At 30.0% G+C, this 230,686-nt stretch carries 227 protein-coding genes, 1 tRNA gene and 12 pseudogenes (1 of these 240 cut by a window edge); 99 read left to right on the forward strand and 141 right to left on the reverse strand.

The features are described 5' to 3' along the window. The first annotated feature begins 965 nt into the window (after positions 1-965). The gene (locus IPK18_00005) at positions 966-2,024 is read left to right on the forward strand and encodes a hypothetical protein (GenBank protein QQR97968.1); all 1,059 of its coding nucleotides are present in this window, start codon (positions 966-968) and stop codon (positions 2,022-2,024) included. Positions 2,025-2,424: 400 nt separating this feature from the next. Beyond that, positions 2,425-2,958, forward strand: a complete 534-nt coding sequence (locus tag IPK18_00010; GenBank protein ID QQR97969.1) for a hypothetical protein — start codon at positions 2,425-2,427, stop codon at positions 2,956-2,958. A 51-nt stretch (positions 2,959-3,009) separates the two neighbouring features. Here IPK18_00010 and IPK18_00015 read toward each other — a convergent pair whose 3' ends face one another. From IPK18_00015 to IPK18_00045, 7 genes and pseudogenes are all read right to left on the reverse strand, one after another. Further along, positions 3,010-4,071 carry a M20/M25/M40 family metallo-hydrolase gene (locus IPK18_00015; GenBank protein QQR97970.1) on the reverse strand — a complete coding sequence of 354 codons (1,062 nt, stop codon included), beginning with the start codon at positions 4,069-4,071 and terminating at the stop codon, positions 3,010-3,012. Beyond that, complete coding sequence (argB, locus tag IPK18_00020; GenBank protein QQR97971.1) at positions 4,071-4,859, reverse strand: acetylglutamate kinase; 789 nt, start codon at positions 4,857-4,859, stop codon at positions 4,071-4,073. The genes IPK18_00015 and argB overlap by 1 nt, the downstream gene beginning before the upstream one ends. A 74-nt stretch (positions 4,860-4,933) precedes the next feature. After that, positions 4,934-5,743, reverse strand: coding sequence for a LysM peptidoglycan-binding domain-containing protein (locus tag IPK18_00025; GenBank protein QQR97972.1), 810 nt, complete (start codon positions 5,741-5,743; stop codon positions 4,934-4,936). A 63-nt stretch (positions 5,744-5,806) separates the two neighbouring features. Then, positions 5,807-7,124: pseudogene (argH, locus tag IPK18_00030) on the reverse strand (argininosuccinate lyase). Positions 7,125-7,244: 120 nt separating this feature from the next. Continuing rightward, positions 7,245-8,003: a hypothetical protein gene (locus tag IPK18_00035; GenBank protein QQR99265.1), complete on the reverse strand. Its 759-nt coding sequence runs from the start codon at positions 8,001-8,003 to the stop codon at positions 7,245-7,247. Further along, a complete protein-coding gene (locus tag IPK18_00040) occupies positions 7,922-9,022 on the reverse strand; it encodes an acyl-CoA dehydrogenase family protein (GenBank protein QQR97973.1) in 1,101 nt (366 codons plus the stop codon). The genes IPK18_00035 and IPK18_00040 overlap by 82 nt, the downstream gene beginning before the upstream one ends. Positions 9,023-9,107: 85 nt before the next feature. Beyond that, on the reverse strand, positions 9,108-9,818 hold the full coding sequence (locus IPK18_00045; GenBank protein QQR97974.1) for a YebC/PmpR family DNA-binding transcriptional regulator: 711 nt from the start codon (positions 9,816-9,818) through the stop codon (positions 9,108-9,110). A gap of 98 nt (positions 9,819-9,916) precedes the next feature. On the opposite strand from IPK18_00045, the gene IPK18_00050 reads away from it, so the two are divergent. The 3 genes and pseudogenes from IPK18_00050 to IPK18_00060 all read left to right on the forward strand — a co-directional run bounded on the left by IPK18_00050 (position 9,917) and on the right by IPK18_00060 (position 12,167). After that, the gene (locus IPK18_00050; GenBank protein ID QQR97975.1) at positions 9,917-10,363 is read left to right on the forward strand and encodes an energy transducer TonB; all 447 of its coding nucleotides are present in this window, start codon (positions 9,917-9,919) and stop codon (positions 10,361-10,363) included. Beyond that, complete coding sequence (gene bshB1 / locus IPK18_00055) at positions 10,360-11,079, forward strand: bacillithiol biosynthesis deacetylase BshB1 (GenBank protein QQR97976.1); 720 nt, start codon at positions 10,360-10,362, stop codon at positions 11,077-11,079. The genes IPK18_00050 and bshB1 overlap by 4 nt, the downstream gene beginning before the upstream one ends. Before the next feature lie 123 nt (positions 11,080-11,202). After that, positions 11,203-12,167, forward strand: a pseudogene (locus IPK18_00060) (transposase). Between the two features lie 250 nt (positions 12,168-12,417). On the opposite strand, the gene IPK18_00065 reads toward IPK18_00060, so the two are convergent. Both IPK18_00065 and IPK18_00070 read right to left on the reverse strand, forming a co-directional pair. After that, positions 12,418-13,425 (reverse strand): DUF288 domain-containing protein, encoded by a 1,008-nt coding sequence (locus IPK18_00065; protein QQR97977.1) that lies wholly within the window; start codon positions 13,423-13,425, stop codon positions 12,418-12,420. A 34-nt stretch (positions 13,426-13,459) separates the two neighbouring features. After that, on the reverse strand, positions 13,460-14,158 hold the full coding sequence (locus IPK18_00070; protein ID QQR99266.1) for a glycosyltransferase: 699 nt from the start codon (positions 14,156-14,158) through the stop codon (positions 13,460-13,462). 126 nt (positions 14,159-14,284) lie between these two features. Between IPK18_00070 and IPK18_00075 the strand changes: the two genes are divergently transcribed. After that, positions 14,285-14,665, forward strand: a complete 381-nt coding sequence (locus IPK18_00075) for a diacylglycerol kinase family protein (protein ID QQR99267.1) — start codon at positions 14,285-14,287, stop codon at positions 14,663-14,665. Between the two features lie 137 nt (positions 14,666-14,802). Here IPK18_00075 and IPK18_00080 read toward each other — a convergent pair whose 3' ends face one another. The 37 genes and pseudogenes from IPK18_00080 to IPK18_00260 form a co-directional block, all read right to left on the reverse strand. Further along, positions 14,803-15,432 (reverse strand): 4Fe-4S cluster-binding domain-containing protein, encoded by a 630-nt coding sequence (locus IPK18_00080; GenBank protein QQR97978.1) that lies wholly within the window; start codon positions 15,430-15,432, stop codon positions 14,803-14,805. 30 nt (positions 15,433-15,462) lie between these two features. Then, entirely contained in the window at positions 15,463-16,719 is a 1,257-nt protein-coding gene (locus IPK18_00085) for a DUF5103 domain-containing protein (GenBank protein ID QQR97979.1), read from the reverse strand. Positions 16,720-16,785: 66 nt separating this feature from the next. Beyond that, on the reverse strand, positions 16,786-19,005 hold the full coding sequence (locus IPK18_00090; protein QQR97980.1) for a T9SS type A sorting domain-containing protein: 2,220 nt from the start codon (positions 19,003-19,005) through the stop codon (positions 16,786-16,788). A gap of 132 nt (positions 19,006-19,137) precedes the next feature. Next, positions 19,138-20,220, reverse strand: coding sequence for a glutamine-hydrolyzing carbamoyl-phosphate synthase small subunit (carA, locus tag IPK18_00095; GenBank protein ID QQR97981.1), 1,083 nt, complete (start codon positions 20,218-20,220; stop codon positions 19,138-19,140). 85 nt (positions 20,221-20,305) lie between these two features. Next, positions 20,306-20,833 (reverse strand): 50S ribosomal protein L17, encoded by a 528-nt coding sequence (gene rplQ / locus IPK18_00100; protein QQR97982.1) that lies wholly within the window; start codon positions 20,831-20,833, stop codon positions 20,306-20,308. A 45-nt stretch (positions 20,834-20,878) separates the two neighbouring features. Next, the gene (locus IPK18_00105; GenBank protein QQR97983.1) at positions 20,879-21,874 is read right to left on the reverse strand and encodes a DNA-directed RNA polymerase subunit alpha; all 996 of its coding nucleotides are present in this window, start codon (positions 21,872-21,874) and stop codon (positions 20,879-20,881) included. A 50-nt stretch (positions 21,875-21,924) separates the two neighbouring features. Continuing rightward, complete coding sequence (rpsD, locus tag IPK18_00110; protein ID QQR97984.1) at positions 21,925-22,533, reverse strand: 30S ribosomal protein S4; 609 nt, start codon at positions 22,531-22,533, stop codon at positions 21,925-21,927. Between the two features lie 47 nt (positions 22,534-22,580). Next, positions 22,581-22,970 (reverse strand): 30S ribosomal protein S11, encoded by a 390-nt coding sequence (gene rpsK, locus IPK18_00115; protein ID QQR97985.1) that lies wholly within the window; start codon positions 22,968-22,970, stop codon positions 22,581-22,583. 22 nt (positions 22,971-22,992) lie between these two features. Continuing rightward, positions 22,993-23,370 (reverse strand): 30S ribosomal protein S13, encoded by a 378-nt coding sequence (gene rpsM, locus IPK18_00120; GenBank protein QQR97986.1) that lies wholly within the window; start codon positions 23,368-23,370, stop codon positions 22,993-22,995. 4 nt (positions 23,371-23,374) lie between these two features. Further along, the gene (gene rpmJ, locus IPK18_00125; protein ID QQR97987.1) at positions 23,375-23,491 is read right to left on the reverse strand and encodes a 50S ribosomal protein L36; all 117 of its coding nucleotides are present in this window, start codon (positions 23,489-23,491) and stop codon (positions 23,375-23,377) included. Between the two features lie 14 nt (positions 23,492-23,505). Continuing rightward, positions 23,506-23,724, reverse strand: coding sequence for a translation initiation factor IF-1 (gene infA, locus IPK18_00130; protein QQR97988.1), 219 nt, complete (start codon positions 23,722-23,724; stop codon positions 23,506-23,508). 48 nt (positions 23,725-23,772) lie between these two features. Beyond that, the gene (map, locus tag IPK18_00135) at positions 23,773-24,573 is read right to left on the reverse strand and encodes a type I methionyl aminopeptidase (protein ID QQR97989.1); all 801 of its coding nucleotides are present in this window, start codon (positions 24,571-24,573) and stop codon (positions 23,773-23,775) included. Between the two features lie 7 nt (positions 24,574-24,580). Continuing rightward, complete coding sequence (gene secY / locus IPK18_00140; GenBank protein ID QQR97990.1) at positions 24,581-25,924, reverse strand: preprotein translocase subunit SecY; 1,344 nt, start codon at positions 25,922-25,924, stop codon at positions 24,581-24,583. Between the two features lie 8 nt (positions 25,925-25,932). Further along, on the reverse strand, positions 25,933-26,379 hold the full coding sequence (gene rplO / locus IPK18_00145) for a 50S ribosomal protein L15 (GenBank protein QQR99268.1): 447 nt from the start codon (positions 26,377-26,379) through the stop codon (positions 25,933-25,935). A 7-nt stretch (positions 26,380-26,386) separates the two neighbouring features. Next, positions 26,387-26,569, reverse strand: coding sequence for a 50S ribosomal protein L30 (gene rpmD, locus IPK18_00150; GenBank protein ID QQR97991.1), 183 nt, complete (start codon positions 26,567-26,569; stop codon positions 26,387-26,389). A gap of 4 nt (positions 26,570-26,573) precedes the next feature. Next, entirely contained in the window at positions 26,574-27,095 is a 522-nt protein-coding gene (rpsE, locus tag IPK18_00155) for a 30S ribosomal protein S5 (GenBank protein ID QQR97992.1), read from the reverse strand. A gap of 18 nt (positions 27,096-27,113) precedes the next feature. Next, a complete protein-coding gene (locus tag IPK18_00160; GenBank protein ID QQR97993.1) occupies positions 27,114-27,467 on the reverse strand; it encodes a 50S ribosomal protein L18 in 354 nt (117 codons plus the stop codon). Between the two features lie 11 nt (positions 27,468-27,478). Then, positions 27,479-28,037: pseudogene (rplF, locus tag IPK18_00165) on the reverse strand (50S ribosomal protein L6). A gap of 10 nt (positions 28,038-28,047) precedes the next feature. Further along, a complete protein-coding gene (gene rpsH / locus IPK18_00170; protein ID QQR97994.1) occupies positions 28,048-28,446 on the reverse strand; it encodes a 30S ribosomal protein S8 in 399 nt (132 codons plus the stop codon). Between the two features lie 28 nt (positions 28,447-28,474). Next, a pseudogene (gene rpsN, locus IPK18_00175) lies at positions 28,475-28,743 on the reverse strand (30S ribosomal protein S14). 9 nt (positions 28,744-28,752) lie between these two features. Next, the gene (gene rplE, locus IPK18_00180; protein QQR97995.1) at positions 28,753-29,310 is read right to left on the reverse strand and encodes a 50S ribosomal protein L5; all 558 of its coding nucleotides are present in this window, start codon (positions 29,308-29,310) and stop codon (positions 28,753-28,755) included. Between the two features lies 1 nt (position 29,311). After that, a complete protein-coding gene (rplX, locus tag IPK18_00185; protein QQR97996.1) occupies positions 29,312-29,653 on the reverse strand; it encodes a 50S ribosomal protein L24 in 342 nt (113 codons plus the stop codon). Between the two features lies 1 nt (position 29,654). After that, on the reverse strand, positions 29,655-30,023 hold the full coding sequence (rplN, locus tag IPK18_00190; GenBank protein QQR97997.1) for a 50S ribosomal protein L14: 369 nt from the start codon (positions 30,021-30,023) through the stop codon (positions 29,655-29,657). Positions 30,024-30,027: 4 nt separating this feature from the next. Further along, positions 30,028-30,300, reverse strand: coding sequence for a 30S ribosomal protein S17 (rpsQ, locus tag IPK18_00195; GenBank protein QQR97998.1), 273 nt, complete (start codon positions 30,298-30,300; stop codon positions 30,028-30,030). 9 nt (positions 30,301-30,309) lie between these two features. Further along, positions 30,310-30,519: a 50S ribosomal protein L29 gene (rpmC, locus tag IPK18_00200; protein QQR97999.1), complete on the reverse strand. Its 210-nt coding sequence runs from the start codon at positions 30,517-30,519 to the stop codon at positions 30,310-30,312. Between the two features lie 11 nt (positions 30,520-30,530). Beyond that, positions 30,531-30,953: a 50S ribosomal protein L16 gene (rplP, locus tag IPK18_00205; GenBank protein QQR98000.1), complete on the reverse strand. Its 423-nt coding sequence runs from the start codon at positions 30,951-30,953 to the stop codon at positions 30,531-30,533. A 27-nt stretch (positions 30,954-30,980) separates the two neighbouring features. After that, positions 30,981-31,727 carry a 30S ribosomal protein S3 gene (gene rpsC / locus IPK18_00210; protein QQR98001.1) on the reverse strand — a complete coding sequence of 249 codons (747 nt, stop codon included), beginning with the start codon at positions 31,725-31,727 and terminating at the stop codon, positions 30,981-30,983. 12 nt (positions 31,728-31,739) lie between these two features. After that, on the reverse strand, positions 31,740-32,174 hold the full coding sequence (rplV, locus tag IPK18_00215; protein QQR98002.1) for a 50S ribosomal protein L22: 435 nt from the start codon (positions 32,172-32,174) through the stop codon (positions 31,740-31,742). A gap of 10 nt (positions 32,175-32,184) precedes the next feature. Continuing rightward, positions 32,185-32,451, reverse strand: coding sequence for a 30S ribosomal protein S19 (rpsS, locus tag IPK18_00220; GenBank protein ID QQR98003.1), 267 nt, complete (start codon positions 32,449-32,451; stop codon positions 32,185-32,187). A gap of 5 nt (positions 32,452-32,456) precedes the next feature. Then, complete coding sequence (rplB, locus tag IPK18_00225) at positions 32,457-33,290, reverse strand: 50S ribosomal protein L2 (GenBank protein QQR98004.1); 834 nt, start codon at positions 33,288-33,290, stop codon at positions 32,457-32,459. A gap of 25 nt (positions 33,291-33,315) precedes the next feature. Continuing rightward, on the reverse strand, positions 33,316-33,606 hold the full coding sequence (gene rplW / locus IPK18_00230; protein QQR98005.1) for a 50S ribosomal protein L23: 291 nt from the start codon (positions 33,604-33,606) through the stop codon (positions 33,316-33,318). 3 nt (positions 33,607-33,609) lie between these two features. Further along, entirely contained in the window at positions 33,610-34,242 is a 633-nt protein-coding gene (gene rplD / locus IPK18_00235; GenBank protein QQR98006.1) for a 50S ribosomal protein L4, read from the reverse strand. Positions 34,243-34,286: 44 nt separating this feature from the next. Further along, complete coding sequence (gene rplC / locus IPK18_00240) at positions 34,287-34,904, reverse strand: 50S ribosomal protein L3 (protein ID QQR98007.1); 618 nt, start codon at positions 34,902-34,904, stop codon at positions 34,287-34,289. Positions 34,905-34,908: 4 nt separating this feature from the next. Next, a complete protein-coding gene (gene rpsJ / locus IPK18_00245; GenBank protein ID QQR98008.1) occupies positions 34,909-35,214 on the reverse strand; it encodes a 30S ribosomal protein S10 in 306 nt (101 codons plus the stop codon). 4 nt (positions 35,215-35,218) lie between these two features. After that, the gene (fusA, locus tag IPK18_00250) at positions 35,219-37,324 is read right to left on the reverse strand and encodes an elongation factor G (protein QQR98009.1); all 2,106 of its coding nucleotides are present in this window, start codon (positions 37,322-37,324) and stop codon (positions 35,219-35,221) included. Positions 37,325-37,346: 22 nt separating this feature from the next. Further along, positions 37,347-37,814: a 30S ribosomal protein S7 gene (gene rpsG, locus IPK18_00255; protein QQR98010.1), complete on the reverse strand. Its 468-nt coding sequence runs from the start codon at positions 37,812-37,814 to the stop codon at positions 37,347-37,349. A 30-nt stretch (positions 37,815-37,844) separates the two neighbouring features. After that, on the reverse strand, positions 37,845-38,252 hold the full coding sequence (locus IPK18_00260) for a 30S ribosomal protein S12 (GenBank protein ID QQR98011.1): 408 nt from the start codon (positions 38,250-38,252) through the stop codon (positions 37,845-37,847). A 308-nt stretch (positions 38,253-38,560) separates the two neighbouring features. Between IPK18_00260 and der the strand changes: the two genes are divergently transcribed. Next, complete coding sequence (der, locus tag IPK18_00265; protein QQR98012.1) at positions 38,561-39,871, forward strand: ribosome biogenesis GTPase Der; 1,311 nt, start codon at positions 38,561-38,563, stop codon at positions 39,869-39,871. 8 nt (positions 39,872-39,879) lie between these two features. Here der and IPK18_00270 read toward each other — a convergent pair whose 3' ends face one another. From IPK18_00270 to IPK18_00285, 4 genes are all read right to left on the reverse strand, one after another. Then, positions 39,880-40,200, reverse strand: a complete 321-nt coding sequence (locus IPK18_00270) for a barstar family protein (protein QQR98013.1) — start codon at positions 40,198-40,200, stop codon at positions 39,880-39,882. Between the two features lie 6 nt (positions 40,201-40,206). Next, on the reverse strand, positions 40,207-40,716 hold the full coding sequence (locus IPK18_00275; protein QQR98014.1) for a ribonuclease: 510 nt from the start codon (positions 40,714-40,716) through the stop codon (positions 40,207-40,209). 20 nt (positions 40,717-40,736) lie between these two features. After that, positions 40,737-41,393 carry a fructose-6-phosphate aldolase gene (gene fsa / locus IPK18_00280; protein ID QQR98015.1) on the reverse strand — a complete coding sequence of 219 codons (657 nt, stop codon included), beginning with the start codon at positions 41,391-41,393 and terminating at the stop codon, positions 40,737-40,739. Positions 41,394-41,459: 66 nt separating this feature from the next. Beyond that, positions 41,460-42,041: a hypothetical protein gene (locus tag IPK18_00285; GenBank protein ID QQR98016.1), complete on the reverse strand. Its 582-nt coding sequence runs from the start codon at positions 42,039-42,041 to the stop codon at positions 41,460-41,462. A 258-nt stretch (positions 42,042-42,299) separates the two neighbouring features. Here IPK18_00285 and IPK18_00290 point away from each other — a divergent pair, with 258 nt between their 5' ends. Further along, positions 42,300-43,886 carry a S41 family peptidase gene (locus IPK18_00290; GenBank protein QQR98017.1) on the forward strand — a complete coding sequence of 529 codons (1,587 nt, stop codon included), beginning with the start codon at positions 42,300-42,302 and terminating at the stop codon, positions 43,884-43,886. Here the strand turns inward: IPK18_00290 and IPK18_00295 are convergent. The 3 genes from IPK18_00295 to IPK18_00305 form a co-directional block, all read right to left on the reverse strand. Continuing rightward, positions 43,883-44,035 (reverse strand): hypothetical protein, encoded by a 153-nt coding sequence (locus IPK18_00295; GenBank protein ID QQR98018.1) that lies wholly within the window; start codon positions 44,033-44,035, stop codon positions 43,883-43,885. The two genes, IPK18_00290 and IPK18_00295, sit on opposite strands and share 4 nt — an antisense overlap. A gap of 138 nt (positions 44,036-44,173) precedes the next feature. After that, positions 44,174-45,103, reverse strand: coding sequence for a T9SS type A sorting domain-containing protein (locus tag IPK18_00300; protein ID QQR98019.1), 930 nt, complete (start codon positions 45,101-45,103; stop codon positions 44,174-44,176). Positions 45,104-45,203: 100 nt separating this feature from the next. Next, the gene (locus IPK18_00305) at positions 45,204-46,196 is read right to left on the reverse strand and encodes an acyl-CoA reductase (protein ID QQR98020.1); all 993 of its coding nucleotides are present in this window, start codon (positions 46,194-46,196) and stop codon (positions 45,204-45,206) included. Between the two features lie 68 nt (positions 46,197-46,264). On the opposite strand from IPK18_00305, the gene IPK18_00310 reads away from it, so the two are divergent. Then, complete coding sequence (locus IPK18_00310) at positions 46,265-46,615, forward strand: 4Fe-4S binding protein (GenBank protein QQR98021.1); 351 nt, start codon at positions 46,265-46,267, stop codon at positions 46,613-46,615. Here IPK18_00310 and IPK18_00315 read toward each other — a convergent pair whose 3' ends face one another. Next, entirely contained in the window at positions 46,616-47,266 is a 651-nt protein-coding gene (locus IPK18_00315; protein ID QQR98022.1) for an oxidoreductase, read from the reverse strand. It lies immediately after the preceding gene. A gap of 72 nt (positions 47,267-47,338) precedes the next feature. Between IPK18_00315 and IPK18_00320 the strand changes: the two genes are divergently transcribed. Next, positions 47,339-48,193 carry an N-acetylglucosamine kinase gene (locus IPK18_00320; protein QQR98023.1) on the forward strand — a complete coding sequence of 285 codons (855 nt, stop codon included), beginning with the start codon at positions 47,339-47,341 and terminating at the stop codon, positions 48,191-48,193. Between the two features lie 10 nt (positions 48,194-48,203). Here the strand turns inward: IPK18_00320 and IPK18_00325 are convergent, their stop codons facing one another. The 3 genes from IPK18_00325 to IPK18_00335 form a co-directional block, all read right to left on the reverse strand. Continuing rightward, entirely contained in the window at positions 48,204-49,064 is an 861-nt protein-coding gene (locus tag IPK18_00325) for a M23 family metallopeptidase (protein ID QQR98024.1), read from the reverse strand. Positions 49,065-49,480: 416 nt separating this feature from the next. Then, positions 49,481-49,795 carry a septum formation initiator family protein gene (locus tag IPK18_00330; GenBank protein QQR98025.1) on the reverse strand — a complete coding sequence of 105 codons (315 nt, stop codon included), beginning with the start codon at positions 49,793-49,795 and terminating at the stop codon, positions 49,481-49,483. 80 nt (positions 49,796-49,875) lie between these two features. Beyond that, positions 49,876-51,342 carry a DUF2779 domain-containing protein gene (locus tag IPK18_00335; protein ID QQR98026.1) on the reverse strand — a complete coding sequence of 489 codons (1,467 nt, stop codon included), beginning with the start codon at positions 51,340-51,342 and terminating at the stop codon, positions 49,876-49,878. A gap of 48 nt (positions 51,343-51,390) precedes the next feature. Between IPK18_00335 and IPK18_00340 the strand changes: the two genes are divergently transcribed. After that, positions 51,391-52,509, forward strand: coding sequence for a hypothetical protein (locus IPK18_00340; protein QQR98027.1), 1,119 nt, complete (start codon positions 51,391-51,393; stop codon positions 52,507-52,509). Positions 52,510-52,638: 129 nt separating this feature from the next. After that, on the forward strand, positions 52,639-53,562 hold the full coding sequence (locus tag IPK18_00345) for a transglutaminase family protein (protein QQR98028.1): 924 nt from the start codon (positions 52,639-52,641) through the stop codon (positions 53,560-53,562). Here IPK18_00345 and rpiB read toward each other — a convergent pair. Further along, positions 53,559-53,993: a ribose 5-phosphate isomerase B gene (rpiB, locus tag IPK18_00350; GenBank protein QQR98029.1), complete on the reverse strand. Its 435-nt coding sequence runs from the start codon at positions 53,991-53,993 to the stop codon at positions 53,559-53,561. The genes IPK18_00345 and rpiB overlap by 4 nt on opposite strands. A gap of 9 nt (positions 53,994-54,002) precedes the next feature. Further along, entirely contained in the window at positions 54,003-54,884 is an 882-nt protein-coding gene (era, locus tag IPK18_00355; GenBank protein ID QQR98030.1) for a GTPase Era, read from the reverse strand. Between the two features lie 183 nt (positions 54,885-55,067). Here era and IPK18_00360 point away from each other — a divergent pair. The 6 genes and pseudogenes from IPK18_00360 to IPK18_00385 all read left to right on the forward strand — a co-directional run bounded on the left by IPK18_00360 (position 55,068) and on the right by IPK18_00385 (position 59,251). Continuing rightward, positions 55,068-55,140, forward strand: a tRNA-Met gene (locus IPK18_00360). A 47-nt stretch (positions 55,141-55,187) separates the two neighbouring features. Beyond that, positions 55,188-56,084 carry an AEC family transporter gene (locus IPK18_00365; GenBank protein QQR98031.1) on the forward strand — a complete coding sequence of 299 codons (897 nt, stop codon included), beginning with the start codon at positions 55,188-55,190 and terminating at the stop codon, positions 56,082-56,084. 99 nt (positions 56,085-56,183) lie between these two features. Further along, positions 56,184-57,245, forward strand: a complete 1,062-nt coding sequence (locus IPK18_00370) for a class I fructose-bisphosphate aldolase (protein QQR98032.1) — start codon at positions 56,184-56,186, stop codon at positions 57,243-57,245. Continuing rightward, positions 57,238-57,702 (forward strand): hypothetical protein, encoded by a 465-nt coding sequence (locus IPK18_00375; protein QQR98033.1) that lies wholly within the window; start codon positions 57,238-57,240, stop codon positions 57,700-57,702. Before IPK18_00370 ends, IPK18_00375 begins: the two co-directional genes overlap by 8 nt. Further along, a pseudogene (gene queG / locus IPK18_00380) lies at positions 57,699-58,632 on the forward strand (tRNA epoxyqueuosine(34) reductase QueG). The gene IPK18_00375 and the pseudogene queG overlap by 4 nt, the downstream one beginning before the upstream one ends. Further along, entirely contained in the window at positions 58,622-59,251 is a 630-nt protein-coding gene (locus tag IPK18_00385; protein QQR98034.1) for a phosphoribosylanthranilate isomerase, read from the forward strand. Before queG ends, IPK18_00385 begins: the two are co-directional and overlap by 11 nt. A gap of 50 nt (positions 59,252-59,301) precedes the next feature. Here IPK18_00385 and IPK18_00390 read toward each other — a convergent pair whose 3' ends face one another. From IPK18_00390 to IPK18_00420, 7 genes are all read right to left on the reverse strand, one after another. Continuing rightward, positions 59,302-60,039, reverse strand: coding sequence for an FKBP-type peptidyl-prolyl cis-trans isomerase (locus IPK18_00390; GenBank protein ID QQR98035.1), 738 nt, complete (start codon positions 60,037-60,039; stop codon positions 59,302-59,304). Positions 60,040-60,066: 27 nt separating this feature from the next. Further along, positions 60,067-60,870: an FKBP-type peptidyl-prolyl cis-trans isomerase gene (locus IPK18_00395; protein ID QQR98036.1), complete on the reverse strand. Its 804-nt coding sequence runs from the start codon at positions 60,868-60,870 to the stop codon at positions 60,067-60,069. A 74-nt stretch (positions 60,871-60,944) separates the two neighbouring features. Continuing rightward, a complete protein-coding gene (locus IPK18_00400) occupies positions 60,945-62,069 on the reverse strand; it encodes a serine hydrolase (GenBank protein ID QQR98037.1) in 1,125 nt (374 codons plus the stop codon). Then, entirely contained in the window at positions 62,069-62,425 is a 357-nt protein-coding gene (locus IPK18_00405; protein QQR98038.1) for a hypothetical protein, read from the reverse strand. Before IPK18_00405 ends, IPK18_00400 begins: the two co-directional genes overlap by 1 nt. A gap of 29 nt (positions 62,426-62,454) precedes the next feature. After that, positions 62,455-62,826 carry a hypothetical protein gene (locus IPK18_00410; GenBank protein ID QQR98039.1) on the reverse strand — a complete coding sequence of 124 codons (372 nt, stop codon included), beginning with the start codon at positions 62,824-62,826 and terminating at the stop codon, positions 62,455-62,457. Positions 62,827-62,891: 65 nt separating this feature from the next. Next, positions 62,892-68,726: a T9SS type A sorting domain-containing protein gene (locus tag IPK18_00415; protein ID QQR98040.1), complete on the reverse strand. Its 5,835-nt coding sequence runs from the start codon at positions 68,724-68,726 to the stop codon at positions 62,892-62,894. Positions 68,727-68,742: 16 nt separating this feature from the next. Next, the gene (locus IPK18_00420) at positions 68,743-73,545 is read right to left on the reverse strand and encodes a hypothetical protein (protein ID QQR98041.1); all 4,803 of its coding nucleotides are present in this window, start codon (positions 73,543-73,545) and stop codon (positions 68,743-68,745) included. Between the two features lie 680 nt (positions 73,546-74,225). Between IPK18_00420 and IPK18_00425 the strand changes: the two are divergent. Continuing rightward, positions 74,226-75,136: pseudogene (locus IPK18_00425) on the forward strand (transposase). A gap of 412 nt (positions 75,137-75,548) precedes the next feature. On the opposite strand, the gene IPK18_00430 reads toward IPK18_00425, so the two are convergent. The 5 genes from IPK18_00430 to IPK18_00450 all read right to left on the reverse strand — a co-directional run bounded on the left by IPK18_00430 (position 75,549) and on the right by IPK18_00450 (position 79,266). Further along, positions 75,549-76,124, reverse strand: coding sequence for a hypothetical protein (locus tag IPK18_00430; GenBank protein QQR98042.1), 576 nt, complete (start codon positions 76,122-76,124; stop codon positions 75,549-75,551). Between the two features lie 208 nt (positions 76,125-76,332). Continuing rightward, the gene (locus IPK18_00435; protein ID QQR98043.1) at positions 76,333-78,027 is read right to left on the reverse strand and encodes a PspC domain-containing protein; all 1,695 of its coding nucleotides are present in this window, start codon (positions 78,025-78,027) and stop codon (positions 76,333-76,335) included. Positions 78,028-78,038: 11 nt separating this feature from the next. After that, positions 78,039-78,404, reverse strand: a complete 366-nt coding sequence (locus IPK18_00440) for a PadR family transcriptional regulator (protein QQR98044.1) — start codon at positions 78,402-78,404, stop codon at positions 78,039-78,041. 3 nt (positions 78,405-78,407) lie between these two features. Further along, a complete protein-coding gene (locus tag IPK18_00445; GenBank protein QQR98045.1) occupies positions 78,408-78,665 on the reverse strand; it encodes a hypothetical protein in 258 nt (85 codons plus the stop codon). Positions 78,666-78,837: 172 nt separating this feature from the next. Beyond that, a complete protein-coding gene (locus IPK18_00450; GenBank protein ID QQR98046.1) occupies positions 78,838-79,266 on the reverse strand; it encodes a hypothetical protein in 429 nt (142 codons plus the stop codon). A 146-nt stretch (positions 79,267-79,412) separates the two neighbouring features. Here IPK18_00450 and IPK18_00455 point away from each other — a divergent pair, with 146 nt between their 5' ends. The 4 genes from IPK18_00455 (at position 79,413) to IPK18_00470 (ending at position 82,663) form a co-directional block, all read left to right on the forward strand. Then, complete coding sequence (locus tag IPK18_00455) at positions 79,413-79,814, forward strand: hypothetical protein (protein ID QQR98047.1); 402 nt, start codon at positions 79,413-79,415, stop codon at positions 79,812-79,814. After that, a complete protein-coding gene (locus tag IPK18_00460; GenBank protein QQR98048.1) occupies positions 79,811-80,395 on the forward strand; it encodes a hypothetical protein in 585 nt (194 codons plus the stop codon). The genes IPK18_00455 and IPK18_00460 overlap by 4 nt, the downstream gene beginning before the upstream one ends. Positions 80,396-80,477: 82 nt before the next feature. Then, positions 80,478-82,334, forward strand: coding sequence for a molecular chaperone HtpG (gene htpG / locus IPK18_00465; GenBank protein ID QQR98049.1), 1,857 nt, complete (start codon positions 80,478-80,480; stop codon positions 82,332-82,334). A 134-nt stretch (positions 82,335-82,468) separates the two neighbouring features. Next, positions 82,469-82,663, forward strand: a complete 195-nt coding sequence (locus tag IPK18_00470) for a hypothetical protein (protein QQR98050.1) — start codon at positions 82,469-82,471, stop codon at positions 82,661-82,663. A gap of 1 nt (position 82,664) precedes the next feature. On the opposite strand, the gene IPK18_00475 is transcribed toward IPK18_00470, so the two are convergent. From IPK18_00475 to IPK18_00485, 3 genes and pseudogenes are all read right to left on the reverse strand, one after another. After that, the gene (locus IPK18_00475) at positions 82,665-83,786 is read right to left on the reverse strand and encodes a pyridoxal phosphate-dependent aminotransferase family protein (protein QQR98051.1); all 1,122 of its coding nucleotides are present in this window, start codon (positions 83,784-83,786) and stop codon (positions 82,665-82,667) included. Then, positions 83,786-84,744 (reverse strand): annotated as a pseudogene (gene bioB, locus IPK18_00480) (biotin synthase BioB). Before bioB ends, IPK18_00475 begins: the two are co-directional and overlap by 1 nt. A 4-nt stretch (positions 84,745-84,748) precedes the next feature. Next, entirely contained in the window at positions 84,749-85,192 is a 444-nt protein-coding gene (locus tag IPK18_00485; protein QQR98052.1) for a DUF4296 domain-containing protein, read from the reverse strand. Between the two features lie 40 nt (positions 85,193-85,232). On the opposite strand from IPK18_00485, the gene IPK18_00490 reads away from it, so the two are divergent. The 4 genes from IPK18_00490 to IPK18_00505 all read left to right on the forward strand — a co-directional run bounded on the left by IPK18_00490 (position 85,233) and on the right by IPK18_00505 (position 91,509). Continuing rightward, positions 85,233-85,928, forward strand: a complete 696-nt coding sequence (locus IPK18_00490; GenBank protein ID QQR98053.1) for a YggS family pyridoxal phosphate-dependent enzyme — start codon at positions 85,233-85,235, stop codon at positions 85,926-85,928. Positions 85,929-86,075: 147 nt separating this feature from the next. Continuing rightward, positions 86,076-88,676 (forward strand): ATP-dependent chaperone ClpB, encoded by a 2,601-nt coding sequence (clpB, locus tag IPK18_00495; GenBank protein ID QQR98054.1) that lies wholly within the window; start codon positions 86,076-86,078, stop codon positions 88,674-88,676. A gap of 111 nt (positions 88,677-88,787) precedes the next feature. Beyond that, positions 88,788-90,863 (forward strand): hypothetical protein, encoded by a 2,076-nt coding sequence (locus IPK18_00500; protein QQR98055.1) that lies wholly within the window; start codon positions 88,788-88,790, stop codon positions 90,861-90,863. Between the two features lies 1 nt (position 90,864). Beyond that, positions 90,865-91,509 carry a YdeI/OmpD-associated family protein gene (locus tag IPK18_00505; protein QQR98056.1) on the forward strand — a complete coding sequence of 215 codons (645 nt, stop codon included), beginning with the start codon at positions 90,865-90,867 and terminating at the stop codon, positions 91,507-91,509. A gap of 425 nt (positions 91,510-91,934) precedes the next feature. Here the strand turns inward: IPK18_00505 and IPK18_00510 are convergent, their stop codons facing one another. After that, on the reverse strand, positions 91,935-92,357 hold the full coding sequence (locus tag IPK18_00510; GenBank protein QQR98057.1) for an EamA family transporter: 423 nt from the start codon (positions 92,355-92,357) through the stop codon (positions 91,935-91,937). A gap of 461 nt (positions 92,358-92,818) precedes the next feature. On the opposite strand from IPK18_00510, the gene IPK18_00515 reads away from it, so the two are divergent. Genes IPK18_00515 through IPK18_00525 form a run of 3 tightly spaced genes read left to right on the forward strand, consistent with a single transcriptional unit; the run spans position 92,819 to position 94,036 of the window. Beyond that, complete coding sequence (locus IPK18_00515; protein QQR98058.1) at positions 92,819-93,022, forward strand: hypothetical protein; 204 nt, start codon at positions 92,819-92,821, stop codon at positions 93,020-93,022. 1 nt (position 93,023) lies between these two features. Beyond that, the gene (locus tag IPK18_00520; protein ID QQR98059.1) at positions 93,024-93,587 is read left to right on the forward strand and encodes a hypothetical protein; all 564 of its coding nucleotides are present in this window, start codon (positions 93,024-93,026) and stop codon (positions 93,585-93,587) included. Continuing rightward, the gene (locus IPK18_00525; GenBank protein ID QQR98060.1) at positions 93,587-94,036 is read left to right on the forward strand and encodes a GIY-YIG nuclease family protein; all 450 of its coding nucleotides are present in this window, start codon (positions 93,587-93,589) and stop codon (positions 94,034-94,036) included. Before IPK18_00520 ends, IPK18_00525 begins: the two co-directional genes overlap by 1 nt. 200 nt (positions 94,037-94,236) lie before the next feature. On the opposite strand, the pseudogene IPK18_00530 reads toward IPK18_00525, so the two are convergent. Then, positions 94,237-95,708, reverse strand: a pseudogene (locus IPK18_00530) (IS1182 family transposase). A 453-nt stretch (positions 95,709-96,161) separates the two neighbouring features. Here IPK18_00530 and IPK18_00535 point away from each other — a divergent pair. From IPK18_00535 to IPK18_00545, 3 genes are all read left to right on the forward strand, one after another. Next, complete coding sequence (locus IPK18_00535) at positions 96,162-96,611, forward strand: hypothetical protein (GenBank protein QQR98061.1); 450 nt, start codon at positions 96,162-96,164, stop codon at positions 96,609-96,611. Between the two features lie 579 nt (positions 96,612-97,190). Then, on the forward strand, positions 97,191-97,517 hold the full coding sequence (locus IPK18_00540) for a hypothetical protein (protein ID QQR98062.1): 327 nt from the start codon (positions 97,191-97,193) through the stop codon (positions 97,515-97,517). 404 nt (positions 97,518-97,921) lie between these two features. After that, a complete protein-coding gene (locus IPK18_00545; GenBank protein ID QQR98063.1) occupies positions 97,922-98,446 on the forward strand; it encodes a GNAT family N-acetyltransferase in 525 nt (174 codons plus the stop codon). 306 nt (positions 98,447-98,752) lie between these two features. Here the strand turns inward: IPK18_00545 and IPK18_00550 are convergent, their stop codons facing one another. After that, positions 98,753-98,905 (reverse strand): hypothetical protein, encoded by a 153-nt coding sequence (locus IPK18_00550; GenBank protein ID QQR98064.1) that lies wholly within the window; start codon positions 98,903-98,905, stop codon positions 98,753-98,755. Between the two features lie 409 nt (positions 98,906-99,314). Here IPK18_00550 and IPK18_00555 point away from each other — a divergent pair, with 409 nt between their 5' ends. Together IPK18_00555 and IPK18_00560 are read left to right on the forward strand one after the other, a co-directional pair. Beyond that, positions 99,315-99,608 carry a type II toxin-antitoxin system HigB family toxin gene (locus IPK18_00555; GenBank protein QQR98065.1) on the forward strand — a complete coding sequence of 98 codons (294 nt, stop codon included), beginning with the start codon at positions 99,315-99,317 and terminating at the stop codon, positions 99,606-99,608. Between the two features lie 4 nt (positions 99,609-99,612). After that, positions 99,613-99,969: a helix-turn-helix domain-containing protein gene (locus IPK18_00560; GenBank protein QQR98066.1), complete on the forward strand. Its 357-nt coding sequence runs from the start codon at positions 99,613-99,615 to the stop codon at positions 99,967-99,969. Positions 99,970-100,469: 500 nt separating this feature from the next. On the opposite strand, the gene IPK18_00565 is transcribed toward IPK18_00560, so the two are convergent. The 4 genes from IPK18_00565 to IPK18_00580 form a co-directional block, all read right to left on the reverse strand. After that, a complete protein-coding gene (locus tag IPK18_00565) occupies positions 100,470-100,751 on the reverse strand; it encodes a DUF1272 domain-containing protein (GenBank protein QQR98067.1) in 282 nt (93 codons plus the stop codon). Between the two features lie 20 nt (positions 100,752-100,771). Then, a complete protein-coding gene (locus IPK18_00570; protein ID QQR98068.1) occupies positions 100,772-101,176 on the reverse strand; it encodes a DMP19 family protein in 405 nt (134 codons plus the stop codon). A gap of 184 nt (positions 101,177-101,360) precedes the next feature. After that, the gene (locus IPK18_00575) at positions 101,361-101,978 is read right to left on the reverse strand and encodes a hypothetical protein (protein ID QQR98069.1); all 618 of its coding nucleotides are present in this window, start codon (positions 101,976-101,978) and stop codon (positions 101,361-101,363) included. Between the two features lie 62 nt (positions 101,979-102,040). Beyond that, positions 102,041-104,692 (reverse strand): DNA translocase FtsK, encoded by a 2,652-nt coding sequence (locus tag IPK18_00580; protein ID QQR99269.1) that lies wholly within the window; start codon positions 104,690-104,692, stop codon positions 102,041-102,043. A 97-nt stretch (positions 104,693-104,789) separates the two neighbouring features. Here IPK18_00580 and IPK18_00585 point away from each other — a divergent pair, with 97 nt between their 5' ends. Continuing rightward, positions 104,790-105,737: an N-acetylornithine carbamoyltransferase gene (locus tag IPK18_00585; protein ID QQR98070.1), complete on the forward strand. Its 948-nt coding sequence runs from the start codon at positions 104,790-104,792 to the stop codon at positions 105,735-105,737. Here IPK18_00585 and queA read toward each other — a convergent pair. Continuing rightward, positions 105,734-106,783 (reverse strand): tRNA preQ1(34) S-adenosylmethionine ribosyltransferase-isomerase QueA, encoded by a 1,050-nt coding sequence (queA, locus tag IPK18_00590; protein QQR98071.1) that lies wholly within the window; start codon positions 106,781-106,783, stop codon positions 105,734-105,736. The two genes, IPK18_00585 and queA, sit on opposite strands and share 4 nt — an antisense overlap. 100 nt (positions 106,784-106,883) lie before the next feature. On the opposite strand from queA, the gene IPK18_00595 reads away from it, so the two are divergent. Further along, positions 106,884-107,936, forward strand: coding sequence for an ABC transporter permease (locus IPK18_00595; GenBank protein ID QQR98072.1), 1,053 nt, complete (start codon positions 106,884-106,886; stop codon positions 107,934-107,936). Then, complete coding sequence (locus IPK18_00600; protein ID QQR98073.1) at positions 107,909-108,136, forward strand: FtsX-like permease family protein; 228 nt, start codon at positions 107,909-107,911, stop codon at positions 108,134-108,136. Before IPK18_00595 ends, IPK18_00600 begins: the two co-directional genes overlap by 28 nt. On the opposite strand, the gene IPK18_00605 is transcribed toward IPK18_00600, so the two are convergent. Both IPK18_00605 and IPK18_00610 read right to left on the reverse strand, forming a co-directional pair. Further along, the gene (locus IPK18_00605; GenBank protein QQR99270.1) at positions 108,137-109,054 is read right to left on the reverse strand and encodes a ribonuclease Z; all 918 of its coding nucleotides are present in this window, start codon (positions 109,052-109,054) and stop codon (positions 108,137-108,139) included. Next, a complete protein-coding gene (locus IPK18_00610; protein QQR98074.1) occupies positions 109,054-109,413 on the reverse strand; it encodes an STAS domain-containing protein in 360 nt (119 codons plus the stop codon). The genes IPK18_00605 and IPK18_00610 overlap by 1 nt, the downstream gene beginning before the upstream one ends. 86 nt (positions 109,414-109,499) lie before the next feature. Between IPK18_00610 and IPK18_00615 the strand changes: the two genes are divergently transcribed. Beyond that, entirely contained in the window at positions 109,500-110,540 is a 1,041-nt protein-coding gene (locus IPK18_00615; protein QQR98075.1) for an NADP(H)-dependent aldo-keto reductase, read from the forward strand. Positions 110,541-110,546: 6 nt separating this feature from the next. Here IPK18_00615 and hisH read toward each other — a convergent pair whose 3' ends face one another. Beyond that, positions 110,547-111,137, reverse strand: coding sequence for an imidazole glycerol phosphate synthase subunit HisH (gene hisH, locus IPK18_00620; GenBank protein QQR98076.1), 591 nt, complete (start codon positions 111,135-111,137; stop codon positions 110,547-110,549). Between the two features lie 129 nt (positions 111,138-111,266). On the opposite strand from hisH, the gene IPK18_00625 reads away from it, so the two are divergent. From IPK18_00625 to IPK18_00665, 9 genes and pseudogenes are all read left to right on the forward strand, one after another. Beyond that, positions 111,267-112,076 carry a hypothetical protein gene (locus IPK18_00625; protein ID QQR98077.1) on the forward strand — a complete coding sequence of 270 codons (810 nt, stop codon included), beginning with the start codon at positions 111,267-111,269 and terminating at the stop codon, positions 112,074-112,076. A gap of 10 nt (positions 112,077-112,086) precedes the next feature. Further along, complete coding sequence (locus IPK18_00630; GenBank protein QQR98078.1) at positions 112,087-112,932, forward strand: enoyl-CoA hydratase/isomerase family protein; 846 nt, start codon at positions 112,087-112,089, stop codon at positions 112,930-112,932. A gap of 35 nt (positions 112,933-112,967) precedes the next feature. Next, complete coding sequence (locus IPK18_00635; protein QQR98079.1) at positions 112,968-113,360, forward strand: four helix bundle protein; 393 nt, start codon at positions 112,968-112,970, stop codon at positions 113,358-113,360. Between the two features lie 9 nt (positions 113,361-113,369). Continuing rightward, entirely contained in the window at positions 113,370-114,761 is a 1,392-nt protein-coding gene (locus IPK18_00640) for a DUF1446 domain-containing protein (protein ID QQR98080.1), read from the forward strand. 24 nt (positions 114,762-114,785) lie between these two features. Further along, complete coding sequence (locus tag IPK18_00645) at positions 114,786-115,145, forward strand: four helix bundle protein (GenBank protein QQR98081.1); 360 nt, start codon at positions 114,786-114,788, stop codon at positions 115,143-115,145. Positions 115,146-115,181: 36 nt separating this feature from the next. Then, entirely contained in the window at positions 115,182-115,493 is a 312-nt protein-coding gene (locus tag IPK18_00650; protein QQR99271.1) for a hypothetical protein, read from the forward strand. A 40-nt stretch (positions 115,494-115,533) separates the two neighbouring features. Beyond that, positions 115,534-116,678: pseudogene (locus IPK18_00655) on the forward strand (acyl-CoA dehydrogenase family protein). Positions 116,679-117,066: 388 nt separating this feature from the next. Next, positions 117,067-117,426: a four helix bundle protein gene (locus IPK18_00660; protein ID QQR98082.1), complete on the forward strand. Its 360-nt coding sequence runs from the start codon at positions 117,067-117,069 to the stop codon at positions 117,424-117,426. Between the two features lie 37 nt (positions 117,427-117,463). After that, a complete protein-coding gene (locus IPK18_00665) occupies positions 117,464-118,987 on the forward strand; it encodes an acyl-CoA dehydrogenase family protein (protein QQR98083.1) in 1,524 nt (507 codons plus the stop codon). A 202-nt stretch (positions 118,988-119,189) separates the two neighbouring features. On the opposite strand, the gene IPK18_00670 is transcribed toward IPK18_00665, so the two are convergent. The 6 genes from IPK18_00670 to lysS form a co-directional block, all read right to left on the reverse strand. Further along, a complete protein-coding gene (locus IPK18_00670; GenBank protein QQR98084.1) occupies positions 119,190-119,672 on the reverse strand; it encodes a hypothetical protein in 483 nt (160 codons plus the stop codon). Positions 119,673-119,797: 125 nt separating this feature from the next. Next, complete coding sequence (locus IPK18_00675; protein QQR98085.1) at positions 119,798-121,462, reverse strand: hypothetical protein; 1,665 nt, start codon at positions 121,460-121,462, stop codon at positions 119,798-119,800. Positions 121,463-122,128: 666 nt separating this feature from the next. Further along, the gene (locus tag IPK18_00680) at positions 122,129-124,609 is read right to left on the reverse strand and encodes a T9SS type A sorting domain-containing protein (protein QQR98086.1); all 2,481 of its coding nucleotides are present in this window, start codon (positions 124,607-124,609) and stop codon (positions 122,129-122,131) included. A gap of 208 nt (positions 124,610-124,817) precedes the next feature. Then, positions 124,818-125,204, reverse strand: a complete 387-nt coding sequence (locus IPK18_00685) for a hypothetical protein (protein ID QQR98087.1) — start codon at positions 125,202-125,204, stop codon at positions 124,818-124,820. A gap of 85 nt (positions 125,205-125,289) precedes the next feature. After that, entirely contained in the window at positions 125,290-127,185 is a 1,896-nt protein-coding gene (locus IPK18_00690; protein QQR98088.1) for a PD40 domain-containing protein, read from the reverse strand. Positions 127,186-127,294: 109 nt separating this feature from the next. Beyond that, complete coding sequence (gene lysS, locus IPK18_00695) at positions 127,295-128,860, reverse strand: lysine--tRNA ligase (protein QQR98089.1); 1,566 nt, start codon at positions 128,858-128,860, stop codon at positions 127,295-127,297. 167 nt (positions 128,861-129,027) lie between these two features. On the opposite strand from lysS, the gene IPK18_00700 reads away from it, so the two are divergent. The 11 genes and pseudogenes from IPK18_00700 to IPK18_00750 all read left to right on the forward strand — a co-directional run bounded on the left by IPK18_00700 (position 129,028) and on the right by IPK18_00750 (position 139,140). Continuing rightward, positions 129,028-129,837 carry a sulfotransferase gene (locus IPK18_00700; GenBank protein ID QQR98090.1) on the forward strand — a complete coding sequence of 270 codons (810 nt, stop codon included), beginning with the start codon at positions 129,028-129,030 and terminating at the stop codon, positions 129,835-129,837. Between the two features lie 9 nt (positions 129,838-129,846). Further along, the gene (locus IPK18_00705) at positions 129,847-130,143 is read left to right on the forward strand and encodes a hypothetical protein (GenBank protein QQR98091.1); all 297 of its coding nucleotides are present in this window, start codon (positions 129,847-129,849) and stop codon (positions 130,141-130,143) included. Between the two features lie 82 nt (positions 130,144-130,225). Next, positions 130,226-131,166, forward strand: a pseudogene (locus IPK18_00710) (ribose-phosphate pyrophosphokinase). A gap of 6 nt (positions 131,167-131,172) precedes the next feature. After that, positions 131,173-131,766, forward strand: a complete 594-nt coding sequence (locus IPK18_00715; protein QQR98092.1) for a 50S ribosomal protein L25 — start codon at positions 131,173-131,175, stop codon at positions 131,764-131,766. A gap of 114 nt (positions 131,767-131,880) precedes the next feature. Next, positions 131,881-133,398 (forward strand): bifunctional phosphoribosylaminoimidazolecarboxamide formyltransferase/IMP cyclohydrolase, encoded by a 1,518-nt coding sequence (gene purH, locus IPK18_00720; protein QQR98093.1) that lies wholly within the window; start codon positions 131,881-131,883, stop codon positions 133,396-133,398. Between the two features lie 133 nt (positions 133,399-133,531). Further along, positions 133,532-134,554 carry a rod shape-determining protein gene (locus tag IPK18_00725; protein ID QQR98094.1) on the forward strand — a complete coding sequence of 341 codons (1,023 nt, stop codon included), beginning with the start codon at positions 133,532-133,534 and terminating at the stop codon, positions 134,552-134,554. Between the two features lie 6 nt (positions 134,555-134,560). Continuing rightward, a complete protein-coding gene (gene mreC / locus IPK18_00730; GenBank protein ID QQR98095.1) occupies positions 134,561-135,388 on the forward strand; it encodes a rod shape-determining protein MreC in 828 nt (275 codons plus the stop codon). Further along, complete coding sequence (locus tag IPK18_00735) at positions 135,381-135,896, forward strand: hypothetical protein (protein QQR98096.1); 516 nt, start codon at positions 135,381-135,383, stop codon at positions 135,894-135,896. Before mreC ends, IPK18_00735 begins: the two co-directional genes overlap by 8 nt. Positions 135,897-135,898: 2 nt before the next feature. Further along, complete coding sequence (locus IPK18_00740) at positions 135,899-136,522, forward strand: hypothetical protein (protein ID QQR98097.1); 624 nt, start codon at positions 135,899-135,901, stop codon at positions 136,520-136,522. Continuing rightward, positions 136,510-137,862 carry a hypothetical protein gene (locus tag IPK18_00745; GenBank protein ID QQR98098.1) on the forward strand — a complete coding sequence of 451 codons (1,353 nt, stop codon included), beginning with the start codon at positions 136,510-136,512 and terminating at the stop codon, positions 137,860-137,862. The genes IPK18_00740 and IPK18_00745 overlap by 13 nt, the downstream gene beginning before the upstream one ends. Positions 137,863-137,865: 3 nt before the next feature. After that, a complete protein-coding gene (locus IPK18_00750) occupies positions 137,866-139,140 on the forward strand; it encodes a rod shape-determining protein RodA (GenBank protein ID QQR98099.1) in 1,275 nt (424 codons plus the stop codon). Between the two features lie 3 nt (positions 139,141-139,143). On the opposite strand, the gene IPK18_00755 is transcribed toward IPK18_00750, so the two are convergent. The 3 genes from IPK18_00755 to prmC are packed head-to-tail and all read right to left on the reverse strand — an operon-like array spanning position 139,144 to position 140,901. Further along, on the reverse strand, positions 139,144-139,569 hold the full coding sequence (locus IPK18_00755) for a hypothetical protein (protein ID QQR98100.1): 426 nt from the start codon (positions 139,567-139,569) through the stop codon (positions 139,144-139,146). Then, the gene (locus tag IPK18_00760; GenBank protein QQR98101.1) at positions 139,570-140,022 is read right to left on the reverse strand and encodes a hypothetical protein; all 453 of its coding nucleotides are present in this window, start codon (positions 140,020-140,022) and stop codon (positions 139,570-139,572) included. Between the two features lie 45 nt (positions 140,023-140,067). Then, positions 140,068-140,901 (reverse strand): peptide chain release factor N(5)-glutamine methyltransferase, encoded by an 834-nt coding sequence (gene prmC / locus IPK18_00765; GenBank protein ID QQR98102.1) that lies wholly within the window; start codon positions 140,899-140,901, stop codon positions 140,068-140,070. 41 nt (positions 140,902-140,942) lie between these two features. On the opposite strand from prmC, the gene ribD reads away from it, so the two are divergent. Further along, entirely contained in the window at positions 140,943-141,980 is a 1,038-nt protein-coding gene (ribD, locus tag IPK18_00770; protein QQR98103.1) for a bifunctional diaminohydroxyphosphoribosylaminopyrimidine deaminase/5-amino-6-(5-phosphoribosylamino)uracil reductase RibD, read from the forward strand. Between the two features lies 1 nt (position 141,981). After that, positions 141,982-143,274: a glutamate-1-semialdehyde 2,1-aminomutase gene (gene hemL / locus IPK18_00775; protein QQR98104.1), complete on the forward strand. Its 1,293-nt coding sequence runs from the start codon at positions 141,982-141,984 to the stop codon at positions 143,272-143,274. A gap of 4 nt (positions 143,275-143,278) precedes the next feature. Here the strand turns inward: hemL and IPK18_00780 are convergent, their stop codons facing one another. The 4 genes from IPK18_00780 to IPK18_00795 all read right to left on the reverse strand — a co-directional run bounded on the left by IPK18_00780 (position 143,279) and on the right by IPK18_00795 (position 146,528). Beyond that, the gene (locus IPK18_00780) at positions 143,279-144,919 is read right to left on the reverse strand and encodes a T9SS type A sorting domain-containing protein (protein QQR98105.1); all 1,641 of its coding nucleotides are present in this window, start codon (positions 144,917-144,919) and stop codon (positions 143,279-143,281) included. Positions 144,920-145,004: 85 nt separating this feature from the next. Next, the gene (gene aroQ, locus IPK18_00785; GenBank protein ID QQR98106.1) at positions 145,005-145,421 is read right to left on the reverse strand and encodes a type II 3-dehydroquinate dehydratase; all 417 of its coding nucleotides are present in this window, start codon (positions 145,419-145,421) and stop codon (positions 145,005-145,007) included. A gap of 10 nt (positions 145,422-145,431) precedes the next feature. Then, complete coding sequence (locus IPK18_00790; GenBank protein ID QQR98107.1) at positions 145,432-145,953, reverse strand: chalcone isomerase family protein; 522 nt, start codon at positions 145,951-145,953, stop codon at positions 145,432-145,434. A gap of 5 nt (positions 145,954-145,958) precedes the next feature. Continuing rightward, a complete protein-coding gene (locus IPK18_00795) occupies positions 145,959-146,528 on the reverse strand; it encodes a thymidine kinase (GenBank protein QQR98108.1) in 570 nt (189 codons plus the stop codon). Positions 146,529-146,580: 52 nt separating this feature from the next. Between IPK18_00795 and IPK18_00800 the strand changes: the two genes are divergently transcribed. Beyond that, complete coding sequence (locus tag IPK18_00800; protein QQR98109.1) at positions 146,581-147,813, forward strand: hypothetical protein; 1,233 nt, start codon at positions 146,581-146,583, stop codon at positions 147,811-147,813. On the opposite strand, the gene IPK18_00805 is transcribed toward IPK18_00800, so the two are convergent. Further along, positions 147,803-148,996 (reverse strand): hypothetical protein, encoded by a 1,194-nt coding sequence (locus IPK18_00805; protein QQR98110.1) that lies wholly within the window; start codon positions 148,994-148,996, stop codon positions 147,803-147,805. The two genes, IPK18_00800 and IPK18_00805, sit on opposite strands and share 11 nt — an antisense overlap. A 100-nt stretch (positions 148,997-149,096) precedes the next feature. Between IPK18_00805 and IPK18_00810 the strand changes: the two genes are divergently transcribed. From IPK18_00810 to cysQ, 8 genes are all read left to right on the forward strand, one after another. Beyond that, positions 149,097-150,386 carry a nucleotide sugar dehydrogenase gene (locus IPK18_00810; GenBank protein QQR98111.1) on the forward strand — a complete coding sequence of 430 codons (1,290 nt, stop codon included), beginning with the start codon at positions 149,097-149,099 and terminating at the stop codon, positions 150,384-150,386. Between the two features lie 11 nt (positions 150,387-150,397). Further along, positions 150,398-151,453, forward strand: a complete 1,056-nt coding sequence (gene rfbB / locus IPK18_00815; GenBank protein ID QQR98112.1) for a dTDP-glucose 4,6-dehydratase — start codon at positions 150,398-150,400, stop codon at positions 151,451-151,453. Further along, positions 151,440-151,715, forward strand: coding sequence for a hypothetical protein (locus IPK18_00820; GenBank protein QQR98113.1), 276 nt, complete (start codon positions 151,440-151,442; stop codon positions 151,713-151,715). The genes rfbB and IPK18_00820 overlap by 14 nt, the downstream gene beginning before the upstream one ends. Positions 151,716-152,073: 358 nt before the next feature. Then, positions 152,074-153,414, forward strand: a complete 1,341-nt coding sequence (locus IPK18_00825) for an SLBB domain-containing protein (protein QQR98114.1) — start codon at positions 152,074-152,076, stop codon at positions 153,412-153,414. 170 nt (positions 153,415-153,584) lie between these two features. Beyond that, positions 153,585-154,139 carry a hypothetical protein gene (locus IPK18_00830; protein QQR98115.1) on the forward strand — a complete coding sequence of 185 codons (555 nt, stop codon included), beginning with the start codon at positions 153,585-153,587 and terminating at the stop codon, positions 154,137-154,139. Then, on the forward strand, positions 154,140-155,183 hold the full coding sequence (locus tag IPK18_00835) for a hypothetical protein (protein ID QQR98116.1): 1,044 nt from the start codon (positions 154,140-154,142) through the stop codon (positions 155,181-155,183). Positions 155,184-155,188: 5 nt separating this feature from the next. Then, entirely contained in the window at positions 155,189-155,743 is a 555-nt protein-coding gene (gene rfbC, locus IPK18_00840; protein ID QQR98117.1) for a dTDP-4-dehydrorhamnose 3,5-epimerase, read from the forward strand. Positions 155,744-155,751: 8 nt separating this feature from the next. Next, complete coding sequence (cysQ, locus tag IPK18_00845; protein ID QQR98118.1) at positions 155,752-156,504, forward strand: 3'(2'),5'-bisphosphate nucleotidase CysQ; 753 nt, start codon at positions 155,752-155,754, stop codon at positions 156,502-156,504. A gap of 116 nt (positions 156,505-156,620) precedes the next feature. On the opposite strand, the gene IPK18_00850 is transcribed toward cysQ, so the two are convergent. The 8 genes from IPK18_00850 to IPK18_00885 all read right to left on the reverse strand — a co-directional run bounded on the left by IPK18_00850 (position 156,621) and on the right by IPK18_00885 (position 162,426). Beyond that, a complete protein-coding gene (locus tag IPK18_00850; protein ID QQR98119.1) occupies positions 156,621-156,995 on the reverse strand; it encodes a YigZ family protein in 375 nt (124 codons plus the stop codon). Between the two features lie 69 nt (positions 156,996-157,064). Then, positions 157,065-157,562, reverse strand: a complete 498-nt coding sequence (locus tag IPK18_00855; GenBank protein ID QQR98120.1) for a hypothetical protein — start codon at positions 157,560-157,562, stop codon at positions 157,065-157,067. Then, complete coding sequence (locus IPK18_00860) at positions 157,552-157,944, reverse strand: hypothetical protein (GenBank protein ID QQR98121.1); 393 nt, start codon at positions 157,942-157,944, stop codon at positions 157,552-157,554. The genes IPK18_00855 and IPK18_00860 overlap by 11 nt, the downstream gene beginning before the upstream one ends. 52 nt (positions 157,945-157,996) lie before the next feature. After that, positions 157,997-158,866, reverse strand: a complete 870-nt coding sequence (locus IPK18_00865) for an SDR family oxidoreductase (GenBank protein ID QQR98122.1) — start codon at positions 158,864-158,866, stop codon at positions 157,997-157,999. Positions 158,867-158,882: 16 nt separating this feature from the next. Beyond that, a complete protein-coding gene (locus IPK18_00870) occupies positions 158,883-159,305 on the reverse strand; it encodes a hypothetical protein (GenBank protein QQR98123.1) in 423 nt (140 codons plus the stop codon). Continuing rightward, entirely contained in the window at positions 159,292-159,798 is a 507-nt protein-coding gene (locus IPK18_00875) for a glycosyltransferase family 2 protein (protein ID QQR98124.1), read from the reverse strand. Before IPK18_00875 ends, IPK18_00870 begins: the two co-directional genes overlap by 14 nt. Further along, a complete protein-coding gene (locus IPK18_00880; protein ID QQR98125.1) occupies positions 159,791-161,098 on the reverse strand; it encodes a YfhO family protein in 1,308 nt (435 codons plus the stop codon). The genes IPK18_00875 and IPK18_00880 overlap by 8 nt, the downstream gene beginning before the upstream one ends. Continuing rightward, positions 161,095-162,426, reverse strand: a complete 1,332-nt coding sequence (locus tag IPK18_00885) for a hypothetical protein (GenBank protein QQR98126.1) — start codon at positions 162,424-162,426, stop codon at positions 161,095-161,097. Before IPK18_00885 ends, IPK18_00880 begins: the two co-directional genes overlap by 4 nt. Before the next feature lie 79 nt (positions 162,427-162,505). Between IPK18_00885 and IPK18_00890 the strand changes: the two genes are divergently transcribed. After that, positions 162,506-163,438, forward strand: coding sequence for a hypothetical protein (locus IPK18_00890; protein QQR98127.1), 933 nt, complete (start codon positions 162,506-162,508; stop codon positions 163,436-163,438). On the opposite strand, the gene IPK18_00895 is transcribed toward IPK18_00890, so the two are convergent. From IPK18_00895 to IPK18_00935, 9 genes are all read right to left on the reverse strand, one after another. Then, on the reverse strand, positions 163,431-164,321 hold the full coding sequence (locus IPK18_00895; GenBank protein ID QQR98128.1) for an alpha-1,2-fucosyltransferase: 891 nt from the start codon (positions 164,319-164,321) through the stop codon (positions 163,431-163,433). The genes IPK18_00890 and IPK18_00895 overlap by 8 nt on opposite strands. Positions 164,322-164,324: 3 nt before the next feature. Next, positions 164,325-165,341 (reverse strand): glycosyltransferase family 2 protein, encoded by a 1,017-nt coding sequence (locus IPK18_00900; GenBank protein ID QQR98129.1) that lies wholly within the window; start codon positions 165,339-165,341, stop codon positions 164,325-164,327. Positions 165,342-165,351: 10 nt separating this feature from the next. Next, complete coding sequence (locus tag IPK18_00905; GenBank protein ID QQR98130.1) at positions 165,352-166,236, reverse strand: hypothetical protein; 885 nt, start codon at positions 166,234-166,236, stop codon at positions 165,352-165,354. A gap of 215 nt (positions 166,237-166,451) precedes the next feature. Next, positions 166,452-167,324 (reverse strand): GDP-mannose 4,6-dehydratase, encoded by an 873-nt coding sequence (locus IPK18_00910; protein ID QQR98131.1) that lies wholly within the window; start codon positions 167,322-167,324, stop codon positions 166,452-166,454. A 1-nt stretch (position 167,325) separates the two neighbouring features. After that, positions 167,326-167,865 (reverse strand): FkbM family methyltransferase, encoded by a 540-nt coding sequence (locus IPK18_00915; GenBank protein ID QQR99272.1) that lies wholly within the window; start codon positions 167,863-167,865, stop codon positions 167,326-167,328. A 208-nt stretch (positions 167,866-168,073) separates the two neighbouring features. Next, positions 168,074-168,862, reverse strand: coding sequence for an FkbM family methyltransferase (locus IPK18_00920; protein QQR98132.1), 789 nt, complete (start codon positions 168,860-168,862; stop codon positions 168,074-168,076). Between the two features lie 10 nt (positions 168,863-168,872). Beyond that, positions 168,873-170,129 carry a class I SAM-dependent methyltransferase gene (locus IPK18_00925; GenBank protein QQR98133.1) on the reverse strand — a complete coding sequence of 419 codons (1,257 nt, stop codon included), beginning with the start codon at positions 170,127-170,129 and terminating at the stop codon, positions 168,873-168,875. Positions 170,130-170,132: 3 nt separating this feature from the next. After that, a complete protein-coding gene (locus tag IPK18_00930; protein ID QQR98134.1) occupies positions 170,133-170,576 on the reverse strand; it encodes a hypothetical protein in 444 nt (147 codons plus the stop codon). Positions 170,577-170,602: 26 nt separating this feature from the next. After that, the gene (locus IPK18_00935; GenBank protein ID QQR98135.1) at positions 170,603-172,111 is read right to left on the reverse strand and encodes an oligosaccharide flippase family protein; all 1,509 of its coding nucleotides are present in this window, start codon (positions 172,109-172,111) and stop codon (positions 170,603-170,605) included. A gap of 61 nt (positions 172,112-172,172) precedes the next feature. Between IPK18_00935 and IPK18_00940 the strand changes: the two genes are divergently transcribed. From IPK18_00940 to rpmA, 11 genes are all read left to right on the forward strand, one after another. After that, positions 172,173-174,014: a neutral/alkaline non-lysosomal ceramidase N-terminal domain-containing protein gene (locus IPK18_00940; GenBank protein QQR98136.1), complete on the forward strand. Its 1,842-nt coding sequence runs from the start codon at positions 172,173-172,175 to the stop codon at positions 174,012-174,014. A gap of 32 nt (positions 174,015-174,046) precedes the next feature. Beyond that, positions 174,047-175,336, forward strand: coding sequence for a hypothetical protein (locus tag IPK18_00945; GenBank protein QQR98137.1), 1,290 nt, complete (start codon positions 174,047-174,049; stop codon positions 175,334-175,336). Between the two features lie 382 nt (positions 175,337-175,718). Then, positions 175,719-178,934, forward strand: a complete 3,216-nt coding sequence (locus IPK18_00950; protein ID QQR98138.1) for a gliding motility-associated C-terminal domain-containing protein — start codon at positions 175,719-175,721, stop codon at positions 178,932-178,934. A gap of 7 nt (positions 178,935-178,941) precedes the next feature. Continuing rightward, entirely contained in the window at positions 178,942-179,958 is a 1,017-nt protein-coding gene (locus tag IPK18_00955) for a PorP/SprF family type IX secretion system membrane protein (GenBank protein QQR98139.1), read from the forward strand. A 52-nt stretch (positions 179,959-180,010) separates the two neighbouring features. Next, on the forward strand, positions 180,011-180,229 hold the full coding sequence (locus tag IPK18_00960; protein QQR98140.1) for a hypothetical protein: 219 nt from the start codon (positions 180,011-180,013) through the stop codon (positions 180,227-180,229). 33 nt (positions 180,230-180,262) lie between these two features. After that, positions 180,263-181,177: a hypothetical protein gene (locus IPK18_00965; GenBank protein QQR98141.1), complete on the forward strand. Its 915-nt coding sequence runs from the start codon at positions 180,263-180,265 to the stop codon at positions 181,175-181,177. Between the two features lie 11 nt (positions 181,178-181,188). Next, a complete protein-coding gene (locus IPK18_00970) occupies positions 181,189-181,821 on the forward strand; it encodes a hypothetical protein (protein ID QQR98142.1) in 633 nt (210 codons plus the stop codon). A 221-nt stretch (positions 181,822-182,042) separates the two neighbouring features. Further along, a complete protein-coding gene (locus IPK18_00975; protein ID QQR98143.1) occupies positions 182,043-182,264 on the forward strand; it encodes a hypothetical protein in 222 nt (73 codons plus the stop codon). 297 nt (positions 182,265-182,561) lie between these two features. Then, complete coding sequence (gene frr / locus IPK18_00980; protein ID QQR98144.1) at positions 182,562-183,125, forward strand: ribosome recycling factor; 564 nt, start codon at positions 182,562-182,564, stop codon at positions 183,123-183,125. A gap of 94 nt (positions 183,126-183,219) precedes the next feature. Then, entirely contained in the window at positions 183,220-183,528 is a 309-nt protein-coding gene (gene rplU, locus IPK18_00985; protein ID QQR98145.1) for a 50S ribosomal protein L21, read from the forward strand. 13 nt (positions 183,529-183,541) lie between these two features. Next, positions 183,542-183,790, forward strand: a complete 249-nt coding sequence (rpmA, locus tag IPK18_00990) for a 50S ribosomal protein L27 (protein ID QQR98146.1) — start codon at positions 183,542-183,544, stop codon at positions 183,788-183,790. An 81-nt stretch (positions 183,791-183,871) separates the two neighbouring features. Here rpmA and IPK18_00995 read toward each other — a convergent pair whose 3' ends face one another. From IPK18_00995 to IPK18_01035, 9 genes and pseudogenes are all read right to left on the reverse strand, one after another. Further along, positions 183,872-184,834, reverse strand: a complete 963-nt coding sequence (locus tag IPK18_00995; protein QQR98147.1) for a hypothetical protein — start codon at positions 184,832-184,834, stop codon at positions 183,872-183,874. A gap of 144 nt (positions 184,835-184,978) precedes the next feature. Next, positions 184,979-185,134 (reverse strand): hypothetical protein, encoded by a 156-nt coding sequence (locus IPK18_01000; protein ID QQR98148.1) that lies wholly within the window; start codon positions 185,132-185,134, stop codon positions 184,979-184,981. Between the two features lie 81 nt (positions 185,135-185,215). Then, entirely contained in the window at positions 185,216-185,887 is a 672-nt protein-coding gene (locus IPK18_01005) for a hypothetical protein (protein QQR98149.1), read from the reverse strand. 8 nt (positions 185,888-185,895) lie between these two features. Then, the gene (locus IPK18_01010) at positions 185,896-188,364 is read right to left on the reverse strand and encodes a hypothetical protein (protein ID QQR98150.1); all 2,469 of its coding nucleotides are present in this window, start codon (positions 188,362-188,364) and stop codon (positions 185,896-185,898) included. Between the two features lie 44 nt (positions 188,365-188,408). Further along, positions 188,409-191,228 (reverse strand): DNA polymerase I, encoded by a 2,820-nt coding sequence (polA, locus tag IPK18_01015; GenBank protein QQR98151.1) that lies wholly within the window; start codon positions 191,226-191,228, stop codon positions 188,409-188,411. 18 nt (positions 191,229-191,246) lie between these two features. After that, positions 191,247-191,803, reverse strand: a pseudogene (locus IPK18_01020) (cob(I)yrinic acid a,c-diamide adenosyltransferase). Between the two features lie 38 nt (positions 191,804-191,841). Then, positions 191,842-192,522, reverse strand: coding sequence for an ABC transporter ATP-binding protein (locus tag IPK18_01025; GenBank protein QQR99273.1), 681 nt, complete (start codon positions 192,520-192,522; stop codon positions 191,842-191,844). Positions 192,523-192,553: 31 nt separating this feature from the next. Then, complete coding sequence (gene gatC / locus IPK18_01030) at positions 192,554-192,856, reverse strand: Asp-tRNA(Asn)/Glu-tRNA(Gln) amidotransferase subunit GatC (protein ID QQR98152.1); 303 nt, start codon at positions 192,854-192,856, stop codon at positions 192,554-192,556. 25 nt (positions 192,857-192,881) lie between these two features. Then, on the reverse strand, positions 192,882-193,349 hold the full coding sequence (locus tag IPK18_01035) for a MarR family transcriptional regulator (protein ID QQR98153.1): 468 nt from the start codon (positions 193,347-193,349) through the stop codon (positions 192,882-192,884). 185 nt (positions 193,350-193,534) lie between these two features. Between IPK18_01035 and IPK18_01040 the strand changes: the two genes are divergently transcribed. From IPK18_01040 to IPK18_01065, 6 genes are all read left to right on the forward strand, one after another. After that, on the forward strand, positions 193,535-195,817 hold the full coding sequence (locus IPK18_01040; GenBank protein ID QQR98154.1) for a TonB-dependent receptor: 2,283 nt from the start codon (positions 193,535-193,537) through the stop codon (positions 195,815-195,817). 14 nt (positions 195,818-195,831) lie between these two features. Then, on the forward strand, positions 195,832-196,392 hold the full coding sequence (locus IPK18_01045) for a hypothetical protein (protein QQR98155.1): 561 nt from the start codon (positions 195,832-195,834) through the stop codon (positions 196,390-196,392). A gap of 230 nt (positions 196,393-196,622) precedes the next feature. After that, positions 196,623-197,609: a pyridoxal-phosphate dependent enzyme gene (locus IPK18_01050; GenBank protein ID QQR98156.1), complete on the forward strand. Its 987-nt coding sequence runs from the start codon at positions 196,623-196,625 to the stop codon at positions 197,607-197,609. A 44-nt stretch (positions 197,610-197,653) separates the two neighbouring features. Beyond that, positions 197,654-198,547, forward strand: coding sequence for a hypothetical protein (locus IPK18_01055; GenBank protein ID QQR98157.1), 894 nt, complete (start codon positions 197,654-197,656; stop codon positions 198,545-198,547). 135 nt (positions 198,548-198,682) lie between these two features. Further along, positions 198,683-200,284, forward strand: coding sequence for a GMC family oxidoreductase N-terminal domain-containing protein (locus IPK18_01060; GenBank protein ID QQR98158.1), 1,602 nt, complete (start codon positions 198,683-198,685; stop codon positions 200,282-200,284). 21 nt (positions 200,285-200,305) lie between these two features. Continuing rightward, positions 200,306-201,889 carry a GMC family oxidoreductase gene (locus tag IPK18_01065; GenBank protein ID QQR98159.1) on the forward strand — a complete coding sequence of 528 codons (1,584 nt, stop codon included), beginning with the start codon at positions 200,306-200,308 and terminating at the stop codon, positions 201,887-201,889. Between the two features lie 65 nt (positions 201,890-201,954). On the opposite strand, the gene IPK18_01070 is transcribed toward IPK18_01065, so the two are convergent. The 5 genes from IPK18_01070 to IPK18_01090 form a co-directional block, all read right to left on the reverse strand. After that, positions 201,955-202,365, reverse strand: a complete 411-nt coding sequence (locus tag IPK18_01070) for a DUF4332 domain-containing protein (protein QQR98160.1) — start codon at positions 202,363-202,365, stop codon at positions 201,955-201,957. Between the two features lie 57 nt (positions 202,366-202,422). Next, positions 202,423-203,355, reverse strand: a complete 933-nt coding sequence (locus tag IPK18_01075) for a tetratricopeptide repeat protein (protein ID QQR98161.1) — start codon at positions 203,353-203,355, stop codon at positions 202,423-202,425. Positions 203,356-203,388: 33 nt separating this feature from the next. Beyond that, on the reverse strand, positions 203,389-203,721 hold the full coding sequence (locus tag IPK18_01080; protein ID QQR98162.1) for a hypothetical protein: 333 nt from the start codon (positions 203,719-203,721) through the stop codon (positions 203,389-203,391). A 1-nt stretch (position 203,722) separates the two neighbouring features. Then, on the reverse strand, positions 203,723-206,287 hold the full coding sequence (gene gyrA / locus IPK18_01085) for a DNA gyrase subunit A (GenBank protein ID QQR98163.1): 2,565 nt from the start codon (positions 206,285-206,287) through the stop codon (positions 203,723-203,725). Between the two features lie 175 nt (positions 206,288-206,462). Next, entirely contained in the window at positions 206,463-207,494 is a 1,032-nt protein-coding gene (locus IPK18_01090; protein QQR98164.1) for a glycosyltransferase family 2 protein, read from the reverse strand. Positions 207,495-208,161: 667 nt separating this feature from the next. On the opposite strand from IPK18_01090, the gene IPK18_01095 reads away from it, so the two are divergent. From IPK18_01095 to IPK18_01105, 3 genes are read left to right on the forward strand one after another with little or no spacing between them, the layout of a single operon-like run. Next, the gene (locus IPK18_01095; GenBank protein QQR98165.1) at positions 208,162-208,530 is read left to right on the forward strand and encodes a helix-turn-helix transcriptional regulator; all 369 of its coding nucleotides are present in this window, start codon (positions 208,162-208,164) and stop codon (positions 208,528-208,530) included. A gap of 8 nt (positions 208,531-208,538) precedes the next feature. Continuing rightward, on the forward strand, positions 208,539-208,757 hold the full coding sequence (locus tag IPK18_01100) for a hypothetical protein (GenBank protein ID QQR98166.1): 219 nt from the start codon (positions 208,539-208,541) through the stop codon (positions 208,755-208,757). Between the two features lie 36 nt (positions 208,758-208,793). After that, positions 208,794-209,021: a Txe/YoeB family addiction module toxin gene (locus IPK18_01105; GenBank protein QQR99274.1), complete on the forward strand. Its 228-nt coding sequence runs from the start codon at positions 208,794-208,796 to the stop codon at positions 209,019-209,021. An 842-nt stretch (positions 209,022-209,863) separates the two neighbouring features. On the opposite strand, the pseudogene IPK18_01110 reads toward IPK18_01105, so the two are convergent. The 5 genes and pseudogenes from IPK18_01110 to IPK18_01130 all read right to left on the reverse strand — a co-directional run bounded on the left by IPK18_01110 (position 209,864) and on the right by IPK18_01130 (position 214,726). Next, a pseudogene (locus IPK18_01110) lies at positions 209,864-210,366 on the reverse strand (class I SAM-dependent methyltransferase). Between the two features lie 400 nt (positions 210,367-210,766). Beyond that, positions 210,767-211,204 (reverse strand): hypothetical protein, encoded by a 438-nt coding sequence (locus tag IPK18_01115; protein QQR98167.1) that lies wholly within the window; start codon positions 211,202-211,204, stop codon positions 210,767-210,769. Between the two features lie 44 nt (positions 211,205-211,248). After that, entirely contained in the window at positions 211,249-211,416 is a 168-nt protein-coding gene (locus tag IPK18_01120; protein ID QQR98168.1) for a hypothetical protein, read from the reverse strand. 229 nt (positions 211,417-211,645) lie between these two features. Next, positions 211,646-212,704 (reverse strand): DUF1016 family protein, encoded by a 1,059-nt coding sequence (locus IPK18_01125; GenBank protein ID QQR98169.1) that lies wholly within the window; start codon positions 212,702-212,704, stop codon positions 211,646-211,648. A gap of 759 nt (positions 212,705-213,463) precedes the next feature. Beyond that, positions 213,464-214,726 carry a sugar MFS transporter gene (locus IPK18_01130; GenBank protein ID QQR98170.1) on the reverse strand — a complete coding sequence of 421 codons (1,263 nt, stop codon included), beginning with the start codon at positions 214,724-214,726 and terminating at the stop codon, positions 213,464-213,466. Positions 214,727-214,820: 94 nt separating this feature from the next. Here IPK18_01130 and IPK18_01135 point away from each other — a divergent pair, with 94 nt between their 5' ends. From IPK18_01135 to IPK18_01145, 3 genes are read left to right on the forward strand one after another with little or no spacing between them, the layout of a single operon-like run. After that, on the forward strand, positions 214,821-216,515 hold the full coding sequence (locus IPK18_01135) for a hypothetical protein (GenBank protein ID QQR98171.1): 1,695 nt from the start codon (positions 214,821-214,823) through the stop codon (positions 216,513-216,515). A 9-nt stretch (positions 216,516-216,524) separates the two neighbouring features. Next, complete coding sequence (locus IPK18_01140; protein ID QQR98172.1) at positions 216,525-216,692, forward strand: hypothetical protein; 168 nt, start codon at positions 216,525-216,527, stop codon at positions 216,690-216,692. Further along, complete coding sequence (locus tag IPK18_01145; protein QQR98173.1) at positions 216,692-217,171, forward strand: hypothetical protein; 480 nt, start codon at positions 216,692-216,694, stop codon at positions 217,169-217,171. The genes IPK18_01140 and IPK18_01145 overlap by 1 nt, the downstream gene beginning before the upstream one ends. Before the next feature lie 3 nt (positions 217,172-217,174). Here IPK18_01145 and aceK read toward each other — a convergent pair whose 3' ends face one another. Beyond that, positions 217,175-218,923 (reverse strand): bifunctional isocitrate dehydrogenase kinase/phosphatase, encoded by a 1,749-nt coding sequence (gene aceK / locus IPK18_01150; GenBank protein QQR98174.1) that lies wholly within the window; start codon positions 218,921-218,923, stop codon positions 217,175-217,177. A 2-nt stretch (positions 218,924-218,925) separates the two neighbouring features. On the opposite strand from aceK, the gene IPK18_01155 reads away from it, so the two are divergent. Both IPK18_01155 and IPK18_01160 read left to right on the forward strand, forming a co-directional pair. Further along, on the forward strand, positions 218,926-220,743 hold the full coding sequence (locus IPK18_01155) for a hypothetical protein (GenBank protein ID QQR98175.1): 1,818 nt from the start codon (positions 218,926-218,928) through the stop codon (positions 220,741-220,743). A gap of 2 nt (positions 220,744-220,745) precedes the next feature. Continuing rightward, entirely contained in the window at positions 220,746-222,503 is a 1,758-nt protein-coding gene (locus IPK18_01160; protein ID QQR98176.1) for a hypothetical protein, read from the forward strand. Here IPK18_01160 and IPK18_01165 read toward each other — a convergent pair whose 3' ends face one another. The 3 genes from IPK18_01165 to IPK18_01175 are packed head-to-tail and all read right to left on the reverse strand — an operon-like array spanning position 222,504 to position 226,258. Continuing rightward, positions 222,504-223,742: a chloride channel protein gene (locus IPK18_01165; protein ID QQR98177.1), complete on the reverse strand. Its 1,239-nt coding sequence runs from the start codon at positions 223,740-223,742 to the stop codon at positions 222,504-222,506. Between the two features lie 48 nt (positions 223,743-223,790). Beyond that, positions 223,791-225,770: an acetyl-CoA carboxylase biotin carboxylase subunit gene (locus tag IPK18_01170; protein QQR98178.1), complete on the reverse strand. Its 1,980-nt coding sequence runs from the start codon at positions 225,768-225,770 to the stop codon at positions 223,791-223,793. Positions 225,771-225,778: 8 nt separating this feature from the next. Continuing rightward, positions 225,779-226,258, reverse strand: a complete 480-nt coding sequence (locus IPK18_01175; protein QQR98179.1) for a DUF4442 domain-containing protein — start codon at positions 226,256-226,258, stop codon at positions 225,779-225,781. 165 nt (positions 226,259-226,423) lie between these two features. On the opposite strand from IPK18_01175, the gene thyA reads away from it, so the two are divergent. The 3 genes from thyA to IPK18_01190 all read left to right on the forward strand — a co-directional run bounded on the left by thyA (position 226,424) and on the right by IPK18_01190 (position 229,334). Further along, positions 226,424-227,305, forward strand: coding sequence for a thymidylate synthase (thyA, locus tag IPK18_01180; GenBank protein QQR98180.1), 882 nt, complete (start codon positions 226,424-226,426; stop codon positions 227,303-227,305). A gap of 236 nt (positions 227,306-227,541) precedes the next feature. Continuing rightward, positions 227,542-228,030 (forward strand): hypothetical protein, encoded by a 489-nt coding sequence (locus tag IPK18_01185; protein ID QQR98181.1) that lies wholly within the window; start codon positions 227,542-227,544, stop codon positions 228,028-228,030. A gap of 8 nt (positions 228,031-228,038) precedes the next feature. Then, positions 228,039-229,334, forward strand: coding sequence for an aminopeptidase P N-terminal domain-containing protein (locus tag IPK18_01190; GenBank protein QQR98182.1), 1,296 nt, complete (start codon positions 228,039-228,041; stop codon positions 229,332-229,334). Position 229,335: 1 nt separating this feature from the next. Here IPK18_01190 and IPK18_01195 read toward each other — a convergent pair whose 3' ends face one another. Next, positions 229,336-230,649 carry a TolC family protein gene (locus tag IPK18_01195; GenBank protein QQR98183.1) on the reverse strand — a complete coding sequence of 438 codons (1,314 nt, stop codon included), beginning with the start codon at positions 230,647-230,649 and terminating at the stop codon, positions 229,336-229,338. Positions 230,650-230,654: 5 nt separating this feature from the next. Further along, positions 230,655-230,686 carry the end of an efflux RND transporter permease subunit gene (locus tag IPK18_01200; protein ID QQR98184.1) on the reverse strand. The gene runs 3,019 nt beyond the window's last position, so 32 of the gene's 3,051 nt are visible here — the last part of the coding sequence; its start codon lies off the right edge, out of view; the stop codon is at positions 230,655-230,657.

Genomic DNA, 230,686 nt, shown 5'->3' on the forward strand with positions numbered 1-230,686 from the left:
GAACAATATAAAACCTGATTTAATAATAAACAAAGTTTCGCCAACACTTATTGTTTTGACAATTTTAGCAATTATTATTTTTAGATATTTGGTATAGAATAATTCACCCACGTCATTATTGATTTCTCTTTGGCATATTGGTTTTCTAACCAACATGCCAATGTATTTATGTTATAATACAAACACTAAACAAGCACAAGCAAAACAAAACAAGATGATTTAAAGAAGTAAGATTTTTCAAGCTGAAGCCAAGAGCATGGCAAAGTGCCTCAGCTTGAACTTGATTTTTTTGTTACTTTTTTTATCAAGAAAAAAAGTAAGTATTACATTCTTGTATCAAGACAAAGAAAGTAAATAGACACATTTTATCAAGAAATAAGTTTAAAAATATAGAAATGTTATTGTCATTACCACGAAAGTGGTAATCTCCTAAACACTTAGAAACATGAGATTGCCATTTTCAAGGCAATGACATCAAACAATTTTAGGTAGTAAGGAATTTCAATAAACATCATCAAGATAAAGCAGAAAACAAGTTGCGCATTTTGGATATACACAAATGAAATAAGGAAGAAATAATACGACAGGATATTTAAAATACGCAAAAACATATTTAACATAGAATATTGATAATAATAAGCTTATGAAGAAAAAATATTTTTAACGTGCGGCGGATTTGCGAAGTTACGAACTGCAAACGAAGTTTGCAAGTGAAGTAATTTTGCAAATCCGTTGATGTGTTGAAGGTCGAGCGTAGCGAGCCTAAACGCATCAACGGATGTAATCCGCCGCACGATGTGCAAAAGGCGAAGCTATTTTGTGCCACATTTATTTTGCGCCGACGCTTCTATTTTTCCTGCTAACCATCTTATGATGTAAAATTATTTAGCGAATTGTTTTATATCATAATAATTTTATTTATCTTTAAACTAGATAGTTATCAAAAATTAAAAACAAAAAAAATTATGAAAAAAATTAGATTATTTTCCATCGTTTTATTCGCACTTTTAGCATTTTCTTGCAAAAAAGACAACTCAAATAACAATACAATAACTGAAAATCCGTTAGATCCAAATGAAGTTACATCTAACTTCTCAATTTTTGGCGCAGAATTGAAACTAGGAAATCCTTCGCTGCCAAGTTCAAATACAACAGCACCAAAGCTCTTTAATCCTATTGCAACAAATCAAGCAGTTATTGCTAACGTTCAATTTGGATTACCAATTTTAACTACCAATATCGATGATATTGCTGGTGTTTATGTAAAAGTAGATGGTGCAAATAATTATTTTGATGTGCCTGCTTCTTCTATAAATTTAAGGAAAACAAACAATTCAATTGGATTACAGATTTTATCAGATAGTAGTGGATTTCTAAATGTAAATCCAGGAACTATACAACCTGGTACGTTTTGTATAACATATTACATTTATAACGCTCAAAATGAAGTGAGCAATGCCATCAAAATTTGTTATAGAGTTATTGGATTTGGTGGAGCCGATTTTTTAAAAGGGAATTGGCACGTTCAAAGCATTGAAGAAATTGGTTATGGAGCAGATTCATATCCAAAAAACAATTCAATTAATTCAGAATTAGTTGATTGTAACTCTAACACATACGAATTTACGGGACCTTACAACTTCACAGAAGACTTATTTTGGAACTTTTCTACTACCACACAACGCTTATATCAAGATGAAAATGGAACAGGTCAAGATTGGAATTATGTTTGTGCCAATAATGGAAATGGAAGAGTTGTAAATATAAAAAACTATAGTGATGCTTCAGGAAATTGGGCTTATGATGTAATAAACAAAAGAGTAATTGTTTTAACAAGTAAGCAATACTCATATCGTAAAAACACAACAGAAAATGTAATTCTTACACAAGAAACTCTAAATTATGCAGGCAATGATGTTCGTGCAGATATCTATAATGTGGTACAAATTTCTGCAAATCAAATTCGATTAGATGGTATTGACTATGCAGGTAAGGTTGGTATCAGATTTATTTTAAAAAAATAATAGAATTACTACGACTTAATATCACTACTTATCTATATAAAAAATAATAAAAATATTTTTGCCATAAAAAAACCAACAATACATCACAGTTTCTTAATATCGTATTGATAATCATTATGGTATTAAATTAAAATAGAAGCTTATGTTAGAAAAGGGGTAGGAGTTCCTATGGTATTATACAATAGCATTGAAACCATTTAAATACACAAAAACATATTTAATATATAATATGGTAATAAAAAGATTATGAATAGAAAATATTTTTAACAAATAAATATACACAATTATGTATTATGTATATTTATATTAGATTTTAAAAATTGTAAACTTCGTTTGCAGTTCGTAACTTCGAAAATACGCCGCACGTTATAGACAATTTTTATAGAGCATTCTACATAAAATGAAAATAAGTACATTTATAATAATTTATTATCTGATAACATCTTGTCATAATAAACAAGATTTACAAAAAATAAATTTATTAGAAAGTCAAAATATAATATTAAATGATTCTTTAAAAAAGCAAAATCGAATCGTTCAGCTTGTGTACGATTCCTTAGTAGAAGTTCATGCAAATGAATTTACTATTTGTGGCGTCGTTTTTGAAAAGAAAATAATTATAAACAATCCTAATTCTAGAAAAATAAAACACAATGATTTTTATGAAGCAAATGAGTCTTATGTGAAAACTCAAGATGTCCTATCAAATGCTTTTTTATATAATGAACCAACTCCAAATAGAATATTTATAGATTCATTTAAGTTCTCTGTACCCATTTCAAATTCGTTGGGAAATGGTAGTAATGCGTTTTTTAAATTTAAACCCAAAAATTCAGGGTGGTATTATTGGAATGGAATCTGGCAAACTAGAAATGATCGTACAGGAAAGTTAACTTCATTATCTATTGTTGATTCATTTTATGTATATTCCTAAAAACTGCCGTTAACATCATTTGAATTCATACAATGTAATTTTGGTTATATATTAATGTATTATGTTCTCCAATAGTTTGATGTAGGTGCTTAAGCCATTTGTTATTTCTGATACATAGATGTATTCATCTGCAGTGTGCGAACGCTCAGATTTGCCTGGTCCTATTTTTACTGATGGTATTTTGAGCAATGCTTGGTCTGATAGTGTTGCAGAACCAAAAGTGTCTATACCTAGTTTCTCAGCAGATTTTACAATATTATGTTCTTTATCAATACTCGATGGATTTAATCTTGTTGAACGTGGCTTTATCTCAGCCTTTAAGTTGTCTCTAAGAATTTCTAATACTTGCTCGTGTGTGTATTCTGGAATGGTACGCACATCTATGGTATATTTACATACGTCAGGTATTACATTGTGTTGTGTGCCTGCGTTAATGATTGAAACAGTTAATTTTATTGGTCCAAGATGTGAATTGATTTTCTTGAATTGATAGTTCTCTATCCATTGCAAATCTTTAATTGCAAGGTATATTGCATTGATACCTTCGTTGCGTGCTGCATGTCCTGCTTTGCCTTTTATTTCGGCATCTATGACCATTAAGCCTTTTTCTGCAATAGCCATTTTCATTTCTGTTGGTTCGCCAACAATTGCAAACTCGCATGTGCTTGTTATTTCTTCAATAGACGCAATGCCATTTACACCAGAAATTTCTTCTTCGGCTGTGGCAGCAAAAATGATATTATAACTTAAATCTTCGGCTTCGTAATAATGTAAAAATGTACCTAATAAACAAACTAAAGCTGCACCAGCATCATTTACACCTAATCCAATTAATTTGTCTTCTTCAAAAATGGCTTGGTATGGTTCTTTTGTCCAGCCATTCACTGGTTTCACGGTATCAATATGTGAATTGAGTAGGATAGTAGGTTTTAGAAAATTAAAATGCTTGTTCTTCACCCAAATATTATTGAGTTTTGTTTCGTATGGTATTTTTTCTTTTTTAAAGAATTTGACCAATAATTGCTTGGCATCTTGCTCTTCTTTGCTCAGCGATTTTGTTTCGATGAGCTGACAGAGTAATTTTGTGATTTTTTGTTCAATAGTTGTTTTCATTAGTTTTTAAAGGTTGTACCAAATATACTATTTTTATGTACAATATCTAGTAAATCTTGTGCATGGCATAGTGTAACTTCTGAGACACCTTGCAATATTGCTTGCTTAATATTTTGTACTTTTGGAATCATACCAGCAACAATAGATTGATTATCAATCATTATTTGAATATCATTGATATTTATTTCTTTTATGTTTGATGTTTCGTCTTCGATATTTGCCAACAAACCTTTCTTTTCAAAACAATAATATAATTTTATATTAATACGTTCTGCTAGTGCAATGGCAATGCTTGATGCAATAGTATCTGCATTCGTGTTGAGCAATTGCCCTTCAGCATCTGCACAAATTGGCGCAACAATAGGAGCGTAGCCTTTTTCTACTAAATCTATCAGCAATGAAGTATTGATTGTAGTAATGTCTCCAACAAAAACATAATCTATACTTGGATGTTTTCTTTTGTGTGCTTGTATTAATTTGGCATCAGCGCCAGACAAACCAATTGCATTGCAATGATTGGATTGCAATTTGGCTACTATATTTTTATTGATGTAGCCAGCATACACCATAGTTACAATTTTCAGTGTTTCTGCATCTGTAATTCTTCTACCATCAATCATCTTTGTTTCAATGTTCATTTTTGTAGACAATTGAGTTGCCAATTTTCCTCCACCATGAATTAGTATTTTAGGTTGATTTATCTTTGAAAAACTATGTAAGAAATCTGCTAATGCATTTTCATCATCTATAATATTTCCGCCAATTTTTATTACTAATATTTCTTCCATATTGATTGTTGTAAAATTAAAAAACGTCTTTCAAAATTGAAAGACGTTTTAGAAAAATGTTTAGCTAATTTATTTTATAATTTAAAATCTTCGTCTGATAATGGTACATTTATTTTAAGATTTTTCATCTCATAAATTTCGTAAGTACCTTTGTCATCTTCCATTTTTTGATATAATGGTAAGTTTGTAGCTTTATCTAAATAGATAGTTGTTTTTTTAGCATAAGAAGATGGTATTTTAATTACTTGACCAACTTTTAAGTCATCGTCAATATCATTCAACTCTTTAATTCTATATTCAGGTACTGCTAATGCTTCACCAACTTTCCATACTGTAGTTTGTCCAGCTTTTACTGTATAGTTTATAATTTTATATTCAGGATCATTGATTTCTATTTTGTAGCAATCTTTTCCATCATATTGAACAGAACCAACTATTTTTGCGTATTTGTTTAAGTCTTCGCCTTTTCTTGCATTGATGCTAGTCATTAATACTTTTTTGATTCTTCCAAAACCAGCTCTGTCAATTGTTTGATGCTGTTCTTTCATTAACAATCCACTAGTTAATTCTAAGTTTAAGTTTAATCCTTTTTTTACTTTTACTTTAGATTGTACTGATGGAACATATAAAAGTTGTGCTTTTTGTGGCACTAATGAGTTCGCATATACTTTTCTAACTGGTGTTTCTTGGATTTTAAATTGGATGTGTGATGTAATCATCTTTCCACCTTTGAATCTTTCTTGTGAATGGAAATCATAGGTGCAAGTTTTCACATTAGACATTGCAGCACTTGCCTTGTTAATTAAATCTTGGATGTTCTGTGCCATTACACTAGATTGTAGTGCAACTAAGGCTACAATTAAAGTTAAAAATTTACTTTTCATTCTAATTATTATTTTTTGTTTGTGAATTATTTAGAAGTAATATTACAAAAACTTTGCCAAATTTTAAATAATTAATTGATTTTCTTTATTCATCCAATGTTGAAAATTGAATTTCTCAATATTTCTTTTCATTTGTTTATCAATTTCATCTAGACAAAGATTGCCAATACTGCCTTCTAAAGTATGCTTTAGTTCTGCTGGTTTTTGGTATGTACCACTTTCTACTTGCTTACCAACAGCAATATATGCATCTCTAAAAGTCATTCCATTTAAAAAGATATTTGTATTTCTCATCATCTAAGATGCTTTCCTTTATTTCTATGTGCGTTAGCATTAAGTTTGTCATTTTAATACAATCTATTAAAGTATCAAAACTATTTAGATAATCTTCTTTGATGATTTGTAAATCTCTGTGATAACCTGATGGTAAATTATTGGTAATGCTTGATATTTGATTGGGTAAGTTGATTAGCTTATTGCATTTTGCTCTTATTAATTCAAATACATCTGGGTTTTTTTTGTGTGGCATAATGGACGAGCCTGTTGTTAATACATCAGGAAAGGAAATAAAACCAAAATTTTGATTGATGTACAATGTGGCATCCATCGCTAGTTTGGATAGGGTAGATGCTATATTGGCTAATGCATTGCTAACTACTTTTTCCATTTTGCCTCTATTCATTTGTGCATATACTACATTGTAGTTTAAGTCATTAAATCCTAAAAGCTCAGTTGTCATTTTTCTATTTAATGGGAATGAGCTTCCGTAGCCTGCGCCAGAACCTAATGGATTTTTATTGGCTAAATTATATGCTGCAAAAACTGTTTCAATATCATCTGTTAGACTTTCTGCATAGGCTGAAAACCATAATCCAAATGAGCTTGGCATAGCAATTTGCAAATGTGTGTAGCCTGGCAACAAAGTATCTTTGTACTGTTGTGCTAATTTAATTAATGTTTTAAATAGTACATCTGTTTGCTCAACTACTTCTTTTATTTTTGTTCTTGAGTATAATTTAATATCAACTAATACTTGGTCGTTTCTGCTTCTTCCTGCATGGATTTTTTTGCCAATGTCGCCAACTTTTTCAGTTAATCTAAATTCTATTTCAGAATGAATATCTTCACTGTCTTGGTGTAGTTCAAATTTATTATCTATTATTTGTTGATAGATTGCTTTGAGTTCTTGTTGTAAAATTGGCAATTCATTTTTTTCCATTAAGCCAACTTCAGCAAGCATTTGAATATGTGCCAATGAGCCAAGTACATCAAACTTTGCTAGAACAGTGTCTAATTCTCTATCTTTGCCAACAGTAAATTGTTCAACTATCTTTGCAATTTCACTTGCTTCTAAGTTATTTTTTTGCCAGATTTTTGCCATAATTTAATTGTTGTATGTACTCAAAAATACATTTCTTTTATAAATTTTGATTGATTACTTGTATAAAAAAATGTTCTACATTGCTGTAGAACATTCAAATATTTCAGTTTATAGAAAATATTATAAGTTGTACTTTCCAGCTGCTAATACTTTTGCTGCAATTCTTCTGCGTGCTTCTTTTACATTTACTGGCTCGTATTTTGTAAATCTCTTTAAGCCCATCAACATAATTCTTAGTTCATCGCCTTCAGCATAAGATTGTAATGCGTCTTTTCCAGCTACGTTTATTCTATTCATTGCATCGTTAAAGAATACTTTTAAGATGTCTGTATATACTTGGTCAGTTTTTTCGCCTTTTTCGTATATCTTTTTCACACGAAGTAATAATGATTCTGCTGTGTAAATATCTATTAAGATATCTGCTGCATTCATTATTATTTCTTGTTCGTTCTTAAGTTTTGCCATTAATTTTTGCACTGCACCACCAGCTACTAATAAGAATGCTTTCTTTGCATTGGTAAGTGCTTTTTCTTCTGCTGCAAAAGGTGCATCACTTTCATCACCAAATTCTGGAACGCCCATTAATTCTTTTTGAATTGCCATTCCTGGTGTCATCAAATCAATTTTGCCAGACATCGCTTTTTTCAACAACATATCAATAGATAATAATCTGTTGATTTCATTTGTGCCTTCATATATTCTTGCAATTCTAGAATCTCTAAATGCTCTTGGTGCTCCTGTTTCTTCAGAATATCCCATTCCTCCATGTATTTGTACATTTTCATCTACAATATAATCTAATACTTCAGAACCGAGAACTTTAATGATAGAACATTCAATTGAATATTCATCTGCAGACTTAATAATGCTTTTGAAAATTCTGTACCACTAGCTAAAGCTTCGTGTTCCATTTTCCCAATATCATTGGCACATCTATATGTTGATACTTCTAAAGCAAATATTTTAATTGCCATTTCTGCAATTTTATGTTGTATAGCGCCAAAATTTGCAATAGGTTGTCCAAATTGATGTCTTTCATTTGCATAAGTAACAGCCATGTTAAATGCTTGTCTTGCGCCACCTAATGCTGTTGCACCTAATTTGTATCTTCCTATGTTTAATATATTGAATGCAATTAAGTGACCTTTTCCTCTTTCGCCCAACATATTTTCTACTGGAATTTTACAATTCTCGAAAAATACTTGTCTTGTAGATGAACCTTTGATACCTAATTTATCTTCTTCTGCACCTAGACTTAAACCTGGTGTACCTTTTTCTACTAAAAATCCTGTAAATTCTTTGCCATCAATTTTTGCAAAAACTGTGAACAAATCTGCAAAGCCTGCGTTTGTAATCCACATTTTTTGTCCGTTTAAAATCCAAGATTTACCATCTTCTGAAAGTGTAGCTGTTGTTTTTGCACCTAAAGCATCAGAACCTGCGTTTGGCTCAGTTAAGCAATAAGATGCTGCCCATTCGCCTGTAGCTAATTTTGGCAAATATTTTTCTTTTTGTGCATCTGTACCAAAGTATAATGTTGGTAATGTACCAATACCGATGTGTGCTATTGCTGTAGTAGCAAAAGAGCCTGTGCGTCCATATTCTTCAGCAATAATACAACCTGTAATTACATCTTGTTCCATACCATTGTATTGTGCTGGAATAGCTGTTGATAATAAGCCTAATTCTCCTGCTTTTTCTAGTAAAGATTTTGATAAACCTTCTTGTTGTTTTTCAATTTCTTTAGTTTTGGTCATTACTTCTTTTTCTACGAAATCAGAAGCCTTTTGACGAACCATAAGTTGCTCTTCTGTATGATCTTCTGGTGTAAAAACTTGTGCTGGAGTAGAATCTTTTATTACAAATTCTCCACCTTTTAATGATTTAATTTCTTCCATGCTATTATTTCTATTTATTGTTAGCTAAATTATTGTTTATTGTGTAATTTTTGTATTGGTATATTTTAATTTATTGATAAGTAATTTAAGAAAGATTGTGGAATACATGTTGTACATCATCATCTTGCTCTAATTTGTCTATCAATTCTAATACTTCATCAACCTGTTCTTCAGATAGTTCTTTTGTATGATTAGGCAATCTTTGTAATTCTGATTTAATTACTTCAATTTTTCTTGCTTCTAAAGCATTTTGCATAGAACCAAAATCTTGAAATGCTGCATAAATTACAAACTGACCTTCATCGTTTGTTTCTAAATTATCTAAACCAGCATCTATCAATTCTAATTCTAAATCATCTTTATTTAATCCAGTTGAATTAATTGTGAAAACACCTTTTCTATCAAAAATAAAATCATGCATACCAGAAGTACCCATTGAGCCACCATTTTTATTCAATATTGTACGTAGATTGGCAACAGTACGTACTGGATTGTCTGTAGCTGTTTCTATAACAATTGCTACTGCATGTGGTCCCATGCCTTCGTACACTACTTCTTCGTATGCTTTTTCATCTTTAGATGTTGCTCTTTTTATTGCAGCTTCAACTCTGTCTTTTGGCATTTGTACACTTTTGGCATTTTGAATTGCACGACGTAGCATTGGATTGTTTTCTGGAATAGCACCGCCTGCTTTTACAGCAATGGCAATTTCTCTACCTACACGAGTAAAGTTTTTTGCCATTTTATCCCAGCGTGCCATTTTTGATGCTTTTCTATATTCAAACGCTCTTCCCATCTTAAAAATTTTATAATGAATTAAAAAAATAAAAATCTATATATTTATGCAGAAATTTTGGTCGCAAATATACTAACTTAGGCTATTATACAAAAATTATGAACGTAAAAAAGAAACAAAATTTCATAAAAAAACAGGAGTATCCTGGTGGAACTGTTGCGATGAGAAAATATTTTTCTGAAAATTTAAAATATCCAGAAATTGCAATAAAAAATAGGGTAGAAGGTAAAGTTCTTGTTGCCTATACTGTAGATTTTGATGGACATGTAAGTGATGCAAAAATTCTAAAAGGAATTAGTACTGAATGTGATGCAGAAGCAATAAGATTGGTAAAAGGTTTGAAATTTTCAGCGCAAAATAACCATGGAATAAGAATAACATCAAGCCATAAGATAAAAGTTACTTTCAAACTACCAGCAATACAAATACCAAAAACACAAACAACATTGAAATATAATATAGTAAGCAAGAACAACAAAGTTGAAGAAAAAAAAATAACAAAACAAAATAACACCTATAACTACACTATTAAAATTGAAAAATGAAATTAGATATATTAGTATTTGCAGCACATCCTGATGATGCTGAATTGGCATGTGGAGGCACCATCGCAAAATATGTTGCCATGGGCAAGAAAATTGGAATTGTAGATTTAACTCAGGGAGAATTGAGTTCTAGAGGAGATGTGCCTACTCGAAAAAAGGAAACTGAAAATTCTAGTAAAATACTTGGAATTACAATAAGGGAAAATTTATTGTATAGAGATGGCTTTTTTGAGATTGATGAACAACATCTGCTTGGTATCATAAAAAAAATAAGAAAATATCAGCCAGAGTTGATTTTATGTAATGCAATAAAAGATAGGCATCCTGATCATTCTAGAGCTGGTGAACTAGTAGCACGTGCAAATTTCCTGAGTGGCTTGCTAAAAATTGAAAGTCTTGAAGGAATGGAAAAACAAAAATCTTGGCGTGCCAGAAAACTATTTCATTACATTCAAGAACAGTATGTTGAACCTAGTTTTGTTGTTGATATCAGTAATTTTATAGAACAAAAAATTGATTCTATAAGAGCATTTGAATCACAGTTTTATAAAAGTGATGCGACAAATGAACCAAAAACAAAAATATCAAGTGAAGATTATATTGATTTTATTATAGCAAGATCTAAAGAAATGGGTAATCAATGTAATTTTGAATACGCAGAAGGCTTTAGTTGTAATACTATAATTGGCGTTGATAATATATTTGATATCCATTAAGTTATTAATATATGGTATAATAGCAAAAAATAGTTGGTAAAATGGCTTAAAGCGTCAATTTTTATTGGTGTTTAGGGTATGGTTATTGAAAATGATTTCAATTTAATTTCTTTTACTTAAAAAATGGCTAAAAAAAAGTGCTGGTCGTGTGGTTCTAGCAATGTAATAAAATGGGGTTTTCAAAAAGGTAAACAACGTTTTAAATGTAAAGATTGTGGTCTATTATTTATCAGACAAAATAAATCTGTTAGTTTATCTAACAAGTTTATTTGGTTTAAAAATGGATTTTACAAAGACAAACAATTACTGATTTAGCAATAGAAAGTAATTATAGTGTTCGGAGTTTAAAAAGCTTATTTGATACTTATCTGCAAAAAGCACCAACGCATAAATTCTATCCATCTGAACAACTTAATTTGCTTATTGATGGCACTTATTTTTCTAATAATATTTGCTTAATAATTTACCGAGATGATACGATAAAACTCACACAACTGTATAGGATTACTGATGGTGAATATTTTGAAGAAATTAAAGAAGATTTACAAAATATCTTATCGCTTGGTATTCGTATAGATAGTATTACATGTGACGGTCACAAATCGATACTAAAAGCAATCAAGGTAGTTTGTAAGCAGGTTTATTTACAACGCTGTACAGTTCATATACAGAGAGAATGCAGAGCTTGGCTAACTACTCAACCTAAACATATTGCAGGTGTAGAGCTACTAGCTATTGTGCATCAATTACACACCATTATTACACATGAGCAATCTCATGATTGGATAAAACAAGTGCTAGACTGGCATTTAAAATACAGCTCATTTATTAATGAAAAATCATACAGCATTACCACAAATAGATATTGGTATAAACATAAAATGGTTCGTAAAGCATTTGTTCATATTAGAAACGCAATTCCTAACTTATTTACGTATCTATTTAATCCAAGAATACCAAAATCAACTAATGGCTTAGAGGCATTCTTCGGGCATCTCAAAAGTCATGTTTTAATGCATCGTGGATTGACCAAGGAACATAGAACCAATTTCATTAAATGGTATTTATACTTTAAAAATCAGAAATGAGTTTTTTTAGCCATAGAACAATTTGGTAATAAAAAATAAGGCAGTCTTAAAGACTGCCCATTACCATATTTGTATCAACCATATTGCTGGTAGGTTGCTCTCCAGCAGAGCCTACTTCCTCTTTTGGTTGACAGTAGAATATTAAGCATTATTTTTAACAAAATCAACAACTATTTTTTGCACCATTACCTAATATATTAATAAATTACTACATAAAAAATATAACTATAACTTTCTAATAACAAATAAATTATAGAATTTTATTTAAATCATCACTCCAAGCGTGTACTAATTCCATTTCTTCTTTACCAACATATCCATTTTTAGTTAACATATCGTAACATAAAATCAAATCATTCAGTAAGTTATCTTTTCCACCTTTAAGTGATAAATCACTTAAATCATTTGCAATTTTTGCATTATTAAGATATCCAGGAATTTCATCTTCAAAATCTTTCAATAAATTATGTTCATTTCTTTCTTTCCAAACTGTAGCTTTATGATATAAGATACTCCAATCATTTTCCCATGCAATTCTTTGTGCAACGAAACTTCTCCAAATATCTGTCATTCTAAAACTACAATAAGCTGGAAGATATAATAATGGAAATGCATCTTTGTACCATTGCGTATTTTGACTATTGAATGGACTCCATGCATTATTTCCTAAAGCAATATTATGGTCAAAATCAAAATTTAGTGGAAGAGGATAAGTTAATCTATAAACTGCATCAACATCTGGATTTTCGTCAGCCAAACCTTGTTGAATTGGACAATCTATACTTTTTACACTAAAATTCGACAATTCAGGATGTGCTTTCTGTAATTCTTGCAATGGCAAACCTCTTGGCCAAATAAAGTTTTTAGAATAATATTTATAAATATTTACCCAACCAATATCTTTAACATCATATGCAGAAACATGTCTTTCATTTTTAAAGTCCCAAAACTCATCTTTTGGCAAATTATCATCATCTGTTTCTACTAATTCTTCAAAACCTTGTTCTATAGCTATCAAGTAACCTATATTTTTACGTGCATAATGTCTTGTTGGACAAATTTTTGCAAATTTTGAATCAAGTGTTAATTGACGCTCTACACTCCAAAAATCACAACCATCTAATTTAAATTCCGTTGGAGATTTGGTATCGCCAATACAAATAAAAGGCATATTGATTTCTGTACATTTTTTTGCGTACAATTGTAGTACTGGATGTTGGTCGTTTGCTATTGAAGTAATTACTAAAGCTTTCTTCATAATGTATTTATTTTCAAATTTTTATGTTAATCTATTAAATTGATGGTGTATTACCTTTTAGGCGCTGTGTAAAATACCAAAGTAAAGTTTCATTCGCATTTTTTATAGCTTTTGAAGACACACGTGGTGATGGTGCTTGATAGTGAATTGGAATTTCTGCAATTCTGTGCTTTCTCAACAAATATTTTACTTCTGTTTGGTAAAAATGTGCTTTGGATTTTAGTGGATATTTTAACAATTTTCCAATAATTTCTCTATGGAAACCTTGAAATCCTGATGTCATGTCATACAATCTTGTACCTAAAAGCAGATTAGCTAACACAGTTCCAGATTTTGACAATAATCTTCTTCGCCATGGAGAATCGCCCATTGAACCATCTTTGATAAATCTTGAGCCAAAAGCACATTCATTTCCTTCGTTTAATACGCGTAAATACATTGGAATTGCTCTTGGGTCGTGACTAAGACCTGCGTCCATTTCAATAATTATATCATGTCCATTATCATAAGCAACCTGAAATCCTTTTAGATATGCGTCTACAACATTTTTGTTGTCTGGTGCCCAAATAACTTCAAATCGATTATCTTCTTTTTCTAATGCTCTTGCCAACTCTAATGTCTTATCTTTAGATGCGTTATCAATCACAAAATAGATTTTCCCAGTACCAATTACATCCATCACTCTTTTGAGCAAATCTACAAATGGTGCAAAATCTTCTTCTTCATTAGCCATAGGTATGGTGGCTGCCCAATTCGTGTATAAATACATTCTATAATTTTTTTCGCTAAAATACGTATATTTAAAATAATTGTATCTAAAACATTAACTAATTTTGCTAACATTTTATTGATAATTATGATGGAGAAAAAAAGATTTTCGTTGCTTAAACAAATTAAAAGTTTCAAATACGCTATAAATGGCATGAAAATATTGGTTGCTGATGAGCATAATTCCAGAATTCATATATTTTTTATGTTGTTGGCAATTTCATGTGGATTCATTTTTAAAATTTCAATAGGCGAGTGGATTACGCTTTGCGTGCTGTTTGGCATTGTATTTTTGACTGAATTGATAAATTCTGCGATTGAAAATCTGTGTAATTATTTGACTATGGAAAACAATATTACCATAGGCAAAATAAAAGATTTGAGCGCTGCTGCAGTATTGGTAGCTGCAATAACATCATTTGTGGTAGGTTGTATTATTTTTATTCCAAAATTTTTATTGTTATTTAAATAGTAGAAGCTTATTGATAAATAAGTCAATAGAGCATAAGTTTATATAAGTAATTAATAATCAACCATAATTTTGCAAAACTCTATTTAACATAATATAAATTATAAGACAAAAATATGTAGATTAAAATATCTAGTTTATTATGGTATATCTAAGTATTTATGTGTTTGTAACGAAATATTCCATTCTGGATGTAATTTTACAAACACTATAATCTGTGGTAACATTTTTTCTTGAACTGACCATTCAACTTGTAAATATAATTTTATTGCCTTGTCAGTTAGTAATTTATAATTCTCATAATTTTTTAGTGCAAAATCAAAATCTGATGCATTATAAATAATACATTTTAGTTCGTCTGCTTGTGCTAAAACTTCTGGTAAAACATTTTTGAATTTCTTTGGCGAAACGCAAATCCAATCTAATTTTGTATTTAAACTATAACTTCCAGATGTTTCTATATTTATTTGATAATCAAATTTCTTAAGATAACTAACTAAAGTATTTATATCATACATTAATGGTTCGCCACCAGTGATTACAATTAGTTTTGTTGGTGTTTTTTGAATGGCATTTATTAATGCTTCATAGCTCAATAATTGATTTTGTTTTACTGTCCAAGATTCTTTAACATCGCACCAATGGCAACCAACATCACAACCAGCTAGTCTAATAAAATACGCTGCTGTGCCTGTAAAATAACCTTCGCCTTGAATCGTGTAAAAATGTTCCATTACTGGAATTTCTCGTTCAATATCAAAATTTAGCATTGATGCAAAAGTACAAATAATGTGTTATTCTTATCTATCTGTGAGAGAATTTATATTTTTTATGGCAATAATTCTATCATAACGTTCTCCAAATGGTGTATGGTATATTAGAATTGTATAATTATTTTCTGTATCAGCGTAATATCCTTCTGTAATATCATAGTGCTTTTTGCCTTGGTCATCTACAAAAACATATGCATAATTGTATAAACCTTGCTTCATATAAATGTTTGCCACATATGCTTGCTCATCTTCAATATATTCCAATTCAGAATTTTCATCACATTTCCATTGATTAAATGCACCAACAACATATAATTTGCCATTAGGTATTGGTTTTTTATAATCTATATTAAATTGCACCCAAGTATAATCTACCTGAGTCATGTAATTATTCAAATCAAAATTCTCGATATAATAGCCACCATTCATATCTTGAAAGAAATTGTAGCTTTGATTCATTAATGGTAAATCATACAATAGATAAACTTGATTATAGTCTCTATTTACATCTAATACTCTAATATTCTGACCTTTAAATCTTAATGATCGTGTATCAAACTGTCTAAATTCTCTTCCTGAAGGAAAAAGAAAAGTATTCATGTAATCGTAGCTTATGGTATTTAATCCAACTAAATATGGTGGAACATTTTGAACAGCATTGTCCCATCTATTATTTTGTAGTACTGTAGCTCTTATTTCTACTTGTGGATTGAAAATAGTATATCCTTTGTAATTTATTGTGAAAGTAATATCTTGAAATTTATTTCTGTCGTATAAATTTCTTGCATAGGCAACATTTGCATTCACTCCAACCCTATTTTCTGCTACCATAAATCTATGTGTGAACAATGGCTCTTGCATGGAATTTTCATATACTACAAGAACGTAATTACCCGATTTTGTAATTGTCATGTCTTGGTTTGGAATTTCTAAACGATAGTGTGTATATTTTTGCTTTACGCCAGCTGAGAAATCGTAATCATATATTGTTGATTCTATAAAGCCATCAATATATTCCATTTGATTAAGAATTGTTGGTGTCCAATCTGTATGACATTGAATTACTGTATAGTAATAAGTTCTATTAGTTTGCGCCAAATCATCGAAATGCAATTCTAATGTTCCAGAACCATTTAATCCCATGATTGGCAAATCAAGTGGTTTGTTTTTTGGGTATAATTGTACTGTTTTTAGTGTTGGATCATTTGTTTGAGTTTCATACACTTTTCCATATACACAAACAGAAAACAGCAATAAGATATAACTTATAATGAATTTAGACATCTATCCAAAGATAATACAAAATTCGTACCTATTTTTTGTGTAGAATAATATGTTTTGTTGATGGCTTTACTTCACTATCATCAGTTTCTGTTGCCAAATATCTTTGCCTGTTTGTATGCTGATTTGGTACAATCCATTTGATAATTGATTTTCTGATATGTCTAGTGTGCTTCGTTCATCATGTGATTGTTCTATCTGTTTGATGACTCTGCCATTCAAATCTATCAATTTTATTGCTATTGGAAAGTTGCCTTTTGATACAAAATCTATCTTGAAATTGCCATTGCTCGGATTTGGATAGATACTCAGTTTGCCTTCTTTGTTTGTATTGCTTTTGATACTTGTTACGCCACCTGTTCTTGCAAAAGTATCTATTCGTGAGCCAACTGTGTTGGTGGTAATTGGCAAATTGTAATCAAAATAGATGTCTGCAAAATTCTTTAGGCTATCTCCTATCACTAAATTGCTTTTCGTTTTTATTTTGAATGCTACATAGCCATGTTTGTCTGGTTCTGTGTGTGGTAGTTGAATATTATCAAAAATGAATTGTACTTTATTACCTTCTGAAATTAGTGTGCGACTTGAGTGTGATGTTGATGTAATTTCTAAAGTACTGACATCGAATTTTGTGGTGTCTATTCTGTCTGTAACTACAATATTTACGGCACTTGCTGTGCCTTCATTCTCAAATCTTATTAAGTAATTCACAAAATCGCCAACTAAATCTGGTGTTACGATATCGCCTTCCAAACAACGCTTATCATTTGGATCAAAACTATTCACTACTGTTTGTCTAATAATTGATGTATCATCATCAGCATTCTGATTTGGTGTATTAGTCATATTAATAGTTGCTGAAAGTGTTAAAACATCGCCACCATTTACAGCTGGTTCATCTGTTGGTGCATTGGTACGTAGTGTAACAAAAATACTTCTACTTTCAAATGATTTTAGGTTACTATATTCAAATGTAAGTACACCATTGCTGTTGCTTGTTGGCACCTCAGTTGAACTTTGATAATCTTGCAGTGAATCTTGAAAATTGAACTCTATGGTTCCACCAACTGTAGTGCTACCTTTGTTGGTGTACACAATTTCATAAGTGGCATCTGAAAAGCCTGGACGTGCAGCAACTGTAGGAATAATAGTAACTGAAACATCATTAATTGTTGCTATTGGAAAAATACAAAACTGTGTACTTAAGGTATCTTCTGGTAAGCTAACTGTGGCTTGACTTGGAGAAATTGTGTAATATGGATGAGTAAATATTGGTTGTATAGTATATGTACCTGCTTCTAAGTTTATACTCATATTTCCTTTAGCATCTGATATGGCATAGCCTGAATCTGTTGCATTGCTAATTTTATATTTTAAATTTGGAAATAGACTATCTTGTGCTGTGCAACCATTATTGTTGGCATCGTAGCGAGAAACGACATTCAAATTATAGAAACTTCCAGCTGCACTTGATGAACAAAATGAATTTATAATTACATCTGTATATCCAAAAAAATCCATTTTTTGTTTTAAGACACCTATTTCAAATTCATCAGCACAAATATATTTTAAATCTAGGTTTCCACCAAAATCGTAATAAATATTTGAAGTAGTATCATAATTCATTTTGTTATTTTTTAGAAATAAACTAGTTATTTGATTATTAGAACAAAATAAAATATCTAAATTTGGTATCATACTTATGTCTAAACTTGTAAGTTGGTTATTATCGCAAAATAATTCATACAATTTTGTATTAGCTTTTAAATCTAATGTGTTAAGCAAATTATTATCTAAATACAATAGCTCTAAATTTGGATTTGCACTTAAATCTAAATTGGTTAATTGATTATAATCTAAAGATAAATACTCTAATTTTGGCATTCCACTTAAGTCTATGTTTGTAAGATTGCAATAACCACAACTAAAATCCAATAGGTTTGGTAATCTAATATCTAAATGAGCTAATGAAGTGCTAAAAATACCAATTCCTACTAAATTTATAAACGAGTTAATGCCTTCTAATGTAGCAATATTGGAATCAGCAATATTCATTAATATATAAACTCTGTTTGCTTCATTTTGTTGTATTTCTCCATCATTGTTTATGTCAATTCTAATTGGATAAAATAGACTATCAAGTGCAAAAGCGAAATTGATTGTATCTGCCTGCAGCAATTTTGCTTTAAAATTGTCATCTGGTATATAGACAATAGTGTCTTGTGCTTTGGCGTTTTGTAGTATGAATATACTTAATACAAATAATGTTGCTTGTAAAATGTTTCTCATAATATATCTGATTATATATACAAATATACATTCATTTTTTATAAAATTATGCATACTTATGCAATGTAATAAAAAAAATATTATCTAGATTTATATCTAATAAATGAATAATTGAGTATCTATTTTACAATATTATTTAAGTAAATTGATAAAATCATCAAATAGGTATCTGGAATCATGTGGTCCTGGTGCGCCTTCTGGATGATATTGTACAGCAAAAGCTTTTTTGTTTTTTACTGCAAATCCTTCTACTGTATTATCATTCAAATTAATATGTGTAAGTTCTGCCAACTTAGAAGATTTTAGTATTTCTGCATCTACTGCAAAACCATGGTTTTGTGTTGTAATTTCGCACTTTCCTGTTTTTAGGTTTCTTACAGGATGATTGCCACCTCTATGTCCGTGATGCAATTTATATGTTGGAATATCTATAGCTCTGGCTAAAATTTGGTTGCCTAAACAAATACCAAACAACGGTTGGTTGTTTTCCAAAATTGCTTTTACAGTTTGTACTGCATAATCCATTGGTGCTGGGTCGCCTGGTCCGTTTGAAATAAAGAAACCATCTGGATTAAAATCTAATAATTCTGCATAGGATGTTTTGGCTGGAAATACCTTTACTATGCAATCTCTATCTACAAAATTTCTTATTATATTTTTTTTAATACCAAAATCTAAAGCTGCAATTTTATATTTGGCATGCTCCTCACCTACTGTGTAAGTTTCTTTAGTACTAACTTTTGATGCCAATTCTAAACCATCCATAGATGGTACTTTTTTAAGCTCATTTTTCAGTTCGTCTAAAGATAGTATCTCTGAAGAAATAATTGCATTCATGGCGCCTTTTTCACGCACATGTCTTACAATTGCTCTGGTATCTAAATTGGTAATTCCAACTAAATTATTGTCCTCAAAATATTGTTGGATATTGCTATCAGCTTGATGTCTTGAATAATGATTAGTATATTCTCTACATATTAATCCAGCAATTTGTATTTGGTTGGATTCTTCTTCTGTGTGCTTGATTCCGTAATTGCCTACATGTACATTGGTTGATATTAATAATTGTCCAAAATAACTAGGATCTGTGAACAGCTCATGGTAACCTGTCATCGAAGTATTGAAGCAAATTTCGCCTGTTGCTGTACCTGTTTTTCCGCATGCATTGGCTTCGAAATATGTGCCGTCTTCAAGTAGTAGTATTGCTTTTTCCATTATATGATATCCATTTATAATTTAGTTAAAAAAAAAGGTTCGCAATGAATACGAACCTTATATATAAAAACTGAGTTTTCATTTATTATTCTTCAGTTTTAGTTTCTTCAACAGTATCAGTTACTTCTGGTGTTGGATTAGCTTCTGCTTCTACATTTTCATCATCAGCTTTTTTCTTTGCAGTACCGGCTCTACGAGTACGTTTTTTAGGTTCTGCAGTTGCAGTAGCAGCTGTTTTGTTTGCTGTGTAAATTTCGTTGAAATCTACTAACTCAATCATTGCCATTTCAGCATTGTCACCTAATCTTTTTCCTAATTTAATGATTCTAGTGTATCCGCCTGGTCTGTTAGCTACTTTTGGTCCAATTACATCAAACAATTCTTTAGCTGCAAATTTATTTTGTAAATAACTAAAAGCAGTTCTACGAGAATGTGTTGTATTGTCTTTAGCTCTATTGATAATTGGCTCAACATGCATTCTTAACTCTTTGGCTTTAGCTAAAGTTGTTTCGATTCTTTTATGCATAATTAATGCATTAGATAAGTTCTTAAGTAATGCACTTCTGTGACCAAATTTTCTTCCTAAGTGATTTATTTTATTTCCGTGTCTCATTTGATAAAGTATTAAGTTTTAAGTAATATAACTATACTTAAAATATTAGTCGTCTAATTTATATTTTGATAAATCCATTCCAAAGTGCATACCTTTTTCAATAATTAGTTCTTCAATTTCTACTAAAGATTTGCGACCAAAGTTTCTAAATTTCAATAATTCATTCGTATCGTATTGAACTAATTCTGCTAATGAATTGATTTTTGCTGCTTTAAGACAGTTGAATGCTCTTACTGATAAATCCATATCTTCTAATGGAGTTTTAAGGATTTTTCTCATGTGTAAGATATGCTCATCAACTACTTCTTCGTGTTGTTTACTTTCTGTTTCAAATGTAATGTTTTCATCAGATACAAGAATTAAGTGTTGAATTAAAATTTTAGCTGCTTCTTTGATTGCTTCTTCTGGATGAATAGTTCCATCAGTTTTGATATCAATCACTAACTTTTCGTAGTCAGTTCTTTGTTCAACACGAGTATTTTCTATCTTGTATTTTACATTTTTGATAGGTGTATAGATTGAATCGATAGGAATAGTACCTACAACTGATGTGTCTACGAAATGCTCTTCAGCAGGAACATAACCTCTACCTCTACCAATTGTTAATTCAAGTTCTAAATTTACATTTTTGTCCATATTGCAGATTACTAAATCTGGATTTGTAACTGCATATACGTTTGTATGTGCTTCAATATCTCCTGATAAAAATTGCTCTTTACCTTTTAAAGAAATATAAACTTTTTCGTAACCAGCATCTGCTTCAGTTAAAATTCTTTTTAATCTTACTTGTTTAAGATTAAGAATAATTTCAGTAACATCTTCAATAACTCCTTTTATTGTTGAGAATTCGTGTTGAACTCCAGATATTTTTACAGATGTAATGGCATAACCTTCTAAAGAAGATAATAGAACTCTTCTAAGTGCATTTCCGATTGTACTTCCGAATCCTGGTTCTAATGGTGCAAATTCAAATGTACCTTCAAAATCTGTTGCTTTTTGTAACAAAATTTTGTCTGGTTTTTGAAATGATAATATAGCCATAATTTTTAGATATTAATTTTTATATAATTTTTTCTTCATTAATAAGTAGATTATTTAGAATATAACTCTACTATTAATTGTTCTTTGATATTTTCTGGTATTTGATCTCTGTTTGGAAGTTCAACATATTTTCCTTCTAAAGTTTCAGAGTTTAACTCTAACCAAGAATATTTTTTCACTCTACCAGTACTTAATGTTTCTTGTACTAAGTCTAAGTTTTTAGATTTTTCACGTATGCTAATAACATCTCCAACTTTTACTGTATATGATGGAACGTTTAAGATTCTACCATTAACTGTAATATGTTTGTGTGATACTAATTGACGTGCAGCGCTTCTAGTTGGTGCAAAACCTAATCTGTAAATAGTGTTGTCTAATCTTTGTTCTAACAATTTTAATAAGTTATCACCAGTTACACCATGTTTACGAGCAGCTTCAGCAAATGTTTTGTAGAATTGTCTTTCTAAAACACCATAAGTGTATTTTGCTTTTTGCTTTTCTTTAAGTTGTATTGCGTATTCAGATTGAGAACCACGTTTTCTAGAATTACCATGTTGCCCTGGAGCATATTTTCTTTTTTCGTACGACTTATCATAACCATAAATAGCATCCCCAAAGGTTCTTGCTTTTTTAGTTCTAGGTCCAGTATATCTTGCCATTTTCTTGTATTTTTTTTAAATATTCTATCTATTGCACTAATATAATCTTATACTCTACGTTTTTTAGGTGGTCTACAACCATTGTGTGGTAATGGTGTAATATCTCTAATTACAGTAACTTCGATACCAACAACAGACACTGCTCTAATTGCTGATTCACGACCACCACCAGGTCCTTTTACAAAAACTTCTACTTTACGTAAACCTGCATCGTATGCTTTTTGACCTGCATCACTTGCAGCAACTTGCGCAGCATAAGGTGTACTTTTTTTAGAACCTCTGAATCCACCTTTTCCAGCACTACTCCAAGAAATTACTTGTCCTGCTTTGTTTGTGAAAGAAACGATAATATTATTAAAAGTTGCGTTAATATGAACATAACCTTCTGGTTCTACTTTAACTACTCTCTTTTTAACTTGTTTTTTAGCTTGAGCCATTATTTAGTTATTTTATATTTGATTATTTAGTTGCTTTTTTCTTTCCTGCTACAGTTTTACGTTTTCCTTTACGTGTTCTAGCATTACGTTTAGTACTTTGTCCGTTAACAGGTAGTCCTTTTCTATGTCTAATTCCTCTGTAAGAACCGATATCCATTAAACGTTTGATGTTTAATTGCACTTCAGATCTTAAAGCACCTTCTACTTTAAATTCAGCACCAATAACGTTACGAATGGCAGTTTGTTCGTCGTCATTCCATTCGTGAACTTTTTTCATTGGATCAACATTAGCTTGTTCTAAGATATGGTTTGCTCTTGATCTGCCAATACCATATATGTATGTTAATCCGATAAAGCCTCTTTTATTTTTTGGTAAATCTATACCTGCTATCCTTGCCATTATATTAACCTTGTCTTTGTTTAAATTTTGGATTCTTCTTATTAATTACATAAATTTTGCCCTTTCTACGTACAATTACGCAGTCTTCGCTTCTTTTCTTTACTGATGCTCTTACCTTCATGGTGTATCAATTATTTATTTGTATCTAAATGTTATTCTTCCTCTTGTTAAATCGTATGGTGAAATCTCAACTGCTACTCTATCACCTGGTAAGATTCTAATGTAGTGCATTCTCATCTTTCCAGAGATTGTGGCTAAAATTTCATGTCCATTTTCTAACTTTACTTTGAACATAGCGTTAGATAATGCTTCTGAAATTGTCCCGTCTAATTTTAATAAGTCTGATTTAGCCATATCTTTTTTAATGCTATTTTCTCAAATTTTGCGCAAATATCGTAAAAATTATCGAAAATCTTTAATATATTCTGATTTTTTTATCTCCTCAAATATTAAATTATGGTCACTTAATATCTGAGCTTTACCTTTCATCACTGCTATTGTATGTTCAAAATGTGCAGATGGCTTACCATCTTTAGTTACAATTGTCCATTTATCGCCTAATACTTTAACTTGGTCTGTGCCTAAGTTAATCATTGGCTCAATAGCTATAGTCAATCCTTCTTTAAGTACCAATCCTTTTCCTCTTTTGCCATAATTGGGTACATTTGGTTCTTCGTGTAAGTCCTTTCCTACTCCGTGACCAACTAAGTCTTTAACAACTCCAAAATTATGCTGAATTTGTGTGTAATCTTGAATTGCAAATGAAATATCTCCAACTCTGTTACCTGCCACAGCTTTTTCAATTCCTAGAAACAATGAATTGAATGTAACTTGTAGTAGTTTTATTACTTCTGGTTTTACCTCAGCTACTGGAAACGTAAATGCTGAGTCACCAAAAAAGCCATCTTTTTTTACTCCACAATCAACTGAAACTACATCTCCTTCTTTAATTTCTCTATCAGAAGGTATTCCATGAACAACTTCTTCATTAATAGAAATGCATAGTGATGCAGGGAATCCTCTGTAGCCTTTGAAAGCTGGAGTAGCTTTATTATCTTTAATAAAGGTTTCAGCTATTTGGTCTAACTTTTTTGTAGTTACACCTGGTTGTATGAATTTTACTAAAGTTGCTAAAGTATTGCTAACAAGTAAAGAACTCTTTTTTATTAATTCAATTTCTTCTTGACTTTTATAATATACCATTTGTCAATTAGAAATTTGAATCTCCATATATTCTACCTTTTAATTTTTCACCAGATTGAGTTAATCCATCATAGTGTCTATTTAAAAGGAATGTTTCTATTCTGTCCATAGTATCTAAAACTACTGATACTAAGATTAATAATGATGTGCCACCAAAGAAGTAGGCGAACTGTGAATTGACGCCTAATACTGAAGCAAATGCTGGCATTATGGCAACTATTCCTAATCCAATTGCTCCTGGTAATGTAATTCTTGATAATACTGTGTCTATAAATTCTGCTGTGCTTGCACCTGGCTTAACTCCAGGAATATATCCATTACTACGCTTTAATTCATCAGCCATTTGTTGTGGATTCATGATTAATGCTGTATAGAAATATGTAAATATCACAACTAACAAAAATGTAATTACATTGTATGGAATTGATTTAATATCTACCATTTTAGTAAGGAAACCAGACATTGAACTGTTTGGGAAGAATTGTAATATAGTTTGAGGTATAAATAAAAACATTTGAGCAAATATTATTGGCATTACACCAGCTATATTTACACGTAATGGTAAAAATCCTCTGCTTGAAGCTGTTTGTGCACTACCTCCTGCAATTTGTTTTGCATAACTTAGTGGCACTCTTCTTATTGCTTTGATAAGCAGGATTGTAAATAATACAACTCCAAATAATAAGGCAATTTCTAATAATAACATTAATATTCCGCCACCTGTTCCTTTTACTCTACTCTGAACTTCTACCCAAAAAGAACCTGGTAGACGAGAAATGATATTTGCCATAATGATAATAGATGTACCATTACCAATACCTCTTTCTTGAATTTGCTCTCCTAACCACATAACAAAAATAGTACCTGCTGTTAATGAAAACATAGTTGTAGCCCAAAATATTGGCATACTAATTTCTGGATTAATAGGTGTGTTTAATTGTGGTGAAGTTAGATATTTTACATATGCAGTAGCTTGTACAATAGTAACTGCAATAGTACCTAATCTTGTATATTGATTGATTGTTCTTCTACCGCTCTCTCCTTCTTTTTGTAATTTTTGAAAATATGGAATAGCAAGTGTTGCTAATTGCATAACGATAGAAGTAGAAATATATGGCATGATACCTAGTGCAAATACAGAAGATCTAGAAAATGCACCACCTGCAAATAAATCAAAAACGCCCAGAACACCTTCTGTAGACATTTGAGATAATGCATTTGGATCAATACCAGGCAGAACTACATAGCTACCAAATCTATAGATAAATAAAAGACCTAATGTTAAGTAGATTCTTTTTCTTAAATCCTCAATAGCAAATATATTCCTTATTGTATCAATAAATTTGTTCATGATGTAGTTTATATAACAGTAGTTTTACCACCAAGTTTTTCAATAGCTTCTTTTGCTTTATCACTAAATGCGTGTGCTGAAATAGAAATTGTAGATTTTAATTCACCGTTTGCAAGTACTTTCAATTTTTCAGATTTAGAAATGATTCTCAATTTTCTAAGTTGTTCAAAATTAAAATCAACTATATTGTGCTTTTCAGCAAGTTCTTGTAATTTAGATAAATTAATTACTTGATATATCTCTTTGAATGGATTGTTAAAGCCACGTTTAGGTGTACGTCTTTGAAGTGGCATTTGTCCACCTTCAAAACCTCTTTTTGATTTATATCCTGAACGAGATTTAGCTCCTTTGTGTCCTTTTCCAGCTGTGCCACCTGAACCTGATCCTTGACCACGACCAACTCTTTTTCTAGTTTTAGTTGAACCTTCAGCAGGTTTTAAATTATGCAATGAAATACTCATCTTATTGTACGTTTTCGATTTTTAATAAATGTTGAACAGACTTAATCATACCTTCAACCTGTGGTGTTAATTCTTTTTCCACAGAATGATTTAATTTTTTTATACCAAGAGCAATAACAGTATTTTTCTGTTTTTTAGGTCTATCTATGGTACTTTTTACTTGGGTTATTTTAACTTTTGACATAATTTTAACCATTAAATACTTTGCTTAATTTTACTCCTCTATCTTTTGCAATTGTGTAAGGATCTCTTAACTTAGACAATGCTAACACAGTGGCTTTCACTACGTTATGTGGGTTTGATGAACCTAAAGATTTAGCTAATACATTGTGTATTCCAGCACTTTCAAGAACAGCACGCATAGAACCTCCAGCAATAACACCAGTACCATCAGATGCTGGTTTTATTAATACTTTAGCTCCATCAAAAAGTGCTAATTGATCGTGAGGAATTGTTCCTTTTAAGATTGGAATTTTCACTAAGTTCTTTTTAGCATCATCAATTCCTTTAGCTATTGCTTCTTGAACTTCTCTTGCTTTACCTAATCCAAAGCCAACCATACCATTTTCGTTTCCGACAACAACAAGTGCTGAGAAGCTAAATGTACGTCCACCTTTAGTTACTTTAGTAACACGTTGGATATTAACGACTTTTTCTTTTAGTTCGATGTCGTTTGCTTTGAATTTTTCAAATTTTATTTTTGATTGCATTTTCTCTTTTTTAATCTATTAAAATTGAAGTCCATTTTCACGAGCTGCATCTGCTAATGCTTTCACTCTACCATGATATAAAAATCCATTTCTGTCAAAAACAACAGTAGAAATATTGTTTTGCTTAGCTAAATCTGCTATTAACTTGCCCACTTCTTTAGATAACTCAGTTTTTGTTTTACCTTTTTTATCTAATTTAGCAGAAGATGCAGATAACATTGTTATGCCTTTTGTATCATCTACAAGTTGAGCATAAATGTTTGTGTTGCTTTTATATACGCAAAGTCTTGGCTGTTCTGTAGAACCGTTAATTTTCTTTCTAATTCTATATTTTAGTTTCAGTCTTCTTGTAACCTTTGTTTTACTTAACATGACTATTATTTTTATTTTTTACCTGCAGACTTTCCTGCTTTTTTTCTTAATATTTCTCCAGTGTATTTGATACCTTTTCCTTTGTAAGGTTCTGGTTTTCTTATAGATCTGATTTTAGCTGCTACTTGTCCTATTAATTGTCTATCAGTACTTTCTAAGATAATCTTAGGTGCTTGACCTTTTACTGTTTCTGTAGTTAACTTTACTTCATCTGGTAATAATACATATACTGGATGTGAATAACCTACAGATAATTCTAATAATTGACCTGTATTACTTGCTCTAAAACCAACTCCCGACTACATCAAGTTCTCTTTTAAAGCCTTCAGATACACCAACAACCATATTGTTTATTAAAGCTCTATACAATCCGTGTAGTGCTTTATGGCGTTTTTGTTCAGTAGGTCTTGAAATGATTATTTGACCATTTTCATTAGATACTTTAATATCTCTGTCTACTTTTTGAGTAAGTGTTCCTTTCGGACCTTTTACAGTAACTGTATTATTTTCAGATACAGATACTTCTGTTTTTGCTGGAATTGATATTGGTGCTTTGCCTATACGTGACATACTATATTTTTTAAGATACTAAACAAATAATTTCTCCACCTACATTTTGCTGACGTGCTTGCTTATCTGTCAATACGCCTTTTGATGTAGATAAAATTGCAATTCCTAAACCATTTTTTACTCTTGGAATAGAATCTACGTGTGCGTACTTACGCAAACCTGGTTTAGATATTCTCAATAATTCTCTAATTGCTGGTTCTCTAGTAGAAGCATTGTATTTTAATGCTATTCTGATTAATCCTTGAGGACCATCTTCTTCAAATTTATATTTTAGGATATATCCATTTTCGTATAAAAGCTCTGTAATCTTCTTTTTAAGATTAGATGCAGGAATGTCCACGATTTCGTGACCTGCCATTTGAGCATTTCTTATTCTTGTTAGATAATCTGATATTGGATCAGTAACCATTTTATTTAGTTTATTCGTTTATAATTAATTACCAACTTGCTTTTGTAACTCCTGGTATTTTTCCATCGTTTGCTAAATCTCTGAATTTTATTCTTGAAATTCCGAAGAAGCCTACATATCCTCTTGGACGTCCAGTTATTTTGCATCTGTTTCTGTATCTAACTGGAGAAGAGTTTTTGGTAGCTTATCTAGCAAATCCCATTTTCCTTCTTTTTTTAGTTGTTCACGCTTTTCCTTATATTTAGCAATCATTTTTGCTCTTTTGGCATCGCGTGCTTTCATTGATTCTTTTGCCATCTATCTTTCTTATTTATTTTTCTTTACAAATGGAATACCTATTTCTGTTAATAGCGCATGAGCTTCATCATCAGTTTTAGCAGTAGTTACGAATGTGATATCCATACCGCTGATTCTGTTGATTTTATCTATGTCTATCTCAGGGAAAATTATATGTTCTTTGATACCTAAAGTGTAGTTACCTCTACCATCAAAAGCTTTTTCATTTACACCTTTAAAATCTCTAACTTGTGGTAATGCAACTGATATTAATCTATCTAAAAATTCATACATTCTGTCACCTCTTAAAGTTACCATTACACCAATTGGCATATTTTCTCTTAATTTGAAGTTAGATATTGCTTTTTTAGATTTAGTAGACATTGCTTTTTGACCAGTGATTCTTGTAATTTCGTCAACTTGGTTATCAATGATTTTTTTGTCTCCAACAGCGATACCAACACCTTGATTAACAACGATTTTTGTTAATTTTGGCACTTGCATAACAGATTTATACTGATATTTTTCCATTAATTTAGGAATTACTTCTTCAGTATATTTTTTTCTTAATCTAATAACGTAGCTCATATTATATTACCTCCCCTGTTTTTTTTGCGAATCTAACAATTTTTCCGTCTTCTGCAACTTTTCTACCTACGCGTGTTGGTTTTCCAGCTACAAGTAATTTTACATTTGAAATGTGTATAGATGCTTCTTGTTCTACGATTCCACCTTGTTGGTTTTGTGCGTTTGGTTTTGTATGTTTTTTAACCATATTCACACCTTCTACTAATACTCTACTTTCTTTTGGGTAGACCTCTATCACGTTTCCTTCTTTTCCAGAACTTGCTCCTGAGATAACAACTACTTTGTCACCTTTTTTGATTTTTAATTTTGGGGCAAATCTTTTTTGTGTATTTACTTTTTTCATCTTATAAAACTTCTGGTGCTAATGAAATAATTTTCATATAATCTTTGTCTCTTAATTCTCTTGCTACAGGACCAAATATACGACTTGCTCTTGGCTCATCTTGGTTATTTAGAAGAACTACAGCATTGTCATCAAAACGAATATATGAACCATCTTTGCGTTTTACTTCTTTTTTTGTACGTACAATCACTGCTTTAGAAACTTGTTTTTTCTTTACGTTTCCGCCTGGTGCTGCACTTTTTACAGAAACAACAATTTTGTCTCCTATACTTGCGTATCTAGACTTTGAGCCTTTAAGTACTCTGATGCAAAGCACTTCTTTTGCGCCGCTGTTGTCTGCTACTTTTAATCTTGATTCTGACTGTATCATAAAATTATTTTGCTCTTTCTAAAATTTCTACTAATCTCCAACGTTTTGTTTTACTTAATGGTCTAGTTTCCATTATTTTTACTGTATCGCCAGGATTGCATTCGTTATTTTCATCGTGTGCATGGAAACTCTTCGTTTTTTTCAAGAACTTTCCATACTTAGGATGTTTAATTTTTCTTTCTATTTTAACAGTAATAGTTTTGTCCATCTTATTTGATTTCACAACACCAATACGTGTTTTTCTTTCTTTTCTTACTATTGTTTGTTCTGCACTCATGTTGCAATATTATGCTTGGTTAGACAATTTTCTTTTACTAATTTCTGTTTGGATTCTAGCGATTTCTTTTCTTGATGTTTTAAAAATGCTTGTATCTTCCAAAGGACTTACTGCGTGATTAAATTTCAGTTTTTTTAATCTTAACTTAGCCGCTTTCAACTCGTTGTGAAGCTCTTCGGTTGCAGTATTTGCTATTTCTGTATATAATTTATTTGACATATTATTTTAATTTATTGACCGTCATAATCTCTTCTCACAATAAATTTAAGTTTTACTGGCAATTTTTGTGCAGCTAACTCTAAAGATTCTTGTGCTAATTGTTTTGATACACCTTCTATTTCGAATAATATTCTGCCTGGTTGTACTAGAGCTGCCCAATGGTCTAAAGCACCTTTTCCTTTACCCATACGAACTTCAGCTGGTTTTTTAGTAATTGGTTTATCTGGAAATATTTTTATCCAAACTTTACCTTCTCTCTTCATATTACGAGTCAATGCAATACGAGCTGCTTCAATTTGTCTACTGGTAATTCTACCTTCATCTAAACATTTAAGTCCAAATGAACCGAATGCTAAGCTATATCCTCTTCCAGCATTTCCTTCGTTTCTGCCTTTCTGTACTTTTCTAAACTTAACTCTTTTAGGTTGTAACATTTTTTTTAATTATAGTTATTAATTAAATTATTTTCTTCTTTCTCTTCTTTCTGGTCTGTCTCTTTTTTCACCTCTTGGCGCTCTTCTTTCATTGCCTCTTGGTTGTCTTTTTTGCTCTTCAACTCCAACATTTGGTGTTAAGTCTCTTTTTGTAAATACTTCACCTTTACAAATCCAAACTTTAACTCCGATAATACCATATATTGTATTTGCTTCTTTAATTGCATAATCAATATCAGCTCTAAATGTATGTAATGGTGTTCTTCCTTCTTTATATTCTTCACTTCTTGCCATCTCAGCACCACCAAGTCTACCTGAACATTTTACTTTTATTCCTTCTACTCCTAATCTCATTGCAGATGCAATTGCCATTTTCACAGCTCTTCTGAAATTAACACGCGCTTCTAATTGTTTACATATTGTTTCACCAACTATAGCTGCATCAATCTCTGGTCTTCTTATTTCTACAATATTTATTTGTACATCTTTCCCAGTTAATTTTTTGATTTCTTCTTTAATCTTATCTACTTCTCCGCCACCTTTTCCGATAATAATTCCTGGTCTAGATGTATGTATTGATATTGTAATTCTATTTAGTGTTCTTTCTATGATAATTTTTGATACGCCACCTTTTTGAATACGTGCATTAAGGTATTTTCTGATTTTGTGATCTTCTATTAATTTTTCACTAAAATCTTTTCCACCGTACCAGTTTGAATCCCATCCTCTTGTGATGCCTAAACGATTTACTATTGGATTTGCTTTTTGTCCCATTAACCTATTTTATTAATTATTATCAGTATTTTCAGATACTTCAATTGAGTTATTGCTATTTCTGCTTGCTAATTTTAATGTAAGATGATTTGATCGTTTTCTTACTCTATATGCTCTTCCCATTGGTGCTGGTAAAAATCTTTTTAAAACTCTTCCACCATCTACAAAAATTTCTTGAACATATAAATCAGCTTCAGCAGCAGTTGTATTGTTTTTTTGTTCCCAATTTGCAATTGCAGATCTCAACAATTTTTCTACTGTTTGAGATGCATGTTTTGATGAAAACATTAATATATTTAAAGCTTGATCTACATTCTTTCCTCTAACTAAATCTGTTACCAATCTCATTTTTCTTGGAGATGTAGGCACAGCTGTTGCTTTTGCAACACATGTGCTTTTTTTAGCTTCTTTTCTTAATTCAGCTGATATTTTTTTTCTAGCTCCCATTTCTTATAAATTATTTTCTATTTCCTGAATGTCCTTTAAATTGTCTTGTTGGAGAAAATTCACCCAATTTATGACCTACCATGTTTTCAGTTACATATACTGGAATAAATTTATTGCCATTATGTACTGCAAATGTATGTCCTACGAACTCTGGTGTAATCATAGATGCTCTAGACCATGTTTTGATTACATTTTTTTTGTTTGATTCATTCATTGCGTCTACTTTCTTTTGTAAAGTATAAGCTATGTATGGTCCTTTCTTTAAACTTCTAGCCATGTTAATTATTTATTCTTAGATTTTCCCTTAGAAATTATATACTTACTTGATGCTTTTTTCGTATTTCTAGTTTTCTTACCTTTAGCAATTAAACCTTTTCTTGATCTTGGGTGACCACCTGAAGCTCTACCTTCACCACCACCCATTGGATGATCTACTGGGTTCATTGCTACTGGTCGAGTTCTAGGTCTTCTACCTTTCCATCTATTTGCACCTGCTTTACCCATTACTAATAAGCTATGATCTGAATTAGAGACAGTGCCTATTGTAGCCATGCATGTTGCTAAAATCATTCTTGATTCACCTGAAGGTAATTTGATGATTGCATATTTGCCATCTTTACCTGTAAGCTGAGCAAATGTTCCAGCACTTCTACATATTGATGCACCTTTACCTGGTTGTAATTCGATATTGTGAATTACAGAACCTAGTGGCATATTTCCTAATTGTAGTGCATTTCCTACTTCTGGAGCAACTTTAATTCCAGATATAATTTCTTGTCCTACAGCGATGCCTTCTGGAGCAATAATATATCTTTTTTCTCCATCTTTATATGATACTAAAGCAATAAATGCTGATCTGTTTGGGTCATACTCAACAGTTTTTACTGTAGCTGGAATATCATATTTGTTTCTTTTAAAATCAATAATACGATATTGTTTTTTATGACCACCACCAATATATCTCATGGTCATCTCTCCTTTTTGGTTTCTACCACCAGAACGTTTATTAGGAACTAATAATGATTTCTCTGGTTTATTGGTTGTAACTTCGGCATAAGCATTTGCTACTTTGTATCTTAAGCCAGGAGTTATTGGTGTAAATTTCTTTGTTGCCATCTTCTTAAATCTGCTTTACTATATCTTATAAATCTGTATAAAAATCAATTGTTTCGCCGTCAGCTAATTTTATTAAAGCTTTTTTATAGCTACCTCTTCTACCTGAGATGATATTTGTTTTTGTGAATTTAGATTTTGGTTTAGAAGGCATAACTAAAGTATTTACTTCTTCTACATTCACGCCATACATCTCTTCTATTGCTTTTTTAATTTCAATTTTATTCGCTTTTTTATCTACGATAAAAGTATATTTCTCAGCTCTATCTTGTAGTTTTTGAGACTTTTCTGTGATTAAAGGTTTCTTTAAAATTTCCATATATTAGTTATTTACTAATTGGTTAGATAATGCTTCGATAGATTTCTCACTCAATAATATCATACTATTATTCATTATTTCGTAAGTATTTAAGTTGCTTACTTCTGCAAGACCAGCACCTTGAATATTTCTTGAAGATAAATAGATATTATCATTGATTTCTGGTAAGATGAACAATGATTTTTTGTTTTCTAAACCGAAATCTTTTAAGAAATTTACATATTCTTTAGTTCTAGGTGTTTCTAAAGAAAAATCTTCAACAACTTTGATTGCATTTGATGCTATTTTAGCAGAAAGTGCAGATATTTTAGCTAATTCTTTAACTTTTTTATTCAACTTAAAACTATAACTTCTTGGTCTTGGTCCGAAAATTCTAGCACCACCTTTGAATAATGGGTTTTTGATACTACCTTTTCTTGAACCACCTGTACCTTTTTGTTTATGTAGTTTTCTTGTAGAACCAGATAATTCTGATTTCTCAAGTGTTTTATGTGTTCCGCTTCTTCTATTCGCTAAATATTGCTTTACAGCTAGATATATAACATGCTCATTAGGTTCTATTCCAAAAATGTGATCTGGAAGTTCAACCTGACGTCCTGTTGCTTGACCTTGTTTATTATATACTTCTAATTTCATCTTTTCTAACTATGTTTAAAATTTGTTATACGAAACAAATAATTTTATTTTTTCTCTAATATAACTACAGAACCATTGTGTCCTGGAATAGATCCTTTTACAATAATATAATTTTGTTCAGGTACTATTTTTAGAATTTTTGCATTTGGTAATTTTACAGTATCATTACCCATTCTTCCACCCATTCTCATACCTTTGAAAACTCTTGATGGTGTAGAACATGCTCCAATAGAACCTGGTGCTCTAAGTCTGTTATGTTGACCGTGAGTTTGTCCACCAACACCACTAAATCCATGTCTTTTTACAACACCTTGAAAACCTTTTCCTTTAGATATTCCAGATATAGATACTTTTTCACCTTCTTTTAAGATCTCAGTAGTAATAACTGTACCTAATTCTATATTAAATGTACCTCTAAATTCTACTAATTTAGCTTTAGGTGCAGTTTTTGCATTTTCAAAATGACCTTTTAATGCTTTACTAGTATTTTTTTCTTTTTTGTCGCCATATCCTATTTGTACTGCATCATAACCATCTTTGTCTTTAGTTTTGATTTGAGTTACTACACAAGGACCTGCTTCTATTACAGTGCAAGGTACTACATTTCCATCTTCATTAAAGATGCTCGTCATGCCTATTTTTGTTCCTATTAATCCTTTCATTATATTAAGCTTTAATTTCTACATCTACACCACTTGGTAATTCTAACTTCATTAATGCATCAACAGTTTTTGGTGTAGCACTATATATATCTAATAATCTTTTATATGTGCAAAGTTTATACTGTTCTCTAGCTTCTTTATTCACGTGTGGTGAACGAAGAACTGTAAATATCTTTTTATTAGTAGGTAAAGGAATAGGTCCAGTAACTACAGCTCCAGCATTTTTTACTGTTTTTACAATCTTTTCTGCTGATTTATCAATCAGATTATGATCGTAAGATTTCAATTTTATTCTAATTCTTTGTGCCATTTTATTAATCTGCTTTTACTTTACTTTTTGCTTTTGCAATTACTTGTTCTGTAATATTGTTTGGTGCTTGAGCATAGTGCGAAAACTCCATGATTGATGTAGCTCTACCTGATGTAATTGTTCTTAAATCTGTTACATATCCAAACATCTCACTCAAAGGAACTTTTGCTTTAATTACATTTGCATTATTTTTCATTTCCATTCCTTCCATCATACCTCTTCTTCTATTTAAGTCACCTACTACATCTCCAGTGTTTTCTTCTGGTGTAATTACTTCTAATTTCATGATAGGTTCTAATAGAATTGGAGTTGCTTTTTTACATGCTTCTCTGAAAGCAAATTTTGCAACTTGCTCAAAAGAGAAAGAATCTGAATCCACTTGGTGGAAAGAGCCGTCAAATAAACGTACTTTCAAGCTTGGCACTTCATATCCAGCCAACACACCAGTTTTCATTGCTTCTTTAAATCCTTTTTCTACTGATGGAATAAATTCTCTTGGTACTGCGCCACCAAAAATATCATTAATAAATTCTAAACCTTCTTTTCCTTCTTCACCTGGTCCAATTTCAACAGCAATATCAGCAAATTTACCTCTACCACCTGATTGTTTAGCATATTTCTCTCTATGTGTAATAGTTTGAGTTATTGTCTCTTTGTAATTTACTTGAGGTGCTCCTTGATTACATTCTACTTTGAATTCTCTTAATAATCTATCTACGATGATTTCTAAGTGTAACTCTCCCATTCCTGAAATTACAGTTTGTGCTGTATCTTCATCATATCTTACTTTGAATGTTGGATCTTCTTCAGCTAATTTCCCTAATGCCATTCCTAATTTGTCAGCATCTTTTTGAGTTTTAGGCTCAATTGCTAATCCAATTACTGGATCTGGGAATTTCATTGACTCTAATATGATTGGTGCATTTTCTGCACATAAAGTATCTCCTGTTCTAATATCTTTAAATCCTACAACAGCTCCAATATCACCTGCTCCTAATTTTTCAATTGGATTTTGTTTGTTTGCATGCATTTGGAAAATACGAGAAATACGTTCTTTATTCCCACTTCTTGTATTTAATACATAAGAACCTGCATCAAGCACACCTGAGTAAGCTCTTGTAAATGCTAAACGACCTACGTATGGATCTGTTGCAATTTTGAATGCTAATCCAGCAAATGGTTCATCATAAGATGGTTTTCTTACAACTTCTGCATCTGTATTTGGATTTGTTCCTATGATATTTGGTCTATCTAATGGTGATGGCATTAATTCCATCACTAAATCTAACATTGTTTGAACACCTTTGTCTTTGAATGAAGAACCACATAACATTGGAACTATTTTCATATCTAAACATGCTGCTCTTAAAGCATCTAGGATTTCTCTTTCTGTGATAGATGCTGGATCGTCAAAGAATTTCTCCATTAATGTTTCATCATATTCAGAAACTGCTTCTAATAATTTCTCTCTCCACTCAGTTGCTTCATCTAATAAGTCAGCAGGTATTTCTACTTCTTCGTAAGTCATGCCTCTGTCATGTTCATTCCAAACAATTCCTCTAAAGTTTATTAAATCAACAACACCTTTAAATGTATCTTCTGAACCTATTGGTAACTGTAAAGGCACTGCATTAGAACCTAACATCTTTCTAACTTGCTCAACTACATTTAGAAAGTCTGCACCTGAACGATCCATTTTATTTACGAAACCGATTCTTGCTACATTATAATTGTTTGCTAATCTCCAGTTTGTTTCAGATTGTGGTTCTACACCATCAACAGCAGAGAATAAAAATACTAATCCATCTAATACACGTAGAGAACGATTCACTTCAACTGTAAAGTCAACGTGTCCTGGAGTATCAATGATATTTACGTGAAACTCATTACCTCTATATTTCCATTTTACTGTAGTTGCAGCAGATGTAATCGTGATTCCTCTTTCAGCCTCTTGTACCATCCAGTCCATTGTAGATGCACCATCATGTACTTCACCAATTTTATGATTGACACCAGCATAGTACAATATACGCTCTGTAGTTGTAGTTTTACCTGCATCTATATGTGCTGCTATTCCTATGTTTCTTGTATATTTTAGATCGCGTGACATTGCTTATTATTATTTATATATATTATACTTTAAAATGTGAAAATGCTTTATTAGCCTCAGCCATTTTATGCATATCTTCTTTTCTTTTTACTGAAGAACCCTCTCCTTTTGCAGCAGCAATTAACTCTGCAGCTAATTTATCTCCCATAGATTTTCCATTTCTTTTACGAGCGAAAGTTACCAACCAACGCATCATTAAGAATATCTTTCTATCTTCTCTTATTGGTGTTGGAATTTGGAATGTAGCACCACCAATTCTTCTACTTCTAACTTCTACTGCTGGCATTACATTATCCATTGCTTTTTTCCAGATATCATATCCTTCTTCTCCTGTAGATGCTTTTATTTTATCCATTGCATCGTAGAATGATTTATATGCTATTGATTTTTTTCCATCCAACATGATTGTATTCACGAAACGTGTTACTAACGAATCATTATACACTGGATCTGGTGCTAAATATCTTTTTTTTGCTCTCTGCTTTCTCATTTATATTAAAGTAATTAAGCTATTTAATGATTATTTCTTTTTACCTTTTGCTGGTGCAGCTTCTCCTGCTTTTCCTTTTTTAGTTCCGTATTTAGAACGGCTTTTCTTTCTGTTATTAACTCCAGCAGTATCTAAAGCACCTCTAACGATATGATATCTCACACCTGGTAAGTCTTTAACACGACCTCCACGTATTAATACGATAGAGTGCTCTTGCAAGTTATGTCCTTCACCTGGTATATAAGCAATAATCTCATATTTATTGGTTAAACGAACTTTTGCTACTTTTCTAAGTGCTGAATTTGGTTTTTTAGGAGTTGTAGTATACACTCTTGTGCAAACTCCTCTTCTTTGTGGGCATGATGTAAGTGCTTTAGACTTAGATGTCCATGCTAATTGCTCTCTTCCTTTTCTTACTAATTGTTGAATTGTAGGCATTCTTGCTATTTTTTATAATTTGGACTGCAAAGGTAGGAATTATTTGCAAGAATACAAAACGTGTGTACAAAAAATTGTATGTATGTTTTGTAGTCTTATTTCCCGACCGAAAACAGTCACTACTTTTTACTTTAATTCAAGACATTCTTTTCTTAAAGTGACGCAAAGGTAAGCATAAATTTGTATTAAAAAAAAAATGTATGTTAATTTGGAGTTAAGTTTTATTTTTATCATTTAGGTTTAGCTTTCCCTAATAACTATTGCATCTAATACCTATTCATTCTAGTTTTATTTTGTATCTTTGCGCCGTGAGTTATACAGTAGCAATAGTAGGCAGACCAAATGTTGGAAAATCTACTCTATTTAATAGATTAGTTGGTTTTAGAAAAGCAATTACAGATGATGTGAGCGGCGTAACTAGAGATAGACAATATGGCGTTACAGAATGGAATGGAAAAATATTTAATGTGGTAGACACTGGTGGTTTTGTGCCAAAAACTGACGATGTTTTTGAAAAAGCAATTAAACACCAAGTGAGAATAGCAATTGAAGAGGCTGATCTTATCATTTTTATGACTGATGTGACTACAAGCATTACTGATTTGGATGAGTCTTTAACAAAAGAACTTAGAAAATGTAAAAAGAAAGTTCTTGTTTGTGTAAACAAAGTAGATAATAATGAAAGATATTTATTAGCAAATGAATTTTATGCTTTAGGATTTGAAGATTTATTTATGGTTTCATCTATGAGTGGTAGTGGTACTGGCGAATTGCTAGATGCTATAACAGCAGAAATACCTGATGATGACACCTTCGAAGATGAATATGCAGATTTGCCAAAAATTGCAATTGTTGGGCAACCAAATGCTGGAAAATCTACTTTACTGAATTCATTGGTTGGTGATGAGAGAAATATTGTAACTGAAATTGCTGGTACTACGAGAGACAGTATACATACAAGATATAATTTGTTTGGCAATGACTTTTTATTGATAGATACTGCAGGAATTAGGAAAAAGAATAAAGTACATGAAGATTTAGAATTTTATTCTGTGATGCGTGCTATCAAAGCTATTGATGAAGCTGATGTTTGTGTTTTACTTATTGATGCTGAATTTGGTATTGAAGCACAAGACATGAAAATCATTAAACTGATTGAAAACAAAAGAAAAGGTTTGGTGATTGCAGTAAATAAATGGGACAAAATTGTAAAAGACACTCATACACACAAAGATTTTGAAAAGAAAATATTGGATAAAATAGCGCCATTCAGAGATGTGCCTATTATCTTTATTTCTGCTCAAGAAAAGCAAAGAATACATAAATTGATTGAAACTATTTTACAAGTTTATGAGAGTAAACATATTAAAATACCTACTCATCAGCTAAATGAAATTCTTTTACCAGAAATTGAGAAAATTCCGCCACCAGCTTATCGTGGTGAGTATATAAAAATAAAATATATAACACAGTTGCCAACAAAAACTCCAAGTTTTGCGTTCTTCTGCAATCATCCTGATTATGTGAAAGAACCTTATAAAAACTTCTTAGAAAATAAATTAAGAACGCACTTTAATTTAAGTGGTGTGCCAATTAATATATTTATGAGAAAGAAATAGCTTAGTTATTATCTTAGATAAACACTAATTCCTGTTTGATTTTCTTCTGATTGTTGAATTATATCAACTACAATTGGTTTTATTTCCTCATCTTCTTCAGATAGCAATTGAGATGCATTTGCAATGATTAAAATAATGTTTTCAGGTTCTATCCAAGAAAGATCATTCATAATTTCATCGAAACTATCTAAATTTTTTGTAAAGTAACTGGGAAACTGTAATGCAGATGCAATATTTTGATAAAATTGTTGAAGCGTTTTATTTTCATTTCCATCTAAAAATGCAATAAATACATCTTGTTGTTGAATAAAATGATTGAAATTTTGCATGATGGTTTATTTAACTTCAGTGAAAGATTGATAATGATCATTGGTATAGTAGAAAACACCATCATTGCTAGAAACAAGGCGTTCTTTTCCTCTATTTTGTCCTTCAACTTTTGGATTTACATCCCATTCTCTGTATTTTATTTTATTGCCTTTGTTATCTACTTGTGGCAATAATTTTTCATAATTCATAAACTGTCTACCACCAACATAGCCATCTGGTGCTTTATCATATTTCTTAATGTGTTCTATTACCTCAAATACCTTTTTTGGAATATCAGAGTTAGATTCATCTACTGTAACATCATCATTATTATTGTATTGTTGGTACTGAGTATGATTATTCGTTGAATTTTGCGTTGACTGTTGTACTTCTTTTTGATAATTATCATTGCTATTATCTTGTTGCACAACATTCTCTTTGTTTTTTACAATAGAATAGTTTCCTGTAATTTTTGATATGGCAAATCCAATAATGAATGCAATAACTAATAAGAAAATATTTTTAGTAGATTTCATTGTATAGTTAATACTTAGATTTATTTGTTGCCTTTGGCATAGTCTGCTAAAAACTGTTGCAATCCTTTATCTGTTAATGGATGATAGAATAAACTATTAATAGATGAAAGTGGACATGTAACTACATCTGCTCCAGCCTCTGCACACTTTACAATATGCAATGAATTTCTCACTGATGCTGCTAAAATTTCAGTTCTGTATTGATGTACATCATATATATGTCTAATTTGATGTATTAATTCCATTCCATCATAAGAAATATCATCTAATCTGCCAATGAATGGACTTAGATAGGTAGCACCAGCTTTTGCAGCCAAAATTGCTTGTCCTGGCGAAAATACTAGCGTACAGTTTGTTTTAATATTTTTTTCAGAAAAATGTTTTATTGCTTTTATACCATCTTTTATCATGGGCACTTTCACTACAATATTTTTGTGCAAACTAGCCAATCTCATTCCTTCTTCAATTATTCCATCAAAGTTTGTAGATATTACTTCTGCGCTTACATCACCATCTACAATATTACAAATTTGAACATAATGGTCTAAGATATTTTTTTCTCCAGTTATGCCTTCTTTTGCCATCAATGATGGATTTGTTGTTACACCATCTAATATTCCTAAATCATTAGCTTCTCTTATTTGGTCTAAATTTGCAGTATCAATAAAAAATTTCATTTCAAAAATATTTGTTTGAACAAAGATATTGAAATGAAATCAAAAAGTATATAGTTAGTAGTTAGTTTAGTTGAAATAATTTATAGTAACAGCATTTACATTTTCGGCAGGTTTTTTTGAATATTTCTCATTCTCTTCTTTAAATACAGCATTATATTCTAGTTGGTTGTAAAATGCAAAGTTGTAATACTTCATTCCATCATAAAGATATTTGTTTTGTGAAGTAATTACTTCTATTACAACTTCATCATTATTATATACAAAGATAATATGGTTGTCAAATGCTTTCTCTAAATGCAGTTTAAATCCAAGCTCTACCATCTCAGTCATATATTTTTCATACAGTTCTGCGTTTTGTATTTGAAATGAAATTCTGTTTTTATTAACATGTCTTGGTCTGTATACAAAATCTACCCATTGAATACCTACCATAGATTCAACTTCATCATTCAGTTTGAATGTATATACCAAAATATCATTCTTACGCTGTTCGTCTTCATCGTAAAGATGCCATTTTCTTTGGTTCATGTTATCCATCACTTCATCTTGTGCTAACAATCTCAGATGTAGAAAATCTGAGAGGCTTTGTGAATTGCTTGTATATACAAACAATACAAAAGCTACCTTTAGTAATATTAATTTAATCATTTTGGGTTGTTTATGTTACTGTAAAGTTAATAAACATTAACAGATGTGTCAATATTATAATTTATTTTTTTGATTAATATCAATTAAAAATTGCTAAAAATGAAAAAATACCAAGAAATATTGATTTTAGTATAATAAAAAACAATGATTGAGTATGAATCATATAGATTAAGAAAAAACTGAACCTATTTGTTTAAAATGCTATTTATTTAAAATTTAATAAGATTTGATATATTTTTTAATCCTTAAATTTGTTAGATGAACAAGGCATTTTATCCATTATTTTTCGCAATTATATTAGCTAGTGGTGTTTTTTTAGGTTACAAATTACAAGATAGAAACTCTGCAAAGTACAAGCAAATTGGCACAAGTGGCATTAACTCGAAATTAGATTACATACTACAACTTATTGATGCAAAATATGTAGATACTGTAGATGTAAATAAACTGTATGATGAAGCAATAAATGGTATTTTAGAGAAATTAGATCCACATTCTATGTATTTGCCACCAATTGAGAGTCAGCAAGAAGCAGAAATAATGGAAGGTAACTTTGAAGGTATTGGCATTGAATTTTTAATATCAAAAGATACCATTCAGGTTGTAAATACAATATCTGGTGGGCCAGCAGAGCAAGTAGGTATGAGTGCTGGCGATAAGATTATAAAAATAAATGATACATTGGTAGCTGGAAATGGCATTACTAATGAAGTGGTGATGAAAAAACTAAAAGGACCAAAAGGAACTAAAGTTAGTGTAACTGTATTAAAAAGAAATAAAAAAATGGTTACCTATTCCATTACTCGTAATAAAATTCCTATCAATTCAGTTGATGCTGGGTTTATGCTCAATTCAAACACTGGGTATATAAAAATAAATAGATTTAGTAAGAATACCTATTTTGAATTTGCTGAAAAACTGGATATGTTGAGTGCCAAAGGCATGAAAAATTTGATTTTAGACTTAAGAGGAAATGGTGGTGGATTTATGGATCAAGCGATAAAAATTACTGATGAATTTTTAGATGGTAAGAAACTTATTGTTTATACAAAAGGGAAAAATTCTCCTAAAATTGAAGAAAATGCTGGGAAAATTGGAAACTTTGAGCAAGGAAATTTAGCAATATTGATTGATGAAGGCTCAGCATCTGCAAGTGAAATTGTAAGTGGTGCCATTCAAGATTGGGACAGAGGAACAATAATTGGTCGTCGCTCTTTTGGAAAAGGACTAGTACAAGAAGAAATTCCATTTACTGATGGTTCTGCATTAAGACTTACTGTTGCAAGGTATTATACACCAAGCGGAAGAAGTATTCAAAGAGATTATCAGAATGGTTCGCAAGCTTATTACGAAGATGTAAATAATAGATTTAAAAGCAATGGTGAAGCATATGCTTTAGATAGTACTAAGCATTCAGTAGAAAAATATAAAACAAAAGTAAAAGGCAGAACTGTATTTGGTGGTGGTGGTATAGAGCCAGATATTTTTGTACCAATAGATACAAGTATGTACAATCCATTAGTAAATGAAGTGCTTTACAATTCAATATTAAATGAATTTTCATATATATATTATCAAAATATAAAAAACAATTTTAACTATACTACTTTTGAAGACTACAATCAGAAGTTTAATATAAGTGATGATGTGTACAAACAGTTCCTGAATTTTGCTTATCAAAACGGTGTGAACAAAAAATGGAACAATTTTGAAGCTGCGTCCAGACCATACTTATCAAATAGGCTAAAAGCATATATAGCTAAACAAAAATGGCAAATGGAAGGTCTTTTGTATATTCTATCTAAAGATGATAAAATGATAGAAAAAGCATTGAAGACTTTTTAGAGAAAAGCATATCCATACCATACTACATCAGGAAATACGATTAGGAATACAGATGCTTGGTTTATAAATTTTGATTCAACAATTATGACTGGCGTTTGGGTTGGTTGCGACGATCCTATCATACATTTTTTATATACAGGAAATGGCATTGGTACAAAAGCTGCGAAGCCAATTATAAATAATTTTTACAAACTTAATAAGTAATCATACAGACATATTTTCTTCAAAATAAAAAACGCAACTCTATGAGTTGCGTTTAAAAAAGTATAATTTATTTTTTTATAAAACTATTGTAATAATATTTTGCTTGTTGCTAACTTCTCTCCTACTTTTATTTGTACAATATATGTACCACGTGCTTCATTTTTCAAATCAAATTTATTAGAATAAGAACCTTCAAAATTTTGAATTCTATGTGTTTTTATTACTCTTCCAGTTACATCTAAAATAGAAATATATGCTGTGCCTTGTTCTTTTGTTGCAAATTCAACTAAAAACTCACCACTTGTAGGATTTGGGTACACATTGAATTTATCAGTAACTAAATTTATTTTTATATCTTCTTTTGGTGTTTCTACTACACTTTTAGTTTGCTCAGGAAAATTATAATATCTATAAGCATAAAAACTACAATTGCAATTACAACTAGCTTGTCCTTTTTTCAAACTATTAATCACAGAGATTTTTTCATCTATATCGTTAAATGGCGATGAAAGACTATTATCACTGATATTTTTTATTGCAAAAGTATTATTTACACCTTTTCCATCAACATAAGTATAGTCAGCAATTTCATTATTTTTAATTGTTATTGATGAATTATCATTTGTAAAAATCCATTGCTCATCGTTACCAGTTTTTTTAATTTGTACTTTGTAGTCTTTAAAAGTTGGTTTCTCACCTAGTTTAATTTTTTTGCTTTCAGCTTTATTGTTTCTTATATAATCTACTTTTATTACATCACCAACATTGTAAGTTCCAACTGTTGCCACCAAGCTTTCTTTTGTTTCTATTTTCACACCATTTATATGTGTAATAATGTCATTATCCTTAAGCCCTTGTAATTGTGCTGCGCCATTTTTTATGGCTTCAGAAATTTGCACTGCTTTGGTTTCTTTGTCTTGGTAGTTTTTTATGGTAATACCTAAAAAACCAGAATTTGCATTGGCAAGAAAAGTTGAAATTAATAAAAATAGAGAAAGTAATTGTTTATTCATATGATTGCTATTTACCACAAATTTATATAAAAAAATATAAGTCTTCACAATTTTGTGAGTTTTACAAGTTAAAAATTACAAACAAATGTTAAATTATACACTAAAGATTAGTAATAAACTGCATTGTATCAATATTATCAGCATAATCATTTAATGAAGGCATTTGAGTTTGTCCAAAATTTAGATATCCTTTACCAACAATACATTGTAAATTTCCATTTTCTTGATTAATAAAACTATTAATTTCATCATTGTTCTTATAATATTGATAGAACAGACAAGAAATAGGCGAACACAAAGCATTATTCTCAACAATATTTACAAAATTGATATCCAGCATTTTTGTTTGATTCATTAAATAAAGTGTGCGTTGATAGTCCAAATTATTCATGTATGCATTGTGCTGATCTAAAAATGAGAAAGATTGAAATGCAACTAATAGATTAGAAAAATCATAATTTTCTGGCAACAGCAATGCTGATACATTTCTACAACCTAATCCAAAATAGTCAAACACATCATGACCTAATGCAATTAGTTGTTCTATTGACTCAGAGCCATCTAAAATGGCAATAGAATTTCTATTTTTTCTGATAATATGTTTATACTTTCCAAAATAGTATTCAAAATATCTTGCAGAATTATTGCTTCCTGTTGCAATTACGGCATCAAAGTCTTGTAATCTTTCTACAATATTTATTTTATCATGTAATAATGCATCAAATGATTGCCATTTTTTTAAAACAAAAGGCAACAATATTTTATCTTTTTCTGCTAATTTAAGTTGCAGAATATTTCCAGAAATCAATACACACAAAATATCATGAAATGAAACCATAGGCAAATTGCCTGCCGCAACAATTGCAATAGTTTTGGGTTTTTTATCATCGTTTATAGCATATATACTTAGCCATTCTGTTAATTTTTGCTCATTTAGAAATTCTTTTGCAATATTTTGAATAGAATATTTAATATTTTCTGGTGTGAACCAATAATTATGAATATATGTTCTATGAATAATTTCTTCTAGTTCTGCGTCATCAGAAAGTAAAAAATCTGCCAATTGTTGTGCTGCTCGTATTCTATTTTGCATATTCATTAACTATAATTTATTTTTGAAAATTAAATTCAAATTTTATCTTTGTTACAAAAGTAAGAATTATGGCAATCAAAATAACAGAAGAGTGTATAAATTGTGGTGCATGTGAACCAGAATGTCCAAACAATGCTATTTATGAAGGTGGATTAGAGTGGAAAGTAAGTGATGGTACTGCTGTAAAAGGAAGCTACGAACTAATGGACGGAACTATTGTTGATGCAGACGACAAACTTTCGCCAGTTAGCAATGATTTATATTTTATTGTTACAGACAAATGTACAGAATGTAAAGGTTTTCACGAAGAGCCACAATGTGCCGCTGTTTGTCCTGTAGACTGTTGTATTCCAGACGAAAAACACGTAGAGGCAGAAGATATTTTATTAGCTAAAAAAGCAAAATTACACTTAGAGTAACTAAACAAATAATGTTTCGTTACTGTGAATAAAAGTTCCAACAGAATTTTCTTTGCTATAATGCACCATAGCTTTTGCTACTTGCGTACCTTCTATTGCTTTATATTTTTTCAATTTTCCTATTAATAAGCTATTCATTATTGGGCTCAATTTTTGAGCAATACCTTCTCCAATTCTTGTTTCGTTTCTTTCACCAATCAACAAACTTGGTTGTATAATATGCAATGAATTGAAATTTAATTTCATTAACTCATTTTGCAATTCGCCTTTTACTCTATTATAAAATATCGAAGAATGTGCATCAGAACCTAATGCTGTAATTACATTGTAAGAAACTGCACCATTCGCTTTGGCAATTTTTGCAACTTCTAAAGGATATTCAAAATCTACTTTTTTGAAGGCAGCTTGAGAGCCAGCTTTTTTTATAGTTGTACCTAAACAGCAGAAAACAACATCAGCAACAATATCATTTTTATATTTACCTAGATTATCAAAATCTACAATAATTTCTTTCAATTTTTGATATTTTTGTGAAAGTGGTTTTCTACAAAGTACTGTAACATTTGTAAAGCTATTATCATTCAATAATATATTTAAAACTTCGCTACCTACCAAACCAGTAGCACCAACTAATAATGCTGTTTTGCTCATGCTATAAAGATATAAAAAGACAATGAAAAATCAGATTATATTAAATTATAGAAATATGCTTATTTTTATTCCATGATATTATTTGCAGATAGTGGCTCCACAAAAACGAATTGGTTATTATACAATACTAAAACTAAAGAAAAATTACATTTTGATACATTAGGTATTAATCCAATTATTCATCATCATCAAGAAATAATAGATATTATATCTAAAAATGAAGTATTAGTTTCTTTTGGAATGCAAATAAAAACAATACATTTTTTTGGTGCTGGTTGCTCGAGTATAGAGCGAAACTTATTAGCAAAAAATGCAATGCACAATATTTTTCCTAAAGCAGATATATTTATTGATGAAGATATGATTGGTGCAGGAATTTCTATATGTGGCAATCAAAAAGGCATTGCATGTATTTTAGGTACTGGCTCTAATAGCATTTATTTTGATGGTCAAAAATGGCACGAATCTAATGGTGGCATTGGTTTTATACTAGGTGATGAAGGTAGTGGTTCGTATTTTGGAAAATTAATCTTAAGAGATTTCTTATATCAGAAATTGCCACATGAAATTGAGCATGAATTAAAAGAAAAATATCATGCTGAAAAAAATGAAATTTTCCATAAAACATATAAAGCCATTTCGCCAAATAGATATTTGGCTAGCTTCGCTCCTATTTTATCTACTTTTAGAGCAACTGAATATGTACAACTATTATTACAAGAAGGCTTTACATCATTCATAGATTATCATGTATGTTGTTTTCCAAACTACCAAGAAGTGCCTGTTGGTTTTGTTGGTTCTATAGCATCAAATTTTCAGTCAGAACTTGCTCAAGTTGCTTGGAATTTTGATATTCAATTAGGAAAATTTGTATCACAACCTATTGAAGAAGTTGCCAATCATTTTATTTCAATTTTAGAAAAATAATCTAACGAAACTAAAAACCAATACTAATTAGTTTTAATTTTTGTTGTGTTGCTAAGCTATCAAACATTACTTTGTGTGCTTTATCTATTACAGTAGTTGTGCTTAGTTTTTCTTTGAATGGATCTACTTGTGCACCATTTTTCCAAAAACGATAACAAACATGCGATCCTGTAGACAATCCAGTACTACCAACATATCCTATTATTTCGCCTTGTCTTACATGTTGACCAACACGCATATTTTTTGCAAATTTACTCATGTGCAAATATTGTGTCGTATAAGTTTTGTTGTGTTTTATTTTTACATAATTTCCATTATTCTCTGAAAACGTTGCAGCTTCTACGATTCCAGATGCTGTTGCCAAAATTGGCGTTCCGTGTGGTGCAGCAAAATCAGTACCTAAATGTGGTCTTACTTCGAGCAAAATTGGATGAAAGCGTTGTAAATTATATCTAGAAACAATAAATCCTTTTTTTAATGGCGACGATAGAAATGAAATTTTATGGTATTTCCCTTGCTCGTCTGCATAAATTTGTGCACTATCTTCTGGCAAAAAATACTCTGTTATAAAATATGATTTCTTTTTTGTGTGGATACTTGCGCAATGAATATCACCTAATGCATAAAAATTACCATCTATATACAAATCATCATAAATAACACGCAAAGTATCTCCTGTTTTTAGTTGATGTGTTGATATTTTTGGATTAAATACATGATTTATTTTCTCAATTAATTGTTGGTTTATATTTTTATCTTTTAATGAATTTTTTATTTTTGATTGTACAATAAAAGCCAACGCTTGACGAATTGTATCAATCTTTTTTTCATAGAATGAAATTTTAAAAGAATCAGCACAATGGATAATCATATAATCTTTCTGATTCAGCTCAAATGCTAAATATTGGATAACGTAATTCGAATCTATTAATTTAGATAATATATAATATTGTTGTTTTGGTTTTATACCTTGAAACTGTTGTTGTTTGAGTATTTGCTTGTTTAATAATTTATAGTCTTTCTTTGTGAATTGTAGATTCTTAAATATTTTCTCTAAAACATCTTTACGTTGAATGGTTTTACTTTCTATGTAAAAACTATCAACATTAATTCCTAAAAAGAAACTACAAATAGTATCTACACAAACTGTTTGAACAGCTACTGTATCTTTTGGTATATGTTGTTGTGGAGCTTTTTTATGCTTGTTTCCATTGCAAGAAGCTATAAGTACAACTATAAGAAAGGCAACAAAAAACTTTATACATACAAAAGCAAGATGATTTGTGATTAATCTTTCTTTACAAATATGTACACATCTTCGCTATCTCGTTTCATCCAATATTTTTCTCTGGCAAATTGTTCTAGCGTAGATTTATTTTTAAATATTTCTTTTTGTTCCTCTTTTATATCACTTATCATGTCTGTATAAATAACTTCTTCTTTCTTTAATTCTCTCAAGTCTTTAAACAATTTGGATTGTGAAAATAAATTATATTGATTAAAAAATAAAAGATATATAAAATAAATAAATAAAATATAGAAAATCTTATTTTTAAATATGCTTGGTATTTTGTCTAATAATTCTTGGTCAACTATTTTCATGACTATATTTTCAAATTCAAAGGTAACAAAAAAAACGAGTCATTGCAAACTATCAACTATAATTTAAAACTATTTAAGTTTTACAGCTTTTGAAGAAACTGATATATTAAAAACAGTGCTAATGTATCTGTACTGCAATACTCAATCAACTCATTGTAGGTTTGGTTTTTCTCAATTTCAGATTTATAAAATAATTCGTTGTACAATGCCATTGCTTCTACGCCATCTTTTACATTTATATTTTGATATGGATTATTTTTCAATGTAACTCCAGCAATCGTTTTCAATGAATAACTACCTAATTGATTTGGATGATAGTAATACAAATTTTTAAAAACAACTTCTATATCTACAATTTTATTTATTCTTTCAGCAATTTCTGTTCTATATTGTGGAAATAAATTTGCCAAATAATTTAGCATACCTTTTTCCATCAGCTCATTAAACACAAGAATTGAATTGATATTTTTTGTATCATCTAAAAATTTGAGCAAGAAATTTAGTCTATCATCTTTGTCTGTTGTAGATAAAAAATAGGAATGTTTTAATGGTGCATCACTGCTTTCTTGTGTGTGCAAAGAGAATAAAAATGGAATCCTTTCATACGGTTTGGTATGTTTAAAAATTGGAATTGCAGACTGAAATGCTTCTAAATCAAAAACAGCAATTGGATATCCTACTACAGCTAAAATTGTTTTAATTTTTTCAGTATCAACAATTGGCGCTTTAGTTGTATAGGCATTGAGTAAAATATTATTAGGTTGTAATAGTGCATATTCATCTATTGTATTTACATTGTTTTCTATAAGTTCCATTTTTTCAGCTAATGGCATCCCTTGCAAATTCCAAATTGAATTTTCAGGTACATCTTTCCAACAGTATTTTTTAAAATCACAAGGATATGGCTTATTGCATTGTCCACCAATTTTTACATCAGGCATATTAGGCAATTGTATGGTCTCAATAGCTTCATTTATTTTTTGTTCAATAAATTCTTGTTCTGCCAATATTTGTTTTAACACAGACTGTTTTGCAAAAAATTGATGAATATCTAAACTATCTTCCATCACGTATTTCTCATTCACATGTACAATAAAAAAATCTTCAAGCTTAATACCAGATTTTGAGATGATGTAATATTGAATGGCACAATCTAAAATATATGTATTCGAAATACCTAATGAGCTTTTTACTTCATATGCATAAAATTTGCCATCATCTTGTACCAAAATATCCAATGCAATTACAATACCTTGATATTTGAATGCAGCTTCGTAAATTACCTTTTGTCCTTGAGAAATTAATAATGATGTAGCAGAAATACTTTGAGCGTATTGAAATGGCGATGGTGGCGTACAATCTTTTCCATTTGGAAATAATTCTTGTGCTAATTTTCCAATTCTTATTCCTCTATCAAACTTTTGTTGTTGTTTTACATCAGGAATACTTCTTAAATTATAATGATGTTTATATAAATATAAAGACTTTGAACATTGCAAGAAACGAATTAAACTAGATTTACTTAGCTGATTTGATTTTTTTGACATTATGATATTTAAAAGATATTGACTATTTTTGGTAATTCAACAGCAAATATGAAAAAAAATATACTTTTAGTCGTTGTTTTTATTTCAACAACTTTTATTTATGCACAGAAAGGCTTTCAAGTAGGTGCAAATTTCACACCAGGATTGTCTTATATGTTAGCACAGAATAACTATTATTTAGCACCAGGCACTGGTGGTGGCAACTCTAGTAAAGAATTAGATTACAAACCAAAATTTAGTTATAATGCAAATGTCTTTTTTGGATATAATTTTAAAGACAAACATGGCATTAGAGTACATGGTGGATATTGTGTTGAAGGACAAAAATATGAAGACATATTTAAGTGGCCAGCATATGGATTGCAAGGAAGACATACCAAAGAAGTGAACTTCCAATTTGTAAATGCAGCAGTATTTTATCGTTTTTCGCCAATATTAAAAGGACAAAGAGAAAAAAATCCTGATGGTAACTATGGCAATGGAAGATATAAAATAAGAATGAAAATGATGGCTGGTATTGAAACAGACTTTTTAGTAAATGCAAGCATGAAATATAAAATTGAAAGAGTTAGTAAAGATGAATTAACGAATGAAAATTGGAATGGCTATTATGATCCAACAGCTGCACCAGATTTTTCTCAATATCCATTTATAGCACCTGGAAGTCCACTAGGATTGCCAGGCGCATATCCTCCAGTAGAACCTTACGGAAATGGTGGTTATGCACCATACTATGCATTAGGCAAACCAGCAAAACAAAAAGACTATTTTGTGCCATTGCAAGCTACTTTGGCTGTAAATTATGGTTTCGATTACATTCTTAAAAACAATATGTACTTTGGCTTGGGCTTAGATTTCAAAATAGGTTTGAATGATATTAATGCAAAAGCATATAGAACGCATCCTGAATATAAAAAATCTAAAAACTATTTCTTTGGTCTTAAAGCAGAGATTGGATATAACATAATGAAAGATGGTGACAAAAAGAAAACACCATCTACGCCAAAACAAGAAAAAGTAAAAGAAGAGACAAAAAAGAAAGATGATTATAATTATAATTATGACAACAAAACTTATGAAACAAAAACTAAAAACGTATCATCATATAAAAAAGATGGAACACTAAAAAACAAAAGCATTAATAAAGGTAAAAAGAGAAAAAAATAGATTTCACTTTTAATATCAGATTTAAATTTAATATCTACATCTAGGCAAATACTTTGAACAAATGTTTATTACTTTATAGATTAAACATTTGCAATTCTAATCTGTTTTATATAATTTAGAATTTGAATTATGACAGAATTAAGTAAAAATGAGTTTTATGCACTTATTTCATTATTGGATGATGATGACCAAGAAGTATTAGCACATGTCTCAGAAAAACTAACATCATTAGGCATCAATGGAATTCCATTACTCACTAATGCATATCAAAGTATAGATAACACAGTTGTACAATCGAGATTAGAAGAATTGATTAGCTCAATTCAATTTGATAATATTAGTGATAGACTTTCATATTGGCATCAAAGCAAAGAAAAAGATTTGTTAGAAGCGACTTTAATTATTGCACAAATACATTATCCAGAAATTGATGAATTTGCCATTCAACAAAAAATAAATTCATTAGCCAAATCAGTTTGGATTGAACTGAATGCAGCATTATCACCACTAGAAGAATTACAAGTAATCAATCAAGTATTTTTTCAACTACATGGATATCTTGGTGTGCAAACACCAACACCAGATGCAGACTTAGGCTATATCAATAAAGTATTAGACACAAAAAAAGGCAATTCATTATCACTTGGAATTCTTTTTTTAATTGTTGCTCAAAAAAATGATTTACCAATTTATGGCATCAACTTACCTTATCATTTTATAATGGCATATTGCAAAAAACATTTAACTGATGAGCAATTGAATGACAATAGAAATGATAAAGACGTGATGTTTTACATCAATCCATTAAATAAAGGCATAGCATTCTCAAGAGTTGAAATTACAAGTTACTTAGAGCAAATGAAGATTGAACCAAAGCGTCAATACTATTCACCATGCAATCATGTTGAAATCATAAAATCTTTGCTATACAATCAAATGTCTTGTTACGATAAAAACCACGACAATAAAAAGGCACAACAACTTAAGGCATTATTCGACATGCTAAATAATCAAAATGCAGATAACGATATTGAAATGGAAGATGAGGACTAAATTTTGTCAATTCTATTTTGATGTCGACCACCTTCAAACTCAGTACTTAGAAATAACTTGGTCATTTCCATAGCTTCGTTTATCGTTACAAATCTTGCCGGAATGCAAATAATATTGGCATTATTATGTTGTCTTGCAAGCATTGCAGTAGCATTGTTCCAGCATATTGCTGCTCTTACTTTATGATGTTTGTTAGCAACAATAGCTACGCCATTTGCACTACCACAAAGCAAAATTCCGAACGAATATGTACTATCATTTACCTTTTCTGCCAATGCATGTGCAATATCAGGATAATCACATGATGCTTCTGAATGTGTACCTGCATCGAAAAACTCAATATTATTTTCTGTTAGATATTTTTTTAATATTTCTTTATACTCAAAACCTGCGTGGTCACTACCAATGATAACTTTATTTACTAAAAACATATTTATATATTAATAATCTCTATATCCAAATTTTCTAAGCATACTGTCTCTATCACGCCATCCATCAGCAACACGCACATAAGTTTCTAAATATACTTTTTTCTGAAAAAATGCTTCTAAATCTATTCTCGCTTCTATGCCAACTTTTTTTATTTTTTCCCCTTTTTTCCCAATTAATATTGGTTTTTGACTATCACGTTCTACATAGATCTCAACAGCAATTTTTATAATTTCGCCATCTTCCATAAAATAAGTACAAACGACTTCTGTTGAATAAGGAATTTCTTGTTTGTAGTTGGTTAATATTTTTTCTCTTACAATTTCTGATACAAAAAATCTCTCTGGTCTATCTGTAATTGCGTCTTTATCAAAATAAGGTGGAGACTCTGGCATATGCTGCACAATAAAATCCATTAATTTATCTAAGTTCCAATGAAACTTTGCAGACAAAGATAAAACTGTAGCGCTTGGAAAATCATTTTCCCAAATCACACGCTCTTGTTCTACAACATCATGTTCTGCTATATCCAATTTATTGAGTAATAATACAACTGGAATATTAAAATTCTTTATTTTCTGATATTCTTCAGGTTGATTTTCTGGCTTGTCTCCTATTTGTACCATATAAATGAAAACATCTGCATCTTCTAAAGATGTGCGTACAAAGTTCATCATACTTTCCTGCATTTTATATGCAGGTTTTATTATTCCTGGCAAATCAGAAATGACTATTTGAAAATCATCACCATTTACAATACCTAAAATTCTATGTCTAGTAGTTTGAGCTTTTGATGTAATAATTGACAGTCGCTCTCCTACCAAAGCATTCATCAATGTAGATTTTCCTACATTTGGCTTACCTAAAACATTTACATATCCTGCTCTATGCATACAAGAGTAAATATAGCTATTTTTTATAAAAGTGTGCAATAAATATTTAATATATTTTATTAAATATACCAAACACACACATTATATAATTACTAATCTAACTATATAAACATCAGACATAGAATGAAACTTTACTTTAACATAATGTATTAATGCAAAAAAATGACTATCTTTGCACCACATCGCGGGATGGAGCAGTTGGCAGCTCGTCGGGCTCATAACCCGAAGGTCGTTGGTTCGAGTCCAACTCCCGCTACTAGAAAGCCTTGTGATATTACAAGGCTTTTTTTATTATTTTAGATTATGCCTATATATATTCTTATTGCATTATTTATTTTTGGCGTTGCATCTCAACTTATACCACAATTGCCTAATGATTTGTATAAAAAGATAAACAAGTTTATAATATTCATTCCACTTCCTGCAATTACATTATACAATATTCCAAAACTGGATATAAGCAAAGCAGTTTTACTTCCAATATTATCTGCTTGGATAACATTTTTTGGTGCTATATTATTTTTCATGCTTATTGCAAAAAAAGCAAATCTAACAAAAGCAACCATTGCGTGTCTTATATTAAGTTGTGGCTTGGGCAATACATCTTTTGTCGGATTTCCAATACTCACTCAGCTATATGATGCAAGTGCTATACAATATGCCATTTTTGTAGACCAGCCTGGTAGTTTCTTAATTATGTCTACTTTAGGTGTTTTGGTTGCAAATTATGCCAGCACAGGAAATATTAATATCAAAATTATTTTCAAAAAACTATTTTCATTTCCACCATTTATTTGTTTTATAATTGCATTATTCTTATCTAAAAATACAATTCCAAGTAATATTGATGTATACTTGAAAGCAATTGGCAGCTTAATGATTCCTTTGGCTATGCTTTCTTTAGGTATGCAATTCAAGCTAAATTTTAAAACTATCCCATGGAAAAAATTTCTAATTGGAGTTAGTTATAAATTGGTTATTGCACCTTTGGTCATCTATATATTATATATATTTATTTTACAACAAGATACATTTGCCAATAGAATTTCTGTAATAGAATGTGCCATGCCACCAATGATAACATCTTCTATTATTGCATCAGAACATGGATTAGATGAAGATTTAGCAGCAGTACTTCCAACATTAGGTATTTTATGCTCATTGCCTACATTATTAGTTTGGAAATTTATTTTAGGCTAATTATATCAACAGAAAACATCAATTTGTTATTTATTTTCTGAATATTTATTCTCATTTCAAAGACATTATACTTATATTTGGCAAACATTTTTATACACCATGACAGTTCAGCAAATTATTGAATTATTAGGCGAAGAAAGAGCCAAATATTTACTTCAACATCAATCTAATACAATACAAAAAGAGCAATTACATTTACCATCATCAAATTTTGTAGATGATGTGTTTGCACCAAGCAATAGAAATATACAAACTATAAAAAGTTTGCAACAGATCTATAATACTGGACGTTTAGCAGGAACTGGCTATGTATCAATTCTTCCAGTAGATCAAGGAATCGAGCACAGTGCTGGAGCAAGTTTTGCACCAAATCCTATTTATTTTGATCCAGAGAATATTGTAAAATTAGCTATTGAAGGTGGTTGCAATGCTGTAGCTTCTACTTATGGTGTATTGAGTATGGTTGCTAGAAAATATGCTCATAAAATTCCATTTGTAGTAAAAATAAATCACAATGAATTTCTTTCCTATCCAAATACATTTGACCAAATCATGTTTGGTAGTATAAAAGATGCTTGGAATATGGGCGCAACTGCTGTTGGTGCTACTATCTATTTTGGTTCTGAAGAAAGTAGAAGACAAATTATTGAAGTAGCAAAAGCTTTTGAATATGCACATGAATTGGGTATGACCACAATTCTTTGGTGTTATCTTAGAAATAATGCATTTAAAAAAGATGGTGTTGATTATCATACATCTGCTGATTTGTCTGCACAAGCAAATCACCTTGGTGTTACCATTCAAGCTGATATCATTAAACAAAAACTACCTACAAACAATGGTGGGTACAACGCTATAAACTTTGGTAAAACACACAAATCTGTTTACGAAAAATTGACGACAGAACATCCAATTGACTTAACAAGATACCAAGTAGCTAATTGTTATATGGGAAGAGCTGGTTTAATCAACTCAGGTGGCGAAAGTAAAGGACAAACAGATATGGCAGAAGCAGTTGAAACTGCAATCATCAATAAAAGAGCTGGTGGAATGGGATTAATTTCTGGTAGAAAAGCATTCCAAAAAGACATGAAAGTTGGTGTTGAGTTGTTGAATGCCATCCAAGATGTATACTTGAATAAAGATATTGATATTGCCTAAATTTTGCAATAAACGAAGCACATTCATCATTACGCTCGTTTGCGTATTGCTTATTATTTCGTGCAAGTACAATCCAAACAAATCATTTCCTGATATATTTGTTGGCAAGTGGAATTTAGATTATCCAGATGCAAGTGGGTACGATGTTTGGACAAAAATAAATGATACTTTATTGAATGGCAAAGGCTATGCTGATAGTACAACATTGTTTGAAGATATGCTATTGCATAAAAACAATGGACAGTGGAGTATGGTTATAAAAGGTTATACTGAAGGAAATTCTGATATTGTAAAATTTGACTTAGTAGAACAAAGCAAAAATTCTTTTATATTTGAAAACAAGCATCATGATTTTCCTCAACAAATAATATATAAATTTAGAAGTGAAAAAAGTTTAGTTGTCGTATTAAAAAATGAAACTAAATTGCATGAAATATTTTTTGTACTGGACAATTGAATGCAACAAAAAAATATACTGAAATAGTTAAATTAACTGCATCACAATTAGGATTTTCTTTTTGTGGCATTAGTCAATCAACTTATTTAGAAGAAGAAGCGCCAAAATTAGAAAACTGGCTCAACAACAATTACCATGGAAAAATGAAGTACATGGAAAATCATTTTGATGTTAGATTAAATCCAGATTTACTTGTTCCAAATGCAAAATCTGTAATTACACTACTATACAATTACCACACAACACACCCACACATTGACCAAGCCTATAAAATTTCAAAATATGCATATAATGAAGACTACCATGATGTTATTAAAAATAAACTAAAAACATATATTGAAATATTACAACAAAATATTGGCAAAATAAATGCTCGAGGATTTACTGATTCTGCGCCAATTTTAGAAAGAGTATGGGCAAAAAAATCTGGTGTTGGTTGGATTGGAAAAAACACATTATTAATCAACAAACAACAAGGTTCTTTTTTCTTTTTAGCAGAAATTGTTTTAGATGTAGAGTTAGATTACGACACAGAACTCGAAAAAGATTATTGTGGTACTGACAGCGTGTATTGATGCTTGCCCAACTGATGCAATATTAAACAATCAAATTATTGATGGAAGCAAGTGCATTTCATATTTGACAATTGAATTAAAAGATGAAATAATTGATAGTTATTTTAAAGATAAAATTAAAAAATATATTTTTGGCTGTGATATATGTCAAGATGTTTGCCCATGGAATCGATTTTCAATACCACATCAAGAAGAGAAATTTAAAGCTAAGTCAGAACTATTGCAAATGAAAAAAGAAGATTGGGAAGATTTGACTGAAGAAGTATTTAATAGTTTATTCAAACACTCTGCAATAAAAAGAACTAAATTTAAAGGATTAAAACGTAATATCAATTTTATAAAAGATGCAGATTAAAATATGTGGCATGCGTGATGCGCAGAACATCAAAGAATTACTTGCTTTAAACCCAGATTTTATTGGATTTATTTTCTATCCAGCATCAAAGAGATATATTACCATAGATGAATATCTAAGTTTAGATTTAGATACTCGATTTACTAAAAAAGTTGGCGTATTTGTAAACGAAGACATCAAAAAAGTAATAAGTATTGCAACACTAGCTGAAATAAATTATTTACAATTGCATGGAGATGAAAGTGTAGAATATTGTGAGCAACTAAAGTATTTAGATTTTAAAATCATTAAAGCATTTGGCATTGACGAACACTTTGACTTTCAGCAACTAAATGCATATGACGAAGTATGTGATTACTTTCTATTTGATACCAAAACTAAAGATTTTGGCGGAAGCGGCATTACCTTCGATTGGAATATATTAAACAATTACACATTAAATAAAAAAATATTTTTATCAGGTGGCTTAAATATTGAACACATAAAACAAATCAAACAATTAAATTTTGCAGACAAAATATTTGCATTAGATTTCAATAGTCAATTAGAAATTTCTCCTTCAAATAAAGATATAAAAAAGTGCGAAGCATTAATCAATGCTATTCATCAATTACAATAAAAAATGCCATTCAGAAATGAATGGCATTAAACTATAAAACTAAAATGTTATTAGTGCATTTCTTGTTGCATCTCCATTGGATTCATTTGTGGAGCGTCTGGCTCAATAGAAATCAATTCTACTTCAAAAATTAATGGCTCATTTGGACCAATTCCTGCTTGTGGAATTCCTTGCATACCATATGCTAATTTTGATGGTACAAAGAATTTGAATTTAGAACCAACAGGCATTAATAAGATACCTTCTTTCCATCCTTGTATAAGATTTGCTAAAGGAAAAATAGCTGGCTCTTTTCTATCAATAGAACTATCAAAAACAGTACTGTCTAACAACATACCTTTGTAATGTACTTTTACAGTATTACTTTCAGTAGGTTTTTGTCCTGTACCTGTAGAAATTATTTGATATTGTAATCCAGAACTTGTAGTTTTTACATCAGCTGCTGTACCATTTTTTGCAAAGAAATCTTTTTCTTTCTTTTTGTTGAATTCTGCTTGCTGATAAGCTTGTGGATTAAATTGTTTCATTAAGACAGCTGCAATGGTATCGCCTCCGAATAATTGTTTTTTACTATTCATTACATCATAGATTGCACGTGCTAATAATTCTGGGTTGATTGTACTATCTAGACCATTTTGTCTTAATTGTGATGCAATTTGTAGACCAACAGCATACGACACTGAATCCATTGATGTTTTTGGGTTTGCATTTTTATACGAACCACCAGACTTACATGCTGAAACTAATAATACAGCAATGCTTAAAATTAAAATAGAATACTTCTTCATTTTGGTTGATTGATTGATTAATTTATATTAATGTTTATGATTTGGATCTGAGTGGTCATGTTCTTGCTCTGGGTTGAATAATTGTGGTGCAATATTTTCTTTTGGAGCTTCAATACCTAATAGTTCAACTTCAAAAATTAAAGCTTCATTTGGTTCAATTACTGGAGGACTTCCGTTAACACCATAACCTAAACTTGGTGGTAAATAGAATTTGAATTTAGAACCCACTGGCATTAACTGCAAACCTTCTGTCCATCCTAAAATTACTTGATTCAATGGAAATGTAATTGGCTCTTTACCAATATTACCATCAAATTCTTTTCCATCTAAATGCGTACCTTTGTAAAATACTTTTACAACATCAGTTGCTAATGGTTTTGCGCCAGTGCCTAATGAAATCACTTCATATTGTAAGCCACTAGCTGTTTTTTTCACACCTTGTCTTTTACCATTTTCTTCAAAGAATTTGTCATTTACATCAGATTTTGCTTTTGACAATAGTGCTTGTTGATTTTGAAAGAATGTTTGTAAATACTCTTGGAATTTTTCTTCAGGAATCAAATATTTGCTTGAATTGTTGTAAGCATCTTTGAATCCTAAATTTAATCCTGATAAACTTGGATTAGTTACTGTGTTTTTTTGAATATCATTTACAATTTGTACACCAAGTATATAGCCAATTGAATCTGCAAGTGTTTTCAATTTTGGAGCTACTGTTGTCGTTGTTGTTTTTGGTGTTACTTTTGTCGTTGTTTTAGACTTTGTTGTTGAATTTTGTCCAAAGACTAATAAGCATATCGAAAAAGTAACAAATAGTACATTTTTTTGCATGTTAATAATTTTTGACAAAGATAGTTTAAGGAAACTATAAAAGCTAACAATTAACTTTTTTTCATAAATATTTTTTAAACAATTTCTGACAATCTTTTCAAGATTGGATACCAATGTACATTGCCTTTCTCAATGCCTAGACGAATAATGACTACTTTTTTAGATTCATTTATGAGCATCGTTTGTCCGTTAAAACCAGCTGCATAATATACATTGCTCAAACTATCATCTACTGAATAGTACCATGCATTGCAGTATCTTTCTTCTGATTTGCTTCTCATTGCTTCATCATCACATTGATTGAGCCAAGATTTTGGCACTACCTGTTTGCCATTATACATACCATTGTTGGCAATCATTACACCAAATTTTGCCAAATCTCTAGCAGTAGTATTTAATCCACCATAGTATTTGGGTACTCTTGTAAGTCGACTATCGACAGTAAAAAAAGAAGAATCTTGCATACCTAATGGTTCCCATATTTTTTCGTATAAATATGTAGTAAAACTCTTATCTTTTAATGCTTTCGTTATGCAATCTCCTAAAATTTGAGTATCTATAGATTTATACTTAAATACTTTTCCTGGTTTGTATGTAAATTTTGCATTTTCAATGGCAGATTGCAAATCTCTATTGTAATAAAATCTAACTGTTTGTAATAAATTTCCATATTCATCATAGTTTAATCCAGAAGTCATTTGGCAAAGATATTCTAGCTTAAGACTATCATACAATGGATTTTTTAAATTATCATAAAAAAAGGAAACTGGTAATTGGTTGCTTTCTATTATGCCTTCTTTGATTGCTATACCTAACAAAGCTGTAATAAATACTTTTGTAACAGAAAATACTTGGGTAATGTCGCCTTCTTTTACACCATTAAGGTATCTTTCAAAAATGATTTTACCATTTTTTACAATTAGAAATGATGTAGTATTTGTGTTTTTTAAAAATATATCTGTATATAAATTTTCTAAATATGTTGAAGAATCTGCCCAAAGTTGTAATTCTGGAATTTGTCTTAATTCTTTTTTTAATTCTGTTTTTTTTGTTGCTGATGGGATACTTAATGTATTGTAAAACTTACCATCAAATATACTTGGCACACGTAATGAATCATTTAATTTGAATACTAATATACTTAGCACAAATACTATTATAACTGTAAATATTTTTAATGCAGTTATTTTTTTATTCATTATTTATCTAATTTGATATTTATATTATAAGCAAAGCCAAGATTAAAATAGATATTGTTTAATGTAGTCTTTTGGTATGTTTCTCTATTATAGATATTGCTATAACCTTTGTATTTGTATTTATAGAAATCATAATCTACACCAACAGAAAAACCAAACTTATTTTTTATTAAATATCTAAACTTACAATCTAATCCAAGATAGATTTTCTTTCCTTTAGAATCAAAATATTCATCAGCAGTGTATCCACCAATTCTGAATGTTGGCATGATGTGCAAGTTTTTATTTTTAAGAAACTCAAATGAATATCCTATTGATGTTGCAATGACAAAGAAAAAAGAATTTTGCTTTGACAATAAACTTGTACCTTGTCTTTTGTAATTTTTTATAGAAAAAAACTGATAATGGATTCCATTATATAAATTCTTCCAAAAATTGGCTTGTAATGAAATTTGTAAATTTGATGCACTGTAATTTTTCTTAAGTTACGTTTGTCATCATATTCTATAAATTCAGTAAGGTTAATCCCACCAAATGTATCTAATTTGATTTTGTATTCACCGCTGTACAAATCATTCTGTATCATTGTAGGAATGGCATAAGTATAATTCATGCCAAATAAAATTCTAACTTTTTCTGGGTTAAATTTCTTAGTTTTTATTTTTAAATTTTCAGCCAATGATGCACTATCTACATTTTGAGCATAAAAATGAAAAAAAGAGAATAAAAATACTACTGAAATTATACTTCGAAACATTTCGTAAATATAATTAATCCCAATCAATTGATTGGGATTAATTAATTAAATATTCATTGAATTATTTATTCTTTAACGAACTTAGCTTGATGATTTTGTTGTTGTTCTTTATCTAGTAAATTTAAGATATACATACCTTTTGCAAACTGCATAGCATCAATTTGTATGATATTCATACCTCTTTCTACTTTCTTAGCCTCGTTTATCATATTTCTGCCAGTTACATCAAATACATTCAAGTCTAATTCAGTTGCTCTACTTGCTTGGTATTGAATATTCAATAAACCATTAGTTGGATTAGGATATATTTTCACTATACCATCATTAATTGCAGTATTGTTCTCTCCTAATTTGATATTAATAATCTCTGAATATTTGAATGTACCATCTGTATCGTACATTTTCAATCTATAGTAATTATCTCCAACTTGTGGATTTTCATCATTGAATGTATAATCAACTGGAATATTACTATTTCCAGCAGCTAATTTTTCTCCTATATATTCAAAATTGGTAGCATCATAAGATTTTTCAATTTCAAATTTCAAAGAGTTAATTTCAGATGCTGTTGTCCAATTCAATACATTGACTTCACCATCATTATAACCTGTAAATGATAATAATTCAATTGGCAATATAGTTGTTGGCGATGTTCCTTTTACAAACAATATTTGTCCTGCAGATGCACAACTTGCTTCATTTTCATCACTAATGATTTGTACTACATATTTTGTACATCTAGGTAATATATATGTTTGATTAAAGTTAGTTGCCGTAGTACCACCTAATACTTCCTCAAATACTGCACAATTCACAATTACTTCTTGATAATCTGGTGTACATGGTGTATTATCTTGCATCATTGACATTGCTGTTTTTCCGCAACCTAAATTTGTTAATGAGAATATCATTTGAACAGTATCAACTGGTGTACCATCACAATCTGTATTGAATGTAAAATAATTCACAGAGTTATTTGCTTCTGACAAACAATCATAATATATAGGATTATAGTCTGTACCATTGGTATTCATATTCCAACATTGTGGTTGGTCATAACCAATACTTGATGATGTACTACAAGGTAGTTTTGCAGGACAATCTACAGATAAGCAGAAACCAAATGTTACATCATTTGGGTTAGTTGGTGCATCTGCATTAAATACTTGTAAATATAATGTCTCGCCAGGGAAAGCAGCAACTGTCATATCAACATCATTACCAAATCCACCAGAACCACAATTCACTTGTTGTAAGACACCACTGCAACCACTAGGTGCTCTATATATTCCAATATGTTGATCTGAATTATTTATTCCTGCTATAGATGAATATTCATCATTCCCTTGTATTCTAATTCCTGTAGCACTCAATGGAACAGTGAATTTAAACCAATAGTCATTACAGTTACTTTCTCCATTACAACCAATAGCTGTTGCTGTTTTAGTTGCTTGGTCTATATCTGTTGCTGTATCTTTTACAACATATATTTTGGTAAGATATTGTCCATCAGAAGAACATGGTCCAAATGCAGCACTTCTTATATGTTGTGTAACATCTTCTGCTCCACAAGGCTCGTCGTTTGCTGGGGCTACATTTTCAGCATATAAATCATTAATTACAAAATCCCAAGTTCCTCTATCAGTAAAAAGGTCATTACCATCAAATTGGATATAATAAGTTTTACCTGGAGACAAACATCTAAAGTCAGTACTTCCCAATCCACTTGTTAAAAATCCTGATGACTCATTTAACATTAATCCTGTAAATCCATTTGTAGCACAATTATAACCTGTTGGTGCTTCATATAAATTCATATTTACTGACAACAATAAAGGTACGCTGAAGTTTGATAAGGTTAATCTTACTTCTCCAGAAGCAGGTGCAACAAATTGATACCATAATGTTTCGTCATAAGAACTACCATTTGATGGAGTTTGTGGCATTGGCGAAACATTTGGCTCATTTGCTTGTGATGTAGCACATCTGTTATCAGCATTATATGTCGTTCCAATATTCGCTGTTGGCGCAGTACAAATATTATCAGCTGGATTAGTTGTACCTGATGTAAATTGTACAGAAACACTAAAGTTATTTCCTACATCGCCACCTAATACGCCATCAATACCTTGAATTTGCACATAGTATGTTTTACCTTCTTCTATTTCCCAACATGCTAAACCTAGTGTTTCATTATTATTTAAATCTACATTATTAGATTCTTTAATTTGTGTCATATTGTTCCATGTTGTTGATGTACAAACTGGAGCACCTGACGTATTATCCTCTCTCCAAACTCCAATATAAGCATTTATTGCATCTCCTGCACCATTGGTAACATTAATATTGTAAGTACCATCTGTGTTGCTTGCAACAAACTTATACCACAATGTATGGTCATAGCTACCATCAGTAATATCATCTAATGGTCCATCTGTTTCTGGCTCTCCAACCTGTTGTGTTGCACATGTATTATTTTGTGCAGTAAATGCTTTTGTTGTAGAAGTTGTAAATGTACCAAAATTACCAGATGTTGAAGTAGATGGGAATGCACCTGGTGTTGCACCAATACCACAAATATCATCATTTAATGGAGTTGTTTGATTTGAGTTTGTCAACTGAATATTAAAATTACCAACATCAACAGAGCCTACTAAATCATTTCCATCAATTTGTAAATAATATCGTTTTGATGTTTTCAAACATGGCCATGTTTCATCAATTTCATTACCTACTAATAATGTTGAAGAACCACTTGCAATTTCTTTTAATTGACTCCATGTTGGAATATCAGCTGGTGTGCCTGTGCAAGTTATTGTTGTTGTACTTGGCACTTCATACAATACATAATTAATTCCACCTAACATACCTGATGTTACATCTAATTGCATTCTAACACTTTGTTCTGCAGTTGGCACAAATGTGAACCAAACAGTTTCGTCATAATCATTAGAAGTCACATCATCTCCTGTTCCACCCATATTATTACTTGTATTTGGTTCTCCTGTTTCTTCCCATGAGCATTTATTAGTTCTATTTACAGCACTAGCCATACTAGTACTCAATGCTTCTGCACTACATATCAAGTCATTACTTGGTCCAGGATTTCCAGAACCATCATCAGAAACTGTAACGATAAAGTCACCTTGGTCTACAGTAAATGGTACATTATCATTACCATCAATTTGTATTAAATATCTTGTATTAGGTAACAAACAAGTAAATGATTCTGATGTAGAACTTACACCTGTAGAACTTGAACCTTCTTGAATTATTACTCTACTTGGTGCATTTGTTACTCTAAATGCTGGATTACCCATTGTTTGGTTGTAATAATACAATGTAAAGTTTGGTGAGAATGTACCAGAAATACTTGGATTGTCTGCAACAGTTATAGTTGTTACACCTGGATTATCAGATGTTGTAAAATAAAACCATACTGTTTCATCCTCTGCACTAAATATTGCAGTATGACCAGTTTCACTAGTTCCACAATAGTCTCCACTTTCATTATTTTCGCAAGTAGCACATATATTATGTCCATATCTTGATTTTGTACCGCCTGCTGGTAAAACATATAAACCTGGTGCTGTAACAGTACTATCCATTGGAAGTGCATTCACTAAATTATCATTAGAAGCACGTTTAGAATAATTTCCTAAATCTCTAACTTGTAAATTGAATAAAAAGTTATCTGTAGCTCCAGGTAATGTAAATCCTAATAATGACATATCAATACCATCAACTTGTACATAGTACCATGTATTTGGTTTTGCACATGGAATAGATACTTTTGCTGAATCTACTGTAACACCTGCTAATACGACAACGCCTGTATTTTCATCTAGTTTAGCAATTCCATTAAATGGATCTGTGGTACAAGAATTATCTGCGCCTATATATCTATACACTGCAATTTGTGGTGCAGCAATATAACCGTTAGAAAGAACGTCTCTTACTACCACTTCAATATCGCCTGGTGTTGCACTTGTTCTAAATTTAAACCATACTGTTTCGTCAGAACATGGTTCAGATTGCACACAATCTTGGTCTGTATTTGGTTCGCCTTGTTGCTGAGTAGCACAGAAATTATTTTCTAAATTTCTAATTTGACTACCACCAGCAGCTACAGTTCCCATATTTCTTGCATTACAAATATCATCATTTGCAACATCTAATCCTGGTGTAGCTGACATTGATATAGATATATCAAAATCACCCATATTATCACCAAATAATGGACAGGCACTTGAGCCTGCAACTCTTAACAAATATGTAGTCATTGGTTTAGGACAAGTCAAAGTAATTCTTTCATTTCTTGGATTAAGTGGTAAATATGGAATGTTTGTTCCTTCTCCAACTCTGTATAATCTATTAAATTTATTATTGCCTAAGTTTGTACAACCAGCAGCTGTATAATATGAATTTAAGGCTCCTGTATATTCATATAAGTCCATATCTGGATCAAAACAAGTACCACTTGGATTGGTTACATTAATCGTAATTTCTCCAGGTAATAGTGGTGGAAGAATTGGTCCAGTATTGAATGCATACCAAACCGTTGGTGTATTATCTGAATTAAATGGATTCAAATCCCATCCATTCATTTCTGGTTCGTTTACTTCTGTAGTTGCACATCTGTTATTATGTCTAAATGTTATACTTTCTCCATTTTGTAGGTATGTTGCATTATTAAAAATATTTATTGAACCAGATGGATTTTTAACTCTGTGTGCTTCACACATATTGTCATTTCCACCTGGCAAATCTGGATTTACTGTATAATCTACATTACTTGCGTAAGTTGGATCTGCTGGTAAATGTGTAATTTTTACTTTAAACTGTCCTGTCTCACAATCTGTTCCTGTGCCACCTGCAACATCTCTTAATGGATCACCACAAATAGCTGTAAGTAAAGGACCACAAGTTGTATTTCTATCTCCATCTACTTGTACCCAATACCATCTGTTAGGAACTAAACAATGCACCTCCATATCTTCACTTTGTCCTCCAAGTATTGGTGGATCATAATCTTCCATGATTGTAAATCCATTTGTTGCTAAACCATTACATGTTTGGTTTGGTATATCATACACTGCAATTCCAAGATCAATATCATTAACTTCTTGTAATGCTTCAATTCTTACTTTTCCAGATGCTGGAGCTTGGAATTTAAACCATAATGAATGTTCTACATTAAACTCATCTGTAGTTAAATCTGCCAAATTATCTTGATATGTACCTGTGATTTTTTCTGCAATTTTACCTGCACCTTCTATATTTGGTTCTATAGTTGCACAGCTATTGTTGAAAGCTACTGTTGTTACTGAACCATTAACTGCCAATGCATTTACTCCTGCAATTGTTGCAGCATCACAAATATCATCATTTGTAGATGCAGGAATTCCAGATACTTCTTGTACTGATATTCTAAAATCACCTTCTACATCTTCAAAATCTGCTCCTGCAACATAACTTGCATCACCATCAATCATGATATAATATGTTTCACCTGGTTTTAAACAGCTAACAACCATATACTCATCAAAGCCACAGCCTAATACACCTGGTAAACAAACACCTGTATAATCATCAGCATTTGTTGGATCTAATTCTATACAGCCACCATCAAATCCGAAACCACTTCTTAGTTCTGTTAATCTCCATTTATCAAAACAATTTGAAGTTTGGAATACAGCCAACTGTAAGTTTATATCTTGGTGATAGTCATCTTCTCCTCTTATTTGATCGATATTTTCTGCTCTAATTTTTACTTTTCCAGTTGATGGTGCAACGAAAGAAGCCCAAACAGTTTTATCTGTAGAAGAATTTCTTGCGCCCCATTGATATGGTAATGGATCTCCAATTGATGTAGCACATCTATTGGTCATTTTTTCCATGATAATGAACTGTAACCTAAGCTTGCATTTTGAGAGAACCTAAATTGTATGCAAAGCATGGTTCATCATGTATATAATCGAAATTTCTAATTCCTAATCCAGTGTAAGGTGAAATATTTGTAGCAGTATTGTCTGGATTTACTAAACCTAATGCTGCATCTTTTATTTGTAATTTAAAATACCCCATTACACAATCGCCCGCATCTAATAAATCACAAGTTAAATAATCTCCTCCATCAACTTGAAGATAATAATATTTATTTGGATCTAAACAAGTTGCAATAAAGCTATTACCCTCGTTACAAAATGCACCACCAAATGCACTACTTCCACCACATGTATTATATATGTCGTATGCAAAAAGTACATTTGTTGATAGCCCAGAACAAGCACCTATACCTGCCTCTGTTAATTCACAGTCTTTATGGTCTTGTGCTAAAATTGGTGTCCATAAATAACGTGGGTCTGAGCAATGTGTATTTGTTCCATTACCTAAGATAGGTTCCCAAATAGCCATTTGTATATCTAAGTCATCATCAACACCTGGTGAACCTGCTGGTGCTGATTGTGCTGTAATTAATACAGAACCTGACAAAGGTGGTTTAAATCTAAACCATACGTCTGCTTCTAGTTCTTGTGAAAAATCTGCTCGCCATTGTACATCTGGTGTAGCACAGAAATTGTCATATAATGTTGCTGGTGCTAATTGTCCTCCATTTGGTACTGAACCTAAATCAATAGCATTACAAATAGAATCATTTATAGGTGCACCTCCTAAAGTAGGTGCTGTTTTTATGCCATATGTTCCATTGTCAAATGACCATAATCCTTCATAGCATAATGAAATTGCACCTGCATCTTTAATTTGTACATAATAAGTTGTGTTTGGTATTGGACATTTTAATCTAAATAAATCTTTGTAACAAGGTGCTCCAAATCCATATCCAGTAGTTGCTTCACACAAATCTCCTGGTATGTTCATTTCAGGTTGTACTGCCATCTGTGTCTGAATTGGGCACGATGCAGGAGTTTCTGGTAACAAGAAAGTAACTTCAGAATTAAATCCAACTCCACCATTATATGGTAATGGTTCTAAACAAAGTGTACCTCTATTTGCATCAGTAAGAATATTATCATTATTGTACCAATATATCCAATCTGGTACAGTAGTACCTGTTGTAAATTTATACCAAGTTGTTGCTGTATGTGTACCTCCACCTGTAATATTATCTTCTTGTTGGTTATTTGAACCTGGGTTTGATATATCATTTTCTCCACTTTCTGCAGCTGTACACTTATTTGTATGTGGTAATCCAAAGTAAGGAGCAGCTGTAAATTTATTACTAAGTGTCCAATTTACATTAGTTGATGTGCCTGCCGCTGTACCATTTTGTGTAATGATTCCTAAATCAACAGCATCACATAAGTTATCTGCAGCTCTAAATGCAGCTTTTTTAACTCTTAATGAAAAATCTACATAATCGCCACCTAAGCCTGTAACACTTGCATGATCAACTTGTACATAATATGTTGTATTTGCTTTTAAACAAAGATATTCTAGTTTAGCATCGCCAAAATCTAAATTTTGAGTATAATCAACTAAACTTAGATTAGAAAAACTTGCAGCATTTTCGGGTGTACATGTGCGAACAGTTGTTGCTGTTTGTTCATATACTGCAAAAGTTGGCCATGCATCTATTGATCCTCCAAGTCTATCTACCTCAAATGTATATACATGCGGTAATTGTGCCAATGGGTGAGATGTTGGATAATAAGCTGCTGGTGTAGTGAACTTATACCAAACTGTCTTATCAATAGATTGAGCTGGAAATGCATCAGGTTCTCCTGATGCTGCAACTGTTGCACAAATATTAGTTTGTTTATTAATAAATAAGTCTGTGTTTGTTGTGTTTGAGAGTGTTCCTAAATTTGTAGCATCACAGATTTTGTCTGGTCCTGCTGTAAAACCGTTGTCTGTAATTGTCATTGTAAAATCCATCATGTCACATGTAGAATACCAAGCATCGTCTAATTGCACCCAATATGTAGTATTTGGTTTAGGACATTCAATATCATAAACAGACTCATCACCCACATTTCCGATTAGTGGTACATCAATACCATTCGGATAATCACCATTAGCTAAGGTAATACCATTAAACCAATTTGTAGAAGAAGTCCAACCTGTACAATTTGTAGGTAATGCTGGTGTTCCGTCAGCTTCATAAACTTTTAACCAAGCACCTGTCCATGTACATAAAGCTCCACCGGAACCATTTGAACCACTTGCATTTATTCTTATTTTGCTACCTGGTGTACTTGATGTAACGAATTTAATCCAAACTGTTTCATCATCATTATCTACATTTGGCTCATCTAAAGCACATTGTTCTTGAGCTGTTGCAGATTTATTATTAAATGTTGGGATAGAAATTGTCTCGCCTAAATCTAAGGTATCATTATTAGTAATAGACTCTGTATGTGCAGCAGCACCACCATTTGTGGTACCTGCCAACCAAGCATTACAAAAATCATCATTGCTATTGAATGTGCCATTCCAATTTACTGCTAAGCTGAATATTCCTTCAGTTTCTAAAATTCCACCACCTCCGTCACAACGAATAAAGTAGGTTGAGTTTGGATGTAAATATCCAGTTTCATTAATTTCTGCATCTGTATCAAACACATTGGTTGCATCTGCATCCCAGCTATTTTTTTCATTTGTTAAATTAGACCAAGTAGGTCCTCCACAGACATTTCCGCATGCTTCATACAAGTATAAGTCAGGATCTATTCCATCTTGTTCTGCCATTCTAATATTTATATTTCTTGGCACAGTAGCACCAGTAGTAAAATAGTACCATACTGTTTTTTGTCCGCCACTTGGCTCTCCAGCTTCTGTACTTGCACATATATTAGATTGATTATTTAATGTTGCAAAAGAACCAGAAGTTGTATTTATATTACCTAATAATTTTGCATTAATTGAAGTGCCATTACATATATTATCTACACCATTTGTAGCATTATAACTCGAAATATTAACTTTAATTCGTCCAGCACTTCTTCCACCATTTAATATATTTGTACATGCATCAAAATTATACCCTGTACCTACTTGTAAATAATAATCTCTACCACCAAGTAAACATTCTGCACTAAAAGTACCACCGTCTGAAAAACACCATCTATCAAATGCTACTTCTGTAAGTCCAGATGTACCGGAACATGCGGCTGTTGATTTTAAATAAAGTGTTGCTGCAACATAATTAGCGTCTTCACCTGCTTCTTCGATATTAATATTTACTCCAGTAAGTCCATCAGTTGGTGTTGTAAACTTATACCACATAGTATTGGACATATCTCCTAAGCGTTGCTCGCCTGCTTGTGTCCCTAAACATGTATTATTATAATAAACATTACCTGTACTCGAATTCGAATTTAATGTACCAAAATCATGTGCATCACAGACATTGTCTTTACCTTGAGCAGTAGTTGAACCAACAACTGTAATTCTATATGTACCCTCATCCTCATTAGCATTTGGACAAAATACAGCGGTGTTATTTTGCCAGCCTGCTACTTGAACATAATATTTTGAATTTGGGTCTAAGCAAAATCTTCTATAAGAATTTAATGTATTCTCAAATGTACCATCTATTCTACAATTCACATTATCATCTCCATCTCCATCTCCAAGGTTTGTTAATTTGCTCCAATCAACACAAGAACGAGGAAATACATATGCAGTATCGTTTTGTTTCCATAACTTAAAATCTGCATCTAAATCATCTCCACCATAATCTCCATAAACATTTATATCTACATAAGCTGGAACAGTAGCTCCAGTTGTAAAGAAAAACCAATCTGTATGGCTATCTGCTAATCCAGGTTCTCCTGATTCTTGATTTGTTCCATTATTATTATCATTAGCAGCTAAAGTACCTCCTCCTGCTGGCATAGCTCCTAAATTCCCATTATTACCTGCATCATCTGCTGCTGCAATATAATTATTTGTGTTAGCACCAGTTGTTGTAGATCTACTTATGTTTGTTCGTCCACCATTTGCTGAAACTCTTATATAATATCTTCCTACAGAAATTGGACCTCCTATACTAACACTACCATTACCTGAACCTACTTCACATGATGTGTTGCAAGATGAAGATGCATCATAAAACACAGTTACTGTACCATTAGCTCCATTAAAGGTTAAATTACTTAAGTTAGTTGCTGATACATCAAAGTAGTACCAAGCATCTGTACATTGATTAACATCGTCTGTTCTATTACCTGATGTTATGTTTTTTGCTGTTGCACAGGTTTTATTATTTGTATAACCATTTGCATCAAGATTATTGCCGGCATAAGCACCTACAACTTCCCATCTGGATTTATAAGTAAATACTGGTGAGACATTGCCTCCACATGCACAACCAAATGCACCACTTGCTGCCGTAACAGAAACTGGATTTGCCAATGTAATATTTCCTGCACCTGCAGTAGCACTTGGATAAGCATATGAATTTGTTGAAGAAGGTGCACCACTTTCAATATCACAATTAGATACACCATCATCTTCTTGACCATAAAAAGTTACAGAAATATTACCTGTTGGCCAACAATCGGCACTCCAATATGAATTTGTACCCCAAATTGTTTTATCTGGATTCACAGTATTTGCACTGCTATTATCTATTTCGTGGCAAGCATTAGGTACTCCACCTCGCCATAGCCATTCCCATTCACTTCCATTACAAATACCGACTACATCATCACAATCTGTACCTGGAGTATTTGTAACCTCAATTACTTTCATTTTTAGCGTTTTCTGTGCGTAAGATTGTTGTATGCAACAGCATATAATAAGTAAAAATAATATTTTGTAAATGTTTTTCATTAGAATAGATTTATATGTTGAATAATTTATGTTTTGAATTTTTTGCTATAAAAATCATATCGTTTTTATCATTAATTTTGAATTCTGTATCATTTTCAATTAATAATTTTATTGAATTAGTATTTGTACCGAAAATCCTTAAAAGCTTAGCTAAAACAAAGTCTGTGAGCAATATATTCTGGTTTGCAACACTATGCTGTATTATAAAATAAGATAAAAAAGCAATTAGTATGTAGAGTTTATTCATATTCAAATAAAATTTGATGTTAATTCACAATTACTATAAGATAAAGATAAATAAAATTAACATTTAGTTGCTCTATATGCAAAAAATATTTGTTAAATAAGTGTTAATATACAAGTCTTAATGCTATAATTTTATCAAATATTAAAATGCGATAATCTGATTAATTTAATTTACAATTAGCTGAATTTCGACAATGTGGTCAGAAATGGAGCGGAAAATTGTCTTTTAAGTCAATAACCACGGTTGTTATGAGCAATATCATTGAAACTGTTTTCAATGATATTATCTTAGATAATGAAAAATCTAAAAAAAATGCCAAGTTTGTGGCTCTAATCACTTCCATAAAAAGGGAATAAGAAATGGAAAACAGCGCTATCAATGTTCCAATTGTTGTGTCTATTTTACAATTAAAAATAATGGTGTAACACTCAATAATCAGTTTATATGGTTTAAGAAATGGATAATAGAAAGACAGGTTTATAAGTATCTGATTAGAGATAGTGGTATGTCTCAAAGTAGTATTCAGCGACTGTTTAATAAGTATCTAAAATCAGCACCGACAGTAGCTATCCGTAGTAAATCTAAAGTACATTTACTTATAGATGGTAGTTATTTTAGCAATGGGTTATGTTTGATATTGTATTACGATCATGACATGAGATATGTTCAATTATATAGAGAAACCAATCAAGAAAAATATAAAGAAATTAAGGAGGATTTAGAAAATTTGAAGAAGTTAGGTGTCGATGTTTATAGTATTACATGTGATGGTCATAAAGCAATATTAAAAGCAATTAGAAAGGTTTTCCTAATGCTGTTATACAACGTTGCTTAGTACATATAAAACGTCAAACACGTAATTATTTAAGCGCTCAACCCAAAACAATACAAGCACAAGAGTTACTTCAATTATCTAACAAAATCACATCTATTAAATCAATAGAACAGAGTGCTTATTGGTTAGTCGAGTTTAAAATATGGTATGATAAAAACATGCTTTTTATTAACGAACAATCATATAAAGAAGACACAAAAAGATATTGGTATACACATGCAAAGTTACATGCTGCTTGTAGTCTAATTATCAATGCTATACCAGATATGTTCTCTTATTTAGATGATGCAGAAATACCTTATACAACCAATAGATTAGAAAATTATTTTACACATCTAAAAGAAAAACTAACGTTGCACAGAGGTTTAAGATTTGAAGCAAAGAAGAATTTTATAAAATGGTATTTACATCTTAAAAATAATCCGTAATGAGTTTTCTTAGCCATAATGTTTGCCGATATAAGAAAAATGACAGCCATTGCTGACTGTCATCTATCGTATAAACATCTATCTTATTGCTGGTAGGTTGCTCTCCAGCAGAGCCTACTTCCTCTTCAAATAGATATATAAAATTAAAACTAATTTATATCTAAAAAAAGCTCCATTTTTGACCACATTACCTGAATTTCAGTCTAATATAAAAATCTTATCATATACTAATAAATATCTATATGTATATATTAAAAATTAGATTATTAATACAAAGCAATTTGGTGAGAATTTATTTTTTATGTTAAAAAATGAACATATCGTGTCATGTTATTTTGAATGTATAAGTAACTTATTTATCTACAAAGTTTTATTTGCATATTGCGAGCAACCTTAAAATATAATGTATGCTCTACTTAAACAATTTATTATTTGAATTATTGATTAAAAAAAAGAACTCATCAATAAAAGCATCTTTGTTTATTGATTTATTTAAGACATCATTTGTAAAGTATGGTGTAAAGCTTTGAAAATATTTATCATCTGTTAGGAAATGTAATGCATTTTTTGTGTAGAATGCATTAAAAATAATACGTGCTAAATATATTTTATAATTGTATGCAAAACTTCCTCCTTTACTTTTGTATGTGTCTGGAAATTTTGCAAATTCAAACTCTTTGGATAATAAGAAAGAATCTGCTAGTATTATACATTGGTTATATGAACTATCGTTTTTAGAAAAGATTGAGTCTTGTTGTATGTGTAGTAATTTTATAATAGCTTCTCTATCTACTTTTGCTAAACTTTCCCATTCTTTAGCATATATTTTGGATATTTGCTTAGTAATTTCATTTTCATCTGTATTATTACTACTAATTGATACTATTTGATGCATTAATGAATCTGACAATACAATATCTTTCATTGATACATTGGCAAATATATTGTTAGCCAAGAACATTAATATTAATAAATAAAATCTATGCATAATTTGATTTTTTATAAAGATAGTTATGATTCAATATTGGTTGTTGTGTATATTACTAAAATATGTTAATTGTTAGTTAAAATAAATTTATGTACATTCAATACATAGATTAAAAAAAATGGTTTGCACAAGCAAACCAATTCTGTAAGTATTATTCTACTATGTTAAAAAACAAACATTCTTTATAAGAAATATTTGATTGAACATGCTAATCTATTGGCACAAGCTGACCATCTTTCATTATAAATATATAATGTTGCTTGGTGAAGAAATCATCTAATTCGTCTTCTATATCTTCTTCATCTTCTGTGCTGATGTTTGTACCATTGATTTTGATTGAATCTTGTGCTGCATTGACACTGATTGTCTTACCATTGATATTGATGACAACATTTGCTGAATCATTCTTGTTGGTATTAATATTTAAAGATAGATTTTTGATATCTTCTTTGTTCCAATTAATATTTAAATTATCTACATCGATATATTCTTCTGTGTGTTTATTCCATGCAATGATTTTTCCTTCTGGCACAAATACTTTTAGAATTAATCTTTGATTTCTGAATTTAAAGTCTTTTGTATTGTATTTAAAAAATGGATCAATGACTAGTTTGTTGTTTATTTGTGTTGTTTGGTGTTGTATTGATGTTGCATTTTTTAATGCTTCTTGCTCTGTTTTTCCATAGGCAGAAAACTCTTTTATTGTATAAAACTGATTATTGTTGCTTGGTAAAATTCTAATTTCTACATCATTTGTTATGTTATAATCTTTATTTATAAAATCCATTAAATCGCTAAAACTATTGATTTCAATATTTAAGTTTTCTTCTTCTAAATAACTTATATCAATTTTAAATGTATCGCCAATTTGTGCTTCTTGCAGTGGAACTGTTTGTGAAAGTTTTCTATGTTCTGCAAAGTATGTTGATGATTCTTTGGCTGAAATAAATAGAAAAATCATTCCAATAAAAAATAATGCAATTAATGGCAATACTACTTTCTTGGTCAATGGTTTATTGTTTTTAGAAAGCAAATGAATTGATGTGAGAATAATTCCAATTAATGATGAGATACCAACTAAAATACCACCAACTGATAAGAATGTACTGTAAATACTTGAGTCGAAGAAAAACTTATTGGCAATAGGCACACCAGCAAAAAGTGTTACAACAAACGAAACTAACGCAGCAAATATTGCAATAATGATAGATACAAAAATTAAGAATATAATTATCTTAAACAAAAATACAAAGAACCAAATAAATGCGTTTGCGACTTTTCCAAATATTGAAATTAATATGTTCAATGGATTGCTTGAATCAACTAAACCATCACTATTTTTTTTTTCTAAGTTGGAAAGATTGATTGGTTTTCCTTGCATTGCCAATTTCTGTGCCTTTGTTTTTGCTTCAGGCATAATTATCCAAAGAATTATATAAATAATAAGTGCTGTACCAAATGTAATGAATGGAGAAATAATAAATAATATACGTATCCAAATTGGGTCGTTGATACCAAAATATTTACTCAGTCCACTACAAACACCACCAATAATATTATCATCTACATCACGATATAGTTTTTTAGTTTCTGTTGTCTCATTATTGTCTGTTTTAGATTGATGTTGAGTTGTTTTTTGTTCTTCATTTTCTTCAAAATCTTGTGGTCTTCCCATCATGTTTATCACATTATTGGCATCAGCAACAGAAACAATTTTATCTTTTCCATTTTTGTAAAATATTTCTGCAAAACGTGCTTCAATATCTTGAATAATTTCATCTTTACCATCTTCATTTTGATAGTAGTTTCTAATTGAATTAAAATATTCAATTAGCAATTCATAAGCATCATCATTAATCGTAAATGATTGTCCAGCTAAGTTTATATTATAAGTTTTGTTCATGATATTGTTGATTAAAAATTATTATTTATTTTTTTGTCAGCGATAGAACTATCTACAGCATTTGCCAATTCTTGCCATGTTTCTGCTAATTCTTGCAATGCAGCTACACCTTGATCTGTTAGTACAAAATATTTTCTTGGTGGTCCAGATGTACTTTCTTTCCATACATATGATAGTAATCCTAAGTTTTTTAGTCGTGTGAGTAGTGGATAAACAGTACCTTCTACGACCAACAAATTTGCATTTTTTAAATTTTCCAAAATATCAGAAGCATAAACTTCTCCTTTTGATATGATACCTAAAATACAATATTCTAAAATGCCTTTTCGCATTTGAATTTTTGTATTCTCGATACTAAATTGATTATTTGTTGTCATTGATTAGATTTTTACTTTTACAGAAATTACAGTATTAATGAGTTGAGTTGTCATGTATGTTGTTTCCTCAATCTCATTGATTATTTTTTCAAGCTTGCGTGGCGATACACTATTTTCGATGTACAACACATTTGCTTTTCCATTTTCATCTACTAAATAATCTACAACTATTGTTTTATTGTTGTTTAAAACCTCTCCTGCTTTTTTTGCTAATGGCAATAATGCTACTATTACCAATGCTATCAATACTTTCTTTTTCATTTTTAATTTATTTTTATTGTGAATAATATAATATATAGAACTTTACAATGCAAATATAATGCTTTTACATTATACTATGTAATACAAAGTACTATATTGTTTAGTTAATTTTTTGTTAAAAATAACAAAAATATAATTAAATAATTGATTTACAATAAATTAAAAAAGTAAATTACTTTTCAGAATCAAATTTTTCTTGTAGTTTTTTAATGGAATTATCTATCATGCTGTGCTGTATGCTGTCTGTCTCTTTAAATCCTAATTTATTAAAAATTGACTTTAATGATTGAGTATTAAAATTATTAAAAATTAAATCATCAAAAGAAATATAAAAGACAAATGATTTTATATCTAATTGTTCATGTAAAAGATCAAGTATTTCTTTTTCTTTAATATAAGAAAAAGCATGGTCTAAAAAAATAATATTACGTTGTTTTACAATCGTCAAATTTCTTTTTAAATCATTTGCATTAAATAAAATAATAGGTGCATCTGATGTTATTTTTTCTGAAAAACTGAGTTCTTTTGATATAAATAAATCTAAAAATACATTTTTAGTATCATCAGTGAAGTATAAAAATAATAATGAGTCAGAATTCATGATCAATTGTAAAATTGCACTTCTTTAACAATTGTTTTTGTCCAAACTGTATTGTGTATCGTGTACTTAGGTTTTGATGATTTAAACAAATTGCCGAACATAATTTCTATTTTTAATAAAGATAATTCAGTATTTTTGAAATCTTGATGATAGATTCAAAAAATATAGAAAAATTATTTAAAAATAAGCGTGTTTGTATCGTTGGAGATATCATGTTGGATGAATATGTGTACACACATCAACAGAAAAAATCAACAGAATATAAACATGTACATACATCATTGGTGTACGAAAAAAAAACATACTTAGGTGGCGCAGCAAATGTGGCGCACAATATTAGAAAATTAGATAGTACACCATACTTAGTTGGTGTATGTGGCAATGACGAACAAGGAAAAAAACTACAAGATTTATTAGCAAAAAATAAAATAAGCAACGAATATTTAATTCACACAAATATCATTACTACATACAAAAAAAGAATTTTTACAAGCAACAAACCAAGCATAAGAATAGATGAAGAAGAAATCAAAAATATCCAAAATTGATTGAAACATTTATCATTCATCATGTAGAAAAAATTATAACAAAGCAAAAACCAAATGCATTAATATTTCAAGATTACAACAAAGGTGTACTTACATCAAAAACCATAAAAGAAATTATTCAATTGTGTATATGCAACAATATTCCATTTTTTGTAGATCCAAAATTTGAAAGCTGGAGTGCTTATCAGCATTGCACTATTTTCAAACCAAATATGAATGAATTTAATTTTTACTGTAATGAATTAAACATCAAACAAAAAATAAAAGATAGCATAGTAGAAATAAAGAAAAAAGTTGCTGCAAAAAATGTCCTAATTACATTAGGCAAAAAAGGCAACATATATATCAATGAAGAACAAAAAATCATACTCAAAAAAGCTAATAAAATAATACAACATGCTGATGTTTGTGGTGCTGGCGATAGCGTAATTGCAACAATATGTTTGGCATATCTTGCAAAACTAAATATGAATACAATTGCAGAATTGGCAAACATAGCAGGAAGCATCGCATGTATGCATGAAAATATTTATGCAATAAGCATAAATGACATAATTGACAGTTTTGATAAGAAATTATGACATTGAAACACCAAAAATGTCAGAAAAAATACAATGGTACAACATTTGAAAACTATATTAAAAATAAAAATTTAAACACAAAATGGAAACAGGAAAAATAAACGTACAAACCGAAAACATCTTCCCAATAATTAAAAAATTCTTATACTCAGACCACGAAATATTTTTACGAGAATTAGTATCCAACGCAGTTGATGCTACTAAAAAACTAAAAGGCTTGTCGCAATTAGGTGAAGTGAATGGAGAGATTGGAGATACAACAATTGAAATAAGTATAGATAAAGAAAAAAATACACTAACAATTGCTGACAAAGGCATTGGCATGACTGCAGATGAAGTAAAGAAATACATTAATCAAATTGCATTTTCATCAGCAGGCGAGTTTGTAGAAAAACTAAAAAACACAGACTCAAATGCAATTATTGGACATTTTGGTCTTGGATTTTATTCTGCATTTATGGTCGCAGATAAAGTAGAAATACAAACAAAATCATACAAAGATGAAGCAGCAGTAAAGTGGACTTGCGATGGCTCTACAGAATTTACTTTAGAAGAATTTGAAAAAACTGAAAGAGGCACAAAAATTATCTTGTATATAGCTGATGATTCTAAAGAATTTTTGGAAGAGCAAAGAATAAAATCATTACTCAATAAATATTGTAAATTTTTGCCAATTCCAATTCAATTTGGCTACAAATGGCAATCTGAAGAAGATAAAAAAGCAGAAAAACCATTAGAACCAGAAATAATAAACAACACAAATCCTGCGTGGACAAAGGCTCCATCGTCATTAAGCGATGAAGATTATAAAAATTTCTATAGAGAATTGTATCCAATGAATTTTGATGAACCATTATTCTGGATTCATCTAAATGTTGATTATCCATTCAACCTAACAGGAATTTTATATTTTCCAAAATTGAAGAAGAACTTTGAAGTACAAAAAGATAAAATACAATTGTATAGCAACCAAGTATTTGTAACAGACAATGTTGGCGAAATTGTGCCTGAGTATTTAACATTATTACATGGTGTAATTGATTCGCCAGATATTCCATTAAACGTATCGCGTTCGTACTTACAAAGTGATGGCAATGTCAAAAAAATCAACCAACATATTTCAAAAAAAGTATCAGATAAACTACAAGAAATATTCAATCAAGATAGAAAGCAATTTGAAGAAAAATGGAACGACATAGGTTTGTTTGTCAAATATGGAATGATTAGTGATGAGAAATTTTACGAACGCAGTAATAGTTTTGCCTTATTCCAAAATACAGAAAATACTTTCTATACACTAGAAGAATTAAAAAATAAAATCAAAGACAACCAAACTGACAAAGACGGAAACTTAGTAATACTGTACACTTCTGACGAAGAAGAGCAACACAGTTATATCAAACAAGCAAAAGATTACAATTATGAAGTAGTGAAATTAGAAACTATGATTGATAATCATTTTATGCAACAATTAGAAATGAAGAATGAGAAAACTCAGTTTAAACGCGTTGATGCTGATATTATTTCTAACTTAATTTCTAAAGATGAAGAACAAAAATCTATCTTAACAGAAGAACAAGAAAACACATTGAAAGCATTGTATGAAAACACAGTAGAAAAAAATAAAGTAGATATAGAACTAAAAGCATTGTCGCCAAACGATGCACCAATATTGATTACAAGAAATGAATTTATGCGTAGAATGATGGAAATGCAAAAAATGGGTGGTGGTTCACCATTTATGTTTGGTGGCATGGATGAAAAAATAAATTTAGTAATCAATACCAATCATTCATTAAATACAAAGCTATTAGAAATTGATGGTGCAGCACAAGAAAAAAGAGCAAAACAATTGTACGATTTAGCATTATTATCACAAAACATGTTGAAAGGCGAAGCATTAACCAACTTTGTACAACGTAGCTTTGAATTGATATAATTAAAATATTTAGTTGGATACAGAAATCTCAATATAGAATTTATATTGAGATTTTTTTTCAATAAAAACATTTATTAACAAACTTTCTCTAGTCTAATATGTTTTTAATAGACAATAAATAAAATAAAAATACCATGTTACTCACATTAAAATATCTAATCATTTTCATTATTGGATATAAATTAGTTAAGCTGCTTTTGCCACAACCAAAAGTAGCAACTGCACAACAAAACAAGCACGCAACTTACAACGAGCAAAAACAAAACATACCACAAACTGATTCAAAATACAAGGATGCTGAATACATAGATTTTGAAGAAATAAAATAAATTATTTAGCATTTAATATTTTAGCCAATTTCTCAATTTCTGATTTTGAATTATAACTATGCATTATAATTCTAATTCTTTCTTTGCCTTTTGGAACTGTAGGATAAACAATAGCTTTTGCATTTACACCATGTTCACGCAATTTTATTGACAATAACTTACACGCATCAGAACTAGGCACAATGTAAGAAAAAATTGGGCTTTCAGAATACAATGTAGCATCACACATTAAATTATTAAAATATTGAATATTGTCAAACAATTTATTTTTTGGCGCATGAAATTCACTTATATATTCATAAGCATATTGTATGGATAATAAATCGTAAATATTCAATGCTGTTGAATATATAAATGGTTTTGAAAAATTGATTAAATAATTTTTTAAAGTAGATGAACCAAGTATTGCAGCACCATGTGTGCCTAATGCTTTGCCATATGTGTACACACGTGCAAAACAATCTTGTTCTATACCAAAATAATTGCACAAACCACTTCCTTTTTCTCCAAAAATTCCAGTTGCATGCGCTTCATCAACAATTAAATTACAATTATACATTTTACTAATATTTGATATTTTATTCAATTCTGCAATATCGCCATCCATCGAAAATAAAGATTCAGTAATAATAAATTTTATCTTCGTATCATGATGTTCTTGAATTTTATGTTCTAAATCATCTACATCATTATGTTTAAATGCAATCGCATTTGCGCCACTCAATTTAATTCCTTGATGTATTGATGCATGCACATATTCATCATAAAAAATAACATCATTTTTGTTGGCTACTGTACTTACCAAACCAACATTTGCATTATACCCAGAATTAAATATTAATGATGTTTCAGCATGATGATGTTTTGCAATATTTTTTTCCAATTCATCATACAATGTACAATTTCCTTCTAATAATCTTGAGCCAGTTGCACCAATTTTATGAAACTTATAAGTTGAATTAATTGCAAAAGAGATTTGCTGTTTTATCCATGCAGATTTTGCTAATCCTAAATAATCATTAGAAGTAAAATCAATTAAATCATCGTTCTTTTGTAAGCTTCTGAATATATTCTCAGCTACTCTCTTCGATAAAAAATCTTTTAGTCTATCATCTATATTCATCAATTCATTACTGACTTGTTTTCTTTAAATGCTTCGCGTGCTTGCAAACCCAAAATATCAAACATTTCCATATCATTTGCATAAGATGGATTTGGTGTAGTCAATAATTTATCGCCAGCAAAAATAGAATTTGCGCCTGCCATAAAACAAATTGCTTGTTCGCTCATTGGCATATCCATTCTTCCGGCAGAAAGTCTGACCATTGTTGTTGGCATTACAATTCTTATTGTTGCAATCATACGTGCCATTTCCCAGACAGAAACTCTTTTCATATTTTCTAATGGTGTGCCTTCTACTGCAACCAATGCATTTACTGGAACAGATTCTGGATGTTCAGGAAGATTTGCTAAGGTATGTATCATTTCTATTCTTGCACTTTCAGCTTCGCCCATGCCAATAATTCCACCACTACAAACACTAATTCCAGCTTTACGCACATTCCCTATTGTTTTTATTCTATCATCAAATGTTCTTGTAGAAATGATATTATCGTAGTATTCTTCAGATGTATCTATGTTATGATTATATGCATACAAGCCAGCATTTTTTAGTTTCTCAGCTTGTTCTTCGCTTAGCATACCTAGAGTGCAACAAACTTCTAAATCTAATTCATTTACACCTTTTACCATATCCAATACTTTGTCAAAGTCCTTGTTGTCTCTTACTTCACGCCATGCGCGCCCATGCAAAATCTTGTAGAGCCATTTTCTTTTGCTTCTCTTGCTTTTGCTAATACTTCTTCTTTCTCTAATAATTTGTGAACTTCTACTTTTGTTTGGTAGCGAGCAGCTTGCGGACAATATGCACAATCTTCAGGACATCCACCTGTTTTTAAAGACAATAAAGTACATACTTGAACTTCATTTGCATTGTGGTATTGTCTGTGTACTGTTGCTGCTTGATAAATTAACTCAAGCAATGGCAAATTGTAAATCTCTCTAATCTGATCTAATTTCATTATATTATTTTAAATTATTATCTCTTATATTTTTTAGCAATTCTTCTTTTCTTTTCATCCTCATAGAATCTTTAATTGCTTTTTGTATATCCAATGGATTTACTGCAGAAACTGGTTCAATGCCATTTTTTCCATATTTTATGATAGTAAGCGAATCAATTGTATTCAATTTATTCTTTACTTTTTCCATCATTTCTAAATACTTTTCTGGATGGTTGGAATAATAATCAATTGTTTTTCTAAATTGAATGGAGTCTGTTTGATGTTTTTTTAAAATAGATGTGTACAATGAATCCATCATTTTGCTTTCTGTATTGTATGCTTGAACATTAACTAAAGAATAATTTGATTCTAATAATAACAAATCTACCATTAATGGAACAATATTTTTTTCAGAAATAATTTTTTTTGAGTTATTTTTACAAGAAGTAACAGAGACGCAAAACATCAAAACCAAAGCAAGAATAACATTCAAAAAAGATGACCACATGATAAACAAAGACAATTTACAAAACTTAATTCTACTCTCAAAAGATAAAAATATAAAATTAGTTGCAGTTAGCAAAACTAAAACTGTTTCTGATATATTGGAAGCCTACAATTGTGGTCAGAAGATATTTGGAGAAAATAAGGTGCAAGAAATGGTAGACAAATACGAAGAACTACCAAAAGATATTGAATGGCACATGATTGGCAACCTACAAACCAATAAAGTAAAATATATTGCACCATTTGTACAACTTATTCATTCTGTAGATAGTCTAAAATTGGCAATAGAAATTAATAAACAAGCAGAAAAAAACAATAGAGTAATTGATATACTTCTAGAAGTATTTATTGCTGCAGAAACAACAAAACATGGCTTTTCCGAAGAAGAATTAATTGAACATTTAGACATAGACGCATTTAAGCAATTGAAAAATATTAGAATTGTTGGTTTGATGGGCATGGCAACTTATACACAAAACAAAGTATTAATAAAAAATGAGTTTAGTAATTTGAAGCATACATTTGAATTATTAAAATCAAACTATTTTAGCAATGCAGACTATTTCAATACACTATCTATGGGCATGAGTGGCGATTACGAAATTGCAATAGAAAGAGGCTCAAACATGATAAGAATTGGTAGTGCTATTTTTGGAGAAAGAGAAAGAAAAGTTGCCGCAAACGTTCCATTATAAAATAACAAGTAATTCTGTCATACGCCAATTACCTACACGACCAATATTGTCAGAAAACTGTAATAAAATACTGAAAATATTACATATTTTTTAATTATTTTGTATTTGCATATTATTTGCTATACATATATAAAATATTAAATAAATATGAATCCAAATAATTTTACAATAAAAACACAAGAAATTTTAGGCGAAGCGCAACAATTGGCTTTCGACCTAAAGCATGCCTACTTAGATACACATCATTTATTGCAAGCAATTCTTAATAACGATGCAGATATCACACCATTTTTACTCAAAAAATCTGGTGCTGACATCAAAAAAGTAGAGCAAGAAATTAATAATTTATTACAAAAACAAGCAACTATAAGTGGCGATGGCGTAAAATATCCATCACAAAACTTAGGGCAAGTATTATTAAAAGCAAATTCACTTTTAAAAGAATTTAAAGATGAATATGTATCTATAGAACATTTACTATTAGCATTATTGAGTGTTAATGATGAAACATCAAAAATATTGAAACAAAATAATCTTGATGAGGCAAAACTAAAACAAGCAATAGTAGAATTAAGAAAAGGCTCAACTGTAAATAATCCAAGTGCAGATATGACATACAATTCATTAGAAAAATATGCCAAAAACTTAAATCAATTGGCACAAAACAATAAACTCGATCCAGTTATTGGTAGAGACGAAGAAATACGCAGAGTATTGCACATTTTATCAAGAAGAACAAAAAACAATCCAATACTTGTTGGCGAACCTGGCGTAGGAAAAACAGCAATTGTTGAAGGCATTGCGTTCAGAATTATACAAGGTGATGTACCAGAAAATTTAAAATCAAAAATAATTTATTCTTTAGACATGGGTGCATTAATTGCTGGTGCAAAGTATAAAGGCGAATTTGAAGAACGATTAAAAGCAGTTATCAAAGAAGTAATTTCATCTGATGGTCAAATCATATTATTTATTGATGAAATACACACATTAGTTGGTGCTGGTGGTGGTGGCGAAGGCGCTATGGACGCAGCAAATATTCTAAAACCAGCTTTAGCACGTGGTGAATTGCGCGCTGTTGGTGCAACAACATTAAATGAATACCAAAAGTATTTTGAAAAAGACAAAGCTTTAGAACGTAGATTTCAGAAAGTGATGGTACACGAGCCAAGTGTAGAAGATAGCGTTTCCATTTTACGTGGATTGAAAGAACGTTATGAAAACCATCATAAAGTAACTATAAAAGATGACGCCATTATCAGTGCAGTAGAATTATCAAATAGATATATTACAAATAGATTTTTGCCAGACAAAGCTATTGATTTAATTGATGAAGCAGCAGCAAAACTCAGATTAGAGATGGATTCTGTGCCAGAAGAATTAGACGAATTAGAAAGAAAAATACGTCAATTAGAAATAGAAAGAGAAGCTATAAAAAAAGAAGGAGATGATGCAAAAGTTGAAGAGCTATCTAAACAAATTGCAGAAATGAGTGAAAAGAGAAATGAATTTAAAGCAAAATGGGAAAGTGAAAAAACTGTAGTAGATAGAATTCAAAATGAAAAAATAAATATTGAAAATCTAAAACTAGCTGCAGAACAAGCAGAACGAAACGGCGACTATGGCAAAGTAGCAGAAATACGATATGGCAAAATAAAAGACAGCGAAGCAAAACTCAATGAGCTTGAACAAGAACTGCAAAGTAACAAAGACAGCAAACGATTGATGAAAGAAGAAGTAACTGCCGAAGATATTGCAGAAACAATATCAAAATGGACAGGTATTCCTTTGACAAAAATGATGCAGACAGAAAAAGATAAGTTGATAAACTTAGAAGATTATTTGCATGAGCGTGTGGTAGGGCAAGAAGAAGCAATTGTTGCCGTAGCTGATGCTATTCGTAGAAGCAGAGCAGGACTAAATGACCCTAAGAAACCCTTAGGTTCGTTTTTATTCATAGGCACAACTGGTGTAGGAAAAACTGAATTAGCAAAAGCATTAGCCGAACTTTTGTTTGACGATGAAAAAGCAATGGTGCGTATAGATATGAGTGAATACATGGAAAAACACAGCGTATCACGTTTAATTGGTTCGCCTCCAGGATACGTTGGCTACGACGAAGGTGGACAACTAACCGAAGCAGTACGCAATCATCCATATTCTGTTGTATTATTAGATGAAATTGAAAAAGCACACCCAGATGTTTTTAATATCTTATTGCAAGTTTTGGAAGATGGAAGACTAACAGACAACAAAGGGCGCATTGTAGATTTTAAAAATACAATAATCATCATGACATCTAATATTGGTTCGCATTTGATACAACAAAACTTTGAAAATGTAAAAACAGAAAATGATGTATTTACTGCAACAGAAACTTCAAAAGTACAAATACTTGATGCCATCAAACGTGTACTAAAACCAGAGTTTTACAATAGAATTGATGAGGTTATTATGTTTAAACCATTACTTACAAATGACATTAAAGAAATAGTTAAAATTCTATTGAAAAATTTACAAAAACAATTACTTCAAATGGATATTGAACTAAAATATAGTGATGAATTGGTTATGCATTTTGCAGAAGAAGGCTACGATGCACAATATGGTGCAAGACCATTAAAAAGATTAATCAACAAAGAATTAGTCAATAAACTTTCAAAAATGATAATTGCTGATAAAGTAAAAAAAGACCAACCAGTGATTGCTGATGTTTTTGAAGGTGATATAATTTTCAGAAACGAATAATTAGCATATACAAATCTATCATTTTACGGTTCGTAGCAATACGAACCGTTTTTTATTTCTGTGATAGTGTAAAAAAATATATCTTTGGTTATAAACATTTATTGTACACTAATGAATAGATACTTTTTTTTATTGATTGTTTTAATAATCAAGTCACTACAAATTAATGCAAATAGCATTTATATTGAACAAACATTTGAAAAAAACAGTATTGTAGACCATACGATACAAGATGCAAGCAACTTACTACAATCAGCTGGAATCACGGTTTCAAATCAACAAAAAAATGTAGATTTTAAAATAATTCTTCAAAAATTAGACAACAATAAAAGCTATGCAACATTATATGAATCTAATACAAAAGAAACGCAGGCATTTAATATTAAACTAGAAAAAAAAAATAATCAAAATACAATTTACATTCAATCATTATCATACAAAGGCATAGCCAATGGCATTTATTATCTACTTCAAAATAAATTTGGATTTCAGTTTTATCATGCAAAAGAAATAAAAATTCCAAATTTAAAATCATTAGACCTAAATAGTTTTGATGAATATATTACACCAAGATTTGATAAAATTGGTTTTCACATTCATGCCATGCATCCTTTAGAAATTACAGAAGCATTGCTAGATGAAACAACACCAAATGGCAAACAAGAAATAAAAACATACATAGATTGGTTGTGTAGAAACGGACAAAATTATTTTGAATTCAATCTATTGAGTAGTATAAAATTAGAAACATGGGTACCATACATGAAAGATATTGTAGATTACGCACACCAACGTGGTATTATTTGTGGCGCAGATTTATCTTTCCATATGATACAGCAACGAGCATTTCAGTTGTATAAAAAATTTCCAGCATCATTTAGAAAAAGAGAAAAACAGATAAAACAAAATATTGAAACACTCATGCAAATTCCTTGGGATGTTTGGAATGTAGAACTTGCAACTACAGAATTTACACACCAAAACCAAGAAGAACTATATGCACAACAAAAAATGCTGTACGATAATTTATCGAAATACAAAGTAAAACTAACAAGTAGAAAACATGTAGTAAAAGATGAAAACTTAATTTCTAATGCCAAATCAATGAAGACAAAATTTACAGACATGGATAGTGCTTATGCCTTGTTTGTACACACAGTAATGTTTTATGGATTAAATGATAGCGCAACGCCAGTGTATCGAAACAAAGATTTTTCGCATTTAAGAAATTTATTGATAGAAAGCAATCAATACAGAGATACTTGGTATTTCCCAGAATCTGCTTATTGGATTACATTCGACAATTCAGTGCCAATGTTTCTTACTCCATATCTAAGCACAAGATTAGATGATATATTGTATAGTGATTCTTTAAACATCAATGGTCATATTACTTTTACTTCTGGTTGGGAATGGAACTACTGGCTGATTGATTGGAGCATAGCACGTTGGTGTTGGAACGAAGCCAATCAACAACAAAAACCATTTGAATACATAGAACAATTAATTGAAGACAAAAACATCATAAATTTTGTACAAAAGGTAGATAGTTTGCAACAGCTATACATCAAAGATAAACAATTGATAAAAGTACTTACGGCACAAACTATAACAGATGAAATTGGTGGAAAGTTAAATTTAGAATTTCATCCAAGACCAGAATATGCTTATAAATATATATTGAATGATGCGAATAAAACTGAATTACAATTTATAAAAAACAAATACATCAATAATTTAGAAATATTTATTAGTGAATATAATAAGCTAAGAAATACAATTCAAGTAGATGTCAATAACAAATTAATTTCAGAATTAATCAATAGTTTAGATATTACAACATTAAGAGCAGAACACAGAAAAAATACTTTAGCCTATATCATAGAAAAAAGATTAAAAGATATAGACAATATAAAGTACACAGACAAATTGTATTTGAACAAAGCCAATAATATTAGAAAACAAGCTTTATCTATTGTGGCATCTCAGCAAAGAAATTATAGATACGATATTTCAAATGTGGCATCAGAAAAGGAAAGTAAAACAGTGTATAATTTTGGTTACTTGTATCCTGTTTCGAACTTACATTTTTGGGAACGTGAAGAGTGGCAAGCGGAAAACAATAAATGGAAATTCTGGAATAAAAACATTTGGGATGTTTTAAAAATTATTGGAATAAAAAAATAAAATGGAAGCAACGGTAGACAAATATTTAATTGATGGTTGTATGCGTTGCAAATATGGTGCAACACCACAATGCAAAGTCAATAATTGGAAAGCTGAATTAAAATTACTCAGAGCGATTGTATTGCAATCAAACTTGAAAGAAGAAATAAAATGGGGCATTCCTGTGTACACCAAAAATGGAAAAAATATTGTAAGTATAAATGCTTTCAAAGAATCAACAGTAATTAGTTTTTTCAAAGGTGTTTTACTTGCAGACAAACATAAAATACTACAACAACAAGGCAACATACAATCTAGTAGAATCATTAGATACACCAATGTAGATGATATACAAAAAACAGCAGCAATTATATCAGCCTATATTACAGAAGCAATTTCATTAGAAGAAGAAAATAAAAAAGTAAAAATAACAAAAAATCCAGAACCAATTCCGAATGAATTAATACAAGCTTTTGAAGCTGATGAAGCATTTAAAAATGCATTTCATGCACTAACACTTGGGCGACAAAGAGCATATATCATTAATTTCTCACAAGCAAAACAAACAGCAACAAGAATCAGCAGAATAAATAAATACAAAGCGCAAATACTAGCAGGCATTGGACTACACGACGAATACAAAATGAATAACAAAACTAATAAGTAAATAATATGAAAGATATACTAAACGACAAGAGTTTTAGATATTTTCTTTCACAGCAGAGTCTCCTGAAAGAGACACTGCGAATATTTAGTTTCCAACAACATAAAAATGAATCAAGAAATAAAGTTTAGAATTGCATAAAAGAGTAATTGTCATTGCCACGAAAGTGGTAATCTCATAAGTACTTAGAATTATATTGCCTTTTTCAAAGCAATGACTCTAATTAATCTTATTCAGTAAGAAATTTTTACAATAATATTTTTCTTTCTTTCACAGCAGAGTCAATAAGAAAGACTCTACTTGGAATAAAAAACTTTTAGCGATGACATTTATTTTAGCTTAATTTTTCATAAGCCATGATTATTCTTTGTTACTTTCTTTGTATCAAGAAAAAGAAAGTAAATATAAGCAAAGAAAAAAGTACAAATTTATTTCCAAGAGATAACAAATAGTCCGCATAAAATTAAGGTCGCTCCTACTCCGATTTTCCAAGTAAATTGTTCACGCAAAAATACGAACGACAATAAAAGTGTTATCAATATACTAGCTTTGTCAATCAAAGCCACTTCAGATACGTTTCCTATTTTAATTGCTTTATAATAAAATATCCACGATATAGTTGTTGTCAATGCAGAAAAACCTAAAAGCGTAATATCTTTAAAAGTTAAGTTTGAAAAATCTTTTATCTGATTAAATGCAAAAACATTCAGCCAAACAAAGACAAATACAAAACAAGTTCTTACAGCAAGTCCAGTATCAGCAGCAACATTTTTTAATCCAGCTTTCGCAACCACAGCTGTCAATCCAGCAAAGAACATAGATATAAGTGCAAATATTTGATATGTTTTCATACAACAATGTATTTATTTAAAATAGCTAATAATAAACAAAGCTACGAAAGTTTTTCTTTCACAGCAGATTATCTTCAAAGGGACTTTGCGAAGATTTAGTTTTCAACAACATAAAAATAAATCAAGAAATAAAGTATAAAATTGCATAAAAGAGTAATTGTCATTACCACGAAAGTGGTAATCTCCTAAACACTTAGAAATATAAGATTGCCTTTTTCAAGGCAATGACAATAAACAATTTCAAGAAAAAGCAAAAAACAAGTTGCGCATTTTGGGTATATACAAATGAAATATGGATAAAATATTACGACAGGATATTTAAAATACGCAAAAACATATTTAACATACAATATTGATAATAAGAAGATTATAAGGAAAAAATATTTTTAACAAAAAAATATACGCAACTCCATTTATTGCGTATATTTGTGTGTTATGTGGCATTTTAAAACAACACCGCAATGAAAGAAGAACTAACAGACAACGAACATTCTGAAATATTAAAAAATGAAGAAGCCGATTTATTCGGACGAAAAGCAACTTTCAAAGATTATGTGAACATTGGATTCGATATTGAGGAAGCGAAAAATATGGCGGGACTGAAAAACTACGATTTTTCAACGGATGAAGAATTACAGAAATTTATTGACGAAATAATAAAATAATATGTTTTCAACTAACAAAGAAATAAAAGCAATCAACTTATACTTCAAAGAATTTGTTTTACAACATAATGATTATTTTTTTGACAAACATTTAGAAAAGACAATCAAAAAAATTGAAAGCGAAACAGAAACAGATTTTAGCGAAAATTGGGAAAACCTTATTGCTCTAATGCAGATTATTGAACGAACTTACAACTTAAAAGCAATAATCACTGAAAACAATTATTACAGGTTTGAATTTCACAATGCAGAAAATATTCAAGACAAAGGAGCAACAAAGATTGATGCACTTTTTAGTTGTTGTTATCAAACATTGAGAAAGTATTGGAATGAAAATGCACCATATTTCAACAGAGGCGTTGAACCATTTGACATTAGTGATTTTGACGAAACCGAAGAAGAGTTCAATGACGAAGGTTTTAAAGAAATTGGAACAAAAGAATTTTTAAAAACAATTACGACCAACGAATTACTTTCAATGCTTAAAGTAACTAAAAAAGACAATCCGACTAAACTAAAATTTATCAGTTGGTTAGAACAAGAATTAGAAAAAAGAAAATCATAATGAAACAATTTGAGTTTGACCGAAATTTCATTGAAGCCAAGTTTTCAGAAGCAGAAACGTTTCTCTTTGACAAGCAGAACGTTTATCAAATAAAATATGAAAACTTTGACAAAACAACGTTTGACAAGCTCAATTCCGATTTATTACATAATGTTTCAAATAAATTTATAGTTTATTGCTTGTGGTTGGGCGACACTCAAAATGATTTGAAACCAAAATATGTTGGACACGCAAAAAACACAATTTCACGACAACGATTAAGGGCACATTTGACGAAGAAAAACAAAGCAACAGGTGCACAACTTGACAAAATAACAAAGTATTTAGAAGATAAAAAGTATTTTGGCTTGACATATTTAATCATTGAGCCAAGTTATATGAGAACTTCGCTTGAAGAATGGTTAATAAACAAAAATATTGACAAACTTGAATGGAATAAAAACAAATAAAAAAACGCCACATAACAAGGGTGGCAGTTGCACAACGTGGTATTTTTGGTGGCAGTTTTACATAATTTATATATCATATATTATTTGTATTAATATATTGTTGCTTTCTTTACTTTTGTTCTCTGGTATCTGGTGGCGCTTCTTGTAAAAATATAGGCTTCTATTGGTTTTTTTAGCCTGTTTCTTGCCTTTTTATTGCTTTTACTAAGGCTTAATGCTTCTATTTTTCGCTTTGGCTTATTAAAGAACAGGTATTTCTGTAAATTATAACTTATTGCTGCCATCAATACATGTTTGTTTGCTCCTTGTATGCCTCGTGTATTTACTCGCTTCATGTTTCTGTAGTTTATCAGCGTGCCTAATACTGGCTCTACTGTGCTACTCCGTTTCCGTACCATACGCTTTGCATACGCTTCATTACTTGTTAAACGTTCATGCATTCTATCATAATATGGTTTATCTATGCTGTCTTCTATCTTTTTGTATTTGGTTACTTTGCCACAACATTGTGCTCTCAATGCACAGTTTTTGCAATCACTTTCACTACTTCTGTATTGCTTCTTTTCATACCCTTTACTATCTGTCTTTATGCCTTTGTAGCTCAGTACTGCCTTGTTGCCACGCTGGCATTCATACTGATTATCTATTCTATTGAAAACAAAACCTGCTCTTTCACTTTTGTATTGTCCAAAATTAGGAATGTAGGCTGTTATATTTTTCTGCTCTAAATACTTTAGTGCCTTGCCACTACTATAACCAGCATCGGCAATTACTTCTTTTATTTTTATATCATTTTCTAATAAATTAACACTTGTTTGCTCAACAATTAAAGCTAAACTATCACTATCTTTCTTGCTGGCAAAATCTGCCAAAGCACCAGTAATCACATGATATTTATCGTCTACACTTACTTGAGCAGCATAGTTGAGTTGTCTTGCTTTGCCTGGCTTTACTGCTATTCTAGCATCAGGGTCTGTTGTATTGACATGTGTATGGTTGCTGGTAAATTTAGGACGAATGAGATTGCCATGCTCATCTGTCTGTTTAGGATTTACTACATTGCCAGGCATATCTTTGTATGCTTTAGCTTTCCATGCATGGTGTTTGTCTACAGCTTTTTCATAGAAGCTTTTACTTTAAAGTCGCTATGTTCGTTCAGTTCATTAGCATACAATACAGCATCATCAACAACTTGTTTCTCTATCAAAGCATCCATAGAAGCATTGGCTTTTACATAAGCACTATCTACACATTGACGCTTGCCAGCAACCATGCCTTTGTCTACGCATAGCTTTAGTACTTGTTGAAATAGTGTAAGGAATAGTTCTTCGCCATATAATTGTCTAGTTCTAGAAATAGTAGAATGCCAAGGAAGAGGCTCGTCAATATCATAACCAATAAACAAACGAATAGCAAGTGAATCAGCACAGAAAGCGATGAGTCTTCTATCGGAATTTATGTTGTTGAGATAACCAACAAGCAGTATTTTGAAGAATACAACTGGGTCTATACTTTCGTTACCATCAATGCCATAATACACAGCAGTAGCCTTATAAATCCAATGAAGCGAAATGGTATTATTCAGCTTTCTATAGAAATTATCTTGAGGTACGAGCTCAGGCAGAGAAGTAAAGAAAATAGTTTTAGGTTGAAATGATTTGCGTCCTTGCATGTGCGAATATACGAAGAATAAACAAACATATGTTATATAAAAGTATTCTAAGTATATTAATATATAGTTATTTATACAGAAGATATAAAATATCAAAAAAGTCATTATTTTTACGTTGTGCAACAAACACATGGGTTTGGCAAAAGTGGGGCTTTAGTGCTAGGCTGAACATTTGTACTTTCTATTAGCTTTTGTACTAATTTTGAACTTTGGTACTTTCTTTTCCCCACCTTCGCCAAGCCCAAAAACGATGTGCAAAAGTCTTCGCTACGCTTCGCCTTTTGCACATCGTGCGGCGGATTACATCCGATGATGCGTTTAGGCTCGCTACGCTCGACCTTCAACACATCAACGGATTTGCAAAATTACTTCACTTGCAAACTTCGTTTGCAGTTCGTAACTTCGCAAATCCGCCGCACGTTATAGGGCATTTTAAAAGACGACAGCAAACCAATGACAGAACAAAATATTATCGACACAGTAGTTGAGAAACTTAACAAGTATCCTGACATTAAATTCGACAAGAAGAATGACAGTGAACTTGAAATATTTTGCCGTGACGACAACGGATTTGACATTTTATTGCAGACAGACGAACGAGAAAATACACTTCATTTTGGGACTTTTCATTGGCACTTTGACAACACTGAGGACGAAACTAATGAAATGCTAAATCAACTTGTTTTCGGTCTGACAGGAATTGCAAGACTTAAAGAGTTTTCTAAAAATGGTAAAGCGTATAAATGGACATTACAAATTCAAGACAGGGACGGCAATTGGTTTGACAACGGAACTATGGGACTAATGAATATTAACTTTTGGACAAAGGCTGAAATCAAATATTTGCAAAATGAACTATTGCCGAAAGACATTTTATACGCTGATAATGAAAACGAACAATAGGACGAAAAAGAAAAACGCCCTATAACACGGGTTTTGCGTCAGGCGGGCTGACGTGCAAACTTGAAGCTTTGTGCTTCTAATGAACTTTAGTAATAAATTGAAACTTTGTGCTCCGAAACCCGCCCGAACGCAAAGCCCGAAAACGATGTGCAAAAGTCTTCGCTACGCTTCGCCTTTTGCACATCGTGCGGCGGATTACATCCGTTGATGCGTTTAGGCTCGCTACGCTCGACCTTCAACACATCAACGGATTTGCAAAATTACTTCACTTGCAAACTTCGTTTGCAGTTCGTAACTTCGCAAATCCGCCGCACGTTAGGCGCAACTTAAGACCATTCACACATGGACAATAAAGAAAGAGAGAAAACCATTACAGTATGCGACGAATGTAAAAGTGAATACTACACAGAAACTTCTAAAATGTCTTCGTTATGCCCTAATTGCAGTCATCTTTTATACGGTTACATAAATTGTGACCATCAATTTGACAATGGCAGATGTTTGAAATGTTTTTGGGATGGAGCCACTTCAACTTTTTTGACTCCAAATTAAACTTGTGTCTTATCAATGAGACTTTGGATGAATAAGAAAAATAAAGCGAAAGAACTAGAGCAAACAGCTAGTAAAGCAGACGTTTTAACTGGGCTAAATTTGTGCTGCACCTACTTTGAAAGAAACATCCAAAACAATTCCACATTCGAGCCAGAGTTTAAAACTTCAAAAATTATCAACTCAATATTGGAGACAAGACAAATATTGACAGACAGTGATGTTAGCGATATCGTTAAACTAATAAACGACATGAAGAAAGCAGAGCATTACGATGGAAGTGGGTGGTTAGATTATAAAATGAGATTAGGTCATTTTCTTAGACTTAGTGGTTTTGATGTAAATCTGTTCGACTAATGCGCCTAACAAAAGTATTTGCAAAAGCAGGGCTAGACAATGTAACATCAACTATGTGCGGGCATCAGCAGCGCTTCGGGCTCGATATTCAATGTTCAGCTTTAGTACTTAACTTCAACAACATATTTTCAAATGGGCATTTGTACCGGGCTGGACAATCAATGAATCCCCCTGCCTTCGCAAATACTCGCACGATGTGCAAAAGTCTTCGCTACGCTTCGCCTTTTGCACATCGTGCGGCGGATTACATCCGATGATGCGTTTAGGCTCGCTACGCTCGACCTTCAACACATCAACGGATTTGCAAAATTACTTCACTTGCAAACTTCGTTTGCAGTTCGTAACTTCGCAAATCCGCCGCACGTTAGTGGCAACCTTACCGACACTCAACGCTAGACTAAAAAATGACAGAAATAAAAATTAACAAAATAACACTTGAGGACATTGACCAATTACAAAAAATTGGTAGACAAACTTTTTATGAAACTTTCTCGACAGGAAATACCGAAGAAAATATGACAAAATATTTAGACGAAGGTTTTTCAAACGAGAAATTGACAACTGAACTTAACGACAAGAACGCAGAGTTTTATTTTGCGACACTTAACGACAATATAATTGGTTACCTAAAATTAAACATTGGACAATCACAAACTGAACTTCAAGACGATAAAGGACTTGAAATTGAACGAATTTATGTCTTGAAAGACTTCCACGGAAAAAGTGTTGGACAACTTTTATATGACAAAGCAATTGAAGTCGCCAAACAGAAAAATTCTGATTTTGTTTGGTTAGGCGTTTGGGAAGAAAATCCGAGAGCGATAAACTTTTATAAGAAAAACGGGTTTGTAGAATTTGACAAACATATTTTCAAACTTGGGAATGACGAACAGACGGACATAATGATGAAACTAAAATTGAATAACTAAACGAATTACAAAAAAGGCTGCCACTAACATCGGTGGCAGTTGCACAACGTTGTATTTTTGGTGGTCGTTTCACATAATTTATATATCATATATTATTTGTATTAATACATAGCTGTTTTCTTTACTTTTGTTCTCTGGTATCTGGTGGCGCTTCTTGTAAAAATATAGGCTTCTATTTGCTTTTTTTGGCTGTTTCTTGCCTTTTTATTGCTTTTACAAAGGCTTAATGCTTCTATTTTTCGCTTTGGCTTATTAAAGAACAGGTATTTTTGTAAATTATAACTTATAGCTGGATCTATACTTTCGTTACGTCATTGCCAAATATACAGCAGTAGACTTATAAATCCAATGAAGCGAAATGGCATTATTCAGCTTTCTATAGAAATTATCATAAGGTACAAGCTCATTTAGTGAAGTAAAAAAAATAGTTTTAGGTTGAAATGATTTGCGTCCATGCATGTGCGAATATACAAAGAATAAATAAACATATGTTACATAAAAGTATTCTAAGTATATTAATATATAGTTATTTATACAAATTATATAAAAATATCAAAAAAGTCATTATTTTTACGTTGTGCAACAAACACAACGTGTTTGCAAAAGAGCGGGTTAAGTGCGAAACTGAACTTCTGTACTTTCTTGGTCGCAAGAACCATTTTTTATTTGCATAAAAAATGTAAATTAGCAAATAAAAAAATGGTTTTGCTAACGATGGTGCTTAATTGAAACTTAGTACTTTCTACTTCGCTCCTTCGTAAACACGCGAACCGTTAGCAGAAATCCTCCCCGAACAAAATACGTAAGTTTAACATAATAATCTTTCCCAATTTGGGAATTTTTATTTATCTTTGACAAAAGTTAAACGTTGAGAGTTATTGCAAAGAAAATACTACGTGAATTTTGGGAAGTTCATCCTGAGTGTGAACAGCAATTAAAATCGTGGTATAGAGAAGCTGAAAAAGGAACATGGAAAAATTTGAATGAATTGAAAAACGAATATCCAAGTGCAAGTATCTTGGAAGACAATAGAGTTTGTTTTAACATAAAAGGTAATAATTATAGACTGATTGTAAAAATTAATTTCAACTACCAAATGATGTGGATTCGCTTTATCGGAACTCACACTGAATATGACAAAATTGATGCAAATAAAATTTAAGAAAATGAAATTAAAACCAATAAAAAACGAAAACGACTATAACCAAGCTTTAGAAAGACTTGAAATGATTTTCGATGCAAAACCTGGAACAATGGAAGGTGACGAATTGGAAATTTTAGGAATTTTGATTGACAATTATGAAAATGAAAATTTTCCAATTGAACTTCCTGACCCAATTGAAGCAATAAAATTCAGAATGGAGCAACTAAATTATTCTCAGAACGATTTAGCCGAAGTCATTGGTTTAAAAAGTCGAGCAAGTGAAATTCTAAACAAAAAAAGAAAATTATCACTTGAAATGATAAGAAAATTAACGGAAAAAATGCATATTCCAACGGAGGTACTAATTCAAGCATATTAAAATAGGACTTCTGCTAACAGCGATGGCAGTTGCACAACGTGGTTTTTTGGGTGGCAGTTTTACATAATTTATATATCATATATTATTTGTATTAATACATAGCTGTTTTCTTTACTTTTGTTCTCTGGTATCTGGTGGCGCTTCTTGTAAAAATATAGGTTTCTATTTGCTTTTTAGCCTGTTTCTTGCCTTTTTATTGCTTTTACTAAGGCATAATGCTTCTATTTTTCGCTTTGGCTTATTAAAGAATAGGTATTTCTGTAAATTATAACTTATAGTTGCCATCAATACATGTTTGTTTCTCCTTGTATACCTCGTGTATTTACTCGCATCATATTCCTGTAGTTTATCAGCGTACCTAATACTGGCTCTATGCCTTAGTTGGAGTTTAATTTGCGTAGTGATAACGAAGTAAATGTCACCAAACAAAATAACTTCGCCGTTTTTAGTTTTTAAGCAAAAAAGCAGGTTGGTTACAATTTAATATTTTAGTTTGTTGTTTATCGCTTTCTTGGGTCAATGTTTTTGTTTGTTGCTAGGTATTTGTTGTTAGTAACTGGTTTAACTAATCTTTCGTTTTTCATTGGGTATTTTTCTAATCCATTTTTTGGTCTTGTTGGTCTTTTTTCAAAACCGCCACCACAGTTTGGGCAAACATTTTCTAATATATTTTCAACGCATGCGCTACAAAAAGTGCATTCGTAGCTGCAAATCATTGCTTCGTTGCTATCGTTTGGTAATTCTTTAGCACAATTTTCACAACATGGTCTTAGTTCTAACATTGTATTATAAATTATGTCTATTATTTAATATTTGCAAATGAGTTTATGTTTTGCTCAACGTAGGTTTTTATGATTTCTAATTCTGCATCCATTACTTCATAAAATTTATCATCAAGTGGTTCAAATGCTGTGTACTCATCGTACATTGCAGAAAACGCTTCTATACTTGTTTCTTTCTCTAAATCATCTTTATGTTGTTCATAGATTATTTTTGCATCGTCTACAATTTTGGCAATTTCTACTGCGCCCCATTCTTTTATATGTTCCGAAAATGGATTGTCAAAAATATAACTACCATATCCGTTTTGTATTAACTGAAGAAAACCGCCGTTGCTAACTTCTCCGTACAAAGAATTGAAAGCCATAAGTGTATGTTGTGCTGCGCTAAATGCTTGCATGCTTTGCTCACTTGTATCTGATGCCATGGTTTGGTAATAGGCATCTAAAAATAAGAATAGAAAATCTCAAGTATCTGCTTTGGCTTTATTTATTTCGTCTTGTGTAAAGGTTGGTAAAGTATTATTCATCATTATTTATATTTGTTATGCAAAATTATTAGAAAGTAATTTATCTAATTTACAATGTACTGATGATAAAACATAAAATATTTTACAATAAGTTTAGTTCTTGGGTTAAGTTTTGTTTTGCTTGCGTTTCAAACTTATAATAAAAAAAATCTGTTTTAAATATTCGATCCATAGCCAAAAAATGCTTGATTACTTTCTTTCGTCCACGGTTGTACAAAAAATCTGGATAGATGGCATATTCTTTTCTTACGTTTTTGTAATACGTGGCATATGTTTCCCAAGATTTTCCTAGTACTGCAAGGTCTGCATCTGTAAAATAATTTGTATCTGAATTGCTTGATTTTTGATGTGATTTGGTTGCTAAGATTTGATTGTAGCAGAGCTCAATTGTATTTGCAGGAACATTAATTTGTGATAGGCGCATTTTAGCTAGTGCTGCACTTTTTTCTTCATTGTCTGATTTTAATGCATTGTAGACTATGTCGTGATAGTAAAGTGTAAATAAAATTGCGTCCCAGTTTTGGATTTCATTTTTTGCTTCAGTAAGTTGTTCTAACAAACTATCTAAATGTTGCAATGTATGGTAATATCTATTTTTATTGGAATAGTTTAGCTCAATTTCTGTCCATAGTTCGTTTGCAACAATATTGTTTGTTGTGTACTTGCTTACAAGTTGTATAAATGTATCTTTAAGCATCATTGAAAATTTATATCTACTAAATTTAAGATACACTTGTTAATGTAATAAATCAAATATACAAACTAAGCTTGTAACATTCTTTCTAGTTCGTCTTCTGTTTTTATGTACACTTCTCTGGCTTTGCTACCTAAATTTGGTCCAACAATACCAAATGCTTCTAGTTGGTCCATTAGCCTACCTGAACGTGCGTAACCAAGTGCTAATTTGCGTTGTATTAATGATGTTGAGCCAATTTGATTTCGTACAATCAGGCGTGCTGCTTCTTCAAACAAATCATCTTTGTTAGAAAAATCAAATGATTTTTCTGAGCCACCTTCTTTTGGATCTACATATTCTGGCAAATCATAAGCTGTTGAATAGCCCATTTGATCGCCAATAAATTTAGCAATGCGTTCTACTTCTGGTGTATCTACAAATGGACATTGTAATCTTACTATATCGCCACTTTGCGATAAAAGCATATCTCCTCGCCCAATGAGTTGGTCTGCACCACCAGCATCTAATATAGTACGTGAGTCTACTTTTGCTGTAACTTTGAATGCTATTCTTCCTGGGAAGTTTGCTTTTATAGTTCCTGTAATAATATTTACTGATGGACGTTGTGTGGCTACAACTAAATGTATGCCTATTGCTCTTGCTAATTGTGCTAAACGTGCTATTGGAGCTTCTACTTCTTTGCCTGCTGTCATCATTAAATCTGCAAACTCATCTACTACTAATACAATGTATGGCAAATATCTATGTCCTTTGTTTGGATTTAATTTTCTATTGGTAAACTTTTGGTTGTATTCTTTGATATGTCTTACACCAGCAGTTTTTAATAATTCGTAGCGTTCATCCATTTCTATACATAATGCATTTAGTGTATAAATTACTTTTTTAGTATCTGTGATGATTGCTTCTTCTTCATTTGGCAATTTAGCTAAGTAGTGTTTTTCTATCAACTTATATAATGATAGCTCTACTTTTTTAGGATCTACCATTACTAATTTAAGTTCTGCTGGATGTTTTTTGTATAACAATGAAATTAGCAATGCATTTATACCAACTGACTTTCCTTGTCCTGTTGCACCAGCCATTAGTAAGTGTGGCATTTTTGCTAAGTCTACAATAAAGTCTTCATTAGATATTGATTTTCCTAAAGCAATAGGTAAATCCATATCAGCTTTTTTAAACTTCTCTCCTTCTAATAATGATTTCATTGATACAATACTCTTCTTCACATTTGGTACTTCTATACCTATGGTACCTCTTCCTGGTATTGGTGCAATAATTCTAATTCCTAATGCTGATAAGCTTAGTGCAATATCATCTTCTAAGTTTTTAATTTTAGAAATTCTAACGCCTTTCTCTGGCACTATTTCGTATAGTGTAACAGTTGGCCCTATGGTTGCTTTTATCTTATCAATACCTATACTATAATGCGAAAGTGTTTCTACAATTTGGTTTTTGTTTTTTTCTAGTTCTTCTTTATTGATTTCAATTTGCCCACTTCCATGTTCTTCTAATAAATCTGTACTTGGATATTTATATCTAGATAAATCTAATTTTGGATCATAGTTAATGTTCTTGTCAAACTCATCATCTATATTTTCATTATCTACTACTACTTCTTCTAACTCATTTTGAGTTTCTTCAACTTCTTCGATTTCCGCTTCTTCAACAACATGTTCTATAATACCAAAAGGTTGCACTTCATCTATTTCTAAATCAATTGCTTTATCTTTAATTTTCTTCTCTGGTTTAGATATAATTACATCAGGTACATCCAACACAAGTTCTTCATTAGTTTCTTCTTCAATCATCAGATTATTAACATCATCAACAGCTTCTTCTTGTGGAATTTGTTGTGTAATATCTTCTAAAACTTCTTGCGTAATATCTACCTTTAAATCATTTTGTGGTGTTTGTATTATTTCTATCTCAGGATTAAGTATTTCAAATTGGTTGTCTTTGGCATGTGGAAGCGGAATTTCTTTTTCTTCTGGCAATATACTTTCAAGCTCATATCCAGCTTCTTCTTTACTTATTTTAATAATATCTTCCTTTGGATTTGCTGTTTGTTTTTCTGCTGCTTGCTCAATAATTTCTTTTCGCTTCGTATTCCACTCTGAAACTTTTGTCTTTAATTTTTGGATTAACAATTTTATATTGATACCAAAGAATGACAAGCCAGCAACAACTAATATTATTGCGAGACCAACATTGCCAACCAATGCACTAATCCATTCATAGATAAAATTGCCTAATCCGCCACCAAATGGAAATGCGTAACTTTTAAAAACAAATGTAAGTAAGGTACTTAAATAACATATCCAAAGAATAGATAATATTAGTATCCTTTTTAGTTTAAATATTTTCTCGTTGAGTGTAATATTAAATCCTAATGCAAATAAATAAGCTATTACAAATACTGATGCAACACCAAATAATTCATAGACCAATAAATGCGCTGATAATGCACCAAATGTGCCCATTTTATTGGCTATTTGTGTTTCTTTATTAAAGATGATATTCCAAGTAAAATCTAATACTTTATCTTGATCTATTTTCCAAGTAAAGAAATAGGATATTACAGAAATTAATAAGAACAAAGAAAACAACAGAATAATGATTCCTACATACTTTTGTATATTTTGTTTAGAAAAAAGCACAGTATCAGGAAAAATCTCTGGAAGTTCTTCTTTATTAACAGTTTGTTCTTTTTTAGACATTAAAGCAAATATAATTTTCATTTGCCATTTAAAATATTAAAAGATATTCAACATTGTGCATAATTATTTTTCTGAAAATATAGTATATTTGAAAAATATGAAGAACTTCTTATCCGTACATGATGTAATACAACCAGAAGCTTTAGCATTGCAAGCTATACAGTTGAAACAAAATAAATTTGCCTATCAGAATTTGGGTAAAAACAAAACTATGGTTTTAGTTTTTTTAAACTCATCACTTAGAACTAGATTGAGTACACAAAAAGCTGCTCAAAACTTAGGTATGCAAACAATAGTATTGAACCTAAATCAAGATAGTTGGAGTATGGAATATGAAGATGGTGCTATTATGAATGAAGGCAAAGCTGAACATATTAAAGAAGGTGCTGCTGTTATTTCAGAATATGCTGATATTATTGGCATCAGAGCATTTCCTAGTTTGACTGATAAAATAAAAGATGACCAAGAATATGTGTTAAACAAATTTTTGGAGAATGTAAAAGTGCCAATTGTAAATATGGAAAGTGCTACTGTGCATCCATTACAATCATTGACTGATTTGATGACGATTAGAGAAAATACAGCAAAAAAAAGGCCTAAAGTTGTATTGAGTTGGGCACCACATGTAAGAGCATTACCACAATGCGTGGCTAATTCTTTTGCAGAATGGATGAACCATGCTGATGTTGATTTTACGATTACACATCCAAAAGGATATGAACTATCTGAAAAGTTTTCTGGAAATGCTACTATCATCAACAACCAATTGGAAGCTTTTGAAGGTGCTGATTTTATTTATGCTAAGAATTGGAGTTCTTATAATGACTATGGAAAAGTAATAGAAGTACAAGAAGATTGGATTATCAATAATAAGAAAATGCAATTAACCAATGATGGGAAATTTATGCATTGTTTGCCTACACGCAGAAATGTAGAAGTTGCTGATGATGTATTAGACAGCAATTATAGCTTAGTAATACAACAAGCAGCAAACCGAGAGTTTGCTGCACAAGCTGTATTAAAAAATATATTAGAAAATAATTAGTCGATAACTAACATTGCATCGCCATAAGAAAAGAAATTGTATTTTTTCTTCATAGCTTGTTGATAAGCTTCCATTGTTAAATCATAGCCAGCAAATGCTGCAATCATAATGATTAAGCTAGATTTTGGTGTATGGAAATTGGTAATCATAGAATTGGCAATAGAAAACTCATATGGTGGATGTATAAATAAATTTGTCCAACCTTCCATAGGTTTTAATAATCTTTCTGCTGATATTGCTGTTTCTATAGCACGCATTGATGTAGTACCAACTGCACAAATATTTTTTCTATTTGCTTTAGCTTTGTTTACAATTTTTGCACACTCTTCACTTACTTTGATGTATTCAGCATCCATTTTGTGTTTAGATAAGTCTTCTACATCTATAGAACGGAAAGTACCTAAACCAATATGTAATGTAATTTCTGCAAAATCTAATCCTTTAATTTCTAGCCTTTTCATTAACTCTTTTGTAAAATGTAAGCCAGCTGTTGGTGCAGCTACTGCGCCTTCTTCTTTTGCAAAAACTGTTTGATAATATTCTTTATCTATGTCTTCTGGTTCTCTTTTAATGTATTTTGGTAATGGTGTATTGCCTAATTTTTCTAACACTGCTCTAAACTCTGCATCTGTTCCATTAAATAAAAAACGTATTGTTCTTCCTCTTGATGTTGTATTATCTACAACTTCTGCAACCAAATCATCATCGCCAAAATATAGTTTATTGCCTACTCTAATTTTTCTTGCTGGATCTACTAAAACATCCCATAATCTTAACTCATGATTTAATTCTCTAAGTAAGAAAACTTCAATTTTTGCACCTGTTTTTTCTTTTGTACCGTACATACGTGCTGGAAATACCTTAGTATTGTTCAATATCATCACATCACCATCATCAAAATAGTCTAATACGTTTTTAAAGATTTTGTGTTCGATTTTTCCAGATTTTCTATGCACCACCATTAGTTTGCATTCATCTCTGTTTTTGCTTGGGTATAAAGCAATTTTTTCTTTTGGTAATTCAAATTCAAATTGTGATAACTTCATATAGTAGATTAATTATTTTACGGAATAATTTTTTGCAAAGGTAACACTAAAAAAAACTAAATTCAAATAGTTTCCAAAATCTTTATAAATTTATAACCTAATGCTAAGAATTTTTAAAGAAACAGTTGCTTTAACCATACAGCAGTTTTGGTCTAATAAGTTGCGTACATTCTTATCTTTATTTGGCATTAGTATAGGTATATTTAGTATAATTTCTATACTCACTGCTGTAGATGCACTTAAGAATAATATAAATGACTCAATTAATAGCTTAGGTGATAATGTACTATTTGTCAATAAATGGGCATGGACTTTTGATAGTCCTACAGATTATCCATGGTGGAAATATTTTCAAAGACCGCAATTAAAATATGATATTTATAAATATGTTGAAAAACGAACTAAACTTGGAGAAAGCGTAGCTTTTGAAATTAATCCACGTTCTACGCCAGTTATTTCATATCAAAATAGAAAAACACAGAAAGCTTATATTTCTGCTGTAACTGCAAATTATGGAAAAGTATTTCAATTAGATATTTTATATGGTAGATTTTTATCTGCTATGGAAGCAAATAATGGTATGAATGTTTGTGTGATTGGAAAAGATGTTGCTGAAAAATTATACAAAGGCATCGAAAATCCTATTGGTTATGAACTAAAAATTGATGGTAAAAGTTTGAAGGTAATTGGGATTATTAATAAAAAAGGTGAAAGTCTTTTAGGATTTAATTATGATAAAAGTGTAATATTACCTTATGCCTATTATGATAAAAACTTTAATGTAGACGAAAACAGCGTAGATATAACTATTGAAGTACGTGCAAAACCTGGCGTACAACAAGATGACCTTAAACAAGAATTAATTAGTTTGATGCGTGCAAGAAGAAAACTTAGACCAAAACAAGCAGATGATTTTTCAATCAACCAGCTAAGTGTGATTGCCAATGGCTTTAATGATGTGTTTGGAATTTTAGGTATTATAAAATGGATAATTGGTGGATTTTCATTATTGGTTGGTGGATTTGGTATTGCAAATATTATGTTTGTTTCTGTATCAGAAAGAAAGGCAATTATAGGTATTAAAAAGCATTGGGTGCAAAAAATAAAGATATTTTGCTTGAGTTTTTGTTCGAAGCAATTTTACTATGTTTAATTGGTGGCGCAATTGGATTGCTGATTGTTTGGCTCATAACTGGCTATGCCACAGAAGCAAGTGGTATGCAGTTTGTCCTTAGCTCAGAAAATATTATGGTAGCATTCATTGTATCATTCATGTTAGGCATTTTATCAGGCATACTTCCAGCATATTTTGCTGCAAAAATGGATCCTGTTGAAGCTATCAGAAGTAAGTAATTAGATAGAATAAGTTTTGAGCTCTTCAGCTAAATATGTTTCGCTAAAAATTGATTTAGCTTCTTGTAGCAGTGGATTCAAATCTGCGTAGCGTGATGAAAAATGTCCAATAATTAATTTTTTCACTTCAGCTTTTTGTGCAATACTTGCTGCTTGCATACTTGTAGAATGCATTGTTTCTGCTGCTCTTTGTTGTGCATCTTGCATAAAAGTTGCTTCGTGGTACAGTACATCTACATTTTTAATATACTCAACAATACTTTCATCATAGATTGTATCAGAGCAAAAAGCATAACTTCTGGATGGTTTTGCATCAAAAGTCAAATCTTCATTTTTATACAAATTTCCATATTCATCTTCGATGTCTAAACCTTGTTGCAACAATTTATATTTTTGATTGCTTATGTCTAAAGTTTTTATTTTATCTATGTCTAATCTTCTTAGATATGTTTTTTCTTTAAACAAAAAACCTGTAGTTGGAATTTTATGTTTTAATGGAAATGAATAAACTTCGCAACTTGTATTTTCATAGATTTTATGCAAACCATCTGTTTTTGTTTCTATAAACTCAAGTTCATAATTTAAAGTAGAATTACTTGCTTTAAAATGTAATTCTATAATATCTTTCAAGATTGCTGGTGCAAAAATATGTAGCTTATCTGTACGTTTTAATAAATTATATGTTGTAAGCAATCCAATTAAACCATAATAATGATCACCATGAAGATGTGATATAAATATATGATTTATTTTAAACCATTTAACTGCATTTTGTAATATTCTAAATTGTGTGCCTTCGCCACAATCTATCATATACATTTGCGAACCTATTCTTAGTATATGTGAAGTTGGATGTCTTCCATGTTGTGCAATGGCTGAATTACAACCTAATATGGTAAGTTCAAAATCCAAAAATATTAATCTATATTTTCTGTAGTATTATTAATTGCTTGTAATGCATCAAACTGTGTGGAAAAAATATTTAACACATCATCAAGTTGCGATATCTTAATCAAATTCTTTACAATATCATTCAAACCACACAATGCAAATGTACCATCGTATTCAGTGCAAATTCTATTACCAACTAAGATTGCACTCAAGCCAGATGAATCTACAAACCTTACTTTATCTAAGTCTATAATTATATTTTTATAGCCTTCAGTGTTTGCCATCACTAATTCAGATTTTAATATTGGTGCATTAACTGAAGTTAATTTATCTTCTAAAATTTCATATACAATTACATTCTCTTGTTTATCTACGCTAAATTTCATAAAAAATTATTTTAAACAAAAATACAAGATTAAAACTAAAACAAAAAACAAATTGTTACATTTGGTGTTAATATATAATTTTAAGAATGGAATACAATCTTTTACCAAACACAAATATTAATGTAAGTAAGATATGCTTAGGCACAATGACTTGGGGCGAACAGAATACAGAAGCTGAAGCACATGAGCAATTAGACTATGCAATTAATCATGAAATTAATTTTATCGATACAGCAGAATTATATGCAGTGCCTGCAAAATCTGAGACTCAAGGAAGAACAGAAACATATATTGGCACATGGCTTAATAAAAGAAAAAAAAGAGATGATTTAATTATTGCTTCAAAAGCAGCTGGACCAGGTGCTTTTGTTAAACATATAAGAAGTGGACCAAAGTTCAACAAAGAACATTTAACTGAGGCATTAAACAATAGCTTAAAAAGATTACAAACAGATTATATAGACATCTATCAATTGCATTGGCCAGAAAGACCAACTAACTATTTTGGTGCTTTGGGTTACCAACACAAATCAGATGATCCAATCACAGATTTTAGAGAAACGCTTACTGTTTTAAATGATTTTATAAAAGAAGGAAAAATAAGATACATAGGCTTATCAAATGAAACACCTTGGGGTACAATGCAATATATTAGAATTGCAGAAAAAGAAAATCTACCCAAAGTTATTACTATACAAAATCCATACAGTCTTATCAACAGAACATTTGAAATTGGTTTGTCTGAGATAAGTATTAGAGAACAAGTTGGATTATTAGCATATTCGCCACTTGGCGGTGGACTATTGAGCAATAAATATTTGGGTGGCAATAAACCAGAAGGCGCAAGATATACACTTTGGGCAAACTATTTTACAAGATATTCGCACCCAAATACAATGAAAGCTGTAGAAAAATATGGAGAACTTGCTCAACAAAATGGTTTAAGTTTAGCACAAATGGCATTGGCATTTGTAAACACACGTAATTTTTTAACAGCAAATATTATTGGTGCTACATCTATTGCTCAACTCAAAGAAAATATAGATAGTATAAATATCAAATTATCTGATGATGTGCTTAAAGAAATCGAAAGAATACATTTAGAATTTCCAAATCCAGCACCATAGTTTATTTTATAATTCAATAAAATTCTTTAAAATCTGATGACCAACATCAGCAGATTTTTCTGGATGAAACTGTACAGCATAAAAATTGTCTTTATGTAATGCTGATGCAAAAGGATGAATATAATTTGTTGTAGCAATTGTATATTCACTCATTTCGCAATAGTATGAGTGTACAAAATACACAAAGCTATTTTCAAAAACATTATTAAATAATCTTGTTTTAAGATTAGCAATACTATTCCAACCCATTTGTGGAATTTTATGTTCTATAATATTAGTTTCAAATTTTTTCACCTGAATTGGAAAAATTCCTAAACCATCAACATTTCCTTCTTCGCTATGTGCACACATCAATTGCTGACCTAAGCAAATACCTAAAGTTGCTTGTTTTAAGTTTTTGATTACCACATCTAAGTTTCTTTCTTTTAAATAAGGCATTGTTGCTTCAGCATGACCAACGCCAGGAAAAATAACTTTATCAGCACTCACAATTTCAGCAACATCATCAGTAATAATTGGCTGAATATTTAAACGCAACAACGCATTTTCTACACTACATGTATTTCCTGCATTATATTTAATAATTACTACTTTCATATGTGTAAAATAATTAACCACTTTAAATAAATTATCAAGCAAAAATTAAATAATAAGCACGAACAAAAGAAAAATATAACCAAACGTTTGTTTGAATAAAAATTATTTTATATTTTAGTTCTAATAAAAATGCAAGAACAAAGAAATAAAATATCAATAAATGACAAGATTGTAAATTTTGTTTCAAATAATATAGTTTGGGTATTTTTAGGATTTACATTGATAGTAATTATTATACCTAACCTATTTGCAAGATTATCAATTTTTCCTTTCATAAAATCAAATGGGAATGGGCTCACACCAAACGAAATTGGTGATGCAATTGGTGGTATGACAGCACCAATTATTGGTTTATTTTCATCATTCTTAGTTTATATTGCATTTAGAGAACAAATAAAAGCAAATGAAGAATTAAAAGAATTTAATAAAAGACAAGTTGGATTTAATGAATTATCAGAAATCTCATTATTAGAAAAAAATCTAGAGGAAGATTTTGATAATTTAAATTTTACGTTTTTTGATAAAGATATTTCAAAAGAGCAATATTTTTACAAAGGGCGTCAAGCTATTAATCAAATAAATAATTTTTTATTAAATTATAAATCTCACAATCACGACTATATAACAGATTTCATAAAATCTAAAACAATTTTAGAACCTAATTTTATAATGTTCATTAGTAAAGCTGCAATTTTTTATATAAATATATTTTTTCTTTTAGAAGCCTTTGATGAATCAAATATGAGACCATCTGTTAAAAAATTTCTATTTAATATGATTCAAGTAAAATATAGAATTTCAATAATTAACTTAGAATATCTTATAGAAAATTATGAAAATGAAAGCTATCCAAAATTAGAAGTGCAAATCAAAATGTTGTTTAAACAAATACAAAAAACAAATGAAAAATTTGATTTTATTAAAATGAATATGAAATAAAGTAATTAACATGCTATACACACAAGAACAATTTAGTAAAGATTCCAATGGAGCATGCTCCATTGAAGATAAAAACTTCGCCTATCTAATCGTCGAAGAAAATGAAAATGTATTAACGATTACACTCAATCGACCAGACAAACGCAATGCTTTTCATATGCCATTGGCAAACGAATTAGCCTATGCATTGGCATATGCACATTACAACAACAATATTTGGTGTGTAGTATTAAAAGCAAATGGACCAACTTTCTGTGCTGGTGCAGATTTAAAAGCATTTGCTGGCGATGATACGACAGAAAAACCATCCACCATTCCAATGCCAAAAGACATGGTAAAACTCGGCGATGAATTTAATGGCTTACACAAACCTTGTGTTGCACAAGTGCACGGCGATGTATATGCTGGTGGTTTCTTAATGATAGGTGGCGCAACACACGTTGTAGCTGTACAAGAAGCAAAATTTGGATTACCAGAAGTAAAACGTGGAATTTGGCCATTCCAAGTAATGGCAACTTTAGAGCCACTAATGTCTGCACGTCAATTATTAGACTTATGCATCAGAGCAAAAACATTAACAGCTCAAGAAGCTAAAGAAATAGGCTTAGTAACTGAAGTGGTACAAGCTGCTGATTTAGAAAATAAAGTACAACAATTAGTAGCAGAAATAAAAGAGCAATCGCCAACTGCAGTTCGTTTAGGATTAAAAGCATTTCAAGAAATGAAAACAAAAAATGCAGATGAGAAACACAAATACTTACACGCCATGTTGATGGAATGCTTAAAAAGTAATGACGCAGCAGAAGGCTTAACCGCATTCAAAGAAAAACGAAAACCAAATTGGTTAGGTAATTAGACCATAGTCCGCAGTCCACAGAAAAAAAACAAAATATGAAATTTGAAGATTTAAGAGTTTGGCAAAAAGCATTAGAGATAACAGTTATTATACATAACCTTACTCGTTCATTTCCAAAAGAAGAAATGTTTATTCTTACATCTCAAATAAAACGAGCTGCTGATTCTATTGCTTTAAATATTGCTGAAGGTTCAACTGGAAATACAGATGCTGAATTTAATAGATTCTTACAAATGGCAAATCGTTCAGCAATTGAAGTTATTGCATGTCTACATATAGCTAAGGCAAGAAACATTATTACAATTGAAGATTTCAATAGAATTTATGAAGAGATAAATAGTTTAATTCGTTCAATACAAGCTTTAAAGAAATCGATTAAGAATAAAGAAATTAAAAACAATAACAGCGGTCTGCCGACTGCCGACTAAATAACTTATATGAAAACAACAAGAATAGCTGGAGCGCAAGGTTTTTATGGCGATTCGCCGTTAGGTGCCATACAAATTGCCATGCAACACGAAGCAGATTATCTTATGCATGATGCATTAGCAGAGCTCACCTTATCTATCTTACAAAAAGATAAAATCAAAGATCCAACTTTAGGCTATGCAAGAGATATTGAAGTGCATGCACGTACTTTGTATCCAATTGCATTTTCAAAAGGAATAAAAATTGTAACGAATAGTGGTGGTTTAAATCCTGAAAGGGCCGCAGAAAAAGTAAAAGCAATTTTAGAAAAACAAGGTATCAAAGGCATCAAAATAGCTACTATTACTGGCGATGATGTATTAGCTCGATTACCAGAATTTAAAGAAAATAATATCGAGTTAAATAACTTAGATGATAACTCTTCTTACTACGATTCTAAATTTCCACCAACACATGCAAACGTATATATTGGCGCACAAAAAGTGAAAGAAGCGTTAGACAATGGTGCTAATCTTATTTTGGCTGGTCGTGTAGCAGATCCATGTTTAGCATTAGGTATTTTAGCACATGAATTTAATTGGAAAATTGATGAAGCTACATCACAAGAAGACTTAGATAGAATGGCATTTGCCATTACTATTGGTCATATTTTAGAATGCGGTGGACAAGCAAGTGGTGGCAACGCTTATTCCGAATGGCCAATGCCTTATAGTGTTTCAGACTTAGGTTATCCAATAGCACAAGTGAATGAAGACTGCACAGCTATTTTAACCAAAGCAAAAAACACTGGAGGCAAAGTATCTAGAAATACCATACGTGAACAATTAGTATATGAAATTCACGATCCAACCAATTACATCACACCAGATGTTGTGGTAGATTTATCACAAATAAAATTAGAAGACGTTGAAGAAAATAGAGTTGTTATTTCTAATATAAAAGGCAAGCCTCGTCCAGAAAAATTAAAACTATGCATTGGACAACATGAAGGTTTTGTAACAGAACAATTTTTCTTTTTCTCCTATCCTTTTGCTTATGATAAAGTGCAAATGTTTATTAAAGCAGTAAAAGAAACTTGGGCAAAATTACCTATTCAAATTATAGAATCAAGATTTAATATTATTGGTGTAAATGGTTTGCATGAAGATGCTGTAGATATTCCAAATGCTGATGAACTCAACCAACGTAGTGAATTAGGTTTGCGAATTGCATTAAAACACAAAGATGACAGAACAGGAAAAACAGCAATTGCAGGTATTACTTGTTTAGGATTAAATGGACCACCAGGCGTTATTTCTGTACCAGGTTGGGGCAACATGAACCGTGCAATGCTCAGTTTATTTCCTTGCTTAATACCAAGAGAGTTAATTAGTCCAGAAGTAAAGTATGTTAATATATAAATGAAACAATGTAACAATTTACCAATGGAAGAAAAAGAGAATATAATCTTAAAACTAACTTTCGAATTTTCAATTGCAATAATTGAATTTGCTGAATTATTAGAATTAAATCGAAAATTTGTAATTGCAAATCAAGTATTAAAATCAGGAACTTCTATTGGTGCAAATGTTAGGGAAGCACAAAATGCAGAAAGTAAAGCCGACTTCATTCATAAAATTAAAATTGCATTAAAAGAAGTTGAAGAAACTGAATATTGGTTAGAACTATGTCATTATTCTAAAAATTATCCAGACACTTCTGTTTTACAAAAAAAATTAAAATCAATCAAATTAATATTAGCTAAGATAATTACAACATCAAAAATCAAGAACAATAAAAATTGATACATTGATACATTTTCAAATTGGTACATTATGATAATAAAATTAATAGACATAGCAAGTGCACGCAGCGGTGACAAAAACAACGTGTGTAATATTGGTGTAATGGCAAAATCTGTAGAAGATTATGCTACACTAAAAAAATATCTAACACCTGAAATTGTAAAAGCACATTTCAAAGGTTTGATTAAAGGAAAGGTAGAACGCTTTGAATGGGATGCTTTGGAATCTTTAAACTTTGTTTGCCACGAAGCCTTAGATGGTGGCGCATCACGTAGTATGCGTATGGACAGCTTAGGCAAAAACTTTAGTTCTCATTTATTACGATTAGAATTGACAATTAGCAAATAAAATAATTAGCTAATTAGCTAATTGACAAATTATCAAATTAATGACAGCACTCGAACAATATTATTTTACAGAAGAACATCAGCTTTTCAGAAAAACTTTACGAAATTTTTTGGATAAAGAAGTGATGCCAAATATTGACCAATGGGAAGAAGATGGTTTTCTTCCAAGAGAAATATTTAAAGCATTTGGCAAAATGGGTTTCTATGGATTAACACAAGAAGAAAAATACGGTGGTAGCAATTTAGATTTTTGGTACGATGTCATTTTTATTGAAGAAGTAAGTAAATGCTGGAGTGGTGGCTTTGGTGCAAGCATTTCTGCGCATCCATATTTATCGATGTCGCATTTAAAGCACGAAGCTTCTGATTATATAAAAGAAAAATATTTACACAAAGCAATTACTGGCGAATATGTTGGTTGTCTTGCCATCACAGAACCACATGCAGGCAGCGATGTGGCTGGCATAAAAACAACTGCTGTTTTAGAAGATGATAACTACGTAATTAATGGTAGTAAATGTTTTATTACCAATGCTGTTTATGCAGACTATATGGTGGTTGCTTGTAAAACATCAGCAAAAGGTGCTGGTGGAATATCTATGATAGTGGTAGATGGAAATGCAAAAGGAATTACCAGAACTAATCTAAAAAATTAGGATGGAAAGCCAGTGACACAGCAGAAATAGCATTTGACAATGTAATAGTACCAAAAGAAAATTTATTAGGCGAACCAAACAAAGGTTTCTATTACATCATGCAGCGATTTGAATTAGAAAGACTAACACTTGCATTAGGTGCTATTGCTTCATCAGAGTTAGCTATGCAATATACGTTGCAATACATGAATGAACGAAAAGCATTTGGCAAATGCATCAATAAATTTCAATTACTACGACATAAAATGGCGCAGTTGAGTGCAGAATTAGAAAGTATAAAAACCTATACTTATCTAATTTGTAAGATGCACAACGAAAAGAAATATTGTGTAAAAGAAGCATCTATCTCAAAATTATTAGCAACAGAATTGGCAGATAAACTAGCGTATCAATGTTTGCAAATGTTTGGTGGATATGGTTATATGGAAGAATATAAAATCGCACGTTTCTTCAGAGATTCACGTATAGGAACTATTGGTGGTGGCTCTACCGAAATCATGCATGAAATTATAGCAAAAATGGTAATTGATGATGTAAATTACGAGACAAAAGATTTAAGACACAAGACAAAAGATATTTCTATTGATGAATTATTTGCGACATTGCCATTGCGATTTAAAAAAGAAAAATCAAATGGTATTCAAATGAATGTTTTGTTTGAGTTTGAAAATAATTTATGCTATGCTGTTTTTATAAAAGATAAAGAAGTTTTTGTGTCCACAGTCGACAGTCGACCGACAACTGTTGACTTATCAATTACTACTACCACTCAAACCTACATAGACGTAGAAACGGGAAAATTAAATCCACAAGAAGCATTCATAACAGGCAAAATACAAGTTTCAGATTTAAGCAAAATGATGCGATTCGGAACATTTTTCCTGAAATTTAATAATGAAACAATGAAATAATATAACAATGGAAAAAAGAGACAATCCAATACTTAAACTAACATTTGAATTTTCAATTCAGGTTGTTTTGTATTGTGAATTGTTAGAAGAAAAAAGAAAATTTGTTATAGCAAATCAATTATTAAAATCAGGAACTTCAATTGGTGCAAATTGTAAAGAAGCACAAAACGCTGAAAGTAAATCAGACTTTATACATAAAATAAAAATAGCTTTAAAAGAATTAGAAGAAGCAGAATATTGGTTAGAAATATGTGATGCAGTAGAATCATATCCTAATCCAAATGATCTAAAACTAAAACTCTCGGAAATTCGTAAAGTATTAGCAAAAATTATTTCAACATCAAAATCAAACTTATCAAAACAATAATTATTACATTATTTAATTACTAAATTATTACATTCATATGTCAACAGCACTATCTTATTATTTCAACGAAGAACATGAAGCTTTTAGAAGAACCATTCGTCAGTTCTTAGAAGCAGAAGCCGTTACACACATCGAGCAATGGGAGCAAGACGGAAAAATACCACGTGAGTTTTGGAAAAAATTCGGCGAAATGGGCTACTTCGGTCTTTGCTATCCAGAACAATTTGGTGGCAGCAATTTAGATTTCTTTTACAACGTAGTGATGTTAGAAGAAATTTCTAAAATCTTTTCTGGTGGATTTGCCATCACAGCAGCTGTGCAAGTATTTATGAGCACACCATACATTATGCACCATGGTAGCGAATATTTAAAAGAAGAATTTTTGAAACCAGCTATCGAAGTTGCAAAAATTAGTTGCATAGGCATTACAGAACCAGGCGCAGGTAGCGACGCTGCCAACATACAAATGCGCGCCAAAAAAGAAGGCGATTACTATATTTTAAATGGCTCAAAAACATTTATAACAAATGGTGTTTATGGACATTTCGTAATTTTAGTTTGCAAAACGAATCCAGAAGCAGGTGCCGCTGGCGTAAGCTTAATAGTAGTTGACTTAAACAGCGAAGGCATTACTAAAAACAAACTCAAAAAATTAGGTTGGTATTCTTCTGACACAGCAGAGTTACATTTCGACAACGTAAAAGTGCCGACCAAAAATTTATTAGGCGAAGAAGGTAAAGGTTTTTATTATTTAATGGGTGGCTTACAATTAGAGCGCTTAGCAGGTTCTATCATGGGTTATGCAGGTTGCGAAGCCATCTTGCAATATGGTTTAGAATATATGAGTCAGCGTAGTGCATTTGGAAGAACGATTAATAAATTCCAAGTGCTACGCCATAGAGTGGCGCAGATGTCGGCAGAAATAGAAGCTACTAAATTTTTTGTATTGCATACTTGCAGAATGCATGCAGATGGAAAATATGCGGTAAAAGAAAGTTCTATGTCTAAATTATTAGCCACAGAATTAGCAGATAAATGCACGTATCAAGTATTACAATTTTTAGGTGGATATGGCTATATGGAAGAATACAAAGCAGCACGTGCTTGGCGCGATGCTCGTATTGGCACTATTGGTGGTGGCTCGTCAGAAATTATGCGAGAGATAATTGCCAAGATGGTTATTGATGATACCAACTACGAAAGAGCAACTTCTAAACAAACGGTAGAGCGACCAAAACTAAATAGTGTTGCAGATATTTTCGCCACACTTCCATCAAGATTTAAAGCAGAAAAAGCGACTGGAAAAAACTTAAAAGTAATATTCAAGTTTGATGCATCAACTTATTTAGTAGATATAAATGATGGTAAATTAAATATACATGAAACTGTGGACTGTGGACTATCAACTGCTGACTGTATTGTAGAAACAGATGATGCCACTTACATCGATGTAGAAACTGGCAAACTAAATCCGCAAGAAGCATTTATGACAGGAAAAATAAAAGTATCAGATTTAATGCAGATGATGGCTTTTGGTGGCTTATTTAAAAAGTTTGTTTAACCACAAAGTACATAAAGAGATTACACAAAGTTCGCAAAGATGACAGAAAGTGATTTAGCATATAAGCAAATCAGAATTTCAATAGATATTCAAAATACACTTAGTCTTATATTATTAAAAAGTGGCAGAAAACGAATAATAAACAAAAAACTTCCTTAGTGAACTTTGTGTAAAAACTTAGCGCCCTTTGTGGTTAAAGCATTTACAAATTAACAACGCTTTTAAATATAATTCCTTCTTTTTCATATAATACAATAAATGTACTTTCATCATTCTGTCTTATGTAAAACTTTGGTTTTGAAATTGTCTTCCAGTTCTCTTTTCTCTTTTTCGTAATTTCACTAATCAATTGTAAATTTGGTACTACGTTTTTTGTTTCAGTAAATGTATTAAGCCATTTTTGAATATTTGATGTATCAATTTTTACTACAAATTGATAATTCCATGAAGATGCTCCTGGAACTGAAGTATTCCTTGTATTTGTGAATCCATTGACATTAAATAATTCAAATTCAGCATCAATAATTTCTGAAGCATACACTATATTTTCCTTTAATTTTTCAATTCTATCTTTTCGTTCACTAAAGTCATCACTATCTAGTTTTGTATAATCCTTACTGTTTTTACAAGAAAAGAAAAATAACAAGTATAATAATACTAATAAATTAAATCTATAATCTTTCATTGTATTAATGCCAACGAGCAAACTGTTTTACTAAGTTACGAATTAAAACGAAGTTTACAAGTGAAGTTTTTATATACTTTCCACTTTCATTGGTTTTTAAGCAAGAAAGCGCTGTGAATAAAAATTTATTGTGTTATAAATGTTTTGCTTCCACCTAAGGTGTAACGATATATTTTATTATCATATCCTAAATAAAATAATGTATTTTTATCTATAAGTGCAATTTTCTCTACATAATCTGGTGCGTAGGATTGTTTTTCTATTGTAGGTATCACTACAGTATTATTAGTTGGTGATATTAATCGAGGTTGAAGAAATTGTGCATAATGGATACTTGTAGTATTTACTTTTTGGTAAATTATTGCAGGCGATGCAGCTTCTTGCCAATATGTTGGATAATAGTATAATACTTCATCATCTATCATAAATGATAATGAAGGATAACTCAAATCTGAATATTGAGAAGGATTTACATAATTGAAATGTACATAATGTATACTATTTGTATAACCACCTACAAGATATATTGGTTCTGTTGCATAATTATTAATCAACTTATTACATTTAATATCTATAACACTAGAAGGTGAAAATGAAGCTGGTACATTGAATCTAGGATTATAACCTAATGGTGTGTATGTATAATATTCTGGTGACGATATTAACACACCTGATAAATCATCTTTATATCCAAAAAATCTTGTTAGAACATATGCTTTATTGGCTCCTATTTCAAATGTCTTAAAGCCACCTCCTAATCCATCTAATGTTGGCAGTTGCACTGGTGTTGTAATTAAACTATTTATAGTAGGATTTATACCACATTGTCCGAAAGAATTTGAACCACAGATATATAAATCTCCATTATAAGTGCTATACATCATATTACTATCGTTTACAGTAGCTTTTACAACATTATCGGCAATTTTAATAAAATCATCTTGTCTTGCAGTATTGCCATTACCTAATTGTCCGCTATTATTTAGTCCTTTGCCCCACAATGAATTATCATTTTTAATTATTAGAACATGTGTTGATGATGTAAATATTTTATTTACTTGTGTTTGAACTTCAGAAAACGAGGTAAATGATGTATTAGATTCATATAATTTATTATTCTTTATGTAATATAATCTGCTATTGCCATAATTTATATCTGTAATAGCATTGCTAATTTTCTTATACTCAAGAAATCCACGTTTTTCATCCTCATCACCCATCGTTCCTTTGAAATTTGGTCCAACACCCCAAACTTCATTATCACTTTTAATTATTCTATTTTTATAAAAAGCTTTTACATCGAGTGAACTTAATGTTTCTACATTTGTGGATTTATTGTAATCTAAAAGTACTTTGCTTGTTTTTAATATTCTGTACATAGAAACATAATCTGTTCCTATAAATTCAAAGTCACTAACATCGTCTGCTATTTTAATTATTCCTGATGCCATAGATGTTGACCAAAGCTCATTGGTGTTTGTTAGAAAATGAGATATACTAAAAAAGTCTGATTTAAATTTTTTAATCCCACTTAAAGAAAGTGCAAGTCTAGTTGGAACGTTTCTATCTAGTGTTGTTCCGTTTAGCAATTGTCCTCTATCATTTTTACCCATTCCCCAAATTGTAGAATCTGATTTCATATATAAACAATGATGTATGCCTGATGCAATCTGTATTACATTATTATCAAGCCTTGTTAATGTATTTACATTTGTGTTGTGTCCTAAACCTAACTGACCAAAGTTATTATAACCAGAAACCCATAGTGTGTTATCGTTTTTCAATACCATTAAACTATGAAACTTGCAATCTACATCTTTTACATTTGTAGCTACTCTTACAAAAGTATTAGTACTTGCAGGAGAAGCTATTCCAAATTCTCCATAAGTATTTAAACCTCTAACCCATAGTGTATTGTCATTTTTAAGTATAAAAAGACTATGGTTAAATTCTTCAATCTTTTTGGTATTATCTGCAATTTGTACTGGTGTATTTGTACCTGTGTATACTCTTGTTGTTCTATCCTTACTTCCTACTTCCCAAACAGTACCATCTGCTTTAAGAAAATAAGATGATGTAATTTGTATTACTTCTTTTCCTTCTTCTGCTGGCGTTAATTCTTTTTACAAGAGAGTGAGAACACCACTGATATTAAAAATACCAAGAGTGTATAAGTGATATTTTTCATAATTTTTATTTTGTATTAAAATTATAAAATTTTTAGGATAAAATCAACCATACACGAAGATATTCAACGCATTACAATATATAATAAATACTATATATAGATATCAAAGCTTAAAGATTCTATTGTTTAACTGGCAGATTTATTTGTATCTATTAAGTAACTGCATCTGTAATATTCTGAATAAATTCGTTTTGAATACTATAATCATTTTCATCATGTTACAAAAATAGTATGCTTATCTTAATTTTAAGTAATACTTTATTTTATATTAATGTTTTATCAATACTTTCTTGGTTGCATTTCCTATTTCAGTTTTTACATTTAAAATATACATTCCGTTTGCCATTGTGCTAACATTTATTTTTGATAGCGTTTTATCTTCATTTTTCTTATAAACTACTCTTCCATTTACATCTAATAATTGCAATGTATAATTTTTAATATTCATCATACTCACATCAACGTTCAGCACTTCGTCAGCTGTGTTTGGGTATACTAATAGTTGTTTGTTTAATGCTTCGTTGTGCTTTGTTTTTAATACTTGCTCTACTTTTGTATTGGCAGTATTTGTAGTTACTGGTTTATTATAATCAAAAATAATATGTGCTGTATTATTTATATCGTAATTAGTATTTGCGTTTTGTACATTTGGTTTTATCTCATATACAATGTATCCGTGTGCATCATCGTTATTATGCGATGAAGCACTTAATAGTATATTTTTAAAGACAAATACTAAAATACTATCTTGTTCTATATTCAAAGTGTAATTATGGCTTACATTAATAATTTCTAATGTACTCCAATCTACATTATTAGATAAAGTATCTCTTACAACAACATTGAATGCTGTATCATTGCCTGTGTTTTCAAATCTTATGGTGTAAGTTATATTATTTGTTTGTGCTGCCAAGTTTGGTAAATTGCTTGCACTTGCTGTTTTGTCATTTGGATCGTAACTGCCACGTACAACATCATCAAAAACAACCACATTATTTAGCAAATCTGTTTCTACTACATTTGTACTTGCAATTACGTAGTTGTGCAAAATATCATTAAATATAAGTGCTGTATTGGCTAATACTCTTATGGAAATATTTTGTATTTGCGCAGCGTGCAAAGTATTGATATTGAAAATAAGAGAATCGCCGTTTGTTGTATATGGTAAGCTTGTATTTTGTACTGTAAGATTAGCATCCAGTTTTACAGCAACTCTTACTTGACTAATTGCTTGATTGCCTTTATTATTTACTGTTAATAGATAAGTAGTTTCGTTGCCTGGTCTTGTTATGAATGTATTGACTAATGAAATGCTTGCATCTGTAATATTTCCTATAGGTTGCAAAGCAAAAACTGTTGTATCATTATTCTTATAAGTATTGAAATTAATATTTTTTGATGTAGGATTTACAGCAAACAAATTATCCTGATACATTAGTTGTATGGTATAATTTCCTGTGTCTATTATAAACGATTTTGTGCCATCAGCATTTAAGTATGTGTAATATAATATGTTATTATTTTTAGTAACCTTTACACTTGCTTTATTAAAGATTGGTTCATTAGCATCTTGAATATTATTGGCATTATAGTCAAAAAATGCTTTTGTATAGATAGTGTTTAGGCTATCTATATTTAGCAATTTAAACATCTTAGATGTTTGTATATCTTTATTTTCAGAGCACAAGGCATTTGTATTGCTAATTAAAAATACATTGCCAACAATATCTTCAAAAAAGAATTCATTATTTGGGAACTCATAATCATATGAACTATTTAAAATATCTTGATTGTAACTTAATCCCATTAATTCTTCAATAATTTCGCCTGTCTCAATATTCAACTTATAAACATAGCTTATGCTGTAATATATTTCTAAATTTGGAATATATGTAGAAGAAAAAAACGGCAAAAGTTTAATATCTGGATGTTCTGTTGGCAAAACATTTCGGTAGTATGTTAAATATCCAGTAATAGAACTAAAATTTGGATTAAAATTTTTCCATAAAGTATCATTATTATCATTCAGTCTATACATTATAGAATCAGAAGCACTTATATATATATTATAATTTTCATCCATATTAATGTTGTATAATTTTTCATACATTTCATCAGATGTTAGTGAATCCTGAAATATTATTGATAAATTCTTATCTATTTCATAGTAAGGAATACTTTCAGAAAAGACATCATCACCTAATCCAATAAGTTTAATCTTGTCTTTTTTATAGTTAAAAATATATGAATCAGGAGCTTTAGTAACATTATTTGATTTAATCATATTCTCATCTAATTCTTGTTTATATATATGAGAAATACCGTTAAGCTCTAAAGAATCTATTATATCAAGACTTGACGTATCTATACTTAAAAGTGTATATGATGAAATTATACCAATATCGTTTAGGCCAATTGGCTGTATTATTATTCTGTTATCGAAAAGAAATGCGTTGCTGTAAAAACTATTATCATAATATGATTGATTATAATTATTTCCAATTAAAAATTTAGATTTAATTAATGAATCATTTGAGTCATATTTGTCTATATAGCAAAAGCTGTTATAATTATAATAACCTAAATAAGTATCTGGCATAAAACTATATACATATAGCTGATTATTTAAAAAAAATGGATGCATGTATGAATATATTATATTACTTAATATTTTAGGTGTATCTTTTGTTTGCTGATTGTATACAGATGCAATATGATATGGTATATTTTCGCCACAAGATATACCCATACCTGGAACAATTTCTATAAAAAATAAATTTTACTATTATTTATATATGATTTAATATTTCTTATACTTTGATCACAACCATATTTATGAATAATTGTATGCAATAAAACATTGCTATCTGTCAGTTGCATATTATTATCATAAATATCTACAAATAGTTTTGTGTTTGGCCAACTGTAACTTGTATCTCCATTTATTATTTCATACTCTATTCCATCAACAGTCTTGTATTGATAAAAGTAAGACTATTATTGGGTGCATCAGAAGCATTATACATATAACTCATATTTGAATTTTGCAAATTTAATGGTACTATATCAGTTTTTATATTGATACTATTGATATATTGAAAGGTGCCATCTCCTCTTACTTTATATTTTACAAATCTCGTTTCATTGTTATTTAAACTTGGTAAACTAGCATAAAAGCCATCATTTGAATTAGTTTGTATATAAATCTCTTTTGTTTCTTGATTGAAGTATATTATATTATCACTTCCGCTTCCACTTGCACATTGAATTATTGGTAATAAGTTTTGTGCATGGTTTATTAAACAAAATAGAATAAATAAAATTGTGGTAAATATCTTTCTCATAAAAATGATTTTATCATCAAAATTAACTTTTTTTAAATTACTATTCAAAAAAATATTTGTTAAAAATCAATTTATAACAAAAATATTATTCAATAATTTTAAAGACTGTACGTCTATTTTGGGCTTTGTTTTCTGCGCTTATATTTGGCACCAATGGCATGCTATCTGCATAGCCTTTTGCTATGAGTCTATTCCTATCTATTCCTTTTTGTACTAAGTAATCTACCACGTTTTGTGCTCTTTTTTGTGAAAGTGATTGGTTGTATAATTTATCGCCAGTGTTGTCTGTATGCCCACTTATTTCGGCTTTTACATTTTTGTATTTTTGTAAAAACTCAACTAATTTATCTAATTCTGCAAATGAATTTGCTTCAATATTTGCACTATTTGTTTCATAAAATATATTTTTTAGTACAATTTCACTATTCTTCTGAATTGGTTGCAAATTGACGATTAACTCATATGGATGAAAAATTGTGCCTTCTTTAAAAGAAAAATTTTCTGTATGTAATAAGAAATTTTCCTTTTCAACTATAATGGCATAATTTTTATCTGCACTCAAACAAGCAATAAAAGTTCCTTCGTAATTAGTATTGCCTTTATTTATTACTTCATTACTACTTATATCAATTATTTGGTATTGTGCGTACAATGGTAGCTTTGTCAATGCATTCTTTATACTTACTTTTACGTAAGTTGTTTTTTGTGGTTGCATAAGCTTTGGCAAATCAAATTCATAAATATCCAAATTACCTAAACCTTCTATTCTACTGCTTGCAAAGTATGCTTTTGAACCATCTGTTGTAACAAACAAACCCATTTCATCTTTTTCAGTGTTTATAGGATAGCCTAAATTTTTGGGTGTTGTCCATTTTCCATTTTCTAAAGTAGACATAAAAATATCATTCATGCCCATACCAATGTGCCCATTTGATGCAAAGTATAATGTTTTACCATCTGGATGTATAAATGGTGTTTGCTCATCGAATGCTGTATTTATTGCATCTCCAAGATTTTGTGGTTCGCTCCAACGTAGTTGCTCATCTAAATATGAAACCCAAATATCTTTGCCACCTTTGCCATTTGGTCTATCACTACTAAAATACATTGCTTTGCCATCAGCAGCAAAACTTGGTTGTGCATCCCAATAGTTTGTATTGATTGGCTTATTGATGCCTGTAGCATTTGTCCACTCTTTTCCATTAAAGTAAGTATAGAAAATATCACAACTACCAAATACATTTGGACGATTGCAGGCAGTAAAAAACAATAAATTTCCATTTGCAGAAATACTTTGCGAACCTTCATTTTCTGTTGGTGTATTCACTTTGCTGTCCATTGGTTTTGCTTCTGTCCAACTGTTATTCATCAATTTAGATTGATAAATATCTTCTTGATAGCCTACTCTTCGTGTAAGAAAAAGTTGTGACATATCTGGTGTAAGTACTGGAAAATATTCATCGCTGGCAGAATTGATATTTGGACCTAAATTTTTTGGTTCAAATGAAACAGGATTTTTCAATGCGTTCTCTATAAAAGTTGCCATTTTTATTAATCGTTCTGATTTCTGTGTGCCATAGTCTGTTTTCTTCTGCTGGCTTAAATATAGATTTGCGTTTTCTCTAGTCTTTAAATAGTTTTTTTCTTTTAAGTAAGCATCAGCCAAAAGCCAAAACATTTTTGTTTGGTTGAGAGACGGATAAATTGACTTAATATCTTGCTTTGCTTGCTCTAGAACAGAAATACAATCATTGTATTTTTTTGTTGTGTAATATATCTCAGCTAGAAATATTTTGGCATCAACATAAGTTGGATATGTTTGAATAGCATTTTTTAACTCTACAATGGCTTCTGTGTATTGTGTTTTTTGTGCAAAAGACTGTGCATTATTATAGAATTTCTGTGCTTTATCAGGAATTTGAGCAAAGCTGAAATTGGCTATTAATACACAAAGTAATAATATGTACTTCTTAAATTTCAAACAGTAATTTCTAATTATTGATAAATGTACAAACTAAATGCCAATAATTTGTAATGATTATCAATTACAGAAATCAGTATACAAATCAAGAAAATATTACCCTAATTTATCAATGCTCAGGTCGCATTTGCGGAAAAAATAATACTTCTTGTATAGATACATTATTGGTTAATAACATAGCTAATCTATCTATTCCAAAGCCAATTCCAGATGTTGGTGGCATGCCAAATTCTAATGCTCTTAAGAAATCATGGTCTATAAACATAGCCTCATCATCGCCACGCTCCATTAATTTTAATTGTTCTTCAAATCTTTCTTTTTGGTCAATTGGGTCATTCAATTCTGAATAGGCATTGGCAATTTCTTTTCCATTAATGATTAACTCAAATCTTTCAACCAATCCTTCTTTTTCTCTGTGTTTTTTAGTCAATGGTGACATTTCCTCTGGATAATCAATAATAAATGTTGGTTGTACATAATGATGTTCGCATTTCTCTCCAAACAATTCATCTATTAATTTTCCTTTGCCCATTGTATTATCTACTTCAATATGAAGTTTTTTACAAACATCACGCAATTCTTCTTCATTCATACTTGCCACATCATAACCTGTATGTTCTTTGATTGCGTCATAGATAGTTATTCGTTTAAAAGGTGCTTTAAAGCTAATTTCCTTATCTCCTACTTTAATTTCAGTAGTATCATTTGTTGCTACACAAACTTTTTGTAGTAATTCTTCTGTCGTTTCCATCATCCAGAAATAATCTTTGTAAGCAACGTAAAATTCCAATACTGTAAATTCTGGATTGTGTGTTCTATCAACACCTTCATTTCTAAAGTTTCTACTAAATTCATACACCCAATCGAAACCACCAACGATTAATCTTTTTAGATATAATTCGTTTGCTATACGTAAATACATAGGTATATCTAATGCATTATGATGTGTTTTAAATGGCCTTGCTGCTGCACCACCTGGAATATTTTGCAACACTGGAGTATCTACTTCTAATGCTCCATGTTGATTTAAAAATTCTCTTATTGCATTAACCATTTTTGTACGTTTAACAAAAGTTTCTCTTACTGTTGGATTTACAGTCAAATCAACATAACGCATGCGATAACGCAACTCTGGATCTACAAAAGCATCGTGTACATTGCCATGATCGTCTGTTTTTACAACTGGCAATGGTCTTAAAGATTTTGATAATAACGTAAATTCTGTTGCATGAACAGAAATTTCTCCAACTTTTGTTTTAAATACATATCCTTTGATACCAATAAAATCACCCAAGTCTAATAATTTAGTAAAAAGTGTGTCATATAAAGTTTTATCTTCTGTTGGACAAATATCATCACGGCGTACATATATTTGTATTCTTCCACTACTGTCTTGAAGTTCAGCAAAAGTAGCCTTTCCAGCAGGACGAGAAGCCATAAAACGACCAGCAATGCAAACTTCCTGATAATTTAAACGATTTTTAGTGCCATCCTCTAACACATCTTCTTTGTAATTTTCCTTTATCTCTTTTGCTGTAACATTTACTGGATACAATGGTGCTGGATAAGGATTGATACCTAATGCTTTAATTTTATCTAATTTCTCTCTTCTAATTTGCTCTTGTTCAGATATTTCGTGCATAACTTTAATTATTGTGTGAAAATAATATTCCATTTTATATTTTCAAACGATATGATATTAATAAAGAATTATAATTGATTTGAGTAGAACTATCATATCATTAATTACTCATAATAATAAAACAGAATATGCGTAAATACTTGTTTTTAGTGAATTTGCATCTCAATATATAAGTATAATTTTGCAGAAAGTTTACTTACATGGCAAAAAAAGAGAAAGAATATGAAGTAAAAGACCATCAACTATCAATCACATATATTCATGTCTGGCTAAAATTACTATGGCAAAATAAAATAAGCAAAAATAAATACCCAATGGTGTTTAGAATTACTTTGTTTGTAATACTTACACAACCTTTTCAATGGATACAAAAAATACTATTTCATTACAAAATTAGCAAAACTGATATCCATACAGTTTCTCCACTTTTTATTTTAGGACATTGGCGCAGTGGTACCACTCATTTGCATTACATTTTAGCAAGAGACAAACAATTTGCTTACTTAAGTAATTATCAATCATTTTTATTAAATGTAAGTTTAATAGGCAGAACTTGGTTAAAAGTATTGCTTAGTCCATTAATGCCAAATAAAAGACCACAAGACAATATGAAACTTACTGTAGATTCTCCAGCTGAAGAAGAACAACCACTTTCCAATCACACAACAAAAGCTGGTATTCATATTTTCTTTTTTCCTAAAAATATTAGCTATCATGAGAAATATCATTTGTTTAAAAATATTAGACCAAGAGAAAAAAGGAAATGGAAAAATGACTATACATTCTTACTCAAAACAATTGCATACATAAATGATAGCAAACCACTTTTATTAAAAAATCCACACAATACAGGAAGAGTGAATGAACTATTAGAATTATTCCCAAATGGAAAATTTGTTTTTATTCACAGAAATCCATATGAAACGTATCAATCGATGCAACATCATTATAAAAAAGTTTTAAGCACACAATTTTTACAAGATTTTAGCCAAGAAGAAATTCATGAATGAATATTGTATGTGTTTGAGTCAATTTTGATGAAATATTTAGCTGAAAAAAAACAAATTGCAGATAGCAATCTTTATGAAATTGCGTACACAGATTTAGAGGAACAACCGATAGTAATAATTGAAAACATGTACAAACACTTAAATATTCCAAATTTTGAACAAGCAAAGCCTGAAATTGAAGATTATATAAACTCTGTGAATCAATACGAAAAAAATAATTTCAATAATTTAGATGCAAAAATAATTCAAGACATTAATAAAAGATGGAAATTTGCCTTCGAAACTTGGAATTACAATATGATATAATATTATAAAAACTTCAAATTTGAGGTATTTTTCCATAAAATAGAAAAAAATACTATCTTTGCAACCACAAAATTCTACAGTTGTGGTATTACCAGACATCAAATTAATTAACGGAAGTGCTACTTTACATTTAGCTGAGAAAATAGCTAGTGCTTATGGTCAAGAATTAACTGATGTTGAAGTAATGCGCTTTTCAGATGGAGAGTTTGAACCAGTTATTCAAGAATCTGTAAGAGGCTCATATCTATTTTGTATTCAATCTACATTTGCTCCATCAGACAATCTAATGGAATTATTATTACTTATTGATGCACTAAAAGAGCTTCGGCAGGTTATATCATTGCTGTAATGCCTTATTTTGGATTAGCAAGACAAGATAGAAAAGACAAACCACGTGTAGCAATTGGCGCAAAATTAGTAGCAAATTTATTAGTAGCAGCAGGTGCTCAACGTGTAATGACGATGGACTTGCATGCACCACAAATACAAGGTTTTTTTGATATTCCAGTAGACCATTTAGATGCTTCAGCAATATTTTTCCCATACTTAAAAGAAATAAACCTAAGTGATGTCATTTTTGCATCACCAGATGTAGGAAGTACAAAACGTGCTAGAAATTATGCGATGCAATTCAACACAGATTTGGTAATATGTGATAAGTACAGAACAAAGCACAACGAAATTGAATCTATGCGACTAATTGGTAATGTAGAAGGAAAAAATGTTGTTTTGGTAGATGACTTAATAGATACTGGAGGCACTTTATGTACTGCAGCAAACTTAATCATGGAAAATGGTGCAAAAAGTGTACGTGCATTAATCACACATCCTGTTTTATCTGGAAAAGCATACGAAAAAATTGAAAATTCTGCATTAGAAGAATTAGTTGTTTGTAATACAATTCCATTAAAACAAGAAAGTAAAAAAATAAAAGTATTATCCGTGGCACCTTTGTTTGCGAAAGCAATCAGAAATGCGCACGAGTATAAATCTATAAATTCATTATTCATTCAAAAAAAGTAAAAAATTATGCAATCGATTACCATTAGCGGAAAAGCAAGAACACAGGTAGGCAAAAAAGCAACAAAAGCCGACAGAAATGATGGCAATGTTCCATGTGTTATGTATGCGGGAAACGAGGTGGTGCACTTCACCTCAACAATGTCTTCTTTAAGACCATTATTATTCACACCAAACTTTTACAAAGTATTGGTAGACATTGATGGTACAGTAACAGAAGCATTATTAAAAGATGTGCAACAACACCCAGTTACGGATGATATCATGCACCTAGACTTTATTAAATTAATTCCAGGCGCAAAAATTTATGCAGAGATTCCAATCAAAATCGTTGGTAGTTCTCCAGGTGTTAAAGAAGGTGGTAAATTACTAGTAAAAGTTAGAAAATTAAAAGTAAGAGCTACAGCAGAAACATTAAAAGAAGTAATTGAAGTAGATATTTCATCTCTTAAATTAGGTCAATCTACAAAAGTAAAAGATTTACCAGATCAAGGTTTCCAAATCTTAAACTCACCATCAATTCCATTGGCATCTATTGAGATACCAAGAGCATTACGTAGTGCTGCTACTGCTGCTGCAAAAACTGATGGAAAGAAAAAATAATTTCACACAGTTTTAAATCAATAAACATCATCAAGGTTGCCAATTTTGGCAACCTTTTTTATTTGATAATATAAAAAAACACTTAGATAGTTCTATTTTTGCAAAAATTGTCTTGTGAAAAAAATAAAATCAGCATTAATATCTGTGTATTACAAAGATGGATTAGATGAACTAATACATACTTTAGCTAAACAAAACACCATATTTTATTCAACTGGTGGAACTCAAAAATTTATAGAATCATTAGGTTACAATGTAATTCCTGTAGAAAACTATACTGGATTTCCAGAAATTCTTGATGGAAGAGTAAAAACACTACATCCAAAAATATTTGGTGGAATACTTGCTAGAAGAAGTTTTGAAAAAGACATTGCCCAACTTAATGAACACCAAATTTCTGAAATAGATTTAGTTATTGTTGATTTGTATCCTTTTGAAGAAACTGTGAAAAACACAAACGATGAAGCAGAGATTATTAAAAAAATTGATATAGGTGGAATTTCATTAATTAGAGCAGCTGCAAAAAACTACAATGATACGACTATAATTGCACAAAAAAATCAATACAATATTCTTAATCAATTTTTATTAAAAAATGATGGTTCTACTTCTTTAGAATTTAGAAGAGAACTTGCAACGCAAGCATTTGCAGTATCTTCACATTATGACACATTAATATATAAATATTTATCAAATAATAGTATTGACAAATCATTTAAAGTTAGTAGTTTAAATAATGAAGTACTTAGATATGGCGAAAATCCACATCAAAAAGGGTATTTCTATGGTAATCTTCATGAAATTTTTGATATATTAAATGGCAAAACATTATCGTATAATAATTTAGTAGATGTAGATGCTGCAATCAGACTAATATCAGAATTTAACGAACCCACTTTTGCAATTCTTAAACATACAAATGCTTGTGGTGTAGCCTCAAGAAATACTGTGGTAGAAGCATGGAAAGCGGCATTAGCTGGTGACCCAGTTTCAGCATTTGGTGGCGTATTAATATGCAATGAAAGAATTGATTTAGAAACAGCAACAGAAATTGATAAGTTATTTTTTGAAGTACTAATTGCACCATCATTTGATGATGATGCACTAGAAATTTTATGCAAGAAGAAAAATAGAATTATTCTAAAACAAAAATTATTTTCATTTCCAGATATTCAATATAAATCATTGCTGAATGGCACTATTGTTCAAGATTTTGACACAAATATTGTACAAAAACAAGCATTAAATGTTATTACAAAATTAGCACCTAATGATAATGAAATTGAAGATTTATTATTTGCAAATAAAATTGTAAAACATCTAAAATCAAATACCATTGTATTGGCAAAAAACAAGCAATTATTGGGTATGGGTTGCGGACAAACATCAAGAGTTGATGCTTTGCAACAAGCAATACTAAAGGCAAATTGTTTTAATTTCAATTTAGAAGGAAGCGTAATGGCATCTGATGCATTTTTCCCATTTCCAGATTGTGTAGAAATAGCAAATAATGCTGGGATAAAATCAGTGTTACAACCAGGTGGTTCTATTAAAGACCAAGCATCAGTAGAATATTGTGATGCAAACAATATGGCTATGGTAATGACTGGCATGAGACACTTTAAACACTAATATAAAATATATAATAAATACTAAAATTCAATAGTTTTTATTAAAATGTTATAGAAGTTTAATTTGTTTGCTTTTTTTTTTCTTATACGCAATATATTGCTACATTTGTAGATAAAATTTTATTAGAGAAATAATGGGTTTATTTAGTTTTTTAAACAGAGATATTGCGATAGATTTGGGTACAGCCAATACTATTGTTATTTATAAAGATCAGGTAGTTGTAGACGAACCATCAATAGTAGCTATTGATAAGAAAACAGAGCAAATAATTGCAGTTGGAAAGAAGGCACAACTAATGCACGAGAAAACGCATGCAAATATTGAAACAATTAGACCATTGAAAGATGGCGTAATTGCACATTTCATGGCTGCAGAAGCAATGATTCGTGGATTTATTGCTATGATTGAAGATAGAAATAGATTTTTTAGTCCATCATTAACCATTGTAATTTGTATTCCATCTGGTGTTACTGAAGTAGAAAAAAGAGCCGTTTTTGAATCAGCAGAAAAAGCTGGAGCAAGAGAGCGTTATCTAATTCATGAACCAATGGCTGCTGCAATAGGTATAGGCTTAGATGTAGAATTACCAGAAGGACACATGATTATTGATATTGGTGGCGGAACAACAGATATTGCTGTAATTGCATTATCAGGTATTGTTACTGACCAATCTATTAGAGTTGCTGGAGATGATTTCAATATGGATATCATTGAATATATCAAAAGGCAACACAATATACTAATTGGTGAGCGTTCTGCTGAGCAAGTTAAAATACATGTTGGCTCTGCACTTCAAGATTTGGAAAATCCACCTGAAGATTATGCAGTACATGGTAGAGACTTACTAACAGGAATTCCAAAACAAATAACTGTATCCTATTCTGAAATTGCTGGAGCTTTAGACAAATCTATTTCAAAAATAGAAGAAGCTATTATGAAAGCATTGGAAGGTACGCCACCTGAGTTAGCATCAGATATCTATAGAAAAGGATTGTACCTTACTGGTGGTGGTGCATTATTAAGAGGTTTAGATAAGCGTATTACATTAAAAACTAAGTTGCCAGTAAAAGTTGCTGATGATCCACTTAGAGCTGTGGCTAGAGGAACAGGTATTGCTTTAAAAAACAGACATCGTTATACTTTCTTAATGAGCTAAGCTAATATGCGAAGCATAATATTTCTTATTTCTCGATTCCATACACTGTTAATATTTTTAGCATTAGAAATATTTTCACTGGTAATTGTAGTTAGGTCTAACCATTACCAAGAAATAAAATATGTGAATACATCAAATTCAATTGCAGGATTTGTACTCAACATTACCAGCAATGTAACAAATTTTATATATGCTACTAAAAACAATAAGAAATTGATGGAAGAAAATGTAAAATTAAAAAATCAGTTAAAATATCAATATACTTATGATTCATCTGACAGTAGTTTACCTAAACAGTCAGAAACATATTTCTTTCAATACATTCCAGCTAAGGTTATTAATAATTCTATTGACAATAGCGTAAATTATATAACTTTAAACAAAGGAAAAAAAGATGGCATAAAGAATGGTTATGGTGTAATTAGTAGTAATGGTGTGGTTGGCTTTGTTACCAATGTAACTGATAACTATGCATTAGTTTTATCTGTAATCAGCACAAAGACAAGAATTGGTGTAAGACATCAGAAAACAAATGCTATTGGTAGTTTATTTTGGGATGGTGGCAATCCATTCACATTAAATGTAGACAACTTCAGTAAAACATTGCCTATAAAAAAAGGTGACACTATTGTAACAGCAGGATTTTCTTCTATATTTCCTCCAAATTTGCCAGTTGCCATTGTAAAAAGTGTAGAACCAAATCCAGTTTCTAGCTTTTACATTTGTGATGTAAAACTGACCAATTCAATATCTACACTTACAGATGTATATATTGTAATTAACAAAGAAAAAGATGAATTAGACTTATTAAACAGTGTAAACATAAATGAATAATTCATACATATATACAAATATAATAAGAATAATTTTACTATTATTTATACAAATATTTATATTAGATATTATTCCATTTGGCTATTTCTATATTATGATTTACCCATGTGCAATTTTGTTGCTACCAGTTGCAATGAATAGAACGCTGGTGGTAATTATTGCATTTATATGTGGACTGATATTAGATTTATTTAGCAATGGACATGGTTTACATACTGCTAGTTTAACATTACTAGGTTATCTCCGATTTTTCATCTTAAAATATTTTCAACCTAAATCTGGTTGGGATAAATTAGATGTACCAAACCTATACCAACAAGGAATCAATTGGTTTATCAATTATGTACTTTTAAGTATTTTTGTTCATCATACTTATTATTTCTTTTTAGAATCTTTTTCCGCATACAGTATTTTTAGTACTTTAAAAAGATTAGTTTTGAGCATTATTCTCTCAACAATTAGTATCATTCTAATAAATTTATTCTTCTTAAAAGAAAACAAACATTAAAATTGGTAAAAGGAAATGACAGCGAAATTCTACTAAAAGCAATTTATATTATTGCTATTATTTTTATTTTGAGGTTATTTTACTTACAAGTTCTCAATCCACAATACAAAAGCATTGCAGATGAAAATGTGATAAAGAAAGTTACAATTCATCCATCTCGTGGTTTAATTGTAGATAGAAAAGGAAAAGTAATTGTATACAATGATGCTGTGTATGACATCATGATACAATTGAATATTACAGAAAATCTAGACACATTTGACTTAGCAAATCTTTTAGAAGCTGATATAAAATATATAAGAACAAAGCTCGAAGAAATAAAATACACATCGCCAAACAAACCAGCACCATTATTTAAGTCTATTGACCAAGTTCTATTTTCAAAATTTCAAGAACATTTATATAAATTTCCAAGTTTAAGCATAGAAACCAGAACTGTTCGAAGATATCCATACCAATCTGGTGCAGCAGTTTTGGGTTATCTAAGTGAGGTTAATCAGAATGATATCATTTCATCTGATGGAGATTATGAAATGGGAGATTATTTTGGCAAAACAGGAATAGAGAGCTATTATGACAAATATCTAAGAGGTGTAAAGGTTATACGTACATCATGGTGGATGTAAAAAATGCCTATAAAGGAAAATATAAAGATGGCAAGAACGATAAAACACCGAAAGCTGGTTGGGATTTATTTACTGGAATTGATGTTGAATTACAAGCCTATGGCGAAAAGTTGATGGAAGGGAAAGTTGGGTCAATCATTGCAGTAGAACCATCAACAGGACAAATTTTAGCATATGTAAGTAGTCCAACATTTGACCCAAATATATTAACAGGAAGATATAGAAGACAAAATTTCAATGCATTATTTAATGATGAATACAAACCATTGCTAAACAGACCAATTTATGCAATGTATCCACCAGGCTCTACATTTAAAGCATCTACAGCACTTGTAATGTTGCAAGAACAAACACATCCATGGGATTGGCATTGGTACTGTCCTGGTGGTTATAGAGTTGGAAGCCACTTTTTAAAATGCCACGGTTCACATGCAATACCTGATGTGCAAACAGCATTACAACATTCGTGTAACTCCTATTTCTGTAAAATATATAATGACTTTATTATGGATTCTACTTTTAGTTCTCCAGAAATTGGGTACAAAAAGTGGTGGGCATATATGAATAATCTTGGTTTTGGCAAGAAACTTGGCATAGACTTATATGGTGAAAAGAAAGGCAATCTGCCAACGAATGAATATTACAACAAAGTATTTGGAAAGAACAAATGGAGAGCAGCTAGTAATATTTCTAATGCCATAGGACAAGGAGAAATACTTGCCACACCATTACAAATTGTAAATGCAATGGCAACTATAGCAAACAAAGGCTATTACATTCAACCACATGTGGTTAATTTTTTAATTCAAAATGATATAAAACGTTCTTATAAGAAGCAAAAAATAATTGTAGGCATCGACCCTAAATATTTCCCATTTGTAATTGATGGTTTGGAAAAAGTGGTATTGCAAGGTACTGCAAGAGTAGCAAAAATAGAAGGCATATCAGTTTGTGGTAAAACAGGAACAGCTGAAAATCCACATGGAAAAGACCACTCAATTTTTTCTGGATTTGCTCCTAAAGAAAATCCTAAAATTGCAATTGCTGTATTTGTAGAAAACGCTGGCTTTGGCGCAACTTATGCCGCACCAATTGCATCATTAATGATGGAAAAATATATTAATGATAGTATAGCTAAAAAAAGAATTCCATTAGAACAAAAAATGTTTAAGGCTACACTTATAAAAAGAAAAGTAATAACCGATACTGTAAGAACACCACTGCAAATGAAACAAGATTCTATACTTAGAGTGAAACAAAAAAACGACTCAATCCAAAAAGTGAAAGCAAAACAAGATTCAATCAAAAATAAGAACATCAAAAAAGATACTATACAATAATAAATGAATCAATATAAAAAACCATATGGTTCCTTTGATACAACATTAGTAATATGCTACTTAATTTTAGTAGGCATAGGAATATTGAGCATATTTGCTACAGAATTTAATGGAATATTGCAAAGCAACACATTTAGTTTTAAATATAGTTACACCAAACAATTACTTTGGGCAGGCGTTTCTTTATTAATGTTATTCAGCATTTTAGGATTTGATAGAAGAGCAATTCAATTTTTCTCCTACCCTATTTATATTTTAATTATGTTGCTCTTGCTTTCCGTATTATTTATTGGAGAAAGTACCAAAGGTGACCAAAACTGGATAAACTTAGGATTTTTCAAATTACAACCATCAGAGTTTGCCAAATTTGCAACAGCAATGGCATTAGCTGCGTATTATGATAGTTTTCAAACAAAATTTAAAAACACGAAAGAAGCTATAATTCCATATTTCATTATTGGTTTACCATTAATCTTAGTATTACTACAAGGTGATGCTGGTTCAGCTATTGTATTTCTTTCATTCGTATTTGTATTGAATAGAGAAAATCTTCCAAATGAAATTATATACCTAGGTCTATATATTCTAGTTGTTTCTATACTTGCATTAGTGCTTGATAAATTTATCATCATGGCTGTTGTAATTTTTGTATTTGGTATTTTAATATACATAAACTCTAAAAACAAAAATCTAACAAAATTATTTGGTGTATTAATGGTTGGAACAATTTTATACACATCTACTGTAAGTATAATTTTTAATAATGTACTTCAAAAACACCAAAGAGATAGAATAAATATAGTACTTGGGAAAGAGCTTTCTAAAGAAGCCAAAAGAGGAATTGCCTTCAATCTCAATCAATCATTAATTTCTATTGGTTCTGGTGGATTTATTGGAAAAGGTTATCTAAATGGTACTCAAACTAGGTATAATTATGTTCCAGAAACTAGTACTGATTTTATTTTTACTGCAATTGCAGAAGAATGGGGATTTATTGGGTGTCTTTTTTTAATTGCAGTGTATGTAATGTTACTCACTAGACTAATAATAATTGCAGAACGGCAAACTAATAGTTATGGAAGAGTATATATCTATTCTGTAGCTGCAATAATTTTTACACATTTCACAATCAATATTGGAATGACGATAGGCTTAATTCCAGTAATTGGAATTCCACTTCCATTTATAAGTTATGGTGGCTCGTCCTTAATTTCTTTTACATTTATGATTGCTACTGTTTTGAAACTTGATAGCGAAAGAAGATCAATAATGAGATAATGATTATTCAATTTTCCAAGTAATTGCACAATCTTTTACACTTCCAAATTTATTTGAAACCACAAAAGATTTTGCAGTAGTAATTTTTGGTGTTGGAATAATTAATTCAGCAATGTAATCATTAAATACAACATCTATATCTTCAACTCTTAGTCTTATTTTATCATTTTCAGATACATAAAAAGTAATATTTTTTGATTTTGGGCCTTTGGCATATATATAACTATCTTTTACATTGTCTGTCCAAATTAGTGTATTGCCTATATAAAAACTAACACTTACATCTGGTTTATCATTGTTGTAAATATTATAATCCCAACTTTGTTTCTTTGTATTTAATGTTTCTACTTCAACATAGTCTATATTAAAAACTACTTTATTCTGTTTTGGTTTATGAATAAGAATATCTTTATAAATTAAATTTTGCAACTATTCTTTTCCATAACCATCAGTACCACTCAATGATGATAAAATATTGATTTTGTTTATACCTGAATCTACTCCAATAGCAGAATATGGAATAAAATAACTTTCTTTAATTGCACTCGAATTATCAAACTCAAAATCATCATATTTTTTTATGTATTGATAGTTTCCATTACTATTTTTCATATAATTATATCCAAGTGCTGGCTTTATTTTAGTACCATTTATTGACAATGTTGTATTAAAATAAAACTTTGTCATGGACAGAATTGAATCGTTGTTTATTTCCTTTCTCAATTGATTGAAATCTACAGTATATTCTATATAAATGCCTTGCGCACCTTTAAAAGAATAATCTGGAGTTATTTTAAAATTTTTGATATACTCAATAGTGTCCGTTTTCGAGATTGCAAGATGACAGACAAATAATAACATTACAAAAGATATAGTTTTCATATTTTAAAATTATAGTATTTTGAATGGCAAATATGTTAAATTTTATTACAATTCAATTCTCAAAATTCTATCCTTGTTGCTCAAATCTTTTATAATTTCTACTACAGAAAAATTATATTTTAAAGCTAGACTTTTTGTTTCAACAGATAAGAATTCATTTATTTCAACATAAACTCTTCCATTTTCAGCTAAGGCATTTTTTGCCAATTCAAAAATTGTTTGATAATACATCAAAGGATTTTCGTTTGGTACAAATAATGCCAACTCAGGCTCATATTGCAATGTATTTTCTGTCATTAAATCTTGTTGCACAAATGGAATATATGGTGGATTGGAAACAATGATATCTAAATTTGAAAAATGATTATTTAGGTTAAAAATATCATCCAGAAGAAAATCAACCTTAACATTATTATTTGTTGCATTTTTATTAGCCACTTCAATTGCTTCATTACTAATATCTATTGCAGAAACTGACCAATTTTGTTTATGTTTTTTTAAAACAATTGGTATGCATCCTGAACCTGTTCCAATATCTAAAACTTTTAGGTTGTTGTTTGTATTTTCTTTTAAAATAAGATGCACCAATTCTTCAGTTTCTGGCCTTGGAATTAATACATTTTCATCTACATACAATTCTACATCATAAAAATATGCTTTGTTAAATATGTATTGAATAGGATAATTTGCAGATACTTTTTCAAAAATCTCGTTTAGATCTTCTACTTCATCATCATTAATAATATAACTTTTAATAATTACATATTTTTCATTGTAATATTCTTCTACAACATATTTAAAAATATTATCAGATTCTCTTTCGTCAAAAGTATCGTTCAATATCTTCGTAATAATTTTTTGATAATCTAAAAGCTTCAAAAATTCGTATTTTTGCACAAAGTAATCAGAAAAATAATACTTTGCAAATAGATGAAAAATATATGTTGCGTTGCTTTGAGCTAGCAAAACTTGGAGAAAGGTTTGTTGTTCCAAATCCAATGGTTGGCGCTGTTCTTGTTTATGACAATAAAATTATTGGCGAAGGCTATCATCAAGCTTATGGCAAAGCACATGCAGAAGTCAATTGTATTAATCATGTAAGCGCAGAAGATGTTGAGAAAATAAAAGATGCTACTTTGTATGTCAGTTTAGAACCATGTTCTCATTTTGGAAAAACGCCACCATGCGCTGATTTAATTATACAACATGGAATAAAAAATGTTGTGGTATCAACACTTGATCCAAATCCAATGGTTGCTGGCAATGGTATTAAAAAACTAAAAGAAGCAGGCATTAATGTTGCAATTAATATTTTAGAAAAAGAAGGTAAAAATTTAATCAAAGCATTCTATCAATTTCATTACAATAAAAAGTCATTTATTACTTTAAAATTTGCAGAAAGTATTGATGGTTACGTGAGCAAAGAAAATGAACGCATAAAAATAAGTAACGACATTTCTGATATTTTTGTACACCAACTCAGAGCATCACACCATGCTATTTTGATAGGAAAAAATACTTTAGATATTGACAATCCGATGTTGGATGTAAGACATTGCAATGGCAAAAATCCTATTAAAATCATACTATCAACAAACGGAAATATTGATTTATCCTATCGAATATTTAACGACAAAGAAACAGCAATTTATATAATAAATCAAACTATAGAACAACAAGAACAGAATATAAAATGGATAAAAGTAAACGATGTAAATAACTTAGATAATGTTTTAGATGTTTTATTTCAAAATGGTATACAATCAATTTTGGTAGAAGGTGGAAGCAAAATTTTGCATAGCTTTATACAACAAAACAAATGGAATTCAATCTATAAAATTATTGGTAATATTAAATTAAACAATGGAATTAAAGCACCAGAAATAAACTTCAATTACAACTCAAAAGAAACAATAAAAAAAGATACAATATTAAATTATATAAATAATACATATTAAAATGAATAGAAGTAAATCAGAATCGTTATTTGAAAAAGCAAAAACATTGATGCCTGGTGGCGTAAATTCTCCAGTAAGAGCATTTAGATCAGTCGGTGGCACACCCATTTTCTTTAAAAAAGGAAGTGGCTCAAAATTATATGATGAAGATGGAAATGAATATATCGACTTTTGTAATTCTTGGGGACCATTAATTCTTGGACATTGCAACGAAAAAATAGAAAATGCTATTATTGAAACTGTAAAAAATGGTACAACATTTGGTGCACCAACAGCCTTAGAAAATCAATTAGCAGAATTAATCATCAGCAATCATAGATATATTGAGAAAATAAGATTTGTAAGTTCTGGTACAGAAGCAGTAATGAGCGCATTGCGTTTGGCACGTGGTGTAACAGGAAAATCAAAAATCATAAAATTTGAAGGTTGCTATCATGGTCACGTAGATTCTATGTTGGTAAAAGCTGGCTCAGGATTGATTACTTTTGGCACATCATCATCAGCTGGTGTTCCAGAAGCATTTGCAAACGAAACCATAGTACTTCCACTAAATGATGAAGCGAGACTTAGTGAAACTATTGAAAACTTACATCATGAAATTGCTGCCGTAATTATAGAACCAATTCCAGCAAACAATGGCTTATTATTACAAAGCAAAAAATTCTTATTGCATTTACGTGAACTATGTGAACGCAACAATATTCTATTAATATTTGATGAAGTAATTTCTGGTTTTAGAGTTGGTTTTGATGGTGCTTCTGGTTTATATGAAATCAAAGCTGATATTTATACTTTTGGGAAAATAATTGGTGGTGGAATGCCAGTTGGTGCATACGCAGCATCTAACGAAATAATGAGTAATATAGCACCTGAAGGAAGTGTGTACCAAGCTGGTACATTGAGTGGAAATCCTGTTGCAATGGCTGCTGGCATTGCACAATTGGAACAATGTTTGGCTACTGATTTCTATAAACATTTACAACACAAAACAGAAACATTGGTTGATGGCATTAACAAACACATAAAAACAAAAGATTACAATTGTCATTTATACAATATTGGTTCTATATTTTGGATAACGTTTACAAAAGATTCTCATATTAGTAGTGCTGACCAAATTGATGCCAGCAAAATGACAATCTTTAATAAATTATATAATTATTTATTAAATAATGGCGTATATTTTGGCCCATCAGGTTACGAAGTAGGTTTTGTTTCTGATGCACATACTGATGAAGATATTACTAAAACCATCAAAATATTTTGCGATGGTTTGGATGTTGCATTTCAATAAAATTCTATTTCTTTAGAAACTTTGAACTGTACAAAGTATTGTTATTATTGATTAATAGAATATAATTTCCAGTATTTAGTTGGCTAACATCTATTGTTTGTGATAAGTTATTTTGTGCAACTATTTTTCCATTTGTATCAAAAATATAGTAAGTATCAATATTAGGATTTATTTGTTTTTCTAATTGTACATATATTTTTTGGTAGCTTGGATTTGGATAAATACTTATTTGTTGTATACTATTATTATTAATTTTTGTTTGTATATCATTAAAAACATATTGAATTAAGACACTATCTTCAAAGCAATTGTTTTTAAAGAAAATATAGAAAGAATCTGTGGTATTGCCTGCTTGGAAATTAAACACACCTTGCTCAAATGTATGTGGCACTGAAGAACTAACTTGTGTTGCATTATGAATTGTAACAGAAATATTTTGTGCAATAGTAATTGTATCAGAAATTGAATACGAAGCTGTAGGTTTATCTATAACTTTTATTTCTATAGTTTTTAAAACTGTATCATATGCATTTGTCAAAAATAAATTAAGCACTGTATCTGCATTTGGCTGAATAGTATGTGATAAATTGTTAGCCACATTGCTCCAAGAACTATATAAAAAATCTGATTTAATTGGTGCTGTGTTATTCCATTTTAGTGTTACAATTTCACCTTTACAAATTTCATATTTAGATACAACTAAGTTGGCTGCAACTTTTGGAATACTTAAATCTTTTCTGATATTTAATGCTGCATTGCGCATGACTTTATTTTGTTCTATTGTAAATGTAATTCCATCTGCGTAGTCCATTGTATTGCTACACATATCATTTTTATCGTTGGCTTCTACGCAAGAATTTACAATAGTATTGCAATTATAATTTGCTTCGTACTGCAATGGTGTGTCTTTTATGCCATCATCAATATTACAACCTTTTTCATCGTCGCTTGCCAAGCCGCCCAAAATGTGCAACAAACCTAGATAGTGTCCCATTTCGTGAATGATAGTACTAAAATAACTTAATTGTCTGTGGTTGCCTTTAAATAAATAATCTTGCAACAATACGCCATCCATAAATGCTAATGGCTGACCATATAAAAATGGAAATATTGGATAGGTTGATTGTCCACTATAACATGAACCACTTGTTTTTCTAAAATTGCCTACCCAAAAGTTTAAATAATGGCGTGTGTCCCATGCTGAAATGCCACCAAATTGATCTAGTTTTGCTTTTTGTTGTCCATTTATAAATGGAAATTCGCAAAACTCATTGCTGTTTGGTGCTGTCCATTTTTTATACCTGATTCCTTCTGCTAAAACACCTTGTGTATTGTAACGTGCAATGATTAGTTGAATGTAAGGCACATCAACAATATCATGAAATTCTGCTCTGTTAAAACTTAATAATTTTTCATATTCGATATTCAAATACTTATTTGCACTGTCCAATACTTCGTAAAAAACACTTTTATCATATAATTTGATATCAGCTATTGAATCTTCTATTAGAACATTAAAAACTACTGGAATTCTTATAGTGTCTTTGTCTGCTGATGTTCTTTGGTTTTGATTATTTATTGATTCTTGAATTTGTTTTATGATATCTAATTTGTATGTTTTTGATTGCACTTCATTTTGTGTCATAAAAATATTACCACACTGAGAAAAAGAAAATCTACTTAAAAATAAAAGTAGAAAAAATAAGATATTTGATTTCATCATAAATAATTTACAAAAATGATTGAATAGCAAGATTGTAACTTTGAAAACCGAAGCCAACAATAATTCCTTTGGCAACTGGAGAAATGTAGGAATGATGTCTAAATGGTTCTCTTGCAAAAGTATTGCTGATATGTACTTCTACAACTGGAGTTTTGATTGCTTTAATAGCATCAGCAATGGCAACTGATGTGTGTGTGTATGCGCCAGCATTGAGTACAATACCATCAAAACTAAATCCAACATCGTGTAGTTTGTTTATCAACTCTCCTTCTACATTTGATTGATAATAGAATAATTCTACTTGATTGAAAGTGTTTTTTAGTTGATTAAAAATATCTTCAAAACTTTGAGTTCCGTATATTGCTGGTTCACGTTTTCCTAATAAATTTAGATTTGGTCCGTTTATGATAAGTATTTTTTTCATAAATAAATTTTTAAAATCCTTTTAATAATGCTTTTTTTATCTTCTGGTCTTTTGGATTTTTGCCGACATACATATCAAATAATGCTTCGCCAAATGTTTGTCCATCGTTATTATTTTCACCAATTTCTCCTAAGGAATTGCCATTTTTATAATAGTACATTTTTTTATCACTATCAAAAAAGTTGTCTATATAATCTTTGTATCCAACGTTTGATTGCTCTATTGTCGTTTTAATATTATCTACTATATGTTTGAGTTCAATATATTTTTTTCCAAGACTTTCTTTTACACCACTTTCTATATTTTGACTTACAAGTGTTGGTGTAGCTAATGGTGTTGTTAAAAGCATTCTTAAATTTCTTGCAGTATTTCCATAGATGGCATCTTTTTCATCTGTAATTGGCTTTTCGGCATATAATGCAATTATATATGTATTGACAAAAAACTTTGTACGCATAGCTGCGCCGTTCAAATATAATTTCTTATTGTTGATAATAATAAAATCTGGTATTTCAATTCCTGATATTTTCATATATATTATTTATCATTATTAAAACAATTTCGACAACGTGGCTCGTAGCTTTCCTTTTCTCCAAGCATTACTTGTTTTTCATTCTCTACAAGTCTGTATGAAAAATTGGCTAATGCGCCACACTGAACACATATAGCATGTACTTTGGTTACATATTCTGCAACTGCCATTAATTGTGGCATTACACCGAATGGTGCGCCTAAAAAATCTTTATCTAATCCAGCAATAATTACTCGAATACCTTTGTTGGCTAATGCAGTACAAACTTCTACCAGTCCATCATCAAAAAACTGTGCTTCATCTATGCCTACAACATCTACATTATTGCTTAATAATAATATGTTTTGTGAACTGCTAACTGGTGTTGATAATACTGAATTTGCATCGTGCGAAACGACTTCTTCTATTGCATATCTTGTATCAATAATTGGTTTAAAAATTTCTACTTTAAGATTGGCAATTTTAGCACGTTTTAGTCTGCGTAAGAGTTCTTCTGTTTTTCCGGAAAACATAGAGCCACAAATGACTTCAATCCAGCCATTTTTAGAGTTATTAACATTCTGTTCTAAAAACATTGTACAATATTATATAAATTGTCTTAAAATTTGCATTAAAATACAAAATAACATGGAAATTCGTAGCTCATTAAAAAAAATAGATAGTTATATAAAAATAGTAAGTGATTTGAATAGCACAATTTTGGAAGAAGGCACAATGGCTCCTGAAGAATTACAAATCATGAAAAAATATTTATTGAATTGTGTAGATAGAATTTCAGATATTCAAACAAATCTTGGAATATCTGTAGCTGACAACAACTTTGTAAGTGAAAATAATGATGCAGAAATTCAAGCTATTTTACAAGAAGAACAACAAAATAATGTTGAAGAAATTATAGAAAACAATTCAATAGCAAACAATGTAGAGAATAATAAAATCGTTAGTAATCATCAACTACAAGCAGATTTGCCATCAATACAATTTGAAAATGAATTAAATTTTGAAAAATACACAAAAGAAATTCCTGCTTTGGTTGAAGAAACTGTAATCAATCAAAATAGCAATTCAATAGTTGATAATTCATTTACAAAAAACAATTTTTTAGTCGCTGATGAAGTTGAGAAAGTAGAAGATAAAATAGAATTTAAAACTGAAACCATTATTCAAGAAGCAGAAAGTAAAATAAACTTAGTTGCTGATGAAATCGAAAAAGTTGAAGATAAAATAGAGTTCAAATCTGAAACAATTATTCAAGAAGCAGAAAGTAAAGTAAACTTAGTTGCTGATGAAGTTGAGAAAGTTGAAGACAAAATTGAATTTAAAACTGAAACTATAATTCCTGAAATAGAAAGTAAAGTAAATTTAGTTGCTGATGAAATCGAAAAAGTTGAAGATAAAATAGAGTTCAAATCTGAAACAATTATTCAAGAAGCAGAAAGTAAAGTAAACTTAGTTGCTGATGAAGTTGAGAAAGTTGAAGATAAAATTGAATTTAAAACTGAAACCATTATTCAAGAAGCAGAAAGTAAAATAGATTTAGTTGCTGATGATATCGAAGAAGTTGAAGAAAAGATTGAATTTAATAAGCAAAATTTGATTAACGAATACGAATCCATTATCAACAGAAGATCTTTGAGTGATGCTATTGCATTGAATGATAAATTTATTTTTGTAAGAGAATTATTTGGTAGTCAATTTACAGAATACGAAAATAACATCAAAAAAATTGATGAATTTTCATCACATCAAGAAGCAATAGATTATTGTAAAAATATACTTAGTCCAAAATACAATTGGGAAAACAAACAAAGTATTGCTGGTAGATTTTTCGAATTATTGAGTAAAAACTTTAAACAATAGTATCCTTTTTAATTTCCTTCCAAATTATATCGCTTGATGATTTTGATTGATTAAAAAAAGAATTCCATTTTACTTTCAATTCAAAATTAATCTTTTTATTATTTTTATAATATTCAATTATATTCATTAAATCTTCTTTTGTTTTTACAACATCAATTAGTTTTAAATTAATTGCTTGTTGTATATGATATTCACTCCTAAATTTTGGACCAACAATTATTGGAATTCCAAATACAGCAGGCTCAAACACATTGTGTAGTTTCCCATTGAAACCACCACCAACAAAAGCAATATCAGCATACTGATAGATACTCTTTAGATTTCCATATACATCAACCATCAACAAATTTCCATTTATCTCATTTTTTGAGTACAAACCAATTCTATCATCAAAATAGTTTTGATATTGTTGTAAAACATGTTCATTATACTCATGTGGTACCAAAATTATTTTCATTGCAGATTGATTGTTTTTATAAATATTGGCAACATATTCAACTTCTTCAATATAACAACTACCTAAGACAATTGTAAAAGCATCAGCACAAAAAGTATGTACTAGATTATCTTCTGTATGTTCAATGTTATTATCAATTACGGATTGAAGTCTTAAACTATTATCATAATCAAAAAATATTTTTTTAATATATTTATTTGTATATTTAATATACATATTATAAAACATATTTTTACCATCAAGTTTATCCGATTCTACAAGAAAAATATCAATATTATTTTGATGCGTTATTCTTAATAAATTCAACCATCTTTCATTCTTTACAAGAATTAAACATTTTGGATTTATTCTATCAATTATAAACTGAATATTATTTGAATATTCTTTTGGAAATAGAAAAAAAGAATCTATTTTATCATCAAAAAGATGTAAAAAGTTAAAAATAGAAACTGAAAAAAAAGAAACTACAATTTTCACATCAGGATTCTCATTTTTTATTGTTTGAATTAAGGGCAAAGCCATTCTTAGTTCACCAACTGATGCCACATGTATCCAAACACTGCTTTCATATTTTGCGAACTCAAACTTTTGTTTTTTCCATTTATTCTGATATCTTACCCAAGTAGAGAATTTATCATTAAAAAAGCTACATATATAAATAAAAACATAGTATATGTATAATATTATATTATAAAAAAGCACTATAAGTACATCAATTATAGACATGCAACTAAATGTTATTCTTTTCACACTAAATAAGAGACAAATTGTATAAAAATACACTTAATATTTTTATATTTGCTACAATATAAGTTTTATTAAAAGTATGATTGAATCATTAAAAGCAAAACAAAATAAAATAGGTGTAATTGGATTAGGATATGTAGGATTGCCAATTGCCTTAGAATTAGCAAAAAAATTCTCAGTTATTGGCTTCGACATTAGTGAAAAACGTGTAGAATTGATGAAGAATAACATTGATCCAAGCAATGAATTAGATGCAACTTCATTCCAAAATTGTGACATTACATTTACAGCAAATATTGATGATTTAAGTACAGCCACTTTTTTTATAGTAGCAGTGCCAACGCCAGTAGATGAACACAGAGTACCAGATTTAAAACCATTAATTGGTGCCTCAACAACAATTGGTAAAGTAATTAAAAAAGGTGATTACGTAGTTTTTGAATCTACAGTTTATCCAGGTTGCACTGAAGAAGATTGCGTACCAATCATTGAAAAATTATCAGGACTAAAATCAGTTACAGATTTTAAAGTTGGCTATTCACCCGAAAGAATAAATCCTGGTGATACTTTACACACATTAACAAAAATTACAAAAATTGTATCTGGTTGCGATGATGAATCATTAGAAGTAATAGCTGATGTATATAATTCAATTATTGAACCAGGTGTGTATAAAGCATCAAGTATCAAAGTTGCAGAAGCAGCAAAAGTAATTGAGAATACACAAAGAGATTTGAATATTGCATTGATGAATGAGCTTTCTCAAGTATTCAATAGAATGAATATTAATACCTATGATGTATTAGAAGCAGCAGGTACAAAATGGAATTTCTTGAAATTTCAACCAGGTTTAGTAGGTGGACATTGTATTGGTGTTGACCCATATTACCTAACATACAAATCAATGGAATTAGGTTATGAGCCAAAAATAATTTTAAGTGGAAGAGGCATAAATGATGGAATGCCACAATATATAGCGAAAAAAATTGTTCAAAATTGGCTAAGTAATGGAAAAAACCCAGCAGACTGCAAAGTTTTAATCATGGGTGCAACTTTCAAAGAAAACGTTACAGATATTAGAAACTCTAAAGTTTTTGATTTGGTTAAAGAACTCAAAGAATATAATATTAAAGTTGATATAATTGACCCACATGCAGATGCAGATGAAGTAGCACATGAATACAATACACCATTAAACAAAAATGCAGATGGCAAATATGATGCTATAATTGTTTCTGTAGCACATCTAGAATATACAAAACTTCAAGAAGAAGATTTCATAAGCATTGCAAACCAAGATGCCATTTTGGTAGACTTAAAAAATATTTACAAAAATAAGATTAGCAAAATTAAACACTGGACGCTTTAAAAATAACAACAATGAAAAAAACTATTTTGATTACTGGCGGAGCAGGATTCATTGGGTCACATGTCATAAGACTATTTGTGAATAAATATCCAGAATATCAAATAATAAATTTAGACAAACTGACTTATGCTGGAAATCTCGAAAACCTAAAAGATATTGAGCATGCTCCAAATTATACATTTATTAAAGCTGATATTGTAGATAAAAATCAAATAGACAAAATTTTTTCAGATAATAACATAGATTCAGTTATACACCTAGCAGCAGAATCACATGTAGATAGATCAATCAGCAATCCATTAGAATTTATTATGACAAATGTGGTTGGAACTGTAAATCTATTAAATGCAGCAAAAGAAAAATGGAAAGGAAATTTTGAAAATAAATTATTCTACCATGTATCAACAGATGAAGTTTATGGTTCGCTTGGCGAAACTGGACTTTTTTTAGAAACTACACCATACGATCCACGTTCACCATATTCAGCATCTAAAGCAAGTTCAGACCAATTCGTAAGAGCCTATGAAAATACATATGACCTTCCAGTTGTTATTTCAAATTGTTCAAACAACTATGGTTCACATCAATTTCCAGAGAAATTGATTCCATTATTTATAAATAATATTAGAAATAACAAACCATTGCCAGTTTATGGTGATGGCAAATATACGCGAGATTGGCTTTGGGTAGAAGACCATGCAAGAGCAATTGATGTTATCTTTCATAATGGAAGACTAGGTGAAACATATAATATTGGTGGATTTAATGAATGGCAAAATATAGAACTCATAAAAGTTTTATGTAAAATCATGGACAAAAAATTAGATAGAACGTCTGGTACATCAGAGCAACTAATTACATACATCAAAGATAGACCAGGACATGACAAAAGATATGCTATTGATGCTACAAAACTTAATAAAGAGTTAGGCTGGAGTCCATCATTGCAATTCGAAGAAGGATTAGAAAAAACTATAGATTGGTATCTAAATAATGAAGAATGGTTGAATAACGTTACTTCAGGAAATTATCAAAATTATTACAACAAACAATATGAAAATGTTTAATAAACAATTCTTCAAACATAAAATTATAACTTTAATACTATTATTATTTCTAGGCTTTACATCCAATGCCCAGTTATTTAATTTTACGCCACCAGTTGAAGATGAACAACCTAGTATTCAAGAAATTATTAAAAGAATTGAAGATACATTAAGCATTAGACAAGGAAAGGTAAAGTCAGAAGATATAAAACTTGCAACAGATAAGCTACAACAAATCAATCCAACAAAAACAGAAATAGGAACAGACAAAAAATGCTCCTGATAAATTATTAATTGAAGCACAAAAAGCTACAGAAACAGTAGAAAAACTAACAGAAACAGCAACTTTAGAACTAAGAGAAGGATTAGACAGTGTTGATATATTTGGATTTGATTTTTTTAGACGAAAAGAAATCAAACTATTCAACAATGCAGTAGATATAAAACCACCACTGAACTATATTTTAGGTGTAGGTGACCAGATTGTAGTTTCAATTTGGGGATATGCCGATTATAACAGATTATTCTATATAGATAAAGACGGCTATATACAACAGGAAAATATAGGTAGAATCTACTTAAAAGGATTAACATTACAGCAAGCAAAAGAATTACTTAGAACAAGATTCTCGAATGCATATATGATAGACAAATCAAATTTTGATGTATCTATCAATTATTCTAGAGTAATAACAATAAATGTAGTTGGTGATGTTGAAAATCCAGGTTCTTATACATTCCCAGCTATTAATACAGCATACAATATCTTGGCATATGTAGGTGGTCCAACAAAATCAGGTTCAATTAGAGATATTCAAATAAAAAGAGATGGGAAAATAATTGAAAAGTTTGACATGTATAAATTTTTGTTTGAACCAGAAAAACAAGGAGATATATTTTTGAATAACAATGATTACATATACGTGCCATTACAAAAGAACATAGTAAAAATTACTGGAGAAGTAAATAAGCCAGGAAAATATGAAATGTTAGATAATGAAACTCTTGATGACTTATTAAAATACTGTGGTGGTTATAAACCAAATGCATTTAAAAATATTATCCAAGTAAAAAGATATTTAGATAATAAATCAGTTATTCTAGATTTTAATTTAGATAGTTTAAAACAGCTAAAACAAAAATTAGTATTATTGAATGGAGATGAAATATTAGTTAGAGCAATTCCAGAACAATATAAAAACTTTGTTGAAATTTCTGGTTCTGTAATGTTGCCAGGAAAATATGAATTACAAGAAGGATACAAAGTAAGAGATATCATATCAAAAGCGCAAGGGTTTAAAGATGATATTTATATGGATGAAGCGTATGTAGTTAGAACAAATATTGATGATGGTAGAAAAAATATCTATAGAATAAACTTAAATAATGTAATGGATGATCCAAATTCTATAGATAACATGACATTACAAATCAGAGATATTATTGAAACCTATTCAAAAACATATTTTCTAGATACATTTAGTATTTCTATTAGTGGTGAAGTAAGGAAACCAAGAAGATTTGCTTTAGAAAAACAAATGACATTGAGAGATGCGATAATGATGAGTGGTGGTCTGACAGACTTTGCATTTTTAGATAAAATTATTATATATAGGGTGAATGAAAATCTTGCAGACAAACTAATCTCATTCAAAATAGACACGACAGATAATTATGCAAAGTTAGATAGCTTTAAGCTTCAAAAAAGAGATAGGATAATTGTACAAAGAGATTTATCAAAAATAGACAAATATACAATCGAAGTAAATGGGATGGTGCGAAAACCAGGTTCTCTTGCTTATCATGAGAGTATGACATTGGCAGATGCAATTATTTTATCAGATGGTTTTAAAATGGAAGCAGCATCAAATAGGATTGAAATTGCAAGAGTTGCAAACTTTGATAAAGCTATTTCTCAGTCTGTACCAACTCAAATTACAATATTAAGCTACAGCATTGGAAAAAATATTGGAAAGATGTAATTGCAAATACTGTAAAACTACAACCATATGACCAAATATATGTAAGACCAACACCAGAATTTGATTATCAAAGTAAAGTAAATATTTCAGGTGAAGTATTATATCCAGGTGATTATGTACTTGTATCCAAAGATGAGAAAATATCTTCACTAATAGAAAGAGCAGGTGGTTTGACTAGGTTTGCATATCCAAATGGTGCTAGGTTATTTAGAAAAACAGACGGCATAGGAAATGTATTAATGGACTTAGATAAGGCGCTTAGAAGAAAAAGTTCAAAATACAATTACATATTATTAAAAGGAGATTCAGTCATTATTCCAGCTATTAAAGATTTAGTAGCTTTACAAGGTGAATACAATTATCCAACTAAAGATAGACCAGAAAATTTATATATGCCATTCTCTAATGGGAAAAATGCTAAATTCTATATCAGAAGTCATGGCGCTGGTTTTGCTAAAACAGCAAAACGTATCAAAACATATGTAGTTTATCCAAATGGTAAAATACAAAAAGCAAGAAGAGCATCTATAGAAAAAGGATCTACCATAGTAATTCCTAAAAAGGGTGAAAAGAAAAAGAAAAAAGATGAAGTATTAAATTCAGAAGATGAAGCGAAAAAACAAAGCAATAAATATAATGCAGTAAAAACTATAAATATAATGGTAGGAACTATTGCATCTGCAGTAACAACTGCAATCTTACTTATGTCATTAATTAAAAGATAATTGGAAATAAAAGAGCCCAATATAGAACAACAAAATCAAGATGATACATTAAAATCTATACTAAAGATTATTAATTCTTTATTTTCAGTAATTAAAAAGTATTTTATTATTTTATTTATACCTATAATTCTAGCATTTCTATATTCCTATAAAAAATCAAAAGATTTAACTACCTCATATACTGCAACAATTTCATTTTCACTCTCAGAAGATAGACCTCAAATAAATTATTCATCAAATCCTTTTGATAAAGGATTTGCATTTAATAATCCGGTAAAACTAAAAGAATATTCACTTACAGAAAAAGTTGGTTCTAAGCTATTGTTTAAAGAATATTATTACAATGGGAAAGAGGATTTTTTAATTAATCATTTTCTAAGAACATTCTCTGGGTACAATGAAAGCTATTTTGGTAAATTTGAAGATGTTGAACAGCTAAATACTCAACAATATTCTGTTTTTAAAAGAGTATTAAGTACATTAAAAGGAATGCTTACTATTAGTTCTAACGAAGCTGAAATATATTATATCACTATTCGTTCTTCAAATGAAAATATGTCAATATTACTTTGTAATGCCTTTTATGAAAATTTAATTGATTATTACATTGAACGATCAACAAAAAAAGAAGCATATGCAGTTCAGTTCTTACAAAAAAGATTAGAGCAGCTTAAATATGATTTAGAGAAATCCGAATTCAACTTAGCACATTATAAAGACAGAGCTAATAATCTAGTAACGTACAAAGCAGAATTAGAAGAAATAAAATATAAAAGAGATAAACAATTGGTAGAAAAAGATTATATGGAAACTGCATCCATGTACGAAAATGCTAAAGCAAAACTACAAGCAATTACACCTTTATTTCAGGTTATTGATGCACCGCATTTGCCATTAGCTTCTGAAACTGAATCAAAATCTAGCATCTATATTCTTAACATTGCAATTGCTGTTGTTTTTAATATAGTATTTATTGCAGTATTATTCTTTAGACAAGAGTTTTGGTCAGACATAAAAGCTAAACTAAAACAAGCACAAGAATAGATTTTATGAAAATAACAAAGACATACATTCCTGATTTAGTTATTATAGAACCTACAGTTTTTGAAGATGAACGTGGTTTCTTTTACGAAAGTTATAACCAACAAAAATTTATAGATAATGGATTAGATTATAATTTTGTTCAAGACAATCATTCTAAATCTACATTTGGTGTATTGCGTGGCTTGCATTTTCAAAGAGAACCATTTGCTCAAACAAAATTAGTCAGAGTAACTCAAGGAAATGTATTGGATGTAGCAGTTGATTTAAGAAAAAACTCACCAACATATTTGCAATATTTTTCTATTGAATTATCAGCAGAAAATAAAAAACAATTTTTAATACCAAGAGGATTTGCGCATGGTTTTGTTGTACTATCAGAAACTTGTGAATTTCTATATAAGTGTGACAACCTATACAATAAAGAATCTGATGGTGGTATAATATTTAATGATGAAACATTAAACATAGATTGGAAAATACCAAAAGAACAATTAATAATTAGCGAAAAAGATGCCAATCTACCTACCGTAGATAATGCAAAATTAAACTTTACTTTTTAATACTATTTATGATAAATGAAATAATACAAATTGCACAAAAAGCTGGTGATGCTATTTTAGAAATTTATAATAAAGATTTTAATGTAGAATACAAAGATGACAAATCTCCATTGACTGATGCAGATAAAGTTTCAAATGAAATTATTACTGAAGCATTGCAAAAGCTAACGCCACAAATTCCTATTATTTCAGAAGAAAATAAATTATTAGACTATCAAATAAGAAAAGATTGGACAAAATGCTGGTTGGTTGATCCAATTGATGGTACAAAAGAGTTTATAAAAAAGAATGGCGAATTTACAGTTAATATTGCATTGATAGAAAATGGCATTCCTATTCTTTCTGCTGTTGGCGTTCCAGCACAAAATATTATTTATTATGCAGAAAAAAACAAAGGTACTTACAAAATATATAATGAAACAACAATAAAACTAGAAAAAACACCTATTGAAAATAATACCATTAGAATAGTAGGAAGTAGATCGCACCAAACACCAGAATTGCTAGCATATGTGGATGAACAAAAAGAAAAATATGCAAATGTAGAATTTGTGGCTGCTGGTAGTTCTCTAAAATTTTGTCTAATTGCTGAAGGAAAAGCTGATGTATATCCAAGACTTGGACCAACAATGGAATGGGACACTGCTGCTGGTCATTTAATTGCAACAGAATCTGGCTCTGATGTTCTTGTTTGGAATAGTGATGAGAAATTATCTTACAATAAAGAAAATCTTTTAAACCCATTTTTTATTGTACAATAATGAATATTTACATTACAAATAATTATCTAATAAATTCTTTTGATGTGGCTCTATTTCCACATTAAATATAATTTTGTCTACTTCAATATCTTTTGAATACCTAAGTTTGTGTTGGTTTAATAAATTAAAAAAGAATTAGCTACTTGATGTGTTAGTTCTATTCTTATGGTTTCATAAATTGTATATTCAACAATTTCTGTTTGTTGTATTGTTTCAATAGCACAGGCTTTATACGCAAGTATCAAACCAGAAACGCCTAACTTTGTACCACCATAATATCTAGTTACCACAATTAAAGTATTAGTCAAACCGAAACTATCAATTTGATGAAGAATAGGCAACCCAGCAGTTCCATTAGGTTCGCCATCATCATTTGCTCTGTACACATCTTTCGTATTGCCTAATCTATATGCGTAGCAATAATGCGTAGCTTTGGGTAATTGATGTTTAATGTATTCTAATTTCTCTTTTATCATATGCTCATCAAGCACATGAAATGCTGCACCAATAAATTTTGATTTTTTTCTTTAATCAAAATATTTTCTACATCTATGACTGACTTATACTTCATTGAAAATAGATGCATTTAGAATACCACCAGTATGCAATGCAACAATTGTACTATTGGGTTTAAAATAATTATTTTGAATTAAATCAAGCAATGCATACATCATTTTTCCTGTGTACACATAATCTAATTTAATATGATATTGCGTATAGAAATTATATATGAATTCTTGTAAAATATAATCTTTTTTTGCATATCCACCAAAATGATAGTCATGTATAATATCAATACTTGAATTATATGCAAACGTTTTATCTAGCTCATAATTATTTTTTAGAACATCTATGCCAATAGCTTTTTGATGTGGCAAAAGATTTTGTGCTAAACCAGCTAATGTTGTTCCTGTGCCGCACGCACTCACTATATAGTTAAAATCTAAATCAATTTCGTCAATAATTTCTTTGCAACCAATTTTTGCTAGTTCATTTGCGCCACCTTCTGGTACGAAATAAATATCATTTATGTTTAAATTAAATTTCTCACATATCAATCTTTACAAAATTGCTATCATGTCTTTTGTTGTAAGTATTTCTCTCTACAAAAAACAGTTGCATACCTTGTGCTGAAGCAAAAGCTAAATTGTCATTAGAATTTACATTCAACTCCTCTCCTCTTATTATTCCTATACTATTTATAGCATGTAAATTTGCAGCAGCAGCAGTTGCCATGATATGATTTGAAAATGCACCACCAACTGTAAGTATTGTTTGTTTTTTTTGCTTTAATAAATCTGAAATATTATATTTTAATTTTCTCCACTTATTACCAGAAATATATTGATGTATTAGATCATCTCTTTTTAGATAAAGTTTGACATTGTTATTTAAAACAATATCTAGTTTTTCTAATGGAGATGGTAATAGTAAATTCAAAATATAAAAAAATTTATTCTATTTTATTAAATAAGAATATTTATATCTTACTTTAGTCTTCTAAATCAAACTCGCCATATACTTTTATACCAGATTTTTCTAAACTCCAATCCCATAAATGTTGTGCATTGTCTGATTGAATGGCATCAACAGCAGGAATAACTGGATTTTTTTTATACCAATATAATCCAGTTTTATTTTGAACTAATGGTGAAGCTGCCAAATAAATTATAGTTTCTGCACCTTTTTGTGGTGTAGTTAATACAAAATTGAAATTGCGTATTAATGAGCCAAACCAATTGCCACCTGCTTTTCCAAAATTTGATGCAATATTTCCTGGATGCAAGCTATTAACAGTAATGTTTGTATTATTTTTTAATATTTCTGATAGTTTTTTTGAGAACAATACATTGCACAGTTTTGACACGCTGTATTGTTTGAAAAATCCAAAACTTTTATCTGCATTCAAATTATCTGATGGATAAGGTGTCAAACGATGTGCCAATGAAGCTACATTTACAATTCTTGCATTTGGTGATTTCTTAAGTGCAGGCAACATATAATGGCACATATAGAAGTAACCAAAATGGTTGGTTGCCATAGTCATTTCTATACCAGCGTCGTTGTATTCAAGTTTATCTACAATCATTCCAGCATTATTGATAAGCACATCTAATTGGTCATATTTTTTATAAAATGCTTTTGCAAATGCTTTGATAGATTTGTGTGAACTCATATCAGCAATAAACAAATCTACATTATTCAAACCTGTTACTGCATTGATATCATCTTGTACAGCTTTTGCTTTTTCTTCATTTCTACATACCATGATTATATTGGCACCTAGTTTTGCTAATTCCATCGTAGCTACTCTACCTATGCCTGAATTTGCACCAGTAATTAATATTGTTTTTTCTTTCATATCTTTTCTTTATTTTTTAGTACCATAATCTTGCATGTACTTTTTGTAAATATTGCATACCTGATTTGGACATTACTTTTCTATCTACATTTTTTATTCTTTTATATAAACTACTTATAGATATAAAATAGTATTTTATATTAAATTTTGTATTTACTAAGAAGTACATACTCCACATAATAAATTGTGTGCATACATAAAAAAATGGTAAATGCTTATATATCACAATTAATCTATTTTGAAAATACCTAGATTGTGTTGTAATGTTTGGTTCTCTACCATTTGGATTTACTTTATGCAATACCAAAATATCTTTTGTAAATAAAATTGAATATCCATTTTTTATTGACGCGTATGATAAGTCATTCTCTTCCATTCCATAAAAAAAATCATCTTGATAATAACCTGTCTTCTCGATTATTGATTTAGGAAAAAACATGCCCGAATCCATAGAATAAATTATAAAACACATCATCTTTATTTTTTATAAGTTTTTTATTTTTTATTGGCATTTGCAATTCATTGGTAAAAGGATTTTTTCCAAGACAACCAATAATTCCAATATTATCAGATTTATATTGTTCAAATTTATTAAGAACAATTTGAATAACATCTTTTTGTACAATTTCGGCATCATCATCTAAAAAGAATAAATATGTGCCTGTTGATTTTCTGATACAAAAATTTCTACCACCTGCAACACCTAAATTTTGGTCATGATGTATATAGTTTATTTGATATTTTTCTGATGTTGGAATTTCTTTTATATAGTTTTCAAACTCAATATAATCTTGAGTTGAATTATTATTCAATACAATAATTTCTTTTTTCCAACCTTGAACATCATCCAAAGAAAGGACATTTTTTACGGCATCTATGGTATCTTCTGCTCTATTATAACTAATAATAATAAAAGAAAATATTTTATGCATGTTGTGTTTCTTTCCTATTGTTGTATATCAGATAGATGATAGCTATTGCAAATAGTATTTCTAATAAAACATTTGAGTAAGTAATTAGATTGTATGTTGTTTTATATAAACGTGGCATAAAATCAAATTCTATAGTATGTTTTCCTGCAGGAACTTTCATTGCTCTAAGAATATAATTTGCTCTAATATGTTCAGCTGTTTTTCCATCAATTTTTGAAGTCCAATCTATGTTTGGTTTATATACAACTTCTGAAAACACGACCATTTCATCTTTGTCAGAATTAAATTCATATTTCAAATGCATTGGATGTTCACTTACTAATTTTATACTTCTGTTTGTATTTGATGTGGTATCTGCATTCAAATTAAAATTAGTATAATAAGTTCTAAATTCATCATTAATTACAACATCATTTGCTGGATTAATATCTCTAACTTTTAATATTTCTTCTTCATTTGTTTTAGCTGGAACAATATTAGACACAAACCACGCATTACCTAATGCTGAAGTATTTCTTATTACAGCATTGGCTTGTGGTCCTTGTTTTAAATATTTTGTATTTAACATATTTAGGTAATTTGCACTTTGCAAACCACTCTTATTGATAATTCCAAAATCGTATTGAATACCATGTTCTATGATATCTTGGTATCTTTTTAATTTTGCAGGCGCATATCCACCAACATTGTGATGAAAATATGATGGCGACGCATCATTGAATGGATTAACTGTCAAATCTAACATTCTAAAATTTGTCTTGTCTTGCATGATAAAATTATCTGCTTCAGTAGCAACGAAGGCAGAGCTTATCATTGCATCTCTATCACTAAAAGAATTTTCATTAATTTCTCTTCTATCTACTTGCCACAAATCTATAAAGCATAAGACTGTTAATCCTAATATTGCTAATTCTTTTGAAACTTTTTGTTTAATTAGCACATACATAATTCCAATTGCTAATAATATAAAAATTAATGAACGAATGGTATCTGCATTTGTTGCTGCCTTTCTATCTTTTATTAATGCACTAAACAATTCGTTTGCAAACTCAGCACTACCTGTAGCTTTTTCTAGTTGTGCTACATAGTTATCATCATTTCCTGTTTTATCTGGTGTTCTGCTATTAAAATCTTGTGTAGCAACTGCCAATAACCAAAATACTACAATTGTAGCTACTGCTCCAATTGATGCTTTCTTAAATATTTGTAATTTTTCTTTTACATCTTCAATTTTTAAAAATTGATATAAGCCAATTGCACCAATAATTACAAATAATATTTGCGTTTCAGCTAATATCATTGTTGGTGCTCTAAATTTATTAAATAATGGTAATGTTGTAAATAATATATTATAAAAAGATGCGAAATTTTTCCTAATGCAATAAAAACCGTGAATGCTATCATAGGTAATAGCCAAAATATTATGTACTTATTCTTCCTTGCAGAGAATAATCCTAAGAAGAATAAAAATAATACAACTGCGCCCATATAAAATCTACCTAAGACAAATGGTTGATCGCCCCAATACATTGGAACTTGTGCTATAAAGTTTTCTGCTGATGGTGCTGGAACGCCTTTATTTACTAATGTGGTGTATAAACTTGATGATTCCGTTAGTTTTCCACCTGAGCTTCCGCCAACATAATTTGGAATAAAGAAAGAAGGAATTTCGTTCCATCCAAAGCTCCATTGAGTTGCATAATCAAAATCTACACCATCAGCAGATTTCGTATTTGCAGTAGTTGATGTGGAATCTTGAATATTAATTAAGTTTTTCCCACGAATAGATTCATCTGTAAAATCTTTAATATATATTTGATTATAGTTTAAGCCGACACTAATAATACCAGCTACTGCTAACAAGCCTAAACTTTTAGCTAAATGCACATAATCTTTTTGTTTGATTAAGCCAAGAACTAGAATAATACCAAATGGTATAGAAATAAGCATAGCATAGTAACCAAGTTGTATATGAAAGCTACTGATTATAAATTTTAGGAAAAAAGTGGTAACCAAAAGACCAATAATATATTTTCGTTGGTAAATGAGTAGCAAGCCAGCCCAAAATGGTAAGATACTAGAAATTACATATTGTTTATTGGTATGTCCTGCTGCAACACTAACGATGGTTACGTTGCACCAACTTGCTGCAACAGCGAATAGTAATGCTATCCAAAAATCTTTGAGTAAAACCCAGAAGAATAGCAATGCACCAAACGCAAATATAATTTGATTTAGTGGAATATCTTTTAGTATTAATTGTGTTTTTTGATATATAAAATTGAGTGGTGTATATCTAGTCCACTCAGCAGCAAATACAGTACCTGATGTCATTGTTGTTGGCATTCCAGAAAACATCTTCTCATTCCAGAGATAGTTTTTTTCTCCAAATTTCTCTTGAAAATCATTATACGGTTTTAATGCCATGGCTTCACCTTGAACAACATCGGAAGCACCTAAATGCTTTCCTTCATATAATGGAAAATAAAAAATAATCGCAGGAATTATTAAGAATACAACTAAGATTGTCCATTTAATGTATTTATTGTCAAAGAAATTGACACTATTAGTATTATCATTTTTATAGACAGTCTGAGTTGTAGTAGCAACTTTTTTGTTTTTTGACATATTTCAATAATTTTTCTCAAAAATAATGATTTTTATGTGAGATTTTAAATAATCTTTGTAATTATGTATTTTTTGTAGAGTGAAAGAAATAAAGATAAATTTTTGTGATTTTAGTACTGGTTTTGATAAAGAGAATAATTTTATTTATAATTCATTAGTAAAGAAATATAAAATAATAATTAGTGAGCAACCTGATATCTTATTTTTTTCGTGTTTTGGGTTGCAATATTTAAGGTATAATAATTGCAAGAAAGTATTTTGGGCTGGCGAAAATATGAGACCTGATTTTGATGGTGCTGACTATTGCATAACTTTTGATTATAATAATCATCCAAATCATTATCGTTATCCACTTTGGGCAATGTGTATTGATGAAGTTGAATTGACAAAAATTCCAACATTAGAAGAAGTAAATAAAATAATAGCTTTAAAAAATAGATTTTGTGCTATGCTGGTATCATATTGTAGAGCAAGGAAAAGAAAAAAAATATTTCAATATATCTCAAATACTTACAAGAAAATAGATTCTGGTGGAAAATGCATGAACAATATGAATAATCAAAAAGTTGAGAATATACTTGATTTTTTTAAACCGTATAAATTTTCTCTATGTTTCGAAAATTCTTCAAATCCTGGATATTCTACAGAGAAAATTATAAATGCATTTAAAAGTAATTGTATTCCAATTTATTGGGGTGATAAGCAATTAAATGAAGATATTAATCCAAAAAAATACATTTCATTGCATGATTTTAAAAGTGAAAAAGAATTTCTAGACCATATAATTGAAGTAGACAATAATTTTGACTTATATAAATCTTATTTATTAGAACCAATTTTAATTGATTCTAAAATTCCAGAATGTTATAATAAAGAAAATTTTGAAAGATTTTTAGATAAAATTGTTAACGATCCTATGCCAAATCCAAAATCATTTTACAAAAGTATAAAGCATATTGTAAAAAATTATTATTTCAGATTTATGTGGGACAGAACAAAAGGTTTTAATTAATTCTCAACCATGTATCTGGTAGTATATCATCCATATTTACATCAAAATGCTGAAACCATTTTGATGGTGAAATGACAATTTTATTTGTATTTGAATTAAGCATTGCCCACCAGCTAAATGTGCTGTTTGCAATAATATTATGCTGACACATACTCATCAATTGCATATCTATGTAGCTAGTTGTCTTTGTATTATTATTTGAAATATAATGTGTTTCAAACTCAGACTTTAGGTTTTGTTTTACCCAATCTACATCATCTGAAAAAACAAAAAATATTGGATTTGATATTAATGAACTTATTTTTTTAATTGCATTTTCATAATACTGAATATCTAAAGCTATAAATTTTGATGCATTTTTTTGAATACTTATATAATCGCCACGACGAATATGTAAAGATACTGAATTGCAATCTTGTATTTTTTGTATATGATTCAAATTTACTTCATCAGTGATTTTATTAAACTGAAAATCTGTTCTTATTTTATCTTGTATATCCAAAAAATACTTTTCAGATTGAAAATTGCCAAATACATACGTATTATCTATAAAATCTAAAAAATTTGGATTAAAATTTATTGATTCTTCATACAAATAATTGTATTTTTTTTTGAATAATTTTGATTTTAATATATACTCAATTTTTGCAAATGGATACATAAACTTTGAAGAAAATATATTGCTATTTAAATTGGCATTTATATTTGGAAATATATCTAATTCATATTTCATCGGTGTTGTCCATTTTTTAAATGGTAATTTGCTTTGTACATAAGATAAATCAAAGACTAATTCAGCATTATTTATTGTTGCCAAATGTGTTCCAAAAGCATATTGAAACATTTGATTACCTAAACCACCATACAATTGAACTATTATCATAATTTATATAACTTTATATAGTTTTTTTCTTTTTATTAAAATTGATGGAAAATATCTTAAAAGAACAAAAGAATTTTTCATAAAGGAAATTGATTTCTCTATGGAATATTTATTTTTAGTTACAAACAATTTTGTAAACATATATAATATTGTAGTGCAAGATACATCTATTAATGATGCAAAAAAATATAACATTAGATGTATAAATGTTAAAACAACGCCATACTGTTTTCTAATTCTTAATAAATTAGAAACCATTAATTGTAATCCTTTTTTATCCCAATATGGATAATAATTTTCAGATTCATCAGTAATTGTAGATGACATAGTTTTTCCACCTAAGTGTATTAAGGAAAGTTCTGGAAATATAACCACATATCCAACTTGATTTAACCTATAACACCATTCTGCTTCTTCTGAAAATAAGAAGAAATCTTCATCGAAAGCACCAATATTTATTAAATCTTTTCTACGAACAAACATAAACGCACCACTTATCCAATCTACTTTTTCTTTTCCTGTAGATTTTGATGGATGTGGTTTTTTAACTTTTAATTTTTTTACAATATATTTTAAAATATTTGAAATATAAGGAAATGTCAGCAGAACATTTAGTCCTAAAAAAACGAAATTGCTACCACTCAACTGTTTTGTCATATCTTCGTAATATAACTGAACACAAGCTGCACTGATATTTTGTTTTTCATCTAATAATTGACACAATTTAAATAATATATTTTCTATAAATATTGTATCATTATTCAAGACAAGAATATATTTACCTGTTGATATATTTATGCCAATATTATTTGCTCTTGAATATCCTATATTTTCATCTAATTGGATATATTTTATTGTGTGAAACTTATTTGAAATAATTTGTTTACTATCATCCTTAGAACAATTATCAACTACTATTATCTCATATTTTATATTTAGTGTATGCTTAATTATTGAGTTTACACACTGAATTGTTAAATTAGGTTGTTTATAATTGACGATTACAATAGAAACTTGCATTAAAAATTATTTATCTATTCATTTTACGTAATCTATTTTGTATTAGAACAAATGGTGCTGTAATAATACCTTTTATTACTTCTTTATAGAATATCCATTTGTCGCCATATACTTTTCTATTTACTTGGATATGTTTTAAAATCTGTGCAAATTTAAAACGACAAAACAATTCATATACAATTTTTGTAGTTGTCTTAAATTGTAATGGTACTTGTTGATTAAATTGTTTTCTTGCTTCTGGAAAATTATTTATTGCCATTGTAACACAATCAACAATCTTTTTGTTATCAAAATCAAATAGCTCGATAACTTTTTCTACAGGAAGGTTAAATCTTTCAAAATCTCTTGAAATTGAATTTACCCAAAGTGCATTTGGATTCAATATTTGTACCATTGGCAACAGTTTTGCTGCTGTAGATGTAGATATCCAAGTAATTCCTGATGAGCAACCCAACAATAATGTACAATAATGTGTTAGTCCTGCTGTTTCTCTATATGTCAATACACTACCATCAATAATTGCCTTATGCTCATGATTTATTTTATTTGCTGATGATAATATTATTGCATTATTTTTATCTTTTACTATTTCTTCTGCAATTGAAATTGCCATTTCTTTAGTAATATTTAATTGTCCGCTTAATGGTGCAAATTCAAATAATATTACATTTTTATAATCATTCAAATTATTTTGTTGTGCAAAATCTGAACATTTTTTTAGCTCTTCATCTGTCAATTGTAAAACTGGATTAATAGGTACTGTTATTGGATTTGGATATGCATTAAATACATTACTTCTTATGCAACCATCGTACAATGCTGTATTATTTAAATAAGATGGATGCGTAATAAATACATAATTATAATCTGAATAATTAATTTTTTGTTCTAACAACTTAAATTGTGCAGTATCATCTATTGGAATATATTCTACGACTAATACCTCATCTATAAATGGATTATTTTTTAATACATCTTTGCTTCGTATAAATATAGCCCATGTTAGATGGCAATTTTTAAAATCATTTTTTATTTGCTATGCAATTGTTGTTGCATATAAGCAATCACCATTTGCATAAAAATTTATGAGTAGTATTTTTTGTTTTTGTATCAATTGTTAAATATCATCATTTTTGCTAATTCTTCAAAATCTACCGCTGGTTTCCATCCTAATGAAAGAATTGTAGATGCATCAGAAACCAATTGTTTGTACTCTGGTGTATAATCATTTTTTAGAATGATATAATCTTGCCATTTCTTACCTATCAATTTAAAGCAAACATCTAACCAATCTTCTATAGAATATCCTATTCCTGAACTAATATTTGCTTCCCAAATATTATCTTGATTTATTAATGTAAACATACCTTGTGCTACGTCGCCAGCAAAAGTCCATTCTTTTATGACTGAAATATCACCAATTTCAAGTTTTTCATCACTTCCATTGTATATTCTATTGGCTAATGCAGAAATTTTCTTTGCCATGTGTCTTTCTGTTCGTCTTGGACTATCATGGTTAAAAAGATATCCGACATAAGTTTTTACACCTAATCTTCTGTAATATCTTGCTGCATAAACTGATTGTATTCTACTTACTGAATAAGCATCTCTTGCTTCAAAATCATCGGTTTCTTTTATTGGTGCATCATTATTTACAAACTGTAATCCACTACCACAAATAAAAACTTTTGTATGAATTGAGAATATTTTTACTGCTTCTAAGATATTAAATGTTCCCGTTGATATTGTTTGATGATTTTCGAATAACGCTGTGTGATTTGTTGTAGAGTTTGCTGCTAAATGAAAAATAAAATCTGCTTGAGTATTCTTTATTAATTGGGCTACTTCATTATAGTTTGTTATATCAACACGCAAAAAATATCCACTACGAGAAATACCTATAACATCAATATTTTTTTGTTCTAATATTTTTGATAAATAATAGCCATCTTGTCCGTTTGCACCAAATATTATAGCTTTCATATTATATCAAATCCTTTCTAACGAAAATTGTATTTATGTATGTGTCTGCATAAACGACATATCCATTTTCAATTAAAAAATTTTGAACATCATACTTTTTTTTGCCAAGTCCATCGCCGCCAAACTCCATTGTCTCTATACAAAAAACTAAGGGTTTATCTTTATCAAAATTCATAGATTTTATTATATCAAAATCTAATCCTTCGACATCAATAGAAATAAAATCTGGTGCTGAATCAAAATGTTCTTTAATGATATCATTAATATTAACAAACGGAATTACTTTATCTTGTTTAAAAGAAATTCCAGATTGTAATTTTTTCTCTTCAGCATCTTCTTTTGAAAATGTATTCCAGCCAGTATATGGTTCAGGGAAATAATAAAATACGCCTTCTTTCAAATCATTTATTCCAACGCCTACATTTAAGACAGTATCATTTGGTCTTTTAGAAACAATCTTATTATACAATGTTACATCAGGTTCTATACAAACACCTTTACTCTTTTTCAAATAAAAATAATATGTATTATTGCCACCGATTGGATGATTTGCTCCAAGATCTAAATAAGTTGGATTCGTTTTTTTTTAATGCCAATTTAAAAATGAATCAACCAAAATATCTTCTCCAAACTGAGAATATGAATATTGTGCTTTGCCTAATAGTATATCATAGTTCGCTTTTAATTTTCTAATGATTCTTTGTATTCTCATATCTTAGTTAGGATTTGTAATATAATTATTATTAAAATTATTTTGGTACTATTAAAAAATTAATTGATTCAATTACATCAATAAATTTATAATTGATATCTTCTACAAAATCAACGTAATCTTGAAATGTTGTATTAAACTGTTCTTGGAATTGTTGTTCAAACTCAAAGAATATTGGCATTTTATTTTTTAAAATCGTATTTTTTGCACCTTGCATTGCAAATAAATCGCTTCCTTGTATATCAACTTTCATAAAGCTAATAGGTGTTTCTATTCCAAGGCTGTCAATCGTAAAAGTTTGTACTTTTCTTCCTGTAGACAATGATGGATTTATTGAATTAGATGAGAAAGGTGTACCAGATATTTCTGGTTCTGGAAAAATTAATATTTTTCCATTTTCATTATAAACCGCTCCATCTTTAGCAATAATATTTGTGCATTTATTTGCCTGAATATTTTTACATAAAAAATGATAGACAGTATCTTGTGCTTCAAAGGCATAGACAGTTCCTGTATCTCCAACCATTTTTGAAAACTCAATAGACATTTGTCCAAAATTTGCACCTATATCTAATACAGTAGAGCCTTTTGTAATAAACCTTCTAGCTAGGTCAATATTATTTTGTTCAAAATATTTTCCTCTAACCAATGTGCTCGTAACTGGATCCATATCAGCTTCAAATGGTAAATGATAGTTTCCTATCGGAGTTTCACAATAATATTCATTTTTATCTTTTGATAAATTTAGGTATTTGTCGCCCCTATATTCTTGTTTTATAATTTCGTAATTCCTTTTATTTAGAAATTGCCTTATAAGGTTTTTCATTATTATTTTTTTACTTTTTATAAATATCAATAGTTGGAATTGGGAAGATAAATCCTGTTCCTTTATCTAAAGCTTCTTTTTCTCTTTCTAAAAATTCTTCTTTAAAATGCCAAGGCAATACTAAATAATAGTCTGGGTTCATAGCTCTACTTTCTGCTTCGCTTATTATTGGTATATTAGTGCCTAATGTAAATGCGCCATATTTATCTGGATTTCGTTCTGCTGCATATTCTACCAACATATTATTAATATCACACCATTGTAGTATTGTATTTCCTTTTGTAGAAGCACCATAAATGTGTACTTTCTTTCCTTGTTGTTTAAATTTCACAAGTAAATCATGTAATTCATTTTTTACTTTTTCAATTCTATATTGAAATGCTACGTATGGCTTGTCTGTATCTAATTCTAAATCAAACTCTTTTTGGCGTATTTCATTCATCAATTGATGATCATTTGGTGCGTAGTAGATACCGTTTTCTTTGTGTGTTGCATAGCAACGAATACTACCTCCATTGATGTCATTAAAAGATATCTTAAATATTTTCATATCCGCCATGCCTACAATTTTTTCTAGCACAGCAAGACTGTAATATTCTAAATGCTCGTGACAGATGGTATCATAACTATCCATTTCTAACATTTTAGGCATATAACTCATCTCAAATACCCAAATTCCTTCTGGTGATAGGTATTTTTTTATACTTTTTACAAAATCAACAGGATTTTCTAAATCATAGAACATTGCAATAGATGTAATTACATCCATTTTTTTGTCTCCTATAACTTTAAATAATTCTGCAGATGGAAATATATCTTGTACAACTGTGGCAATTTTCACTTCTTGTGCAACATCACTTGGATCACAACCAAATTTGTCCCATCCTTCTGGATAATAGCTTAACAATGTTCCATCATTACAACCAATATCTAAAACAGTGCATTTATCTTTTTTCAATAAAGTTAATGTGCTATCTACAATTTCTTTTAAATGGTTTCTCATTGTAGCATTTGTGCCACTTCTGTACCAATATCTTGCATACAATATTTCAGGTGGCACACCATGTTCCATTTGTAATAATCCACATGCATTTTCATCTTCTTGTGGATTGCATCTTACTAAGGAACAATTGATTTTACGTTGAGATGGTTCTTCTTTTCCTGGTTTTACGAATGATCCTTGTAAATATTGTGGTCCTAAACTAATTACATGAGTTAAGGATGATGAACCGCAAACACGACAAGTAGTTCTCTTTTTTATATGCATAGTTTATATATTTTTATTTTTTACGAATTCTTGGAAAGTATGATTAATGGCATCTATACAATTGTTTCTTTGCAAATTTAATACTGCCAAGTTTTTTACTATTTTATCTTTTTCTTCTATTGGAACGTTTTCTATATCATACCCTTTTTCTACTTCATGCCAAAGTTCACAGTTTACTTCTGCAAGTTGGGAAAATATTTCACCTATGTTTCCTATTACTGCTTTGGTTTCGTTTCCTTCTTTCTTGAATACCTTATTTGCATCAAATATTAATTTATCTATTGGAATATTACCACAAATTGCATCAGATACATATTCATCTATTTCTATCTGAAGTTGTATTGCTTGCTTATTTAAACTTTCTAATCGTTGTGCATCTTCGCTATGGTATTGTTTTAGTTTAACAATTGTCAATTTATCACAAAGCATTCCAAGTGTTTCTGCCATACATTTTTTTTTGCAAATATAGTAATTTATATATAATCTCTTATTCTTCTAATTATAGAATCTGCCATTCCATTAAAATCTTCTGAAACTTTAAAGAAATAAATAGGTAAAAGATAGAATAATAGTACTATTATTGATTTTACAATTATAAAAAGAAAATGATAAATTATATATGTATTGTCACCTTCAAATGTGAATTTTGAGAAAATATATCTTATTAACAACAATAATCCAATACCATATACAATTATTATTAGATTTATTTTTGAGAATGGAAATAGTTTGTGTTTCTTATACAAAAATAACATTCTCCATGTATTGTATATTAGTAAACTTAGAATTAATGAATATGCTGCACCAATAATACCAAATTGTTTTATAAAAAAATAATTAGTTGGTATGAGTAAAAACAATAGAAATATATGTGTCATGGAATTAAAACGCCAATATTTTGATGTTGAAATAATCTCATTATTCAAGCCATAAGATAAGTCTATTATATATGCAAAAGACATTAACATACACACATGTATACCATCACGATATCCTTGTCCGACAATGTGAAATATAGATTCCATATTTACATTAATAATTAAAAATAGGAACATTCCAAATACAGTTAAATTCAATGATGATTTTTTATATACTGTATTTATATTTTCAAAATCGTTTTCAACCCAAGATTTTGCAATAATTGGCAATGCAATTACACCTATGCTTCTTTGTGGTATTTGTATTATCTGTGCAATATATGAAGAAACTGTGTACACAGCAGTATTTCCAATTCCATGTATATGTGAAATTGTTAGTACTTGAATTGATTGTGCTAATATTTCGACAACCAACACTACATATATACTTAATCCATAAGTAACAATTTGAGTGAAATATTTTTTCGATGTCAATGAAATTTTAGTATTGAAAACTAATAGTCCATTTTGTTTCATGTATATCAGTAATACTAAAAGCTGAACAAAACCATTAAATGCAAATAAGTAAATAAAAACATTAAAATCAATTAGCTTTAACAATACTAATAACAGTAAAATCATTGGAAACAATCTATTTAACAATTGTTGACCTATCATGCCAATAATTGTCTTCTCGTTTGCTATTGCAAAATGATTAAAAACAAATAGAAAAACATTGAAAATAATTAATAAAAATACTAGATAATAGTATTTTGCAAACAGTATACTACCATTACAATACCTGTCAATAATTTCATTTCTAAATAGGAAGATAATACTTAAACATATTACCATTGTAATTGAACAAAATAACAAGGAAAAGAAAAGTAAATCTTTGTCCTTATTCTTCTTATAGTATGGGTAAAATCGAATTATTACTGATGGTACACCAAATAATATTATTCCAGTTGAAATATCACCTAATTCTATAAATAATCTAGTTAACCCAAATTCTTCTTTAGTGAGTAATCTTGGGTACAATAATATTACATTTACAAAGCCAATTCCAAATCCTAGATAAGTTAGAATAGTATTTATAGAAGCTTGCCTTCGGATTATCCCCATTTTTAGTTAATTATATTTTGTAATTACGCTTCCATTATTTATCTTCAACAAAAATACTAAAATGTTTTTAATTGGAATAGCTAAAGCTGATATTACAGCTTTTGAAAGAGGCTCAAGTATGCTTGGCTACGGAATGTACACACATATATCACTTGATATAGAAACGCCACTCTATGCTCGTGCATTTGTTTTTGAAGACTTAGATAAGCATCAAAAATTGGCAATCGTCAATTGTGAAATTGCATTTATCACTCCATTGCTCAAACAATCTGTTGTTGCTTACTTATATAAACACTTTCCTGAAACTAATATCAACGACAATAATTTAATGTTGTGTGCACAACACACTCATTGTAGTCCTGCTGGATATTCAAGTCATGCAGTGTACAATATCTCAGTACCAGGATATATCCAACATATTTTAGATACACTTGTAAAAGGAATTGTAGAAGCAATAGTTGAAGCAGACAAAAACAAAGTTAAAGGAAATATCAGCATTGGAAAATCAAGATTTGATGATGATACGCCTGTTTCTTTCAATAGAACAGTAAATTCTTATAATCAAAATCCTGAAGTAAAGAAATACAGCTTTTCACAAAGACATTTAGCAGTAGATAGAGAAATGACATTATTAAATTTTATTTCTGAAAGTGGTAATTTATTGGGTTCTATCAATTGGTTTGCTGTGCATACCACCAATCTACCAAATACTTTCACAAAACTTTGCTCGGACAATAAAGGATTTGCAGCAGATTATCTAGAAAGAAATTATCAAAAGAAATATCCAAATTATATTGGTGCATTTGCACAAGGTGCCTGTGGCGATGTATCTGCTCGTGTTCGTTACAATCCAAAATTGCCTTTCCAACGTGGAAAATTTGAAGGTTCATTTTCTGATGATTTAAAAAGTTCAAAATTCAATGGTTCATTACAATTTGAAAAAGCAAAAGAAATTATTGATCATATTGAGCACAAACAAGTAAACTCAGATACTTTAGATTACGTACAACAATATATAGATTTTAGCAATATTGATATTAAACCACAATTTAATAATGGCCAAAGTGGGGCTGTTACTTCTCCATCTGTTATGGGAATTTCATTTTTAGAAGGTTCAAAAATGGATGGACCAGGTATGCATCCAATACTAGGAAATGCAAGTAGAATGATTGCAAATTTTGTTCGTGACAAAGAATTAAAATTGGCTAAGAAAACAACAGATGCTGAAGCAGAAAAAATAAATAGAAGATATAAAGCTCAAGGTACTAAACATTTAGCTTTTGAGTCTGGTGATAAGAGAATATTTGGTTTTACAGATATCAGCAAATTCTTTGTTCCAAGCTTTGCTGACCCAATGATTGCTAATCTAAAAAACTTTGCAAGACTTGGTTTACTAAACGAACATTCTTGGGCACCACAAATTTTGCCTATACAAATATTCAAATTAGGTACAATAGCCATAGTTGGTATTCCATTTGAAATTACTACAGTTGCAAGCTGGAGGTATAGAAAAACAATTGAAGATGCATTATTTCCATATGGCATAGAACAAGTTATACTATGTCCATATTCTAATGCATACAATGGTTACATTACTACTTATGAAGAATATCAAGTGCAAGATTATGAAGCTGGACATTGCGTATTTGGTCAATGGAGTTTAAATGCGTTGCAACAAGTTACCAATGATTTATGTATAGAATTAAATAAAAAATCAGCCGATAGAAATATTCCATTTTTAGAAGAAGCACCAATTTCTGAGAATTACCTAATACGATTTAATTACTTTAAAAGTCCTTATTATAAAAAAGTAGAAAAAAAACTGAATAAAAAGGAAAACTTAATCAGCAGAAAAGGAGAAAAATATAATACCAAAATTGACCAAATTATTCAAAAGAATTAATTCATTTATGTATTTTAGTGTGCTGAATTTTAATGAAGAAAGTTTTACTCATACTTATATGTATTGCAATTACTCATGTTAATATTCATGCGCAAGCCACCTATCAATGGAATGTAAAATTTGGAGGCAATGGTTTAGATGCAGCTGTTCAAACATGTAGAGACAATGCTGGCAATATATACACAGTTGGTACATTTCAAGATACTGTCGATTTTAATCCAAGCCTTTTTGCAACATACAATCTATATTCATACAACAATCCAGATGTATTTATTGTAAAACTAAATGCCAATGGTGGATTTATTTGGGCAAAGCAACTCAGCAGCAGAGCTGCTAAATCTGTAAGTGCAGTACATGTAGACAATAACAACAATGTATATATTGTAGGTTCGTTTAAAGATAGTTTGGACGTAGATCCAAGTGCTACCGTAAACAATGTATATTCAGCTGGCAATGAAGATATTTATATTGTAAAATTAAACTCAACAGGGAACTTTGTTTGGGCAAAAACTATTGGCTCCAATGGAAATGACAAAGCAAACGACATAAAATCTGACGCAAGTAATGATGTGTACATTTGTGGATATTACACATCAAACACAACAGTAGATTTTGATCCAGGTAGTGGAACAAACTTATTGCCAGCCACCACACTTACAGCAGGATTTTTACTAAAATTAAATACAAATGGTGATTTTGTTTGGGCAAATGCATATTCTACAAAAGATACAAAAATCAAACAATTAGAAGTAGACAAAACAAATAATATTATATACTTCGTTGCAGAATATGCTAACAATATTAATACAAGTTATGTAAATACTGTAAATGCTACGAATGGAAATAGTATTTGGCAAAAACAATTCACACCAAGTGGTGCAACAGGGAAAACTTTTGTCAGTTCTATAGCAATTAATTTCACAAACGAATACATATATTTAGCTTGTGCATTCCAAGGCAGTGCAGATTTCAATCCAGATCCAAGTATCAATCTTTCTTATACTTCAAAAGGCGACAGAGATATTTGTATTGTAAAAATGAATAGTTTGGGCGAATTAGTTTGGGCAAAACAAATTGGTGGAACTTCAGGAGAAGATGCTTTGGATATTGCTGTTGATCCTTGTGATTATGTACTCTATACTGGTTTTTTTTCAGGCACATCAGATTTTGATCCAAATGCTGGCGTAGCCAATCTTACTGCAGATATTGTAGATATTTATTTTTCAACTCTAAATTTTGATGGAACATATAAAAACGCATACAAACTTTCAGGCACACTTGGTGTAAATTTTGGAAATAGTATTACAAGTGTAAAAAAATAATCTTTATATCGCTGGTTTCTTTACAGGTATACTTAATTTTGATAATAATGCTCCAACAAATTTATTTGCATTACAAACAAGTTCAGGATTAATAAGTGGTTATGTTGCAAGATATAGTTATCCATCAAAGATAAATTATTATGATACTATTTATGTTTGTAGAGGAAGTAGTCATCGTTTTCCTGATGGCGTAGTAAGAGTTATTAATAGTGAAACAACTGTCACTAGCAATGTTAGTAGAGCAAACGAATGTGATAGTGTAATCAACACATTTGTAAAATTAAAAGAACCATCTTCTGCAACACATAATTTTATTGCGTGCGATAGCATAGTATTAAATAACAAAATTTATTATAATACAACCGTTGCAAAAGATACTTTAGTGAATAGTGTAGGTTGCGATAGCATTGTTACATATAATATTACTATTAATAAAAAGAGTGTATTCAATAATCCAAAAAGTATCTGCGAAGGCGATACTATATTTTTATTTGGTAAAAAGTACTATCAGAATGGAATATATTACGACACACTTACAAACAGTAAAAATTGTGATAGCATTATTATTACTCAATTAGAAGTAAGAGAAACATATATTTTCAATAATATTCAAAATATATGTTTTGGAACAACATACAACATTAATGGAAAAATTTATAATACAAATGGAATATATTATGATACGCTAACAAATATTAAAAATTGCGATTCAATAATAATAACTAATCTAACAATAAATTCTATTTTGTCTGAAAATAATAATGTGACGATTTGTGCTGGCTCAACTTACACTTTACCAAAAGGCACAGTTGTTTCAACAGCTGGTACTTATCGTGATACCATCAAAAACAATTTAGGTTGCGATTCTGTGGTTGTAACAAACTTGACTGTTGCTTCTATTTTGTCTGAAAATAACAACGTTACAATCTGTGCTGGCTCAACTTACACTTTACCAAAAGGTACTATTGTTTCAACTGCTGGAACTTATCGTGATACCATCAAAAACAATCAAGGTTGCGATTCTGTTGTTGTTACAAACTTGACTGTCGCTTCTGTTTTATCTGAAAATAATAATGTTACCATTTGTGCTGGCTCAACTTACACTCTACCAAAAGGCACAGTTGTTTCAACAGCTGGTACTTATCGTGATACCATCAAAAACAATTTAGGTTGCGATTCTGTGGTTGTAACAAACTTGACTGTTGCTTCTATTTTGTCTGAAAATAACAACGTTACAATCTGTGCTGGCTCAACATACACTTTACCAAAAGGTATAATTGTTTCAACTGCTGGAACTTATCGTGATACTATCAAAAACAATCAAGGTTGTGATTCTGTGGTTGTAACTAATCTGACTATTGCTTCTGCATTATCAGAAAATAATAATGTAACAATCTGCGCTGGTTCAACTTACACTTTACCAAAAGGTACAATTGTTTCAACTGCTGGAACTTATCGTGATACTATCAAAAACAATCAAGGTTGTGATTCTGTGGTTGTAACTAATCTGACTGTTGCTTCTGTTTTATCTGAAAATAATAATATTACGATTTGTTCTGGCTCAACTTACACTCTACCAAAAGGTACAGTCGTTTCAACTGCAGGTACTTATCGTGATACCATCAAAAACAACCAAGGTTGCGATTCTGTAGTTGTAACAAACTTGACTGTTGCTTCTATTTTGTCTGAAAATAATAATGTAACGATTTGTGCTGGCTCGTCTTACACTTTACCAAAAGGTACAATTGTTTCAACAGCTGGAACTTACAAGGACACCATCAAAAACAATCAAGGTTGTGATTCTGTGGTTATTACTAAACTTACCATCTCACCTATTCTATCAGGAAATAACAACGTTACAATCTGCGCTGGCTCAACCTATACTTTGCCAAAAGGTACAGTAGTTTCAACTGCTGGAACATACAGAGACACCATCAAAAACAATCAAGGTTGCGATTCTGTAGTTGTAACAAACTTGACTGTTGCTTCTGTTTTATCTGAAAATAATAACGTTACAATCTGCGCTGGCTCAACCTATACTTTACCAAAAGGAACGGTCGTTTCAACTGCTGGTACTTACAAAGATACCATCAAAAACAATCAAGGTTGCGATTCGGTGGTCGTTACTAATCTGACTGTTGCTTCTGTTTTATCTGAAAATAATAATGTGACAATTTGCGCTGGCTCAACATACACTTTACCAAAAGGTACAGTAGTTTCAAATGCTGGAACTTACAAAGATACCATCAAAAACAATCAAGGTTGCGATTCTATTGTAATCACTAATCTGACTGTTGCTTCTGTTTTATCAGAAGATAACAACGTTACAATCTGTGCTGGCTCAACTTACACTTTACCAAAAGGAAATATTGTTTCAACTGCTGGTACTTATCGTGATACTATAAAAAACAATCAAGGTTGCGATTCTGTGGTTGTTACTAACTTAACTGTTGCTTCTATTTTGTCTGAAAATAACAACGTTACAATCTGTGCTGGCTCGTCTTACACTTTACCAAAAGGTACAGTCGTTTCAATTGCAGGAACTTACAATGATACCATCAAAAACAATCTAGGTTGCGATTCGGTGGTCGTTACTAATCTGACTGTTGCTTCTGTTTTATCTGAAAATAATAATGTGACGATTTGCGCTGGCTCAACTTACACTTTACCAAAAGGTACAATTGTTTCGGCTGCTGGGACATACAGAGACACCATCAAAAACAATCAAGGTTGCGATTCGGTGGTTGTTACTAAACTTACCATCTCGCCTATTCTTATTGGAAATACAAGTGCAGAATTCTGCCAAGGTACGTCTTATATTTTACCAAGTGGAAAATCTGTAAGCAATGCTGGAACATACAAAGATACCATCAAAAACAATCGTGGTTGTGATTCTATCGTAACAATAAAATTGACTTCAAATCCAATAAAAGAAACAAGACTAATAGATTCTGCTTGTAGTAGTGATAATTATGAGTTTTTTGGAAGTATTATTACAAGTAGTGGTGTGTACACACATAAACTACAAACTTCAAAAGGATGTGATAGTAGCATTGTATTGAATATAAATATTTCTCCAAATCCAACATTAGAAATTAAGCCAAATAAAATAAAAATAGAAAAAAACGATACTGTATATTTAGATATCAACTCAGACCAAACACTATATAATATTATATGGCAACCTGCTGATTTATTAAACAATTCATCTATTCAAAATCCATTTGCTATTCTACAAGATATAACACAATTTAAAGTACAAGCGGAGAATGAGTTTGGATGTGTATCAAATGCAGAAATAGAAATTCTTATTAATACCGAAGATTGTATTTATCTACCAAATACATTTACACCAAATGGAAATGGAATCAACGAGACTTTTAGACCATTGGGCAATAGAATAAAATCAATTACAATATTTAGAATTTTTGATAGATGGGGAAATTTGGTGTTTGAAACAAATGATTTGAATCGTGGTTGGGACGGCACATACAAAGGTGTTTTGTTAGATCCAAATGTGTTTATTTATTATATAGAAGCTATTTGTAAAGATGGTACTACATCATTTAAAAAAGGAAATGTTACGCTACTACGTTAAAATATTATTGTTAGTTTTTTGTTGCCAAAATACAATAGCTCAAGAAATACATTTTTCTGATGTAAGACAAATACCTTATTTCTTCAATCCAGCGTACACAGGATTTTTTGATGATGATGTGCGTGGTGGTTTAATTTATCGTAACCAAGCACCAACAATTGGAAATACCTTTAATACCTTAGGTTTTGGTGCAGATTTTTCATTATTAAAACAAAAAAATGATAATAATACAATTATTGGTGTTGGAATAAATGGTTTTTTTGATAGAGCTGGCAATATTGGCTACATGGACAATTCATTATTGGCAAATTTTTCATACATCAAAGCATTAGATAAAAAACAAAAATTCTATTTATCAATTGGCATACAAGCTGGCTATGCATTTAGGAAAGTGAATCTTGGCAAAGTAACTTTAGAATCTGGGTTTGATGGCGAAAATTTTAATTTCTCACAACCTGATGTCTTAGAAAATTATCAAAATGCAAAGAATAAATATTTTAGATTAGGAACTGGTGCAATTCTATTTTTTAATTTGAGTGATGCCATAAAATTTCATTTTGGTGCATCTGCCAATAATTTAGCAAGACAAAATGTATCTTTCTTTGACAACAAAAAAATAAGACAAAAGCCAAGATTTGTTTATAGTTTTGGTATGGAAGCACAATTTAATCAATTTATAATTTTGCCTTACGTATTGGCACAAATGCAACTTCCAGAATATAAGTTGTTGTTTGGAAGCATGTTTAAATACACGTCGGACAACAATCAATTTAATATAAAAGACAATATTTATGTGCTTGGTTTTGGTGTTGGATATAGAGTATTAGATGCTGTGGTACTTTCTGCACAAGCATCTTACAAGCATTTTACACTTAATATTTCATACGACATAAATACTTCAAAATTGATACGAGCAAGCAACACTGTTGGCGCAATTGAAGCATCAATTATATATCAAAATACATTTTTAACAAGAAGCAACAAAAAGCCATACAAAAAAATGCATTTCCCAAAAGTGTTTTAGGTTTTGAAACATTAAAAATTATTTATAGCTTTACACAACTAAAAATAAAATCATGGGAACTTTAAGTGTAATATTTGGAATTTTATCTGTGCTTGGAATGTTGTTAGGCTTTGTTCCATTTTTAGGTTGGTTCAATTGGCTAAATATTCCATTTGCTGTTATTGGATTAATCTTTGCTTTAATTGGCAATTCAAGAAATGGTAAGATATTAAACATCATCGCAATTGTTATAGGTATCGTTAGACTAATAATGGGTGGTGGTATTTTATAATAGAAATATTAGTTGTCATAATATTTTATATTCATGCATGTAAGCAAAGAAAAAATAAGTTATATTTTCTTTGCTGTATTAGTAGTTTCAGTAACACATGTTCTATTTTCAAAGTTTGGATTCAATCCAACTGATGAAGGTTTTATATTACATATTTCCAATTGTATTTTACATGGACAAATTCCGCATGTAGATTTTATATCAATAAGACCAATTGGCAGCTCTATTCTTCACCTTCCAGAATTATTTTTCAATAATCATTTATATCTATTCTCAAGGTTAATATTTTGGATAGAACAAATGCTAATTGCAATTTTTTGGTATGAATTTTTAAAAAGACAATTAAAATTTGAAAATAGCTACTTATTAAAATATTGTATAATTATTTTAATATACATTTTAAACATACATTATTTTCCAGCAATGGCAATACATACAGTAGATGCTATACTATGTAGTGTATTGGGTTTATTCATCATTAGCTTAGATAAAAAATTTAGTTTACTAGGCTATTTATTTATTGGATATGCAACATTATGCAAACAGAATTTTTTATTACTTGTACCAATTACCATATTTTTGTATGGCAATAAAAATTATATACTAAAACTATTTTTTAGTATGCTACCAATTTGTATATACTTATTGGTATTATTTGTAAATGATGGCTTAGATGATTTTTATAATCAAATTAATTCTCATGTCAATTTATTTGAAGTTGGTGTATTTTCATATCTAAAAAACTATACTATCTACATTGCGGCAGTTGCATATTTGATAGGAAAAAACAAAAATAACAAACACATATTAATTATAATATTTATAATACTAATTTACATTATATTACTAACAACTGAACATTATACAGGAAAATATAGTTTTCTAGTATTTGGAATTTTGATTACAGAACTTATTTCTAATATAAATGATAGCAAAAAAGAAAAGTAATTTTCACAACAATGCTTATTGCATGGTCTGCGAGTATATCTATAGGCTATCATACTCCAGCTTTGTTTGTTGGCTCATGTATTGCAACAATATTTGCCTTACACTATAATATTCTACACAAACACACCAATATTGTATTGTTTTTATGTTTAGTATCAATAACATCATTTATATATGTTAGATATAATATTATATATAGAGAAAAATCTGTGACAGAAATTAATTACAAACTAAATAATATAATAGATGGCGCAAATGGTATTTATACAAACAGCAATACTTATCAAGTATTAATTGAACTCAAACAACTCAAACAACAATATAATAATTTGGAAATAGTGCCCGATTTTACAGCTTGTAATATTAACCATGCATATCAATCTGCAATAAAAATAAATTGGGCAAACAAAACAGAAACTGCAAACCCAAAAGTTATAGAAATGCTTACGAATAAAATTATGCAAGAAAAAAAACAAATAATATTTGCTATTCCAAAATACCAAACAGCATGGCTAGCTGATGGTTTTGTACCACAAATAGACGAAGGAAAACAATATCCACTTGTTGCATTTATCATGAATAATTTTGAAAAAATTGAAGAAAAAAAATATTTTATTCTCTATCAAAAAAAGGTAAATCAATAACTAAAGTAACATTGATATTTTTGATTTTACTTATAGTTTACTTTAGTTTAATTTTCAAACATCAAAGATTGATTTAAGTTTAACTTTCACATTTTGGTAACCTATAAGTTATACAAAGTACATTCTAATATCAGAATTTGATAATTAAAAAAATTTGACATATGGCTAGATTTGGATGTAAATTTGCGTCATATTATTTAACCAAATAAATCTTTTTAAAAATGGAATTTACACAAAAAATCAAAGAAGCAGTAGATACTTTTGTATCTGAGAGCAAAACAAACTTTAACGAGTTAAAGTACACAGCAGAATCTACATTAAAAAATGTAATCAGCGAAGCTCAAGATGAGTTAGAAGTTCAAAAAAACAACATCAAAACTACATCTGAAAGAGTTCAAGCTAAATTAAAAAGGTCCTTTTACTGTAGAAAAAGTACAAGCTGATGTTCAAGAAGAATTAAACATCTTAGTAGGTGAATTAAAAAACACTTATGGTAGAAATGCTGAAAGAGTAAAAAACTTAGTAAACACAACTGAAACTAAAGTTAAAGCTGCTACTAAAGAAGTTAAAGAAGAAGTAAAAAAAGCTACTAAAGCTGCTAAAGAAAAAGTTCAAGCATAATTTGAATTTTTGACAAAACGTTTTTAAAAAGAGTCGCCCAAATATAGAGGCGACTCTTTTTTTTGTAATAAATTAAAAAAATACAATTGGATTAATTATTTTTGTACATAGCAATTTTTATGAACGAAGAAGTACAACTCATTTTAGAAGAAACAAAATCATCAATGTTTAAAGCGTTGAAATTTTTGGAAGAAGATTTAAGAAAAATAAGAGCAGGAAAAGCAAGTCCAGATATGCTCAATGGAATTACTGTAGAATACTATGGTATGCCTACACCATTAAATCAAGTTGCAGGTATAAAATTACTAAATACTAGAACATTGTTGATACAACCATTTGAAAAAAAATTGATTGGTGATGTGGAAAGAGCTATTTTTCAAAGTAATATTGGTGTAACGCCACAAAATGACGGTGAAAACATTAGATTGCAAATTCCACCAATGACTGAAGAACGTAGACGTGATTTGGTAAAACAATCTAAAAGTGAAGGTGAACAATGCAAAATAGTAATTAGAAATGCAAGAAAGGAAGCCAACGAAACTATTAAAGATTTGCAAAAAGATGGACTTTCTGAAGATTTGGCTAAAGATGCTGAATCGAATGTGCAAAATCTTACAAATGAGCACATTACAAAAGTAGACAAGATGTTACAACTTAAAGAAGAAGAAATTTTAACGATATAAATTGTCGTGTAATTTTATCAAAATATAAAATTTAAAAAAAAGATACGAAATCAGTAAAAAATATGTATCTTTGCAACTCGAAATAAAGAAAATTATGTTTGCGTTAGTAGAAATAGGTGGTCATCAATTTAAAGTAAGTGCTGATCAAGAAATTTTTGTATATAAATTAGCTGGAAATGCTGGTGATAAAGTAACTTTTGATAAAGTACTTTTAGTATCTGGTGACAGTGGAACTACAGTTGGAGCACCAACAGTAGCTGGAAGCACAGTATCTGCAACTATTGTAGAGCAGCTTAAAGATGACAAAGTTTTGGTATTCAAGAAAAAAAGAAGAAAAGGTTATAAAGTTAAAAATGGTTTTAGACAATCATTAACAAAAATAAAAATTGATTCAATAGCTTAAAAAATTATAAACGATGGCACACAAGAAAGGCGTTGGTAGTTCAAAAAACGGTAGAGAGTCTGAAAGCAAAAGACTTGGCGTAAAAATATATGGTGGACAAACTGTAATTCCTGGTAATATCATTATCAGACAAAGAGGTACAAAATTTCATCCAGGTGATGGTGTTGGTATTGGTAAAGACCACACTATTTTTGCTTTGGTTGATGGTGTAGTTTCTTTCAGAAAAGGATTTAAAGATAGAACTTTTGTAAGCGTAGCTTAATAAAGCTTATATCCAATTATATAAAAAGTGCATCTATTGATGCACTTTTTTTTATTTAAACCTTAGAAAACTTATTTATAATTATTCAATAGGTTGAGTTTGCTCTAATTGTTCTGCATTTTCTGCAATAATTGTTTCCTCTACTTTTTCTTCTTCATTTGTGATTTCTGTTTCAGGTTGAGCAGTTTCTGCTAATACTTCTACTGATGGTGCTTCGCTGACAACAGCTTGCTCTTGCGTTACTACAGTTTCTTCTTGTACGTTTTGTTCGTTTGTTTGTTTTGTAGCTTCTTTTGCTTTTTCTTTTTGTTGCTGCTCTTGTCTGTAAGTTTCTTTTGCTAATAGTTTTTCAACTTCAGCAATAGTCTTTTTAATATCTGCAGCTTTATTTTCTTTTTCTTTAATTCTATCTAATATATAATTAAATCTATTTTTTATTTCATCTAGCTGCATTCTGCCTCTGGTGTAGTGTTGCATTTTTTCTACTTGCATATTGTAGTTATCCTTTTCTCTTTCTATAGATTCTACAACACCAGCTAAGATTTGTTTTAGTTTTGTAATTCTTGATTTTGATTTATTGATATTTTCTGTTGCTCTATATTTTTTCAAATCATCATAAATCAGATTTATTTTATCGTATAAGCTACGTTTATTATTCCAACGAATTGGTGCTTCTTTTATCTCATCTTGGATTTTCTTTAAATCATCTAATAATTTTTTCCATTGGTCTGGATAAATTAATTGACTTTGTAATCCACTAATTTGTGCATCAAATGCTTTGGCTAAAACTCTGCTTTGTTCTACATCATGCTCGGAAGTAATTCTTTTTACTGCTTTTAATGCATCGAAAACTAGATTTATTTTTTCTTTTAAGAGTGAAGTTTGCTCCCAAGTAATCTCTCCTTTCTTTTGGTAGTCTGCAATTTTATCCCATTGTTTTTTTGCTTTGTCCCAAATTTGTTGGTCATAGTTTTGGATACTATCAATATTTTGGAGAATAAGTTCTGTTTCCTCAGTTAGTAATTGTAATACTTTTGCACTCATTAGTTTTCTGCTCCATTTGTTTTGAGCTTGTGTAATGAGTTCTGGTCTATCAACTTTTACATTTTCTGGTAAGATATTGTCTTGGTTTGCATCTATAATCCATTGATAGGTAGTTTCTGGAAATACGATATCGCCACCGTTTTTTCATTCTACAAAAATTTTGTCTTGTAGTTCTTTGGTTACCATTTCTTTTGGGAAAGCGTATATATAAACCTTGGTTTCCGCTTCTTTTAGTTCTATTGTAATTAGTGCATTGTTATCTGTGCCTATTTCACCCCACATTACAATTCTTTGTTGCATAATTCTTTGTTTTTATTCTTAAATAAAAACAGTTTGTACACTGTACAAACTGCTGTGCAAATATAATAATTTTTCAGTTACTTACTTAAGTGTTACAATTTTTTGTTTGATTGTCTCAACTATTTGTTGTTGAAGATTTTGTTGTTCCATTTTAGCTTTTTGGTCATTATCATTTTTTACAATATCTTGTTCTCTTTGAATAATTAAAGCTTTTGCAGTTTCTATTTCTTTAACATAGCCAGATTTATCTTTCTTTAAATTGTCTATGTCTTTTCCTAATGTTTTAAGTATTTTTTCTTCTTGCTCTAATTGCTCTTGTACCATACCTAATGCTTGCTCTTGAGAGAATTTTTTAAGTAATGCTTCCATAGCTGTGTATTGTTGTGGATATGCTGCTGATGATATGAATGCACCACCAAGATCTACATAAACATATAGTACTGCGCCATTTGCTGATGGAATTGCTGTTGAATAAATATCTACTGTATTTTGACTTACTACTTTTAAGCTTGCATTGTCGCCAAATACTTCTGGTGATTTTTTGCTAGATGTAACTTTTGCATTGTTTTTCTTTAACCATTTTTCAAAGTTTTCTTTTACTTTGTCTGCTTTTCCGCCTGCAATTGGCACTTCAAATCCAGTTTGCTCACCTTTGCTCATTATTTGTCTTACTTCATTTACAACAAAGTTGTTCTGTGCATTCATGGCAAATGTTGCTAATAATAAAATTGCCAATAATTGTAATTTTTTCATTTTTTAATTTATTTAATAATTCCTATAATGTTGTCATTTATGTAATACAAAATAAATGCCAAATAATATCCTTCTTCACGTACTTTGTTTAATATCTTCATGGCTTCTTCTTTTGTATAATAATTTCCTAATTTATAGATGTATTGATTGTAAGAATTTGATATTTCTAAATTACCTAGAGATTTGAATTTATCCATATTTACATTTGAATTAGTATAACTACCTAATTGAACTTTATAATAATATGGATTTGGTGCTTCTTCTAACGTTTCTAAATTTTCATCATCAATTTTATCTGCAATTTCTTCTTCAGTAGGTATTTCTAAATCTTCGTCAATATCAAATAATTCTATATCTTTTGCTATTGTATTGATTGTTGGTACAGATTTCTCAATAGTCTTTTCTATATTTTCTATTGGTGTATTTTTTGGTTTTTCTATTACTGGTTTATTTTCTACAATATTTGGCTCTACTATTTCATATTTTTTAATGTCTTGTTCGTTTTTATTTTCCTTAGTAGATTTTACAGTTTCTTTTATATTTTCTTTAACTACCAAATTTTCATTATTAGTTTTTAATGTTTTTGCTGGTTTTACTTTTGTTTTATTATCAAAGTATGCAACTTTTAGTGAATCATCTACTAAAACTGGTTTAAGTATTCTATTTTCAGATGTTTTAAATTTAGTTCCAGATAATATGTATTTTTTCATTTTTACACTTCCATGTTCTAATCCATAAGTTGTTATCTCATCTTTTACTTTTACGCTGTTGTTTTCAATTACAATGCTATAGTTGTTGTTTGTCATCAACTTGATATTAAAATAGCCACTGCTATCGTAATCAAAAGTTCTTACTTTATTTGTATTAAGATTTATTATTCTTGCTGTTGGTTTGATTAATTTATTGGTTGAGCCATCAGTAATATTTCCTCTGAATAATATATAATTTGATGTTGAGCTACTCAATACAGAATTTTTTAGACTGTAATTATCATCTGGCAATAATTTCTGTGTGATAGCAATTACATCTCCATTGAGTTTATTGTTTGTATTTATTTTAATTGTTTTGGGTTGATAACCATCTTTTGTAATATTAATTGTATAATCTTTGTTTTTACTAACTAATATTTTACTTGTTCCATCTGTATTTGTTACACCTTCATTTACTTTGGTGTTGCCTTCAAATATTTCGATATATGCATATTCTATCTTCTCATTGTTTATGCTATCTGTAACATCTACAACTACATTTAGATTGAATGGCAAAATTCTATATACATCAAAACCACCATTGCCATTTGGTCTGTCTGAACTTACATAAGCTGTTTGTGTTTCTAAATCTACAACATAACTATTCTCGCTATTTGGTGAATTTATTGGAACATGCATTAATTGTACATCTTGCCAAAGATTACTTGAGAATTCTGCTTGATAAATGTCATATTCTCCAAAACCTCCACTCCTATCAGACGAAAAGAATAGATATTCTTTCTCTTTGTGTTTTGTATAAAATGGATTTTGCTCATTTGCTTTTGAGTTCAATAATTTACCTAAATTTTGAGGTTTTGTCCATTTCCCTTCTTTCAATTCTGATTTATAGATATCATTTCCGCCAGAACCACCTATCATATTCGATACAAAATAGATAGCTGTTCCATCTTCATTGAAGCATGGCTGCATGCAATTGTAGTTTTCTGAATTATAGGCAAATGGTTTTATTCCAACAAAGTTTCCACCTAAAAAATTAGCAATGTATATTTTCTCGGTCTCAGATTGCATGGATTTTGTTTTGCTATCTGTTATTTGTTTAGATTTCATAGAAAAAACAGCTTGATTGCCATCTTTGGTAAATGAAAATCCACTGTATTCTTTATCTTTTTCTATACTATTGATGATTTTTTTTGGTGCTGCCCATTTATCGTACATGCGTTGTGCATGCAAGAATGTTTGCTCAGCAGTTTTTCCTTTTTTGCTATTATTTTCAGAATTTATATATTGTTGATAAACAATATTATTTCTAAGCATTTTGATATTAATTTCGTCTGCAATGGTATTGTATGCATATTTTTCCAACACATAATTTTCTTGAAACGAATTGGCTCTAATTAATTTTTCGCACAAATAGGCATCTTCTAAAACTTTCTTTGCATCGCCTGTTTCTGCTGCATATGCTAAATAGATGTCCATTGCTTTTTGGTAGTCGCCCATTGTTTTGTATGTATTTGCCATGTTTAGCAAATTCACTTTATTTTCTCTTAGTAGTTGAGATTCTTTGTTGTACCAATATATTGCACTCGTATAGTCTTTTTTCTTTGCATATAAGTCTGCAATTTTGAATGCAACATCAGGATTTGGATTTTTCACATCATCGTACAAAGATTTGTAATGTGTAATAAGTTTGTCGTATTCTTTTGCTACCAATAATTTATTAATGTATAATGCATCCCATTTTTTTGCATTGGATGCTATAGATATCAATAATATAAATACAAATAATATACTTTTTTTCGTCATGTCTTTTTTTAATGTGCTTCTAACCAATTATTACCAAAACCACAGCTCACTTCTATTGGTACTTGCAAAGGTAATGCATTTTTCATTTCGTTTAATACCATTTCCTTAAGAATCTGCTTCTCTTCCTTTTTTACGTCAAATAGTAGTTCGTCGTGTACTTGTAGTACTAATTTAGATTGTAAATTTAACACTTTTAGTTGCTTGTGTATGTTAATCATTGCAATTTTTATCATATCTGCTGCTGAACCTTGAATTGGTGCATTGATGGCATTTCTTTCTGCAAAACCTCGGATGGTATAATTTCCTGAATTAATATCTCTGATATATCTTCTACGTTTTAGTAGCGTTTCTACATACTCGTTTTGTTGTGCAAATGCGATTGTATTATCCATGTATTGCTTGATGCCATTATATTGTTTGAAATATTCTTCAATCAATGCGCCTGCTTCTGTTCTAGATATACTCAATCTTTGTGCCAATCCGAATGCTGATATGCCATAGATAATTCCAAAATTAACCATCTTTGCTTTTCTTCTCATTTCGCTGGTAACTTCTTCTAATGCAACATTAAATACTCTTGATGCTGTTGCTGTGTGTATGTCTAAGTTGTCTTGAAATGCTTGTTGCATGTTTTTGTCTCCACTAATTGATGCAACTATTCTCAATTCTATTTGTGAATAATCTGCAGACATTAATTCATAATTTTCGTTTCTTGGAATGAATGCTTGTCTGATTTTTCTTCCACGTTCTGTACGAATTGGTATATTCTGTAAGTTTGGATTGATAGAACTTAGTCTTCCTGTTGCTGCAATGGTTTGGTTGAATGTTGTATGTATTCTGTTGGTTTCTGGATTGATAAGATTTGGAATTGCATCTACATAGGTTGATTTTAGCTTGGTGTACTCACGGTAGTTGAGCAAATATTCTACAATTGGATGCTTGTCTTGTATTTTTGATAAGGTTTCTTCGTCTGTGCTGTATTGTCCTGTTTTGGTTTTTTTGCCTACATAAGGTATTTTCAGATAATCAAATAATACTTCGCCCAATTGTTTTGGTGAGTCTATATTGAATGTTGTATTACTTATTTCAAATATTTTTGTTTGTAGTTCAAGTATCTCAGTTCCAATTTCTTTTGAATATTGATTTAAAAATGACACATCAATATTTACACCTTCGAATTCTGCTTCTGCTAAAACTGGAATTAATTTTGACTCTACATCATAAAATAATTTATTTAATTCTGTGTTATCTATATTATCTTCAAATTTTTGATATAATTGATAAGTAATATCTGCATCTTCTGCTGCGTAATCTTTTACAATCTCTACTGGAACATCACGCATGTTGCCTTGCTTTTTGCCTTTGCTTCCAATTAATTCTGTGATACTTATTGGACTGTAATTCAAATAGTTTTCCGCTAAAACATCCATATTGTGTTTTGCATCTGGCTCCATTAGATAGTGTGCTAACATGGTATCCCACATTATTCCTTTCAATTCTATATTGTATTTTTTTAATACTAATAAATCATATTTTATATTTTGACCTATTTTTATGATTTGACTATCTTCTAATATTGGTTTGAAATATTCTAATATTTTTATTGTGGCATCAAAATCATTAGAAAATGGAATATAATATGCTTGATGTGCTTGAATACTAAAACTAATGCCAACTAATTCTGCCTCAAATGTATTTAATGATGTGGTTTCTGTATCAAAACATATTTTGTTTTGCTTTGCTAATATTTCTGTTAATTGCTTAATTTTTTCTTCTGTATCAATCAGTTCATATTGATGCTCAACACTATGAATATTATTCTGTTGTGGTATTTCGTTTTCTGTATTTATATCATCTTGTTGTGTTGTATCCTGTTGTGCAAATAAATCGTATTGGTTGGTATCATTTTTTGTTGAAGTAGTGTTCGCACTTTTATTAGATATGCTATTCATATCATAATCACTACCTAATATTCTTTTTCCTAATGTTTTAAATTCTAATTCTGCAAAAATGCTTGCTAACTTCTCTTTGTTGATTTCTTTAATTTGAAATAAATTTTCATCAAAATCAATTGGTACATCTATATATACTGTAGCCAAACTTTTTGACATGAATGCTTGTTCTTTTTGCTCTTGCAGTTTATCCTTGAGTTTGCCTTTTACTTGATCTAAGTTCTCGTATATATTTTCTATACTTCCAAACTCTTGTATTAATTTTTTTGCTGTTTTTTCTCCAACGCCTGCCACACCTGGAATATTGTCTACGGCATCGCCCATCAAACCTAAAATATCTATTAGTTGTCTAGGATTTTCGATTTCCCATTTGGCACATATTTCTTGTACACCATATACTTCTGCTGGGTTGCCCATGTATGGTGGACGATGGATAAATATTTTGTCTGTAACCATTTGACCTAAATCTTTGTCCATTGTTACAATATGTGTTTCTATCTGATGCTTTTCTGCTTTTAATGCAATAGTTCCAATAATATCATCAGCTTCGTATCCATCTAATTCTAAAACTGGAATATTGAATGCTTTTATAATTTCTTTGATATATGGTATTGAAAATATAATATCTTCTGGTGTTTCTGCTCTATTTGCTTTATATGCTTCAAACTCTTCGTGGCGCAATGTTGGCGAAATGCTATCAAAAGCACAAGCTATATGTGTTGGTTGATATTTTGTGATGATTTCGTATAATGTATTTACAAATCCTGTGATTGCTGAAACATTTTGTCCTTTGCTATTGAGTAATGGATTTTTTTGAAAAGCAAAATATGCTCTAAAAATCATTGCAAAGGAATCAAATATATATAATTTATTCATATTTTAATCTATTTCTTATTATCTACCTTGCCAAATGATTTCATCTGTATTGGTAGTAAAGTTTATATATCGTGCAAGCACAAAAGATAGTCTGATAATCTATTTAGATAATGAATTAGTATTGGTTGTACTTCTTCTTGTTGTGTAAGTGCAACTACCATTCTTTCTGCTCTACGACAAACTGTGCGTGCAATGTGTGTGTGTGCTGCTATGATATTTCCGCCTGGAAGTATAAAATTTTTTAATTCAGGTAGTTGTGCTTGCCATTGGTCAATTTGTTGTTCCATTTCTGCAATTTGGCTATTGTTTATTTCTGGAAGAATTAAATTCTTTTTGCCATATTCTGCTGCAAGGTGCGTACCTATGTCAAATAATCGTGATTGAATTTTGATTAATTGTGTTTGAATATCACTATGTGTTTTACTTTCATTTAGTAGCGAGACAATAACTCCAATTGTAGAATTAAGTTCATCTACTGTACCATAGCATTCAATTTTTATATCTGCTTTTGATAGTCTTTTTCCACCGTACAGTGCTGTTTCTCCAGTATCTCCTGTTTTAGTATATATTTTCATTTCTACTGGTTGTGTTGTATTTATTTGACTTGATAAATTTATCTCAAATTTATTTCATCACTTTCTATTAATCCATCTCTCAATCTTACAATTCTGTGTGCGTATTTTGCAATGTCTTCTTCGTGTGTAACAATAACTATGGTATTGCCATTTTTTTGAATTTCATCAAACAATGCCATGATTTCGTAAGATGTTTTGGTATCTAAGTTTCCTGTTGGTTCGTCTGCTAAGATTAATGAAGGAAAATTAACTAATGCGCGTGCAACAGCAACTCTTTGTCTTTGTCCGCCAGAAAGTTCGTTTGGTTTGTGCTTTACTCTATCTGCCAAACCAACTTGCTCTAACACTTCTTTTGCACGTTGTTCTCTTTTGTCTTTGCTCCATCCTGCGTATATTAATGGTAATGCTACGTTCTCTAATGTATTTAATCTTGGTATTAGATTGAATGTTTGAAATATAAATCCTATTTGCTTATTTCTAACTTCTGCAAGCTCATTATCTTTCATGCTACTTACATCTATTCCATTGAGTAAATATTTTCCTGCTGTAGGTGTATCCAAACAACCCAAAATATTCATTAGCGTAGATTTTCCTGAGCCAGATGGACCCATTAATGCTACATATTCATTCTTATTTATTTGTAAGTTTACAGTTTTTAAGGCTCGAATTACTTCATCTCCTAATTTAAACTCTCTTCTTATTTGTTGTATATCAATAATAGACATTATTAATAATATGCTTTGTTGTTAATTAATATTTTGTGCCTTTTACAAACTTAGGCACTAAAATATAGTCTTTGTTTTTTAATGGTGCGTTTGCCAATGCTTCTTCTTTAGTAATGTAATATTTTACTTCATCAGTTCTAAATACATTTACATCTTCATTAATAAAAATTAAAGGTTCTACGCCATCTGTGTTTAGTTCATTCAATTTTTCCATAAAGCCTAAAATCTTTGTCAAGTCGCTTTTTATCTCTGTTCTTGATTCTTCAGTATCAAATTTTAGTTTAGAAAGTTTAGCTAGCTTGTCTATCAATTTATCGTCTACCTGCATTGCTCTATTTTTTTATAAAAGTAAGCTATTTTTTTGAATTTGACATGCTTTCTTGGATTTGACTTATTGCTAATGGCACATGTTCCATCACTTTGAAAAAGCCTTTTAAATCTTCTTCATTTAGTTCTGATTTTATTTCTTTTTCTAAATTAAATACTGACTTTAATGCTAGTTTTCTTAAGTTTTTACCATCTTCGGTTAAGCATATATGTACAACTCTTGAATCATCATTACTTTTTTTTCTGAATAATATATTCTTTTGTTCTAATTCTTTCAAAATTCTTGATAAACTATTTGGTTCCATTCCAATGCGTGGTGCAATTTTGGTTACAGGCACACCATCTTCTTCATATAATGCTAACAATACAAATGCCATAGAAATTGTACCACCATATTTTGTAGTCATGTCATTATAAAATTTAGTAATTCCTAACCATGATTTTCTCACATTATAAATTACCATTTTATCAGCTGCTTCTCTGAACAAATCCATATGTGTATTTTTTGTAAAAATAAGTATTGAATTGATAAAATCAATGCATGCATTGAAAAAATAACTTTACAATTAAGAAGTATTGTTTCTTATTAATTGAACTTTTAAAATGCAACTTAGTTGCATTTTAAAATACTTTTTTATATTTTTGCAATCTGAAACATCTGATTCTCATATTAACTAACTTGATATTTTCCTATTCATTTGCATGTAACTTTAGCATTAAAGGTAATATTGTAGATGAACATGATGGAACTGCACTTGCATTTGCAAGTGTGTATATAATTGAAACTAATAGTTTTTACAATAGTAATGAAGATGGTTATATTGAAATTAATGACTTATGCGAGCAAACTTATACATTAGTTGTGGCGCATATAAGCTGTCAGCCTGATACTCAAAAAATATTAGTTAATAAAGACATTAGTATTCAATTGTATTTAGAACATCATACCGAATTGTTGCAAGAAATACAAACAACATCTGATAGAATAAAAGAAGATTTTGGTAATAGTATTAAGCTAAATAGGATTGATTTCTTGAATAACCAAGGAAAAGATATTACTACGATACTTGGCAATATAAATGGAATTAGTATTTTAAAAACTGGTGCTAATATTTCAAAACCAATTGTAAATGGTTTCTTTAATGATAGAGTATCCTTGGTTTATAATGGAATATTGCTCAATACTCAAGACTGGAGTCCAGACCATGCACCAGAACTTGATGCAAATAGTATAACAAAGGCAAATATTATTACTAATAGTAGCTTTGTTGAATATACAACACAAAATACTGGTGCAGTCGTATTACTAGAACAGCAAAATATTTCATTAAGTAAATACAAAAAATTTGGTGTTTTATCTTCATTTCAGACTAATAATCTTGGAACATCAATTTCTACTTTTTGGCAACAATCATTTGAAAAATCATATGGGTTTAGAGTTCAATTTTCATACAAAAAAGCTGCTGACTCAAATACGCCAAAATATAATTTAAGTAATACAGGAAATGAAGAAATAGCTTTTACACTTTTACAAAAAATAAAAATCGGTAAAAATATTGTTGCTGCTATAAATTACAATTATATTCAACAAGAGTTGGGCATTTTGCGTGCTGCACATATTGGAAACATAAATGATTTGAATAATGCCATTGCATCAGATACGCCACTAATTATTTTACCAAGAACTTTTGAAATTTCTAGTCCAAAACAGCACATCAATCACCATCAAGCTGATGCAAAACTAATTTATACACTAAAAAAGAATGCGTTTTTAGAATTTAGAAATAATATTCAACACAATAGAAGAAAGGAATTTGACATAAGAAGAGGTGGTAGATCTAACATTCCTGCATTAGACATGAATTTGCTTACCTATAGTTCGAAAGTAAGTTACAATCATGAAAAGTATGTTGCCAAGAATAATGATTGGTTGTGGATTCACAAATCTGGAATAAATTATCTATATAAAAACAATACTAATAATGCAGAAACTGGTATTGTGCCATTGGTTCCAGACTATATTCAACATAATATTGGCTTATTTTCCACACATGAATTTAATAAACAGAACATCAAAGTTGATGTTGGCGCTAGAATAGAATATAGTTATGCATTGGCATACACTTTTGATAAAAATGCAAATATTATATTTAATAAGTATCGTTTTATACCATATTCTATTTCATCCAATGTTTATATACCTAATAAAATTGTAAATCTTCAAACAGGAATTACTTTAACAACAAAACTACCAAACATGAATGAGTTGCATAGCAATGGTTTACATCATGGTACAGCAAGTATTGAATATGGAAATAGCAAGCTAAAATTGGAAAAAGCATTTCAATGGAATAATATTTTGCAATACAATTATAAAAAATACATACACATCGAACTTTTTTATAGACTACAATACATCAAAGATTACATTTATTTAGCTCCAGATAGTTTGCCAATTTATACCATTCGTGGTGCCTTTCCAGTATTTCATTATATATCAACCAATGCATTAATACAGAATATTGCAATTCAAGCTCAATCTCAGATTTCAACTTTTGCATCCTTGCAAATGAAATATAATATGATAAGAGCAAAAGATTTAACAACTACAGATTATATCATAAATATTCCACCAGATGCTTTGCATGCATCCATCAAGTTTTTTAAAGACTTTAAAAAAGTGACTAATACGTTTGTTGAACTTGAGTCTAAATATGTGTTTAGGCAAAAACGTACACCAACAGAAATGAAAGATTTTAAACCAGCACCAGACAATTATTGGTTACTAAATGCAAATTTAGGTGTTACCTTCAATCTTGGTTCAAACCACAAATTGGTAACTTCATTACAATTTGAAAACATACTCAACAAAACCTATAGAGATTATTTGAATAGACTCAGATATTTTGCAGATGAAGTAGGTTTTAATTCCACTATTAGAATTCAATATTTTTTTAATTGACAATATTAATCATCATGAAGAAAGTATTTTTAGTTTCGAGTATTTTAATGATTATCCTATTTTTTGCACAATGTAAAAAATTACCAAAGCCAGTAAATGAGACAGAACTTATTACAAGAATAGATTTTACCTTCACTGATTCTACTAATCAATCAAAAATATTTTTGTATTGCGTTGATGATGCAATTTACAATAACAGGAAAGATACTATTACTTTATATCCAAATAGGACATACAAATTAGAAATAGAAATCTTTAGTTCTAAGAATACAAATACTATTGATACGATTAGTTACGAAATAGAAGAAGAAGCAACAGAACATCAGCTATTTATTATATCTAAATTAATTAATAACTTTAACTATTTAGATAATGATTCAGATGGAAATCCTTTAGGATTAATTTCTAAAATTACAACAGATAGTACTAAAACGAATACTTTAAGTAATCTAACATTAATACTTAGACATGAACTAAATAAGAATGGAATTGGAGTAAAAGATGGAAATCCAACAAATGCTGGTGGAGGCACAGATATTGACATTTCATTAAAAATAAAACTACAAGAGCAATAATTTAATTTAGTTAAATAAGTATAATTAATTGTTTATCTAATTTTTATGTAATTATAATTAAATTTAAAGTTTAATTATTTCAACAACTAAATTAATCTCAATAAACACACAAATAAACTATTTTCATAAAACAAATATTTCAACTGACTTTGAATAAAATATAAAATTCAATCTAAATATTTGATTTATTCTTAAAATCAATAAACAAAAAAAATTGTACTTTTGTGCTGATGCAAATTTTCGATAATATACTAGACACAATAGGTAATACACCAATTGTAAAACTTAATAAGATTACAGCACATATTCCAGCAACTGTATGTGTAAAATTAGAATATGGAAATCCTGGAAATTCTATCAAAGATAGAATGGCAGTAAAAATGGTGGATGATGCTGAAATTGATGGAAGACTAAAACCAGGTGGCACAATTATAGAATGTACTTCTGGAAATACAGGAATGGGACTTGCCATTGTTGCAGCAGTACGTGGCTACAAATGTATTTTCACATCAAACGACAAACAATCTAAAGAAAAATTTGATATGTTAAGAGCACTTGGTGCAGAAGTTATAGTATGTCCAACAAATGTTGATGCAGATGATGAGCGTTCTTACTATTCTGTTGCAAGAAAACTAGCAAATGAAACTCCAAACTCAGTTTGGCTCAATCAATATGATAACTTATCAAATAGACAAGCACATTATGAAAGCACAGGACCAGAAATTTGGCGACAAACTGATGGGAAAATCACACATTTTGTTGTAGGTATTGGAACTGGTGGCACAGTTACAGGCGTTTCAAAATACTTGAAAGAACAAAATCCAGCAATAAAAACTTGGGGCATTGATACATACGGTTCAATCTTAAAACAATACCACGAAACAGGCACATTTGACCCAAAAGAAATACACAGTTATATTACAGAAGGTATTGGTGAAGATATTATTCCAAAAAACTACGATTTTTCTTTAATAGACTATATAGAAAAAGTAACTGACAAAGAAGCTGCCTTAATGCAAAGAAGATTAGCAAAAGAAGAAGGCTTATTTCTAGGAAATTCTGCTGGTTCAGCTGTACAAGGATTACTACAACTACACGAAAAATTTCCATTAACAAAAGATGACTTAGTAATCATTGTAACGCATGACCATGGCTCAAGATATGTCGGAAAATTCTTCAATGATGAATGGATGAAATCAAAAGGCTTTTTAGACTAGTATTATAATTCAAAAGAAGTCATTATATTAGTGTAATGAATTTCTTGTATAGTAAATCACTAAAATTAGGTATATGCATAATTTTAGCAATAAATGTATCTTGTTACAAACAAAAACAATATGAAGATTTACCAGCCAATGGCGAAATTTCAGTATTAACATATAATGTTGCAGGACTTCCAGAAGGCATCAATAGCGATCAATTCCCAATCAAACATACACCATTAATCAGTCCACTACTTAATGCCTATGATGTAGTTAATGTACAAGAAGACTTTGCATACCATGATATTTTATACAAAGATATTACCGCACCATACAAAACTAAATACGAAGCAAAGAAAGTATTTGGTGATGGATTAAATACTATATCAAAGATACCATTTATAGATTTTAGAAGAATAGCATGGTACTCTTGTGCAAATACAGACTGCCTTACACCTAAAGGTTTTTCTTATTGTAGACTAAGAATTAATGCAGATACCTATATCGACTTATATAATGTACATTGCAATGCTGGTTCTGATGGCAACAGTTTAATTGCAAGAAGAAGTAATATAATGCAATTATCAAATTTCATAAAAGCAAATTCAGCAAATAATGCCATTATATTAATGGGTGATTTTAATTGCAGATATACTAGAACTGGAGATATTATAAGGAAAATTGACAGTTTAGGTCTTACAAATTCATGGATAGAACTAATAAGAAACAATGTTTACCCAAATTTTGATGATAATTCACTTATGAACTGTGATGCACCAACACATCCAGAATGCGAAGTTGTAGACAAAATATTTTATAGAAGTAGTGATAAAATAAAACTTACTGCCACCAAATTTCAATTAGATTCAACATTATTCTATGATGCAGAAGGTACGCCATTATCAGATCATTTTCCAATGTTTACTACATTAAAATACAATGTGTTAAGATAGATTTTTAAAAAATTTACTATCAAAAATAAAATATATAATTACAAAATAATTATATTAAATACTTGTTAAAAAAACAATAACCATTACAAGAAATTAAAAAAATATCACTATTTTTGGTTACTTAAAAATAATAGTATGGATTCTAATTTAAGCAGAAGAAAATTTGTAGGTTTATCTACAATGGCATCAATAGCAGCTTTAGGTGGTACAACATTTTCACTTTCAGGCTGTAAAAAGGATGACACAGTCGAAGACAAAGAAATAGAAGCTATAGTTGTAGGTTCTGGGTTTGGTGGCTCAGTTGCGGCACTTCGCTTAGCTGAAAAAGGCATTAAAACATTAATGTTTGAAATGGGCAAACAATACCAAGTATCAAGTAATAAAAATGTTTTTTCTAATACTTTACAACCAGATGGAAGAGCATGCTGGTTGAAATCAAAAACGATAGCACCAGTTGTTGCCATACAGTTTAAAATAGATAAATATGTAGGTGTACTTGATAGAGTAGAATTCGACTCAAGTTATATGAGAATTTTTAGAGGCACATGTTTAGGTGGTGGCTCAGTTGTATATGGTGCTATGTTGCCATATGCAAGACCAGAATTTTGGGATGAATATTTTCCATATGTATCATATAATGATATGGTGAGCAAATGGTATCCAAAAGTAAAAAATGTTCTAAATTTTAGTGAAGTTCCAGATGATTTATTAAACTCAGATGTATATCAATATGCAAGAGTGGGCTTAGACCATTGTGAAAAAGCAGGCATGCAAAAAGTAATGTTGAATGCTGGAGTAGATTTTGATGTAATCAGAGGTGAGGTAAATGGTTCTGTAAAGAAAGCATCTATTCAAGGTGATTTATTATATGGTGCAAACAATGGTTATAAAAATAGCTTAGATAGAAATTACCTTCCAGCAGCTGTTGCAACAGGAAACTTAACAATAAAAACCTTAAGTAGAGTTGACCATGTAAGACAACTTCCTGATGAAAGATACGAAGTAAATGTAGAAACTATAAATGAAATAGGTGAAGTAGTAGAAACTAAGACATACATTACAAAACATTTATTTATTAATGCAGGCGTTGTAGGTACGATGCAAATATTACTTAAGTCAAAACATTTAGGTGGCTTACAATATTTGAATGATGAAGTTGGTAAAAATTGGGGAAATAATGGAAACATTATGGCAATGCGTACTGCATTAAAAGAGAAAACAGGTGCAACACAATGTGCAGTTCCTGTTACTGCTTATGGTTTCTTAGACAATCCACATGCGCCAATGCTAGCAGAACAAGCACCATTTCCAATTGGTATGGAGTTAAATCAATTACTAACATTAGCCATTACAAAAAATCCAGAAAGAGGATATTTTGAATACAATCCAAGTAAAGATAGAGCAGAATTACATTTTGACCACTCACAAATGGAAATATCAAGAAGAGCAATGCAAGAATTTATAGATAGATTAAACGCTGCAAATGGTGGTGTTTTGGATAAGACTTGGTATTTTGACGGAAAAGGATTTGGCGATAATTTCACTTATCATCCATTGGGTGGCGCAGTATTAGGCAAAGCTAGCGATACTTATGGTAGATTGAAAAATTATAAAAATCTATATTGTTTAGATGGTTCTATGATTCCAGGATTTACATCATGTGCCAATCCAGCATTAACTATCGCAGCATTAGCAGAAAGAAATATGGAGACAATATTAGCCGAAGATTTTGCTTAACTTACACATTAAAAATAAAATTTGAAGAGAAGAAAATTTATTGGCTTATCTGCATTAGCAACAGCATCATTTTATGGCTCTACTATTATTAGTACTGTTTCTTGCAAGAAAGATAAACAAAAAACGGATACGAACTACCAAGCAATTGTAGTAGGTTCTGGTTTTGGTGGTTCTATAGTTGCATTACGTTTAGCTGAAAAAGGCATCAATACCTTACTTATTGAAATGGGTAAATTCTATGATGTAACTCAACAAAAAAACACATTCTCATCAAACTTACCACCAGACAAAAGATCTACGTGGTTAAATAATAAATCAGAATTACCATTTGGTCCAAACTTGGGTTGGAAAGATAAATACACAGGTGTGTTAGATAAGGTAGAGTTTCCGAATATGAATATTTATCGAAATATTTGTTTAGGTGGAGGTTCTATTTCTAATGGTGGTGTACTATTTGCACCTACTGAGCAACATTTTTCGCAATACATTTCAAATGAAATAAATTATAGCCAATTAGCAAATACTTATTTTCCAAGAGTAAAGCAGATGCTACAAGCAACACCAATGCCAGCAGATTTATTTAATTCTGAGCATTATAAATTTGCACAAGTAGCTAAAGAACATGCATTAAATGCAGGTTACAATGTATTGCATGCAGATTCATTTTATAATTTTGATATTTGGCGTAAAGAAACTCAAGGCGAAATAGAAAAATCTGCGCTAAATGGTGAACTATTGTATGGAAACAACAATGGCATAAAAAACTCATTAGATAGAAACTATTTAGCTGAAGCATTAGGTACTGGAAAGCTAACTATCAAGACTTTATCAAAAGTTACAGATGTATCATTTTCTACAACAACTGAAAAATATCAAGTTGAAGTAGAAACAATATCTGATACTGGTGTACTTTTAGATAAGCAAGCTTTTAATAGTGAATACCTTTTTGTGTGTGCTGGTAGTGTAGGTACTTCTGAAATTTTAGTAAAAGCAAGAGAAAAAGGTAATTTACCAGAACTAAACTTAGAAGTTGGAAAAGGATTTGGTAGTAATGGAAATGCTTTTGCAATTAGAAACAACATCAATAAACCAACTGGCAATATACATACAAGTCCACCAACACTTTCTATTTTAGATTATGATAATCCAATAGCACCATTGACTGCTATGCAAGATATTTTTCCAATTGGAATAGATTTACGCATATTATTGATGGTTGGTCAACCTTATAATGAATATAGAGGCAAATTTAATTTTGATACCAGCAACAATAATTTTAGTTTGGATTGGGCAGCAAATGGCATGGACCAACCGAAAGCTGCCATGCGTTATTTTATAGATAGATTGAATAGTGCAAATGGAAGTGGCTTAGATACATTATTTATCAAATCTGGCGTATCAGACAATTTTACCTATCATGCATTAGGTGGTTGTGTATTAGGCAAATCTTCTGATATGTTTGGTAGACTAAATGGTTATAAAAAACTATATGCTATTTGTGGTAGTATGCTGCCTGGAAATTCTGGTTTAGTAAATCCTACCTTAACAATTGCTGCGCTTGCAGAAAGAAACATTGAACAAATATTAAAAGAAGACTTTTCATAAGTTTTAATAAAAAAGCGCCCTGAAAAATCAGAGCGCTTCGATAAGTTTTTATTAGACTATTCTTATTAATATTCTAAAACTCTTGGAAGTTCTTTTGCTTCTGCAACCCATTTTTCTACTTCAGCTAAAGATGGTGTTCTTCTTGTTAAGTTTTTTTCTTTGTTTACTTCTTCCATTTTTGCAGTTAAGTTGTCTGCTCTTCTTTGTGCTAATTCAGGAACTGTGTCTACTCCAGCAGCTTCTAACAATTCTGAGAACTCCTGTCCTACTCCAGTAATTCTGAATAAATCTGCCATGTTTGCAAATTTAAGAATTTGTTTTTCTGATACACCTGATGCTTCTGCTAATGCTTCTCTTTGTTTTTTTGTTTTACAAGCATCTAATAATTTGTCTGTAGAACTTACGCCAGCTGCTCTTAATTTTTCGCCTAATGCTGGTCCGATGCCTTCTATTTCTTCAATTTTGTAGTTTGCCATAACGTTTTTTTATTTTATTATTTAAAAATATACAATTATTCTGTAAGTATTTCTTAATTAATCTAAAGTTTTGATTTTTTCAAACATATTCATTCTTGCATAGATTTCTTTTAAGGCACTTTTTATTTGCACTAAATTTTTATCCATACTGTATGCTTTTTCAAAATATGGCATTGCTTTATTAAACAATGCGTTTCTTTTTGCTTGAATTAATTCATATTTCAAATTCTCATTTACTTTAGATACTTTTTCTTTTAATGCATTTTTATCATTTGCATAATTATTAAAACTATTAATTAATGCTGATAAGTTTTGTTCTTTCAATGCTGCTTTTATTTCATCTAAAGTAACAATGTCTGTTGCAACAAATTCTGCAATCGTACTGTCTAATCTTGCTGGCGTATCATCATTAATTACTTTATTAATTTCTACTGCTTTATTAAAATACATGGCGCCTGCATTAAACATAGCATCAGTATATTTTGGATTATTTTCTATTGCTTTGTCGTAGTATTTTATAGCCTCATGATATCTTTGTAATTGCTCATTCAACACTGCCATATTAAATAATAAAGTTGGATTATTTGGGTCAGTTTTCAATGCATTATTTATCTCTGCAACTGCTTCGTCTGTTTTGTTGTTTTGTATATAGTAATTTAGTTTAGATACTTGTAGTGATTTGCTATCTGGAAACATTTTTAAACCTTCATCTAATGTACTTAAGAACTTAGGATTGTTATCTTGTTGATATAAATCTACTAATGTTTCGTATACAACTTTGTTTTTGTATTTTAATGCAACCAATCTCTCTAATAAATGAATAGACTCTTTTTTTAATCCACCATTGTGTGCTGCCAATGATGTTGCATAGATTGCACTAGTATCTATTGTTTTAGTTAAATTGTTTTTAGTAAGGAAATCATTAAGCACAACTGCTTCATTAAATTTAAGATATGCTTCTGCCCATTTTTCGCTTTCAAATCTTGACAAACCTTCTGTGAAAAAGTAAGAACCAATTTGCTCTTAAGATGGTGCTACTGCATTTTTCTTTTTTGGATTTGTTTCTAATTCATACGCTTTTAGGTAAGTTGCTTTTGCATCTTCTAAAGCTGTTGGCGTTTGTGTAAAAAATATCTTTCCTTCATAAATTGATTTATAGATATCTCCTTTTAGTTGCCATGCTTTTACTGTTTGTTGCGTTTCTGCATCAGTCAAAGCTTCATCTATATTTTTTTTTGCTTCTTGAATTTTGCCTTCTGTTAATGCAAATTGAGCGCTATTTACCTTTCCTTTCTGTGCAAATGTGCTTACAGAAACTAGTAATAACATTAATAAAATTAAATTGATTTTCTTCATATTATTCTTTATTATCGTTTATTTCAGAATTAGATTCATTATTTTCTACAGAATTATTGTCAATTTCTGTGCCATTTTCATTTTCCTCTTCTTCCTCATGTTGTATTTTTGTTACAGCAGCAATAGCATCACCATCTTTTAATTTTATTAAGCTCACACCTTGTGTATTTCTACCCATTGTTCTTACATTGCTCAAGCCAATTCTGATGGTTAATCCAGATTTATTGATGATCATTAAATCATTTTCATCTGTTACTGCATTTATAGCAATTAACTCTCCTGTTTTGTCTGTAATATTTAATGTAGTAACACCTTTTCCGCCTCTTGATGTAATTCTATAGTCTTCTAACAATGAACGTTTGCCGTAGCCATTTTCAGACACTACCATTATATCTTCTGGACTTTCTGCTGTTGTATCTACGCAAACCATACCTATTAGTTCATCTGCTTCGCCACGTAAGGTAATACCACGCACACCTGAGCCAGTTCTTCCTATTGCTCTTGCTTCGCTTTCATCGAAACGCACTGCACGACCAGATTTTGAACCTAAAATAATTTGGCATTTGCCATTTGTAATTGCTGCGGTTACCAACTCGTCTCCTTCTCTTACTGTAATTGCATTTACACCATTTTGTCTTGGTCTTGAGTATTCTCTTAATGATGTTTTCTTTACAGTACCTTTTTTAGTTGCCATAATAATAAAATGTGAATCTAAAACTTCATCACTTTTTAAATCTGCAACATTAATGAATGCTTTTACGTTGTCATCTTGAGTAATATTGATAATATTTTGTATTGGTCTACCTTTTGATGTTTTATTGCCTTCAGGAATTTCATATACTTTTAGCCAATAGCATTTGCCTTGCTCTGTAAATAGCAACAGATAATTGTGCGTAGATGCTACGAAAATATGTTCTATAAAGTCTTCATCACGTGTTTTGCCACCAACTGATCCTTTTCCACCTCTGTTTTGTCTTTTATATTCATCTAAAGATGTACGTTTTACATAACCTAAGTGCGAAATAGTAACTACCATTTCTTCTTCTGCTATCATATCTTCGTAAGAAATATCATCGCCATAAGTAACTATTTCCGAACGTCTTTCATCACCGTATTTCTTTTTTACTTCAGCAAGTTCTTCTCTTATTATTTCAAATCTCAGTTCTATTTTAGCTAAAATATTTTTCAATTTAGCTATCAATTCCATAATTTGTCTATACTCTTCTTTAATTTTTTCGATTTCCATTCCTGTTAATCTTTGCAATTGCAAAGCAAGAATTGCTTTTGCCTGAATTTCAGATAATTGAAAACGATTCATTAAGTTATCTTTCGCTTCTTCAGGATTTTTAGAATCTCTAATTAATTGAATAACTTCATCAGTAATAGATTTATTTTCTAAAACAATCATGAAGCCTTCTAATATATGTGCTCTTTTTTCTGCTTGTTCTAACTCAAATTGAGTTCTTCTTGTAACTACTTCTAATCTAAAATCTACGAAATGCTTAATCATATCCTTTAGATTCAGCATTTGTGGTCTACCATTTACAAGTGCTATATTGTTTGTACTAAAACTTGTTTGTAGTGGTGTATAGATGTATAAATTATTTAATACAACATTGGGAATTGCATCTCTTTTTAAATCGAATACAATACGCAAACCATCTTTGTCTGATTCGTCTCTAATTTCTGCAATACCATCAATTTTCTTTTCATTTACCAACTCAGCAGCTCTAGTTGTAATCATTTTTGGCTGAACTTGATATGGTATTTCAGTAATAATAATTTGAGTTCTGCTATCTTTGTTTTCTTCAATGGTAGCTTTTCCACGTACTCTTATCTTTCCTCTTCCTGTTCTAAATGCTTCTTTTACACCTTCGTAGCCATAAATAGTACCACCTGTTGGAAAGTCTGGTGCTTTGATGTATTGCATTAACTCGTCAATGGTAATATCATTATTGTCTATGTATGCAATTGTTCCATCAATAACTTCTGCTAAATTGTGTGGCAACATATTGGTAGCCATACCTACTGCAATACCTGATGCACCGTTTACTAAAAGTTGTGGTATTCTTGTTGGTAAAACTGTTGGCTCTTGTAATGAATCGTCGAAGTTGTTTTGGAAATCTACTGTATTTTTATCAATATCTTCGAGCATATCCTCAGCAATTTTCTTAAATCTTGCTTCGGTATAACGCATTGCTGCTGGTGGATCACCATCTATAGAACCAAAGTTACCTTGACCATCTACCATTGGATAACGTAAACTCCAAGGTTGTGCCATACGTACCATGGTATCGTACACTGAACTGTCGCCGTGCGGATGGTATTTACCTAAAACCTCTCCTACTATACGTGCTGATTTTTTGTATGGTTTATTGGATGCTAAACCAAGGTCTAACATTCCATATAAAACTCTTCTGTGTACTGGTTTTAAGCCGTCTCTAACATCTGGTAGAGCACGAGAAACGATAACAGACATAGAGTAATCTATGTAAGCTGTTTTCATTTGGTCTTCTATGTTAATTGGGATAACTCTGGGCAAATTTTCGTCTAATTCTTCTGACATAATTTATACTGTTATTTAAACGACCAAGATACAAAAAAGTTATGAGATTTTTAAATTAGATATCCACAAAAAATACCTTATTTTTCTATACTTTTAACATCTATTGGGTAAAAATAATCATGACAAAAAATGTCTTAAAAATTAACTAAATAAACTACTATTTACTTGCTATGGTTTAAAACTTTAATTTGCTAAATATTTTATTGTTTTTGACAAAATACTCGTACAAAATACTTTTGGGATATATGCCTACTTTATTGATAGCAGAGATTTTGTTTGTTTCAATAAAATTTTCGTTTGCCAGTCGTTTTTGGTCGTATGTTGCAATTTCATTTTTATATTCTTTAATTGCATTTAATATGGCTTTTGCTTCTTCTTTATTTCCTTTTATATATGCAACAAATGCTGCTAATCTATCTAAAAAGTTTCTTGAAAAATAAATTGTATTTAATTCCTTAGAACTTAGATTTTTTCTGAGCATAAATCTATTATTTCTAAAGTTTAAGAATGTTTTTCTTGGATTTGATTTATTTAAAGTGCCTCCACCAACATGATACACCACACTTTTATGCGCATACATTATTTTGTAGCCTAAGTTTTTTATACGCCAACACAAATCAATTTCTTCCATATGTGCAAAAAAATCGGCATCAAAACCACCTACACGATGAAATATATCTGCTCTGATAAAAAGACAGGCACCACTTGCCCAAAATATCTCAGAATTGTAATCATATTGTCCTTTGTCTTGCTCTACTGTATCAAATATTCTTCCTCTGCAAAATGGATAGCCAAATTTATCTATAAATCCGCCAGCAGCACCTGCGTACTCAAATTCTGATTTATTGTGATAAGCTAATAATTTGGGTTGCGCCGCAGCAACCTGTTCATCATCAAATATTGGCAATAAATTTTCTATCCAGTTTTTACATACTTCTACATCAGAATTTAACAAACAATATATATCTGCTTTTATATGTTTTAATGCCTCATTATAACCACCAGCATATCCTGTATTATTTTCATTCTGAATAATTGTTATTTGTGGGAATTTATTTTTTATAAAATCGATAGAATCATCAGTAGATGCATTGTCTGCAATTATTATTTCTGCCTCTGGATAAGTGGTATGCTGAATAACGTTTGGCAAGAACTTCTCTAGCCAATTCTTTCCATTATAATTTAATATTACAATTGCAACTTTCAAAATAGATAATGTACTAATATAGAAAATATTTTCAATTTTACTTGTGACTTATGCATATCTCAACATAGTTTTATTTTGATGGTAGTAGATGTTTTTAGAACGATACTTATTGTATTTACTTTTTTCTTGATAAAATATTTGCATTTACTTTCTTTGTCTTGATACAAGAATGTAATACTTACTTTTTTTCTTGATAAAAAAAGTAACAAAAAAATCAAGTTCAAGCTGAGGCACTTTGCCATGCTCTTGGCTTCAGCTCGAAAAATCTTACTTCTTTAAATCATCTTGTTGGTTTTGTTTGTGCTTGTTTAGTGTTTGTATTATAACATAAATATCTTGCTGTGTCTTTTTTGCACGATGATTTCAGCCGTTTCGATTTTTCTTCGCCACGTGCTAACGCTTGAACGTTCTTTATGCAAAACTTTCTTTACGCTCGACTCATATTTTCTTAACGCTATTTTTCTGATGCCAATTTCTTTTTCTTATATCAGAATATAATTTCAAGCGTTTCGATTATTATTCGTCACGTACTGACGCTTGAACGTTTTATAGCATAAATGCTGTAGAGGTTGTTTCGCTTGTTTTTTTGTTGTTAATATAAACACTCAATATTTTCTATTTTATCCACAATATTGTATATTGTATTTCTTATCGTTACTTTTGTACAATGAATATTGCAGAAAATATTAAAAAAATTAGAGTATCTAAAGGACTTAAACAAATTGAAGTTGCTAATTTTATTGGTGTAGATAAATCTGCATATAGTAAAATTGAAAAAGGGCTAAGAGCTATTACTATTGATGAACTTCAAAAAATGGCTCAGCTTTTTAATACTACAACTGACCAAATTATTAATTATGACGGTCAAATTCCTAAAGAAATATCTATTGAAGACAAGAACACAACAGAACAAATTAGACTAATTCAACAATTGGAAGAAGAAGATAAACAGACTGTTTTTAAAATTATTGATAAAATGCTCACAACTAAACGATTTAAAACTTTCTTTGAACAAAATTTACAAACAGCTAAATAATATCAATTATGAAAACTATTAATATTAAAGCATATACAGATGACAGTTCACAAATTGATGCACTAAAAGCATTTATGACTGCCCTTAAAATAAAATTTGAACTTACTAACGAAAAACCTTATAACCCTGAATTTGTAAACAAAATATTGGAAAGTAAAAAACAAGTTGCTGATGCTAAAGTTACTCGTGTAAAAAAAGAAGATTTAAATAAATTTCTTGGCATATAATGGGCTACCATCTAGATTTTTCTAAGCAGTCTATTGATGATATTGATTTATAAAAAATCTGGGAATATTGCTATCCTTAAAAAAATACATGCTTTGTTATTAGAACTTACTGAACATCCTTTTACTGGAACTGGAAAGCCAGAACCACTTAAATATGAACACGCTGGTTTATGGTCGCGTAGAATTAATAAAGAACATAGACTTGTTTACTCTGTTCAAGATGATACTGTTGTTATTGTTCTTTCTGCTAAAGGACATTACTAATATTTTACAAAACCTCATATTTTTTTTGTATTTATTTCAAGTATTTGCATTTACTTTCTTTGTCTTGATACAAGAGTGTAATACTTACTTTTTTTCTTGATAAAAAAAGTAACAAAAAAATCAAGTTCAAGCTGAGGCACTTTGCCATGCTCTTGGCTTCAGCTCGAAAAATCTTACTTCTTTAAATCATCTTGTTGGTTTTGTTTGTGCTTGTTTAGTGTTTGTATTATAACATAAATATCTTGCTGAGTCTTTTTTTGCACGATGATTTCAGTCGTTTCGTTTTTTCTTCGCCACGTGCTGACGCTTGAACGTTCTTTTATTTTATTCTTTATTTTCTTAACGCTATTTTTCTGATGCCATGATAGTCGACGGTCGACAGTCAGCTGAGTGTTGACGCTTGAACATTTTATAAATTTATTCTTGAAATTGCTTAATGTCATTGCCTTGAAAAAGGCAATCTTCTAATTCTAAGTAATAATGAGATTACCACTTTCGTGGTAATGACAATTTCTCTGCTATAATTTTAAACTTATTTCTTGATGAATTTTGTATTTACTTACTTTACCTTGGATAACACCTGTTTGAGGCGAGGAAGTTTTAACTGGTAGTACTACCAATTATAAAATTTTAAAAACGGATAGCATAAATGCAAGAACAGTACGCAAGCAATATAACCAACAACAATGTTGTATAGCTTAGATGCTGAATTGAAGCTATATTTTATAGCAAACAAATTAAAAAATTTAAACTATTTATTTTAACCACGAAGTACGCAAAGTTGGCACTGAAATAAGACAAATAAATTAGCGCATACCAATAATTTTATACAACAAAAAATACTAACATATAAATACTTGATTTTTATTTATGTACGGATAACCGAACACTTTATAGCATAAAAGCTGTAGAGGTTGCTGGGTTGTTTTTACGTTGGTTAAAAACCAACGTGGGCGTGAGTCCCTTATAAATTTTTTGCTGTCGGAATGTGATAAATATGGCAAACAAAAACCGCAAATTATTCCGTCAAATTTAGTGTTGAGTTCGTTGATATTTCGGCTGTCCATAATGGAAAAACTTGCGGTGGGGTTATTCTTTTTCGCAAGTTCAATCATATTTGGAGCAATGTCAATTCCAAAAATGTCAAAATCGGGTCTTTGTGATAAAAGATATTTTGTGATGTTCGCAGGTCCGCAACCAACTTCCAATATTTTTGAATTGTTTTTTTCAATGAATTACAGATAAAATCGTATGTTTCATTGTACAAATCCAAGTCCATAAATTTGTCTTGATATTGTGAAGCAACCTTGTTCCAAGTATCAAAAGTTTCTTGATATTTATCCATTTTCGACAAGTTTTTCTTTTACACTTGTGTTAGCCAACAACGTAATTCCAAGCCAAAAGCTCGGTGCAAGTGCTATTGCAGGTATCATAAACGGAAAATAATAATTTTGAAAACCTGTCTGCCTTTGTTGGTTTTTAACCAACAAACTACAAATTCTTCATAACGTCATTCAACTAATATAATATTTATTTTCTGGATTTATTACAAGTATTTGCATTTTCTTTCTTTGTCTTGATGGAATTGTTTAATGTCATTGCCTTGTAAAAGGCAATCTCCTAAATCTAAGTAATATGAGATTACCACTTTCGTGGTAATGACAATAACATTTCTATAATTTTAGACTTTATTTTCCTAACAACGTTTGCTTTTACGAAAAAACAACTTTTGTTTATTTATTAAATTACTTAGTCTTTCCTATTTTATGTCCGACTGTGGCATAGAATAACAAATACAAATAGCACGGAATCATAATACAATAGGCTAATTGTAGGTTTCCTATAATGGTAGAAAACTGTGCGTACAATGGTGGTAATACTGCACCACCTACGATGCCCATAATTAAAAATGCTGAGCCTATTTTTGTGAACTTTCCTAATTTCTCAATGGCTAATGGCCAAATTGCTGGCCACATTACTGAATTTGAAAAACCTAATAGCATAAAACATACAATTGCTGTGCTTCCTTTTGTGAACATAGATAATACTACCAAAATTATACTTAAAACTGTAAGAAACAGCATAGCTTTTTGCTGTGATATGAATTTTGGTATGGCTACAATATTAAATACATAGCCTGCCAATAATGCATAGCCTGTGTAGGTTGGGAAGTTTTTAGCCATATCTAGTTTATAACCTCTGCCTTTGTTGGTTTTTAACCAACAAACTACAAATTCCCATAACCTTCATTCAACTTCTGCCTTTGTTGGTTTTTAACCAACAAACTACAAAGCATATAATCATAGCTATCTACTGTATTTGTTGCTTCGTAAAATGCTTTTCTTTTATCATTTTCTTCTTTTGATGCACCCCAGTAAAACCACCCATAAGCCATTTGTCCCTCATGCGCTGTCTTTGTTGGTTTTTAACCAACAAACTACAAATTCCCATAACCTTCATTCAACTAATATAATATTTATTTTTTGTATTTGTATTACTTTCCTTCGTGCATCTTGATGTTTAGCATCCTTTTGGCAATTCGGTATAATCGCAAAGACTATCAATCAACTTTGCTGTTTCTGATGAAAGCCTCTCTTCTTTTTGTAAGTATTCTTCTAATTTCATCAATTATTTCTTTTTCCCTTGTTTGATGCTTCTTCTTTGCTTAATTGGATTTCTAATTGTTCAACAGTTGGTAACTGACTTTTAAATTTTTTAGGTAAAGCCTGTGTCAGTTTATATTCGCTAATGCCAATTGGTTTTTGAATATCACGCAAAGAATACTCGGCATCTATCTTGTCTTTATGCTTGCAAAGAATTAAGCCGATACTTGGATTATCCTGTTCGTGTTTAAGTTGACTGTCTATTGCCGAAAGATAGAAATTCAATTTGCCTGCATATTCGGGTTTGAATTTTCCCGATTTCAATTCAACCACAACGAAACAACGCAAGTGAAGATGATAAAAAAGCAAATCAATAAAATATTCGTTGTCGCTTACTGTGAGTGAATATTGTCTGCCCACAAACGCAAAACCTTTTCCCAACTCCAACAAAAATTGCGTAATGTGTTGCAGCATTGCATTTTCAATTTCCCGTTCCAACGCATCATCTTCTAAACCTAAAAAGTCAAAATTGTATGGATTTTTCAACGTTTCGGTTGCTAACTGCGATTGCAGTTGCGGTAATGTGTTTTGAAAATTGGTAATTGATTTTCCTTTTGCCTGATAGTATTTGTTTTTGATTGAAATTTCTAACTGCTCTCTGCTCCAACCGTTTTCTGCTGTTGCATTGCTGTAAAACAAAGCTTCTTTTGTGTTTTTAATTTTGGAAATAATAAGGCGGTTATGTCCCCACGGAATTTGTGCCACAGCTTGTGGCACAAATTCAAATACGGTGCTGTAAAATAAATACCATTGCCGAATGGCATATAAATTTCTTCTTGAAAAACCGTTGATGTCGGGAAAACTCAATTTTAAATCAGTTGATAACTGTTCCAAAACATTGTCGCCCCAATTCGCTTCTTGTTGTTTGTTTACAATGTCTTTTGCCAAATCCCAATACAATTCAATAAGTTGTGTGTTTACTGTTACGGCAGCCTTTAATTGAGCCGATTTTATTTTTCGCTTAATGGTTTCAAACCATTTATGATATTGTTTTGATTGTATTTCCTGTTGCTTTGGCATTATATCTATGTATTTACCTTGTCAATGCAAAGTTAGAAATTATTTATTTTGTTGAGCCTGAAAGGTCTGTCCTTTTTGTATGTTTTGGGTAGTAGGTTGACTTGGCTCTTCTTTCCTCCGTCTCCGACAGGTGTTATCACCTATCGCCTTATTTCCTTGTCTTTTATCCATGTTTTATACTTATTCATTTGTTATAAAACTCCATCTACTTTTATTTAACTTATACCAATCTCTGCCTTTGTTGGTTTTTATGCAACAAACTACAAATTTTCATAACCTTCATTCAACTAATATAATATTTATTTTTTGTATTTATTTCAAGTATTGGTATTTACTTTCTTTGTCTTGACACAAAGAAAGTAACAAAGAAAAATCAAGGCATCAGAAAAATCACGCTAAAAATATTCGTCTTCGCTAAAAGTTTTTAAACTTGTTCTGCTTCTCCAAAGCAGAACTTCAAACAGCAAAACTTTCTTTACGCTCGACGCTTATTTTCTTAACGCTATTTTTCTGATGCCGTTTGGTGGTTGGCAGTCGGCTGTTGACAGTCAGCTGAGTGCTGATGCTTGAACGTTTTATTACTTCTTTCTTGATAAAATTATTTAATGTCATTGCCTTGTAAAAGGCAATCTTCTAATTCTAAGTAATAATGAGATTACCACTTTCGTGGTAATGACAATAACATTTTTATAATTTTAGACTTTATTTTCCTAACACCGTTTGCTTTTACGAAAAAGCAACTTTTGTTTATTTATTAAATTACTTAGTCTTTCCTATTTTATGCCCGACTGTGGCATAGAATAACAAATACAAATAGCACGGAATCATAATACAATAGGCTAATTGTAGGTTTCCTATAATGGTAGAAAACTGTGCATACAATGGTGGCAATACTGCACCACCTACAATACCCATAATTAAAAATGCTGAGCCTATTTTTGTGAACCTTCCTAATTTCTCAATGGCTAATGGCCAAATTGCTGGCCACATTACTGAATTTGAAAAACCTAATAGCATAAAACATACAATTGCTGTACTTCCTTTTGTGAACATAGATAATACCACCAAAATTATACTTAAGACTGTAAGAAATAGCATAGCTTTTTGCTGTGATATGAATTTTGGTATGGCTACAATATTAAAAACATAGCCTGCCAATAACGCATAACCTGTGTAGGTTGGGAAGTTTTTAGCCATATCTAATTTATAACCTAAATGTTCGCCGAAACCAATAAATGTATCGTAACTAATAACTTCTACGCCAACATAGAAGAAAATAGCTAATGCACCTAACAATAGATATGGGAACTGCAATACTGAAGTTCGCTCATCTTTATGTTCTTTGTTTTGGTCTTCTACTTCTTCTGGTGGCTCTGGCATATTGATAAAATAAATAACAACTGCCAATACTAATAATGCTGATGCTATAACAATGTATGGCATCACCACTCTATTGGCTAAATTATCTAATAATGCTTCTTTATCATTTCCTGTAAGTACTAATAGATTAGCTTTGATTTCGTCTGCATTTTTGAGTGCAATGCCACCCAAAACGTATATGGCAAGAATGCCTGCAATTTTATTACAAATTCCCATTATAGAAATTCGTTGAGCTGCACTTTCTATTGGTCCAAGTATAGTAACAAAAGGATTAGATGCTGTTTGCAATAATGCTAATCCAGTACCAATGATGAATAATCCTGTTAAGAATAAGGTGTATGTTCTTGTTTGTGCAGCAGGAATAAATAGTGCTGCACCAATTGCCATTACCAATAAGCCGAGTGACATTCCTTTTTTAAATCCAGTAATTTTTAAGATATAAGATGATGGTATTGCCATAATAAAATAGGCAGCAAAAAATGCAGATGCAACAAAGTAAGATTGAGTATCGTTTAGTTCGCATGCAATTTTTAGGTAAGTAATTAGTGTACCATTTGCCCACGTAATAAATCCGAAAATGAAAAATAGAATTCCAATAATGCCAATTTGAAATATTACACTTTTATTGTTGTTATCGTTCATAATGATTTTTTATAATATCTCAAAGATATACGAAATTTCAGATAATTCTACCAAATAAAAATGAATATGATTATATTTGAGTAATTTTAGTATAATGAACAAAATAATTATAATATCTATTTTATTGCTACAAGCTATTGTGCTACAAGCACAAGGCACTTACATTCCTTTAGGTTCTCAAACATATCACTACATAGATAGATTTGAAATAAAAACTGGTTTAATTGAAGGTCTGCACTCATCCAACAAACCATATGATAGAAAAATGGTAATGGACTATATTGGAAAAGTAGATACTGGCGATATAGAAATAGAATTAACGAAAATGGATGAAAAAAACATCAACTATATCTATAAAGATAATTTTGAGTTTGACTTAGATGAAACTATTGAAAGAAGAGATAGAGCTATACTTGGCTTTATGTACAAACATCCAGCACATTTAATGAGTGTTGAGTTGCCACATTTCAAAGCGAGCATTGACCCAGCCGTGTATATTAGAATGGGTAATGATTTTAGTGAAAAGGATTTTAAAATTTTTAACTCCAAAGGATTTGAACTCAGAGGACAAATTGATAATTGGTTTGGTTTCTATGCGCAGTTTTTGTCTGAGCAAGGAAGATTTCCAAATTATATTGGAAATTATGTAAAAGAAAATAAAGTTGTGCCAAGAGCTGGATATTGGAAGGAATACAAAAATGGTGGTTTTGATTACTTTTTGGCAAAAGGTTATGTAACATTTACACCATCAAAACATATACATTTTCAATTTGGCTATGACAATAATTTTATTGGTGATGGTATTCGTTCTATGTTTTTGTCTGATTTTACAAATAACTATATGTTCTTTAAAATCAATACGAATGTTTGGAAATTTAATTATGAGAATATCTTTGCTGAGCTTACAAAATATTATGGTCATGGTGGTGATGGCTTGCTAGGAAAAAAATATATGGCGATGCACCATTTAAGTTTTAATGCTACAAGATGGCTGAACTTAGGAATTTTTGAATCTGTGGTATTTTCTAGAGAAAATCATTTTGAGCTACAATACTTAAATCCATTAATTTTTTATCGTTCTATAGAACAAGCATTGGGTTCGCCTGACAATGCATTCATTGGCTTTGATTTGAAAGCTAACTTTGCTAAACATTTCCAAATATATTCTCAATTGCTTTTGGATGAATTTAATTTCTCTAAAGAATTTTCTGTGCCTGGAAAAGGCAAATTCTATGGATTATTTCATCCAAATAAATGGTGGGGAAATAAGTTTGCTGCACAATTTGGTATAAAATATATTGATGCGTTTGGTGTAGACCATTTAGATATACAATTGGAAGGCAATGTGAGTAGACCATATACTTATAGTCATACTGATACTGTAACATCTTGGACACATTACAATCAACCATTAGCACATCCATTGGGTGCAAATTTTAAAGAAATTATTGCTGAAATAAAGTATCAGCCTATTCAACAATTGTTTTTATCTACTCGATTTATTTATAGTAAGGTAGGTGAAAGTACCAAAACAGAGAACTGGGGCAATAATCCAATTAGACCTTATAAATTTGTAAATGAATTTGGCAATTATATTGGACAAGGTGTGCAAGCAAAGCAATATTATGTAGATTTTTTAGCTACTTATGAGCCTTGGCATAATATCTTTATAGACTTAAACTATATCTACAGAAAGAAAAATAGTATAGATGATGCTAGAGATATGCAAACACATTTCTTTAATGTTGGCTTGCGATGGAGTTTGCCTTATCGTAGATATGAGTTTTAATTTTTTGATATGAAAACAGAAAATAAAAGTATAGAAGAACAACATATCAATAGACTGAGAAATAATTTAAAAAAGACAGATACCGAACGTTTTTTGATGACTACACAATTAATGAAAATTGGTATTATGCTAAAGCATGCAAAGGTTACACATCATCAAGATAAAAAAAATGATTAGTGGATATATTTGATGAAAATATATTATCATTTTGGAAAAATCTAAATAACAATAGTGTTAGATATATTATGATTGGTGGATTTGCAGTTAACTTACATGGCTTCAATAGAACTACAGCAGACATTGACATTTGGTTAGAAGATAATGCAACAAATAGATTAGCATTTGGGAAAGTAATGTATGAATATGGTTATGAAGATATCGATTGGATTACAGTAGACATTATTCCAGGTTGGACAAATTTTTATATTGGAAATAACATTTACATAGATGTTATTTTAGAAATGAAGGGACTTAATGAATATAGTTTTAGTGATTGTTTAAATATGGCATCTATTGCTAAAATATTTGATATTGATGTGCCTTTTTTGCACATAAATCAATTAATCAAAAACAAAAAAGAGACAAATAGACCAAAAGATAAAATTGATATTATAGAATTAGAAAATATTAAAAGAATAAGAACAGAAGAAAACTAACCTCTATAAATCTTCGTCTTGCTTTTTATCTTTTCTGAATCGTTTAAATTTATCGTAAGCAAAGAAGCAAACATATACTTTGTTGTTTATCTTCTTTTGGATAGAACGCCAATATTTTGCATCAAATAGCTCATCGTGTTCTGCTAAAAATATATCGCCCATTGGTCCATCTGGTGCCATAAATGATTTGAATTCTTCTGGAAAGACATCATTGATATCTGCTGAAACATCTATTTCTCCAAATCTTTCATCGTGCTCTGATGCTTGTGGTATTCTTCTAAATCTTAATTCTGTAACTTTTTGTATTTCATCATAGTCATAGAAAATTACTCTTCCGTGTCTTGTAACGCCAAAGTTTTTTAACAACAAATCTCCTGGGAAAATATTTGCTGCTGCTAATTCTTTGATACAATATCCATAATCTAAAATTGCTTTGTATTTATCTATATGGTTTGCCTCATTGAGATAAATATTTAGTGGTGTCATCTTTCTTTCTAGATATACGTGTTTTATAATTACTTTATCGCCTTTAAATTCTACTGTTTCCTTGCAATGTTCTGCAAAATCTTGTATTAATTCAAAACTAAATAATTTTCTTGGAAATTCTAAATGCTCGAATAAATGTGCGAACGCCATTCTTCCAACTCTATCGTTAAATTCTACTTCTTCGTATTTTTTTATTACTTGTTGTCGTGTAATATTTTTTGGTGGCTCAAACTTATCTTTGATTATTTTAAATACGAAATTATAATACTTTAATGTAAATACACACATAACCATACCTTTGATACCTGGCGCAATGATAAATTTATCATTATGATCTTCATTCATAGTATAGTTCATAAAATCACGATATAGAATAGTTTTTCCATGTCTATAATATCCAATGGAATCGTACAACTCTCCTACACCTTTGTATGGTAGTAATTTTTTTAGGTAATCAATTAATTGAGCTGGATATGGTGTATTGACCATGAATGATGCGCGTGTAAAACTAAATATTACACTGATGTCTGCTTGTGTGTGAATTACAGAATCTGCGTAAATGCCATTTTCTTCGTTGAGTAATGGAATTACAAATGGCATTTTCCATTTTCTATGCACAAATCTTCCTACAATAAATGCACCTCTGTTTCTGTAAAAAACATATTTTAATACTTCTATTCTTTCTAAGTATAAGTTTGATTTTTGATAGATAAAATTTGGTGCTAATTCTTCAAAAATATGATGTGCATCATTGTCTAAATTTTCGAAAGGCACATCAAATTTAAAATATTTAAGTAATTGTTTAATGGCTAAAACTGATAAGCTATTGGCTTGAATAGTATCATAGACTTCTTCATGCGCTTTTTCAACTGGTTTGTAATCTTCTCTATCAAAAAATTCTATATCGAAGTTGAAGCTTTTATCGTGAAAAATTTTTCTGGTAATTGAATTATAAAATGTTTCTGAGTTTAGCTTATATGGTTTTTTGATTATAATATCAGAATATACTTTTTTTATTTTTTTCCAAGTATCTATATTATATTTTCCGCTTTCAAAACAATCATCAACCAGTTTAATGCAAGATTTTACTGCTGCTGAATACAACATGTATCGTTCTTGCTGTTTATGAAATAATGTTTGATAATCTTTTGTTTCAAAAAGTTGTTTAGCAGATGAAGTAATTTCATTAAATTTAGCTAATAATTCATCATAAGTATTCGCAATTTGGTTTGCAACATTGTATATAGTATCTTCAGTAGTATTCATAAATGAAAAAAGTAGCCTCAATTTATAAAATTATAATTAGAATATTAGTTTTTGTGTCTATTATTTTATGTACAAATTTTGTATTTGCTAAAAATAATATTGTAATTAACGATGCTATTTTTAGTACTGAATTACAAGATGCCACATTGCAAAAGGATTTTCTGTATGATGATATTACTTATGATTATACTATAAAAAACAATACAGATAATACAAATTTTTACATTACAATAATCAATCCTATTATTGATTCAGTGCTAATCATTCATAATACTGATACATTTTTTTTTGGTGATAAGACTTTCCAAAAACATCAGAAAGTAAAACATTTGAATGATATTTATAGCTTTAAGATTGACAAAGATAGTAGCACAACAATCAGCGTTCTGCTTAAAAATCAGAAAGAGCACCTTGGTGTAAAGTTGATTTTGAGTAGTGAAAATAAGTTTCTAAAAATTGCCAATAGAGATAGTTTTATACTTGGCTTATTTATTGGCACATACTTTCTATATATTTTATTACTATTGTCTATGTATATATTTAGTAAAAATAAGTTTTTTAGTAAATATATGTTTATGAATATCATTACACTGTTGATATACATCTATTTTTCTGGACTCGGACGACATTATATTTGGTACAACAGTATTGGTGTACAAGTTATATTGCCTGCCATTTTATTTATGATTTATGCTGCACAACATGTAAATTTCTCTTATCAATTTTTCAATATTGGTACTGAGTATAAATACATAAAATTCATTATAAAAGCATATATCGTTTTTGTTATTATTTTCTCTATTTCACAGTTAGTAAAACTTACGTTTTTAGATTCGCTTGCTGTAAATTTTACAGTTTTTACTTATACAGTTTACAGTATATTTTTTGTGTACATAGCTATTGTTGTGTATTTATCTATCAATACTTATAAAATTACAAAGCGTGTAGAAGCACTTTGGGTTTTATCTGGTGGTGCGTTGCAAACTTTTTCTTGGTTGGTTTTCTACAATAATATTTACAACTCAATGGAGTCATTAAACTATGTATCAAACCTTAAGTTGTTTGAAAGCAACATATTTACATCTCAAATCAACACCATATTAATTACACTCGAAATACTTTTAATCACCATATTTATTACTTATAACTATAGAAATATCATCAAGCAAAATAACATATCATACAATAGATTGCATTTTTTACAAAACAGAAATTTAGAATCTTACAAAGACAGCATAAAACAAACAAGAAATGAAATCAACCAGTTTTTAGAGAAAAAGATATTGCAGGAAATAAAGCAAATTAAAATAAACTTTAAAGATTTTATTTTTTTTAAAGACATTAATAAACTAAACACAAGTGTTTTGAATAATATTGAATATGCTGAAAATGAATTAGCAAAAATTATGCATGATGACACAAGTGTAATAGAAAAAAATCAGTTTGGTAACATCATACATAATATCTTAAAAAAACTACCAGAAAATGTACAGCAAAATATAAAAATTGATACTGTTTTAGCTGAAAAATGTTTTAATGATAATTTTAATAATCACATTCAAAGAATTGTGGAAGAACTAATCAACAACTCATTAAAGCATTCTGAGTGCAAAGAAATTAACTTATCATGTAATATTGTGGACAATAACGTAGTAAAAATAATCATAAAAAATAAAATTAAAATCAATCAACAGTTAAGTATAAAAAAAGGATTGGGTTTGATAAATATTGAAAATAGATTGAATGAAATTGATGGACAAATGGAAATTGAAAACAAAGAAAATATTTGGACAAACATAATTTGCATTAAAACAAAGTAATTTTGAATAAATTATTTACATATATATTTATACTATTTTGTTGCAATACTTTTGCAAATGAAAATATTATTGACTATACACTAAAAAGTAAAAAGATAAATACTAAAACTGTTGTTAATGCTGACAATAAAAATCTAACTAACAAATCATTTTCTATAAAAAATATTGCAGCTGAAAACATAGATATTGTATTTGAACTTTCTGTAGAAAATATTGAATACATCATCATTTATTTTCAAAATAACAGTTACGAAAAAACAGATACCTTTAGAAAAAATACAAAAATTTCTGACAGAAAATTTTATGATAGAGATGTTGTTTTTGAATATACATTGCCAAAAAACTCAACAGCAAATGTACAAATTGACATACTAAACACAAAACCAAATGTTATTAATGATATTTTTGTTTGGAATAAATTTGAGAAAATAAACAGCACACAAACACTAGAGATAAGCAAAGGTGTTTTTTATGGAATTATGTTTCTATTCATTGTCTTCTGTTTTATTTTGTTTAGATTGATAAAAGAAAAAAACTATTTATGGTTCTTTATTTTTTTACTATTTGGCACAATGTATTTACTCATCAAACAAAACATTGCCTATGAATTTTTATGGTCGAAATATCCAGAAATTGATACATTTATAAAGAAGATAATCTTAGTAAGCTACCTTATTATTACACTAAATTTCTTAAGATTATTTATAGTACGAAGAATACCAAATTTTATTTTAAATAAATACATAAAAATTATTTTATATGTTGGTATCATCATAATTCTTGTTACATTAAGTATTGGTTTTTTCTCTGATTTTGTAAAAGAATTGCTCGCAATATTTCAGTACATCTACATAGTAATTTGCGTTATATGCTTCATTGTTTCATTCATTATATCCTATTTAAAATTTGAACAGAAAACAATGTTTTATTTCATACTAAGTTTCTTCATATCTTTTTCATTCTTTTTATTTTATCCAGTTCCAAGTACAAGTAAATATATAACTGGTATCAATTTCAAGCAAATATTTACGTACTCAAATGCATTCTTAATTGCATTTGTAGTAAGTGGCACTATTTTGCTACGTGTATTGCAAATTATAAAATCTAACAAGCAAATGAAACAGCAAGTTAGTTTATTGCATGCACAAAAAAACTTTGCTGCAATCACAGCACAAATGAATGAAAAAAAACGTGTTGGAAAAGAGCTTCACGATGGCATTGGCATATTAATGGCAACTACCAAAATGAAATTATCTTCCATAAAAACTGAAAATATTGAAGAACAAAAAAAGATAAAAGAAATGCTATTGCAAATTGATAATACAACACAAAAAATAAGAAAGTATTCGCATAATTTATTACCACCAACTTTAGAAAAGTTTGGATTAGAAACAGCAAACAATGATATTATTGAGCAATACAACAACCATCATCAAAATAAAATAAAATATTTAGCAGAAATAAATACAAAACTCAATGAAGTATCTAAATACATTATTTATGATATTATGAATAATCTTATTAAATACTTTTCTACAACTAATAATTACAATATCGAAATTAATATCAAAGAAATTTCTGACAATAAAAATCAAATTATAAGTATAACATATTCTGGTAATACTATAAATACAAATAACATTTATATTATTAATGTTATTAAAATAATAGAATTACTACACGGCAATTTACATCAAGAATTAATCAACACTTTCACACACTACCTACAATTAGAAATTCCAATTCAAGAAATTGAATAACTATTTTGATTTAAGAAAAATACTATACTTTTTTACATTGTACTGAGCAGTATATATACCAAATGTTTTTGAACAATAATAAGCAACACCACAAACCAACAACAAATAAGGAAAATGAGTAAAACCAAACAATTCTGCGCCCATTATTGCGCAAGCAAATGGTGCATTGGTTGATGCAGCAAACACAGCAACAAAACCCATTGCTGCCAAAACATCAAAAGGCAATGGTAAAAATAAAGCACAAGCATTGCCTAATGTTGCGCCAATAAAAAACAATGGTGTTACTTCGCCACCTTTGAATCCAACAGACAAAGTAAAACTTGTAAATAATATTTTGAGTAAAAAATCATAATAGTTTACTGGTTCTAAAAATGATTTTTGTATCGTTTCGATACCTAAGCCTAAATATGTTGTATTCTTAGAAACAAGCACAATTATTAATAAAATAATGCCGCCAACAAATGTACGCAATGGTGCGTATGCAATAAATTTGTAAAATATTTCTTGAAACAAAACTCCAAACTGAATAAATAAAATTGCAACCAAAGCAGCAATCAATCCAAATAAAAAAACATATACATAATCAATACTAAAATAATTAAAACTACTTTTGATAATATAATGTGTATGGTGAATACCATAGGCACTACAAACAAAATCAGCAAGAAAAGCAACTACAAAACTAGATACAACAAAATACCATTTTGGTTTAATTGTTTTAATATATACTAATTCTATTGCAAAAATTGCAGCAGCAATTGGCGTACCAAACACAGCAGCAAAACCTGCGCTAATTCCTAATAAAATCAACAATCTTCGTTCATCATCATTCAATTTATATTTCAAAGAAAATTGATCTGAAATAGCCACGCCCATTTGTATTGCAGTGCCTTCTCTTCCAGCAGAGCCACCAAATAAATGTGTCAAAATTGTTGTTATATAAATCATTGGTGCCATCAAGAATGGAATTGTCTTTTGGGGTTGATAATATTCTTCAATAACTAAATTATTTCCTGTAATAATTTCTCTTCCAAAATAATGATATAACAATCCAATTATCAATCCAGCAAATGGTAAAAAATAAATGATGTTAAAATGTTGAATTCTATAGCTTGTAACAATATCTAATGTGTACAAAAATAAAGCTGAGACACTACCTACTGCAATTCCAACGATTGCAATAACAGCACACCATTTTAATATACATTTTAATTCAATATTTTTAGTAAGTACTTTCAAACTAAGTTTGCAAATATACTATCTAAATATTTATATTCACTTTAGAAGTTATTCTTTCATTTTGAATAACAGCGTACCAGCTTCTACAAATTGTTTATCTACAACATATACTTCTTCTACTTCACTATCTGTGTGTGCTTCTATGGTGTTTTCCATTTTCATAGAAATCATTTTCAATAATGCATCACCAGCTTTTACTTGGTCACCAACTTTTACCAATACAGTTGTCACTTCGCCAGGCATTGGTGCTACATAGCCACCTTTCACTACATCAGCTTCAATACTCGGAAATCTATCAACAGTTGCAAGTACAATTTGACCTAATGTAGCTGAAGAAATATAATATTTATTATCAACAATAGAATAGTTGTATTTTCTTCTGATACCATCAATTTCTAAAACAACTTCATTACTATTATTTTTATGAATAAACTTAGAACTAAATTTTTTGTCTGCGAATGATATTTCTAAACAATCAACTTTATTAATATATTCAACTAGAAACTCAAAACCTTGATAAGCATATTTTTCTTGTTGTGCTTGATAAAAATTATTTCTCCAACCAGCAGGTACACCTTGTGCAACCTTGCGTTCTTCCAAACGATTTAAAAATCTAATATGCTGTACAGCACAAGTCAAGTTATCTAATACTCCTTGTGTATATTGTTCGCCTTTGTATTGAAATATATTATCTAAAAAGTGCGTATCAAAATTTCCATTTTGAAAATCTGAGTTTTCTAAAATGGCTGACAAGAAATTTTTATTTGTTGTAAATCCAGTACAAACTGTTTCTTTCAATGCCAAATTTAGTTTTGCAATTGCTTCTGCTCTGTTTTTTCCTTTTGCAATAATTTTAGCAATCATTGGGTCGTAGAAAGTTGAAATCTCTGAGCCACTTTCTATACCAGCATCATATCTAATACCATCAATATTTGCTGGTTTCCAATCTACAATAGTGCCTGAAACTGGCAAGAAATTATTTGCTGGATCTTCTGCATATAAACGTACTTCAATTGCGTGTCCATTTTGTTTAATATCATCTTGCTTAAAAGGAATTGCATTGCCTTCAGCAACTTCTATTTGCAATCTTACTAAATCTAATCCAATTACTTCTTCAGTTACTGGATGCTCAACTTGCAATCTTGTATTTACTTCTAAAAAATAAAATGATTGGTCTGGAGCAACAATAAATTCTACTGTTCCAGCATTATCATAATTAATTGCCTTACAAGCTAAAATTGCAGCTTCGCCCATTTTTTGTCTTGTAGCTTCAGTTATAAATGGCGATGGACTTTCTTCTACAACTTTTTGATATCTACGTTGAATACTGCATTCACGCTCGAATAAATGCAATGCATTACCATGTTTATCACCAAAAATCTGAAATTCTACATGTCTTGATGTATCAAAATATTTTTCTATCAAAAGTGTATCATCACCAAAACCTGATTTTGCTTCTGATTTTGCTTCATTAATTGCCTTATCTAATTCGCTTTCTTTTCGTACAATGCGCATACCTTTTCCACCACCACCAGCACTTGCTTTTAGTAAAACTGGAAATCCTATTTCTATTGCTTTTTGCTTAATAGTTGCTTCGCTTTGGTCTTCGCCTTGATAGCCAGGAATTGTTGGTACATTGTTAGCTTGCATAATATTTTTTGCACCAATTTTGCTTCCCATTTTTTCTATTGCATTAGGATTTGGACCAACCCAAACAATACCTTCATCTATACAACGTTGTGCAAAATGTTCTTTCTCCGATAAAAAACCATAGCCTGGATGTATGGCATTTGCTCCAGTTTGTTTTGCTGCAGCAATAATTTTATCTACTAATAAATAAGATTCTGCTGGTTGTTTGCCACCAATACGCACAGCTTCATCAGCAAATTTTACAAACATAGCATGCTCATCAGCATCAGAAAATACAGCAACTGTAGAAATGCCCATCATTCTACATGTTTTAAAAATTCTGATGGCAATTTCTCCTCTATTGGCTACTAATAGTTTTGTTATTTTTTGAGTTGTCATATTTAGTATTATTTTTTCAAAATCCAAGCCCAAAGCATTTCAGCTTTTACCACTTCTGTTCCTGTTTCATCAGTTACTTTTACTGCAACTAGCAATTCTCCTTTATCCGAGTTTTTTATTGTATCAATTTGTTCGTTGCTAAGTGTAGCCACAGCAGTTTGTGCGCCTTTGCTTCTTTTGATATAATCTATTTTCATACTTTTCATCAAAGGCAATTTATTGTCAGGAATATTTACACCAACAATAATTCCTGTTGCCGTTTCTGCCAAAAGTGCTGTTGCAATTGCATGTATTTGTCCAATATGGTTTCTTACTTTAGTCATATTGTCCAACGAAGCTACCAATTCATTCGAAGATATTTTATTAAATTGTACACCAGATGTACCTACATATTTTACAGTATTACCTAAGATAAAACTGATTGCTTTCATTTTTAATGGTTCTGGTAAGAAATTAAGTGAGTTTAATGTTTTGGATAATTTATTCATGTTACGTATTTCAAATTATTATTCAAAGAAAATTAATACGCAATATAAAAACAAAATCATATTCAAACAAACGTTTGGTTATATTTTTAAGCACATTCAACAATATAAATTGTATTGTTAGTATTTTAGAAAAAAAACTACATTTCTAATACCTAATTTTATACTATGCAAGTCTACCAAGATTTTTTAAGACATATATTAGAAAAAGGAACAAAGAAAGAAGATAGAACAGGAACAGGCACAGTTAGTGTTTTTGGTTACCAAATGCGTTTTAATTTGAATGATGGTTTTCCATTAGTTACTACAAAAAAACTGCATCTAAAATCTATTGTACAAGAGCTTTTATGGTTCATTGCTGGCGATACAAATATAGAATATTTATGTAAAAATGGCGTGAATATTTGGAATGATTGGCCATATCAGAAATATAAAAACAGCAATGATTTTGTTGGAGAAGACATGAAACAATTTGCTCAGAAAATTGCAAATGACCATGACTTTGCAATAAAATATGGAGAATTGGGACCTGTGTATGGCAAACAATGGCGCCACTGGAAAGATGAAAATGGTATTGAAATAGATCAACTTTCCAACTTAATAGAACAAATAAAACGAAATCCAGATTCTAGAAGATTGATAATAAGTGCTTGGAATGTTGCTGAAATAGAACAAATGACATTGCCACCATGCCACTCATTATTTCAATTTTATGTAATAGATAATAAGCTAAGTTGCCAATTGTACCAAAGAAGTGCAGATGCATTTTTGGGTGTACCATTCAATATTGCATCATATGCGTTACTTACAATGATGGTAGCACAAGTATGTAATTTAGAACTTGGAGATTTTGTGCATAGTTTTGGCGATGCACATATATATATCAATCATATAGAACAAGTTGAGCTACAACTCAGCAGAACACCATATGCTTTGCCAAGCATAAAAATCAATCCGAATGTAACTTCTATATTTGATTTTAAATATGATGATTTTGAGTTAATTAACTATCAATCTCATCCACATATCAAAGGCGAAGTAGCTGTATAGATAAATAGGTAAAATAAAGTTATCTTATTTTAATATTCTGAGATAAAAGATTATTTTTGTGCTTCAATTATGAATATGAGGAAGTATTTTGTTTTATATCGTTTTTATGCAAGCATTTTTAGTGTTAGGTATTGGAATTTTAATTCATATTTTCGTACACAAAAGGTGGACAATGGGCATGGATTTTTTATGTTTTTTGGTTTAGGTACTATTCTTTGGGATATTTTTATTGAATAATGATGTATTTACAAAAACTTGTAACTGATGGAGATGTAGATGGTGCAAAAGAAATATTGAATAGTATAAAATTTCCAAATCTTTTAATAAAACCAGTTAGACAAGGCTACTACATGTTGAAATCAAATTTCGATATGGCAAGTCAAAACTTAGATGAGGCTGAAGCAAATATTAGAAAAAGTTTAGCCAATAAAAGTAGCTTAGTACCACAACAAGAAGGTGCTTCATATTTACAATTAGGTTCTATTGCCATGCAAAAAGGCGATTACAAAGAAGCTCTAAAAAATATTAAAATAGCTTTGCAAAAAGGGTTGCCTGATGATGACAACAAAGCTACTGCATACTTACAATTATGCTCATTATACGCACAAAGAAGAGAAATAAAAGTTGCTAAAGAATATCTTAGAAGAGCCAATGCACTAAAGATAAAAAGTGACGAAATAAAGAAACAACTCAAAGAAGTGAATAAACAATTAGCTAGAGCTTAATTAATTATATGAAATATACGTCAATAGATAATACATTATTTATAGAAAATAGAAAGCAGTTTGCTAAAGAATTAGCACCAAATTCTATTGCCATATTATTTTCAAATGATGAGATGCCACGTAGTGCAGACCAAGCATTTCCTTTCAGACAAAATCCAGATTTATTTTGGTTGAGTGGAATAGACCAAGAGCAAACTATACTTATAATTTTTCCTGATTGTCCGAATAAAGTTTATACAGAGGCACTATTCATCAGAAAAACAAATGAGCATATTGCAGTTTGGGAAGGACATAAATATACAATTGACGAAGCAAGAAAAGCATCTGGAATACAAAATATTTTTTGGGCAAATAGCTTTGAAGCTGTTTTACCTTCTCTCCTTTCCTATTGTGATAATGTGTATGTTAATATCAATGAGAATGATAGAGCAAACAACCATGTACCATACAAAGACATACGTTTTGCAAACGAAATAAAACAACAATATCCAGCACATAGCTTGAAAAGATTAGGACCAATAATGGCAAAACTTAGAGCTGTAAAACATTCTATCGAAGTTGATATCATTAAACAAGCATGCAACATCACACGTGATGCTTTCATTAGAACATTAAAGCTTGTACAAGCTGGTGTTTATGAATATGAAATAGAAGCAGAAATTATTCATGAATTTATTAGACAAAGAGCAACAGGACATGCATATTCGCCAATTATTGCATCAGGAAAAAATTCTTGTGTGCTACATTATGTAGACAACAACCAAATGTGCAAAGATGGCGATGTAGTTTTGATGGATTTTGGTGCTGAATATGCTAACTATGCTGCTGATATGACACGAACAATTCCTGTAAATGGAAAATTCTCTGCAAGACAGAAAGATGTCTATAACGCAGTTTTGCATGTCATGAAACAAGCAAAAACCATTTTGAAACCTGGCGTGACATTAGCTGACTACAACTTAGAAGTAGGCAAAATAATGGAAGAAGAGTTAATAAAATTAGGTTTATTAAACAAAGAAGAAGTTGCTAAACAAGACGAAAAAAATCCATTATATAAAAAATATTTCATGCATGGTACATCACACTTTTTAGGCATCGATGTACATGATATTGGCAATAGATATGCACCAATGCAAGTTGGCAATGTATTTACATGCGAACCAGGCATTTACATACCAGAAGAAAACATTGGAATAAGAATTGAAAATGATATTTACATTGGCGAAAATGGAAATATAGATTTGATGGCAGATATTCCAATTGAAGTAGAAGAAATTGAAAGCATTATGCAATCAGGAAAATAATCTATTTCTTATTTTCGTCTACCAAAGTATTGCTAATTTTCTTTAAATCTATTTCTGCAATTTTAGATGTGTATCTTGCTTCAATTACATTAAACAATGCATCTTCATAGCTGCTTTGTGCTTGTCGTATTTCAACAGAATTTGCCTGATTTAATCTATATTTTTCTAAAGTAATATCTAAATTTTCCTTAGCATCTGCAATATTTTTTTCATTTAATTCAAGTACACTCAATGCATAATTAAAATTATTGTATGCCGCAATAATTTGTGCATTTAGGTTATGCTTAGTTTGTTCAAAACTTATTTGTTTTGTAGCAATATTTACTGATGATGCTTCTAATTGTTTTTTCACAACACCACCAGTAAAAATTGGAATAGTTGCATTTACACCAATTGTCGGCCCATAAGTTCTATTAAAAATTTGGAAACCAGCTTTGCTATTATTCTGTGCATAATTGTATCCTGTATTCAAATTTATTAATGGCAATCGTTGTGATTTTATTTCTTTATGTTGATATTTTGCAATTTCAATGTCTTTGTTCAACATTTGTAAATCCAAATTATTGATGCTAAATGTATCAAGTATATTTTGCAACACAAAGTTTTTATTAATATCAATATCATTAATTACATCAAAATCGATACTATTATCTCTACCTATTAGATTGTTTAACGTGATTTTTTGTTGTTGTAGATTTGTTTCTTGTTTTAGAATATTTATTTTTTGATTATTAAAATCTACTTTAGCTTGTAATAAAGGTGTTTTATCAGCATAACCAACATTGAATTTTTTGTCAGAAAGTGATATTCGTTCTTCCGATATTTTTAATGATTCATACAATGCTTTGATGTTTTGTTTTTGTTGTACAATATCAAAATATGCTTTCAATACATTGGCAATTGTATTTTGTATTTGATTTTTTAATTGTAGTTCACCCAAAGATGCTAATGCATTTAATCTATCTTTGGTTGCAAACATTTTTAAACCATCAAATATTGTCCAATTTAGATTTAATGCTGCATTAAAATTATTAACAGGAATCCAATTATTCTTTATTTCTTCGCCGCTTGCAAATCTTTGATTGATATTGTTTAGATTAAAAACATCTCCAGTCGTAATATTAATTTTAGGCAACATACCAGCAGTAGCTTTATTATTATAAATATTCTGTACTTCAGCATCATTTTTTGCAATTATTATATCAAAGCTTTTTTCTAATGCAAATGCAACGGCTTCTTCTGGCTGAAGAATTGATTGAGCATTTATAGAATAAATATTCAATACAATAAATAATAATACATATATTTTATTCATCTTTTTTATTTTTTAGTTCTTGACATAAATGTGTACA

The organism is Sphingobacteriales bacterium (assembly GCA_016699615.1).
Lineage (GTDB): Bacteria > Bacteroidota > Bacteroidia > Chitinophagales > JADIYW01 > JADJSS01.

Coding starts and splice junctions, on each gene's coding strand:
- IPK18_00005 (QQR97968.1), top strand. CDS start 966: ATGAAAAAAATTAGATTATTTTCCATCGTTTTATTCGCACTTTTAGCA.
- IPK18_00010 (QQR97969.1), top strand. CDS start 2,425: ATGAAAATAAGTACATTTATAATAATTTATTATCTGATAACATCTTGT.
- IPK18_00015 (QQR97970.1), bottom strand. CDS start 4,071: ATGAAAACAACTATTGAACAAAAAATCACAAAATTACTCTGTCAGCTC.
- argB (QQR97971.1), bottom strand. CDS start 4,859: ATGGAAGAAATATTAGTAATAAAAATTGGCGGAAATATTATAGATGAT.
- IPK18_00025 (QQR97972.1), bottom strand. CDS start 5,743: ATGAAAAGTAAATTTTTAACTTTAATTGTAGCCTTAGTTGCACTACAA.
- IPK18_00040 (QQR97973.1), bottom strand. CDS start 9,022: ATGGAAGAAATTAAATCATTAAAAGGTGGAGAATTTGTAATAAAAGAT.
- IPK18_00045 (QQR97974.1), bottom strand. CDS start 9,818: ATGGGAAGAGCGTTTGAATATAGAAAAGCATCAAAAATGGCACGCTGG.
- IPK18_00050 (QQR97975.1), top strand. CDS start 9,917: ATGAACGTAAAAAAGAAACAAAATTTCATAAAAAAACAGGAGTATCCT.
- bshB1 (QQR97976.1), top strand. CDS start 10,360: ATGAAATTAGATATATTAGTATTTGCAGCACATCCTGATGATGCTGAA.
- IPK18_00065 (QQR97977.1), bottom strand. CDS start 13,425: ATGAAGAAAGCTTTAGTAATTACTTCAATAGCAAACGACCAACATCCA.
- IPK18_00070 (QQR99266.1), bottom strand. CDS start 14,158: ATGGCTAATGAAGAAGAAGATTTTGCACCATTTGTAGATTTGCTCAAA.
- IPK18_00075 (QQR99267.1), top strand. CDS start 14,285: ATGGAGAAAAAAAGATTTTCGTTGCTTAAACAAATTAAAAGTTTCAAA.
- IPK18_00080 (QQR97978.1), bottom strand. CDS start 15,432: ATGCTAAATTTTGATATTGAACGAGAAATTCCAGTAATGGAACATTTT.
- IPK18_00085 (QQR97979.1), bottom strand. CDS start 16,719: ATGTCTAAATTCATTATAAGTTATATCTTATTGCTGTTTTCTGTTTGT.
- IPK18_00090 (QQR97980.1), bottom strand. CDS start 19,005: ATGAGAAACATTTTACAAGCAACATTATTTGTATTAAGTATATTCATA.
- carA (QQR97981.1), bottom strand. CDS start 20,220: ATGGAAAAAGCAATACTACTACTTGAAGACGGCACATATTTCGAAGCC.
- rplQ (QQR97982.1), bottom strand. CDS start 20,833: ATGAGACACGGAAATAAAATAAATCACTTAGGAAGAAAATTTGGTCAC.
- IPK18_00105 (QQR97983.1), bottom strand. CDS start 21,874: ATGGCTATATTATCATTTCAAAAACCAGACAAAATTTTGTTACAAAAA.
- rpsD (QQR97984.1), bottom strand. CDS start 22,533: ATGGCAAGATATACTGGACCTAGAACTAAAAAAGCAAGAACCTTTGGG.
- rpsK (QQR97985.1), bottom strand. CDS start 22,970: ATGGCTCAAGCTAAAAAACAAGTTAAAAAGAGAGTAGTTAAAGTAGAA.
- rpsM (QQR97986.1), bottom strand. CDS start 23,370: ATGGCAAGGATAGCAGGTATAGATTTACCAAAAAATAAAAGAGGCTTT.
- rpmJ (QQR97987.1), bottom strand. CDS start 23,491: ATGAAGGTAAGAGCATCAGTAAAGAAAAGAAGCGAAGACTGCGTAATT.
- infA (QQR97988.1), bottom strand. CDS start 23,724: ATGGCTAAATCAGACTTATTAAAATTAGACGGGACAATTTCAGAAGCA.
- map (QQR97989.1), bottom strand. CDS start 24,573: ATGGTATATTATAAAAGTCAAGAAGAAATTGAATTAATAAAAAAGAGT.
- secY (QQR97990.1), bottom strand. CDS start 25,924: ATGAACAAATTTATTGATACAATAAGGAATATATTTGCTATTGAGGAT.
- rpmD (QQR97991.1), bottom strand. CDS start 26,569: ATGTCAAAAGTTAAAATAACCCAAGTAAAAAGTACCATAGATAGACCT.
- rpsE (QQR97992.1), bottom strand. CDS start 27,095: ATGCAATCAAAAATAAAATTTGAAAAATTCAAAGCAAACGACATCGAA.
- IPK18_00160 (QQR97993.1), bottom strand. CDS start 27,467: ATGTTAAGTAAAACAAAGGTTACAAGAAGACTGAAACTAAAATATAGA.
- rpsH (QQR97994.1), bottom strand. CDS start 28,446: ATGGTTACTGATCCAATATCAGATTATCTAACAAGAATAAGAAATGCT.
- rplE (QQR97995.1), bottom strand. CDS start 29,310: ATGAGCTACGTTATTAGATTAAGAAAAAAATATACTGAAGAAGTAATT.
- rplX (QQR97996.1), bottom strand. CDS start 29,653: ATGAAAAAAGTAAATACACAAAAAAGATTTGCCCCAAAATTAAAAATC.
- rplN (QQR97997.1), bottom strand. CDS start 30,023: ATGATACAGTCAGAATCAAGATTAAAAGTAGCAGACAACAGCGGCGCA.
- rpsQ (QQR97998.1), bottom strand. CDS start 30,300: ATGAGTGCAGAACAAACAATAGTAAGAAAAGAAAGAAAAACACGTATT.
- rpmC (QQR97999.1), bottom strand. CDS start 30,519: ATGTCAAATAAATTATATACAGAAATAGCAAATACTGCAACCGAAGAG.
- rplP (QQR98000.1), bottom strand. CDS start 30,953: ATGTTACAACCTAAAAGAGTTAAGTTTAGAAAAGTACAGAAAGGCAGA.
- rpsC (QQR98001.1), bottom strand. CDS start 31,727: ATGGGACAAAAAGCAAATCCAATAGTAAATCGTTTAGGCATCACAAGA.
- rplV (QQR98002.1), bottom strand. CDS start 32,174: ATGGGAGCTAGAAAAAAAATATCAGCTGAATTAAGAAAAGAAGCTAAA.
- rpsS (QQR98003.1), bottom strand. CDS start 32,451: ATGGCTAGAAGTTTAAAGAAAGGACCATACATAGCTTATACTTTACAA.
- rplB (QQR98004.1), bottom strand. CDS start 33,290: ATGGCAACAAAGAAATTTACACCAATAACTCCTGGCTTAAGATACAAA.
- rplW (QQR98005.1), bottom strand. CDS start 33,606: ATGGAAATTTTAAAGAAACCTTTAATCACAGAAAAGTCTCAAAAACTA.
- rplD (QQR98006.1), bottom strand. CDS start 34,242: ATGAAATTAGAAGTATATAATAAACAAGGTCAAGCAACAGGACGTCAG.
- rplC (QQR98007.1), bottom strand. CDS start 34,904: ATGAAAGGATTAATAGGAACAAAAATAGGCATGACGAGCATCTTTAAT.
- rpsJ (QQR98008.1), bottom strand. CDS start 35,214: ATGGCACAAAGAATTAGAATAAAATTGAAATCTTACGATCATAATCTG.
- fusA (QQR98009.1), bottom strand. CDS start 37,324: ATGTCACGCGATCTAAAATATACAAGAAACATAGGAATAGCAGCACAT.
- rpsG (QQR98010.1), bottom strand. CDS start 37,814: ATGAGAAAGCAGAGAGCAAAAAAAAGATATTTAGCACCAGATCCAGTG.
- IPK18_00260 (QQR98011.1), bottom strand. CDS start 38,252: ATGCCTACAATTCAACAATTAGTAAGAAAAGGAAGAGAGCAATTAGCA.
- IPK18_00270 (QQR98013.1), bottom strand. CDS start 40,200: ATGCAAAATTTCAATCATTTTATTCAACAACAAGATGTATTTATTGCA.
- IPK18_00275 (QQR98014.1), bottom strand. CDS start 40,716: ATGAAATCTACTAAAAATATTTTCTTATTAGTTATTGCATTCATTATT.
- fsa (QQR98015.1), bottom strand. CDS start 41,393: ATGAAATTTTTTATTGATACTGCAAATTTAGACCAAATAAGAGAAGCT.
- IPK18_00285 (QQR98016.1), bottom strand. CDS start 42,041: ATGATTAAATTAATATTACTAAAGGTAGCTTTTGTATTGTTTGTATAT.
- IPK18_00290 (QQR98017.1), top strand. CDS start 42,300: ATGAACAAGGCATTTTATCCATTATTTTTCGCAATTATATTAGCTAGT.
- IPK18_00295 (QQR98018.1), bottom strand. CDS start 44,035: ATGCCATTTCCTGTATATAAAAAATGTATGATAGGATCGTCGCAACCA.
- IPK18_00300 (QQR98019.1), bottom strand. CDS start 45,103: ATGAATAAACAATTACTTTCTCTATTTTTATTAATTTCAACTTTTCTT.
- IPK18_00305 (QQR98020.1), bottom strand. CDS start 46,196: ATGCAAAATAGAATACGAGCAGCACAACAATTGGCAGATTTTTTACTT.
- IPK18_00310 (QQR98021.1), top strand. CDS start 46,265: ATGGCAATCAAAATAACAGAAGAGTGTATAAATTGTGGTGCATGTGAA.
- IPK18_00315 (QQR98022.1), bottom strand. CDS start 47,266: ATGAGCAAAACAGCATTATTAGTTGGTGCTACTGGTTTGGTAGGTAGC.
- IPK18_00320 (QQR98023.1), top strand. CDS start 47,339: ATGATATTATTTGCAGATAGTGGCTCCACAAAAACGAATTGGTTATTA.
- IPK18_00325 (QQR98024.1), bottom strand. CDS start 49,064: ATGATTATCCATTGTGCTGATTCTTTTAAAATTTCATTCTATGAAAAA.
- IPK18_00330 (QQR98025.1), bottom strand. CDS start 49,795: ATGAAAATAGTTGACCAAGAATTATTAGACAAAATACCAAGCATATTT.
- IPK18_00335 (QQR98026.1), bottom strand. CDS start 51,342: ATGTCAAAAAAATCAAATCAGCTAAGTAAATCTAGTTTAATTCGTTTC.
- IPK18_00340 (QQR98027.1), top strand. CDS start 51,391: ATGAAAAAAAATATACTTTTAGTCGTTGTTTTTATTTCAACAACTTTT.
- IPK18_00345 (QQR98028.1), top strand. CDS start 52,639: ATGACAGAATTAAGTAAAAATGAGTTTTATGCACTTATTTCATTATTG.
- rpiB (QQR98029.1), bottom strand. CDS start 53,993: ATGTTTTTAGTAAATAAAGTTATCATTGGTAGTGACCACGCAGGTTTT.
- era (QQR98030.1), bottom strand. CDS start 54,884: ATGCATAGAGCAGGATATGTAAATGTTTTAGGTAAGCCAAATGTAGGA.
- IPK18_00365 (QQR98031.1), top strand. CDS start 55,188: ATGCCTATATATATTCTTATTGCATTATTTATTTTTGGCGTTGCATCT.
- IPK18_00370 (QQR98032.1), top strand. CDS start 56,184: ATGACAGTTCAGCAAATTATTGAATTATTAGGCGAAGAAAGAGCCAAA.
- IPK18_00385 (QQR98034.1), top strand. CDS start 58,622: ATGCAGATTAAAATATGTGGCATGCGTGATGCGCAGAACATCAAAGAA.
- IPK18_00390 (QQR98035.1), bottom strand. CDS start 60,039: ATGAAGAAGTATTCTATTTTAATTTTAAGCATTGCTGTATTATTAGTT.
- IPK18_00395 (QQR98036.1), bottom strand. CDS start 60,870: ATGCAAAAAAATGTACTATTTGTTACTTTTTCGATATGCTTATTAGTC.
- IPK18_00400 (QQR98037.1), bottom strand. CDS start 62,069: ATGAATAAAAAAATAACTGCATTAAAAATATTTACAGTTATAATAGTA.
- IPK18_00410 (QQR98039.1), bottom strand. CDS start 62,826: ATGTTTCGAAGTATAATTTCAGTAGTATTTTTATTCTCTTTTTTTCAT.
- IPK18_00415 (QQR98040.1), bottom strand. CDS start 68,726: ATGGAAAAAATGACCAATAGATGTGCTACATCAATTGGAGATCCATTA.
- IPK18_00420 (QQR98041.1), bottom strand. CDS start 73,545: ATGAAAGTAATTGAGGTTACAAATACTCCAGGTACAGATTGTGATGAT.
- IPK18_00430 (QQR98042.1), bottom strand. CDS start 76,124: ATGCATAGATTTTATTTATTAATATTAATGTTCTTGGCTAACAATATA.
- IPK18_00435 (QQR98043.1), bottom strand. CDS start 78,027: ATGAACAAAACTTATAATATAAACTTAGCTGGACAATCATTTACGATT.
- IPK18_00440 (QQR98044.1), bottom strand. CDS start 78,404: ATGACAACAAATAATCAATTTAGTATCGAGAATACAAAAATTCAAATG.
- IPK18_00445 (QQR98045.1), bottom strand. CDS start 78,665: ATGAAAAAGAAAGTATTGATAGCATTGGTAATAGTAGCATTATTGCCA.
- IPK18_00450 (QQR98046.1), bottom strand. CDS start 79,266: ATGAATTCTGACTCATTATTATTTTTATACTTCACTGATGATACTAAA.
- IPK18_00455 (QQR98047.1), top strand. CDS start 79,413: ATGATAGATTCAAAAAATATAGAAAAATTATTTAAAAATAAGCGTGTT.
- htpG (QQR98049.1), top strand. CDS start 80,478: ATGGAAACAGGAAAAATAAACGTACAAACCGAAAACATCTTCCCAATA.
- IPK18_00470 (QQR98050.1), top strand. CDS start 82,469: ATGTTACTCACATTAAAATATCTAATCATTTTCATTATTGGATATAAA.
- IPK18_00475 (QQR98051.1), bottom strand. CDS start 83,786: ATGAATATAGATGATAGACTAAAAGATTTTTTATCGAAGAGAGTAGCT.
- IPK18_00485 (QQR98052.1), bottom strand. CDS start 85,192: ATGTTTTGCGTCTCTGTTACTTCTTGTAAAAATAACTCAAAAAAAATT.
- IPK18_00490 (QQR98053.1), top strand. CDS start 85,233: ATGATAAACAAAGACAATTTACAAAACTTAATTCTACTCTCAAAAGAT.
- clpB (QQR98054.1), top strand. CDS start 86,076: ATGAATCCAAATAATTTTACAATAAAAACACAAGAAATTTTAGGCGAA.
- IPK18_00500 (QQR98055.1), top strand. CDS start 88,788: ATGAATAGATACTTTTTTTTATTGATTGTTTTAATAATCAAGTCACTA.
- IPK18_00505 (QQR98056.1), top strand. CDS start 90,865: ATGGAAGCAACGGTAGACAAATATTTAATTGATGGTTGTATGCGTTGC.
- IPK18_00510 (QQR98057.1), bottom strand. CDS start 92,357: ATGAAAACATATCAAATATTTGCACTTATATCTATGTTCTTTGCTGGA.
- IPK18_00515 (QQR98058.1), top strand. CDS start 92,819: ATGAAAGAAGAACTAACAGACAACGAACATTCTGAAATATTAAAAAAT.
- IPK18_00520 (QQR98059.1), top strand. CDS start 93,024: ATGTTTTCAACTAACAAAGAAATAAAAGCAATCAACTTATACTTCAAA.
- IPK18_00525 (QQR98060.1), top strand. CDS start 93,587: ATGAAACAATTTGAGTTTGACCGAAATTTCATTGAAGCCAAGTTTTCA.
- IPK18_00535 (QQR98061.1), top strand. CDS start 96,162: ATGACAGAACAAAATATTATCGACACAGTAGTTGAGAAACTTAACAAG.
- IPK18_00540 (QQR98062.1), top strand. CDS start 97,191: ATGAATAAGAAAAATAAAGCGAAAGAACTAGAGCAAACAGCTAGTAAA.
- IPK18_00545 (QQR98063.1), top strand. CDS start 97,922: ATGACAGAAATAAAAATTAACAAAATAACACTTGAGGACATTGACCAA.
- IPK18_00550 (QQR98064.1), bottom strand. CDS start 98,905: ATGCATGGACGCAAATCATTTCAACCTAAAACTATTTTTTTTACTTCA.
- IPK18_00560 (QQR98066.1), top strand. CDS start 99,613: ATGAAATTAAAACCAATAAAAAACGAAAACGACTATAACCAAGCTTTA.
- IPK18_00565 (QQR98067.1), bottom strand. CDS start 100,751: ATGTTAGAACTAAGACCATGTTGTGAAAATTGTGCTAAAGAATTACCA.
- IPK18_00570 (QQR98068.1), bottom strand. CDS start 101,176: ATGGCATCAGATACAAGTGAGCAAAGCATGCAAGCATTTAGCGCAGCA.
- IPK18_00575 (QQR98069.1), bottom strand. CDS start 101,978: ATGATGCTTAAAGATACATTTATACAACTTGTAAGCAAGTACACAACA.
- IPK18_00580 (QQR99269.1), bottom strand. CDS start 104,692: ATGTCTAAAAAAGAACAAACTGTTAATAAAGAAGAACTTCCAGAGATT.
- IPK18_00585 (QQR98070.1), top strand. CDS start 104,790: ATGAAGAACTTCTTATCCGTACATGATGTAATACAACCAGAAGCTTTA.
- queA (QQR98071.1), bottom strand. CDS start 106,783: ATGAAGTTATCACAATTTGAATTTGAATTACCAAAAGAAAAAATTGCT.
- IPK18_00595 (QQR98072.1), top strand. CDS start 106,884: ATGCTAAGAATTTTTAAAGAAACAGTTGCTTTAACCATACAGCAGTTT.
- IPK18_00610 (QQR98074.1), bottom strand. CDS start 109,413: ATGAAATTTAGCGTAGATAAACAAGAGAATGTAATTGTATATGAAATT.
- IPK18_00615 (QQR98075.1), top strand. CDS start 109,500: ATGGAATACAATCTTTTACCAAACACAAATATTAATGTAAGTAAGATA.
- hisH (QQR98076.1), bottom strand. CDS start 111,137: ATGAAAGTAGTAATTATTAAATATAATGCAGGAAATACATGTAGTGTA.
- IPK18_00625 (QQR98077.1), top strand. CDS start 111,267: ATGCAAGAACAAAGAAATAAAATATCAATAAATGACAAGATTGTAAAT.
- IPK18_00630 (QQR98078.1), top strand. CDS start 112,087: ATGCTATACACACAAGAACAATTTAGTAAAGATTCCAATGGAGCATGC.
- IPK18_00635 (QQR98079.1), top strand. CDS start 112,968: ATGAAATTTGAAGATTTAAGAGTTTGGCAAAAAGCATTAGAGATAACA.
- IPK18_00640 (QQR98080.1), top strand. CDS start 113,370: ATGAAAACAACAAGAATAGCTGGAGCGCAAGGTTTTTATGGCGATTCG.
- IPK18_00645 (QQR98081.1), top strand. CDS start 114,786: ATGGAAGAAAAAGAGAATATAATCTTAAAACTAACTTTCGAATTTTCA.
- IPK18_00660 (QQR98082.1), top strand. CDS start 117,067: ATGGAAAAAAGAGACAATCCAATACTTAAACTAACATTTGAATTTTCA.
- IPK18_00665 (QQR98083.1), top strand. CDS start 117,464: ATGTCAACAGCACTATCTTATTATTTCAACGAAGAACATGAAGCTTTT.
- IPK18_00670 (QQR98084.1), bottom strand. CDS start 119,672: ATGAAAGATTATAGATTTAATTTATTAGTATTATTATACTTGTTATTT.
- IPK18_00675 (QQR98085.1), bottom strand. CDS start 121,462: ATGGTATTGAAAAACGATAACACACTATGGGTTTCTGGTTATAATAAC.
- IPK18_00680 (QQR98086.1), bottom strand. CDS start 124,609: ATGGGTATATCTTGTGGCGAAAATATACCATATCATATTGCATCTGTA.
- IPK18_00685 (QQR98087.1), bottom strand. CDS start 125,204: ATGAGAAAGATATTTACCACAATTTTATTTATTCTATTTTGTTTAATA.
- lysS (QQR98089.1), bottom strand. CDS start 128,860: ATGGAATATTATTTTCACACAATAATTAAAGTTATGCACGAAATATCT.
- IPK18_00700 (QQR98090.1), top strand. CDS start 129,028: ATGGCAAAAAAAGAGAAAGAATATGAAGTAAAAGACCATCAACTATCA.
- IPK18_00715 (QQR98092.1), top strand. CDS start 131,173: ATGCAATCGATTACCATTAGCGGAAAAGCAAGAACACAGGTAGGCAAA.
- IPK18_00725 (QQR98094.1), top strand. CDS start 133,532: ATGGGTTTATTTAGTTTTTTAAACAGAGATATTGCGATAGATTTGGGT.
- mreC (QQR98095.1), top strand. CDS start 134,561: ATGCGAAGCATAATATTTCTTATTTCTCGATTCCATACACTGTTAATA.
- IPK18_00735 (QQR98096.1), top strand. CDS start 135,381: ATGAATAATTCATACATATATACAAATATAATAAGAATAATTTTACTA.
- IPK18_00745 (QQR98098.1), top strand. CDS start 136,510: ATGGTGGATGTAAAAAATGCCTATAAAGGAAAATATAAAGATGGCAAG.
- IPK18_00750 (QQR98099.1), top strand. CDS start 137,866: ATGAATCAATATAAAAAACCATATGGTTCCTTTGATACAACATTAGTA.
- IPK18_00760 (QQR98101.1), bottom strand. CDS start 140,022: ATGAAAACTATATCTTTTGTAATGTTATTATTTGTCTGTCATCTTGCA.
- hemL (QQR98104.1), top strand. CDS start 141,982: ATGAATAGAAGTAAATCAGAATCGTTATTTGAAAAAGCAAAAACATTG.
- IPK18_00780 (QQR98105.1), bottom strand. CDS start 144,919: ATGACACAAAATGAAGTGCAATCAAAAACATACAAATTAGATATCATA.
- aroQ (QQR98106.1), bottom strand. CDS start 145,421: ATGAAAAAAATACTTATCATAAACGGACCAAATCTAAATTTATTAGGA.
- IPK18_00790 (QQR98107.1), bottom strand. CDS start 145,953: ATGAAAATATCAGGAATTGAAATACCAGATTTTATTATTATCAACAAT.
- IPK18_00795 (QQR98108.1), bottom strand. CDS start 146,528: ATGTTTTTAGAACAGAATGTTAATAACTCTAAAAATGGCTGGATTGAA.
- IPK18_00800 (QQR98109.1), top strand. CDS start 146,581: ATGGAAATTCGTAGCTCATTAAAAAAAATAGATAGTTATATAAAAATA.
- IPK18_00805 (QQR98110.1), bottom strand. CDS start 148,996: ATGTCTATAATTGATGTACTTATAGTGCTTTTTTATAATATAATATTA.
- IPK18_00810 (QQR98111.1), top strand. CDS start 149,097: ATGATTGAATCATTAAAAGCAAAACAAAATAAAATAGGTGTAATTGGA.
- rfbB (QQR98112.1), top strand. CDS start 150,398: ATGAAAAAAACTATTTTGATTACTGGCGGAGCAGGATTCATTGGGTCA.
- IPK18_00820 (QQR98113.1), top strand. CDS start 151,440: ATGAAAATGTTTAATAAACAATTCTTCAAACATAAAATTATAACTTTA.
- IPK18_00825 (QQR98114.1), top strand. CDS start 152,074: ATGATAGACAAATCAAATTTTGATGTATCTATCAATTATTCTAGAGTA.
- rfbC (QQR98117.1), top strand. CDS start 155,189: ATGAAAATAACAAAGACATACATTCCTGATTTAGTTATTATAGAACCT.
- cysQ (QQR98118.1), top strand. CDS start 155,752: ATGATAAATGAAATAATACAAATTGCACAAAAAGCTGGTGATGCTATT.
- IPK18_00865 (QQR98122.1), bottom strand. CDS start 158,866: ATGAAAGAAAAAACAATATTAATTACTGGTGCAAATTCAGGCATAGGT.
- IPK18_00870 (QQR98123.1), bottom strand. CDS start 159,305: ATGTTTTTTCCTAAATCAATAATCGAGAAGACAGGTTATTATCAAGAT.
- IPK18_00875 (QQR98124.1), bottom strand. CDS start 159,798: ATGCATAAAATATTTTCTTTTATTATTATTAGTTATAATAGAGCAGAA.
- IPK18_00880 (QQR98125.1), bottom strand. CDS start 161,098: ATGATATTAGCTGAAACGCAAATATTATTTGTAATTATTGGTGCAATT.
- IPK18_00885 (QQR98126.1), bottom strand. CDS start 162,426: ATGTCAAAAAACAAAAAAGTTGCTACTACAACTCAGACTGTCTATAAA.
- IPK18_00895 (QQR98128.1), bottom strand. CDS start 164,321: ATGATAATAGTTCAATTGTATGGTGGTTTAGGTAATCAAATGTTTCAA.
- IPK18_00900 (QQR98129.1), bottom strand. CDS start 165,341: ATGCAAGTTTCTATTGTAATCGTCAATTATAAACAACCTAATTTAACA.
- IPK18_00910 (QQR98131.1), bottom strand. CDS start 167,324: ATGAAAGCTATAATATTTGGTGCAAACGGACAAGATGGCTATTATTTA.
- IPK18_00920 (QQR98132.1), bottom strand. CDS start 168,862: ATGAAAAACCTTATAAGGCAATTTCTAAATAAAAGGAATTACGAAATT.
- IPK18_00925 (QQR98133.1), bottom strand. CDS start 170,129: ATGCATATAAAAAAGAGAACTACTTGTCGTGTTTGCGGTTCATCATCC.
- IPK18_00930 (QQR98134.1), bottom strand. CDS start 170,576: ATGGCAGAAACACTTGGAATGCTTTGTGATAAATTGACAATTGTTAAA.
- IPK18_00935 (QQR98135.1), bottom strand. CDS start 172,111: ATGGGGATAATCCGAAGGCAAGCTTCTATAAATACTATTCTAACTTAT.
- IPK18_00940 (QQR98136.1), top strand. CDS start 172,173: ATGTTTTTAATTGGAATAGCTAAAGCTGATATTACAGCTTTTGAAAGA.
- IPK18_00945 (QQR98137.1), top strand. CDS start 174,047: ATGAAGAAAGTTTTACTCATACTTATATGTATTGCAATTACTCATGTT.
- IPK18_00960 (QQR98140.1), top strand. CDS start 180,011: ATGGGAACTTTAAGTGTAATATTTGGAATTTTATCTGTGCTTGGAATG.
- IPK18_00965 (QQR98141.1), top strand. CDS start 180,263: ATGCATGTAAGCAAAGAAAAAATAAGTTATATTTTCTTTGCTGTATTA.
- IPK18_00970 (QQR98142.1), top strand. CDS start 181,189: ATGCTTATTGCATGGTCTGCGAGTATATCTATAGGCTATCATACTCCA.
- IPK18_00975 (QQR98143.1), top strand. CDS start 182,043: ATGGAATTTACACAAAAAATCAAAGAAGCAGTAGATACTTTTGTATCT.
- frr (QQR98144.1), top strand. CDS start 182,562: ATGAACGAAGAAGTACAACTCATTTTAGAAGAAACAAAATCATCAATG.
- rplU (QQR98145.1), top strand. CDS start 183,220: ATGTTTGCGTTAGTAGAAATAGGTGGTCATCAATTTAAAGTAAGTGCT.
- rpmA (QQR98146.1), top strand. CDS start 183,542: ATGGCACACAAGAAAGGCGTTGGTAGTTCAAAAAACGGTAGAGAGTCT.
- IPK18_00995 (QQR98147.1), bottom strand. CDS start 184,834: ATGAGTGCAAAAGTATTACAATTACTAACTGAGGAAACAGAACTTATT.
- IPK18_01000 (QQR98148.1), bottom strand. CDS start 185,134: ATGCAACAAAGAATTGTAATGTGGGGTGAAATAGGCACAGATAACAAT.
- IPK18_01005 (QQR98149.1), bottom strand. CDS start 185,887: ATGAAAAAATTACAATTATTGGCAATTTTATTATTAGCAACATTTGCC.
- polA (QQR98151.1), bottom strand. CDS start 191,228: ATGAATAAATTATATATATTTGATTCCTTTGCAATGATTTTTAGAGCA.
- gatC (QQR98152.1), bottom strand. CDS start 192,856: ATGCAGGTAGACGATAAATTGATAGACAAGCTAGCTAAACTTTCTAAA.
- IPK18_01035 (QQR98153.1), bottom strand. CDS start 193,349: ATGGATTTGTTCAGAGAAGCAGCTGATAAAATGGTAATTTATAATGTG.
- IPK18_01045 (QQR98155.1), top strand. CDS start 195,832: ATGAAGAAAGTATTTTTAGTTTCGAGTATTTTAATGATTATCCTATTT.
- IPK18_01050 (QQR98156.1), top strand. CDS start 196,623: ATGCAAATTTTCGATAATATACTAGACACAATAGGTAATACACCAATT.
- IPK18_01060 (QQR98158.1), top strand. CDS start 198,683: ATGGATTCTAATTTAAGCAGAAGAAAATTTGTAGGTTTATCTACAATG.
- IPK18_01070 (QQR98160.1), bottom strand. CDS start 202,365: ATGGCAAACTACAAAATTGAAGAAATAGAAGGCATCGGACCAGCATTA.
- IPK18_01080 (QQR98162.1), bottom strand. CDS start 203,721: ATGAAGAAAATCAATTTAATTTTATTAATGTTATTACTAGTTTCTGTA.
- gyrA (QQR98163.1), bottom strand. CDS start 206,287: ATGTCAGAAGAATTAGACGAAAATTTGCCCAGAGTTATCCCAATTAAC.
- IPK18_01095 (QQR98165.1), top strand. CDS start 208,162: ATGAATATTGCAGAAAATATTAAAAAAATTAGAGTATCTAAAGGACTT.
- IPK18_01100 (QQR98166.1), top strand. CDS start 208,539: ATGAAAACTATTAATATTAAAGCATATACAGATGACAGTTCACAAATT.
- IPK18_01105 (QQR99274.1), top strand. CDS start 208,794: ATGATATTGATTTATAAAAAATCTGGGAATATTGCTATCCTTAAAAAA.
- IPK18_01115 (QQR98167.1), bottom strand. CDS start 211,204: ATGGCTAAAAACTTCCCAACCTACACAGGCTATGCATTATTGGCAGGC.
- IPK18_01120 (QQR98168.1), bottom strand. CDS start 211,416: ATGGCTTATGGGTGGTTTTACTGGGGTGCATCAAAAGAAGAAAATGAT.
- IPK18_01125 (QQR98169.1), bottom strand. CDS start 212,704: ATGCCAAAGCAACAGGAAATACAATCAAAACAATATCATAAATGGTTT.
- IPK18_01130 (QQR98170.1), bottom strand. CDS start 214,726: ATGAACGATAACAACAATAAAAGTGTAATATTTCAAATTGGCATTATT.
- IPK18_01135 (QQR98171.1), top strand. CDS start 214,821: ATGAACAAAATAATTATAATATCTATTTTATTGCTACAAGCTATTGTG.
- IPK18_01140 (QQR98172.1), top strand. CDS start 216,525: ATGAAAACAGAAAATAAAAGTATAGAAGAACAACATATCAATAGACTG.
- aceK (QQR98174.1), bottom strand. CDS start 218,923: ATGAATACTACTGAAGATACTATATACAATGTTGCAAACCAAATTGCG.
- IPK18_01155 (QQR98175.1), top strand. CDS start 218,926: ATGAAAAAAGTAGCCTCAATTTATAAAATTATAATTAGAATATTAGTT.
- IPK18_01170 (QQR98178.1), bottom strand. CDS start 225,770: ATGACAACTCAAAAAATAACAAAACTATTAGTAGCCAATAGAGGAGAA.
- IPK18_01175 (QQR98179.1), bottom strand. CDS start 226,258: ATGAATAAATTATCCAAAACATTAAACTCACTTAATTTCTTACCAGAA.
- thyA (QQR98180.1), top strand. CDS start 226,424: ATGCAAGTCTACCAAGATTTTTTAAGACATATATTAGAAAAAGGAACA.
- IPK18_01185 (QQR98181.1), top strand. CDS start 227,542: ATGATGTATTTACAAAAACTTGTAACTGATGGAGATGTAGATGGTGCA.
- IPK18_01190 (QQR98182.1), top strand. CDS start 228,039: ATGAAATATACGTCAATAGATAATACATTATTTATAGAAAATAGAAAG.
- IPK18_01195 (QQR98183.1), bottom strand. CDS start 230,649: ATGAATAAAATATATGTATTATTATTTATTGTATTGAATATTTATTCT.